174 protein-coding genes, 2 tRNA genes and 4 pseudogenes (1 of these 180 cut by a window edge) are annotated in these 230,686 nt (G+C 59.4%); 38 read left to right on the top strand and 142 right to left on the bottom strand.

Annotated features, from left to right (window positions below):
* The 7 genes from IPI01_00900 to IPI01_00870 form a co-directional block, all read right to left on the bottom strand.
* Positions 1-330, bottom strand: partial view of a right-handed parallel beta-helix repeat-containing protein gene (locus IPI01_00900; GenBank protein ID MBK7256390.1) — the beginning only. Its footprint begins 2,016 nt before the window's first position; 330 of the gene's 2,346 nt are visible here — the first part of the coding sequence; the start codon lies at positions 328-330; its stop codon lies beyond the left edge, outside the window.
* Positions 327-1,307 (bottom strand): hypothetical protein, encoded by a 981-nt coding sequence (locus IPI01_00895; GenBank protein ID MBK7256389.1) that lies wholly within the window; start codon positions 1,305-1,307, stop codon positions 327-329. The genes IPI01_00900 and IPI01_00895 overlap by 4 nt, the downstream gene beginning before the upstream one ends.
* Positions 1,304-1,987 carry an HAD family hydrolase gene (locus IPI01_00890; GenBank protein ID MBK7256388.1) on the bottom strand — a complete coding sequence of 228 codons (684 nt, stop codon included), beginning with the start codon at positions 1,985-1,987 and terminating at the stop codon, positions 1,304-1,306. The genes IPI01_00895 and IPI01_00890 overlap by 4 nt, the downstream gene beginning before the upstream one ends.
* 63 nt (positions 1,988-2,050) lie before the next feature.
* Entirely contained in the window at positions 2,051-3,301 is a 1,251-nt protein-coding gene (locus IPI01_00885; protein MBK7256387.1) for a methyltransferase, read from the bottom strand.
* Positions 3,302-3,303: 2 nt separating this feature from the next.
* Entirely contained in the window at positions 3,304-5,628 is a 2,325-nt protein-coding gene (locus tag IPI01_00880; protein MBK7256386.1) for a hypothetical protein, read from the bottom strand.
* A 94-nt stretch (positions 5,629-5,722) separates the two neighbouring features.
* Positions 5,723-6,925 carry a 6-phosphofructokinase gene (locus tag IPI01_00875; protein ID MBK7256385.1) on the bottom strand — a complete coding sequence of 401 codons (1,203 nt, stop codon included), beginning with the start codon at positions 6,923-6,925 and terminating at the stop codon, positions 5,723-5,725.
* Positions 6,926-6,979: 54 nt separating this feature from the next.
* On the bottom strand, positions 6,980-9,520 hold the full coding sequence (locus tag IPI01_00870) for a DUF3160 domain-containing protein (protein MBK7256384.1): 2,541 nt from the start codon (positions 9,518-9,520) through the stop codon (positions 6,980-6,982).
* Between the two features lie 207 nt (positions 9,521-9,727).
* On the opposite strand from IPI01_00870, the gene IPI01_00865 reads away from it, so the two are divergent.
* Complete coding sequence (locus tag IPI01_00865) at positions 9,728-12,643, top strand: histidine kinase (GenBank protein ID MBK7256383.1); 2,916 nt, start codon at positions 9,728-9,730, stop codon at positions 12,641-12,643.
* Between the two features lie 24 nt (positions 12,644-12,667).
* Here the strand turns inward: IPI01_00865 and IPI01_00860 are convergent, their stop codons facing one another.
* Both IPI01_00860 and IPI01_00855 read right to left on the bottom strand, forming a co-directional pair.
* On the bottom strand, positions 12,668-13,144 hold the full coding sequence (locus tag IPI01_00860) for a YbhB/YbcL family Raf kinase inhibitor-like protein (GenBank protein MBK7256382.1): 477 nt from the start codon (positions 13,142-13,144) through the stop codon (positions 12,668-12,670).
* A complete protein-coding gene (locus IPI01_00855; GenBank protein MBK7256381.1) occupies positions 13,141-13,590 on the bottom strand; it encodes a response regulator in 450 nt (149 codons plus the stop codon). The genes IPI01_00860 and IPI01_00855 overlap by 4 nt, the downstream gene beginning before the upstream one ends.
* 161 nt (positions 13,591-13,751) lie before the next feature.
* On the opposite strand from IPI01_00855, the gene IPI01_00850 reads away from it, so the two are divergent.
* The 4 genes and pseudogenes from IPI01_00850 to IPI01_00835 all read left to right on the top strand — a co-directional run bounded on the left by IPI01_00850 (position 13,752) and on the right by IPI01_00835 (position 19,916).
* On the top strand, positions 13,752-14,213 hold the full coding sequence (locus IPI01_00850; protein MBK7256380.1) for a hypothetical protein: 462 nt from the start codon (positions 13,752-13,754) through the stop codon (positions 14,211-14,213).
* Positions 14,210-15,490: a hypothetical protein gene (locus IPI01_00845; GenBank protein MBK7256379.1), complete on the top strand. Its 1,281-nt coding sequence runs from the start codon at positions 14,210-14,212 to the stop codon at positions 15,488-15,490. Before IPI01_00850 ends, IPI01_00845 begins: the two co-directional genes overlap by 4 nt.
* Before the next feature lie 95 nt (positions 15,491-15,585).
* On the top strand, positions 15,586-18,063 hold the full coding sequence (locus IPI01_00840) for a PIG-L family deacetylase (GenBank protein MBK7256378.1): 2,478 nt from the start codon (positions 15,586-15,588) through the stop codon (positions 18,061-18,063).
* A gap of 126 nt (positions 18,064-18,189) precedes the next feature.
* Positions 18,190-19,916, top strand: a pseudogene (locus IPI01_00835) (sodium:solute symporter).
* Between the two features lie 55 nt (positions 19,917-19,971).
* Here the strand turns inward: IPI01_00835 and IPI01_00830 are convergent.
* The 5 genes from IPI01_00830 to IPI01_00810 form a co-directional block, all read right to left on the bottom strand.
* Complete coding sequence (locus tag IPI01_00830; protein MBK7256377.1) at positions 19,972-20,796, bottom strand: DUF2911 domain-containing protein; 825 nt, start codon at positions 20,794-20,796, stop codon at positions 19,972-19,974.
* A 9-nt stretch (positions 20,797-20,805) separates the two neighbouring features.
* On the bottom strand, positions 20,806-22,230 hold the full coding sequence (locus IPI01_00825) for a peptidase M64 (GenBank protein ID MBK7256376.1): 1,425 nt from the start codon (positions 22,228-22,230) through the stop codon (positions 20,806-20,808).
* Positions 22,231-22,247: 17 nt separating this feature from the next.
* The gene (locus tag IPI01_00820; protein ID MBK7256375.1) at positions 22,248-23,213 is read right to left on the bottom strand and encodes a hypothetical protein; all 966 of its coding nucleotides are present in this window, start codon (positions 23,211-23,213) and stop codon (positions 22,248-22,250) included.
* Between the two features lie 245 nt (positions 23,214-23,458).
* Entirely contained in the window at positions 23,459-24,178 is a 720-nt protein-coding gene (locus IPI01_00815) for an NUDIX hydrolase (protein MBK7256374.1), read from the bottom strand.
* Positions 24,084-25,355 carry an L-rhamnose isomerase gene (locus IPI01_00810; GenBank protein ID MBK7256373.1) on the bottom strand — a complete coding sequence of 424 codons (1,272 nt, stop codon included), beginning with the start codon at positions 25,353-25,355 and terminating at the stop codon, positions 24,084-24,086. The genes IPI01_00815 and IPI01_00810 overlap by 95 nt, the downstream gene beginning before the upstream one ends.
* Before the next feature lie 144 nt (positions 25,356-25,499).
* Between IPI01_00810 and IPI01_00805 the strand changes: the two genes are divergently transcribed.
* Positions 25,500-26,114 carry a chalcone isomerase family protein gene (locus IPI01_00805; GenBank protein MBK7256372.1) on the top strand — a complete coding sequence of 205 codons (615 nt, stop codon included), beginning with the start codon at positions 25,500-25,502 and terminating at the stop codon, positions 26,112-26,114.
* A gap of 24 nt (positions 26,115-26,138) precedes the next feature.
* On the opposite strand, the gene IPI01_00800 is transcribed toward IPI01_00805, so the two are convergent.
* Genes IPI01_00800 through nikR form a run of 6 tightly spaced genes read right to left on the bottom strand, consistent with a single transcriptional unit; the run spans position 26,139 to position 30,894 of the window.
* Positions 26,139-26,825, bottom strand: a complete 687-nt coding sequence (locus IPI01_00800) for an ABC transporter ATP-binding protein (protein ID MBK7256371.1) — start codon at positions 26,823-26,825, stop codon at positions 26,139-26,141.
* A complete protein-coding gene (locus IPI01_00795; GenBank protein MBK7256370.1) occupies positions 26,822-27,490 on the bottom strand; it encodes a hypothetical protein in 669 nt (222 codons plus the stop codon). Before IPI01_00795 ends, IPI01_00800 begins: the two co-directional genes overlap by 4 nt.
* Positions 27,487-28,086 carry a class I SAM-dependent methyltransferase gene (locus IPI01_00790; GenBank protein MBK7256369.1) on the bottom strand — a complete coding sequence of 200 codons (600 nt, stop codon included), beginning with the start codon at positions 28,084-28,086 and terminating at the stop codon, positions 27,487-27,489. Before IPI01_00790 ends, IPI01_00795 begins: the two co-directional genes overlap by 4 nt.
* A gap of 1 nt (position 28,087) precedes the next feature.
* The gene (locus IPI01_00785; GenBank protein MBK7256368.1) at positions 28,088-28,630 is read right to left on the bottom strand and encodes a hypothetical protein; all 543 of its coding nucleotides are present in this window, start codon (positions 28,628-28,630) and stop codon (positions 28,088-28,090) included.
* Complete coding sequence (locus IPI01_00780; GenBank protein ID MBK7256367.1) at positions 28,630-30,471, bottom strand: TonB-dependent receptor; 1,842 nt, start codon at positions 30,469-30,471, stop codon at positions 28,630-28,632. Before IPI01_00780 ends, IPI01_00785 begins: the two co-directional genes overlap by 1 nt.
* Before the next feature lie 3 nt (positions 30,472-30,474).
* A complete protein-coding gene (gene nikR / locus IPI01_00775; protein ID MBK7256366.1) occupies positions 30,475-30,894 on the bottom strand; it encodes a nickel-responsive transcriptional regulator NikR in 420 nt (139 codons plus the stop codon).
* 305 nt (positions 30,895-31,199) lie between these two features.
* Here nikR and IPI01_00770 point away from each other — a divergent pair, with 305 nt between their 5' ends.
* The 5 genes from IPI01_00770 to polA all read left to right on the top strand — a co-directional run bounded on the left by IPI01_00770 (position 31,200) and on the right by polA (position 37,784).
* On the top strand, positions 31,200-32,441 hold the full coding sequence (locus IPI01_00770) for a DUF4397 domain-containing protein (GenBank protein MBK7256365.1): 1,242 nt from the start codon (positions 31,200-31,202) through the stop codon (positions 32,439-32,441).
* A 1-nt stretch (position 32,442) separates the two neighbouring features.
* Positions 32,443-33,126, top strand: a complete 684-nt coding sequence (locus tag IPI01_00765) for a DUF4397 domain-containing protein (protein ID MBK7256364.1) — start codon at positions 32,443-32,445, stop codon at positions 33,124-33,126.
* Positions 33,123-33,602 carry a T9SS type A sorting domain-containing protein gene (locus IPI01_00760; GenBank protein MBK7256363.1) on the top strand — a complete coding sequence of 160 codons (480 nt, stop codon included), beginning with the start codon at positions 33,123-33,125 and terminating at the stop codon, positions 33,600-33,602. The genes IPI01_00765 and IPI01_00760 overlap by 4 nt, the downstream gene beginning before the upstream one ends.
* A gap of 90 nt (positions 33,603-33,692) precedes the next feature.
* Entirely contained in the window at positions 33,693-34,928 is a 1,236-nt protein-coding gene (locus tag IPI01_00755) for an MFS transporter (protein ID MBK7256362.1), read from the top strand.
* Between the two features lie 18 nt (positions 34,929-34,946).
* The gene (gene polA, locus IPI01_00750) at positions 34,947-37,784 is read left to right on the top strand and encodes a DNA polymerase I (GenBank protein ID MBK7256361.1); all 2,838 of its coding nucleotides are present in this window, start codon (positions 34,947-34,949) and stop codon (positions 37,782-37,784) included.
* A 46-nt stretch (positions 37,785-37,830) separates the two neighbouring features.
* Here polA and IPI01_00745 read toward each other — a convergent pair whose 3' ends face one another.
* The 17 genes from IPI01_00745 to IPI01_00665 form a co-directional block, all read right to left on the bottom strand.
* Positions 37,831-38,334, bottom strand: coding sequence for a hypothetical protein (locus IPI01_00745; protein MBK7256360.1), 504 nt, complete (start codon positions 38,332-38,334; stop codon positions 37,831-37,833).
* 11 nt (positions 38,335-38,345) lie between these two features.
* Positions 38,346-39,104: a PspC domain-containing protein gene (locus tag IPI01_00740; protein MBK7256359.1), complete on the bottom strand. Its 759-nt coding sequence runs from the start codon at positions 39,102-39,104 to the stop codon at positions 38,346-38,348.
* Positions 39,105-39,244: 140 nt separating this feature from the next.
* Positions 39,245-39,802: a ribosome recycling factor gene (frr, locus tag IPI01_00735; protein ID MBK7256358.1), complete on the bottom strand. Its 558-nt coding sequence runs from the start codon at positions 39,800-39,802 to the stop codon at positions 39,245-39,247.
* A gap of 31 nt (positions 39,803-39,833) precedes the next feature.
* On the bottom strand, positions 39,834-40,556 hold the full coding sequence (locus tag IPI01_00730; protein ID MBK7256357.1) for a UMP kinase: 723 nt from the start codon (positions 40,554-40,556) through the stop codon (positions 39,834-39,836).
* Between the two features lie 4 nt (positions 40,557-40,560).
* The gene (locus tag IPI01_00725; protein MBK7256356.1) at positions 40,561-41,421 is read right to left on the bottom strand and encodes an elongation factor Ts; all 861 of its coding nucleotides are present in this window, start codon (positions 41,419-41,421) and stop codon (positions 40,561-40,563) included.
* Between the two features lie 24 nt (positions 41,422-41,445).
* Positions 41,446-42,213: a 30S ribosomal protein S2 gene (gene rpsB / locus IPI01_00720; protein ID MBK7256355.1), complete on the bottom strand. Its 768-nt coding sequence runs from the start codon at positions 42,211-42,213 to the stop codon at positions 41,446-41,448.
* A gap of 128 nt (positions 42,214-42,341) precedes the next feature.
* On the bottom strand, positions 42,342-42,734 hold the full coding sequence (gene rpsI / locus IPI01_00715) for a 30S ribosomal protein S9 (GenBank protein MBK7256354.1): 393 nt from the start codon (positions 42,732-42,734) through the stop codon (positions 42,342-42,344).
* A gap of 27 nt (positions 42,735-42,761) precedes the next feature.
* Positions 42,762-43,346, bottom strand: a complete 585-nt coding sequence (gene rplM / locus IPI01_00710; protein MBK7256353.1) for a 50S ribosomal protein L13 — start codon at positions 43,344-43,346, stop codon at positions 42,762-42,764.
* Positions 43,276-44,172, bottom strand: a complete 897-nt coding sequence (lipA, locus tag IPI01_00705; protein ID MBK7256352.1) for a lipoyl synthase — start codon at positions 44,170-44,172, stop codon at positions 43,276-43,278. Before lipA ends, rplM begins: the two co-directional genes overlap by 71 nt.
* A 93-nt stretch (positions 44,173-44,265) precedes the next feature.
* The gene (locus IPI01_00700; protein ID MBK7256351.1) at positions 44,266-45,552 is read right to left on the bottom strand and encodes a 2-oxo acid dehydrogenase subunit E2; all 1,287 of its coding nucleotides are present in this window, start codon (positions 45,550-45,552) and stop codon (positions 44,266-44,268) included.
* Positions 45,553-45,596: 44 nt separating this feature from the next.
* Complete coding sequence (locus IPI01_00695; protein ID MBK7256350.1) at positions 45,597-46,574, bottom strand: alpha-ketoacid dehydrogenase subunit beta; 978 nt, start codon at positions 46,572-46,574, stop codon at positions 45,597-45,599.
* Positions 46,574-47,545 carry a thiamine pyrophosphate-dependent dehydrogenase E1 component subunit alpha gene (locus tag IPI01_00690; protein ID MBK7256349.1) on the bottom strand — a complete coding sequence of 324 codons (972 nt, stop codon included), beginning with the start codon at positions 47,543-47,545 and terminating at the stop codon, positions 46,574-46,576. The genes IPI01_00695 and IPI01_00690 overlap by 1 nt, the downstream gene beginning before the upstream one ends.
* Before the next feature lie 47 nt (positions 47,546-47,592).
* The gene (locus IPI01_00685; GenBank protein MBK7256348.1) at positions 47,593-49,545 is read right to left on the bottom strand and encodes a dehydrogenase E1 component subunit alpha/beta; all 1,953 of its coding nucleotides are present in this window, start codon (positions 49,543-49,545) and stop codon (positions 47,593-47,595) included.
* A 58-nt stretch (positions 49,546-49,603) separates the two neighbouring features.
* Entirely contained in the window at positions 49,604-50,290 is a 687-nt protein-coding gene (gene lipB, locus IPI01_00680) for a lipoyl(octanoyl) transferase LipB (GenBank protein MBK7256347.1), read from the bottom strand.
* Positions 50,268-51,665, bottom strand: coding sequence for a dihydrolipoyl dehydrogenase (gene lpdA, locus IPI01_00675; protein MBK7256346.1), 1,398 nt, complete (start codon positions 51,663-51,665; stop codon positions 50,268-50,270). Before lpdA ends, lipB begins: the two co-directional genes overlap by 23 nt.
* Positions 51,666-51,775: 110 nt before the next feature.
* On the bottom strand, positions 51,776-53,122 hold the full coding sequence (locus IPI01_00670; protein ID MBK7256345.1) for a sigma-54-dependent Fis family transcriptional regulator: 1,347 nt from the start codon (positions 53,120-53,122) through the stop codon (positions 51,776-51,778).
* Positions 53,123-53,134: 12 nt separating this feature from the next.
* Positions 53,135-54,718: a HAMP domain-containing protein gene (locus IPI01_00665; protein ID MBK7256344.1), complete on the bottom strand. Its 1,584-nt coding sequence runs from the start codon at positions 54,716-54,718 to the stop codon at positions 53,135-53,137.
* Positions 54,719-55,036: 318 nt separating this feature from the next.
* Between IPI01_00665 and IPI01_00660 the strand changes: the two genes are divergently transcribed.
* The 7 genes and pseudogenes from IPI01_00660 to gdhA all read left to right on the top strand — a co-directional run bounded on the left by IPI01_00660 (position 55,037) and on the right by gdhA (position 63,630).
* Positions 55,037-55,933 (top strand): 4Fe-4S dicluster domain-containing protein, encoded by an 897-nt coding sequence (locus IPI01_00660; protein ID MBK7256343.1) that lies wholly within the window; start codon positions 55,037-55,039, stop codon positions 55,931-55,933.
* A 12-nt stretch (positions 55,934-55,945) separates the two neighbouring features.
* Positions 55,946-57,187 (top strand): Ni/Fe-hydrogenase cytochrome b subunit, encoded by a 1,242-nt coding sequence (gene hybB, locus IPI01_00655; GenBank protein MBK7256342.1) that lies wholly within the window; start codon positions 55,946-55,948, stop codon positions 57,185-57,187.
* Entirely contained in the window at positions 57,184-58,359 is a 1,176-nt protein-coding gene (locus IPI01_00650; GenBank protein ID MBK7256341.1) for a cytochrome c3 family protein, read from the top strand. The genes hybB and IPI01_00650 overlap by 4 nt, the downstream gene beginning before the upstream one ends.
* Positions 58,360-59,165: 806 nt before the next feature.
* Positions 59,166-60,235 (top strand): annotated as a pseudogene (locus IPI01_00645) (hypothetical protein).
* 4 nt (positions 60,236-60,239) lie between these two features.
* Positions 60,240-61,043, top strand: a complete 804-nt coding sequence (locus tag IPI01_00640) for a response regulator (GenBank protein ID MBK7256340.1) — start codon at positions 60,240-60,242, stop codon at positions 61,041-61,043.
* A gap of 20 nt (positions 61,044-61,063) precedes the next feature.
* Positions 61,064-62,227: a response regulator gene (locus IPI01_00635; GenBank protein ID MBK7256339.1), complete on the top strand. Its 1,164-nt coding sequence runs from the start codon at positions 61,064-61,066 to the stop codon at positions 62,225-62,227.
* A gap of 62 nt (positions 62,228-62,289) precedes the next feature.
* On the top strand, positions 62,290-63,630 hold the full coding sequence (gdhA, locus tag IPI01_00630) for an NADP-specific glutamate dehydrogenase (protein MBK7256338.1): 1,341 nt from the start codon (positions 62,290-62,292) through the stop codon (positions 63,628-63,630).
* 100 nt (positions 63,631-63,730) lie between these two features.
* Here gdhA and IPI01_00625 read toward each other — a convergent pair whose 3' ends face one another.
* Positions 63,731-64,276: a hypothetical protein gene (locus IPI01_00625; GenBank protein ID MBK7256337.1), complete on the bottom strand. Its 546-nt coding sequence runs from the start codon at positions 64,274-64,276 to the stop codon at positions 63,731-63,733.
* On the bottom strand, positions 64,267-65,013 hold the full coding sequence (locus IPI01_00620; protein ID MBK7256336.1) for a Gfo/Idh/MocA family oxidoreductase: 747 nt from the start codon (positions 65,011-65,013) through the stop codon (positions 64,267-64,269). The genes IPI01_00625 and IPI01_00620 overlap by 10 nt, the downstream gene beginning before the upstream one ends.
* A 187-nt stretch (positions 65,014-65,200) precedes the next feature.
* Here IPI01_00620 and IPI01_00615 point away from each other — a divergent pair, with 187 nt between their 5' ends.
* Positions 65,201-65,644, top strand: coding sequence for a DUF2721 domain-containing protein (locus IPI01_00615; GenBank protein MBK7256335.1), 444 nt, complete (start codon positions 65,201-65,203; stop codon positions 65,642-65,644).
* A gap of 3 nt (positions 65,645-65,647) precedes the next feature.
* Here the strand turns inward: IPI01_00615 and IPI01_00610 are convergent, their stop codons facing one another.
* Positions 65,648-66,262: an inorganic pyrophosphatase gene (locus tag IPI01_00610; protein MBK7256334.1), complete on the bottom strand. Its 615-nt coding sequence runs from the start codon at positions 66,260-66,262 to the stop codon at positions 65,648-65,650.
* Positions 66,263-66,363: 101 nt separating this feature from the next.
* Positions 66,364-68,448: a response regulator gene (locus IPI01_00605; protein MBK7256333.1), complete on the bottom strand. Its 2,085-nt coding sequence runs from the start codon at positions 68,446-68,448 to the stop codon at positions 66,364-66,366.
* A 511-nt stretch (positions 68,449-68,959) separates the two neighbouring features.
* Between IPI01_00605 and IPI01_00600 the strand changes: the two genes are divergently transcribed.
* On the top strand, positions 68,960-70,882 hold the full coding sequence (locus tag IPI01_00600) for a PAS domain S-box protein (protein ID MBK7256332.1): 1,923 nt from the start codon (positions 68,960-68,962) through the stop codon (positions 70,880-70,882).
* A gap of 782 nt (positions 70,883-71,664) precedes the next feature.
* On the top strand, positions 71,665-75,018 hold the full coding sequence (locus tag IPI01_00595; GenBank protein ID MBK7256331.1) for a PAS domain-containing protein: 3,354 nt from the start codon (positions 71,665-71,667) through the stop codon (positions 75,016-75,018).
* Here the strand turns inward: IPI01_00595 and IPI01_00590 are convergent.
* Complete coding sequence (locus tag IPI01_00590; protein ID MBK7256330.1) at positions 74,990-75,589, bottom strand: hypothetical protein; 600 nt, start codon at positions 75,587-75,589, stop codon at positions 74,990-74,992. The genes IPI01_00595 and IPI01_00590 overlap by 29 nt on opposite strands.
* 181 nt (positions 75,590-75,770) lie before the next feature.
* On the opposite strand from IPI01_00590, the gene IPI01_00585 reads away from it, so the two are divergent.
* Complete coding sequence (locus IPI01_00585; protein ID MBK7256329.1) at positions 75,771-76,736, top strand: hypothetical protein; 966 nt, start codon at positions 75,771-75,773, stop codon at positions 76,734-76,736.
* Positions 76,737-76,772: 36 nt separating this feature from the next.
* A complete protein-coding gene (locus tag IPI01_00580) occupies positions 76,773-79,019 on the top strand; it encodes a S9 family peptidase (GenBank protein ID MBK7256328.1) in 2,247 nt (748 codons plus the stop codon).
* 116 nt (positions 79,020-79,135) lie between these two features.
* On the opposite strand, the gene ilvC is transcribed toward IPI01_00580, so the two are convergent.
* From ilvC to ilvD, 8 genes are all read right to left on the bottom strand, one after another.
* Positions 79,136-80,311, bottom strand: a complete 1,176-nt coding sequence (gene ilvC / locus IPI01_00575; protein ID MBK7256327.1) for a ketol-acid reductoisomerase — start codon at positions 80,309-80,311, stop codon at positions 79,136-79,138.
* A 58-nt stretch (positions 80,312-80,369) separates the two neighbouring features.
* Complete coding sequence (gene leuB, locus IPI01_00570; GenBank protein MBK7256326.1) at positions 80,370-81,449, bottom strand: 3-isopropylmalate dehydrogenase; 1,080 nt, start codon at positions 81,447-81,449, stop codon at positions 80,370-80,372.
* A complete protein-coding gene (gene leuD / locus IPI01_00565; protein MBK7256325.1) occupies positions 81,446-82,069 on the bottom strand; it encodes a 3-isopropylmalate dehydratase small subunit in 624 nt (207 codons plus the stop codon). The genes leuB and leuD overlap by 4 nt, the downstream gene beginning before the upstream one ends.
* Positions 82,066-83,469: a 3-isopropylmalate dehydratase large subunit gene (gene leuC / locus IPI01_00560; protein MBK7256324.1), complete on the bottom strand. Its 1,404-nt coding sequence runs from the start codon at positions 83,467-83,469 to the stop codon at positions 82,066-82,068. The genes leuD and leuC overlap by 4 nt, the downstream gene beginning before the upstream one ends.
* A complete protein-coding gene (locus IPI01_00555) occupies positions 83,466-85,022 on the bottom strand; it encodes a 2-isopropylmalate synthase (protein ID MBK7256323.1) in 1,557 nt (518 codons plus the stop codon). Before IPI01_00555 ends, leuC begins: the two co-directional genes overlap by 4 nt.
* 52 nt (positions 85,023-85,074) lie before the next feature.
* On the bottom strand, positions 85,075-85,623 hold the full coding sequence (ilvN, locus tag IPI01_00550) for an acetolactate synthase small subunit (GenBank protein MBK7256322.1): 549 nt from the start codon (positions 85,621-85,623) through the stop codon (positions 85,075-85,077).
* A complete protein-coding gene (gene ilvB / locus IPI01_00545) occupies positions 85,601-87,355 on the bottom strand; it encodes a biosynthetic-type acetolactate synthase large subunit (GenBank protein ID MBK7256321.1) in 1,755 nt (584 codons plus the stop codon). Before ilvB ends, ilvN begins: the two co-directional genes overlap by 23 nt.
* Positions 87,356-87,487: 132 nt before the next feature.
* Positions 87,488-89,176, bottom strand: a complete 1,689-nt coding sequence (gene ilvD / locus IPI01_00540) for a dihydroxy-acid dehydratase (protein ID MBK7256320.1) — start codon at positions 89,174-89,176, stop codon at positions 87,488-87,490.
* 389 nt (positions 89,177-89,565) lie between these two features.
* Between ilvD and IPI01_00535 the strand changes: the two genes are divergently transcribed.
* Positions 89,566-90,039 (top strand): transcriptional regulator, encoded by a 474-nt coding sequence (locus IPI01_00535; protein ID MBK7256319.1) that lies wholly within the window; start codon positions 89,566-89,568, stop codon positions 90,037-90,039.
* A gap of 70 nt (positions 90,040-90,109) precedes the next feature.
* Positions 90,110-90,508, top strand: a complete 399-nt coding sequence (locus IPI01_00530) for a hypothetical protein (GenBank protein ID MBK7256318.1) — start codon at positions 90,110-90,112, stop codon at positions 90,506-90,508.
* On the opposite strand, the gene IPI01_00525 is transcribed toward IPI01_00530, so the two are convergent.
* The 23 genes from IPI01_00525 to IPI01_00415 form a co-directional block, all read right to left on the bottom strand.
* Positions 90,505-95,724: a SpoIIE family protein phosphatase gene (locus tag IPI01_00525; GenBank protein ID MBK7256317.1), complete on the bottom strand. Its 5,220-nt coding sequence runs from the start codon at positions 95,722-95,724 to the stop codon at positions 90,505-90,507. The two genes, IPI01_00530 and IPI01_00525, sit on opposite strands and share 4 nt — an antisense overlap.
* Before the next feature lie 7 nt (positions 95,725-95,731).
* Positions 95,732-96,397 (bottom strand): hypothetical protein, encoded by a 666-nt coding sequence (locus IPI01_00520; protein ID MBK7256316.1) that lies wholly within the window; start codon positions 96,395-96,397, stop codon positions 95,732-95,734.
* A 9-nt stretch (positions 96,398-96,406) separates the two neighbouring features.
* Positions 96,407-97,603, bottom strand: coding sequence for a DUF2236 domain-containing protein (locus IPI01_00515; GenBank protein ID MBK7256315.1), 1,197 nt, complete (start codon positions 97,601-97,603; stop codon positions 96,407-96,409).
* A 422-nt stretch (positions 97,604-98,025) separates the two neighbouring features.
* On the bottom strand, positions 98,026-99,090 hold the full coding sequence (locus IPI01_00510) for a tetratricopeptide repeat protein (GenBank protein MBK7256314.1): 1,065 nt from the start codon (positions 99,088-99,090) through the stop codon (positions 98,026-98,028).
* A 147-nt stretch (positions 99,091-99,237) separates the two neighbouring features.
* Positions 99,238-99,492: a hypothetical protein gene (locus tag IPI01_00505; GenBank protein MBK7256313.1), complete on the bottom strand. Its 255-nt coding sequence runs from the start codon at positions 99,490-99,492 to the stop codon at positions 99,238-99,240.
* Positions 99,493-99,688: 196 nt separating this feature from the next.
* Positions 99,689-100,675, bottom strand: a complete 987-nt coding sequence (locus IPI01_00500) for a DUF4861 family protein (protein ID MBK7256312.1) — start codon at positions 100,673-100,675, stop codon at positions 99,689-99,691.
* The gene (locus tag IPI01_00495; protein ID MBK7256311.1) at positions 100,584-100,829 is read right to left on the bottom strand and encodes a hypothetical protein; all 246 of its coding nucleotides are present in this window, start codon (positions 100,827-100,829) and stop codon (positions 100,584-100,586) included. The genes IPI01_00500 and IPI01_00495 overlap by 92 nt, the downstream gene beginning before the upstream one ends.
* 56 nt (positions 100,830-100,885) lie before the next feature.
* Complete coding sequence (locus IPI01_00490; protein ID MBK7256310.1) at positions 100,886-102,250, bottom strand: glycoside hydrolase family 28 protein; 1,365 nt, start codon at positions 102,248-102,250, stop codon at positions 100,886-100,888.
* A gap of 43 nt (positions 102,251-102,293) precedes the next feature.
* Positions 102,294-102,845: a hypothetical protein gene (locus IPI01_00485; GenBank protein MBK7256309.1), complete on the bottom strand. Its 552-nt coding sequence runs from the start codon at positions 102,843-102,845 to the stop codon at positions 102,294-102,296.
* A 362-nt stretch (positions 102,846-103,207) separates the two neighbouring features.
* Positions 103,208-104,290 carry a sugar kinase gene (locus IPI01_00480; protein MBK7256308.1) on the bottom strand — a complete coding sequence of 361 codons (1,083 nt, stop codon included), beginning with the start codon at positions 104,288-104,290 and terminating at the stop codon, positions 103,208-103,210.
* 21 nt (positions 104,291-104,311) lie between these two features.
* The gene (gene gndA, locus IPI01_00475) at positions 104,312-105,727 is read right to left on the bottom strand and encodes an NADP-dependent phosphogluconate dehydrogenase (GenBank protein ID MBK7256307.1); all 1,416 of its coding nucleotides are present in this window, start codon (positions 105,725-105,727) and stop codon (positions 104,312-104,314) included.
* A 19-nt stretch (positions 105,728-105,746) separates the two neighbouring features.
* Positions 105,747-106,994 (bottom strand): hypothetical protein, encoded by a 1,248-nt coding sequence (locus IPI01_00470; GenBank protein ID MBK7256306.1) that lies wholly within the window; start codon positions 106,992-106,994, stop codon positions 105,747-105,749.
* A 41-nt stretch (positions 106,995-107,035) separates the two neighbouring features.
* The gene (locus IPI01_00465) at positions 107,036-108,256 is read right to left on the bottom strand and encodes a pectin esterase (GenBank protein MBK7256305.1); all 1,221 of its coding nucleotides are present in this window, start codon (positions 108,254-108,256) and stop codon (positions 107,036-107,038) included.
* Positions 108,257-108,297: 41 nt separating this feature from the next.
* Entirely contained in the window at positions 108,298-109,368 is a 1,071-nt protein-coding gene (locus IPI01_00460) for a LacI family DNA-binding transcriptional regulator (protein ID MBK7256304.1), read from the bottom strand.
* Complete coding sequence (locus IPI01_00455) at positions 109,365-110,612, bottom strand: glycoside hydrolase family 88 protein (protein MBK7256303.1); 1,248 nt, start codon at positions 110,610-110,612, stop codon at positions 109,365-109,367. Before IPI01_00455 ends, IPI01_00460 begins: the two co-directional genes overlap by 4 nt.
* A gap of 120 nt (positions 110,613-110,732) precedes the next feature.
* Complete coding sequence (locus IPI01_00450; GenBank protein ID MBK7256302.1) at positions 110,733-112,016, bottom strand: MFS transporter; 1,284 nt, start codon at positions 112,014-112,016, stop codon at positions 110,733-110,735.
* Positions 112,017-112,040: 24 nt separating this feature from the next.
* Complete coding sequence (gene kduI / locus IPI01_00445; GenBank protein MBK7256301.1) at positions 112,041-112,874, bottom strand: 5-dehydro-4-deoxy-D-glucuronate isomerase; 834 nt, start codon at positions 112,872-112,874, stop codon at positions 112,041-112,043.
* 60 nt (positions 112,875-112,934) lie between these two features.
* Positions 112,935-113,690 carry a 2-dehydro-3-deoxy-D-gluconate 5-dehydrogenase KduD gene (gene kduD, locus IPI01_00440; protein ID MBK7256300.1) on the bottom strand — a complete coding sequence of 252 codons (756 nt, stop codon included), beginning with the start codon at positions 113,688-113,690 and terminating at the stop codon, positions 112,935-112,937.
* Complete coding sequence (uxaC, locus tag IPI01_00435) at positions 113,687-115,324, bottom strand: glucuronate isomerase (protein ID MBK7256299.1); 1,638 nt, start codon at positions 115,322-115,324, stop codon at positions 113,687-113,689. Before uxaC ends, kduD begins: the two co-directional genes overlap by 4 nt.
* Complete coding sequence (locus IPI01_00430; GenBank protein MBK7256298.1) at positions 115,212-116,435, bottom strand: DUF2088 domain-containing protein; 1,224 nt, start codon at positions 116,433-116,435, stop codon at positions 115,212-115,214. The genes uxaC and IPI01_00430 overlap by 113 nt, the downstream gene beginning before the upstream one ends.
* A gap of 54 nt (positions 116,436-116,489) precedes the next feature.
* Positions 116,490-117,344 (bottom strand): SDR family NAD(P)-dependent oxidoreductase, encoded by an 855-nt coding sequence (locus tag IPI01_00425; GenBank protein ID MBK7256297.1) that lies wholly within the window; start codon positions 117,342-117,344, stop codon positions 116,490-116,492.
* Positions 117,345-117,412: 68 nt separating this feature from the next.
* Positions 117,413-119,122 carry a T9SS type A sorting domain-containing protein gene (locus IPI01_00420; protein MBK7256296.1) on the bottom strand — a complete coding sequence of 570 codons (1,710 nt, stop codon included), beginning with the start codon at positions 119,120-119,122 and terminating at the stop codon, positions 117,413-117,415.
* Positions 119,123-119,189: 67 nt separating this feature from the next.
* Positions 119,190-122,183 carry a TonB-dependent receptor gene (locus IPI01_00415; GenBank protein ID MBK7256295.1) on the bottom strand — a complete coding sequence of 998 codons (2,994 nt, stop codon included), beginning with the start codon at positions 122,181-122,183 and terminating at the stop codon, positions 119,190-119,192.
* Between the two features lie 471 nt (positions 122,184-122,654).
* Between IPI01_00415 and IPI01_00410 the strand changes: the two genes are divergently transcribed.
* Together IPI01_00410 and IPI01_00405 are read left to right on the top strand one after the other, a co-directional pair.
* Positions 122,655-123,941: a hypothetical protein gene (locus tag IPI01_00410; GenBank protein MBK7256294.1), complete on the top strand. Its 1,287-nt coding sequence runs from the start codon at positions 122,655-122,657 to the stop codon at positions 123,939-123,941.
* Between the two features lie 194 nt (positions 123,942-124,135).
* Positions 124,136-124,213 (top strand) — tRNA-Asp (locus tag IPI01_00405).
* 96 nt (positions 124,214-124,309) lie between these two features.
* Here the strand turns inward: IPI01_00405 and IPI01_00400 are convergent.
* The 12 genes from IPI01_00400 to IPI01_00345 all read right to left on the bottom strand — a co-directional run bounded on the left by IPI01_00400 (position 124,310) and on the right by IPI01_00345 (position 141,111).
* Positions 124,310-125,935: a hypothetical protein gene (locus IPI01_00400; GenBank protein MBK7256293.1), complete on the bottom strand. Its 1,626-nt coding sequence runs from the start codon at positions 125,933-125,935 to the stop codon at positions 124,310-124,312.
* A 252-nt stretch (positions 125,936-126,187) separates the two neighbouring features.
* Entirely contained in the window at positions 126,188-127,501 is a 1,314-nt protein-coding gene (locus IPI01_00395) for a M28 family peptidase (GenBank protein MBK7256292.1), read from the bottom strand.
* A 197-nt stretch (positions 127,502-127,698) separates the two neighbouring features.
* A complete protein-coding gene (locus IPI01_00390; protein MBK7256291.1) occupies positions 127,699-128,640 on the bottom strand; it encodes a PQQ-like beta-propeller repeat protein in 942 nt (313 codons plus the stop codon).
* Positions 128,641-129,361: 721 nt separating this feature from the next.
* Positions 129,362-129,559, bottom strand: coding sequence for a T9SS type A sorting domain-containing protein (locus tag IPI01_00385; GenBank protein MBK7256290.1), 198 nt, complete (start codon positions 129,557-129,559; stop codon positions 129,362-129,364).
* 61 nt (positions 129,560-129,620) lie between these two features.
* Complete coding sequence (locus IPI01_00380) at positions 129,621-130,100, bottom strand: hypothetical protein (protein ID MBK7256289.1); 480 nt, start codon at positions 130,098-130,100, stop codon at positions 129,621-129,623.
* Between the two features lie 116 nt (positions 130,101-130,216).
* Entirely contained in the window at positions 130,217-130,852 is a 636-nt protein-coding gene (locus IPI01_00375) for a PorT family protein (protein ID MBK7256288.1), read from the bottom strand.
* A gap of 812 nt (positions 130,853-131,664) precedes the next feature.
* Positions 131,665-132,960, bottom strand: coding sequence for a group II intron reverse transcriptase/maturase (gene ltrA, locus IPI01_00370; GenBank protein MBK7256287.1), 1,296 nt, complete (start codon positions 132,958-132,960; stop codon positions 131,665-131,667).
* A gap of 550 nt (positions 132,961-133,510) precedes the next feature.
* Positions 133,511-135,595 (bottom strand): T9SS type A sorting domain-containing protein, encoded by a 2,085-nt coding sequence (locus tag IPI01_00365; GenBank protein MBK7256286.1) that lies wholly within the window; start codon positions 135,593-135,595, stop codon positions 133,511-133,513.
* 30 nt (positions 135,596-135,625) lie between these two features.
* Entirely contained in the window at positions 135,626-136,927 is a 1,302-nt protein-coding gene (locus tag IPI01_00360) for a T9SS type A sorting domain-containing protein (GenBank protein MBK7256285.1), read from the bottom strand.
* Between the two features lie 977 nt (positions 136,928-137,904).
* Entirely contained in the window at positions 137,905-138,651 is a 747-nt protein-coding gene (locus tag IPI01_00355) for a hypothetical protein (protein ID MBK7256284.1), read from the bottom strand.
* Between the two features lie 725 nt (positions 138,652-139,376).
* Positions 139,377-140,672 carry a M28 family peptidase gene (locus tag IPI01_00350; GenBank protein MBK7256283.1) on the bottom strand — a complete coding sequence of 432 codons (1,296 nt, stop codon included), beginning with the start codon at positions 140,670-140,672 and terminating at the stop codon, positions 139,377-139,379.
* A gap of 172 nt (positions 140,673-140,844) precedes the next feature.
* Positions 140,845-141,111, bottom strand: a complete 267-nt coding sequence (locus tag IPI01_00345) for a hypothetical protein (GenBank protein MBK7256282.1) — start codon at positions 141,109-141,111, stop codon at positions 140,845-140,847.
* A 1,062-nt stretch (positions 141,112-142,173) separates the two neighbouring features.
* Between IPI01_00345 and IPI01_00340 the strand changes: the two genes are divergently transcribed.
* Positions 142,174-142,746 carry a transposase family protein gene (locus tag IPI01_00340; protein ID MBK7256281.1) on the top strand — a complete coding sequence of 191 codons (573 nt, stop codon included), beginning with the start codon at positions 142,174-142,176 and terminating at the stop codon, positions 142,744-142,746.
* An 81-nt stretch (positions 142,747-142,827) separates the two neighbouring features.
* Here IPI01_00340 and IPI01_00335 read toward each other — a convergent pair whose 3' ends face one another.
* The 4 genes from IPI01_00335 to IPI01_00320 all read right to left on the bottom strand — a co-directional run bounded on the left by IPI01_00335 (position 142,828) and on the right by IPI01_00320 (position 149,021).
* Complete coding sequence (locus IPI01_00335) at positions 142,828-143,001, bottom strand: hypothetical protein (GenBank protein MBK7256280.1); 174 nt, start codon at positions 142,999-143,001, stop codon at positions 142,828-142,830.
* A gap of 290 nt (positions 143,002-143,291) precedes the next feature.
* The gene (locus tag IPI01_00330; protein ID MBK7256279.1) at positions 143,292-146,519 is read right to left on the bottom strand and encodes a M36 family metallopeptidase; all 3,228 of its coding nucleotides are present in this window, start codon (positions 146,517-146,519) and stop codon (positions 143,292-143,294) included.
* Positions 146,520-146,557: 38 nt separating this feature from the next.
* Complete coding sequence (locus tag IPI01_00325) at positions 146,558-147,559, bottom strand: PD40 domain-containing protein (GenBank protein ID MBK7256278.1); 1,002 nt, start codon at positions 147,557-147,559, stop codon at positions 146,558-146,560.
* A gap of 469 nt (positions 147,560-148,028) precedes the next feature.
* On the bottom strand, positions 148,029-149,021 hold the full coding sequence (locus IPI01_00320) for a type II secretion system F family protein (GenBank protein ID MBK7256277.1): 993 nt from the start codon (positions 149,019-149,021) through the stop codon (positions 148,029-148,031).
* Between the two features lie 485 nt (positions 149,022-149,506).
* Between IPI01_00320 and IPI01_00315 the strand changes: the two genes are divergently transcribed.
* Entirely contained in the window at positions 149,507-149,977 is a 471-nt protein-coding gene (locus tag IPI01_00315; GenBank protein MBK7256276.1) for a hypothetical protein, read from the top strand.
* A gap of 35 nt (positions 149,978-150,012) precedes the next feature.
* Here IPI01_00315 and IPI01_00310 read toward each other — a convergent pair whose 3' ends face one another.
* The 14 genes from IPI01_00310 to IPI01_00245 all read right to left on the bottom strand — a co-directional run bounded on the left by IPI01_00310 (position 150,013) and on the right by IPI01_00245 (position 169,185).
* Positions 150,013-151,359, bottom strand: coding sequence for a hypothetical protein (locus IPI01_00310; GenBank protein MBK7256275.1), 1,347 nt, complete (start codon positions 151,357-151,359; stop codon positions 150,013-150,015).
* On the bottom strand, positions 151,344-151,538 hold the full coding sequence (locus IPI01_00305) for a hypothetical protein (protein MBK7256274.1): 195 nt from the start codon (positions 151,536-151,538) through the stop codon (positions 151,344-151,346). Before IPI01_00305 ends, IPI01_00310 begins: the two co-directional genes overlap by 16 nt.
* 272 nt (positions 151,539-151,810) lie before the next feature.
* On the bottom strand, positions 151,811-152,329 hold the full coding sequence (locus tag IPI01_00300) for a hypothetical protein (GenBank protein ID MBK7256273.1): 519 nt from the start codon (positions 152,327-152,329) through the stop codon (positions 151,811-151,813).
* The gene (locus IPI01_00295; GenBank protein ID MBK7256272.1) at positions 152,326-153,384 is read right to left on the bottom strand and encodes a hypothetical protein; all 1,059 of its coding nucleotides are present in this window, start codon (positions 153,382-153,384) and stop codon (positions 152,326-152,328) included. The genes IPI01_00300 and IPI01_00295 overlap by 4 nt, the downstream gene beginning before the upstream one ends.
* A 193-nt stretch (positions 153,385-153,577) precedes the next feature.
* A complete protein-coding gene (locus IPI01_00290; GenBank protein ID MBK7256271.1) occupies positions 153,578-155,404 on the bottom strand; it encodes a secretin and TonB N-terminal domain-containing protein in 1,827 nt (608 codons plus the stop codon).
* Positions 155,405-156,256: 852 nt separating this feature from the next.
* Positions 156,257-159,649, bottom strand: coding sequence for a hypothetical protein (locus IPI01_00285; protein MBK7256270.1), 3,393 nt, complete (start codon positions 159,647-159,649; stop codon positions 156,257-156,259).
* Positions 159,585-162,584: a hypothetical protein gene (locus tag IPI01_00280; GenBank protein ID MBK7256269.1), complete on the bottom strand. Its 3,000-nt coding sequence runs from the start codon at positions 162,582-162,584 to the stop codon at positions 159,585-159,587. The genes IPI01_00285 and IPI01_00280 overlap by 65 nt, the downstream gene beginning before the upstream one ends.
* Before the next feature lie 233 nt (positions 162,585-162,817).
* Complete coding sequence (locus IPI01_00275) at positions 162,818-164,866, bottom strand: hypothetical protein (protein MBK7256268.1); 2,049 nt, start codon at positions 164,864-164,866, stop codon at positions 162,818-162,820.
* 61 nt (positions 164,867-164,927) lie between these two features.
* Positions 164,928-165,659, bottom strand: a complete 732-nt coding sequence (locus tag IPI01_00270) for a hypothetical protein (GenBank protein ID MBK7256267.1) — start codon at positions 165,657-165,659, stop codon at positions 164,928-164,930.
* 62 nt (positions 165,660-165,721) lie between these two features.
* Positions 165,722-166,582, bottom strand: a complete 861-nt coding sequence (locus IPI01_00265; protein ID MBK7256266.1) for a hypothetical protein — start codon at positions 166,580-166,582, stop codon at positions 165,722-165,724.
* Complete coding sequence (gene tadA, locus IPI01_00260) at positions 166,579-167,076, bottom strand: Flp pilus assembly complex ATPase component TadA (GenBank protein MBK7256265.1); 498 nt, start codon at positions 167,074-167,076, stop codon at positions 166,579-166,581. The genes IPI01_00265 and tadA overlap by 4 nt, the downstream gene beginning before the upstream one ends.
* Positions 167,031-168,032: a type II/IV secretion system protein gene (locus tag IPI01_00255; GenBank protein ID MBK7256264.1), complete on the bottom strand. Its 1,002-nt coding sequence runs from the start codon at positions 168,030-168,032 to the stop codon at positions 167,031-167,033. The genes tadA and IPI01_00255 overlap by 46 nt, the downstream gene beginning before the upstream one ends.
* Positions 168,011-168,823, bottom strand: coding sequence for a prepilin peptidase (locus tag IPI01_00250; protein MBK7256263.1), 813 nt, complete (start codon positions 168,821-168,823; stop codon positions 168,011-168,013). Before IPI01_00250 ends, IPI01_00255 begins: the two co-directional genes overlap by 22 nt.
* A 2-nt stretch (positions 168,824-168,825) precedes the next feature.
* Positions 168,826-169,185, bottom strand: coding sequence for a general secretion pathway protein GspG (locus IPI01_00245; GenBank protein ID MBK7256262.1), 360 nt, complete (start codon positions 169,183-169,185; stop codon positions 168,826-168,828).
* Between the two features lie 805 nt (positions 169,186-169,990).
* On the opposite strand from IPI01_00245, the gene IPI01_00240 reads away from it, so the two are divergent.
* A complete protein-coding gene (locus IPI01_00240) occupies positions 169,991-171,067 on the top strand; it encodes a hypothetical protein (protein ID MBK7256261.1) in 1,077 nt (358 codons plus the stop codon).
* Between the two features lie 138 nt (positions 171,068-171,205).
* On the opposite strand, the gene IPI01_00235 is transcribed toward IPI01_00240, so the two are convergent.
* Together IPI01_00235 and IPI01_00230 are read right to left on the bottom strand one after the other, a co-directional pair.
* Positions 171,206-172,231, bottom strand: coding sequence for a sigma-54-dependent Fis family transcriptional regulator (locus IPI01_00235; protein ID MBK7256260.1), 1,026 nt, complete (start codon positions 172,229-172,231; stop codon positions 171,206-171,208).
* Between the two features lie 1,233 nt (positions 172,232-173,464).
* Positions 173,465-175,135, bottom strand: a pseudogene (locus IPI01_00230) (ATP-binding protein).
* Between the two features lie 1,247 nt (positions 175,136-176,382).
* On the opposite strand from IPI01_00230, the gene IPI01_00225 reads away from it, so the two are divergent.
* Positions 176,383-176,498: transfer RNA gene (locus IPI01_00225), tRNA-Asp, on the top strand.
* Here the strand turns inward: IPI01_00225 and IPI01_00220 are convergent.
* The 18 genes from IPI01_00220 to IPI01_00135 form a co-directional block, all read right to left on the bottom strand.
* Entirely contained in the window at positions 176,460-176,801 is a 342-nt protein-coding gene (locus tag IPI01_00220; protein ID MBK7256259.1) for a hypothetical protein, read from the bottom strand. The two genes, IPI01_00225 and IPI01_00220, sit on opposite strands and share 39 nt — an antisense overlap.
* 298 nt (positions 176,802-177,099) lie before the next feature.
* A complete protein-coding gene (locus IPI01_00215; GenBank protein ID MBK7256258.1) occupies positions 177,100-178,149 on the bottom strand; it encodes a hypothetical protein in 1,050 nt (349 codons plus the stop codon).
* A 65-nt stretch (positions 178,150-178,214) separates the two neighbouring features.
* Positions 178,215-179,471, bottom strand: a complete 1,257-nt coding sequence (locus IPI01_00210; GenBank protein ID MBK7256257.1) for a hypothetical protein — start codon at positions 179,469-179,471, stop codon at positions 178,215-178,217.
* A gap of 7 nt (positions 179,472-179,478) precedes the next feature.
* Positions 179,479-181,572, bottom strand: coding sequence for a hypothetical protein (locus IPI01_00205; GenBank protein ID MBK7256256.1), 2,094 nt, complete (start codon positions 181,570-181,572; stop codon positions 179,479-179,481).
* Between the two features lie 131 nt (positions 181,573-181,703).
* Positions 181,704-182,348 carry a response regulator transcription factor gene (locus IPI01_00200; protein ID MBK7256255.1) on the bottom strand — a complete coding sequence of 215 codons (645 nt, stop codon included), beginning with the start codon at positions 182,346-182,348 and terminating at the stop codon, positions 181,704-181,706.
* Between the two features lie 8 nt (positions 182,349-182,356).
* Positions 182,357-185,269 carry a hypothetical protein gene (locus IPI01_00195; GenBank protein ID MBK7256254.1) on the bottom strand — a complete coding sequence of 971 codons (2,913 nt, stop codon included), beginning with the start codon at positions 185,267-185,269 and terminating at the stop codon, positions 182,357-182,359.
* 44 nt (positions 185,270-185,313) lie between these two features.
* On the bottom strand, positions 185,314-186,003 hold the full coding sequence (locus tag IPI01_00190; protein ID MBK7256253.1) for a type 1 glutamine amidotransferase: 690 nt from the start codon (positions 186,001-186,003) through the stop codon (positions 185,314-185,316).
* A gap of 13 nt (positions 186,004-186,016) precedes the next feature.
* Complete coding sequence (locus IPI01_00185; GenBank protein ID MBK7256252.1) at positions 186,017-186,271, bottom strand: 4Fe-4S binding protein; 255 nt, start codon at positions 186,269-186,271, stop codon at positions 186,017-186,019.
* 108 nt (positions 186,272-186,379) lie between these two features.
* On the bottom strand, positions 186,380-187,243 hold the full coding sequence (locus tag IPI01_00180; protein MBK7256251.1) for an ABC transporter permease: 864 nt from the start codon (positions 187,241-187,243) through the stop codon (positions 186,380-186,382).
* Entirely contained in the window at positions 187,215-187,649 is a 435-nt protein-coding gene (locus tag IPI01_00175; GenBank protein ID MBK7256250.1) for a nitrous oxide reductase accessory protein NosL, read from the bottom strand. The genes IPI01_00180 and IPI01_00175 overlap by 29 nt, the downstream gene beginning before the upstream one ends.
* On the bottom strand, positions 187,636-188,358 hold the full coding sequence (locus tag IPI01_00170; protein MBK7256249.1) for an ABC transporter ATP-binding protein: 723 nt from the start codon (positions 188,356-188,358) through the stop codon (positions 187,636-187,638). The genes IPI01_00175 and IPI01_00170 overlap by 14 nt, the downstream gene beginning before the upstream one ends.
* On the bottom strand, positions 188,355-189,665 hold the full coding sequence (gene nosD, locus IPI01_00165) for a nitrous oxide reductase family maturation protein NosD (GenBank protein ID MBK7256248.1): 1,311 nt from the start codon (positions 189,663-189,665) through the stop codon (positions 188,355-188,357). The genes IPI01_00170 and nosD overlap by 4 nt, the downstream gene beginning before the upstream one ends.
* On the bottom strand, positions 189,662-190,300 hold the full coding sequence (locus tag IPI01_00160; GenBank protein ID MBK7256247.1) for a hypothetical protein: 639 nt from the start codon (positions 190,298-190,300) through the stop codon (positions 189,662-189,664). The genes nosD and IPI01_00160 overlap by 4 nt, the downstream gene beginning before the upstream one ends.
* A gap of 65 nt (positions 190,301-190,365) precedes the next feature.
* Complete coding sequence (gene nosZ, locus IPI01_00155) at positions 190,366-192,282, bottom strand: Sec-dependent nitrous-oxide reductase (protein ID MBK7256246.1); 1,917 nt, start codon at positions 192,280-192,282, stop codon at positions 190,366-190,368.
* 66 nt (positions 192,283-192,348) lie between these two features.
* Complete coding sequence (locus tag IPI01_00150; protein MBK7256245.1) at positions 192,349-193,563, bottom strand: c-type cytochrome; 1,215 nt, start codon at positions 193,561-193,563, stop codon at positions 192,349-192,351.
* A 26-nt stretch (positions 193,564-193,589) separates the two neighbouring features.
* Complete coding sequence (locus IPI01_00145; GenBank protein MBK7256244.1) at positions 193,590-194,915, bottom strand: cytochrome b N-terminal domain-containing protein; 1,326 nt, start codon at positions 194,913-194,915, stop codon at positions 193,590-193,592.
* 38 nt (positions 194,916-194,953) lie between these two features.
* Positions 194,954-195,499, bottom strand: coding sequence for a Rieske 2Fe-2S domain-containing protein (locus tag IPI01_00140; protein MBK7256243.1), 546 nt, complete (start codon positions 195,497-195,499; stop codon positions 194,954-194,956).
* 11 nt (positions 195,500-195,510) lie between these two features.
* Positions 195,511-197,415 carry an FAD-dependent oxidoreductase gene (locus IPI01_00135; protein ID MBK7256242.1) on the bottom strand — a complete coding sequence of 635 codons (1,905 nt, stop codon included), beginning with the start codon at positions 197,413-197,415 and terminating at the stop codon, positions 195,511-195,513.
* A gap of 603 nt (positions 197,416-198,018) precedes the next feature.
* Here IPI01_00135 and IPI01_00130 point away from each other — a divergent pair.
* The 3 genes from IPI01_00130 (at position 198,019) to IPI01_00120 (ending at position 203,356) form a co-directional block, all read left to right on the top strand.
* On the top strand, positions 198,019-201,246 hold the full coding sequence (locus tag IPI01_00130) for a T9SS type A sorting domain-containing protein (GenBank protein MBK7256241.1): 3,228 nt from the start codon (positions 198,019-198,021) through the stop codon (positions 201,244-201,246).
* Between the two features lie 309 nt (positions 201,247-201,555).
* Positions 201,556-202,806, top strand: a complete 1,251-nt coding sequence (locus tag IPI01_00125) for a DUF438 domain-containing protein (protein MBK7256240.1) — start codon at positions 201,556-201,558, stop codon at positions 202,804-202,806.
* Entirely contained in the window at positions 202,784-203,356 is a 573-nt protein-coding gene (locus IPI01_00120) for a DUF1858 domain-containing protein (GenBank protein MBK7256239.1), read from the top strand. The genes IPI01_00125 and IPI01_00120 overlap by 23 nt, the downstream gene beginning before the upstream one ends.
* 6 nt (positions 203,357-203,362) lie before the next feature.
* On the opposite strand, the gene nrfA is transcribed toward IPI01_00120, so the two are convergent.
* From nrfA to IPI01_00085, 7 genes are all read right to left on the bottom strand, one after another.
* Positions 203,363-204,832, bottom strand: a complete 1,470-nt coding sequence (gene nrfA / locus IPI01_00115) for an ammonia-forming cytochrome c nitrite reductase (GenBank protein MBK7256238.1) — start codon at positions 204,830-204,832, stop codon at positions 203,363-203,365.
* A gap of 27 nt (positions 204,833-204,859) precedes the next feature.
* On the bottom strand, positions 204,860-205,462 hold the full coding sequence (gene nrfH / locus IPI01_00110) for a cytochrome c nitrite reductase small subunit (GenBank protein ID MBK7256237.1): 603 nt from the start codon (positions 205,460-205,462) through the stop codon (positions 204,860-204,862).
* Between the two features lie 318 nt (positions 205,463-205,780).
* A protein-coding gene (locus IPI01_00105; protein MBK7256236.1) for an IS3 family transposase occupies positions 205,781-206,883 on the bottom strand; the annotation gives its coding sequence in 2 pieces (ribosomal slippage) (positions 205,781-206,634 and positions 206,634-206,883; 1,104 coding nt in all).
* A gap of 830 nt (positions 206,884-207,713) precedes the next feature.
* Positions 207,714-207,893 carry a hypothetical protein gene (locus IPI01_00100; GenBank protein MBK7256235.1) on the bottom strand — a complete coding sequence of 60 codons (180 nt, stop codon included), beginning with the start codon at positions 207,891-207,893 and terminating at the stop codon, positions 207,714-207,716.
* A 111-nt stretch (positions 207,894-208,004) separates the two neighbouring features.
* The gene (locus tag IPI01_00095; protein ID MBK7256234.1) at positions 208,005-208,247 is read right to left on the bottom strand and encodes a DUF2442 domain-containing protein; all 243 of its coding nucleotides are present in this window, start codon (positions 208,245-208,247) and stop codon (positions 208,005-208,007) included.
* 4 nt (positions 208,248-208,251) lie between these two features.
* Positions 208,252-208,521, bottom strand: coding sequence for a DUF4160 domain-containing protein (locus tag IPI01_00090; protein ID MBK7256233.1), 270 nt, complete (start codon positions 208,519-208,521; stop codon positions 208,252-208,254).
* Positions 208,522-209,027: 506 nt separating this feature from the next.
* The gene (locus IPI01_00085; protein ID MBK7256232.1) at positions 209,028-210,113 is read right to left on the bottom strand and encodes a beta-lactamase family protein; all 1,086 of its coding nucleotides are present in this window, start codon (positions 210,111-210,113) and stop codon (positions 209,028-209,030) included.
* Between the two features lie 576 nt (positions 210,114-210,689).
* Here IPI01_00085 and IPI01_00080 point away from each other — a divergent pair.
* Entirely contained in the window at positions 210,690-211,013 is a 324-nt protein-coding gene (locus IPI01_00080; GenBank protein MBK7256231.1) for a nucleotidyltransferase family protein, read from the top strand.
* A 173-nt stretch (positions 211,014-211,186) separates the two neighbouring features.
* On the opposite strand, the gene IPI01_00075 is transcribed toward IPI01_00080, so the two are convergent.
* The 11 genes and pseudogenes from IPI01_00075 to IPI01_00025 all read right to left on the bottom strand — a co-directional run bounded on the left by IPI01_00075 (position 211,187) and on the right by IPI01_00025 (position 226,195).
* Entirely contained in the window at positions 211,187-212,701 is a 1,515-nt protein-coding gene (locus IPI01_00075; GenBank protein ID MBK7256230.1) for a T9SS type A sorting domain-containing protein, read from the bottom strand.
* Positions 212,702-213,195: 494 nt separating this feature from the next.
* Positions 213,196-213,375 (bottom strand): hypothetical protein, encoded by a 180-nt coding sequence (locus IPI01_00070; protein MBK7256229.1) that lies wholly within the window; start codon positions 213,373-213,375, stop codon positions 213,196-213,198.
* 112 nt (positions 213,376-213,487) lie between these two features.
* Entirely contained in the window at positions 213,488-213,730 is a 243-nt protein-coding gene (locus IPI01_00065; GenBank protein MBK7256228.1) for a DUF2442 domain-containing protein, read from the bottom strand.
* Between the two features lie 4 nt (positions 213,731-213,734).
* Complete coding sequence (locus tag IPI01_00060) at positions 213,735-214,004, bottom strand: DUF4160 domain-containing protein (GenBank protein ID MBK7256227.1); 270 nt, start codon at positions 214,002-214,004, stop codon at positions 213,735-213,737.
* A 232-nt stretch (positions 214,005-214,236) separates the two neighbouring features.
* Positions 214,237-215,424, bottom strand: a complete 1,188-nt coding sequence (locus IPI01_00055) for a hypothetical protein (protein MBK7256226.1) — start codon at positions 215,422-215,424, stop codon at positions 214,237-214,239.
* Between the two features lie 170 nt (positions 215,425-215,594).
* A pseudogene (locus tag IPI01_00050) lies at positions 215,595-216,001 on the bottom strand (four helix bundle protein).
* Between the two features lie 159 nt (positions 216,002-216,160).
* On the bottom strand, positions 216,161-217,270 hold the full coding sequence (locus IPI01_00045; GenBank protein ID MBK7256225.1) for a T9SS type A sorting domain-containing protein: 1,110 nt from the start codon (positions 217,268-217,270) through the stop codon (positions 216,161-216,163).
* 375 nt (positions 217,271-217,645) lie between these two features.
* Positions 217,646-218,935: a group II intron reverse transcriptase/maturase gene (gene ltrA, locus IPI01_00040; protein MBK7256224.1), complete on the bottom strand. Its 1,290-nt coding sequence runs from the start codon at positions 218,933-218,935 to the stop codon at positions 217,646-217,648.
* A gap of 550 nt (positions 218,936-219,485) precedes the next feature.
* On the bottom strand, positions 219,486-221,573 hold the full coding sequence (locus IPI01_00035) for a T9SS type A sorting domain-containing protein (protein MBK7256223.1): 2,088 nt from the start codon (positions 221,571-221,573) through the stop codon (positions 219,486-219,488).
* 685 nt (positions 221,574-222,258) lie between these two features.
* Positions 222,259-224,406, bottom strand: coding sequence for a T9SS type A sorting domain-containing protein (locus tag IPI01_00030; GenBank protein ID MBK7256222.1), 2,148 nt, complete (start codon positions 224,404-224,406; stop codon positions 222,259-222,261).
* Between the two features lie 451 nt (positions 224,407-224,857).
* Positions 224,858-226,195 (bottom strand): T9SS type A sorting domain-containing protein, encoded by a 1,338-nt coding sequence (locus IPI01_00025; GenBank protein MBK7256221.1) that lies wholly within the window; start codon positions 226,193-226,195, stop codon positions 224,858-224,860.
* A gap of 1,049 nt (positions 226,196-227,244) precedes the next feature.
* Between IPI01_00025 and IPI01_00020 the strand changes: the two genes are divergently transcribed.
* From IPI01_00020 to IPI01_00010, 3 genes are read left to right on the top strand one after another with little or no spacing between them, the layout of a single operon-like run.
* Positions 227,245-228,531 carry a hypothetical protein gene (locus IPI01_00020; GenBank protein MBK7256220.1) on the top strand — a complete coding sequence of 429 codons (1,287 nt, stop codon included), beginning with the start codon at positions 227,245-227,247 and terminating at the stop codon, positions 228,529-228,531.
* Positions 228,498-228,767 (top strand): hypothetical protein, encoded by a 270-nt coding sequence (locus tag IPI01_00015; GenBank protein MBK7256219.1) that lies wholly within the window; start codon positions 228,498-228,500, stop codon positions 228,765-228,767. Before IPI01_00020 ends, IPI01_00015 begins: the two co-directional genes overlap by 34 nt.
* Entirely contained in the window at positions 228,725-229,060 is a 336-nt protein-coding gene (locus tag IPI01_00010) for an RNA polymerase sigma factor (protein ID MBK7256218.1), read from the top strand. Before IPI01_00015 ends, IPI01_00010 begins: the two co-directional genes overlap by 43 nt.
* Positions 229,061-230,063: 1,003 nt before the next feature.
* Here IPI01_00010 and IPI01_00005 read toward each other — a convergent pair.
* Entirely contained in the window at positions 230,064-230,468 is a 405-nt protein-coding gene (locus tag IPI01_00005; GenBank protein ID MBK7256217.1) for a four helix bundle protein, read from the bottom strand.
* Positions 230,469-230,686 lie beyond the last annotated feature (218 nt).

Raw genomic sequence — 230,686 nt, 5'->3', positions numbered from 1 at the left:
CACGCCACCCCGGATCAAGACCGTATCACGTTCACCGCGGCCGAAGCCCTGAGTATGGATGGCGCGCAGCGCATCACGAGCACCCGTCAGCGTCCGGAGCGGCAGGGCGCGGGTTCCCGGGTTGGTGTCCTTCCCCGCCGTCGACACGACGAGTTCGCGGGCGCCGAGTGGTGAGATCGCGGCCAGGAGAAGGAAGAGGGCAAGGATGCCTCTCCACGCATTGTCCGCCGCCACGCGTCTGCAGGTTCGGGCGATCTTCGCGACGTGTAGAACACCTCCGCGATGATCCTCCCGGGCCTCACCACCATTGTCGCACCGTATCGCTGTCATCGTCTGTGTCCCTCCACGTACGCCTGCATGCGCAGCACGGTCGCCGGATCGGCGTCATACGGCAAGACACCGGTCCCGATGCAGACCTGTTCCCTGCCCGCCGCCAGTGCGAGCGCTGTATCCGCTTCGGCCTGTGCGCCGTCACTCCCTGCCGCCGCAAAGACGGCCGGCGACATATTGATGCGGACCATGATCCCCGGATGTGCACGCATGATCTCCATGAACCGTGCGCGGTCGGTCTCGGACGGACAGATCAACATGCCGGGGTGAAGATCGATCAGGTCAGGCAGGATCGGTACCGTGTTTCCGCCTATCACAAGCGCCAGAGCCTCACCCGTTGCCAGGGCATGGTCCGTGGCAATGACGCGCAGGGCGGGCAATTCCACATCCCGGAACGATGCAGGCGAGAGAAGCGGTGGCGTCGCCGCCGATTCGAAGACGATGCACGCCAATCCCATCCGGTGGATCTCCCGGATGATCGCCGCCTGATGGCGTGCGAGATGGACCAGCGCCTCGCGCACGAGAGCAGGGTCTTCCAGGACACCGAACAGAAGTTCCTCGAATCCGACAAGATTGCTGGCGATGGAGAACGGTCCGCTCAAGGGGACACACACCTGCGCCTCAGGGAACCTCTCCTTCAATCGTCGGGCCGCACCCAGGACCACGGGCCAACGCCCCTGCGAGGCGAGATCCGGAGCCTTCACATCGATGATCTCCCCGACCTCCGAACATGCGTGCCGTTCCACCGAAGGGATCGCGATGCCCCCGGCATCGCCGAGCACCGAGCCGTAGGCCTCTGCCTCGACGTTGTACACGTCGATCCCCGCCACGATCGGCGAATGATGATATGCCTGATACGCCGCGGCGTGACCTGCAACGAGGAGGTCCTCATCGCGTGACACTTCCCACGGGCGTTTGCCGATGAGCTGCGCAGCGTGCTCATAGACCACGGGAACGAAGAACGGTGAACGGGTCATGAACGTAGGGTCCTGTCGTCGAGCAGTGCGATGAGTTCCGATGGATGCGACACGAGCCGCCGGGCACCGTGTGCAGTGAGCTCGTCCGCGGTCCGGAATCCCCAGAGCGCCCCCACGGGGATCATCCCCGCGCGGACGGCGGTCTGCATATCGGTGGCCGTATCCCCGACGTACAAGCAGTCGGACGGGGCCACACCCATTCGCCGCGCAATGGCAAGCGCACCGGTAGGATCGGGCTTCTTCGGGAACTCCGCGGTTTGTCCCTGCACGATGTCGAAACGGATATCGTTCAGGAACCCTGTCACGCATTCCGTGGTGGCGTCGTGTGGTTTGTTCGAGAGCACCGCCAGGCGCAGGCCGCGTGCCGACAGAGCGGCAAGCATCCCGGAAATACCGGCATACGAAGCGGTCTTGATGTTCCAGCGTACCGCATAGATCTCCTTGTACCGGACAAGCAGTGCGGCTTCTTCTGTGGCCGTCCGGGCCCCTTCGGGGAGTATGCGGTGCATCAATGTCGGCGCCCCGTCGCCAACGAAGTACCGGTAAGCATCCACCGGATGCACCGCATGCCCACGCTCTGTAAGGGCCGCATTCGCCGAATCCGCGATATCCTCCAGCGTGTCCAGCAGCGTCCCATCCAGGTCAAAGATCACACCACCGATCTTCTCCGTACCTGCCATGCGTTCCTTCGTGCCCTCTCTTCTCTGCATCGTTTCTTTTCCATTCCCCCTTCTCCGCGCTGCCTATCCCTCCTTTAACGCCCGGAACATTGCCTCCACATTCTCTATCGGCACGAGGGCCTGGACATTGTGCACCGTATTGAACACGAACCCACCACCCTTGTTGAACAGCGCGATGCGTTCCCGCACTTCACGATACACCTCCTCCGGGGTTCCATACGGCAGGGTTTTCTGCGTATCCACACCACCGCCCCAGAATACGATGTCCTTCCCATAGGTCCGTTTCAGCCAGGCGGGATCCATCCCCGCTGCCGAGGTCTGCACCGGATTCAGGATATCGAACCCCGCCTCGATGAAGTCCGGGATCAGGTCCACAACGCACCCGCAGGAGTGGATGAACGTCTTCCACGATGTGTGCGAGTGGATGTAGCTGTTGATGATCTTGTGGAACGGCATGTACAATTCACGATACGCCTTGCGTGATATGAAGAGGCCCGCCTGCGTCCCGAAGTCCGTCCCCGTCACGAAGGCCGCCTGCGCATTGTCGCCCACCGCACGTGCGAGACGCTCGAGATTCTTCAGCCCGACGGCGCACTGCCCCTCGAACACCTTCTCCACGTACTCCCTGCGGGCGGCAGTGGAGACATACCACTCTTCCACGTCGCGGATGCCGCGGACGTTCTTCTTCCAGAGCGCCGGAACGAGGGCGATATCCCCGAACGCGACGCCGGGAGCGATCACGATGACACCTTTCTTCAGCCCCGCACCCCGTTCCGCCTGCCGTGCGAAGTGCTGCAGATCGGCGTCCGACAGCGGCGAGAACTCTTCGAGGTTATCCGCGGGATCAAGTTCCTCTTCAACGACCGGCCGTTGACGCGAGATCGCATCGAAGAAATACCCGCCCTGCGGCATCCGTGCACATGCTGCAACGGTACGGTCTCCTTCGGGGTAGATGAGCAGGTCGTTCTTCTCATCCACCGTTACTTCGAATCCGCCGGGAACAAGCACCCCGGTGCCATCGAAGAGCGTGAACGGTTTCCAATCCGTATTCGGGAACCCGAACATCCCTTTCGGCGCCCACGAGCCGACGACGTCTATCCCGAGCGCTTCGCGGAGCTCATCATCGATCTCACCGAGCATCTGATACGGCTCCACGACCTTCACGCGGTACGTCGGATCGCCGAGCAGACGCCGCCGGAGCTGAGAAACGATGCTCACGTGCATGCCGGTCACCGCCGTGCCCCCGAAATCCACGCACACCCGGTCGGGTTGCTCATGGCGCAGCGTCAACGCCAATCGCTCGCGGGATGTCATGCTCATCGCTGTACCTCTCCTTCCCAGAAGCGCATCTTCATCGTGCCGATGGTATCGGGCCCGCCATCGAAACGCAGCGTGGCCTGGACCGGAAGCTGTTCATAGAGGACCTTGCCACGGTGTTCCACGCGCACGGCGCCGACAACGGCATACCGGATGGCCTTCGGCGTCTCGACAGCACACAGCGTGAAGGCATCCGTTGTATAGTCACCGTAACCGCACTTGCCGGACTCGTACGAATACATCGGCCGGCGCCATGAATGCACCAGTTCGGACTCGAGGTCCAGCTTGGCACCCAGGACCCAGCTCGTGTCGCCTCTGGTGATGCTCAGGCATACCGCCTTGTCGGGATCATCGGTCGGGAGGATGCGCACCCGGGCAGCAAGAGCTTCGGGCTTTTCGGAAGCGCTGTGCGGCATCAAGACGGTGATGAAGCGCTGCATGTCGTTGCGGTACCCATGCCGGCCGGTCAGCTGATAGATCGACTGTTCGCGCTGCCAGTACCGCATTTGTTCCTCGACGCCTTCCTGGAGGTGCTCGCGCTCGGGGAAGTAGATCAACAACCTGTCATTCCCGCGCACGTCCAGCGTCTGAAGTGAATCGTACGCGGTATCATACCACCCTTCGCCCCGCGCCAGGATCTGCCGCGTGTGCCAGAGATTCGCCATGGTCAGATAGGTCTGACGCGTGAAGCGGACGGCATCAACGACAACGAAGCAATCGAGGGCCTTCACATAGAAGATGATGCGGTCGCCCTCGTATCCCAGGTTATCGTCGGTGAGACGCGTGCGGGAGTAGTCCACGTCCCGCAGCGAAAGGAAATCGATCTTCTTTGTACGCACATCACGGTATGCGCCCGAGTTGCGGAAGAAATCCAGCATGGTCTGTCCGGGCACCGCCGCCTGGCCGGGCGTTGCATAGCGGTGCTCACCCTGCTTCTGTCCGAGCGCGATCTTCCCGTCCCGCACGACCACACGGTTGTGGAAATAGTCTGCCCGGAAGGCGCCGTACGGCCCGCTGGGCATGTAGTCCCGATACCCACCATCATGCAGGAGAATGGTGTTGTTCCGCATGAGCAGCGCGATGCTGTTCTCATCGGAATGGCCGTGATGCATTTTCTCTTCTTCCACGGGGATGCTGGTCCGGAGGTTCTCACGGAAGAGCCATCCTCCGTCACCTTCATCACGGTAGTTGAGAAGAAGGTAGGTGCTGTTCTTCGTCCACCCATTCCGGAAGACGACCTTCTTCCCGACCATGTCCTCCAGGACCTCGCGGCTGCCGCTCACCGGCGGCTCGGCGGGGAGCGAGAAATCCGCCCACCGCATCGCATCCGAGAAGATCAGGGCCATGAACACGCTCTTCTTGGGCGCTTTGAAGTCCACCAATCCCCGGATCTGCCGCGCCACCGCCCAGCGCAGGCGCGGGTCCTTGTTGACCGCAGCTCCCTTTTCAAAGAACGGCAACATGCGGTCCCACCCGCTCCTCCATTGTGCATCGCCGACATCAGGGATGACGCCCGCCGGGCTGATCAACTGCAGGTAGTATTCGAAATAGTACTGCATCACCGGCATCCGGTATGCCCGCTCATCGCCACGGATGTCGCTCAGATACGCGAGCAGCGAGTACAACCATACCCCGTTATAGCCGGTCGCATCTTCGATCTCCCACTGTCCGTCGTTGTCCCCCGCGATCGCGTTCCCCATGGTCAGCCAGTGGGGTTGATGCGGGTGGTGCGGAACGACCTTGGCCGCATAGAGAAGGCCTTCGGCACGCAACATGGCACGGTTCATCGCGCCCCATTCCTGGAAGCGTACGAGATAGTCCGCACTCCCGGCGATGTTCTCATCGATCACCGCGCGCTCCGCTGCCGACAGCGTTCCATGCTTCTGGAGGACGGCGTACGCGTGACAGTACTTCCCGAAATAGAAGATGTTGGGCACCGCGGGAATGACCCCCCCGTACTCCTCGCGCGTTTGCGCATATCCGGCAGGATATGCCGCGCGGAAGGAGCCGAACTCCAGGAGCAGACGCTTCGCACGATCGAGATAGTCGCGCTTTCCGGTCGCCTCGAACAGGTTCGCATACAGTGCCGCGAGGTACGGCTCGTTCCCCGGGGGGTTGTATCCGAAGACATACTGCACATCGATGCTCTGCCGCCACTTCTCCCTGTCGGCATCGAGTGTCGACCAGGCATCGTTGGCCGCAGCTTCCGCATAGGCGAGATACTCCGCCCGCGTGATCGCACGGTCCTGTGCGCCGGCAATCGTCACGCACAGGGAAAGGAACAGGAAGAATGAGAAGAACGGGAACCATCGGGGGACGCGCATAGCAGGATCTCCGCCGGTTGAAAAACGGACTCCGGACCGTCCCGCTCAGCGGGAGGTCCGGAGCATGAAGGAAGTGCCGCAGATACGGCCCGTCTTATTCACCCGTCGTGAGGAACATCGGCTTCATCTCGAAGCTCTTGTAGTGCGGGCGCAAACGCTCGACATTGTAGTGTTCAGCAACGTTCACGAGCTTCTTCGTGCTCGTCACGACATCGAGCGGCATGTTGTCATATCTGCCGTTCTTGAGCACCACGAGGCGGCCATGAACACCCTTCAGGATCAGGTCGAGGGCCAGATTGCCGTAGGCCATCGGGACGATCGAGTCGATGGCATCCGGATCGCCACCGCGGACCAGATATCCCAACCGCTGTGCGATGGTGTTGACCGACTTGCCGCCGTTGTACTTGGCAGAAAGGTCTTTCAGATTCTCGGACACGAGATCACCGATACCACCCAGCTTCTTGTGGCCATACGCATCCGTGGTCTCCTTCTCGAACATCATCTCGCCACCTTCGAACATGGAGCCTTCCGATACCAGGACGACCGAATAGCGGCTCGGATTGTTCCGGCGGTCGTGCGTCAACAACTCCGCAAGCTGCTCGATGTTGAACTTATGCTCGGGGATCACGCAGCGGTGCGCCGCACCGGCCATCGTCGGCACCATCGCGGTGAAACCGGCATAGCGGCCGAACACCTCGAGGACCAGAAAGCGCTCGTGCGAGCCGGCCGAGGTGCGCAGGTTGTTGGTCATCTGGATCGTACGGGTGACGCAGGTGCTGAACCCGACACAGTAATCCGTGCCCGGCACGTCATTGTCCATGGTCTTCGGGATCGCCACGACCTTCATGCCATCTTTGTACAGCCGCACCCCGTAGCTCAACGTGTCGTCGCCGCCAATGGGGATCAAGGTCTCGATCCCGAGCCACGAAAGGTTCGTCATCACTTCCGGCGTGAGGTCGTTCGTATCGGCGCTGTACTTGTCCTGCAGGTGCTTGGGCACCGCCGACTTCTTCATGTGGCTCGGGCGGGTGCGCGAGGTGTGCAGAAAGGTGCCGCCCGTACGGCCGGCACGGTTCACGATGTCCTCGGTGAGGATGCGGAAATTGTCCGAGTTGTCATAATCCTTCTCGCGCACGAGCTCGGTGATACCGGCCCAGCCGCGGCGGAGGCCGATGACCTGATAGCCCTCGCGCAGGGCGCGGATCGTGACGGCGCGGATCGCCGGATTGAGTCCGGGCACGTCGCCACCACCCGTGAGAATACCGATGACGCCTTTGATCTTCTTGATGTTTGCCATTGCGAAAACTCCTTGAGAATGTACTATGTATCTATGTGATGTTGTGTTCTGATGTTAGCGAAGCAAAAGCATGGACCGCGTGGCGGTGAATCCTCCCGCACGCAGTTCGTAGAAGAACGGACCGGAAGCCATCCGCCCCCCGTTGTCGGAGAGACCATCCCACCGCACCGCATAGCTCCCTGCTGACAGCGGGGTCGCAAGAAGCTGCCGCACGCGGGCACCACGGACATCATAGATCGTGAGGGACACGGTCTCGTTCCCCGCACCGGGAGGGACGGCGAACGAGATCACCGTCGATGGATTGAACGGGTTCGGGTAATTCTGGCCAAGCACGTACGAGACAGGGGGGACCAGCGCCCGGTCCGGGAAGCCGACGCCTGTGAGCAACGTCGGCCCCTCACCGCGCGATCCTCCCGTGCTGTCAGCAAGATAGAGGTTCACCCACGACGGCCGCTGAAACGCACCGGCCAGGAGCTGCGTCTTCCACTCTTCGTCGGTGAGGCGCGTGAAATTCACCGTGGTGTGTTCATAGTAACTGGCCATCGCTCCCACGAATGCGGTCGGGGTGCCATCGGAACACGGCGCGATCACCACGCCGATGTTCACCGGGCCGGTCCCGACGTGCTTGACCCACCCGACAGGCACACCACCGGCATCCGTCGGCACGGTGTGAATATCTGCCACCACGAGGTCCTCGTCTTCCAGCGTTTCCTGACCGTTGTAGTAGAGAGCCGGATACCAGCCATTGGGCACCGGCACGCAGCCTGCCCCGTTGATGTTGATCATCCTGCGAAGGAAGGCGCGCTCCTGATCGGTACGGGCGGTTCCCGCCACCTGCTTTTCCGCAATGCCCTCCAGCGTGTCCATCACCGCGGACATGGTGGAGAAGTACGTCTTCGCGCGGGGAACTCCGGCCGCCAGCACTCCGGAAGAAAACATGCGCGTGCCCGACGCAGCCATCGCCTTCATCGCATTGAAGAACGCTGGAACCGGCTCGCAATAGCTTTCGGGATACGAACAGATGACGCCGCCACTGTACGATTGCTTTGCGTACAGGAGATTGTCGTGCCGGAGTTGGGCCCATGCTGCAAGCTGGGTATTCATCCCCTTCTGCCACCATGCCGCCGTTTGCATGAATGGGGGCAATGCCTGCCGCTCGCGCGGAGGCGACAGAGCCCGGATCGCATTCAACCAGCAGTTGTAGAGGGTGCTGTCCCAGTATGCGGGCTCATAGCCATCGATAAGGTAACGAAGGGCTGCAAGTTCCGGTGCGTAGTGGTAGGTCTCCAGCTCCGGCCCCAGCAACGTCGCTGCAGCGTCATTCCCGATGGCGAAGAGGACATCGAGGCTTGAAGGCAGCATGCGTCTGGCTTCGATCTGGTTGAAGACCACCTTTGAGGTGACGTAGGAATCGACGATGAACCTCTGGCCCAGCAAAAGGAACGACGCAGCGGGAAGCATCTTCCCCGGAGAGAGCGTGTGTGACCACAGGATCTGCGAATTGATCCTCTGTGCCGCGAACGACCGTTCCAACAACCCCTTCTGGAATGCCACCCACTTCACGGAATCCGTAAGATCTTCCGGGGATCTGATCCCCGATTCCGCCACATAGGACACCATGAGCGCCGGCGTGATATTATCCTGATCGCCAACGAAGGTCCGGAGGATCGTCTCCATCCTGTCCATGAGAGGCTGCACGGACGAATCGTTGGTGGCTTGCGCAATGAGTACCGACGCGATGATCTGCCGCCGGATGTCATTCGGCGTCTGGGCCACCATCGCCCCCTCCGGCGATTGCATGTAGAATTCTGTGCGGCCGAGCCAGATCATCGCCTTGAAATAATTCTGGAACTCGGGCTCGATGGTGTAATGTCCACGCACCGTGAACTGGCTGAAATCCACATCACGCGGGGTCTCTCCAAAGATCGCCATCGATGCAGGGAGCTCTGCTGCAACGGCCGCTTCGATCGCTGCAAGTCTTGGAACATTCGCCTGGAAGTACGGTGTCACGTTCTGCCCACGAAGCTTCCGCGGGACCGTAAGATAGAGGTCCATGTCCTGCAGCGGTTCGAGCATCCCGGGGACGTTCTGGTACTGAGTTGCGAGGACCGGAAGTTTGGCACACAGACGGCTCAGGAGGTCATCCAGCGCCGGCATGAGGACCGCCGACTCCACATCCTGCAGCATGGCATCATACGACATATGGAATGCATGCAGGACTGCATCGGCTGAGACATAGACCGGAAGATCGGCGTGATAGATCTCGAGATATGCGCCGCCAAAGGTCTTGCGCCGAAGGCGCTCGGAGACCATGAACCCATGGTCCGCCAGAAGAGCGAGCTCCGTGCCGGTCAGTTGATAGGTAGAATCCACGCTCTTGAAAAAGGAGGCCTCCGATGGACGGTGCGGCACGCGCTGAATGAATGTCCCGGGCGGGTACGTGGCGGCAAGCCCGGCTGCCGACAGGTTCGTCGTCTTCAGTAGAAACGCCTCATAGGCCGACAGATCGAAAGATCCGCCGCCCTGCGCCAGGACACACGTCGCCGATGTCGCCAGCGCCAGTGTCACCGCAACCACGATCCGGAAATGGTTCATGGAGTCCACCTAAGGGAGGTCAATCATTTCAAAATACCCACCGTTTTGCACAAAATCAATATGCTCTGGCTTGCGGGTCAGGGGCATTTGACGTATTTTGCCTTCACTTTCACACTTTCGCGCACCGACAGTGACCGCATGACGACCCGCTCCCGGCTCCGCATCGACGAGATCACGGACGCCCGCATTCAGGATTTTCAGAAGCTGATGCGGTACAAGATCCGCGATATCCTCCTTGTTTCCAGTCTGTACGACCAGTACCTGTTCGAGGAGGATGGGCGACTTTATGAGCTCATTCGTGAGGAATTCCAGGTCCTCAACCTGAGCCACCCCCCCGAGGTCACCCATGTCAGCTCCGGCAAAGAGGCCATGGAGCTGATCACTTCCGGGGAACATTTCGATCTGATCATCACCACCCTGCACATCGAGGACATTCACGTCATCCGGTTCGCCCGGATGATCCGTGAGGCAGGGATCGACACCCCGATCGTGCTCCTGGCCTATGACAATAAAGAGCGGAAGGAGCTTGTCACCAGTTACGACACCTCCATCTTCGAGAAGATCTTCCTCTGGCAGGGCGACTACCGCCTCCTGATCGGCATCATCAAGTACCTTGAGGACCGGCTGAACGTGGACAACGACACGCGTGCGGTCGGGGTCCAGGCGATCATCCTCGTGGAGGACAGCGTCCAGTTCTACTCGATGTACCTCCCCCTCATTTATACTGAGATCCTGAACCAGTCCCAGCGGCTGATCTCGGAGGGCGTGAACCTCACCCATCGTTTCCTGCGCATGCGCGCCCGCCCGAAGATCCTCCTCTGCACCACCTATGAGGAAGCATGGGCGAACTACGAGAAATACGAGCAGTTCATCCTGGGCATCATCACCGACGTGAACTTCAAACGGGGTGGCGTCAAAGACCCGGAGGCAGGGATCACGTTCGCCCGCAACGTCCGCACACATCACACGGACATCTCGATCCTGGTCCAGTCCAGCAATGCTGAGTACGAGTCAAAAGCCCGTGAGATCGGGGCCGGATTCCTGCTGAAAGGTTCGCCGCGGCTCCTGCACCATCTGCGCAATTTCATGCTGGACAATTTCGGGTTCGGCGATTTCATCTTCCGGACGGCGAATGGCGACGAGGTCTGCCGCGCAACGAACATGAAGACCCTGGAGGAAGGGCTCCGGTCCGCACCCGACGAATCGATCCTGTATCATGCGTCGCACAATCATTTCTCAAACTGGCTGAAAGCGCGAACCGAATTCGGACTTGCGCACAAGTTACGGCCGCACAAGGTCACCGATTTCTCTTCGGTGGACGAATTGCGGAACGAACTGCTGAACGCCCTCCGGGAATACCAGGAAAGCCGGCGTCACGGGGTGATCACGGAATTCAACCGCGAGACCTTCGATCCGATCAACGGATTCGCGCGCATCGGCGGCGGCTCGCTGGGCGGCAAGGCCCGGGGCCTGGGGTTCATCAATACCGTCATCAACCGGTATCACATCCGCGACTATTTCCCCGGGGTAGAGATCGGCGTCCCTGGAGCGGCCGTGATCGCGACGGATGTCTTCGACCGTTTCCTGGCGGACAACAATCTCGAAGCGTTCGCGCTCAATTGCCGCGATGATGCCGAGCTGCATGAGCGCTTCCTTACCGCTCCCCACTTCCCCCAGGACATCCTCCGCCGGCTGTCGGAATTCCTGGAACTGGTCCGGGAGCCGCTCGCCGTCCGCTCGTCGAGCGTTCTGGAGGACTCGCAGTACCAGCCGTTCGCCGGCGTGTACGCGACATACATGCTGCCGAACAACAATCCGGACCACAAGATCCGGCTGCTCGAACTCCTCCAGAGCATCAAGCTCGTGTACGCATCGACCTTCGCCCAGCGGGCAAAGGACTACATGAAGGCCACTGCCTACCGTCTCGAAGAAGAGAAGATGGCGGTGATCGTCCAACGCATGGTCGGCTCGGCGAGGAACGACCGCTTCTATCCGGACTTTGCCGGCGTGGCAAAGTCGTACAATTTCTACCCCGTCCCGCCGCAGAACGCCACCGATGGCATCGTCCAGGTGGCACTCGGGCTCGGGAAGACGGTGGTCGACGGCGGCAACTCCGTGCGTTTTTGCCCGAAGTATCCGCGCCACCTCCTGCAGTTCTTCTCCACCAAAGAGACGATCCGGAACGCCCAGCAGGAATTCCTCGCGCTCGATCTCACCGAAGGGCTGACGACACGCATTCCATCCGACCCGGACATCTTCATCAAGAAGTACGACCTGAAGAAGGCGGAAGAGGATGAGAGCCTGTTCCATGTGGGTTCGACATATTCGCCGGAGAACGAGACCGTGTACGACGGCGTCTCACGCTCCGGCAGACGCGTCGTGACCTTCGCCCCCATCCTGAAGCACAAGATCTTTCCGCTCCCCGAGATCCTCGAACTGTTGTTGGAGTTCGGGACCTGGGGCATGGGGACGCACGTCGAGGTGGAGTTCGCGGTGAATATGAGGACGCGTCCTGACCGGCCGCGCGAGTTCGCGCTGTTGCAGATCCGTCCGCTGGTCCTCAGCCTCGAGATGGAAGAACTGGATGTGGAGAACATCCCGCCGGAGCATCTGATCTGCCAGAGCCAGCAGGTCCTCGGCAACGGTGTGTTCGATGGCATCAGAGACGTCGTGGTGGTGAACATCCATACGTACGATCGCGCGAAAAGCCACGACGTCGCGCAGGAGATCAGTCGCGTCAACACGAAACTCCTCAACGAGAAGCGTCCGTATCTGGTCATCGGGGTCGGGCGCTGGGGAAGCCTTGACCCATGGCTCGGGATCCCTGTGACATGGGACCAGATCTCCGGGGCATCGGTCATTGTGGAGTCGGGCTTCAAGGACTTTCACGTCACCCCGTCGCAGGGCTCACACTTCTTCCAGAACATCACGTCGTTCCGGGTCGGGTATTTCACGGTGAACAGCGACGTCCCCTCTTCGTTCATCGATTGGGATTGGCTCCAGCACCAACCGGCGGCCGAAGAACTCGTCTACACACGCCACCTGCGGTTCGATCAACCGATCACGGTGAAGATCAACGGGCACAAGAATAAAGGTGTGATCCTCAAACCCACACAGGGCTGAGGCATCAGGAGAGACGTCGGAGAGTCACTGCTCGAAGTACCCGGTGAGACTTGCGCTGGCGATGAGCCGTGGGGTGATGGCCTTCATGGTTTCCTGAAGCGTCGCGAAGGGCCCGAGTTCGAGGTCGTCCACCGAAAGCGCGTACACGGTGCATTCATAGGGATGCGCGCCGCTGCCCCGGGGTGGCTCAGGTCCGCCCCATCCTTGCTTCCCGAACGAGTTCCGCAGCTCCAGACTTCCGCCGGGCATCTCTGTCCCGTTGTTCGATGCCCGCTCGTTGAGTTCGCGCGCGATCGGCGGAATGTTCACGACGAACCAGTGTACCCATTCATTCGCGGCGGGATGACGATCGATGACAGAAACGGCAAAGGACTTCACTCCGTCGGGGATCTCGGTCCAGATGAGCGGCGGCGAAATATTCTGCCCACCCCTCACGCCACGGTTGGCGCATTTGGTCGGAAAGAATTTCCCGCTCAGCAAGGCCGGACAGAAGATCTTCATGCGTGGTTACCGGGCGGCGGGTTCTTTGCCATGGCGGCAGCAGCTTCCTTGCCGAGCGCGGCAGTGCGGATCTCACGACGGATCTCATGCATCTCAACGCGGCCCTTACGCAGGTACCGCACGCCCTTCATCTGCAACTCGATGATATCCTTCTGCCCGAGTTCGCGGCCCGAAATGATGATGATCGGCACATCCTTCGTATCAGGGTCACCCTTCAGGTCATTGATATAATCAATGCCGCCCTTCCGGCGCAGGGCAAGGTCCATGAGGATGACCGCCGGGTGATGTTCCTTCACCGCGCTGATGATATCTTCCTGCTGCACGGGAAACTGGATGCCGTCGAACCCATCGTCCTCGACGATGAACTTCAGGAGGTTCGAAAAATCGATGCTGTCTTCAACGATGAGGACAGACTTCTTGGCGTCGGTCTTGTTGGTCTTTGACATAGGGCCCGATGGGTCGTTGGGGTACACCGGTGAGGCAGGGGTTCTCATCGAAGATACGCGAATCACCCCAATAATGCAACACAAGCTTGCATCGACCTCTGAATTGTAGTACCTTCAACCATCCCCCAATCCATTTTCCCGATGAGGAGAGCACCCTTCCCATGCGCACATGTGGTCAGTTGTCCGCCTTTGTCCTGCTCCTGGTGCTCCCGGCGTGTTCCACGGTCACCCTCGAGAACGCGAATTTCTCCTGGCCGGTGGAGGCCGTCCTCACCGTCAACAGCATGAACATGATCGAAGAAGGGCGCTACGCATTCGCCGTGAACGTCTCCCCTCTCGCACAGGCAGAGTTCCAGGACTCCGCCGCCCTGCGCGGGAAGGCTCTCCGCGTGATCCGCAATGCCCTGGGGTACTATTTCATCACCGGACCGCACTTCAAGAAGGTCTATGTCTTCCGCGCTGCCGAGGGAGCCTTCGAAGGAGTGACCTCGATCCTGGTCGCCGAATCAGGACTGAACCAGCCGGCTCTCAACCAGCGCCCGCCGTTCATTGAATTGCTCGACGGCTCCGCGCCACCCAAATACCTCACGCATTCCGACTTCTTGCAGGAGAAGCCACGATGACGCGTTCCCTCACCGCTCTGCTCCTTGCCCTTCTCTGCATGCTTCCCGGCATCACGTCCTCGCAGGAATCGGACTTTGCCACCAAGAAGGACTTCGAGTCGCGCTACGACCGGCTCACCCGTTTTCTGGACGGCGCAACGAACACCGGCGAACTCGATACCCTCAAGCGTGTCATCGACGGCCTGGAACTGGATTTCACGCCACGCACGGCCTTCCTCGACAAGGCACTGTATCCCGTCACCTTCGCGCAGAAGATGAAAGCCCTCCGGCTGCAATATGCACGCACCTATGACATGCTGCATGTGATGGAGACCCAGGGTGCCCAGATCGCCCAGATGGAAGGCACGATCTCCGCACTGACGTTCTCGCTCGATACGCTTCAGCGTGAACGCGACGTCCTGTTCCTCGAATTGCAGCAGAACCGCAGCAGCTTGTCAGCGATGCGGGAGACCATCCGGAAGCTCCAGGCGCATCTCAAGGTGAATGACCAGCTCCTGTTCGCGCTGGTCGACTCCATGTTCATGCCGTACGGCAAGGACCTCGCACAGGTCGGCGATGTACAACGCACCTCGCTCAACGCTCGCATCGAGAAAGCGAACATCCTCGCGCGTGTGCACGGTATGGCATCGGACAACCTCCGGTTCCTGAAGGCGACAGAGTTCCAGGCAGGCGACTTCGCAAGCCTCATCGACAACTACCAGCAGTTCAGTTCGCGGTGGCTCGGACTCAGCGACAAGATCCTCGCCGTGTCGCGGGTCGAAGCGGCTGCAGGTACCACGTCCGTCGCTCCCTCCGGCGCAGGTGTCAAAGGACTTCCGGCCGGCCATGTCGCACCAACGGGCCAGGTGGATTCGCTTGTCATCGAGTGGCATGCGTCGCTCCAGAAGACGTTCTGGAGTGCCCTCCTGAAAGAGTTCACGGGCCAGGACATTCCGATCGCACCGTTCTCGGACGCCCAGGGTTTCTCTGCATCGATGCGCACGTACATCCAGGAACTCCAGTCCAGCGAGGCAGACCCGCGGACGTTCACCGAGAATGTATGGAAGGCGCGCATCGACCGCGAGTGGAAAGCGGCCCTCATGCGCGAAAGCATGCTCGGTAAGGATGAATACGCATCCCTCGATGCGCTGGTGAACGGATTGACCCCCCCTGCCATGGATACGCGCTATCTGTTCTACATCGGGATCATCGCCGCCGTCGCCGCGGTGCTCTGGTGGCTGCTCGCAAGGAAACGTCGCCCGGCCGGTCCGCCGCCGACCCCTCCGCCAGCAGCCTGATACGATCATCACACTGCCGTCTTTCCTTTCCGCTCGTCCATCAGGCGGAGGAGCGACGGCAGTGCCGTTCCGGTACCATCACGGAAGACCGAAGCATGAGAAGACCGCTGCTGATCGCCCTGTCCTTACTGTGTGCTGTCCTCCTCCTCCCCTCCGCCGCACGTCCCCAGTATGCCAGGGCCCGCACGTCCTCGGAGATCCGCCTCGCGCTCGATCATCTCCAGACCCTCGGGTCTGTTTTCTACATCGCCGCACACCCTGACGATGAGAATACGGCGTTCCTCGCGGCAATGGCCAAAGGCCGCGGCATGCGTACCGCCTACCTTTCCATCACCCGCGGCGAGGGTGGCCAGAATCTGATCGGACCTGAACAGGGCGCCGCCCTCGGGGTCATCCGCACACAGGAACTCCTTGCAGCACGCTCCGTGGACGGCGCCGGTCAGTACTTCACGCGCGCGGTGGATTTTGGCTATTCGAAGAGCACCGAAGAGACAATGCAATTCTGGAACCACGACTCCACGCTCGCCGATGTCGTTCGGGTCATCCGCATGTTCCAGCCGGACGTGATCGTGACACGCTTCACGCCCACACTCGGCGGACATGGCAATCATACTGCATCGGCAGTGCTGGCCATGGAGGCGTTCGATGCCGCGGGAGACCCCACGCGGTTTCCCGAACAATTGCACAGCCTGAAGCCATGGAAGGCCCGCCGGCTCTTCTGGAATGTGTTCCGGCCCGACAGCATCCTCCCGTCAGGTACCGTCCGGATCGACCTTGGTACGTATGCGCCGCTCATCGGCCGTTCGTTCGCGGAGCTCGCAGGACTCGGACGCAGCATGCACAAGAGCCAGGGATTCGGTGCATCGCAGAACCGCGGTGAAGTGGTGAATCATTTTCAGGTGGTGAAAGGCGATACGGCTTCGAACGATATTTTCGATGGCATCGTCACGGGCTGGCAGCGCGTTGATGACGGGGGCGTGTGTGCAGAACTCGCAGAGCGTGCACGAACCTCATTCACCGTCGACAACCCCGCGGCCTGCATCCCGGACCTCCTCCGTCTCTCCCATGCGCTCGGGTCATTGCCCGACGGGCCGTCGGTGCGCTTCAAGCGCGCCCAGACTGCCGCGCTTATCCAATCGTGTGCGGGCTTCTGGGTGGAGTTCACGACACCGGCTGCACAATCGGCGCCCGGCTCCGCGGTCCCCGGTACCATCCTTGCGGTCAACCGCTCCACCGATCCCTTCCGGGTAAGAAGCATTCGCCTCCCGTTCAGGGATCACGACAGCATCGTGAACATTCCACTCACCGCGAACAGATCTGTGCGTATTCCCGCGGACATCTTCATACCGGCCACGCAGCCGCCATCGCAACAGTACTGGCTTCGCCAACCTCAATCGCCAGGGTTCTATCGTACCGGCCCCGGCGATCCTGTGGGACTCCCCACCGGCCCGGAGCCCTGCATCGCCTCTGTTGAACTCGAGCATCCCGCAGGCATTCTGAGGCTCGATGTGCCGCTCATGACGAGATCGGTCGACCCTGTGGAGGGTGAGATCTACGACCCGTTCGCGATCGTGCCCCCGGCAAGCATTCGCCCCGCGGAAGAGGTTCTCCTCTTCCCCTCACAGCAGGAACGCACCCTGCACGTTTCCGTGCGCCCTGGCAATGCGGCACTCCGGGGCACGCTCCGTCTGCTGCTCCCGCCCGCGTGGCGTGCAACCCCATCATCCATACCCGTCGCTCTCGGTGCCACGACGGGTGACACCACGTTCGCATTCACGATCGTTCCGGGACCGGACGCGAAAAGCGGACACGTGACGGTGGCGCTTGACCTCCCGGGGGCGACCGTCACGTCGGGCATGACGACAATCACCTACCGCCACATCCCACGCCAGGTCCTCCTGACGCCGGCACGCGTGACACTCCTCCGAACGCAGATCCTGAGTGCCGGGGGACGCGCGGCATACATCATGGGGGCGGGCGACGACATGCCTCCGGCGATCGAGCAGCTCGGCTATGTCGTGACCGCCCTTTCTGATGAGCAGATCGCCAGTGCCGACCTGAGCGGCTTTGATGTCATCATTGCGGGGATCCGCGCGTACAATACGCGTGCGGCTCTTCGCCGGCAGCATACGCGGTTCATTCGCTACGCCGAGCAAGGTGGGACGTACGTCGTGCAGTACATGACCCCCCAGCGTGGTGAAGCGGAGAACATCGGCCCTTATCCTCTGACGGTCTCACGCGATCGTGTGTCCGAAGAAGATGCGCACGTGAAGTTCCTTGCGCCGCGCCATCCCGTCCTGACCACGCCCAACCGGATCACCGGAGCGGACTTCGACGGATGGGTGCAGGAGCGTGGCCTTTCCTTCGCCAGTGCATGGGATGCACGGTATGACAGCATCCTTGCCGCCCATGACCGGGGCGAACCCGATCGCAACGGCGGCCTTCTCGTTGCGCCCATCGGTAAGGGATACTATGTCTACACCGGGATCGCATTCTTCAGACAACTCCCTGCCGGGGTCGAGGGAGCGTACAGGCTCTTCGCCAATATCCTCTCGCTCCGCCGTGGCCGGTAACAGGAACACAGACACGGAAGACACACCACCGCCGATCGGCGGCACGTGGCCCCGTCTCTATGCGGCCGTGATCGCCATCCTTCTGGCCGTGATCGTCGGATCATGGCTGTTTTCGCGGGCCTTCTCATGACCACGGCCGATTGGATCATCCTCACGGGCACACTGGTCACCCTTGCCGGATATGGCTTCTGGCGGGGACGCGGGAGCACATCCATCAAGGAGTTCCTGCTCGCGGACCGCTCGCTCGGGTGGATGACGGTTGCGCTCTCGATCATGGCGACCCAGGCAAGCGCGATCACCTTCACGTCCACTCCCGGACAAGCGTTCGTGGATGGCATGCGGTTCCTGCAGTTCTACTTCGGCCTTCCCCTGGCGATGGTCATCCTCTCCATCACCGCGGTGCCCAGGTTCCACCGGCTCGGCGTGTTCAGCGCATACGAGTACCTCGAGCATCGCTTTGACGCACGCATGCGCATCACGGGCACACTCCTGTTTCTCCTCTCCCGCGGACTCGCGGCCGGCATGACGATCTATGCCCCGTCGCTGGTCCTCTCGGTCATGCTCGGATTGGACATCCGCGTCACCTCGGGCATCATCGGAGGGATCATCATTCTCGTTGCCGCCACCGGCGGCGTGAAGGCCATCAACCATACCCATGTGGTGCAACTGCTCGTCATCATGGGCGGCATGCTGGCCGCGGCATGGATGGTCGTCCGGCTCCTCCCGCCGGAGATCGGTATCGTCGATGCACTGACCGTGGCAGGGGCGGGGGGCCGGCTGAATACGGTCGACCTCTCCTTCGACCTCACGAACAGGTACAATCTCTGGTCCGGCCTCATCGGGGGATGTTCGTGGCACTGGCATATTTCGGCACGGACCAGTCACAGGTGCAGCGCTACCTCACGGGCAGAAGCGTCACCCAGAGCCGGCTGGCCCTCCTCTTCAACGGGATCGCCAAGATCCCCATGCAGTTCTTCATGCTGCTGCTCGGCGTGATGGTCTATGTGTTCTTCGTCTTCGCCGAACCGCCGATGTTCTTCCACCCCGCGGCGGCCGCATCCGCCCGCTCGGGGGAGGCCGGAGCGGCGTACCGCGCGCTCGAGCAGCGCCACGCATCCACTGCCGCCTCGCGCCGCGAGGCAGCGCACGAGTTGGTCGAGGCATCGCATGGTGGCCCATCTGCGTCACGCACCAATGCCCGCGCGCACCTTATGGCGGCGCAGGATTCCATCAACGCCATCCGTACGAATGCAGCCACCCTGATCCGCGAGCACGTCCCCGGCTCCGACGGCTCGGATACGAACTACATCTTCCTGCATTTCGTACTCACGTATCTGCCCGCGGGGCTGGTCGGTCTCGTGTTCGCATGCATTTTCGCCGCGTCCCTCTCCTCATCATCCGGCGAACTGAGCGCACTGGCAACGATCTCGATCATCGATCTGTACCGCCGGTTCTTCAGGAAAAAGATGCCGGAGTCGCATTATCTGAAGGCGTCCCGCATCTTCATGGCGCTCTGGGGGATCTACGGCATCATCTTCGCGCAGTATGCAAGCTCCCTCGGGTCGCTCATCGAGGCGGTGAACATTCTCGGTTCGCTCTTCTATGGGACCATGCTCGGCATATTCCTCCTCGCCTTCTATGCGGGTCGCGTGGGTGGCTCGGGCACCTTCTGGGGGGCGGTGGCAGGAGAAGCCGTTGTGATCGCGTGTTTCGTGTGGACGGACATTGCGTGGCTCTGGTACAACGTGATCGGCTGTGCGGTGGTGGTCGGCGTTGCGTTCCTGGTGACCCTGGCCGCCAGCCGACGACATCGCCAAAGGACTAAGACGATACCTGGGACCCCCGTGATCTGAGGAGCCCCTCTGTCAATTCTGAATTCAGATATCAGCAATCAGCTATCTGAATTCTCTACTTCTTTTTCCATCCCGCAACCAACGCATCAAGCTGCGAGGTGTTCGCAGCAGCATCCTTCGCCTTGGCCATCTTGATGGCTTCTTCACCAAGAGCGATGGCGTCCGCGGTCTTCCCGGCCTTGGCAAGGAGTTCCGCCTTCACCTGCATGTTGCGCGGATTGCGGTCCAGCGCGATCGACCGGTCTGCCCAACCCATGGCTTCGTTCAGATAGAGGTTGTTGTCCACTGCATACCGTGCCGCACTGGCAAGCAATTGCCACGTGCCAAGCGAACCCTGGATCTTCGCCAGTGTATTGAACTCCACCGGGACCGACAGCCGGACCTTTTCCCAGGCCAGTGCCAGGGTCACCGTCGTGGCCGTGGGATCCTCGAAGCTGAACGTCATCCATTCGGTCATCGGCACGGTCTCAGGCTTCACGGACATCTTCAGGGTGTCGTATTTGGCCTCGTAGATGCTCCCCCAGTTCTTCACTTCACTGTTGAAGACAACGGTCCAGTCACCCTTCTCCGCCGGGAACACCACGATGCGGTACGTACCGGCACCGAGTTTCTTCCCGCCGATCGTTACTTCGTCGCTGAAGGTGACAAGCGTCGGCTCATTCGCACCGGCACGCCATGGCTCGCCGTACTTCACCACATTGCCCCAGATGGCACGCCCCTTGACGCCGGGGCGGTGGTATGTGACCGTCACGTCGCTCAGCCCGACGAGTTGCTTCACCATTGCACCCTGACTTGGCCGCGGCACGCGCGGCGTGGTCTGGGCATCCGCCAATCCCACCATGAACACCGCAAGAAGAACAACGGCAATGATCCGCTTCATACTTCCCTCCTATCGTGTATAGAGATCGATCATGCGTTCGATCGCCGCACTACAGACGGGGTCGAAATCGATGACCTTGAGTGAGAACATCCGGCAGTCGATCGCCGGGCGGTACAAACCTGTGGAGGCGTAGCCGGACCCCTCAAACGCGCCGACCTTCCCCACGAACTTCGAGGTCCGGAGGATCTCGGTGGACGCACGGTACAACGGCTCACGCTTTTCGTAGTAATCGGCAGCGAGGCGGTCGAGTTTGGCCCGCAGGGTCTCCACACTGTCGAAGGAGGCCTTCTCCCACAGGGTGGGGACCGGGGTCCCGGCCGTCACGAATGCCTTCCATTTGATATTCGCGGGGTCGCGCAATGCGGTGACATTCGGCTCCCAGGGTTCGACACCCGCGGGATAGAATTCGGTATAGGCAACGGAGGAGTTGTAATACTCGTCGCCCAGCCCGCCGAACGAATGCCCGAATTCATGCACGAACACATAGTCCATCTGCCACTGCTGCGACGCGGTCTTCTCATCCGTATAGCACGTTGCATAGAGATTGAAGATCCCGCCACCGCCATAGCGGGAGTCATTGACCAGGATGCAGATGAAATCGTACGGGGCAGCCGCGGCAATGTCCCGCAACACACGGTTGTCGGTGGTCAGGCAGTACCGCGCTGAACCGAAGGTATTGTACATCGTGCCGAGCGGGTTGCGCTTCCAGACATTCTGGTCGGGGATATCGACGCCCGACTCCTCGGCAACAACCTCCATGGTCCACACATTGAAATCCTTCCTCCTGCCCGCGAACGGCTTCGTCGAGAACAGCCCTTCCGAAAAGTGCGCGGCGTCCTTACGGAATTTCTCCAGGTCCCCCTTCGCATAGCCGTCGCCCAGGATCAGGATGTCCACCTTTTTCGCCGGGTCGCCGCTCTGCATCAGGGGGCGAACGGCGTACGGGGCGGACCTCTTTTCGTGATGGACCTGGGTCGGGTCCTGCGGGTCGATGATCGTCGTGAAGATCTCATGGAACATCATCCGCTTGTCGCGCCGGGAGACCGACACCTGCACCGCCTTGCGAGGATAGGGCAGGCGCACGCTCTCTTCAAAGGTCCTGTGTGCGCCCGAAACCGCCTCGTCCGTGGTCTGCCACTCGTTGAAGATGGTGGAGTAGCCACGGGAATAGATCAGCATATTCGTGGCCCTGTCGGACACCCGGACGAAATACTCCCCGAGGTTCAGCGTGTCCAGCAACTGGGTCTGCGATCCCGGCCATGCACCTTCCTCGTACACCTGATCGAGGGCCAACCGTTCCTCACCCTTCGTCCCCGTGTGGTGCATATCGATACGCATGGTCGACCCCGTGAAGAACCGGGCATAGAGATCGGCGGCATCGGCCGGCGTCATCCCCAGCACGGCCCACGCCATCAGAAGCAGGGAAAACCGCATACGGAACCTCCTGAGTGTTAGAGTGGCTTGAAGAGAAAACGCAGGATCTCGGGAACACGTTCCCGCCAGGCCGGCCATTCGTGGCCGTCGCTGGATTCCACGAACCGGTGGTGCACGCCGGTCTGTGCGAGGAGCGTCGCGAATTTCCTGTTCTGCTCCGGGAAATGATACTTCCCGGAGATGATATCGTATCGCCCCACCTGCTGGTAGATGCGTGTCTCCGGCGGCAGGGGTCCTTGCCGGACCCGCTGCTCGAGGGCATCGGGCAGGTCAGGGAAGATCGTGGACGACTGGCCTGCGCACAAGCCGAAGACGTCCCCGCGCAGAAGAGGCGCCAGCAGGGCGAAATGCCCGCCATCCGAGATGCCCATGCATGCCCTGCGGAACGGGTCATGCGAGGTGCCGTAGCGCCGCTCGAGGAACGGCACAAGTTCATCCGCCAGGGCATTCAGATAGCGTCGCACTTTGATGCCGGAATATTCTGCCACCCGCTCGACCGCAGGAACGAACACCGCAATGAAGGGCGGGACCTCGCCCGCCGCGATCATGTTGTCCGCGATCGTCGTCAGCGACAGAAAACGCAGCGCGGTCTCTCCGTCGTGAACAATGGCAAGCGGATACCCTCCCCCGGGTGCCGATCCCCGGGGACGGTACACGAACATCCGGCGTGGAGCGAGCCCCGTATCCGCCGGAGTGAACGTGAGTGTATCGATCGTGCCGCGCGGCACCCCGGCGTTCACGGTTGCCCAGGGCGTCGGCCTGAACCGGGGCATCACCGCCTGTGAATTGGCAAAATCGCCGTCGGGCGTGGTGCGCACATTGCCAGGGTCGAGTCCGTACCTGCCATCGACAACGAACTGGTACTCCAGGGCCGCATCGGGCGGAAGAATGTATCTTTTGAAGAAGAGTGACGAGTCGCCACCGCACGGGACCCGTTCCAGCTTCTCGGGCCGCCGCCATCCGCTCTGGAGTGATCCGTTCACCAACACGCTGTCCGCATGCCCGAACCACACAAAGATCAGGACGGAGTCACCTTCGATGATCGGGAGCCGTTTGGTGGCCAGGAATTCACGGACAGCAGCATTGCGGCCGGACGGGTGGAAGGGCCTTCACTTCGGACAGGAGAGCATCAAAGCCGGACCCGATCGGGAGCATCATGCCGGCAAGAAGTGCCAGAAGTGCGGTCATCAGGATGATACTCCTTTCACTCGGACGGCGGCACCACCGATCAATCGAACGCTGCAGGCCTCAGCGGATCGGCGAGATGAGCCTGGATCTCCACAAGGTGCCGGTGCTCGGTGCGGGTGCCGGACAGCGGAGGGATGGAGTCGAATGCGAAGTATCGCGCATCCAGCGTCTCGTCGCCGCCGTGCGGCTCTCCGCCGAGAAGCTCACAGAGGAACACGATCTTGTACGCGTGATAGAATGCCAGGGGTCGGCCGGTGTGGTTGGCGTCGAACACACCCACGATCTTCTCCGGGCGGACGATCAGGCCGCTCTCTTCCTGCACTTCGCGCACCACCATGTCCGAGGGGAAGTCACCCACATCTGCCCACCCTCCGGGCATGCACCAGTTGCCGTCCACTTTCTCCTGCACGAGCAGGATCTTGCCATCCTGCACGATAGCGCCGCGCACATCGATCTTCGGGGTGGCGTACCCCGGCTGCGCCAGGAAATCCTGATGCAATTCTTCCTGATCGGCCCCGAGGTGGTCTGCCGTGATCTCCGCGGCGAGTTCCATCAGCCGGCGATACCGCACGAGGTCATACTCCCCCGTCGCAAAGGTCAATCCCGTCTGCGCAATGGCCTGGATCTCCCTGGCCCAGGCGAGCCATCGGGGTTCGATGCGTTCCTTACCCACGGGCAGAGAGCACCGTCCGTTCGTAGTCCATGATCGATGTACGGAGGGCCTCTCCGGTCGGAACCCCCGCAGTCGCACAGTACGCATCCCACACGGCGCCGAACGGCATGGCTTTGAGGTCTTCGAGGAGCGACATGCGCGCAAAGAAGTTGCCATCTTCCTCGTATGCGGCGAGTTTCGCGCGCGGCTCGAGCAGGGCGCGGAGCAACGCCTTCTGCGTGGCGCGCGATCCGAGCACCCACGCACCGATGCGGTTCATGCTGGCATCGAAGAAATCCAGGGCGATGCGGATACGGCTCAATGCGTCGGCGCGCACGATCTCTTCCATGAGTGTCGTGGTGTCATCGTTCAGCGTCACCACGTGATCGCTGTCCCACCGCACGCCACGGCTCACATGCAGAAGCAGTTCATCGTTGAAGAGCAACATCGATGAGATCTTGTCGGCGAGGCTCTCGGTCGGGTGGAAGTGGCCCATATCCAGACAGATCAGCAGCTTCCTGGTGATGGCGTACCCCATATAGAACTCGTGCGAGCCGACTACGAACGACTCGCTGCCGATGCCGAACAGCTTGCTCTCCACGGCATCGCGGATATCGTCCGCATCATACTTCTTCGCAAAGATCGTATCGAGCGCATCGCGGAGGAGCGAGCGATGCAGAGAACGGCGCACGGTGGTGTCCTTCGCGCCGTCCGGGATCCAGAGGTTGTGCACGCACGGAGTCCCGAGGGTCTTGCCGATCACGGCGCTGATCTCGCGGCATCGCCGGACGTGTTCGATCCAGAACGCGCGGATCGCCGGATCCGTACTGCTCAGTGTGAACCCGCTGTCGGCATGCGGATGGCCGAAGCATGTCGAGTTGAAATCCAGCCCCATCTTCTGGTCACGGCACCAATCCATCCAGCTCTTGAAGTGCACCGGTTCGATGGCATCGCGGTCGACCGCCTTCGCGCCGAAATCACCGTACATCGCATGCAGGTTCAGGCGGTGCGCACCGGGAATGAGTGAGGCGGCCTTCGCGATATCCGCCCGGAGCTCCGCGATCGTGCGCGCGGCACCACGGTAGCCGCCGGTCACCTGGATCCCGCCGGAGGATGCCGCGTCGGCATGGCGCTCGAACCCATGCACGTCGTCTCCCTGCCAACAATGGAGCGAGAGCGACACCGAACGGAGGATGTTCAGGGCCTGGTCCACATCAACACCCAGCGCGGCATACTGTTCGCGGGCGATGGCAAAAGCGGCGGAGATCGAAGGCGTGGTGGTCATGATCGGTACCGGATTGGTGGTTCGGGAATGGATCGGTGTGTAAGGTAGCAAGGGGGCACGACAATTGCAAAGCCCCCCCGCAGTTGCTTCTCCAGCGGGAACTCCGTACCATGACCCTCGCCATCCATCATATCAGGAGACCCCATGAAGACCACCCTCGCTGCCCTTCTCGCCACACTGCTGGCCATGGCCGCACCATGCCGCACCGTTGCGCAGGACCGTGTGCAGGAATCCTCCACCGGCAAGTCCTTCCCCACCCAGGTCACCGTGGCTTACGAAGGGAAGAACTACAGCCTGAGCCTCACCGGGACCGCGGTCCGCAAGAAGATGGTCTTCAAGGTGTACGGCATCGCCCACTACGCGGAAGACCCCCAGGCGGGATCGGAAGAGAACGTGCTCGCCGCCATGCTCACCGACGGGAAGGCGAAGCAGATCACGATGGAGTTCGTGCGCGACGTGGACGTGGAAAAGATCCAGGGTGCATACCGCGACGGCTTCAAAGAGAACCTGTCCGAAGCTGATGCAAAAGCCCTTGCCCCGCTGGTGGAACAGTTCCTCGGATACTTCAAGAAGGAAGTGAAGGAGAACGACCGGTTCGTCCTGCAGTGGCTCCCGGGAGGCGTCGTGATCGCCCAGACCCAGGGCACGACCCATCCGCCGGTGAAGAGTGTTGCCTTCGCGAAAGCATTGTGGTCGATCTGGCTCGGCGAGGATTCTATCGTCGACCGTGAAGACCTTGTCGGGCGCATAGTGAAGTGAAGCCCGCGACATGTCCGGAGGGGATCAGAACCTGATCCCTTCCGGATCCGCAGTATCCCGCACCACCTTTCCCCCCTCCAGCAGCACGAAGCGCGTACAGCACGAGCGCGCGAACTCCAGATCATGTGTCGCCATGAGCATCGCGCCGGGTTGATCGCGCAACAGGGATGCAAGCGCCCTGCGTCCCGGCGGATCCAATGCGCTGGAAGGTTCATCCAGCAGCAGGAGTGGCGGTTCGTGCACGAGGGCACCGGCGAGTGCGACACGGAGCTTCTGGCCATGCGACAGTTCATAGGGTGATGCCTCCGACAGGCCGGCAACGCCCATCGCCTCCATCATCCTGTGCGAACGCCGGCGCACCTCTTCCCCGTCCAGGCCATCACGCACGAGAGCGTACTCGACGTCGTCCCTGATCCGGGGAAAGAGCAGTTGATCCTCCGGATTCGAGAAGAGGAACCCGATACGGGTACGCACCGCTCCCGTCGAGGTGGTGGTCAGAGCGACGCCGTCCACCGTCACCGCTCCTGCGAACGGCACGAGCCCGGCGATGGCAAGCAACAGGCTTGTCTTCCCTGACCCGTTCAGGCCAAGAAGAGCGACGCGTTCGCCCCGGCCGATCGCGAGCGAGCATGCATCAAGGACAGGCCGTGGGGAGCCGTTATAGCGCATCGAGAGGCTCTCGACGCTCAGGACGGCGGGAGGCGGGGTCATGCGGCCCCCAGATACGAATACAGCACGACAATGGTGGACAGCGCGATCGAGCATGCAAGCGCCGAGCGGGCGGTCGCGCTCCACACGATGGGGGCGGCCTGTGGCAGGCGATCACCGTATCCCCGCACCGCCATCGCCATTGCCACCCGTTCCGCGCGCACGGCAACCCGGGGTAACCAACTCTCGGGAAGTGCGCGGCTGAACACCGCGATGCTGCGGATGCCATGCACGCCGCCACGGACCGACACCGCCCGGTAGAGTGTCCGGGTTTCACGTACAAGAACGCCTGTCTGGTGGATCACCTGGAGGAGCAGGAACCTGATGGACATGGGGAGCGGGAGGCGCGTGATAATGGTCGACGTCTCCTGCGCGGACAATGCCGTTGCCGGTGCCATCACAGCAAGGGCGGCCGACAACCCTTTGATCGCAACACCCGCCGGAGCCCACAACAACGCGGGCAGGTACAAGACCGACCCGAGAAGGATGACGCGAAGCAGGTGCACGGGGTGGCGCCGGTGCAGGAGAAGCGCTGCACCTGCAGGGAGCGCGGCAGCGGCCATTCCACCTGCGTGTGCCGTGTCCGTAAGCAGGACCCCGAGAAGGAGCGCCATACCGCACAGCATGCGCAAGGTCGGATCGAATTCAAGAATTCTGGTGGACGTCATTGCACCCACCGCGCGCTCACACGGTAGGAGTCGGGCGTATCGACCTCTCCGGCGACGGCATAGCCAACCGCCCGCAGCAAGGAAACAAGATCGGCCGCCGGCGGCAGCAGGTCGTGCCCGATCGCACCACCGGCCCCCGTGTGGATCGCGTTGATCTTGTCCCTGCCATCGATATGCACGATATGAAGCTGGCCGTCCGTGCGGATCACCCTCCCCAGCTCTTTCGCCACTCGCCATGGGTCAGGGAAATGTGCCCAGGCGCTGAAGCAGATCACCCGGTCCACGCTCGCATCCGGCAGCGGCAACGACATCGCATCCGCCACAACCCATTGGACCCGCGGATCCGTCACACGCTCCCGTGCCGTGGCGATCATCGCCGGAGCGAGATCCACTGCCGTGATGCGCCCGCGCGCACCGAGCACAGAACACAGCACCTGCGTCAGGTTCCCGGTACCGCATCCCAGATCCAGGATATGTTCATCGCTGCGCAGGTCGAAGCCCTGAAGCATCGTTGCCAATGCGCCCTGGACCTTCGCGGCGTCGGTGAAAGAATCCCACCGCGACGAGAGGCCATCGAAATATTCTCTGCGATCCATATCAGGCACTCTTCCGTTCTTGCATGGAGTGGCGGACCCGCGCGACCGCCGGGAGGACAACGATCATGAGCAACACCCCGGGCCAACCTGACACGAAGGATATCCCCGCCACGAATGCCGCGGGAAGCGAGAGCATGGCTGAGGCGGCATAGAGCAGGGCCGTGTTGATGATCCGGCCCGCGAGGAGGACGGGGATCACGTGGCCGGGGACGGGAAAGGACGGCGACCGTTTCCGCAGGAGGGAAAGCGTCCCGGCCATGAGTCCGATCTCCACGGCCATCACCAATGCTACCGGCGGAAACAAAGGGGGCATTCCGGTCAGGACTGCAGACAGCAGTGGAATGATGAGGCCAACAACACCTGAGGTCCGCGGCCCGACGAAGAACGCCAATGCCATGAGGGGGATGTACATGGGCATCAGGAAATGCCCGAGGTGCAGCAGGTGAAAGAGCGAGGGCAATGCAAGTGCGGCGGCGCCGAAGAGCCCGCCATAGGCAAGGTCGCGTGCCCGGCCATTGGCCGGGGGGACGAAGGATCCGGCCATCAGCGCAGCTCCCATCGGACACCCGCCTGCACCGTCCGTCCGGGCATGGGATAGTCCCACATCGTCTGATAGGATACACCTGCCAGGTTCTCGCCCGCCACGTGGAGATCGATCCCGTCCATGATGGTACAGGTGACCCGGGCAGCAAGGAGTGTGTAGTCCGCCAGAGCTCTCGTTGCATTGTCGGCGCCATACAGGCCCGCAACAGACTGTGCCGAGAGATTGGCGACCCATGGACCGTTTCCATATCGGAGTTCCGCGAACACCTTGTGTCGCGGACTTGCCATGGTTTGCGCCCCCGGACTCAGGTACCCATACGTCGCATCCATGCTGAGGTTCCATGGAAGGGTCCACGATCCTGCGAACTCGATCCCCCTGTGCACGAAGCGCCCAGAATTCGTGAGGCGGAGATTCGGGAATCGCCCTTCGGTCCTGATCATATTAGTCCCCTCGGAGACGAAGGCAGTGAGCTCGATCGAACTGAGAGCGCCGAAGGACCGCAGCATGCTCACTTCATAGTTCCACATCGATTCCGGTTCCAGCGATGGGTTGGGCGCCGGGAAGAGGAACATCTCCCTGATGGTCGGACTCCTGAAGCCTCGCCCTGCCGACCCTTTCAGGGTGGTCGCCTCGTCTAGCCGGTATGCCATCCCGGCCTGGGGAATGAGCACGTTGCCGTACATGCTTCCATGGTTGACGCGCAGCCCGCCGTTCAGCGTGAGCCGGTCCCACAGGGTCTGCTGGACCAGCGCATAGACCCCATACTCGGTCACAAAATGTTCTCCGTACTCGATCTTTGTCTTCTGATTTCCGGCCTCACCGCCATAGCGTTTGTAGTCGAGCCCGCCGGTGACCTGCGTTCCCCCATCCCACGTAACGCCCTGATAGGCCACCACGCCAACGCCGTTGTCGGTGGAATGGAAGCCATCATAGATATCATGCCTCCCGAAATTGAGATAGGCCTTCACCGCTCCCGCGAGGCGGCCGGACCGGTTTTCCAATGCGAAGCCGGAGCTGCCCCGGGTGATATCCACCCAATTGTCGACCAGCGGCGTGGCCGCCGTTCCCGGGTCAAATGTTTTGAATCCGGATATGCTTGCATCACCGCTGAGCGTAAGCCCCTGCGAGACACGGTAGTGCCCCCTGAGCGAGCCTCCATTGATGTCGAAGGAAGAGTACGGACGATGCCCGTTGGTCTCGTACCGGCTCCCGCGGAGAGCGATGCCCAGGTCATCTCCGCCGAATCCAAATCCTCCTTCGATCTTTCTTGTTCCGTACGAACCGACCGAGGCAGCAACGTCGGCCCCCACGCCCCCCGAAGGCATACGCTGGGTGATGATATTGATGACGCCTCCCATCGCATTCGTGCCATGGATGATCGACGCTGGGCCGCGGATGACCTCAACGCGTTCGACACCGGCGGACATGTAGGTGTCCGGGAGGGGGTGACCCATCAGCCCCATCATCTGTGGCCGTCCGTCGGTGAGGACAAGCACTTCGGTGTTCGGGCTCCCACCCGTTCCACGCACCGATATCCCTCCGGCAGCCCCATTGGAGACACCGTACCCAAGGACGCCACGCTCGGTCAGGAAGAGTCCCGGGACCAGTTTATTGATGACTGCGAGGAGCGACGTCTCGCCGCTGCGGCGGATATCATCACGGGAGACGACCGATACCGCATTCGGGACACTGCTGCGGAGGGCCTCTAGATTCGTGGCGGTGACGGTCACCGGGTCAAGAGTGTAGGTGCGCACCGTATCCGCACCGGAATCAGCAAGGGCAGCAGACGTAAGGCAACCCAGAAGGAGCGCGAGCACACCACCGCCGTGATACGCCGTCATGGCCTACAACTCCTTCGTCGTGGTGAGATTGAGGCTGCTATGTTTAACGCCTTTGAAACTCGCGAGCGCAGCGCCGATGTCGCGGATCTCCCCCGCACTCCCTTTCAGCAGAATGACCTCAAGGCAATTGTGATGGTCGAGATGCACATGGGTCGACGCAATGATGAGTTCGTGATGATCGTGCTGGAGCCCGGTCAGGTGGTCCTCCAACTCGCGCTGGTGGTGATCGTAGACGAGTGACAGCACGCCGGTGGCAGCTATTTTCGGATCCTGGACGCCCTCCTCGACAAGCCGGGCCCGGATAAGGTCGCGTATGGCTTCCGACCGCGTTCCATAACCCGCGTGGTCGATATAGCTATCGAATTTGGTGATGAGGTCCTGTTCGATGGAAACTCCGAACCGGACGAGAGCATGGCGTGTCATGGTAGCACCTTTTTTAGAAATGTAACACGCTCTAGGGAATAATGCAAGGGTTCACAGAGGCTGTTCACCCCTTCCACATGCCACCCGAAATCCGATTCTCCGAGCTCCGCGCCGATAATTCCAGCTCAGACTCCAGAACGACAAAATGTGCATAGCAGATAAACTATTTCACTGTATACTTTTATACGTACATTGAATGTGTAATCGTCTATAACGGAACTATCGCCCATAACATACATGTTACCTATGCGTGGTGCAAATCAAAGTGTTTTCAAAACCATCAACACTGTTGGAAGGAGCGCACGATGCGATACAGATTCCTCTCTCTGCTGGCGTTCGTCATGCTGGCCATGACGACGACCTCCTCGGCACAAACCGCAAGGATCCAGGTGATCCACAATGCGGCTGACCCCGCTGCAGATTCTGTCGATATCTATGTGAATGGCACCAAGGCGCTTGACAATTTCGCGTTCCGTGCGGCAAGCCCGTTCCTCACGGTGCCAGCCGGTACCCCTGTCACCATCGGCATAGCGCCCTGGAACAGCACTGGTGCTTCCGACACGATCGCAAGTTTCACCTACACCCTGGCCCATGATCAGAAGTACCTGATCATTGCCTCGGGTGTGCTGGCACCACCGCAATTCGCAGAGAACCCTGACAACAAGCCCACCGGATTCACGCTGCTTGTCAAGAGCGGTGCGATCGAAGCGGGGCATGGAGGCTCCGTCAGCCTCGCGGTTGCCCACGGCGCCACCGACGCGCCCCGTGTTGACGTCGTCGCGCGTGGCGGTGGCACACTCGTGGATGACGCAGCATACGGCGACATCACGGGTTACCTTACAGTACCGCCATCGGCCTACACGCTGGACATCAAAGACGCTTCAGGCACTGTGACGGTCGCTTCATTCACTGCGGATCTTTCCGGGCTGGCCAATGGTGCCGCCGTCGTGTTCGCCTCCGGTTTCCTGTCGCCGCTGGCCAACAAGAACGGCGCGCTCTTCGGCCTCTTCGCCGCGCTGCCCAACGGCACCGTTATTGAACTGCCGGCAACCACCGCACGCCTGCAGGTGATCCACAATGCCGCAGATCCGGCCGCGGCCGAGGTCGACATCTACCTTAACGGCCAGAAGCTTCTGGACAACTTCGCCTTCCGCACGGCCACGCCGTTCATCGACGTGCCGGCACGGCTGAATATGAACATCGGCGTGGCGCCGGGGACCAGCACATCGTTCGCCGATACGCTCACCAGCTTCAATGTTGCGCTTGCCGAAGGTGAGAAATATGTTGCCCTTGCGAATGGCGTTCTGAACCCCGCAGGCTTTGCTTCCAATCCGAACGGCAAGAATCGTGCATTCACGCTCTTCACCAAGGCCGGGGCACGCGAAACATCTTCTTCCACCGGTAACGTGCAGTTCTTCGTCGTGCACGGTGCCACCGACGCACCGTTCGTTGATGTCGACGCCCGGGGAGTCGGCAATCGTCAACAATGCTGGATACGGAGACATCACCGGCTATCTGACGGTTCCGGCGGCAAGCTACACCCTTGATGTGAAGGACAGTTCAGGCGCCGTCACGGTCGCATCCTTCACTGCAAACCTTTCGGGTCTGGCGAACGGAACAGCCACGGTCTTTGCATCAGGCTTCCTGAATCCGCTTACGAACAAGACCGGCAAGCTCTTTGGTCTCTTCGCAGCCCTCGCCAACGGGACCGTGGTCGAACTACCGGCGACCACTGCCCGCTTGCAGGTGATCCACAACGCAGCCGACCCCGGTGCGGCTTCCGTGGACATCTATGTGAACGGACAGAAACTCCTTGACAACTTCGCCTTCCGCACGGCCACGCCGTTCATCGACGTGCCGGCACGGCTGAACCTGAACATCGGTGTTGCACCCGGGACCAGCACGTCGTTCGCCGATACGCTCACCAGCTTCAATGTTGCGCTTGCCGAAGGTGAGAAATATGTTGCCCTTGCGAATGGCGTTCTGAACCCCGCAGGCTTCGCGGCCAACCCCAACGGAAGAAGCCGTGCGTTCACGCTGCTCGTCAAGGCGGGAGCACGAGAGTCCAGCACCAGCACCGGTAACGTGCAGTTCTTCGTCGTGCACGGTGCCACCGACGCACCGTTTGTCGACGTCGACGCACGGGGAGTCGGCAATCTCGTCAACAATGCTGGATACGGAGATATCACCGGCTATCTGACGGTTCCGCGGCAAGCTACACCCTTGATGTGAAGGACAGTTCAGGCGCCGTCACGGTCGCTTCATTCACGGCGAATCTTTCGGGCCTGGCGAACGGCACCGCTACGGTCTTTGCTTCAGGGTTCCTGGCACCCGCTGCGAACAAGAACGGAGCTGCATTTGGCCTGTATGCTGCGCTTGCCAATGGCACGGTGGTCCCCTTCAGTTCGCTGACAGGCGTCAGCGAAGCGGGAAGCGCGATCCCGTCAACGTACGGACTCACACAGAACTATCCGAATCCGTTCAATCCGTCGACGCAGATCGTGTTCGCGTTGCCGGAAGCGCAAACCGTCCGCCTCCTGGTCTTCAACAGTCTCGGCCAGCAGGTGGCTTCGCTGGCCAACGGGCAGTTCGCAGCAGGAGAATACCGGGTGGATTTCAATGCTGCGGGATTGCCTTCGGGAATGTACTTCTACCGGCTTGAAGCGGGTGTGTTCTCCGCAGTGAAGAGAATGACCCTGCTGAAATAAGAATGCATGTTCACTGTCACGCCGGGGCGGCCGATCGCCGTCCCGGCGTGTCTTTGCGTCTCCCCGGCCATTTCGGTATATTTGTAAGATATGGAACCGTGGCGCAAGAACCTGTACACTCTGTGGGGAACGCAATTCCTGGCAATGGTGGGGATGAATCTCGTCGTCCCCTTCCTTCCCTTCTACATCCGCCATCTCGGCGTCACGGATCCTGACGACCTTGCCCGCTGGAGCGGATTGGTGTTTTCAGGCCCCTTCGTCCTCTCCCTTCTTACAACACCGCTCTGGGGTGCGCTCGGTGACCGGTACGGACGCAAGCCGATGGTCGTGCGCGCAATTTTCGGCCTTGCGCTTTCCCAATTGCTCATCGGGTTCTCCCAGGATGTCTATCAACTCCTGGCGTTCCGCATCGTGCAGGGAGCGATCAGCGGGTTCATCGCCTCCTCCCTCGCGCTCGTTTCGGCCAACACGCCACGCGAACGCATGGGCTATGCGATGGGATTCATGCAGTCATCGACCGCGGGCGGCATGGTGCTCGGCCCGTTCGTCGGAGGCCTTCTCGCCGACCTCATCGGCTACCGCGCCATCTTCTTCGTGACAGCAGGCATGTGCGCCCTCTCGGGCATCGTCGTCATCCTCCTCGTCACCGAATTGCATAAGGTCCACCCCGAGGCGCGCACGTACACGGTCAGGGACAACCTCCGCCTGATGTGGCATGACCGGCGATTGCGCGTGATCGCCTTGACGCTGGTCGTCGCGCAGATGTCGGTACTGATGGTGGAGCCCATCTTCGCACTGTTCGTGGAGAGCTTCCAGAGCGATTCCCAGTACATCTCAACGATCGCAGGGAGCGTCTTCTCCATTTCGGGGCTCTTCATGGTGATCTCGGCTCCGTGGTGGGGGCGGCGCACGGACCGTCAGGGGTACCGGAAGAATCTGACCATCGCGTTCGGGGTCATCGGGTCGGTGTACGTCGGGCATCTCCTCGTCTCGTCCCTCGTGCAGCTTGCAGCACTCCGCGCGTTCCTCGGATTCGCCCGCGGTGCGATCCTGCCATCGCTCTACGCGCTCACCAGCGTCTGGGCGCCACCGGAGCGACAGGGCGGGATGATGGCCATCGCATCGAGCATGACGATCTTCGGCAATCTGCTGGGGCCGTCGATCGGCGGCCTCATCGCCGGCACGTTCGGGATCCAGGCACCGTTCATCGCCAACAGCATCCTTCTGCTCCTCACAAGCTATGCGGTCTGGTACTTCCTGCAGGACCCGGAGCGGCACGCACCGCAACCTGAGGAGATCCCGGACGCAGTGTCACCCAACGAATAACCAGGGAACAACGGACCCATGAAGCAGACCGAACGCCTCTTCCTGCTCGACGGGATGGGGCTCGTCTACCGTGCCTACTATTCCTTCGCCGGCCGGCCGCTGCGCAACAGTAACGGTGAGAACACCAGCGCCGCATACGGTTTCGCCAGCACGCTCATGAAGATCCTCGACGATGAACGGCCGGACCATGTGGCCGTGGTCTTCGACACCAAGGAACCGACTTTCCGGCACGAACTCTTTCCCGAGTACAAGGCGACACGCGATGCGATGCCCGAAGACATGGTCCCCCAGCTCGGGTGGATCAAGGACATCGTGCGGGCGCTCCAGGCCCCCCTTCTCGAACTCCCGGGATTCGAGGCGGACGACATCATCGGCACTCTCGCCCGCGCAGCGGAACGGGAAGGGATAGAGACGTATATCGTCACCGCCGACAAGGATATGATGCAGCTGATCTCATCGAAGATCACCATGCTCCGCCCTTCGAAGGTCGCGACGGAACTTGAAGTGGTCCAGGCCGAAGGGGTACGGGCGAAATTCGGTGTGGCCCCCGGACAGGTCATCGATGTGCTCGCACTCACGGGTGACGCCTCGGACAACGTGCCGGGCGTGAAGGGCATCGGGGAGAAGACCGCGATCCCGCTGATCCAACAATGGCATTCGCTGGAGAACCTCTACGAGCACGTCCAGGAAGTACCCCAGAAAGGCGTGCGCGAGAAGTTGATCGCCCACAAAGCGACCGCGTTCCTTTCCAAGACGCTGGTGACCATCGACACGGCCGTACCGATCGCCCTCGGTGTGCATGACCTGCGCGCTCAGCAGCCCGACGCCGACCGCTTGCGCGCGATCTTCACGCAGCTTGAATTCAAGGCCCTGCTCGGCAGGATCGGGGGCAAGGGTGCGAAGCCGGAGGAGGATACTCCCGCGCGCATTGCTGCCGACGCGCCTTCCGCACCTGCGGCAAGTGAGGACCAGACGCCGGTCACCACGATCAGTGAAGACCAGCATACCTACCACTGTGTCACGACCCCGGCAGCACTCAAAAGCCTCTGCACCCGATTGAAAAAGGCCTCATCGTTCGCCTTCGATACCGAAACGACATCGACGGACGCGATGCAAGCGGCGCTCGTCGGATGCTCGTTCTGCGTTGAACCACGCGAGGCATGGTATGTTCCGGTCCTCCAGGCGGCCACGGCCGCCACACCCACGGACCTGTTCGGCGCATCGCAACATACCGATGCCCCGGCGTCCCCGGGCCCGGGACTTCCCCTGGGCGACGTGATCACCGCACTCAAGCCCATCCTCGAAGACCCCCGGAAGAAGATCATCGGGCAGAACGCCAAATACGATATGCTGGTGATGAGGAATCACGGGATCGTCATGCATCCCCCGGCATTCGATACCATGGTCGCCGGCTATCTGCTGCGTGCCGACGGGCAGCACTCCCTCGACAGTCTGGCCCTCGAAACGTTCCACTATCGGATGGTATCCTTCGATGATCTCACCGGCACGGGCAAGAATCGCGTCCCGATCACGGAAGTACCGGTTGCGCAGGTCGCGGAGTACGCGGCGGAGGATGCCGACTTCACGCTACGGCTGTGCGAGGCGCAGGAGCCCCGGTTGAAGCAGGAAGAACTCATCACGCTTGCCACGTCGATCGAGTTCCCCCTGATCGCGGTGCTTGCTTCGATGGAATTCGAAGGGGTCCGGTTGAACGTGGAGCACCTCGCCACGATGAGCACGGAGATCGAGAAACTGGTCACCGCGCTTGTTGCCACGATCCACGGCCATGCCGGTGCACCGTTCAACATCAACTCCACACAGCAACTCGGCGAGATACTGTTCCAGCAACTCAGACTGCCTGCCGTCAAGAAGACCAAGACCGGGTACTCGACCGATGTGAGTGTGCTCGAAGGCCTCCAGGGGCAGCACCCGATCATCGATGCGTTGCTCGAATACCGGCAGCTGACCAAACTCAAATCGACGTATGTGGATGCGCTCCCTGCCCTGCTGCACCCGCGCACCGGGCGCCTGCACACATCGTTCAACCAGGCGGTCGCGGCCACGGGGCGCCTTTCCTCCAGCGACCCCAATTTGCAGAACATTCCTGTGCGCACCGACCTGGGCAGGGAGATCCGTCGTGCATTCATCCCGCGCGACGAAGGATGGAACATCCTTGCTGCCGACTACTCACAGATCGAACTGCGTGTGATGGCGCACATCTCGGGGGACCCCGGCCTGCGTGAGGCCTTCATCAACGACGAGGACATCCATGCGACGACTGCGGCGCGCGTGTTCGGGGTCGCGCCGAAGGATGTCTCGCGCGACATGCGGCGCAAGGCGAAGGAAGTGAATTTCGGGATCATGTACGGCATCGGGCCGTTCGGGCTCGCGAACCGCCTCGGCATCACGCAGACCGAAGCGAAGGAGATCATTGCGCGGTACTTCGACCGCTTCCCCGGGGTGAAGCAGTACATTCAGGACACCCTGGAACAGGCGCGGTCGCGCGGATTCGTGCAGACACTGCACGGACGCAGGCGGTATCTCCCCGAGATCACGAGCAGGAATCAGAACATCAGGGGGAATGCGGAACGGCAGGCGATCAACATGCCGATCCAGGGGACCGCGGCGGACATGATCAAGATCGCCATGGTCAACCTGCATGCCGCACTTGTCGCAGGCAGGCATGCGACGAGGCTGCTCCTGCAGGTCCATGATGAACTGATCTGTGAGGTCCCCGAACAGGAAACCGCGGCGATGAAGAAGCTGGTCCCGGAGATCATGGCGAACGCGATGCCTCTCGCCGTGCCGGTGAAAGTGGATGCGGGGTTCGGGCCGAACTGGCTGGAAGCGAAGTAACGACACAACGCCGCGGCCCCGCGCGAGGCGCGGGGCCGGGATGGATTCAGGACCGCGAAAGCAGCAATGCGCCACCGTACGCGATGATGGCGACCGGCCAGTAGTCGCTGATCGCGTTGCGGACCACATCGTACTCGACCGTTCCCATCTCCGCAAGCAACATTGCTGTGCCGGCGCCGATGAGGCAGAGCGCGGGCACCGCCAGATGCCAGGCCTTCGGCCGTGCGGCCACCATCACCACGAATGCGAGTCCGGCAAGGATGAGCATCAGCGGGAAGCCGTACCACACCGGAACATCCACCCACCCCGTCGTGCGCGCGAATTTGTAGAGCGCAAAGCCGAACAGCATCACCCACCAGAACGTGCCGTCCTTCTTTTCTTTCACCCGCCGGATGATCGCCAGCAACGCTGCAACGGCGATCGCACCCCAGACGGTTCCCCACCATCCGAATGGCAGGACATCGAGGCGGTGCAAGAACAGGAGCGCGCCGATCAGGATCAGCACGCCCCCCCAGATCACCGGCGGACGCCGGAAGTCGAAACGAGTCATGGATGGTATCCTTATGAAGCGGTGACTGCCTGCACCGCGGGCGGTTCGGACGCAGCGGGCAGTGCCAGGGCAAGCAAGAGATAGATCAGGATCACGAAACCGAACGACGCGATGGCCGCCATGACGAACGCGAGACGGATGAACACCGGGTCGATGCGCAGCCAGAGCGCCAGTCCACCGCACACACCGGCGATCTGCTTTTCCGTGATCGACCTGGTCAGGCGGGGTTGCGCAGACGCGGCAGCCGGTGCGGGTGCGGCTTCGCCTGCTGGTGATCCTTCGGGCGTTCCATCGCCTGGGGGAACAGCCCCGGGAGCCGCAGCATTCACCGCAGGAGAGCTACTCACATACTCGCGCCCGCCGAAAAGGAATGCAACGCCGGCAAGGATGAGCAGCACCGGAACCACGGTGCCGAACGAAAGCCACCACCAGTCGTTCCAGAAGTGGAGACCGAGGTTCCCCAACAGCCAGAATGCGCCGACAACGACAAGGAGAATGCCCCAGAAGCGCGTGTTGCTACGAGCGCTGCTCCCGGGCACCGTAGGGTCCGGCGTTGCAGCCGCCTCCATCACCGGTGCTTTGGGCATCAGGATCATGGCAGCGATGTACAAGATGATGCCTGATCCGCCCAGGAGCGTCACGAGCACCCAGGCCACGCGGACAAGGGTTGGATCGACACCAAAGTAGGCGGCAACGCCGCCGCAGACGCCGTCGATCATCCGGTCGGTGCGGCTCTTGGTGAGCCGGCGGTAGTCCTGTCCAGTCGTCATCGCAACCTCCTTCACGAGAGTGGGTTTCCTCTCAGAATGTACGCACCGGAGCCGCAGAGGTTGCGCCGCGGGGGGATGAAAACAGAAAAGCCGGTCCCGCAGACGGGGCCGGCTCTCTCAACATCCGGGTCACACGGAGGTCAGACCTCCATGATCTCCTTCTCTTTCTGGGTAAGGAGCGTATCGATGTCCTTGATACCCTTATCCGTCATTTTCTGCACTTCCGTCTCGCCGCGCTTCCGTTCGTCCTCGGAGAAATGTTCATCCTTCTCCGATTTCTTCAGATGCTCGATGGTGTCGCGGCGGATATTGCGGATCGCGATTTTCCCCTCTTCGCCGAACTTCTTCGTCAGCTTCACCAGATCGCGGCGGCGTTCTTCGTTCAGCGCAGGGATCGGGACGCGGATGACATCGGCATCCTTGATGGGATTCAGCCCGAGGTTGGCCGCCTGGATCCCCTTCATGATCGGGTCCAGCGCGCCCTTGTCGAACGGCTGCACGGTCAGGGAGTGAATATCGGAGACGCCGACATTCGCAACATGCGACAGCGCCATGGAAGAGCCGTAATATTCCACCTTCACGCCGTCCAGCAGCGCGGTGGTCGCCTTGCCGGTCCGGATCTTGGCGAGCTCATGCCGCACCACTTCGCTCGCTTTGTGCATCCGCTCTTCCGTATCTTTCAGAATCGTCTTGATCATGGTGGTCCTCGTTCGTGAGCTGTGCGCCGGCCTAGATCGTCTCTGTGACGCGGGTGCCGACGTGTTCGCCGAGGATGAGGCGTTTGAAGTTCCCCGGCGTGTTCATGTTGAACACCAGAATGGGGAGATGGTTCTCACGGCAGAGGGTGATGGCGGTCATATCCATCACCTTCAGGTCCTTCGTCAGCACATCGAGGAAGGTGATCTGTTCAAAACGGAATGCCCCCGGGTTGCGCTCGGGGTCGGAGTCGTACACGCCGTCCACGCGCGTTCCCTTGATCACCACATCGGCCTCGATCTCAACACCGCGCAGGACCGCCGCCGTGTCCGTGGTGAAATACGGACTGCCGGTGCCGGCGCCGAAGATCACGACACGGCCCTTCTCCAGATGCCGCACGGCCCTGCGCCGGATGAAGGGCTCGGCCATCGAATCCATGCGGACGGCCGACATCAGGCGTGTCGTCAGTCCGATGTTCTCCAGCGTCGCCTGCAGGGCCATCGCATTGATCATGGTCGCCAGCATGCCCATATGATCGCCGGTGGCCTTGTGGATACCGCTCGTCGAATTCGACACGCCCCGGAAGATGTTCCCGCCGCCGATCACGATGCCGACCTGCACACCGAGTTCCTTGACGGAGCGGATCTCTTCCGCATACTGCCGGAGCATTGCCGGATCGATGCCGAACTGCTGCTGCCCCATCAGGGCTTCGCCGCTCAGCTTGAGCAGGACCCGTGTGTACGCCGGCGTGGCCATAGGCCTACTTCACCTCTTCGCCGAGATGGAACCGCACGAAGCGGCGGATGGTCACGGTCTTGCCGGAAGCCTTCGACAGGTCGGCGAGGACATCCTTGATCGTCTTTCCCGGATCCTTGATGAAGGTCTGATCCAGGAGACACACTTCCTGGTAGTACTTCTCGAGCCGGCCCGAGGCGATGCGCTCGACGATCGGATCCTTCTTCCCTTCGTTCTTCGCCTGCGTGCGGTAGATGTCCAGTTCGCGTTCGATCGCGTCCTTGCCCACTTCATCGCGGCTCACGCACGACGGGTTCATCGCGGCCACCTGCATGGCAACGTCGCGGCCGGTCTGGGCGCCGGTGGCATCCATCCCGCCGAACTCCACGAGCACACCGATCTTGCTGCCGAGATGTGTGTAGGAACTCACGCAGCCATCGGCCGAGGTGATGATCTGGAAACGGCGCACTTCGATCTTCTCGCCGACCTTGGCGAGGAGGTCATTCAGCAGCTCGGCGACGGTCTTGCCGGCCGGGGTCTTCAGGGTTGCAAGGGCTTCGACGTTCGCCGGGCGGTCGCGGAGGACCGTCTCGACCACGTTCGTCGCGAATCCCGTGAAATCATCGCTGCGGGCGACGAAGTCGGTTTCGCAGTTCACTTCCACGGCCACGCCCACCGTACCATCAGCGGAGACACGCGTAGCGATGGCACCTTCTTTGGCTGCACGCTCGGCGCGCTTGGCTCCGGTCGCAGCACCCTTCTTGCGCAGGAAATCGATCGCCGCTTCCATATCGCCGTTCGAGGCTTCGAGAGCACGCTTACAATCCATCATCCCTGCGCCGGTCTTGTCGCGCAGCTTCTTGATCACTTCACTGGTAATGTCCATGAGATACGCTCTTTCGTCTTATCGTTAGCGGGACGGTCTCTCGTCAGCCGCGTCCTTGTCCTTGCCCCTGTTGTCATGCTCGGCCATTGCTTCCGCGTGGTGCTGGGCCGCGCGCTGCTTCCCTTCGGCGATCGCGTCGCCGACGACCTTGCAGATCACCTGCACGGACTTGATCGCGTCGTCATTGGCAGGGATCACAAAGTCGATCCCGTCGGGATCGCAGTTGGTGTCGACGATGGCGAAGACCGGGATGCCGAGGCGGCGGGCTTCCTTCACCGCGATGGCTTCCTTCTTGACGTCGACAACGAAGAGGGCGCCGGGAAGGCGGGTCATCTCCACCACGCCGGAGAGGATCTCGTTCAGCTTCTCCTTCTCGCGCATGAGGAAGAGCGCTTCCTTCTTCGTGATCTTGTCGAACGTCCCGTCACTCTCCATCTTCTCGATGTTGGTGAGGCGCTTGACGCTCTTGCGGATGGTGGTGAAGTTCGTGAGGCAGCCGCCGAGCCAGCGTTCGCTGACGTAGAATTCGCCGGTGCGCACCGCTTCGCCCTTGATGATGTCCTTCGCCTGCTTCTTCGTGCCGACGAACAGGATGCGTTTGCCCTCAGCAACGATGTTCGAGAGCGCGTTGGACGCATCCTCGAGCAGCTGACGGGACTTCATGAGATCGATGATGTGGATACCGTTGCGCTCCATGAAGATGTAGGGGCGCATTTTGGGGTTCCAGCGGCGGGTAAGATGACCAAAATGGCAGCCGGCTGCCAAGAGCTCGGCAACTTCGACGCGAGACATGGGTGTACTCCTTGGTTATAGGGTCTTCTACTCTCTTCACTTCCCGCCGGAATCCCGCGCTCAGCGCGGGACACCTCCGGCAGGATCCAAGAGTATGCTTTTTTTGTACTACACCACTTCCCGGGCGATTAGCGCTTCGAGAACTGGAATCTCTTGCGGGCTTTTTTCTGTCCGTACTTCTTGCGCTCGACCATACGCGGGTCGCGCGTCAACAGCCCTGCCTGACGCAACGGCGACTTGTTGTCTTCGCTCAGCGAGACGAGCGCGCGGGCGATGCCGAGCATGATCGCTCCGGCCTGTCCCGTGCTTCCGCCGCCTTCAACGTTGACGCGGATGTCATACTTGCCGCCGGCCTGCGCCACCTCCAGCGGCTTCAAGATGTGCGCGCGGAGGGTCTCCAGCGGAAACGCTGTCTCCAACGTACGCCGGTTGACGGTGAACTTGCCGGTGCCCGGCGCCAGGATGACGCGTGCAACGGATGTTTTGCGGCGGCCGACTGCTGTGGTCGTGTGTGTGTGCATACTGCGATCAGACTCCTGTCAGATTGATCATGACACCGGATGGGGCTGCGGTTGCTGGGCGACGTGGGGATGTTCCGCGCCTCCATACACTTTCAGCTTCTTGAAGATCTGGCGGCCAAGCCGGTTGTGCGGCAACATGCCCTTGATCGCATGTTCGATCACACGCTCCGGATGCTTCGCCAAAACGTCCTGGAACTTCTCCCAGGTACCACCACCCGGATACCCGGTGTAGTGGAAGTACTGCTTCAACTCTGTGCGCCGGCCGGTAACCTTGACCTTGGATGCGTTCACGACGATGACAAAGTCACCCGTATCCGCATTCGGCGTGAATTCCGGCTTGTGCTTGCCCCGAAGCAAACGGGCGATCTCGGTCGCAACGCGACCCAGGACCTTCCCCTCGGCATCGATCAGATGCCACTTCCGCTCCGTGTCCTTCTCGGTAAAAAAGCGTGTTGCCTTGTCCACGAATGATGCTCCTGCAGTGTGAAAAGCGTAGAGATATTCAATGAGCCTCAAAAGGTACGTAAAACACCAATGAATGTCAATATTCAGGTGAGGAAATGTGCATCGCCGCGTGATAGGAGCTTCTGACCAGAGGCCCCGACTCGACATGCCGAAAACCCATGGAAATACCACGTTCTTTCAGCATTTTGAACTCGTCCGGGTGCACGTACCGGTGCACCGGCAAGTGCTCGCGCGACGGCTGCAGATACTGCCCCAGCGTGAGGATGTCACACGCAACTGCGCGCAGATCGCTCATCACCTCAACGATCTCTTCCGTTGTCTCCCCCAACCCCAACATCAGCCCGCTCTTGGTCACCATCCCCCATTGCTTCCCGCGCTCCAGAAGTTCAAGGCTGCGCGTGTACTTTGCCTGAGGGCGGACCGTCGGATAGAGCCGGGGCACGGTCTCGGTATTATGATTCAGGATGTCCGGCTTCGCATCCACCAGGACACGGAGCGCGTGCTCGTCCCCGCGGAAGTCCGGGATGAGGACCTCCACCGTGATGCCGGGCCGCGCGTCGCGCGCCAAACGGATCGTCTCGGCAAAGATCCCCGCACCTCCATCCTCAAGCTCGTCACGGTTCACCGACGTGATCACCGCATGCTTCACGGACATCGTCCGGATCGCTTCCGCCACACGGCGCGGCTCGTCGGTGTCCAGGAACTCCGGCCTTCCCGTCTTCACGTTGCAGAACCCGCACGAGCGCGTGCACACATCGCCCAGGATCATGAAGGTCGCCGTGCCGGCATTCCAGCACTCGCCCATGTTCGGACAACGCGCTTCCTCACACACGGTGTGAAGCTTGTGTCCCGTTACGAGCCCTTTCACCCGGGCATAGTTCTCGCCCGACGCGAGCTTCACCTTCAACCACTCCGGCCGCGGCAGCCGCGGCGTCGGCTCGCGACGCTCCACGTCGCCGGCCCCCTCACCCATCGTCACGATCACTTCAACGCCCATCGCCCTTCACCACCTCCCGCCTTTCGTCTCGCTGCGCCACATGGCACCTCATCCTCTTCCCGTCACTTCCTACTTTATTTCTTCTCCGACATCGAACCCTTCCAGGTTCTTTACGATGGCATCAAGGAACATACCCCCCAGCAATCCGTCCACCACCCGATGATCGAACGACATCGTGAAGTACGCCATGGACCGGATCGCGATGGCGTCATCGATGACCACCGGCCGCTTCACGATGGCCCCGGTCCCCAGGATCGCGATCTGCGGCTGATTGATGATCGGCGTACCGATGATGGTGCCGAACACACCATAATTGGAGATGGTGAACGTGCCGCCGCTGATGTCGTCCGCCGTCAGTTTCTTCGTGCGCGTGCGTACCGCAAGATCGTGCACGGCACGGGCGATCCCGAGCAGACTCTTCTCTTCCGCATGCTTGATCACCGGAACGATCAGGCCGTTCTCGGAAGCGACCGCAACACCGACGTTGATCGCATGTTTCCGGACGATCGTCGTGCCATCCACCGATGCATTGATCAGCGGATACTTCTTGATCGCACGGACAACGGCATCGATGATGTACGGCGTGTACGTGAGCTTGAACCCCTCGGCCCGTTCGAATGCCGCCGCGTGTGCAGCGCGGTGACGCACGACCGCCGTCATGTCCACCTCATGCACCGCCGCAACATGCGGGGAGGTCTGCACGCTTGCGACCATGTGCGCCGCCATCTTCTGCTGGACATTGCTCATCGCGATGCGTTCGTCGCCCGCGCCGGACTTGAATGCCGCCGGGGTGGGCACAACGGCGGCAGCAGGGGTGCCACCCGACACGGCAGCGGGTGCAGCGCCGGTCTTGCGTGCCTGCACATACGCAAGGATATCCCTCTTCGACACCCGTCCGCCTTCACCCGTTCCCGGCATACGCTCGAGTTCTTCCATCGACACGCCTTCCGTCCTTGCGATGGAAAGGACGAGCGGTGAATAGAACCGGCCCTTCGCCGGTTCGGCCACAGGGGCTGCAGCCTGTGCCGGATGGACCGCCGGCGCGGCCACCGGTGCCGGCACTGCGGGCTTCGGTCCCGCGGCCGGCACAGCCTTCGGATCGATCGTCACACTGGCGTCCGTTTCAAGGTATGCGATCACGGTGCCGACGACCACGGTCGTCTGCTCCGCGACCACGATCTCGGCAAGCACCCCCGCGGCGGGAGAGGGGATCTCGGAGTCGACCTTGTCGGTGCTGATCTCGAGCAACGTCTCATCCTTCTTCACCTGATCGCCGAGTTTCTTGTGCCACGTGACGATCGTCCCCTCCGCGATGCTCTCACCCATTTGCGGCATCACCACTTCGATACGTGCCATCAGATCACCCTGTATGAGTTAGTGCATGTCCAACGATCATTCGACTAGTAACGTGCAAGCTCCTTCATTGCCGCAAGGATACGTTCCGTATCCGGCAACACCGCCTCTTCCAGTGCTGGGGCAAAGGGTACAGGGACATCGGCTGCCCCCACACGCCGCACCGGCGCATCCAGGTCGCGGAAGGATTCGCTCGCGATCGTTGCAGCGATCTCCGCCCCCACCCCTCCTGTCACCGCATCCTCGTGCACCACAAGCACCTTTCCGCTCTGCCGTACAGCCTCCAGCACGCGGTCCTTGTCCCATGGCATCAGCGACCGCAGATCCACCACCGCGGCCTCCATCCCATCCTCGGCAGCCAGCCGCTCCGCGGCATCGAGCACGAAGCCGGTCGTGGTCCCGTACGTGACCACGGTAAGGTCGTTGCCCTGCCTGCGGAGTTCCGCCTTGCCGATCGGGACCACATAGTCTGTGTCCGGCACTTCACCCTTCAGGCGCCGGTACAGATACTTGAACTCCAGCACGATCACCGGATTGTTGTCCCTGATCGCCGCCTTCATCAGCCCCTTCGCATCGTAGGGTGTGGACGGCGCCACGATCTTCAACCCGGGGACGTGAAAGAACCACGCCTCCGGACTTGTCGAGTGATACGGCCCACCATGAATGTATCCGCCGGTCGGGAGCCGGAGGACCATGGGCACAGGCAGGCCCCAACGGTAGTGCGTCTTCGCTGCGTTCACCACCATCTGATTGAACCCGCAGGTCACGAAATCCGCGAATTGCATCTCCGCCACGGGCCGCAGGCCGAGGAGCGAGGCACCAACAGAGGCGCCGACGATCGCCGCTTCGGAGAGGGGCGTGTCGATCACCCGCTCCTCGCCAAAGTGCGCCTGGAACCCTTTCGTGGCCTTGAACGCGCCGCCGTACGCGCCGATGTCCTCCCCGATCAGGAACACGGTCGGATCCCGTTCCATTTCTTCCCACATGCCCCGCGCAAGCGCTTCGATATACGTCATGGTCGCCATCAGGACGCGTACACTCCTGCGAACGCATCGTTCGCTTCCGGGGATGGCGCTTCCAGTGCCACATGCACTGCATGGGCGATCGCATCGTGGATCCGCGACTCGATCCCGGCCCGGCCGGAGGACGTCAGGATGCCGGCCGCGTCAAGCGCCCGATCGAAACGCAGGATCGGGTCCTTTGCTTTCCACTCTTCCAACAGCCCGGGCGGCACATACGAGGCATCGTCCGAAGCGGAGTGCCCCTGCATACGCATGGTCACCGATTCGATCAGCGTGGGCCCCTCGCCGCGCCGCGCACGCTCGACCGCCGTCCGGGTGGCCTCATACACGCCGAGGACATCGGTCCCATCGATGGTCACGCCCGGGATCCCGTACCCCGCTGCACGGTCCGAGATCCGCTCCGCCGCGTGTTGCTTTGCCACCGGTGTCGAATACGCGAACTGGTTGTTCTCGACGATCAGGACGAATGGCAATTTCATGACGGCCGCCATGTTCAGGCCTTCATGGAAATCACCCACGTTGCAGCCGCCGTCCCCGATGTAATTCAATACCACGGCATGCTCGTTCTTCATGCGGGAAGCCAGGGCCACGCCGGCGGCGACGGGGATCATGGCGGCAAGGTGGCTCACATTCCCGTAGATGCGCCGCGCAGGATCGGCATAGTGTCCCGTCCCATCGCGGCCACGCGTCAGACTCTCTGCCCTGCCGAGCTGTTGCAGGAAGACCATCTCCAGCGTCTGGCCACGGACAAGATGCGCCCCCAGGTCGCGGTGCATGGGGAACAGATAGTCCTGGGACTGCAGGGCGAACGCACTGCCAACGGCCGTGGCCTCGTTGCCCGTGCCGGCATACGCGCCGCCGACCATCTTCCCCTGCCGGTACAGGCGGAGTATCGCCTCGTCGCACGAACGCGCAAGGCGGAGATAATAATAGAGATCGAGCAGTTGCTCGTGAGACAGTCCGTGTTCCGTCATTGTCCTCAGTGTGGGCGCAGCGGACGACGTCCGCCTTGCCGGGTGATCTAGAATTTCAACAACCGTTCCATTGCTTTCAGCAGGTCGGCTTCCTGCGGCAGCATCGCGTTCTCCAGCGGAGGAGCGTACGGTATCGGCGCATCCTTTGCGGCCACGCGCAGAACGGGCGCGTCGAGCCGGTCGAATGCTTCCGCGGCGATGATCGCAGCGATCTCCGCACCGAACCCTCCCGTCAGCGTATCTTCGTGCGCCACGATGACCTTCCCCGTCTTCCGCACGGACGCCAGGATCGTGCCACGATCGAGCGGGTTCAGTGTGCGCAGATCGATGACCTCGACCGACGCCCCGAGCCGCTCTTCGATCTTCCGTGCGGCTTCGAGCGATCGCTGGACGAGCATCCCCCAGGTGATCACCGTGAGGTCCTCGCCAGCGCGCTTGATGGACGCCACACCGAATGGGAGGAGATGATCCGCAGGTGGTTCCGGCGACGCAGCGAAACTCTGCCGGTACAGCCCCTTGTGTTCAAGGAACAGGACCGGGTCGTCGGAGCGGCACGCGGTCTTGAGTAACCCTTTCGCATCAGCGGCACAGGAGGGATACACCACACGCAGACCGGGGATGTGCGTGAAGAACCCATCGATGGACTGGCTATGATAGAGTCCGCCATGGATATACCCGCCCACCGCCGCACGGATCACCATCGGACAACTCCAATGGTTATTGGAGCGGTACCGGAGCATCGCCACTTCGTTCCGGATCTGCATGAACGCGGGCCAGATGTAGTCGCCGAATTGGATCTCCACCACCGGCTTGAAGGTCCCGCGAACGCTCAATCCGATGGCCGTGCCGATGATCGAAGCCTCGGCCAGTTGTGAATTGAAGACACGCGCATCCCCGAACTTCGCGGCGAGGCCACGCGTTGCCGTGAACACCCCTCCCTTGCCACCACCCACGTCCTCGCCATAGACGAGCATCGCGGGGTTGCGCTCGAGTTCCTCCGCGAGCGCATGATTGATCGCATCGACGAGCACAACGCGCGGGGCATCCGCCGGCACGGGTGCCGGCTCCGCAGGGAGTTCCACCGGTGCAGGCGCATAGACGTACCGTTCAACGTCTGCCGCATCGGGCAGCGGAAGCAATTCCGTCTCCACCGCCGCCCGGTCGATCCGCTCCTGCATCTCCTTGCGGATCGCAGCAGCATCGTCCGCGGTAAAGACCCCTTGCTCGATCAGATATCTCTCCATCAGCGGGATCGGGTCGCGCTGCGCGTCCTCGGCGAGGTCATCGGCCGGACGGTACTTCCGCTGGTCATCAGACGATGAGTGCGGTAGAAGTCGCACCGTATGCGCTTCGATCAGGACCGGGCCTTTCCCTGCACGTGCCAGGGCCACCGCTTCCGCAGTCACACGCAGGATCTCCGGGAAATCACTCCCGTCCACTTCAAACCGCTTCAACCCTTCGTAGCCCTGCGTCATCTTATAGACCGACCCGCCTGAGACCTGGTCTTCCACCGGGACGGAGATCGCATACCCGTTGTTCTGGATCAGGAATATCACCGGCAGGTGTTCGCGCGAGGCCCAGTTCAGTGCTTCATGGAACTCTCCTTCGCTCGTGGCGCCTTCCCCGGACGAAACGTACACCACTTCGTCGGTCCCTTCGCGCACCGCACCCATGGCCGTACCGACGGCCTGCAGGTACTGCGTGCCGGTGGGGCTCGACTGCGCGACCATGCGCAGCTCGCGGTCGCCGTAGTGGAACGGCATCGCGAATCCGCCGCTGCTGATGCCCGCGGCGCGGTGCATCGCATCCCGCATCACCTCTTCCACCGTGGTGCCGTATTGCAGCGCAAATCCCATATCGCGATAGTACGGATACGTCCAGTCCTTGCCGGGCTGCATCGCCAGCGCCATGCCGACCTGGACGCCTTCGTGTCCCGACCCGCCGATATGGAAGAAGATCTTCCCCTGCTTGAGCAGGATGAGGATCTTCGCATCCATCATGCGCGCGGCCACGGCATTGGTGTAGGCACGGCGCAACTGTTCCGGAGAATGCGTCACCCTATCGTCCTTCCATTGATTCGCGAACCTGCTGCGTGGCCGCACCGAAGACCGTACAGAACTCCGCAACGAAGAGGTCTTCGATCAACGCCATGGGCAGCACCTCGCCCGTGATCTCGCGCAGCGACGTCACCCCGCGCTCGAAGATGCCGCACGGAATGATCCCCCCGAAATACGAAAGGTCCGTCGCCACGTTCAGCGCCAGGCCGTGCATCGTGACCCACCGGCTTGCCTTGATGCCGATCGCACACACCTTTTCGCCGGCAACCCAGACCCCGGTGTAGCCGGGGAGACGGACGGCGACGATCTCCAACCGGGCCAGCACCCGTATCACAACCTCTTCGAGCGACCGCAGGTACTGTGCGACATCCTTGCCGTGCTGTTCGAGGTCAAGGATCGGATACGCAACGAGCTGACCCGGGCCATGGTACGTGATGTCGCCCCCGCGGTCCACCTCGACGACATCCACACCGCGGGCCTCAAGGTCGACCGCACCGGCCAGCAGATGGTCCACATGTGCATTCCGCCCCATCGTGTAGACGTGCTCGTGCTCGGTGAGGATCAGCGTGTCCGGCACCCGCCCTGCGATGCGCCGGTCGAAATACTCCTGTTGCAGTTGCCAGCATGCGCGGTACCGTGTGCGGCCGGCATGCACGACCTGCAGGTCAGATACTGATGGCTTCGCCATAGGCCGCTGCTGCCGCTTCCATGACCGCTTCACTCAACGTGGGATGCGCATGGATCGTATGGAACAGGTCAGGCGCGGTAAGTTCCATTCTTTTTGCGAGGACAAGCTCGGCGATGAGTTCTGTGGCATCAGCTCCGAGAATGTGTGCGCCGAGGATCTCACCGTATTTCGCATCGAAGATCAGCTTCACCATCCCCTCGGTCTCGCCGATCGCCATGGCCTTGCCGAGGGGACGGTACGGGAAGCGGCCGACCTTCACGTCGTATCCCTCCGCCTTTGCGGATTCTTCCGTGAGTCCGACGCTGGCCAGCTGCGGTGTGCAGTACGTGCATCCGGGGACACACGCATAATCCAACGGCTGCGGATCCTTCCCCGCGATCGCTTCGACGCAGCAGATCCCTTCGGCACTCGCAACGTGCGCGAGCCATGGCGGTCCGATCACATCGCCGATGGCATAGATGCCCGGCGTGCTGGTCCGGTAGCGCTTGTCCACGGCGATGTGCCCGCGCTCCACACGCACGCCGAGGCCCTCCAATCCGAGATGCTCCACATTCCCCTGGACCCCGATGGCGACCAGGGCGACGTCCGCGGTGAGCGTCCGCTGTTCGCCCCCCTGCTGCACCGTGACGCTCACGCCCGTGTTCCCGGCCTGTGCTCCTTCAACACGCGCGCCCGTAAGAAGTTCCACACCCCGGCGGGTGAGGCTGGTGGCGAGGAGTTTCGTTAGCTCCGCATCCTCGATCGGCAGGATCGAGGGCATCATTTCCACGACCGTCACCTTTGTGCCGAGCGCAGAATAGAATGTAGCGAACTCGATCCCGATCGCCCCGGCGCCGATGATGACCATCGAGTCCGGCCGCGCAGGCAACGTCATCGCTTCGGAACTGGTGATGATGCGTTTCCGGTCGATCGTCACATTCGGAATGGAACGCGAACGCGCGCCCGTGGCAAGAACGATGTGCGGTGCCGAAATGGTGGCTGTCGGTTTGCCTTCAGCTTTGATCTCAAGGGTGTCGGCGGCAGTGAGGCACGCCGTCCCGGTGTGTACCGTGATGGCGTTCTTCTTCATCAGGTATTCTACACCCTTGGAGATGCGTTCGGCGACGCCGCGGCTGCGCTTGATGATGCGGGGAAAATCGAACGAGACGTCCTTTGCGGAGATCCCCCACTCGTCGGCATGAAGAAGGGTCGAGTAGATCTCCGCATTGCGGAGCAGGGCTTTGGTGGGGATACAGCCCCAGTTCAGGCACACCCCACCGAGGCGGTCCCGCTCCACAAGGGCCGCTTTCATCCCGAGCTGGGATGCGCGGATCGCAGCAGTGTAGCCCCCGGGACCCCCGCCCACGATCACGATATCGTACTGGGTGTGTGGCATGGACTCCTCGCAAAGAACGGAAAGCGTGTGAAAGTTTTACAAAGTACGCAAAGAGGCTCAGAAAGTCAACGAAGCCCCGGGGCGAGGAGTGTGGCAGGCCGGAAGAGGGGTCAGGCCTCCCGCTTGAGATTGTATCTCTCGATCTTATGATAGAGCGTGACCCGGTCGATGTCGAGGATGGTTGCGCTGCGGCTGACATTCCAACCCGTTTCCCTCAGGATCTGGTCGATATGCCGTTTCTCAACGTCTTCAAGCCGCTTCCCTTCACTGGGCGAAGGAAGATCGGTATGCAGGATAAGATGGTCGCGGTTGATCATGTTCCCGGGAGAGATGACCATCGCCCGTTCGATCACGTTCTCCAGTTCACGCACGTTGCCGGGCCAATCGTAGGCCTTGAGGGCGAGCATGGCATCCGGCGAGAATCCGTGCATCTTCCGATTCATGGCACGGGCATACTTCACGAGGAAGAAGTGTGCGAGTTTCGCGATGTCTCCCCTGCGGGCGCGCAGCGGCGGCAGGGCGATCTCGAAGACGGTCAGGCGGTAGTACAGGTCCTGACGGAACCTTCCGTCCTTCACCGCTTGCTCGAGGTCCATGCCCGATGCACAAATGAGCCGATAGCCCGTGCGTACCGGATCGGCACCCCCCAACCGCGTGATCTGCTCCGCTTCCATCGCGGAAAGCAACTCCCCCTGCAGCTTCAGGTCGAGATTCCCGATCTCATCGAGGAAGAGTGTGCCCCCCTCCGCCATCTCCATTTTCCCCTTCCGCGTCTGCAGTGCGCCAGGGAAGGCGTCCTTCTCGTGACCGAACAATTCATCGGCCAGCATCGCATCGGCAACCGCCCCGCAATTGACGGTGACGAACGGCATGTAGCGGCGGCTGCCTGCCTGATGGATCGCGCGCGCGACCAGTTCCTTCCCGGTGCCGACCTCGCCTTTGACGAGGACGATCGTGCTCGTCTGGCCCACGGTCTGCACCAGTTCCATCACCTTATGCATCTCGGGTGATTCGCCGATCAGTTCAACGCCGGAGGTCAGTTCGCTCACGGAATCGCGCAGGCGCTGATTCTCCAGATTCAGCAATTGCTGCTCGAGAGCGTTCACGACGATATGATTCAGATAGTCCGGATCGATGGGCTTGGTGATGTAGTCGTACGCACCTTCCTTCAGCGCCCGGACCGCGGTCTCCACCGTCGCGAAGGCCGTCACGACGATCACCACGACCTGCCGGTCCATCTTCTTGATGCGCTGCAGCAACTCCATACCGTCCATACCCGGCATGCGGATGTCCACCAGGACCAGATTCCAGTGCTCGGCCTGCAGCATCTTGAGCGCGGTGGCGCCGTCCGGAGCCGCGCCGACGCGGAAGCCATCCTCCCGGAACCATTTTGTGAGGGACTCCCTGACGATCAATTCGTCATCAACAACGAGAATGCCGAGATCACTTTTCTTCATAGCGAATGCCCTTTAGGAGACAGCAGAGAGGTCAATTGCAACAGTTGCGGACTGACGCCGGGGCAGCAGCACGGTGAACGTGCTGCCGGCACCGGGTGCCGTATCCACCTCAATGGACCCGTGATGGCGGCCGATGATGCCGTACGCGATCGCGAGTCCGAGGCCGACGCCGCGTCCGTCGGCCTTCGTGGTAAAGAACGGTTCAAAGATCCTGCCCCGGACCTCATCGGACATGCCGATACCGGTATCCGCCACGCGGATCCGCATCATGTCGCCGTCAGGATCGGGCCGCGCATCCACATTGATGAGGGCGGCGGCAGGCCGCGGCGACGCAAGCGCGATCGCTTCGATGCCATTGATCATCAGCACCATGAGGACCTGCTGGATCTGTCCGGGATCGTACACCAGGGCATCGTCGGGAGAGGATGCGACCGAGATCTCGACGTTGTGCATCTCCGCATAGTGCTGGACGAGCATGCGGCAGCGCTCGAGGATGGTGCCGAGGGCCACGGGCTCCAGGGTTGCACGCTGGGGCCGGGCGAAGACGAGCATGTTCTTGACGATCGAACCACACCGCTGGGCCTCGTCTGCCACCAGCTGCAGATCGCCGATCAATCCCTCTGCCTGCTCCCTCGGCAGGGCGAGCCGTTGGAGGCGCTTGATGGAGAGCTTGGCGAACGTGAGGATGCCTTCGAGCGGATTGTTGATCTCATGCGCCACGCTCGCAGCCAGATTCCCGAGGGATGCCATCTTCTCCACGCTGAGCATGCTGCGGTGGATCCGCTCGAGGTCGGCCGTCTTCTCGCGGACCTTCGCCTCAAGGGTCCCTGACCACTCGGTGATCTCCTGCCGTGCACGCGCGAGCTCTTCGGTCATGGCATTGAATGCCCCTGCCAACTGTCCGAGTTCGTCGGCGCTGTGGACGGGGAGCCGCTTGTCGAGGTTTCCGGCGGTCACGGTCTCCATGCCGTCGATGAGGATGCGCACCGGCCGGCGTACGAACCACCACAGGAAAGCGCCGGACACGGAGGCGATCACAAGCACTGCGGCCACCGAGAGCGCGATGAACTGATTGCGGCTCTCCGCCAGGCTCGCATCCATGGTCTCCATCGACATCCGCACGTCCAGGATCCCGAGCACGCTGGTCGCTGCGTCATGCGCGTGACACGCGGCGGTCCAACACGACGCCTCATTCATGATCGGGGTGACGAGGGTCAGAATGCGTTCGCCGTCGGGCCGGGTCACGATCTCGTATTCTTCCCGCTGATCGTAGGGGCCGGGCCGCACCGCACCGCCGTCGTGACAGGTTCTGCAGGCCTTGTCCTCTATGGTCACATGCGAGCGCAACTCGGCGGTATCGGCGGCAAAGACCACACGCCCATCCTTGTTCATGATCCGCAAGCCATGGATGCCGGGCTCGTCCCCGATCGCCCGGAGGATCTCCTGCATCTCTCCCTTGTCATTCTTCAGCATGCTGTGTTTCGTCGAGCGCACCATCAGGTCGCTGATCCGCACCGCGCTCATCTGCACGTTGTCGCGCAGATGCGAGCTGTGGATCGAGATCGTGGCCAGGGCAAGAGCCACCATGACGACCATCTGGATCCCTCCTATAAGAATGAAGAGTCGGAAGGCCAGGGTCCGGGTAATATGACGGGCGCCGAGGATCATGGGCCGGATTGGGGTTATCAGCAGAATTTCACAAATCATGCCACGAGAATCCGCTAAATCAGCCCCGAACAGCCATCGGGATTCCCACAAGTGGGAATCGAAACTGTGGTTTTCCCTAATTTAGGAAAAAATCGAGGAATTGAGGCTTCTCTGGTGCCCTTTATGCGACAAAATTCAACACCAGAGAGTGGCGCAATTATTGAGACACAGGCAGAGATGAGATACAAATCCCCCCAAGGAAACCCCATGAAAGCACAAGATCGCCGATCGTTCCTGAAAACTGCAGCCGTTGTCGGCACAGCGGCCGTGGGTATGGGAACTTCAACGGCTGCCGCCGCGCCGAAGAACATACTCTCCCCTGACCGCATGGGCGTGTTGGTTGACACGACCGTCTGCGTGGGATGCAGGAATTGTGAACATGCCTGCAAGACCGCGCACGGGCTCCCGACGGAGCCGCTGAGCTCCTATGGCGACCGGTCGGTGCTCGGGCAGATGCGCCGCCCGGATGACACGGCTCTCTGTGTGGTGAATGAATATGACAACCCGAAGAACCCCGACCTGCCGTACGATGTGAAGGTGCAGTGCATGCACTGTGACCACCCCGCCTGCCTCTCCGCATGCATCGTAGGCGCATTCTCGAAGAACGAGAATGGTTCGGTGGTATGGGACACGGACAAGTGCATCGGCTGCAGGTATTGCATGGCCGCATGCCCGTTCCAGATCCCGGCATTCGAATATCACAAGGCCCTCGATCCGGAGATCCGCAAGTGCGACTTCTGCATCGAGCGGACCACGAAGGGCGAGCTGCCTGCATGCGTGAGCATCTGTCCTGTGGAAGCTCTGACCTACGGCCCCCGCGACGAGGTCATCCGCATCGCGAAACAGCGCATCAAGACGTACGGTGACCGCTATGTGGACCACATCTACGGCGAACACGAAGTTGGTGGGACATCCTGGATGTATCTGGCGGGCCGCGACTTCAAGGACCTGGGGTTCCCGAAACTCAGCCCCAGCACGGCCCCGGGTGTTTCGGAGGCGATCCAGCACGGGATCTTCGCATACTTCATGCCTCCGGTCGCGCTCTATGCTATCCTCGGCGCGATCATGTGGATGACAAAAACCCGGAAAGAAGAAGGCCTCTAGGAGATCGTTCCCATGCATGCTCATTTGAAACCTACGCCCATGAAGGGGAAGTTCTTCACTCCGGGCGTCATCATTCTCACGATCATCGCACTGAACGGCCTGGTGTTCCTGGCCGGCCGGTTCTTCTTCGGCATCGGGGCGGTGACCAACCTGAACAATCAGTACCCCTGGGGCCTGTGGATCGCCGTGGATGTCGCCGCGGGCGTTGCGCTCGCCGCCGGCGGCTTCACCACAGCGGCACTCGGCCACGTGATGCACCGCGAGGAATACCACGTGATCCTCCGCCCCGCCCTGCTGACCGCCATGCTCGGCTACACGTTCGTCGCCACCGCGGTCTTCATCGATATCGGCCGCTGGTACTTCATCTGGCACCCCCTGATCATGTGGAACGGCTCCTCCGCATTGTTCGAGGTCGGTATCTGCGTCATGATCTATATGTCCGTCCTGTACATCGAGTTCCTGCCGATGGTCACCGAGCGGTTCATCGGCCGTGTGGCGCTCCCCGGATTTCTGAGCATGCTCAATGCACCGCTGGACCGGCTGCTCCGGCTTCTGGACCGCACGCTCGAGCGTTCGATGTTCGTCTTCATCATCGCCGGCGTTGTGCTCTCCACACTCCACCAGTCCTCGCTCGGCACCCTGATGGTCATCGCCGGATCGAAGATGCATCCGCTCTGGCAGACCCCGGTGCTGCCGCTGCTGTTCCTCCTGTCGGCCATTTCCGTCGGGTTCCCGATGGTGATCTTCGAATCCATGATCGCTTCGCGGTCATTCAAACAGAAGGTCGAGATCGATGTGCTCTCGCGCCTCGGCGGACTCGTGGCACCGATCCTCGGCGTCTATCTGGCCTTCAAGCTGGGCGATATGTTCATCCGCGAGACGTTCGTGTATCTCCAGGCGTTCAGCGTCGAGAGCGTGATGTGGACGCTGGAGGTCGTGCTGGGCATCGTGATCCCCCTGCGCATGTTCCTTTCGCGTGCTGTCCTCAAGTCGCCCATCCTGCTGTTCATCGCTTCCGCCCTGGTGATCCTCGGCGTGGCGCTGAACCGCATCAACAATTTTGTCGTGGCCTACACGCCTCCCTACCAGTTCGGCTCGTACTTCCCGTCGATCGGTGAGATCTCCGTGACGGTGGGCTTCATCGCTCTGCTGGTCCTGATCTACCGCATCTACGTCATGATCTTCCCGGTGATCAGCGTCCCGGAAGGGCCTGTGACACCCCAGACCAAGTATGCGATCAGAGGCAAGAAATGAGAACACGTGTCCTGTCGTTGGTGACCATCATCGCGTTCCTGTGCACCGCGCCCGCGTCCGGGCAGGGCTCAAAATGGGACAAACACGCGCCGCCCAGGAAGGCGGACATCTCCTGCCAGACGTGTCACGGCGGCTCGGCCCCCACAAAAACGAATCCGGCCCTGCTCCCCTGCCCGCGTTCCCGCATCCTTCCGGGGTTCCATCCGGACCAGTCGGGACCCGAGGTGCTCGTGATGAGCAAGGTCTCCAAAGAATACGGTCCGGTCGTCTTCTCCCACAAGCTCCACGCCGAGATGTCCACGATGTCCGGCGGCTGCTATGGATGCCATCATTACAACAGCACCTCGATGACGATCCTCTCGTGCCGGGAGTGCCATCCGGCCAACCGGGCACGGACAGACATCAGCATGCCGGACCTGAAGGGAGCGTATCACCGTCAGTGCATGGACTGCCACCGTCAGTGGAGCAAGGCCACGGATTGTCAGAGCTGCCACCTGAAGCGCGACGCACGACAAAGCACGGAAGAGTCGCTGCAGGCCGCGCGGCTCAAAGGGAAATCGCATCCCGAGCTCCCGCTCCCCAAGCGTGTGGTGTATGAGACCCGCAGCCAGCGCGGGTCGTTCGTGACCTTCTTCCATAACGACCATGCCGAACGCTTCAGCCTGGAATGTTCGGACTGCCACAAGAGCGAGAGCTGCGTCCGCTGCCATGATCGAACGAAGGGCGGTGCGCAGGCTGACACCTCACGCAAAGTGAAGACGCAGCGCACCATGGAAGCGATGCATGCGCCGTGCTTCTCGTGCCACGGACAGGACAAGTGCGAAGAGTGCCACGTGGACCAGCCGAAAGAAGCGTTCGATCACGCAAAGAGCGCCGGCTGGGCCCTCAACCGGTTCCACCGCGCCCTCTCCTGCCAGAAGTGCCACGGCCAGTCCAAGCGCTTCACCAAGGTCGATACGAAATGCGCATCGTGCCACAAGGGCTGGTTGCCGGGCTCGTTCAAGCATGAGATCACCACTCTGAAACTCGACGGGACGCACCGGGAGCTCGACTGCGAATCCTGCCATCTCGAGGGGAACTTCGCAAACCCGCCGTCGTGCGCGGGATGCCACGACGACAAAGCGTACCCCGCACAGAAACCGGGCACCACGGTGAAAGCCGCGGTGAAGTGACATGGCATTCCTTCAGGACATAGGCCTGAAACTGATCCTGGTGGCGGGACTCACCGCCATCCTCATCATCGGCGTGTTCGCCTACTTCAACATCCAGTCCCTCGACGCGAGCCTGCAGGCGGAAGTGGAGCGGCATGCGAACCAGCTGAGCGAAACGGTCAAGTACAGCACGAGACAGGATATGCTCGTGAACCAGCGCGACCGGATCCATCAGGTCATCAATGAGGTCGGCCGCCAGCCATCGATCAGCAAGGTCCGTGTCCTGAACAAGACCGGCGAGATCATCTACTCGTCGCAGGAGGATGAGATCGGTACCACCGTGAACAAGAAGGCCGAGAGCTGTTACGCCTGCCATCAGGCGGACCAGCCGCTCGAACGCCTTCCCATCTCGGACCGGACGCGGGTCTTCCAGATGCACCCCGATTCCTCCCGTATGCTCGGGATCATCAACCCGATCTTCAACGAGAAAGCGTGCTGGTCAGCGGATTGCCATGTGCATCCCGAACAGCAGACCGTGCTCGGGGTCCTGGACGTCACGCTGCCGCTGGCCGAAGTGGACCGAACGATCCAGAAGAGCCGCATGGAGATGCTGATCTTCGCCGTGATCGCCTTCCTGGCGATCAGCGTGATCATCGGATACTTCGTGGAACGCTGGGTCGACACCCCCGTCAAGTCGCTCCTGAAAGCCACGCAACAGGTGGCCGACGGCAACCTCGGATACCGGATCGACATCCGGAGGAACGACGAGATCGGCAAGCTCGCGCTCTCCTTCAACAAGATGACCGACAAGCTCTCCGGAAGCGCGGATGCAGTTGTTCCAGTCGGACAAGCTGGCCTCTCTCGGCAGGCTCGCCGCAGGGGTCGCCCACGAGATCAACAACCCGCTCACGGGCGTCCTGACCTACAGCAGCTTCCTCCTGAAGCGCACGCAGAACCAGCCGGAGATCCAGGAAGACCTGAAGGTGATCGTGCGCGAGACACTCCGTTCGCGCGACATCGTGAAGAGCCTGCTGGATTTCGCCTGTCAGTCGATCCCGAAGAAGAACGAAGCGGACCTGAACGAGATCATCGACCGCGCGATCTCGGTGGTCCATAACCAGATCACGCTCGGGCACGTGACCCTGGTGAAGAACCTGGACCCCGTCATGCCGAGGCTGACGCTGGACGCGAACCAGATCCAGCAGGTCTTCATCAACCTGATCGTCAACGGCATCGATGCCATGAGCGGCACCGGCGGCACCATCACCATCGGCACCTCGGTGCAGAAACTCTCCCCCGTCGGCATGGCACAGCTCAAAAAGGCCACCTGCCCGAAGCGCCACAGCCTCATCGACGGTTCGGTGAAGATCGAAGGGCTCCCCGCCGCCAGGGTGAAGATCCGGGCAACGGGAGAAGAGGGATTCCTGTACATCGACCCGTTGTACGGGCGTCACCGCGACCAGACCAGCTGGCCCATCGCGGCCGGACAGCTCCGGCAGGTGCAATGCCCGGAGTGTGCGGCGAGTCTCATCGAGCCGGACGTGACCTGTCCGCTCTGCGGCGGACCGGCATATTGGATGGAGGTCCCTGCTCTCGGAAAATGGGAAGCCTGTACGCGTCAGGGGTGTGACTGGCAGCGGTGGGACGCCATGGACACGGGAGGGCTCCGCGATTACGCCGAGATCACCGTCGGTGATACCGGGTGCGGCATCCCGGCAGACGCGCTCCCACGGATCTTCGAGCCGTTCTTCTCGACGAAGGGACAAAAGGGACCGGACTCGGACTGTCGGTCATCTGGGGGATCATCGACAATCATAACGGCACGATCAAGGTCGAGAGTGAGCTGAACAAGGGGACCACGTTCCGCATCCGTCTCCCCTTCGAGCAGCCCCGCTGAGAGCATGGCGCACACGGCCGACATACTGGTGGTCGATGATGAACGCGTGATCCTGGATGCGGTCTCCAAGATCTGCTCGCTGGAAGGGTATCGCGTGGCGCAGGCCCCGGAGGCCTCCGTCGCGGCGCATATGCTGGAGTCGGGAACCTACGGACTGATGCTCTGCGACATCATGATGCCGCAGATGGACGGCTTCCAGTTGCTGGAGATCGCGCGCAAACGCGCGCCCGGGATGCCGGTGATCATGGCAACGGGATACTCCACGGTGGAGAATGCCGTACGCTCGTTGCGCGAAGGTGCGATCGACTTCGTGCCGAAACCGTTCACGAGCGATGAACTGCTCTCGGCGGTCGGCCGTGCGGTACGATATCGCACGATCGCGGAAGCACTCCATGCCGTCGGACAGGGACCCGCGGACCCGGCATTGCTGATCGTCCCCTGCCCGCCCAAGTACCAGCGCCTCGGCTATGCGAGCTGGGTGGTGCTCGAGGACGGCGGCACGGCGCTCATCGGGCTGACACATCTGTTCCTCCGCATCCTGGAGCGCATCGATGCACTCGACCTCCAACCGGTGAATGCGGAGATCGCACAGGGAACAACGTGCGCGCAGGTGCGAACACCGGACGGATTGTCGCATTCCGTGCTCGCGCCGGTCAGCGGTAGGATCGTCGAAGTGAATCCGGCAGCGACCCCGGATGCGATCGAGAAAGACCCGTATTTTGCCGGATGGCTGTACCGGTGTATTCCATCAGATGTTGATTACGAAATGCCCCAGCTGACGCCGTTCAGCGCCGGCACCCTGTTCTGATCATTCAAGGAGACCCCTCCATGTTCCCGTTCGTCATAGCAGTCATCCTGTTCGTCATCGCGGACGTCCTGATCCGGCTCTTCTCCCGCCGCCTGCAGGAAAAGAAGCTCCAGAAGGAGCGCGAATCGGCGCTTGCGGAAAGTCTGAACCTGGACTTCACCCGGGAAGCCGCCTCCCTCCGTCGCGCCGAGGTCGACCATGCCAAGGCCCGCATCCTCTGCGTCGATGATGAGCAGGTGATCCTGGACAGTTTCCGCAAGATCCTGGTGCTGGACGGGTACTCCGTGGACACGGTACAGACCGGCCAGGAGGCACTCGGCCTCCTGCAGACGCACCATTACGATTTTGTGTTCACCGATCTGAAGATGCCCACCATGAGCGGTGTCGACGTCACGAAATCCGTGAAACACCTCCGCCCCGATATCGATGTCGTGATCATCACCGGCTACGCAACGGTCGAGACCGCCGTGGAGTGCATGAAGGTCGGCGCTCTGGACTACGTGCAGAAGCCCTTCACGGAAGATGAACTCCTCGCCTTCGTGAAGAAGGCGCTCATCAAACGTCAGGACCGGATCCAGAAACAACTCAAGCCGAAGGTGCACATTACGCACATGTCGTCGGTCGGGCACACCGGTGCTGATGAATTCGCGATCCCGGGCGGCGTGTTCATCGCCAACGGGCATACCTGGGCAGCCATGTTCGAGGACGGCACGGTGCGGATCGGGCTCGACGATTTCGCGCGGAAACTCCTCGGCACGGTCGATGGCATCGAATTCCCGAACCTCGGCATGACCGTCGCGGTCGGCCAGCCCCTGTTCACCGTGACGCAGGGCACGCGCCGCGTGTCGTTCCTCTCGCCCGTGAGCGGCAAGGTCCTGGAGAACAATACCGGCCTGGGCAAACACCTCGAGGCGCTGGAAACGACCTCGTACGGTGAGAACTGGATCTGTGTGATCGATGCGGACAAACTGGACGCGGAGATCAAAGACCTGAAGATCGGCAACGGAGCGGTGGCCTTCTATCAGGAAGAGCTCGACCGCTTCAAGGAGATGACCAAGTCCATGTCGCGCCGGACACCTGACGGCTCGACCGCGCCAGCGGGCGAAGAGATGTACACGGGTGAGATGCAGGACCTTGACGACCGGGATCACGAGGCACTCGTCGGCGCATTCTTTCGCCGATGAGATCCGGGCCGGCGGCCCTCTGTAAAGTCCAACGAATCGTACAACTGCATCCGAGGTAGTCTATGTCAGAATACGTGAGCGCTTTGATCTCTCAGGTCAAGGCCAAGAACCCCAGCGAACCGGAATTCCATCAGGCCGTCGAAGAAGTGGCCCAATCCCTGGAACTCGTGCTCCAGCGTCATCCGGAGTACCGGAGTGCGAGGATCCTGGAGAGAATGGTGGAGCCGGAGCGCGTCGTCATGTTCCGCGTTCCGTGGATGGACGACCAGGGAGAGATCCATATCAATCGTGGTTTCCGCATCCAGATGAACAGCGCCATCGGACCATACAAAGGAGGCCTTCGCTTCCATCCGTCCGTGACCCTCGGCATTCTGAAATTCCTTGCATTCGAACAGGTGTTCAAGAACAGTCTTACCTCCCTTCCCATGGGCGGCGGCAAAGGCGGGTCCGATTTCGATCCCAAAGGCAAGAGCGACAATGAAGTGATGCGCTTCTGCCAGAGCTTCATGACCGAGCTCTTCCGCCACATCGGCCCGGACACGGATGTGCCGGCCGGCGATATCGGCGTCGGTACCCGCGAGATCGGGTTCCTCTTCGGTCAGTACAAACGCCTCACCCGGGAATTCTCCGGCGTGCTCACCGGCAAAGGCCTCAACTGGGGCGGCTCGCTGGTCCGTCCGGAAGCGACAGGCTATGGCGTGGTGTATTTCACGGAGGAGATGCTGAAAACGAAGGGCACGTCGTTCCAGGGCAAGACCGTTGCGGTCTCCGGATTCGGCAACGTGGCGTGGGGTGCGGTGGACAAGGTGACCCAGCTCGGCGGCAAAGTGGTGACGATCTCCGGCCCCGATGGCTTCGTGCACGACAAAGACGGTATCCAGGGCGAGAAGATCCAGTACATGCTCGAGATGCGCGCCAGCTCACGCGACCGCGTGCAGGACTACGCCGAGAAGTTCGGCGTGCCGTTCTATGCAGGCAAACGTCCGTGGAGCGTGAAGGTCGATGTGGCACTCCCCTGCGCCACGCAGAACGAGTTGCATAAGGACGACGCTGAAGAGCTGCTCAAGAACGGCTGCATGTGCGTCTGCGAAGGCGCCAACATGCCGACGACACTCGATGGCGTGAAGGTGTTCCTCGATGCCAAGGTCCTCTATTCCCCGGGCAAGGCCTCGAACGCCGGCGGTGTCGCCACCTCCGGACTCGAGATGAGCCAGAACAGCATGCGTCTCCCCTGGCCGAAGGAAGAAGTGGACCACCGGCTCCATCAGATCATGAAGAGCATCCACAAGACCTGCCTGGAAACTGCCGAGAAGTACGGCACGCCGGGCAACTACGTGAACGGTGCGAACATCGCCGGCTTCCTGAAGGTCGCCGACGCCATGTTGGATCAGGGGTTGGTATAAGCTCAAGTAAGAATTAAGAACTAAGAATTCTTAGTTCTTAATTGAATGAGCTATCAACGAGTTGAACGAAGAGCGGGTCTCGCAATCGGGACCCGTTCTCCTATTCACGCCTATCGCCGCCGGCGCCCCGGACCCGCGCACCGTCCCGACCCGACGGTACCCAACCCCCGGAACCTCTCACCCCGCCCGCCCCGCCGGCGGCCGGGGCCCCCCCCCCCCCAAAGAATGCATCTTCCTGCACGGCCACGACCATCGCCGAATCGATGTCGCGCACCCGACGGAACAGGCCCTTCGTATTCGGCGGGAACATCTCCCAGTCCTCGGCTTCGGTGATGTACGCAGGGTCGATCGTACGGATCACCGGACAGCTCTCATGCATCAGATTGACGGCAAGGGTCTGCGCGCGTGCGAGTTCGGGTGGACACAGGACCTGCGCGGCGCCGCGGATCGCTTCGACGAGATTCTTGAATCCGTCGTACCGCCACTTGTCGTGCAACCGGTTGTCGAACGTCTCCGCGGACCCATCGGCGTAGCGCACGATCGAGAACCCTTCATCGGTCTGCCAGTATGCCGTCCCCCGTTCGCCCGTGAAGACCATCCGTGGCCCGTGCGGGCTTCCGTTGGCATGGGTCAGGATCACATGCATGCGTACACCTTCATCGGTGACGAACCGCAACTGCACGGTATCGGTGCTTTCAAGAGGATTCGCCCGGTACAGATGCGCCGTGAGCGCCTTCGTCGATGCAGCCCCTCCATGTGCGACCCTGCGTACAGGATATTGAGGAGGTAGTGGGCATTCGCATTGTTCGCCGGACTGTCCAGGATCCAGTCCTGCCCGATACGCAGTTTTCCCGTCCATTCATTGCGCGTGAAGTACTGTTTGCTGCGTGGCCAGCCAGAGAACAGCGTCGCACGGGTGAGGCTCCCGAGCCTGCCACCCTGGATCCGTGCCTTGAGTTGCCGGAGCGAGTTGCTGTAGATATGCTGAAATCCTATCACACAGTGACGGCCGGTCCGGTCGCGGGCAGCGATCAACTGGTCCACTTCCTGTACCGTCCCCGCTACCGGTTTCTCGCAATACACGTGCAGCCCCGCCTCCATCGCCGCGATGCTCACCGGCACATGCTCGTGGATGCCGATCGGAACCGTGAGCACGTCCGCGGTCCGGATGCCGGAGGACATGAACTGTTCCACCGACTCATACAACACAACGCCCTCCTGCTGGAGGGAGGCGACCATGTCCGGCCGCGCCGCACGGTCGACCGGAAGAGCAACGACACCGGTCAGCCTGCCGAGTCCCTGCCGTGCGAGCCAGCGGACCGCTTCAATGTGCACAAGGCCGTAGCCACCGAGGCCGATAACGACGAAACGTACTGGTTCCATGGAAGTTCAGAAAGTGTGAGTGGTCAAGGGAATGCCGGCGGATCGCCGCCCCCGAATGGAGACCCGGGGAACGGGAAGCACAGCGGAAGAAGAGAGAAAAAATCCGTATCTTGCTGGAGTACTGACAGTCACTGCGCGTGGACCTATGAATGACATCCCGTTGAACCCGCTTGTCGCGATCCAGGGAATGCTTGCCCCCGCCCTGGGCATCTCCGCGGTCGGGCTGTTGCTGCTCGGCTTGAATAACCGCTACTCGATCCTGGTGAACCGCATCCGGCTGCTGAACGAAGAGCGCCGGAAATATCTGCGCCATCTGCAACAGCACGATCATCTCGAGTATGCGGACAACATCCGTTTCATGAGTATCAGCAACCAGAGCGGCGAGCTGTTGATCCGCAGCCGGCTCGTCCGCAACGCGATCCTCTCGATGCAGAGCGCGATCGCCCTGTTCGTGCTCACGTCGGTGATGATCGGGGTCAACCTGCTGGTGTCGGCGGACATGATGAAGGTCGTTCCACTCGCGATCTTCGTCTGCGGCATGCTGAGCGTGCTGGTCGGCATCCTGTTCGCCGGACGGGAGGTCCACCGCTCGTACCGCATCGTCCTGCTGGAGGTGAAGGCGGACGACTGAGCGTCATCCGCCGTACACCTCTTCGTAATCCTGAATGGCCGCCTGCACCACCTGGAATGCATGGTCGGCACCGTACACACTCTCGATCGCGACGTGCACCGTCGGATCGCCGGGGATCAGCTTGTACGTTGCGAAGTAGTGCCGCAACCGTTCGATCAGGATCTCGGGGAGGTCCTTGATGTCGCGCACTTCACTCCAGAACGAATCGTTGTCCAGGATCGCAATGATCTTGTCGTCGGCCTCTCCCCTGTCCACCATGAGGATCCCACCCACCACACGCGCGTTCATGATGACCTCGGAACGGCTGATCGGCCTCTCGCTGAGCACACAGATGTCCAGCGGATCACCATCGCCATGCCGGCCACTGCCCGAGATCGCACCGACACGGCTCGCACAATAGGTCCGCGGTATGAAGCCGTACAATGATGGGGGGAGCGACGAACTCCGCTGCGGGCGGTCCACGCGCAGGTAGCCGGTCGCCTTATCCACCTCGTACTTGATAAGGTCGAACGGGGTGATCTCGATGAATGCATGGACAAGGGACGGTGGCTTCGGGCCAACCTCCAGGCCGTGCCACGGATGCGGGCGCCAGCGGTAGAATGGGCGCGGAAATGTCATGCGACTGGGTCTCCGGTCATGAATGAGTCAAGGTAAGCATTGACGGCGACACAAACAAGAGTGCCGCCGTCAGAGGAGGGCTCAACGGAAGAATGAATGGATCAGCGCCGCCAGCGTGTCACGAGCAAGTTCACAATGTCCAGCGACAACGGTTTCTCGATGGTGTCGTCCATCCCTGCCGCAATGCACCGCCGCTGGTCCGATTCCTGCATATCGGCGCTCATGGCAATGATGCGCAGACCAACTGCGGCGCTCCCCATGGAACGGATCGCTGCCGCCGTCGCGAACCCATCCAGCCCGGGCATGCGTACGTCAAGAAAGGTCAGGTCATAGCGGACCGAACGGACCGCCTCAACCGCTTCGAAACCGTCGCTGGCGATATCCACGATGCACCCGAGATTTTCGAGCATTCTCCGGGCCACTGCCCTGTTGATCTCCTCATCATCGGCAACAAGAACCCGCATGCCCGTGCCGGGCAGCGCCGTCGGAGCCGCGACCACGCCCGATGCCTGCACTGCTGACGCTTCAGATGTGTGGCCCGGCACAGGTGGCTTGACGATCCGCAGGGCCTGTCCGGCCTGAGGCGTGACGCATGGGATCCGGCAACGGAAGATACTTCCCCTCCCGGGCTCACTCTCGACCGCGATGGAACCACCCATGCTCTCGATCACCTGCTTGCAGAACCTGAGCCCCACGCCACGCGGCGAATCGGTGCGCAGGAACACCGGATCATCGTTCCCCGCGTGCTGGAACAGTGTCGGGATCCTGGCCGGAGAAATGCCGTCACCTGTATCCGTCACGTCGCTCCGCAGAACGATCGCACCATGTGCACCACGCTCCACATGGACGGAAACGATGACCTCTCCCTGGTGGGTGAAGCGCAATGCGTTGCCGACAAGTTCGGTCAGGATCTCCGTCCAACGGTCCGCATCCAACCGCAACACCGGAGGAACATCCGTGTCCACACGCATGGAAAGGGCCAGCCCACGCTCCCGCGCTATGCGCGCAAAGCGGTCCACCAGCGACAAGACCCTTTCCCGTACATCTGTGTCGCGCGGTCGGACCAGGAACGGAAGGTCGTCGTTGTCCAGAGCGGCAGTCTCTCCGGGAACATCACTCGTTTCAAGGTCCTGAAGCGCGGCCCGGATATCATCAACATATCGTCGCTGGCGGTCCGAGAGCCCGGATTCAAGAAGCAGCGCCGTGATCCCCCGGAGCGTCGCCAGCGGCGCTCGTCCCGAAAGGTCAGCACCGCGGGATTCGAGGCCCCCGTCGGGTCCGTCAGCACGCTGGTCACGCAGCAGGACGATCTCACGGTGTTTCGCACGGACCACACGCATCGCCTCTTCGGCCTCCGCGCGCACATCGAAGTTCTCCTCCACCAGGCGAGCGTTCTCATCCTCCGCGGCACATTGAGCGGTAACGTCCTTCATGAACAACATCATCACGCGGTCACCGTTCTGGCGCGCATTGGCCACGGTCAGGTCGACGGTGAGCACCGCTCCGGACTTGGTCTGGAGGCGGATGCGTGCAGGGCTGCCCGGCAGAGCACCGGCAGGAGCTGCGAGGACGGAGAGGAGGACGTTGACAGCGTCCGGCGATGCGAACCGCGTGATGTCGTTCTGGAGCAATTCGTCGGGGTGATACCCGAGTGCGGTGATGGCCGTGGCGCTGGCGTTGAGGATCTTGCGTTCCCGGACAACGAACACAAGGTCGGAGGTGTGGGACATGAGCCGCCGGTAGCGGTCCTCCACTTCACTCACCTGGCGCTCCATCGAGCGCTTGAAAAGGGTCATCGCGATGGCAGAACGCATCTGGTCATCGTCGTATGGCTTGTTGATCAGGCCGAACGGCTCGGTGACCTGTGCGCGCTGCAGCGTGAGCGGATCCGCATGTGCGGTAGCATAGATGACCGGGATGTTGGTGCGTGCCCGGATCCGCCGTGCGGCTTCCACACCATCCATTTTCCCCTTGAGCTTGATATCCATGAGCATCAGATCGGGATGGGCCGTTTCCGCTGTATGCACAGCCTCTTCTCCTGATGCGACCACAGCCCCGACCCGGTATCCCCACGACTCAAGGCGGCGCCGGACGTCCTCCGCTGCGATGCGCTCGTCCTCGACTATGACGATCGTCTTACCAGACGGTTGGTGGGGCGAACCCTTTGGGCCTGTCGGTAGCATCATTTCATACCTGGCTGTGGAAGAAGGAACTCAACAGCATCCATCCGCAACACTTTACGAAGTGGTCTCCATGAAACCGGGGATTCTGAACGAGCTTCTGCTGTGAACATCAATTTTCTCTCTCCCGGCCGCTCGACTCCCCGAGTTGATTGGGCAAACCAACGAACATGGCCTGAGGTCATCAAAAAGGGATGCATTTCAGGTGAGCCCGGGGGAAAGGTCGAGAACGATCGAGCATTCTGGCAAAGAGCAGAGAGTACGTATCCGCAATATATTACGAAATCCCGTGGCGTATGTCAAGCGGAAAGATGCGCCATATACAGAGTTGCAGGGTTCTCTTCACTGGTCAGTTTTGATTCGCCGTTTCCCATGTGTATATTCCCTGAAACACTTGGCCTTGGTCACCACCAGTTACGCACTCATGCCAGAGAAACGTGTTTTCGGTCGCAAACGCACACCGGAACTGGAAGCAGGAAGCCCGGGCGTAACTCAACGACGTCGGCGGCCCGAGCCGTTGGTCACCCCTCCCTCCCTCCCGTCCACAGAAGAACTTCTGCGCGAGATCCGCGAAGCCCAGTCGCTCTATATCTCTGGCGCCGGACCCCGCGATGTGTTCACCCGTCTCATGGAGATCCTCATCGCGATGACGGCCAGTACCACGGGCTTCATCGACCAGGTGCTGCGCGACGAAAACGGCGCATCGTACAGCGAGACCATTGTCAACGCGGGCCTGGTCTGGAACGACAATTTGCGCTTGTTCCCCGGGTATCAGCATTCCACGTCCGTGCAGCAACACACAGCCGTACGTTTTTCCCCGGTCAGCTTCGGCCCGGACACCGGCAGCATCCAACCGCCGGGTCCTCCGGGAAGCGCCATCCTTATCCCTCTCGTTTTCGGTGGAGAACTCGGCGGTATTGCCGGACTCGCGGGAAGGCAAGGAGGATACTCCCCTGCCCTCACGAATGCGCTCGAACCGCTCACGGTCACATGCGCGACGATCATGCGTGCCGTCCGCCGCGATAAGCAGGAACAGATGCACGCGGAGGAAACCAGGCGTCAGGAAGAGACTCTCCGGGCCCTCATTGGCAATATCCCCGGCGCCGTGTATCGTTGCGAAGTGAATTGCCCGTGGCGACTGACCATCATGACCGGCCAGATCCAGAACATCTCCGGGTACCCTCCGTCGGTCTTCCTCCAGGATCGCGCGATGACGTATGCGGACCTCATCCATCCGGACGATCTGTCCCTGGTGGACCGCACGGTCGCCGAAGGAGTGAAAGCCAGGCGCCCGTACCAGATCGAGTATCGCATCATCCACGCTGACGGGTCGATCCGCTGGGTCTTCGAACGGGGAGGCGCCTTCTTCGATCTCGCCGGGAATCCGGAGTGGCTCGATGGAGTCATCATCGACATCACCGACCGTAAACTTGCCACCGATGCGTTGCGCGCCAGTGAAGAAAAGGTCCGTGGCATTCTGAGGGCCGCCCCCACCGGCATCGGGGTCGTCAACGGCCGGGTCTTCCGGGAGGTCAATACCCGCTTGTGTGACATGACCGGATACGCACGCGAGGAGCTGCTCGGACGCAGCTCACGGATGCTGTACGAGAATGATGCGGAATTTGAACGGGTCGGCACGGAGAAGTACGCTGAGATCGCTGCGAAGGGAACCGGGGCCATCGAGACCCGCTGGCAGCGGAAAGATGGCTGCATGATCGACGTCCTCCTCGGGTCCACACCGATCGACCCGGAGGACACGGGCAAGGGTATCGCGTTCACCGCTCTGGATATCACCGAGCGCAAGGCCGCGGATACCCTCATCCAGGTGTCCCTCCGCGAAAAAGAGGTCCTGCTCAAGGAGATCCATCACCGCGTCAAGAACAATCTGCAGATCATCTCCAGCCTGCTCAGCATCCAGATGTCCGGGATCAAAGACGAACCGACCCGGGAACTGTTCCGCGAGAGCCAGAACCGCGTGCGATCCATGGCGCTCGTGCATGAACGGCTCTACCGCTCGGTCACTCTTGCCGAGGTCGATTTCGGAGAGTATGCACGCACCGTGGCATCGCACCTTGTGAACTCCTATGTCCGTTCCGGCATCTCCTGCGCGGTGGAAGCGGACAATATCCGCCTGGGTGTCGACCTGGCAATACCGTGCGGCTTGATACTCAATGAGATCGTTTCGAATGCCCTCAAGCATGCCTTCGCCGGCCGGGACCGCGGCACCATCCGCATCGCCATCCGTAGCGATACGGCCGGTCTCGTAACCCTGCAGGTCGATGACGACGGGATCGGGCACCCGCATGGCGAAGCCTGGGCCTCTGCCTCGTCCATGGGAACCATGCTGATCACCAGCCTCACGGCACAGGTCGGCGGCACGGCGACCATGACCGTCAACAACGGAACACATTACAGCATTCTGATCCCACGGGGGGAATGAGTGACACATGATCACGCGATCATCCACCAGTCGTGGACACGATCCCCGGACCGATCTGTGTGATACCCCCCCCCCCGCCCCCCCCCCCCCCCCCCCCCCCCCGCCCCCCCCCCCCCCCCCCCCCCCCCCCCCCCCCCCCCGCCCCCCCCCCCCCCCCCCCCCCCCCCCCCCCCCCCCCCCCCCCCCCCCCCCCTCCCCCCCCCCCCCCCCCCCCCCCCCCCCCCCCCCCCCCCCCCCCCCCCCCCCCCCCCCCCCCCCCCCCCCCCCCCCCCCCCCCCCCCCCCCCCCCCCCCCCCCCCCCCCCCCCCCCCCCCCCCCCCTCCCCTCCCCCCCCCCCCCCCCCCCCCCCCCCCCCCCCCCCCCCCCCCCCCCCCCCCCCCCCCCCCCCCCCCCCTTCCCCTCCCCCCCCCCCCCCTCTTCCTCCCCCTTTTTCCCCCCCCCCCCTCCCCCCCCCCCCGACCCCCCCCCCCCCCCCCGCCTCCCCCCCCTTCTTTTTCTTCCCGGCCCGGGGCCCCACGACGCGGGGCCTGGAGTTGATGAAGGCACTTTCACTCCAACTCGACGGTTCCCTCCCACGCCTTCGCTTTCCGCTCGAGGGTTCGGCCTGACAGGCCCACCGACCCGCGCCCCCATCCTCTTGGCCAATAGTCGCCATCGTTACGTTTCGCCACCCCCCCGACATGCCGGTTCCAGCGCCTGGGAAGCACTCTGGCTGGCACGATTCATGCAAAAATGTGCACGTATCTCCATGTGCGTTCGCGCACCGAACCCCTGAGGCCCGAATGATGCCGTCGTTCAAGTCGCTGCTGGACACCGTTCCTCTGCCGGTCTTCGCAAAGGACACCAGCGGGCGCTACATCTACTGCAACACGACGTTTGCATCGGAAGTGATCGGACTTCCCGACTCGGCCATCATCGGTAAGACGGTCTTCGACCTCGTGCCGGAGGTACCACAGGAGCACGCTGAACGCTTCCACCGGGCCGACCTTGAACTCCTCAGCCGCCAGACCCCGCATGTCTACGAGTCGCGCCTGCACTACCATGATGGGTCCTCCCATGAGATCCGCTTCCACAAGACCGTGGTCACCGATGAGCACGGCCTTCCCGTCGGCATCATCGGCATCATGATCGACGTCACGGAGCAACTCGCCGTACAGCGATCACTGGTGGAGAGCAAGGCGAAGTACGGGTCGTATGTTGAGAATGCCCCCGACGGCGTCTTCATTGCCGACCGGGACGGAAAGTATCTGGAGGTCAACCAGGCCGCGTGCGAGCTCACAGGGTACCCGCGCGAAGAACTCACAGGCCTGGGCATCCGCAGGCTCCTTGCCGCCGAATCCATGGAGGAAGGCAAACGACATTTCGACCGGCTCATGCGGACGGGGCATTCATCAGGCGATCTGGTCATACAGCGTCGCAATGGATCGAAGATCCGCTTGCAGGTCGATGCCGTCCGGATCGGTCCGAATGAGTTCCTCGGATTCTGCAAGGACCTCTCTCAGCGGCATGCCATGGAGACCCAGCTCCGTGACTCCGTCTCGCTGCTTGCCGCGATCACGTCCGCTGCAGATCTGATCATCACGGCAACCACATGGCGGGACCCCATCGCCAGGGTGCTCTCGTGTGTTGCGACGGCCGCGCGGGCGAGCAGGGCCTGCCTCTTCACCTCGTCGTGCCGTGCGGACAACTCATGGGACCTCACGCTTCAACAGAAATGGATCTATGCCTCATCGGAGAGTTGCTGCCGCAGGGTCCCGACGCACACCCTGCATCTTCCCACACTCGGTCTGCAGCGCTGGATAGATGCATTCACTGCCCACCACACGGTCATCGTCCGCCCGGAGATGACTCCGGTGGACGAACGCACCGCGCTGAACGCGCTCGGTTCCGCATCGAGCGTGATGGTCCCCATCCGGGTCGCCGGCGCATGGTGGGGCATACTCACACTCGATCAGTGCGACAAGGACCGCGCGTGGACGGATCAGGAGGCACACGGGCTACGCATCGTCGCGAATATCCTCGGCACCACGATCGAACGCGAGGAGACGCAACAGGCGCTCGTCCAGCGCTCCGAAGAGCTCTTCGTGAGCCGCAATGACCTCGAACGGCAGACCGCGGAACTCGTCGCCATGAACGCGGACCTCATCCAGGCCAAGGAGCAGGCAGAAGCGGCCACCAGCGCCAAAGCCAATTTCCTCGCGACCATGAGCCACGAGATACGCACGCCCATGAACGGTGTGATCGGGATGACCGGGCTCCTGCTGGAAACACCCCTTGATCCCGAACAGCGTGAATACGCCGAGACGGTCCGCACGAGCGCGAAATCCCTCCTCGGCATCGTCAACGATATCCTGGATTTCTCGCGGATCGAGTCCGGCAAAGTCGAACTGGAAGAGGTCGACTTCGATCTGTCGGCGGCGATCGAAGACTCGGTGGAGTGCATCGCCCCCCGCGCACACGCCGGAGGCCTCGAGGTCGCAGCATTCGTCGATCCGGGCATCCCCCGCCGCGTGCACGGTGACCCCGGGAGGGTCCGCCAGATCCTTCTTCATCTGCTGGATAACGCCGTGAAATTCACCCCCGCCGGCAGCATCGAGATCGTTGCCGATCTTGCCTCCCAACCGGGGGGCGATCCCGTCATACGGTGCGTGGTCTCCGATACGGGGATCGGCATCGGTGCAGAGAAGATCGCGACCCTGTTTGAGGCCTTCAGCCAGGAAGATAACACCGCAACCCGGCGGTATGGCGGGATGGGGCTCGGATTGGCCATGGCTCGCGATCTTGTCCACCTTATGCACGGAGAGATCTCCGTGTCGAGCGAGATGGGATCCGGCTCCTCGTTCGCATTCACCGCGCGTTTTGCACCGGCTGAGAATAACCCGGGCGAGATGGCTTCCCCGCCGGCAAAAAGGACGGACCTCACAGCACTGGTCATCGAACCACTCGAGATGACCCGCCGCGTCCTTGGCGAACAACTCGAACGTCTCGGTATGGCGGTGGACTTCGCTACACACCTGAGTGCGGGTACTGCAGCGGATACCCCGGAGCGCTTGCCCCATTACGATGTCATCTTCATGGAACAGGATGCGGAGGACACCTCCGCGGCCAGTGAACTGCTGCGGATCGAACGCGGCATCATCGCCCATCCACCGATCATCGTCATGGTGGCCCCGGCCGCTTCCATCCAGGACGAACAAGCATCGCATGCCGGTTTCCGGACCCTTTCCCGGCCCGTGCGCAGTTCTGCCCTCCATGAGATCATCGAGGTCGTCGCACTCAATCATGCGGCGATGCTCCAGGACAGCGCTCAACCCGCCGGGCCGATGCCGGAACGTCCAAAATACCGGGTCCTCCTGGCCGAAGACAACATCGTCAATCAGATGGTCGCCTCGAAGCTTCTCGAGAAGCTCGGACACCATGCCGACGCCGTGTCAGACGGACGTGAAGCACTCAGCGCGCTGGCGCAGATCCCGTATGATCTGGTCCTGATGGATTGCGAAATGCCTGAACTCGATGGCTACGAGGCCACACGCCGCATCCGGGACGAAGGGTCCCCCGTGCGATGGCATGGGATCCCGATCATCGCGATGACGGCCCATACGGATCAGGAAGACCGCCAGAAATGTTTGGCTGCGGGGATGGACGAATTCATCAGCAAACCGGTGGATGTACAGACATTGAACGCAACGATCACCCGGGTGATGCTGAACGTGAAGAAACCAGAACGCCGGCAGGCATCCCCTCCCGGCCCTCCGGCCGAGATCTTCGATCTGAACGACCTGATGCGCCGGACCGACTTTGACCATGAACTGGCAGCGGAGATGGTTCAGGCGTTCGTCCCTGATGCGGCACGGAGGTTAATGGAACTCGAGAACGCGTTGACGAAAGGAGACACCGCCTCCGTGGTCCTGACCCTGCACACACTGAAAGGTTCCGCGGGGAATACCGGGGCGGTTGCGATGTCCGGGATCGCACGCGCGCTCGAGGAGGAACTCCGATCGGGGGACGAAGAGAACGCGCGGTACCGCGTAGCCAGCCTACGCGCGGCGTTGGAAGAATTCACCCGTGCGGTCCTTGCTACGGGGATGCATCTCCCGCACGATACCGCTAGTGTTGAGGAGCTGCCGCCCGCTTGAGTGCGGCAACCCTCCGCAGCAACGGCGAGCGGGCGATGTCTGCAGGAGATGTGAAACTATCGCTGACACCCCGGCTCAGATCGCGGCCGACAGCAGTGTACACGGAAGCAACGTACAGCGAGCAGAACAATTTCCGCTCCCGGCGGAGGGTATCCCTGCGGTCGATGTCCGCACCGAGAAGGCGCCGGATGCCGAGCAGAACCGCTTTCCATGTGGCATACTCCTTCCCAAGTTCCTTTTGCGCGACATCCACGAGTTGCTTTCTCTCTCCCGGCGTGATCGCTTCAGTGCTCGCGAACCACTCCACATCACCGTGGTAGCCACGCACGTTCGCAGAGAGCGGCGTGACCACGACCCCCTTCCCCACCGCCTCCAGGACCATGAGCCGTCCATTCCACCAGACCGCAAGTCCGGCATGCGAGTAGGGTGATCCGGTCGCCCAACGGATGACCCGCGAGGCGAGCGACAATCCCCGGTACAGGAGCACATCGCCGTCCTGGATCTGCAATCGGGCCTGGTCGTACGCGATCCGCTCTGGCGCGGTGTGTTTGAATCGGGTTCGGGAACGCATGGGATGCTCCTGGATCGTGAGATGACGGAGTAAGGTGCAAAAACGCCGCAAATTAAGCAACGGGAGCCGGTTGCATCTCTCACAGAAGTTCAGTATCTACGATGGTGTTTCTTTGCGGGCCCAGCAATGGCCCCGTTGTGTTCTCCCACCTGCGCACGATCTCGACACTATGGAGACTCGTATGACCGGCCCCGGCTTCAGAGACCTGCCTGCGGCAGTAAAGGCGGTCCTGATCCTGTTCCTCCTCAAAGCAACTCTGGCTTTCCTCGAACATGTCGTCCCGTTCGTTGCGCCACCCATGCCCTTGCCATTTCAACGGGGGATCTTCGCGTTCGCGGTGCCTACGATCTGCTTGCCGCTGATCCTGTACTGGGTATTCCGCCGCTCACCGGCGACAGGGTATTGGGAAACGGTCGCGTATGTCCCGCTCAGCATCCTGGCAAACGCCATCCTGGTGTTCACGCCCTATTTTCTCGCCCGGCCCATTGGTATACCGGACCCTGATCCGTTTGCCCTTGCCCGCACGTTGGAATTGGGCGGACGTGCACTCACGACCGCGGTCTCGTTGCTGTTGCTCCTGATGGTCCTCCGCCGGCCTGTCCGACGCTGGGTGACACAGAGGGAAGAACTGATCCTCAGCCAACGCTACCCTTCCCGCCGTAGCCCGTCGCTTGCTGAACGTGGCGCGTGGGTCTTGCCGATCGTGTTCGGCATGATCACACCCACCCTGGTCTGGCTCGCGGTCAATGTCGTGGTCGGAGGCACACCGCCGGCGGATGCGCTCATGGACACCATGCTCGAACATCTGAAGGGCCGGGGGCTCCTTCTGGATGTCTTCAGCCTTGTTCCCTTCGTCGCTCTCGCCATCATCAGTCACTACAACGCAGGCCGTGTTCCGGGCATCACCCTCTGGAGTGTCACTCTTGGCGGGATCGTCGGCATCCTCGCTCTCCTTATCCCCGCCTATTGGGTGGCGTGGGACACGATCTATAACGATATCGCCGGCGATGAGAAGACCACCGGCGCTCTTGTCTTCTTCTTTACACCTCTGTATTGCCTCGCCACCATGCTCGGTGGCATGCTGCTCGGATGGGTCGCTGCCCGCATCATGCGCCGCGGTGTGGACGACATCGTCGACGACATCTGACCTTTTCACCGATCATCAGTCAATCCGGACCACCGCATGAATTCGACCGATACCCTCCGGCGCGCAGGAGTCATCCTGTGCGCCCTTCTCACTCTTCCCTCAGCGATGATCAGCGGAACCCCGGGGGAACGCCCGTCGTTCGCACAGATATTCAAGAATGCTGAACCTCGCCTCACCCGCCCATTGCCCACGGTCTCAGGCTGGGCGGATGACGCACACTATCTTGAGGCCCGGCGACCACCTGCAGTCCCGCGACCGGCCACCGTCCTCGTTGATGCAGCCTCGGGATCCGAACAGCCGGGTCCGGACCTTCAGGAATTCGCCAGCGTCCTCGGCACCGATATCGAACCCGGTTCCCATGTGACCTCCGTCCCGTCCCTGGGGGTCTATATCTACAATTCCTCGAACGACCTTTTCTGTCTCGACACACGCGCACGACAACGCACGAGGCTCACCTCGGGGCACGAAAAGGAGCAGACACCCATCATCTCCCCCGACGGCAAACATGTCGCCTTCACCCGGGAGCATGACCTCTTCAGCGTGGAGATCGCGACCGGCAGGGAGACCCGCTACACGTCCGACGGCGCCGAACTCATCTACAATGGCTGGGCGGCGTGGCTGTACTATGAAGAGATCCTCGGCCGCGCGAGCCAGTACCGCGCATTCTGGTGGGCCCCCGATGGCCGCTCCATCGCCTTCTACCGATTCGACGAATCATTGGTGCCGGAATTCCCGATCTTCGTCGCGGACGGAGTGCATGGAAGCATCGAGCACACACGGTACCCCAAAGCAGGAGATCCGAACCCGCGCGTGCGCATCGGCATCGCCGCAGTCGGTTCGGCGACCGTCGTCTGGGCCGACCTTGATGAGACCAGAGATCAGTACTTCGGACCGGTCTGCTGGACACCGGACAGCAAAGCGGTGTTCATTCAATGGATGAACCGGCAACAGGATTCCCTGGTGATCTTCGGTGTCGATCCCCGGAAAGGAACTGCAACGCGGGTGTTGATCGAACATCAGAACTCCTGGGTGGACTGGTTCGAATCCATCCATTTCCTCGACGACAACACCGGTTTCATCGTGCAGAGTGATCGCAATGGCTGGCCCCACCTCTATCTTCACAGCATGTCCGGTGCCCTCCGTACCCAACTGACGGACGGCCCCTGGGCCGTGACGGGTGTGGAAGCCATCGATCAGGTGAACAGGACAGTATTCTTCACCGCCCGGAAAGAAGCATCAACAAGGACGGACCTCTACAGCGTCCGGCTGGACGGCAAGAAATTGCGCCGCCTGACCTTCGGCGAATACACGCACACGGTGAAGGTCTCCCCTCGCGGGAGTTTCTTCACGACACAGTACTCGTCGGTCAGCGAACCTCCCCGACTGGCATTGCTCCGGGGCGACGGCACACTGCTCCGCGAACTCGGCACGAGCAAGACCGACGCCTTCGACACATACGAACTTGCCCTCCCCTCGATGACGACCATTACCACGCCGGACGGGTATGCACTCCCGGCGGTGATCACGCGTCCGTTCGATTTCGATCCATCACGACGGTATCCGGTTCTGATCAGCGTCTATGGCGGCCCGAACGCCGGATCGGTGTTCGATGGATGGAAGTCGATGGGCGGACAGTGGCTCGCGCGTGAAGGAGTGATCCAATTGTCGGTCGACCACCGCGGATCCGGCCATTTCGGAAAGGCCGGTGCGGCGCTCATGCATCGGAAGCTGGGCACGTGGGAAATGTATGACTACATTGCGACTGTCGCATGGCTCCGCGCCCAGCCATGGGTGGACAGCACGCGCATCTGCATCACCGGAGGGAGTTACGGTGGATATGTGACCGCACTCGCCCTCACCGCCGGTGCCGGCTACTTCACGCACGGGATCGCCGAGTACTCCGTGACCGACTGGCAACTGTACGACTCCCACTACACGGAGCGGTATATGGATACTCCGGCCGAGAATCCGGAAGGATACCGCGAGGCATCCGTGATGACCCACGCACACAAGTATCACGGCGTCATGCGCCTCGTTCATGGAACTTCGGACGACAACGTGCACATGCAGAACACGATCCAGCTTGTGGACACACTGGAAGACATGAACAAGGAATTCGAACTGATGCTCTACCCCGGCGGGCGGCACGGATGGGGAGGGGCCAAGGCGATCCACCTCCGCACCGACACCTATCGCTTCTACTATGAACACCTGATACGGAAACCGTTCCCGGAGGAACTCTTCAAGACTCTGGACGTGGCGTCGATGCGCAGAAGGCCGTAGGGAACGAGGCAGCGGACAGCCCGGCAGGAGGATGAAGGCAGGAGGATGGAACAGAAGCGGGGATGAGAGAAGCTCTCATCCCCGCCGTGCTTTTGTGGAACCGTACGACAAAACCCTCAGCGCTTCCCCTTCTTCTTTGCGGCCTTCTTTACCTGCTTTGGCGCCGCCTTCTTTTTCGCTACGCCCTTCTTTGCGCTCTTCTTCGGCGCCTTCCGTGCCGGGGCCTTGGCCACCTTCTTTCCTGCCCAGTTCTCCGGCCGCAGCGAGCGGACCGTAGCGCCGGCTTTCCACATCTCCATCGTGCGCCACTCGTCCAGCTCACTCTCGAGCTTCTCGCGATAGTCGGCCGCACCACAGGTATCCAGCGTGCGTTTTGCCTCCGCACCGGTCCTCACGCTCCTGTACAGCTCTTCCATCACAGGCCGCGTCGCAGCTTCGAACTTCTTCGCCCAGTCGAGGGCACCGCGCTGCGCCGTCGTGCTGCAGGCGCCGATCATCCAGTCCACGCCATTCTTCCCCATCAGGGGGTAGAGGCTCTGGGTGGATTCCTCCACGGTCTCATTGAACGCTTCGCTCGGTGAATGTCCCATGGCACGCAGCACATCGTACTGCGCCTTCATCATCCCGGCGATCGCACCCAGCAAAACACCCCGCTCGCCGGTCAGGTCGCTGTAGACCTCGTTCTCAAACGTCGTCGGGAACAGGTAACCGGAGCCGATCGCGATGCCGAGCGCAATGACGCGTTCACGCGCACGGCCCGTGGCATCCTGATGAACGGCGAAGCTGGAATTGATGCCGCTGCCGGCGAGGAAGTTCGCGCGCACCGTCCGCCCGGCACCTTTCGGTGCCACAAGGACCACATCCACCGACGGAGGCGGCACCACGCCGGTCTGCTCGCGGAACACCACGGAGAAGCCGTGGGAAAAGCTGAGCGCCTGGCCTTCGCGCAGGCACGAGGCAAGCTTCGGCCACTGCTCCTTCTGTCCGGCATCCGACAGGAGGTATTCGATCACCGTGGCCCGCGAAGCGACCTCCTCGATCGTCTCGAACAGATTCTTCCCCGGCACCCAGCCATCCGCGATCGCATCCTTCCAGCCACGGCCGCCCTTCCTCTGCCCGATGATGACCTTGATCCCGTTGTCGCGCAGGTTCATGCCCTGTCCCTGCCCCTGAGGGCCATAGCCCAGGATGCCCACCACCTCATTCTTCAGAACCTGTCGTGCGCGTGCCAGAGGCATTTCTTCACGGGTGACGACCTCTTCCTGCACGCCGCCGAAGTCCATGATTGCCATTGCTGTAACTCCTTTTGATGGTGTAAGGGTAAACGATCTCCGGCCCGTGTGGCCGTCTTCAAACCTGTGCTACGCTCTTCTGGATCACTTCGAGGATACTCTCCGCAACGTCACGCGTCGAGGCCTTCCCGCCCAGATCGGGCGTGAGGATGCCCCTGTCCAGCGTGACGTTGACCGCATCTTCGATGCACCCGGCCTCCGCTTCGAGCCCCAACGAATGCCGCAACAACAGCGCAGCGCTGAGGATCGTGCCAACGGGATTGGCGATGCCCTTCCCTGCGATGTCGGGGGCCGACCCGTGGATCGGTTCGTACAGTCCGGGGCCTCCGGCACCGATCGATGCTGACGGCAGCAACCCGAGGGAGCCGGCAATGACCGCCGCTTCATCCGTCAGGATGTCGCCGAACATGTTCTCCGTGACCACGACATCGAACGACGCCGGCGCAGTGACAAGGCGCATCGCTGTTGAATCCACAAGCATGTTCTCGAACGCCACATCCGGAAAGTCCTTCGCGACCTGGCCGGCAACCTTCCGCCAGAGGCGAGAGCTCTCCAGCACGTTGGCTTTGTCCACCGATGTCACCTTTCGCTTCCGGTTCCTCGCGAGCGTGAAGGCAAGCCGCACGACGCGCTCGACCTCGGGCGCGGAATATTCCAGGGTGTCCACCGCATGCTCGACGCCTTTGACCATGCGGGTCTCCTTCGGCTTGCCAAAGTACAGGCCGCCGGTCAGCTCCCGCACCACAAGCATATTCACCCCCGCAAGGAGCTCCGACTTCAGCGGCGAAGCCTCGGTCAGCGATGGATGAGGCGCCACAGGGCGCAGATTCGCGAACACCCCCAGATGCTTCCTGAGCGCGAGGAGCCCGGTCTCCGCACGGATCTCGGGCTTCACATTGTCCCACTTCGGCCCGCCCACGGCACCCAGGAGCACCGCCGACGAGGAGGCACATGCCTTCAACATCTCCTCGGTCGCAGGCACCCCGTACGCGTCTATCGACGCTCCGCCGAACGCGTACTCGGTGAAGGTGAACACATGTCCATACAATGAGGCGATGGTGTTCAGCACCTTCACCGCTTCACGGATGATCTCGGGTCCGATGCCGTCGCCCGGCAGAACAACGATATGCGCGTTCATGCCTTGCCTCCTGCTGCCACGCGCGCCTGTTCGAACGCGGTGATGGCCGGTTCGTGCTTGAGAATGTACCCGAGTTCATCGACACCCTGCAGCAGACAGGTGCGTGCGAACGGGTCGATCCGGAACGATGCTGCGCCTCCCGGCCAGGTGATCGTCTGCGCTTCCAGGTCTGCGGTAACCTTCGCATCGCTTGACCCGAGGGCATGCAATGAGGCGCAATCCGCCGCGCTCAGGGCTATCGGAAGGATCCCGTTCTTCAGTGCGTTGCCGCGGAAGATATCAGCGAATGAGGTGCTGACGACCACGCGGATCCCGGCGCCCTTGAGCGCCCACGGAGCGTGCTCACGCGACGAGCCGCATCCGAAGTTGTCGCCGGCGATCAGGATCGCGGCGCCGGTACGGTCCGGACGGTTCAATGCGAAGTCGGCCCGCGGCGATCCATCCGGGTTCCTCCGGAAATCCTCGAACGCATGCTCGCCGAGCCCCGCACTGTCGGTGATCTTCAGGAAGCGGGCAGGAATGATCTGGTCGGTGTCGATATTGTCCGCAGGCACAGAGGCCACGATCGATGTGATCGGCCGGAAGCTTCCGGCCCCTGCGGTGTGTGCAGTGGTACTCATGCCATACTCCTTACATCGGTCAATGTTCCTGTGACGGCGGACGCGGCCGCGGTGAGCGGCGACGCAAGGAATGTCCGGCTTCCCCTGCCCTGCCTGCCTTCGAAGTTGCGGTTGCTCGTGCTCACGGCATACTGACCGGCCGCCACTTCATCGCCGTTCATCGCGATGCACATCGAACATCCGGGTTCACGCCATTCAGCACCGGCTTCACGGAAGATGCGGTCCAGGCCCTCGGCTTCCGCCTGCCGCTTCACAGCACGGGAACCCGGAACAACAAGCATCCTGACACCCTTCGCGACGGAACGGCCCTTCAGGACCGACGCGGCAGCCCGCAGGTCGGAGATGCGCCCATTGGTGCAGCTCCCGATGAACACCACCTGGATCGGCTGCCCCAGCACCGCCTGACCGGCCGTAAGCCCCATATAGTGCAACGCATTCTTCAGAGTACTCTTTCCTGATGCATCCGCCACCTGTTCGGGATCCGGGATCCGCCCGGTCACCTGCACGCCCATACCGGGGTTCGTACCAAAAGTGACCATCGGGGCCAGTTCACTCACATCCAGCGAGATCGTATGATCGTACTGCGCACCCGGATCGGTGAGCAATGCACGCCAGAGTGGTACGCTGGCCTCCAGTTCGGCCTTGTCGATGCCACGTTCCGCAAGATACGCGAACGTGACTTCATCCGGAGCGACCATGCCTGCCCGGGCACCGCCTTCGATCGACATATTGCACAGGGTCATCCGCTCTTCCATGGTGAAGTTGCGGACCGTTGAACCGGTGTATTCAAAGACGTATCCCGTTCCGCCGCCGACGCCGATCTTCGCAAGAAGCGCGAGGATCACATCCTTTGCCGTGACACCCTTCTGCAGTTTCCCCTCGATCCGCACTTCTGCCGTCCTGGGGCGCTGCTGCAGCAGGCACTGCGTGGCAAGCACATGCTCCACCTCGCTCGTCCCGATCCCGAATGCCAGCGCACCGAACGCACCATGGGTCGATGTGTGGCTGTCGCCACACACGATGGTCATCCCCGGCCTCGTGAACCCCTGCTCGGGTCCGAGGACGTGCACGACACCCCCATCGTGGCTCTTCGATCCGAAGAGCCGGATGCCCGATTCCGTAGCGTTCTTCTCAAGCGTCGCGATCTGTGCAGCGGCGAGCGCGTCGGGCACCGCATTGGCGAGCGTCGGGATGCTGTGATCGACGGTTGCCACGGTACGCTCGGGACGGCGTACGGTGAGGCCCCGTCTCCGGAGGCCCGTGAAGGCCTGCGGCGAGGTCACCTCATGGACCAACTGGAGATCGATATAGATCAACGTCGGGGCGCCGGGTTCCGAGGCTACCACGTGGGTGTCCCAGATCTTCTCAAACAGTGTTCGTGGTGCTGTTGCCGTACTCACGCAGTGGCCTCCATCTCAACTTTTGCCTGTTCTTTTTTCCGTGTCAGGGACGCCTGCGACCGGTTCAGAGCCTCGATGTACGCCTTCACGCTCCCCGTGATGACGTCCGTGCTCACCGCGCGACCGTTGAACAGTACGCCGTCGAATTCCACGCGGACGAACGCCTCGCCGACGGTGTCATGTCCATAGCTCACGGACTTCACCGAGTATTCCGTCAGTGTGCCGGCAATGCCGGTCACCCGCTCGATCGCCCGGTACGCGGCGTCCACCGGCCCGTCGCCCGTCGCCGAGTCGACCATGCGCGCTTCGCCGCGGCGGAGTTCCACGGTGGCTGTCGGCCGCACGCCGGTTCCGCTGCTCACATGCAGATTCTCCAGATGATAGTACGAATCGAGTTCCACCGGCCGGTCATCCAGGATCGCGACAAGCTCCTCATCGAAGACCTCTTTCTTCTGATCGGCGATCGCGGTGAACTCTTTGTACGCACGCTCCAGCTCATCCGGGGCCAGCGTGTATCCCAGATCGGCATACCGCTGCTTCAGCGCATGCCGGCCCGAATGTTTGCCGAGGACCAGCGTACTGTGTTTGATGCCCACCGATTGCGGGGTCATGATCTCGTACGTGATCGCGCTCTTCAGCATGCCGTCCTGATGGATGCCGGCCTCATGCGCGAAGGCATTCGCGCCGACAATGGCCTTGTTCCGCTGCACCATCATGCCGGTCAGGCTGCTGAGCAGGCGGCTGGACCGCAGCAGTTCTTCACTCACCACGCCCGACTCCACGCCGAGGTATTCACCACGGGTCTTCAGCGCCATCACGATCTCTTCGAGCGCGGCATTGCCTGCCCGTTCACCGATCCCGTTCACCGTGCACTCGATCTGCCGGGCCCCGTTCTGAAGCGCGGCCAGGGAGTTCGCCACGGCAAGTCCCAGATCGTTATGGCAGTGCGTGCTCAGGATCACCTTCTCTATCCCTGCCACACGGGCACGGATATCACGGAACATGTTCCCATACTCCTCGGGGACCGCATACCCCACCGTATCGGGAAGATTGATGACGGTTGCGCCCGCAGCGATGGCCGCCGCGACGACCTCGGCCAGGAACCCGATATCGCTCCGGGACGCATCCTCGCACGAGAACTCGATCTCAGGACAGAGCGAGCGCGCATGGCGTACCGCCACATCCACATCCTTCAGCACCTGTGCATGCGACCTGCGGAGCTTATGGGCAAGGTGGATCTCCGACGTGGCAATGAACGTATGAATGCGTGGCCTGCGGGCATGCGACAACGCTTCCCACGCCCGGTCGATATCGCCCGCGACCGCGCGGCATAACCCCGCCACCGCGGCGGTCTGAACGACACCCGCGATCTCGCGCACGGCCTCAAAGTCCCCCACCGACGCGATGGGGAATCCTGCCTCGATCACGTCCACGTGCAATTGCTCGAGCTGTGCCGCCATCCGGAGCTTCTCCCCCAGATTCATGCTGCATCCCGGGCTCTGCTCACCGTCGCGGAGCGTCGTATCGAATATGAATACCTTGTCCTCGCTCATGGTCCTACCTTTCAATGACATCGCTCGTGCATGGTCCATCGACGTTCGTGCGTCACACATCTCCCTGGAACTCGCGCTTCATCGCGACACGGCCGGTGCGCGCGATCTCTTTGATCGCGAACGGCTTCAGCATCTTGATGAACGCATCGACCTTCAGCCGGCTTCCCGTGGCTTCCAGGGTGAGTGTCTTCACACTGATGTCCACCACCTTGGCGCGGAAGATCTCGGCGATCTGCATGATCTCCGAACGCGTGTCCGCGGTCGTTGCCACCTTGATCAGCACGAGCTCACGGTCCACGAAACTGTCGTAGGTGAGGTCCACCACCTTGATCGTGTCGATGAGCTTGTGGAGCTGCTTCGTGATCTGCTCGATGATCGGATCGTCCCCCTCGGTCACGACCGTCATGCGGGAGACGCTCTCATCCTCGGTGGGCCCGACGGTGAGACTGTCGATGTTGTACCCCTTGGCGGCGAACAATCCGGAGATGCGGTTGAACGCACCGAACTTGTTCTCCACCAGGATGGAGATCGTATGCTGCCTGCGCGGGACCGATGGTGTGGTGGTCTGCCGGCGGGAATTAGCGGACGGGGGCTGGGACATGGGATTCCTTTCCGGCGAATGCTCGCGCGCCTTTATATTGGACCGTGGTGGCACCGTTGCCAGGAACGGCAGGGATATCCAGCATCTCATTGACCGTCTGCCCCGCGGGGATCATCGGGTACACGTTGTCTTCCTGGGCGACCACGAATTCGACGAAGATCGGCCCTTCATTGTAGGCCAGGGCGCGTTCCAGCGCCGCATCCGCCTCCTCGGGGGTGGTGGCTCGCAAGGCCGGACATCCATGGGCGTCGGCAAGCTTGACAAAATTCGGGCTGGCCATTTCCACATGCGAGTACCGGCGGCGCCAGAACAATTCCTGCCACTGGCGCACCATCCCGAGGAATCCGTTGTTGATGACGAACACTTTCACGGGAAGCTTGTGCTGCACGATCGTTGTCAGTTCCTGCGAATTCATCTGGAACCCGCCGTCGCCGCTGATGGAGATCACCGGCAGATCGTTCCGCCCGAAGGCAGCACCCATCGCCGCAGGCAACGAGAACCCCATGGTCCCGAGGCCGCCGGAAGTGATGTGCGTGCGGGTGTGCATCCAGGTGAAGAACTGCGCCCCCCACATCTGATGCTGGCCAACGTCGGTGACGATCACCGCGTTACCGCCCGTGAGCTCACCGAGCCTCCGGAAGACGTGCTGGGCGCGAAGCTCGGAACCCGCCTGATACCGGAGAGGATGCTCCTCCTGCCAGGCGCTGATCGTTTCGCACCACGCCGCGGTCTGCAGGGGATGGACGTGATCCATCAACCCCCTCAGCACGTTCTTCACATCGCCCACGATAGGCACATCGACGCGCACGTTCTTGGAGATCGCTGCAGGATCGATGTCGATGTGAATGATGGTCGCTTGCGGAGCGAACTCCTCCACCTTTCCCGTCACGCGGTCGTCAAATCGCGCGCCGACCGCGATCAGGCAGTCGGACTCATGCACCGCCATGTTCGAAAACCACGTACCGTGCATCCCCAGCATCCCCATGGCGAGCGGATCCGATTCCGGAAAGGCACCCAGTCCATGGAGCGTGGTGGTCACCGGGCAGTTCAGCTTCCGGGCAAAGGCCGTGAGCTCGTCCGAAGCGCCCGACTGGATCACGCCGCCGCCGACGTACAGGACCGGGCGCACGGAGTTGTTGATGACCCCCGCGGCCTTGCGGATCTGCTTATCATGCCCCTCCACGATCGGATTGTAGCTCCGGAGCGAGACGGACGTCGGATAGTGGAACGGGGCTTTCTGCGCCATGACATCCTTCGGGAGGTCGACCAGCACGGGGCCCGGACGCCCGCTGGTGGCGATGTAGAAAGCCTCCTTGATCGTGCGTGCAAGCTCACTCACGTCGCGCACGATATAATTGTGCTTCGTGATCGGACGCGTGATGCCCGCGATGTCAGCTTCCTGGAACGCATCGTTGCCGATCAGGTGCAAGGCCACCTGTCCGGTGAACACCACCAACGGGATCGAATCCATATAGGCATCGGCGATGCCCGTCACCGTGTTCGTCGCACCGGGACCGGAGGTCACCAGGACAACACCGGGCTTCCCCGTCGCTTTGGCATAGCCTTCCCCGGCATGGGTCGCACCCTGCTCATGGCGCGTCAACACGTGCTTGATGTCGGAGATGTCGTGAAGCGCGTCGTACACACCGATCGTGGCGCCGCCGGGATAGCCGAACACGACCTCCACCTTCTCCTCGATCAGGGACCGGACGAAGATCTCCGCACCGTTCATGATCGTACCCGGCGCAGGCTTCGCTTCGTTGCGTGTCTGTGGCGTCATCCTTCCTCTCCTCTCGTGAGTAGTGAACTGTCTCATCCGACCTCTGGTCCCGGCCCTCATCGCGGCCGGGGCACTGCCCTGACGCTACAGGTCCGTGACCGCACCCTTGCTGCTGGTGGTCACAAGCCGGGCGTACTTTGCAAGCACACCGCGCTGGTACCGCGGTGCGGGTGCCTGCCATGCCGCACGACGCTTCGCAAGTTCTCCCTCGGACACATGAACGGTCAGCTCGAGCGTCGTTGCATCGATGGTGATACTGTCATTCTCGTTCACCAGAGCGATGGTCCCGCCGACCGCTGCTTCCGGGGCAACATGCCCCACGACAAGGCCGTAGGTCCCACCCGAGAACCGTCCATCCGTGATCAGGCCCACGGCATCGCCGAGCCCGGCACCGATGATCGCCGATGTCGGTGCGAGCATCTCCCGCATGCCCGGACCGCCACGCGGGCCTTCATAGCGCACGACCACCACATCCCCTTTCGTCACTCTTCCATCGAGGATCGCCGCAAGGCAAGCCTCTTCAGAGTCGAACACACGGGCGGGCCCCGTGATCTTCGGGGATTTCACGCCGGTGATCTTGGCCACCGCCCCTTCCGTGGCAAGGTTCCCACGAAGGATGGCAAGGTGCCCCTGGGTGTACATCGGATCGGACCACTGATGGATCACCTCCTGCCCCGCCGGCGGCGCCGACGGCACCTTCGCGAGGATCTCTGCAACGGTCTGACCGGTGATGGTAAGGCAGTCGCCGTGGAGGAGCCCGCGGTCAAGGAGCATCCGCTCCACCATCGGCACACCCCCCGCCTTGTGGAACTCCGTGACCACAAAGCGACCGGAAGGCTTCAGATCGCACAGGACCGGCACGCGTTTCCTGATCACCTCGAAATCATCAATCGTGAGGGGAACATCCGCGGCATGGGCAATGGCAAGGAGGTGGAGGACGGCGTTCGTCGATCCGCCGAGCGCCATGACCACGGCAATGGCATTTTCAAACGATGTGCGGGTCAGGAGCTGACGCGGAAGGATCTGCTTCTCGATCGCACGGGCAAGCGCGGTCGCGGACGCGGCGGTGCTTTCGGCCTTCTCGGCATCCTCCGCGGCCATCGTGGAGCTATACGGCAACGAGAACCCCATCACCTCGATCACGGACGACATCGTATTTGCGGTGTACATGCCACCGCACGCGCCCGCACCCGGACAGGCGTGGCGTTCGACATCCATGAGCTCTTTCTCATCGATCTTGTGCGCACTGTACTGCCCTACCGCCTCAAACGCACTCACGATGGTCAGGTCGCGGCCATGGAGGTGACCGGGCTTGATGGTGCCGCCATACACAAAGATAGCGGGGATGTTCAAACGCGCGAATGCGATCATGGCACCCGGCATGTTCTTGTCGCATCCGCCCAGTGCCAGCACACCATCCATGCACTGCGCGCGACAGACCGTTTCGATCGCATCGGCGATCACCTCACGCGACACGAGAGAGAGCTTCATCCCCTCCGTGCCCATGTAGATCCCATCGCTCACCGTGATCGTGCCGAAGACCTGCGGCATGGTCCCCGCCTGGCGAAGGGCATCCTGTGCCCGGTTCGCCAGCTCATTGAGCCCGACGTTGCACGGCGTCAGGGTACTGTACCCGTTGGCAACGCCGACGATCGGCTTGGAGAAATCATCATCGTGGAAGCCGACGGCACGGAGCATCGCACGATTGGGGGAACGTTCCACCCCCCTGGTGATCGTCTCGCTCTTGCGGGGTGTCTGTCCGGGTGTTGTCATTGCTCATCATCCTCTTGGTTAGGCAAAACACATGCATCTACCGTCTGCCAGAGGCGGACCGTGCAAGACCGTTGGTATCAGTGGAGCGTGGGCGGTGTGTGCTGGTCGACCTCTGGCGTCCGGGCTACAGAATAAGACCCAGAGCTAGCAGGTTACCCAGTAGAAGCAGAAAAGTGCTCACGAAAATGGACGGACGACCGCCGCTGCTCCAGGAGTGGCGAGCATGGGAAGTGTCGATATGGCGGGTAGTGTCCATGGCGTGTATGTGTTAATAAATATAGGAAAATCGTACCCCATGTCAAGTGAAATCAGAGTCAACACGCCATTGACTTTCATATTCTGTATGTTTAATATTTTCTGAACGTTCCAATTCTTCAGAGACTCTCCCTATGGATACCCGCCAGCAGAGCTTCGTGACCGCCTTCGGCAATCTCGCCGTCTCCTCCGGATTCAAACGTCTGCACGGACTCATCATCGGACTGCTCTTGTCAAGTCCGAGCCCGCTCTCTCTCGACGAGATCGCCGCGCAATTGAATCGCAGTAAGGGCCTCATGTCCGAAACGACACGCCGCCTGCAATCCCTTGGCTACATCAAAAAGGCCGACGGCCCGGTGAGCCGGAAGGATTATTACATCGCCGACCCGGACCTGTTCATCAGTGTCTTCCGCGACAGCGTTGTGGCCGTCAGGAGAAACGCCGAGATGGCACAGAAATTCCTGGATGAACTCGAAGGGGTCCGATCGAAGGATGTCGCCCGCTGGAAAGAGAACCTGCGCGTGATGGATGTGTTCTACAACCGGCTCATCATCCATCAGGCGAAGTTCGAACAGGATTGGAACGAGTTGAGCAGGAGCACGCGATAACCGTCACCGCGCACAAGCGCAAACCGCACTCCTGGTCATCCATGTGTACAACGAAGGTGCTGGAGGTCCCATGTCCACCCCATTCTCGGGTGCTGCCGCAGGCGCGGCAGCCGCAGCCAAACGCCGCCGTGAACAACAGGAGGAAGAAGATATGACCGGCTACACGACCGATGACGTTCATGGGTGGGAGTTCAAGATCGTCCGTTCCATGTTCGGCAGCTTCAGGGATCCGGAGAAAGTGCGCCGGCTGCTCGAAGAAGAGGCGCGCGCAGGCTGGGAATTGATCGAGAAATTCGACGACAGTCGCATCCGCCTGAAGCGCCGCACCGAGAGGCGCTCGAACGATGCCATGCTCGGCTACGATGCCTACCGGACGACCTATGGGATACCCGAATACGTGATCCCCATCGCCATCCTCGGTGCGATAGGGCTTGGCATTCTGATCGCCCTCCTGTTCGCCAACCGCTAGGGGGACCGCCGCTCGTGTTCCGGCTGCCGTTGCACGATCACGATCGTGATATCATCTGACCGCGCTGCACCGCGCGTATGCGCGGCGATGGCAGCCAGAATCCTCTCCAGCATGACCTCCGGCGCTGCTCCACGCATGCTGCTCAGTAACGCGTGCAGCCGGTCGTGTCCGAACATGACACCCTCCGGGTCCATCGCCTCCGGTATCCCATCCGTGTATATGACGATGGCATCCCCGGGCGCAAGCTGATAGGACTCACTGGTGTAGTCGAACCACTCCAGCATCGCGAGCGGCGGCCCACCCGAGGAAAGGACCGCATCGTTGCCATCGGCCCGCACCACGAACGGATGCTCCTGGCCGGCATTCGCATACTCGAACGTGTGCCCCTGCGGATCGAGGACGCCCAGGATGAGTGTCGCAAATTTCTTGGGGCTCGTGCTCCGGTGCAGCAGGGTGTTGGCGCGTCCCAGGCATGCACCCGGTGACACCGAGGCCAGGACCTGTCCCCGCAATGTGGCCTGCAGGTTCGCCATCAGGAGCGACGCCGGGAGTCCTTTGCCGGACACATCCCCGACACACACCGCATACGATCCCCCTCCCGTTTCCAGAAAATCGAAGTAGTCTCCTCCCACTTCCTGAGCCGGAATATTCCGCCCCGCCAGAAGATACCCCTCCACCTGTGGTGCGTGGTGCGGCAGAAGATCGCTCTGGATCCGCGCAGCAAGCCGGACCTGCTCCTGGATCCTGGCAAGGTCCTTCTCTGTCTCAACCAGACGCGCATTCTCCAGAGAGATGGCGATCTGCCCGGTCAACAAATGCAACAACTCACGGCGGTCGGCACTGAACGAACCCCGGACCTGATCATTCTCGAGGTACAGAAGCCCCTGCACGGCACCATGGTGCACAACAGGCATGCAGAGCAACGATAACGGATGATGCTCTCTCAGATACCCATCCCCCGCGAAACGCATATCAGCGACGTCCTTCTGTAACGTCACGGCCTCCCCGGTGCGCGCCACGAAGCGCGCTACCGACCCTGCATACAGGACCTCGTGTTCCAACCCGCCCGCGCGCACGCGCATGGCACCTCCGGCAAATCCTTCTGCCTCGGGCACGAGCACAGTGCCATCCACGCGCACGTAGAGGCCACGGCTCGCTCCGGCGTTCTCCATGACGACCTTGAGCAGCCGTTCCAATGCGCGTTGGAGGACGATCTCCCCTGAGATCGCCTGAGAGGCTTTCAGCACCGTTGTAAGGTCAAGCGACTCCTGGCCCGTCTCGATCGTTGTGGTCCCCACCGTGGTTCCGCTGCGGGTCGACCTCGGCACGCTGTTCTCATGTCCCGTAAGCGTGAGTGCTTTGGATCGCGCTCCCCACCGCGCATACGCGGCGCGCGCACGTTCCCGGTAAGCGTCAGCGAGGACGCCGTGCCCCTCTTCCCGGTGAAGATAGGCAGCGTTCTCGGCGGCGAGAGCGACAAGCTGCGGAAACCCGTGTTCCTCCGCGGTCACCGCTGCCTTTTCGTAGCACCGCGCGGCCCGGGCAGGATCGCCGCTCAACCGGAACGACTCGGCCTGAACGAGAAGTGACCGGGAAAGGAAGTTCTCCGGCGCCCCGGCTGCCCACATCGCAAGACGTTTGCGGGCTTTCCGGAAGAGCCGAACCCGCTGACCGTTGCGCTGGCTTGCCGGCAACCCGGCGATCGCCAGGGCGGTATACAGCCAGTAGTCCGGCTCGATCACCTGCCCGGTCATCGCGTAGAGAATGGCCTGCATCCGTTCTGCGATCTCCGTCGCCTCCTGATAGGAACGGCAGAGGACGGCGACATGGAGTTTCAATATCCAGTACCACGTCCGGGCCGGTGCGAAACTCGACTGCTCGAGCCAGTGGACGTACTCTTCTTCATTCCATTCCGGGGAGCCAAACGCAAGAGGATGGGAGGTCTCGCCGCGCAGGGCACGGCAATAGTGTTGCGCGCAGACGAAGTAGGGGGTGATATCCTCATACTGGATGGCGCTGGTGAACCGTCCGTACTCCTCCGCACCGGTAGCCACCGTCTCCAGCGATGCCCCACCGATGACCGCCAGCATGGTCCGCTGGGTGAGCGCATAGGATGCATAGTGAAGATCGCCCGACCCCATCGCGCTTGTATAGCATTCATCAAGGTACCGGTGATTGGTCCGGAAAGGCTGTCGCCAGTGATTCAGCAGGCACGCCATGAGGAAATAGCAGCGGCCGCGGAGGAAGGGGCTGTGTGCCCGGTCGATCAACCGCAGACTCAGCTCGCCGAATTCCCGCGCCCTTCGGTAGTCCCCGAATCCCGCGCCGACGAACAGTCCGTAGATCGCATAGGCGTACGCCGACTCGTCGCTGTTCCCGTACCGGAGCGTCAGGTTCATCATGGTACCCACGACGTAGCCCGAGAACTCCGGGCTCTCGGAATAGGCGATGTTCATCAGGGAGATCAGGATCCCGAGTGCGATCCGGGGTTCTTCCTTCTTCATCAGTGGTGCATCGAACAACTCGTCGGGAGTGCGCCCGATGAGCCGGAGCCGGGCATTCATGATCTTCGCCGCCACCGCGGCCGGACCCGGATCCCGTGGCAACGAAACGCCCACAAGGCGCAATCCCTCCATCGCCGCTCTGATCGCGTCCTCCCGCCGGGATGCATGGATGTAGAAATCCACCCGGGCCCGGTGAATACGAGCCCGTTTCAGCGGAGACCGGACCATCTCAAGGATCGCTGCAAAGTATGCCTCCGCTTCGGCGAACTTCCCGGTTGCATAGGCACATACCGCAGCTGCCGTATAGACTTCCTGCACCACATCGGTATCCGTTTCCCATTCGGCATCGACAATGGACCGCACGGCATTCGCATAGAACGTGTGCGCGGAAGCGAAGGCGGACGATCCCCGGGCACGCTTACCCGCAAGGATGTTCAAGCGCCTGCGCGTCAGTGCCGCCTGGACGCCGCGGTCCGCTTGCTCGCCATGGTTCAGGTGGGCCGCGATCTCAAAGAGCCTGTCGCTTTCCCCCACGTCGGATGTTCTCTGAAGAAGGAGCATGCCGATCGTGAGATGGATCCGCGCCCGCTCCATGTCCGTCACCAAACCGAGCGCGGCCTCTCTGACCCGGTCATGAGAGAACCGATACCGCACATCAGCGAAGTGCTCGGGCACGTTCCGGACCAGTGGTGCGTCCTCGTGAGCCGACCGCACGTAGCGGTATTCCCCTCCGACGGGAACGATAAGTCCGTCCCGCAGCACGGGCCAGAGCAGATCATTCGCTTCTTCAAGCGATCGGCCGGACACCCCGGCGATGATATCGAGACTGAAGACGCTCCCCTCACACGCCGCCGCCGCCAGCAATGCCTGCGAGTCAACGGATAACACACGGAGACCCTGCGTGAGATGGCGCGCAACGTTCTCCGTGACGGTCGTCTCCTGCAATCGCTGCACATCCCACCCCCACCGCCGTGTCACACGATCACGCCGGAGATTCCCATTCTCGTACAGCGAGGTCAGGAAGAGATTCACGAAGTGCGGGTTGCCACCGGTGCGCACATGAACCAACCGGGCAAGCTGAGTACTCTCCGATGCGTCGCAACCGAGGGTTTCCGACAACATCAGCGTCAGATCCCGTTCATCGAGTGCTCCCAGGCTGCAGGTGATCGGGATGATGCCGGCATGATCTGCGGACTCCTGCATCCGTTCCAGAAGACCTGCCGTTTCAGGATCGCCGGTGCGCACAGCAGCAACGAGCATGAGCGCGCGGGGCCGGGCATCCACCAGGAGGTGCCCCAGCAGGTCGAGGGTGGACTGATCGGCCCACTGGAGGTCATCCAGGAACAGGACGAACGGCCGGCCCGGCCGGCCAACGACGTGAAGAAAATCCAGGATGACCCCACGAAAGCGATTCTGCGCCTCCACAGGCGGAAGGTCCTGCACGGGCGACTGAGAACCCAGCAGCATTTCCATTTCCGGAACCAGGTCGGTCAGGATGCGGGCATTGTCCCCCGCCGCATGCAGGATCGACAGGCGCCAGTCCAGGATCTCGGTTTCGGAAGAAGCCAGCACGTAGCGCACGAGCTCGCCAAAGGCCTCGACCAGTGCCGCAAAGGGAACGTCGCGTTTCAGCGGATCAACACGGCCCGCCACGAAGAGACCTTGATGCTCAACAACGGCTGGGTAGAGTTCCTGGACGAGCCTCGACTTCCCAACGCCTTCTTCCCCTTTGAGCAGGCACAAGACGCTCGCACCTCCCGCGCATCGCGTGAAACCGTCCAACAGGACCGCGCGCTCCGCGTCTCTTCCGTACAGGCGTGCAGGGACCAGCAGCCGGTCGGACGCATCCGCGGACCCGAGGTCGAACGCATCGATGCGCCCCTCCTGCTTCCACTGCTGGAGGCACCTCTGCAGGTCCGCCACAAGTCCATCGGCTGTCTGGTATCGATCCTCCGCAGCCTTTTCGACGAGTTTCATCACGATCCCGGACAACGGCGACGGGATGTCTGCATTCAGTTCATGCGGCACCGGCACGGCCCGTGCGAGATGCTGGTGGACCAACGCGAGGGCATCATCCGACTGGAACGGGCGCCACCCGATCAGCAGCTCATACAGTGTGATCCCCAGCGAATAGAAATCCGTCCGGTAATCCACGGACCGGTTCATGCGCCCGGTCTGTTCCGGTGAGATGTACGCCAGCGTTCCTTCAAGCAGGTTCGGGTTGCCACGCTGTGCTTCTTCGGCCTTCAACGTGGAAGCGATCCCGAAATCGATCACCTTCACCTTCCCTGTCGCCACGTGCATCACGATGTTGGCGGGGTTGATGTCGCGATGCACGATCCCTGCCGCATGGATGTCTCCCAACGCGCGGGCCACCTGAAGTGCAACCTGAAGGATACGGGTGATATCCATACGGGAATGCTGGTGGATCTCTGCCAGCGACAAAGCCCCGAAGTCTTCCAGCACCAGGGCCGGCTCCTCCGCACCCTCGGCCATTCCCAGGACGCCGATGACGCACGGCGACGAGAGACGGCGGAGCATGCGGTCTTCGTGCTGGAGCCGGAGGACATCCCCGTACATGGAGGGCATCGTCTTCAGCCGCTTCAGGATGACGGGTGTTCCATCTGCAGTGCGGACCGCACGGAGAACACGCGTACGCGTACCTTCATAGATCTCCTCCAGGATCGAATAGCCGGGAGTAAAAACAGGCATGTGTGTCTTATCCTTCAATGGAATGTCGTGCCCTCGCACGATAGAACAACACGATGTACACGTTATCGATGATCAGACACAAGATCGCAAGGGTGTGCAGCAAATGAATGTCGTAGTGGATCAGCATGAAGACCGTGTTCGTCCCGGTCCCGATCATCTTCAGCCACGCGACCGGCGCCGAGAACCACACATAACGGGGATGGCGGAGAAGCAGGAGCACGTAGAGCACGGAAATGAAGATCTGCGCGATGTACGCCGAGGTCGCGCCGATCGGCGTGTCGAATCCTTCGGCCTTGAAGAAGTAGAAGATCACTCCCCAACTCAAGGCCGTGAGCACGATGAGCGGGCGGAAGTATTGTTTGAGCACCGGGGTCATGACCTGGTCCGCGCCATACCGGATCACGCCGTAGAAGATGTAGAGGTCAAAGATGAACCAGATGCGGTATGCCCACACAAGGAGCAAACCCATGTCCGTGGTCGGCGGGACCCATCCCCAGACGAATTCCCATGCGATGTTCCCTGCCGCAGCGAATGCCGGCATCCCGATGCACTTCTTCTGATGGATGTTCTTGATGTAGATCGCGTAGACGACCACCCAGACATAGCATCCCCCCGCAAAGAGCACCTGCTCCAGTACGGTGTAGTCGTTCAAGTTCAGGAGGTGTGCGAACATGGACGGTCCTTATGAGCGTTGGATGGACGATGGGTGGGCGGCCTGCGCCGGGCGGGACGGATCAACCATGTGCCGCAGATCATCGAGTGATGCGGGCACCGTGAATGTCACCGCCCCGCCATACGCACCGGTGATCATGTCGCCGAAGATGATCTTCGCGAGCCGGTGCTGGGTGGGCTTCTTCTTCGGTGCCAGGATCCGGTGCACCGCCGAGAGCAACCACTTCAGGAACACGTGGCCACGCACCGGGGCGATGCCGATCCGGCCGCACGCTTCGGCACCCATGAGGTCCTGCATCACGATCCGCGGCACGATGCCGAATCCCAGCCACCGCAGCGGGCGCGGGATCATCTCGGTCAGCATCGCCAGATTCGCGGCCCCGAGCAGCACACCGTCGCGGTTCTCTGACGGCCCGACATAATGCCTGCGGCGGTACTGGCGATAGAACTCCTCGGCATCGGCGACATCATCCGGCAGGTAGGCCGGGTTCTCCGGCTCTCCGGGCGGATGGATACCCATCATGATCCCGAACACCTTCCACGTGTACAGGAAATCCTCTTCCTCTTCTGTGGTCAAGCCCGCATCAAGCGTTCGTAGACCATTGATCACCAGCAGCGAGAAGCCGAGGATGGTCCCCAGCATGTCCTCCTGGTTCACCGGGACGCCATAGCGCGCCTCGAAATCGGTGATCGTTCTCCGTGCGATGAAGCGCGTGCCCGAGTGCAGGAGACGCAATTTCTGTGCGCTGATGATCGCACGCCCGTTCGGCGTGAAGCCGGTGCACGAGGAGACATTCAGTACCAGCTGCAGAGTGGCAAGCAGACGCTTGTACGTCCGCGTCCTCAGGTCGCCCGACATATTGAGCACGCGCGCCAGATTGGGGGCAGCGTACCCCTCGGGGAGTGACTTCGCAAGCAACACGAGGGCGATACCATACGCATGCTTCCAGAATGTTGCCTCGCCGTCCTGGATCCGCTTGAGGTCCACCCACGCCGGAAGCCGGCCCGTGGTTGCAATGAACTCTGATGCCTGCGGAAAGAGATCGGCGGGGGGGACCGCATTGTTCGTATCCAGGCCCGCAAACAACTGCCCGATGCGCGACTGCTCACCGTCCGCCACGATGCGCGCGAATGCGGCATCAGCAAGAGGATCGCTCTGCTGCTTCAGGGAATCGAGGAATGTACCACTCCAACGATGGGTACTCATGGTGTGTGGCCTGCCTGGGATGTGGAAGGAGGGACGGAATGCTGCGAGTATCCCCCGGGGAGGGGGTATAGGAATGACAACGTTCGTGGTCTGTCGGCCCGGATCTCCGGGAGAGCGGCGTGGCAGTACATTCGGGGGCGCCCGTATGCGACAACGCGAACAAACACCATCTGTGGAAGAACAGGGTCAGTTTCCCGCAAAGAACATCGGTTGCGGGTGTGGCATAGTAGGGAATTCGGGGTGAAGAGTCAACCCGAAATCCAGAGATCCGGAGAGTACGCGCGACGGAGAACAATGGATGTGGTGTGCCCGGAAGGGAGAGATCTCAGGGATGAAACGACCGGACGAACACGCAAAGGTTGGACCGGCCGGGCGGCAGAGAGACCACCGGTCTCCCACCCCCCGGCCGGCCAGGGGGAGAACTACTTTTCAGCGATGGCCTTCTGCGCCGCCGACCGGATGAACGCATAGTTCAGCAAGGGCAGCCCGTTGAATCTGCCCGCAGCACCGAACCAGCGTCCCGCATCTTCCGCCCGTCCCAGCGCACGCGAAGCAATCCCGAGCCGGTACAGATTGTAAGGGTTCTGATCGGACGCCTGCTGGAGCTCCGCGATCGCTACGGCATACTCTTTCTGCATGAGCGCGATCCTCCCCTTCGCCTCATGGGCGAGCCGCACCAGGTTGGCATTGCTCAGCCCTTCGGCCTCACGCTGGAGATCCGCGGCCTCCTTGCGCGCCTGACCGAACTCTCCACGCGCAGCAGCGATCATCGCCCTGTTGTACCGGTTCCCCACCCGGGTCAGCGATTTCACCTCCTCCTTCAACGCCGACCCCTCCACGGCCTTCAACGCTTCCGCATACAAGCGCTCTGCCTCGTCGATCTGCCCTGCTTCATAGCGGATCGCTGCCATCGTTCCAAGATCGGCCCCCATCGATGCCGCGTCACCCATCTTCTCGGCGATGGCATACTCCTTCTTCATCTCTGCGATCGCCTCCTCCGTCTTTCCCTCCTCGATATAGGTCAGGGTGGACACGAAATACGCGAACCGGCGGTCACCATTATCATGTGCATGCGACAACATCGCTGCCACTTCTCCCCGCGCGTCCCCGGGACGGTCCTGATACATGCGCGCCGCCGCAATGCCGACATACGAGGCGATGAACCCGGGATCCACGGCCAGCGCTTTCCGGTACGTGGCAACCGCGTCATCGAACCGCCCGAGCTTCAACAACAGCTCCGCGTATGAATCGTGCGGATTCGGGTCGTCGGGGATGAGTTCCGTGTATCGCTGGAATGCATGCTCGGCCGCTGCCATGTCGCCGAGGAATCGCTGCGCATACCCGAGCTGATTATAGGCCTGTGGGAAAGCGGGATTGACACTGACCGCCTTCTTGAAATACTCCGCGGCCTGGCGGTACTCCTGCTGTCCGAAGTAGTGGATCCCGAGAAGCGTGAGCGCCCGCTCATCCTCCGGGAACAATGCCACTGCACGCTCCCAGTGCGTGCGCTGGTCCGCGATGCGCCCGGCTGCACCTGCCTGCCATCCAAGGATCAGCGACCGCTCCCCTTCCGTTACATGCCGGGCAAGTTCCCCGGCATGCGCAAGATTGTCGAAGAAGCCCCGCGCCGTCCCTTACGATTGCGCATAGTACGCTGCAGCCAGCGCAAACGAGGGATCGATCGCAAGGGCTTTCTTGAAGTGCGGCGCGGCGTCCTGCCGCTTGAGATTCTCGAAGAGCTCACGGCCCCGGAGGAACTCCTTGCGGGCATCTTCCGAACCGGTGGTGATGGCGATCTTCACTCCACCGATGGCCTGAGCCAGGATGAAGGCGGAGCATATCCCACAGAAGATCAGTCTGCGGGAAACGAGCCGATGTGTCAATGGCATGTTCATACCTCCGTGCTAGTTGGGACGATACTGGGCTGGTCCTGTATCGTACGCACGGCGAACGGTTTCGACGAAGGAAACTGGTCAGGACGCGGTGGGAAGCGACGGGATGGTGCGAGGATGCGCCGGCTGAGGGAGGGCGTGACGGGGAGAGGTGCGCCCCGGCATGTCTACCGGGGCGCATACGAGACCTTTCTTACTTACCTTTCGTGACCGTAACTTCCAGGGGGACAGCGATGCGCTGCACGAACGTGTGGAGATACGCTACCCAGTCCCCACTCCCCTTGAACCCGCCATTGCCGGTCCACGCAGCTCCCGCATGATAGACGAATGGGACGCCGGCACCTGCTCTTCCGAGCATGAGATACTGGTCCTTGTCCTCCGTGATTCCGGCGCACGTCCCGGCCGGGAATACTACGGCGGTGCCAAGCTCGCCGGCGGCCGGATCGGCAGTGGTGGGACCCCAGAGCGACAGTGTGCACTCCTTCAGGTCGCTCGTGGGTACCGTCCCGGCACGCTTGACAAGCCCGGCTGCGACGGTGGCAGCAGCCATCCCGCGAGCGCCGATATAGCGCACTTCGATCCGGTTGAGGTTCTCACCAGCATCCAGAGAGATCGTCCGCTCTTCACGCAACGTATCAGCACCCAGGCGCCAGGTGTAGGTCAACACGAAGGAGATCCGGATGGGACCGGTGGCCAGGGTCTTCCACGACGTGAAGACTCCCGGTTGGACCAGCTTCCCGTCGATCCAGAGACCGGACCCACCTGCGCCCAACGACCGGCCCACGGAAAAGTAGTCCGCACCTTCGCCGCGATCCTGATGGTATGTGTCCTTTCCCGGTGCACTCCCCTCCGCCTCTTTGTACCATTTCGCAACGATCGGATAGCGGACACGCTTCGTCCAGACATCGACGCCGTTGTTCACATCCGCTGCCATCGCGGGACCGTACATCCGGAACGCGATCCTGTCATTCTCCCACGCATAATCTTCGCGTGGGACGGCGAACAGTCCGCTGACAAGGGATGGATGAGGGACTTCACGCACGGGCGCCACGCTGATCACGTACTTCGCAGCCGCACGGGCCGGCAGATCACACTGGAACAGCAGATCCGTTGCACTGACCTGGACCGGAAGGGACGTCTTCCCGACCTTCTTTCCGCACCCGCAGGAGTGCGGCATCATGTGCGCCCGGCAGCGACGTGAGCTTGTCGAGCGGCACGGTGACCGGTTCATGCTGGCGGTTGAACCGTGCCGGGTTCTTGACCGTGACGACGACTGTTTGCGCCTGCACCAGGGCGGCACAAATGGCGAGGAACGCAATGAGCAGGGTACGCATGGGTGTCCTTGATGAACGTTTGCACCTGGTGAAACGAACGGGAGGGTCCGGAGAGATCATTCTGCCGGCGGATGGAACTCCTTCCCATTGACGACCGTCCGGACAACGTCAAATCCGACGATGTCCTTCAATGCCGGATCTTTCTTCACACCCTCGAAACTGCAATCGGTCAATCGGATCGACCGTATGGGTGCGTCCTGATACCCCACAATATTGAACGCGCGTTCGCACGATGCCACCCGCATCCGGTCCACGGAAACAGAGCGCACCGTGGGAATGAAATCACCCTTGCGCCCCTCTTCATAGAAGAGATCGATCTCGATCGCCGCCCGACCGACCAGCCTGACGGCCACATCCTTCACATACACATGCTCGATCGTCCCTCCGCGCGCAGCGTTGGTCTTGAGCCGCAAGACGCTCCAGAGCACGGGGCTTGCCACGCTGCACCGGCGCGCGTACACGCCATGCACATTCCCCGAGATCTCACTACCGATGGTCACCGCACCGTGCCCATCCTTGAACATGCAATCCTGGATCACCAGGTTCTCACTCGGCATCTTCAGCCGGCGCCCATCGTTGTTGCGCCCCGACTTGATCGCGATACAATCGTCGCCGGTATCGAATGTGCACCCGCGGATGACAACGTCACGGCTGGATTCCGGATCGCACCCGTCGTTATTGGGACCATGCGAGCGCACCTGCACGCCCCGCACCGTGACCCCGGTACATTCGAGAGGATGGATCACCCACATCGGCGAATTGATGATCGTGACCCCGCTGATCAGGACGTTCCTGCAGCGGAACATCTGGATGAAGTTCGGCCGCAAGAAATGCCCTGCCCCCATGACCCGGTCTGCGACAGGCACACCTGCTTGTCCCCAGGCCATCAGGGTATCCCTGTCGGGCTTCTGCTTCGGAAGGCCTTCCTTCCAGCCAAACTCGGACTTGCCCGCCCATGGCCACCAGGTGGAATCACTCCCGCCACCATCAAGCGTCCCCTTCCCCGTCACGGCAACGTTCACCGCACCGACGGCAGAGATGAGGGGACTGTAGTTCATGACCTCCACACCTTCCCAGCGCGTGTGGACGACGGGGAGATATTTCGCGGGGTCAGGATCGAACCTGACCGTTGCACCCCGGAGGAGATGAAGTTCGATGCCGCTCCGGAGCTGGATCGGACCGGTACGGAAGATGCCGCGCGGTACCAGCACCCTGCCACCGCCCCGCTTCGCGCACGCAGCGATCGCATCCGCGAACGCGCGGGTACAATCCGAGGAGCCGTCGCCTTTCGCGCCATACCGCGTGATGTCCACGGTGCGCTTGCTGAACACCGGAACCTTCACACGCGCAACGATCGCATCGGCGGTGTCCCAGGGGGCACCATGGAATTGGGCGTGCAGGGAGGAGGTGGCCAGGAGCACCAGGAGGCAGACCGCAGTGCGCAGGGAGGCGGGAGGCGGGCCATCAGCGTTTCCATTGTTTCTGCAGGAGCCACCGGAACAGATTCTCCGCGGCTTTCGCGTTGTCGTAGTCGGCGGGAAGTCTCCTTGTATCCATGTATTCGTCATAGAACCATGGATCACCCACGGCGAACACCAACCCGTCGCCCCACCGTGCAGTGGCGATCACGACGTGCCCGCTATCGGAGAACAGCGGCTGCGCGGGCGGAACGAGCGCGAGCGTGCTGAGTTCCTTGAGGTACACCTTTTTCACGCCGCTGAACATCGGGTGGGAAGGCAGCGAATCGAAGGCGCCCATCTGGAATGCTTTCCCGATGACCCTGTTCCTGCTGTCCTCGTTGAAGGTGATCCCGAAGCGGGACCCGAGTGCCGAGAGGGTCTGCAGATCGGCATTCCCGCGGTCATTCCCCAGAAGCACGAGGACACCACCCTGGCAGACCCATTTTGCCACAGCATCGACGGCTGTTGAGTCCATTGCCGAAGGATGTTCGGTCTCTTGCGGTGTGTCCGGGTCGACGATGATATACACATCGGCCCTCTTCAGGTTGCTCCGCATCCGGTCTGCGGCACAACGTATCGGTGGATGCTCCCAGACCGCGGATGATCCCCCCGAGGATCGAGAAGCCGGAATTCGTGGTATCGTGCCACACATAGTGATAACGGACGCGCATACCTGAACTGTCCGTCCGCCATTCACTATTATAGTAGTTGTCGAGCAGCACCAGGGTGTCTCCCCGCGCAGGCATGCGTTGCCGACAGATGGCCACACCGGCACGGTGCTGCTCGCCCCTGCGCCTCCGCCGGAGGCGGAAGCGCGGGGAAGAGCATCAGGGCTGCGAGGACAAAGAGAACGCACGTGCCGTAGGACGAACGGCACGTGTTCGATGAACGGATGATGCGTGTGGGTCTCATGGCACGTCAGCGCTGGATCCGGGCAGATCCGCCCTTGGCGAACGCCCGCACCTGTTCCACCGTGGCCATGGTCGTATCGCCCGGGAACGTGGTGACCAGTGCGCCGTGCGCCCATCCCAGCCGGATCGACTCTTCCGGCGATGCGCCGGTGAGGAGTCCGTAGATGAACCCGCTGGCGAAACCATCGCCACCGCCGACACGGTCCAGCACGGTCAGCTCGCAGGTCGGCGCGGTGTAGGTCTGTCCGTTCATCCACGCCACCGCACTCCAACTGTGATGGTTCGTCGAATGCACATCGCGCAGCGTGGTCGCCACCGCCTTCACGCCCGGATGCTTCTTCAGCACGTTCCCCATCATACTGAAGAACGCCGACGGATCGAGCTTCGAGGTCGCATGGACATCCGGCCCCGGTATCCCGAGCCCTTTCTGCAGGTCCTCTTCATTGCCGACCAGCACGTCCACATTCTCCACGATGCGCCCGATCACTTCCACTGCCTTCTTCTCGCCGCCCCAGATGGCCCAGAGCTTCTCGCGGAAGTTCAGATCGAAGCTTGTGACCGCCCCCGCCGCTTTCGCTGCCTTCATCCCTTCAATGATCAAGGCACCGGTGGTCTCCGAGAGCGATGCGAAGATGCCGCCGCTGTGGAACCAGCGCACGCCATTCGCGAAGATCGCATTCCAATCCACATCTCCCGGCTTCAACTGCGCCGCCGCTTCGTTCGAACGGTTGTAAAACACGACCGGCGGACGCACGCCCTGGCCCCGGTCGCTGAGCACGGTGGCCATATTGGGGCCGTTCACGCCGTTATGCGCGAAGCGCTTGTAGAAGGGCTTCACGCCCATGGCACGCACGCGTTCGGCGATCAGATCGCCGATCGGATAGTCGACCATGGCCGATACGATGCCGGTGTTCATCCGGAAACAGTCGGCAAGGTTCGCCGCGACGTTGAATTCACCGCCGCTCACGTGGATCGCGCATTCGGTCGCCTTCCGGAACGGGATGATCCCCGGATCGAGACGGTGCACAAGGGCACCGAGGGAGAGGAGATCGAGTGCGCCTTCCTTGCGAATATTCAAACCTGTGTCCATTGCAGTCATCCTTGTGCTTGTTCAGTGAGATTCGATCCACTGGGTATGGAATTTCCCGGGCTTGTCCACGCGTTGATACGTGTGGGCACCGAAGTAGTCGCGCTGCGCCTGAAGCAGGTTCGCCGAGAGCCGGTCCGACCTGTAGGAATCGAAGTATGACAGCGCGCTCATGAAGGCCGGCACCGGAATGCCATTCTCCACCGCGGCAACGACCACGGTCCGCCACGCCCCCTGGTACGAGCCGATCACGCCGGCAAAATAGGGATCGAGCAGGAGATTCGGCAATGCAGGATCGGTGGCATAGGCCGCCTTGATCTTCCCCAGGAACTGCGCACGGATGATGCAGCCCGCACGCCAGATGGACGCGATCGTGCCAAACGGCAGGTCCCACTTGTATTCCTCGTTCGCCGCGCGGAGTAGCTGGAAGCCCTGTGCATAGGAACAGATCTTCGAACACATGAGGGCGCGGCGGATGTTCTCGATCATCGCGGCACGGTCGCCGGTGAACTTCACCACGGGCCCATGAAGTGCCACGGACGCAACGACACGTTCCTTCTTCAGCGCGCTCAGCATGCGGGCGAAGACCGCATCGGCGATCGTCTGCGCCGGAACTCCCAGGTCGAACGCCACCTGGCTGGTCCACTTGCCGGTCCCCTTCTGCTCCGCTGTGTCGAGGATGACATGCACCATCGGTTTGCCGGTCTCGGGATCGGTCTTGGCGAGGATGTCCGCGGTGATGTCGATCAGGTAGCTGCTCAGCTCACCCTTCTTCCATTCATGGAACACGGTGCTGATCTCGGCGGGCGTCATGCCCATCAGATTCTCCATCAGCCAGTACGCCTCACAGATCATCTGCATATCGCCGTACTCGATGCCATTGTGGACCATCTTCACGAAATGCCCGGCACCGCCCTTGCCCATCCACTCACAGCACGGGGCCCCATCCTCTGCCTTCGCCGCAATGGCCTGGAAGATCGGCTTGAAGCGGGGCCATGCGGCCGCATCGCCGCCCGGCATCACCGCCGGGCCGCGGAGCGCACCTTCTTCGCCACCGCTGACGCCGGTGCCCACGTAGAGGATGCCTGTGCCGTCCAGCGATCTCAGCCGCCGCTCGGTATCAGCAAAGTACGTGTTCCCGCCGTCGATGATCATGTCGCCCGACTGCAGGTGCGGCCGGAGTTCATCGATCACGGCGTCCACCGCCTTACCGGCCGGGACCATGATCAGGATGACCCGCGGAACGCCGAGCGATGCGATGAACGACGGCAACGACGACGCAGCCACGGCATTGGCACCGGCAGTGCGGTCCGCAAAGCTCTTCACCTTCGCCGCGTCCAGGTCGAATCCCGCAACACTGTACCCGTTCCGGGAGATGTTCAGCGCCAGGTTCTCACCCATCACGCCGAGTCCGATGATGCCAATTTGTTGATTGCCCATGGTGATCCTCACTCTCCTCTTATCCTATGAACAACGGCTTGATATGGCGGTCATACAGGTTGTGGGTGACATTCTGTTCGATGGTGCTCCTGCACGCACGGAGCATCTCGCGGTAGCGTTCCCCTGCCTCTGCGGCAATGCGGAACGACACATGAATGAACTGCCGCAGATCGGTGCTGTACCGCCGCGCACCCTGGTCGTGCCGCAACGCTTCCACGAACTGCGCCGGGGTCCATCCGCGCAACTCCGCGGGCGTGGGCAGGTTCGCACGGTCGATCCGGACCACCGTCGCATACGGTTTCAGCAGCTCATCGTACCTGCCGAGCGCATTCTCATACATGTCCTGCACGAACCGGTAGGCATCCCCACCTGCGGCAGCGATCCCGATCACTTCCTCCAGCCACGTGGTGCCTGCGGTCTTCAGATGCAGTCCGGCGCCTGATTCGAGCAGAGCCTTCCGCATGAGCGGATACAGGGAGAATTTGTCGCTCCCCGTGTGCACGCTGAGTTTCAAATTGGAGGGCAGCCCGAAGAGACCGATGGCGTGCTTCACCACCGCAAGGTCGTCGCGGAAATCACGTTCGAACAATGGCACTTCGCCCACGTAGTCGATCCCCTTCAGGAAATCGCCGGTGAATTTCGGAGCGATCGTCTGCAGGGGTACACCCTCACGCGCCACGGCGGCAAGAATGAAGAACAGCTCGGCGGGTGTCTGCGGCGCATCGGCTTCATCCAGGGACATCTCGGGGACGAACGCGGCCGCATCCAGATGGGACGTGATGCTCCGGTAGATCTGACCGGCTTCCTGCACGGCATGGAGGTACTTCCCTGCAATGGTGCGGAGCAGGGGCTCATCGACGGTGATGGGCGCGCTCATCCCCGGAATGCGCAGGGTCCCCTTGAAACGCTCCATGGCCTTGACATAGGCGTCAACATCCGCCGCGGGGGCAGGCTTCCCGATCATTTCGGCGACGTCGATCGTGAAGAAATTGCATGACCCGGTGAAATGTTCGAGCGTCTTGAGCCCGATGTGGTCAGCATCGAGGTAGTACGGCTTCGTCCACCCGGCCGCCGCGACGGCAGCCTGTGCCGCCAGCAGCGTATCCTGCGGGCCGGTCCCGATGATGGAGTGCTCACGGTATGATTTATTCCAGACCGGGACCACGGTCACGCCCTGTTCCGCAGCGGCCTGAAGCGCACGCAACTGTGCAACGCCTTCCATGCCGAACCGGTCACCTATTCCCATGGAGTACTTTTCGATCGTCATGCTCTTTCCTTCTCGATGTGTCTCAGTCGAACCCCCACCGCTCACTCGGTGGTGAAGGTCCAGGTCGTACCGCGGACGGTATCCGCGATCCCCAGCGCATCCACGCGCCAGGTGTACGTTGTGTGAGGGGCGAGCGTGCCGGCTATCCAACGGCGCGCCTCCCCCGGTATCTCGACGCCCTCTGCTCCCCCGGGGCTGAGCACGATACGCTGTGCTCGCGCCCTGCGTGCAGGCACCCACTGCAATGTTACTGCACCAGCCGGTACTCCCCGCACAGCGTTCGCCGGCGATGGGGCTATCGCGTGAGGCAGCAACGAGGGCAGCGTTCCCTCAGGGTCCCACCGCCCGTCAAATGCCCAGCGTGACCCGATCTGCTCTCCGCGCACCGGCGGATCGGCCTGCGCGAGATTGTCCGCGAACCACGCATAGTCGCCCCCGGTCCGCTCGCACCCCCAGTAATACTGCCGGGCACCCCACTGCCACTCTGTCGGGCTCGTCGATGGATGATAGATCGGACGGTCCGCCATGTTCGCCGAGAACCGGCAACGCACAAAGAAGAACTGCCCGTCGCGGTGATTCCTCCCCAACGGGAAATCCGCAACGCCATCAATGAAGGAGTCCGTGATCACGAACTTCATGCTCTTGTTCTTGCTGCCGTCGTGCCAGAAGCTTGCGCTCGGCACATTGTGGCCGAAGAACCGGGAGTCCCGTACGAAGCACCAGCCGCGCGGACAGATATAGTCGACCCATCCCTCGAACGAACATGCGGCATGATAGTACATGCCGTTCTCATGGTCCCACAGGCTGATCGTGTCGCCGCCATCCGCGATCACATCGCATCCGAGCAGGATGATGCGTGTGCTCGATCCCCTGATCGCGAATTGATGATCATGGTCGCCGTAGAGCGATCCGTAGTTGTTGTAGATCGTCAGATTCGCGAGCGTGATATCGTGCGCCAGGGTGTCGATGTTCACCGTGGCAGCGCCCCAATCGCTCCCACCGTGCGCGGCGATCCAGTTCTTCCGGAGTTCCGGATAGACGATGCGTGTGGCGATCCGGTCTTCCCCCACCAACGTGACATACGGCCTGGTCAGGAAGAGCTTCTCCTGGTAGAGGCCTTTCTTGATGAAGATCGTCGCCGGCCTGCCGTCCGCCGGCAGACTCTCGATCGCCGCCTGGATCGTGCGGTGGTCGCCCGATCCATCCTGCGCGACCACGATCTCCTTAGGCCCCCTGCTCCACGCGTCGACAGGGCATGCCACGAGAAGCTCCGGTGATCCCTATGGCGCGGGCTGTCATGCGATCATCTCCCGGCACCGCCGAGTACGGAGGACAGCGGACGATTCCCCTTCGCGACGCACGTTTCCCGGACGATCACTTCCGTGGGGATGATCCGGTTCCCCGGTGCCACGGAATCAGGATGCTCGATCATTTCCATCATGAGTTTCACGGATCCTTCACCGAGGCGTTGTGTGGGCTGATTCACGCAGCTCAGCGCCGGGGTGAGCAATCCGCCGACATCGCTGTCACCGAAACAAATGACATCCACATCCTCCGGGATCCGGATCTTGCGTGCCTTCGCCGCCGCGTACACGCCGAGGGCGATCGGATACGTCACCGTGAAGATACAGCGCGGAAGGGGGCCCGATTCCAGCAACTGCATGAACCCGTGATAGCCTACATCGGTCCCGTACCCCCCCGCAACGATCCATTCCTTCCTGATCTCGAGCCCGTGACGGGTGAGCGCATCGGTGTACCCCTGCACACGGTTGCGGCCGATGTTCACATTCGTGTCGCCGCCGATACAGGCGATGGTCGTATAGCCGGCAGCCATGGCTTGTTCGATCGCCTTCATGCTCCCGCCGTAATCATCCACCAGAACGGCCGTCGATCCTTTGGGTTGCGGGTCGGGGATGCGGTCCATGAAGAGCAACGGGATCCCCATCTGGCGGACCCACTCATAGATCTTGATGTCCTTCAATCGCGCTGAAACGGAGATGATGATGCCATCCACCCGCATGGACACGAGCGTCTGGAGATGCTGGATCTCCTGCTCCTCATTCTCGTGCGACACCATGAGGATGGTCTCGTACTTCTGCTCGAGGGCCTTCGCGTACACCGATTCGATCACCGAACCAAAGAAGAAGTGTGCGATCTTGGGTACCACGAGCCCGAGCAGGTGCGAGCGCCGCGCGGAAAGATTCCGTGCCATGCGGTTCGGACTGTAGCCGAGTTCGCTCGCCAGGCGACGGATCTTCTTGGACATCCCCTCCGAGATATCCGGGTGTCCGCGCAGTGCCTTCGAGACGGTGACGCGCGATACGCCGAGACGCCCCGCGATGTCCGCAAGCGTGATATGGGACTGCTTCTTCATTTCGTCCAACCTTCCTCCAGGGCGATGGCCGCAAGCAGGAAGGGACCCACACCCTTGAAGTCGTTGAGACGCCGGGGCTCACTGATGTAGTACGCATAACTCCCGTCGCGGTACGGCTTGCCGCCAAGACCCGCACTCCGGCACGTCTCATGGAGGTCGACGAACCCTTCTGGCGACACCGTGACCAGCCTGGTGGTGAGTCCTTCGAATGCCGCCTTCGCCTTCACACCATAGGCCGGGTCGAGCCAGCCTCGCTGAACGCCCCGCGCGAAGGCGTAGGCGAACATCGCCGACCCCGACGCTTCCAGGTAATTCCCTTCCCTGCCCGGCTGATCGGTGACCTGCCACCACAATCCGGTCGCCGGATCCTGATGGTTGGCGATCCCCGGCGCGGCATCCCGGAGCAGCGCGATGAGCTCAGCCCTGCCCGGATGCGCCGGCGGCAGGATATCGAGGACATCCACCAGCGCCATCATGTACCAGCCCATGGCGCGGGACCAGAAATTGGGCGACTGCCCGGTCTTCGGATCGGCCCACCGCTGCGACCGGCTCTCGTCCCATGCATGATAGAGAAGCCCGGTGCGCTGGTCCTTCGTATGCGCGTGCACGTAGCGGAATTGCCGCACGATATCCGTGAAGGCAGCCGTATCGTTGTGCATCACCGCGTACGTCGCATAGAACGGCTCGGCCATGTACAGCCCATCGAGCCACATCTGCCACGGATAAATCTCTTTGTGCCAGAACCCGCCCTCTTTCGTGCGCGGATGATCGCGCAGTTGCTGGCGGAGGGTATCTGCCGCGATCATGAAGCGTTGCTCGCCCGATGCTTTCAAGAGCGGAAACAACGCCCGCCCCGCGGCGATCTGATCCAGATTGAATTCCGTCCGCTTGTACGTACGGATCGAGCCATCCGGCGCGATGAACCGGTCCATGTTCTGCTTGATGAACTCGAAGTACTGCCCGTCACCGGTATGCTGCCACGCTTTGTGCAACGCGACGAGCATGAGTCCATGCTCGTAGTTCCAGGCCTGCGACGTCGTGAGAGAATCCCAGGACACGCCGCCGGGATGCCGGAGTACGAAACTCTGCGCGATGCGGGCCGACCAGGGGAGCGAGGGATCCACGATCCGCCTCGCCGTCGGATGGTCCGCTGTCCGGGAAGGTGCACATGACAACACCAGCACCGGCAGGGTGATCGCAAGGAACAGGAGATACGCGTTCCTCGAATTCCTCGTGCTCCTCATTCGTTTCACCGCGTTCACTGCCACGGCTGCCTCCGTTACTTTAACGTTTACTTTCGTAACGTACGAACCACCCTTTTCGCCCTCACCCCGGTTCATTCCCGCACAATGGGGATCGTGCGCTTAGATCCCCTCAAGCGGCTTGATCTTCGGCACCAGCACCTGGATCACCACCAGAGCGAGAACATACGCGGACCCGGCAATGTAGAACAGAGTCATGTAACTGCCCGTCCACTCCAGCAGATACCCCGCGGTCATCGAGAAGAGCATACCACCCACGGAACCGGCCATACCACCCAACCCGACCACCGAACCCACAGCCTTCTTCGGGAACATGTCCGATACGAGCGTGAAGATGTTCGCGGACCAGCCCTGATGTGCGGCGGCGGCGAGGCCGATGAAGAGGACGGCGATCCACAGGTTGGAGCTGCCGGACATGAAGATGATGGGGACGACAAGCAGAGCACAGATCAGCATGACCAGCTTGCGGCTGCTGTTCACGGCCCAGCCCGAGGCGATGAGGCGCGACGATGCCCATCCGCCACCGATGCTGCCAACGGTGGTCATGGTATAGATGGCAATGAGCGGCAGCCCCAGATTGGTCAGCGTCAGGCCATACTGCGTGTGCAGGAACTTCGGCAGCCAGTACAGATAGAACCACCAGATCGGATCGGTGAGGAATTTGCCAAGGACGAAGGCCCATGTCTCCTTGTGCCTGAACAGCACGGCCATCGGCACCTTCTCCTTCGTTGCCTCTTCCCTGTCACTCAGAATGAACGCCAGTTCTTCCTTGCTCACCCGCTTGCTGATCTCAGGGCGCTCATACAGCAGCAACCACGCGATGATCCAGAAGAACCCGATCGCGCCGGTCGCGATGAACGCACCGCCCCACCCCCAGTGCTCCGCAAGCCACGGTACCGTTGCCGGCGCCACCACCGCACCGATGTTCGCTCCTGAATTGAAGATGCCCGTCGCCAGCGCCCGCTCCTTCTTGGGGAACCACTCTGCGGTCGTCTTGATCGATGCCGGGAAGTTGCCTGCCTCACTCACGCCGAGCAGCGCCCGCGCGATGCCGAAGGACAGTGCCGAAGATGCCAGGGCATGCGCCATGGCGGCCACGCTCCACCCGACGATCGAGATCGTGTAGCCGAGCTTCGTGCCGTACCGGTCGATGAAGCGGCCGAACAGCGGAAGGCCCAGCGCATACGCCGCCTGGAACGCGACCACGATGTAGCCGTACTCGATCTCACTCCACCCGATCGCCTTCTGCAGATCGGGAGCCAGGATGCCGAGCACCTGCCTGTCGATGTAGTTGATCGTGGTTGCAACGAAGAGCAGACTGCAGATCGTCCAGCGGTACCGTCCGCCCGGAGGAGCCTGTTCAGCCGAAAGCGCGGAAGCTGCCATCAAAGAATCTTTCCTGTGAGGTTGTTACTTCAGATCGGACATGGCCACCGCATCCATATCCCCGAATTCCTGGTTCTCACCGCCCATGGCCCAGACGAAGAGATAGTTCTTCGTCCCGGACGCACAATGGATGGACCACGGCGGCGAGATGACCGCCTCCAGATCACGCACAAGCACATTGCGCGTGGCATCCGGCCGCCCCATCAGATGCACGACGAGGTCATCCTTCCCAAGCCCTGTGTACAGGTAGATCTCCATGCGTCGCTGGTGCGTATGCGGGGGCATGGTGTTCCAGACACTCCCCGGCGCGAGTTCCGTCAGTCCCATCACCAGCTGACAGCTCCGCACGCCCCCCGTATGGATGTACCGGTTGATGGTCCGCTTGTTCGCCGATTCCATCGAACCCAGATGCGACTGGTCCACGTTTTCCCGCGGAGCAAGCGTGGTCGGATACGATGCGTGCGCCGGATACGACGCGAAGTAGAAGAGAGCCGGGGCATCCGCGCTCGCACTCGTGAAGGAGATTTCCTTCGTCCCGCGGCCGATGTACAGCATGTCGCGGAAACGCATCACATGATCCACGCCATCGGTGCGGACCACGCCGTCGCCACCGAGATTCACCACGCCCACTTCGCGCCGCTCGGTGAAGTAGTTCGCGGCCATCTCCTTCTTCGTCGCCTCGAGCACGAGCGCGCCACTCCTCGGCACCGCTCCACCCGCGATCGCACGGTCAGCATCACAGTACACCATTCTCACTTCGTCGGGGACGAACAGTCCGTCCAGCAGGAACGCCCGCCGGAGCTCTTCCGTCGTCCAACGCTCGTACGAGCGATCATCAGGCAAATACCGGATATCCATCGTTTCCTCGAAAGTTCATTGACCTACTGTAGTTTCATCACCGGAACGTGGTGATGCGTGTTACCGTGCCATCCAGCCGCCGTCCACGACGAGGACATGGCCGGTGACATAGTCCGATGCATGCGATGCAAGGAACACCGCTGCCCCACCGAGATCCTCGGGCGAACCCCAGCGGCCCGCCGGAATACGGTCCAGGATGGACTTGCTCCGTGCCGGGTCCTCGCGCAACGCCTTGGTGTTATTCGTCGCCATATACCCCGGGGCAACAGCGTTGACCGTGATGCCCAGCGCCGCCCATTCATTCGCCAGGGCTTTCGTCACCTGCGCCACGGCGCCCTTGCTCGCGGCATACGACGGCACGATGATGCCACCCTGGAACGCAAGCAATGATGCAACATTGATGATCTTGCCGTACTTCCGCTTGATCATATCCTTTGCGGCGGCCTGGCTCAGGAAGAAGACGGTCTTGCTGTTGATCGTCATCACGTCGTCCCAGTCCTTCTCGCTGAAGTCGATGGCCGGCGTGCGGCGGATGATGCCTGCATTGTTCACCAGGATGTCCACCTTGCCGAACGCCGCAATGGCCGTCTCCACGACGAGCGGGATTGAGGACATCTGCATGAGATCCACGCTCAACACCTGCGCTTTCCGTCCCAGCTTCTGGATCTCGGCGGCAGTGTCGCTGCTCGACACATGATCGACAAGCAGGATATCCGCTCCTGCCGTCGCGAGCGCAAGGGCCATGCCCTTGCCGAGCCCCGTGCTGGCACCGGTGACGATGGCGGAAGAACCTGTGAGGTCAAAAGATGGGGTCATGAGTGTTTCCTTGAGCGGTGGAGGGGTGACTTGGATGACGATTCCGCGTAGACCGGGAACGGGAAGTACCGGCGTGCATTCTCGTAACAGACATCGCGGACCAGCGCGCCGACAAGTGCAAGGTCGTCCGGGATCATCCCGCGCGCCATGTCGTCGCCGAGCATCGCGCACAGGATCCGCCGGAAGTACTCGTGGCGCGGGTACGACAGGAAGCTCCGGGAATCCGTGAGCATCCCGATGAACTGGCCGAGCATCCCCATTGCCGACAGGGCCTCGAGCTGACGGATCATCCCCTCGCGCTGGTCCAGGAACCACCATGCGGACCCGAACTGCATCTTCCCTGCCACGGAGCCGTCCTGAAAGTTCCCGATCATCGTGGCCATCAGTTCGTTGTCCGCCGGATTCAAATTATACAGGATCGTCTTCGTGAGCTTTTCTTTATCATCGAGGCGGTCCAGGAACCGGGCGAGAGGCGCGCCCTGCGGCCAGTCCGCGATCGAATCGAACCCCGTATCCGGACCCAGGGTGCGCATCATGCGGGTGTTATTGTTCCGCAATGCGCCCAGATGAAGCTGCTGCACCCATCCCCGTTCCGCGTCCATGACCGCAAGCTCATGCAGGATAGCGGACTTCACCTTGCGCGCGGCCATCGGATCGAGGGTCCTGCCGGTCAGAACCTGCCCGAACAGATCACGGACGCCCTGCACGCTGTAGTCCTCGGCATAGACCTCATCCAGTCCATGGTCGGAGAGCCGGCAGCCGTTCTCATGGAAATAGGTATGCCGCTTCTTCAGGGCCTCGAGCAGCGCATCATAGGACCGGATCTCCATATCCGCCGCGGCCGATAGTTTCAGCAGATAGCCCACGTACGTCACGGGGTTGTCCACCGCCATCGCCTTGTCGGGGCGCCATGCGGGGTACACCGCCGCCGGCATCGTCGGGTCGGCTGCCATCGCACGATGGTGTTCCAGCGAATCGATCGGGTCATCCGTCGTGCAGACCACCTCGACGTTCATCCGTTTCATGATCCCGCGTGTGGTGAAGCCCGGTTTCGCCAGGAGCGCATTGCATTTCTCCCAGACGCCCTTTGCGGTATCCGGGCCGAGGAGCGTGTTCGTGATCCCGAACGGCCGGCGGAGTTCCAGATGTGTCCAGTGGTAGAGCGGATTGCGGAGTGTCCGAGGGACCGTCTCTGCCCACTTCTCGAACTTCTCCCAGGGGGTCGCATTGCCGGTGATGAAGCGTTCATCCACCCCACACGTGCGCATCGCACGCCACTTATAGTGGTCGCCCTCGAGCCACGGCTCGGTGATCGTCGCAAAGCGGCGGTCCACCGCGATGCTCTTCGGGTCCAGATGGCAGTGATAATCAATGATCGGCAGGTCTTCCGCGAACTCATGATAGAGCCGGCGGGCCTGTTTGGTTTCCAGCAGGAATTCTTCACCGATGAAGGGCCGCCGGCGGGGTGCCGGACGCTTCGACTTCGATCTCCGCTTCGCTTGTGCCACCGTCACCTCCCTGTCACTGCATCCTGTCGCGATGCGCCCACAGCCCGAGCGCAGGATTTGAAATGTAGAAGATCTGCTCGCCGTCCGGCATCGTCTGGAATCCGTCACGGAGTGTTGCCGGATCATACTTCTGCATCATCGGCGCCAGGGGCTCGTAGCGGAAATTCGCGCGTTCGATCTCCTCGCGCGACACGCCACCCGGGCAATACGTGATGGAGAACCGGCCATCGGACGAGCCATGCATCAGGTGCGCCGCGGCGCTCAGGCTGGCGCTCAGATCCGCGTTCTTCTTCACCAGCTCCAGCACCTCACGGGTGCCGACGTAGCCGTACTTTCTGATAAGTCCGTCGATGCGCGCATCCTCACCGAACTTGACCACGCCCGGCGCCAGGACGATCAGTTCCCCGCCGTCAGCGATGGCCATGCGCGTACGGTAGATGCTCTTGTTGCCGAGCCATGTGCTCTTGAACTCGGAGGGATCGAGGTACACCACGACCTTGCGGAGCGGTTCCGGCACGAGGATGAAGTTCACCTCGAGCGACAACGCGGCCGCCTTCTGGAATGTCGCATCATCGTCGCCGATGTACAACCCGCGCACAACGAGCTTCCCTGTGGACGGGTCGGTGCCCACGACGGTGAGCACATAGACGATGGGCAGGTGCTTCGCGAAATGATCCGCACCATAGGACAGCACCCGGCGGACGGGCGTATCGGCGCGGCCCATGATCCGTTCCATGCCGTAGGCGGCGCCCAGGAAATGCGTCCGGTGGATGCTGTCCACGCCGCCGGTACCGACGAAGATGTTCTTCGTCTGGTTCGCCATGCCGATGACCTCGTGCGGAACGACCTGTCCGATGGAGAGGATGAGGTCGAAGCCTCCTTCGTTCATGAGTTGTGCCACCTGTATCGGGACGGGGTACTCGACGGCACCACCCGACACCGAGCGGACGAATTCCGCCGGCACCTCGCCGAGGGTCGCCACCCCCGTGCGAAAATCATGCGTGCGGAACAGGGAGCGCGGGAGGTCGCCGAACATCGCTTCGATCTCATGCTCCGACATCGCTTCGTGGGTTCCGATCGCGGGAAGGATGCCGCCCACCGCCTCACCATAGTGCTCCACGGCCATCCGCGTCAGCGGACCGGCCTGCGAATGCGCACGGGTAATATCGGGAGGCACGAGAAGCACCTTCCTCCTGGACCCCAGTGCACGCAGGGTTGCGTGCAGGGCAGTGCGCATCTCGTCAGGAGAGATGCGGTCGGTGGCCGATCCGCGTTCGAAATACGTCACGTCTTAGACTCCGGAATATGCGTTGAAGCCACCATCCACGGGGATGGTCACGCCTGTCACAAATGTCGCAAGATCCGACATCAGGAACAATGCCGCGCCCTGAAGATCTTCCGGTTTTCCGAATGTGCCCATCGGCGTCCCGGCCAGGATCTTCTTGCCCCGGGGGCCGAGTTCACCTGTCTTTTCGTCGAAGAGGAGGAACCGGTTCTGGTTCGTGACGAAGAACCCGGGGGCGATACCGTTCACCCGGACGTTCACCTTGGCAAGGTGCACCGCGAGCCATTCGGTGAAATTATTGACCGAGGCCTTGGCAGCGGAATAGGCAGGGATCTTGGTCAGGGGGTGGAAGGCATTCATGGAGGAGATATTCAGGACCACGCCCTGCTGCCGTGCGACCATACCCTCGGTGAACACCATGGTCGGGATGATGGTCCCGAGGAAATTCAGATCGAACACTTTGCGGAATCCATCCACATCCAGCCCGTAGAACGAGTCGGCCAGCCGGCCCATATTCTCCGGTGTGATGAATTCCTCCTTCGTCGTCGCCTTCGGCGAATTCCCGCCGGCGCAATTGATCAGCATGGACACATCGCCCAGCTTCGCGGTGATCGTCGCCAGCGCCTGGTCCATGGAACCGCGGTCCAGCACATTCCCTTCGACGCCCAGAGCGTCCGTGCCGTAGGTCTCCTTCAGCGAGGCGGCCAGCTTCTCGGCGTTCTCCTTGATCAGGTCCACGATGACCATACGGACGCCGACCGCCGAGAATCCTGACGCGAGGGCCTGACCGATGATCCCGCCGCCGCCGGTGATGACGCACACGCGTCCGGCCATGTGCTGGAATGAGAGTGCATTTGCCATTGACACGATCTCCTTGCATAAGACCCCCGGGAGGCACCATGCCTCCCGGGGTAGACAGCAGCCCACAATTAACGGACAAGCATCATCTTCATCGTTGCAACCTTCTGGTCGGCGGACAGCCGGTAGAAGTACACGCCCGAGGCGAGGCCTGCGGCGGTGAACTGCATTTCATGACGTCCGGCCGAACGGAGATCGCCGTTGATCAACGTGGCGACCTGACGGCCGAGGATGTCGTACACTTCCAGTGTGACCTTCGAAGCCCTGGCGAGCGTGAACGTGATCTGCGTGCTCGGGTTGAACGGGTTGGGGAAGTTCTGTGCCAGGGAGAACGCTTCCGGCACCGCTTCGCCCTGCTCCTGCACATCCACCGTCGGGTCGTTCTTCCATGCGGTGTAGCGTGCCGGGAACCAGTTCAGGTCGCCCACCGGGTAGTTGCCGTCTGCGGCAGTGTACACCGCATCGGTCGTGGGGAATGCCAGATTGAGGGTGTCGCTGTAGTATCCAACACTTCTGCGATCGTAGTCATACATCGGCAGCCAGTTGGTCGTTTCCTTCGTCTTGCCGGAACCCAGCGACGCCTTCGGCGTACGGTACCATTTCATCATGGCCACCATCAGCTTCGGCATGTTCGGGAATGTCGTCGTGGTTTTCGTGAACGCCGTGGTGGAATCCGCGCCGATCCGGCTGTTGATCTTGTAGGTCAGTGGTGAGCCTTCCGTCAGGGCCGGGTTTGCCACGATAGGCCATACCGAGGCGGAGTCCAGGAACCCCTTCCCTGCGGTACTGACCACATAGTAGTTCTTCTTCACGGTCCATGCGGTCGAGTCGTTCGGAACCGAGACGACCCAGGTCATCCGGGCGCCACCGAACGCATCCTTCTCGCCGCTGTCCGTGAACTCGGCCTGACGCACGGCGTCGGAGTCCGCGCCCATGGCGAACGCATCATACAGCAGGTTGTCCTTGATGATGACCTTCTTGCCGGTCCTGCCAAGCGACAGCATGCCGTGATAGCTCATGCCATTGACGCAGGTATTGTGTTCGAACCGGAGGTACTGGATATTCGCCGTGCTCGAGAAGTGGCGGATGATGCGGTCCTGCCAGTTGATGAAGCTGTTGTTCACCACGATGAAGCTATCGATGGAACCCGCACGGATATCGATCCCCTTTCCTGCACCGAGGTTCGACCGGCCGAGGAAGCCCATGTCCGTGAACCGGCAGTTCGTGATGCGCAGGGTCCTGAGCGGCTGATCCGTACGGACGTGATTGCCATTGGTCTGCGACAGGATACAGCTGTCAAGCGTCAGCGTCAGGCCCGCCACGCCCGTGTTGAACAGGGAACCCTGCAGGTGGTTCAGGAACGAGGTGTCCTGCAGCACATAGTTGCCTGGTTCAAAGTAACCCGAAATAATCAAATTCTTCAGGGATACATTGGCACGCATGGTGATGAAGGTTCCCGGGGGATTGCCGGTCGTTGCGCTCGGATAGAGATAGATGATCGGCTTGCTGACGTTGCCGGTCGTATCATGCGTCTGCATCCGGATGGGGTAGCCATTGGTGATGGCGGCCTGTGAGAGGTAGACGCCTCCACGCTGCAGCACATAGACGACGTTGGAATCCCGCCGTGCCCCGTTCGGGAGCGTATCGCCAACGATGATGGTGTTCAGATACCGTGAGTTCACGCTATAGGGCGGGATCCGGTACAGATTCTGTGCATCCGTGGCAACCGGCAGCAGTGATAGAACGAGCATCACTGCAAGTAGTAATTGCAGCTTGCGCATGACAGCCTCCTGTGTGGTGATGGTGTGGTACATGTTGCTACGATGGTAGTTGTGCACGACAAAACGATCAGAATTCAATTCTTACACCCAGATCCGCGGTCAGACCGTAGCGCTGATTCGACGTCAGGGTCTCCCAGTTGGCGCTCGGGTCGCGATTGACCGTGTACACCTGTTCTTCAATGCTTGAGAGATTATTGATATTGAAAAGGACCGAGATATTCTCCGTCAGGCGCTGCTTGAGGGAAAGGTCCCAGCGTGAGAAGTTCTGGACCACCGGGTCGCTCCTCCGCGATGCAGAATACGAACGGTTGTACTCGCCCTGGAAGAAGACGGACAGGCGCCCCGTGAACCCGCCGATGTCGTACCCGACCGCCACGTTGCCAAAGAGTTCCGGCTGCCCTTCCAGCTTCTGTTTCTGCTCCGAGAGCACGAAGGAATACCGTTCGATCGTGCCGATACCCGGAATGAACGTACGCGAGGTATCGGTCCGGTACGACAGCACAAAGGTCTCCGAGCGGATGATGGAGAGGTTGTAGCTCAGGACGATATTCGACAGGAGGCCGGGAAGGAACGAAAGGTTCGCCTGGTGCTCCACTTCGAAGCCCCAGACCTTCGTTGGCTTGTCGGAGTTGGTCGCGTAGGTGAGACTCATCGGTGAGTTCCTCGGGAACGGCATCGCCCAGGTGATGCCGAGTGTGTCAAGTATGGACCCCACGCCCCGCTTGTAGTCCATGGGAATGTTGCTCACCGTGTGAAACATGTCCGCGATGTCCCGGTAGAAGGCGGACACCGTAAAGAGGCCGATGTCGTTGCCGAAGAAGGAGGTATTGACCTCGAAGTTCCAGGCTTTCGCGTTCTTCAGATCCGGATTGCCCGCGGTCACGATATTCCGGGGGTTGGTGATCCGCGCAACAAGTTTGTTGAGCCGCATGTTGAAATCCGGCCGCGCCAGCGCACGGTACGCCGCGAACCGCACGTTCATGAACTCGGTCGGACGCAGGGTCAGGTGGAAATTGGGCAGGACACTCGTTTCCGAATGTTGCGCCGTGGTGTCGATGAAGGACCCCGTCACCGGGAACCCGGACAGTGCCGATGTCGAGTAGACCGAATTGTAGTCATCGGTCTCATGTTCGACACGCACGCCCGCGATCACTGTGGCGAAGGAGCCCACGTTGAAGGTGTTCATGAGGTACACGGCGGCGATCCGCTCCGTGATATCGTAGTAGTCGCCGGCGGCCTCGGGGTCATAGTTGTACTCGCGCTGGTTGCCGGAGGCACTGACACCATTCTTATTGAGTTCGTACCACTCCCGGAGGGCATCCTTGCTGATCAACGGATTAAGGCTGAACCGGTCAAAGATCGCCCTCTTCTCCGGGGACGCTCCCACGAAATTGGTCAGGAGCACGAGCCGTCCTACGAGTTGCAGATCGGCGAACCGGCTGCCCGCGAAATTCTTGGGCTGAATGCTGCCGTCGCCGGCGATGGTGTGGGTCCCGAAATACGACGACAGGTAGTACGGCGCCATCAGGCTCGTCGACTCCTTGAAGCGTGTGCGGTACCGGTACTTGCCGCCGACCTTGACATCCCACGTGAGTTGATCTCCAAGGACGACCTTCCGGGAGATGTCGAAGAAGGCCGTCCGTTCACGGTCATGGTTCTTTTCGGTCGAGTACACCGCTGTGTCGAGCGATGACGCGCTGAAATTGTTGTAGGCATAATCAATGAACTGTTCCACCGGCCCCTTCCAGATGGACTCCGGAATGCCGCGCATACCCGAGATTCCCGTGCTCGGGGCTTCACTGAACTGCATGCGGTAGTCATACGGCAACTGCGACTGCGATTGGGCGAACGACAACCCCCAGGTGACGTTCATGTCATACACCATATTGTCGCCACGAATGGAACTGTTGAAGACGTTGATGGCCTGCTCGCGGTCCCAGATCGAGTAGTAGACGCGCTCGCCTCCATTCGGATAGTTCCTGCCATACGTCGTGTAGTCCCTGTTCGTCTGGCTGAACATGTTGTTGATCCTGATGGTCCCGCCCTCCGGCGTATTGATATCAAGGAGGAGACCTGCACCACCCCGGCGGCGTGTTTCATCGACGAAATTGAGCGTCAGGTCATCGATATAGTAGTCCGTGTAGTTTCTCCATGTTCCATCCAGGCTGAGATTGTACTGCTCGCGACTCCGGTCCCGCTGTTCCAGATTCCCGCTGACCTGGACGCCGAGCACGTTATCGAAGAACCGCTCACTGTACTTTGCGGAAATGTCGTATTGACCGAGATTGTCCGTCATCTTGCTGTAGAGCCCCTTGGCATCGATCCTCACCTGGCGCTCTTCGGGGGCCTTGCGGGTCACGAGGTTGATGCTGCCGGCGATCGCGTCGGCATCCTTATCGGGCGTGAGTGCCTTGAACAATTCGATACCTGCGAGCGTCCCCTGTGAGAACGTGCTCAGATCGACGCCGTGCGAATCGGCATCGGTCGGAGGGATGCGCACACCGTCGATGGTGAAGCTTGTGAATTTGTCGCTCATGCCACGGAGGATGACCTTGTTCGCTTCTCCGCCGGAACGGATGATCGAGACGCCGGGCAGTCGGCCGATCGCTTCGGCCGCGTTCGCGTCCGGCATTTCCTTGATCTTTTCTTCCGAGATCACATTCACGATCGTGGACGACGTGATCTGCTGGTTGATGGCGGCGACCTGTCCGCGAGCCTGTGCGGTGATGACGACCTCGTTGCCTTCGAGCACATCGGGCACGAGTGCGGGGTTCAGCGTGACCGTGGCCTTCCCTTCGAACGTGGTCGGATACTCGCGCTGTTTGTAGCCGACGTACGACACGCGGACGCGGTACGTACCGGCGGGGATATTGGTCACATTGAACTGCCCTTCTCTGTCGGTAACGCCCCCGATGGCTGTGCCGATCAGGTGGATGTTCGCGCCGACGAGAGTTTCATGCGTGACGGAATCCCTCACCGTCCCGCGCAACGTGCTCTGGGCGAAGCCGGCTGCCGGGATCAGCAGGAGGAGCAGGGTTGCATGGAGTATGGAACGAAGCATAGGAGATCTCCTTCTCTTCACCGTCGCGTCCTGTGCGCGGGCGCGACGGGTGTACAGATTCGATTTCGAGAACAGACGGGAAGCGTGATTGGTGGTCCGTATGCGTGAGGGGTGGCCCCAGTTCTCACGGTGCCGTGAGGGGATTAGCTGCTGACGTTTCAATGAAACGGATCTGCTGAAAACCCCCGCAACCGGCATCATTACGGTTACTTTACCGGTAACTGTATCGTGAACGAAGATACTAAGGGAATTCTAGAGTGTCAAGAAAAAAGTAACCGGTGACCAAGAAAACGCAGTACGAAGACGGGTGACTCTGTTGCCATTGACCTTGACCCGTTCCTTGGTTACTATTATTGAGTGCTACGCCGATTCCCCTGCTCTTTCTCCCTCCAACTCTCGCTGCTTTCCAAACGCATTTCTGATGGGGGGAAGACATCAGCATATCTTACACCGTCCAGGTACGGAGCCTTCATGAAGCGAAGCGTCATTTGTGCGAGCCTTTGTGCGGCAATACTATTGTGCATCCACACCCCGGCCCTCGCGCAAGGTGAGAGTGCCGTCCCGTTCCTCCTGATCGCACCTTCTCCCGGCGCGAACGGATGGGGTGGCGTGTCCACGGCCGTCGCATCGGACGATCCGATAGCTACCTTCGTGAACCCCGGTCAGCTCGGATTGTTCAGCCTGGACAACTACTTTGCCGCATCCACCTACGCGCCGAAGACCCGGTGGCTCCCGGCGTTCGGGAACCCTGACCTCACGTACAATGTCACTGCGGCAAACGCAGGAGTGAACCTGGCGCGGGTGTTCGACCTGAAACTGCCGATCAGCATCGGGTTGGGATACTCACGGGTTTTCCTGAACCTCGGGACGTTCATCACGACAAGTCCGTCCTCACCTGGAGCGAGCACCAGGCATGAATCATGGGAACGATCGGAATGCTTCAGTCTGGGCGTGGGGGTAGACTACTTTGTAAGGCTCGGCGTGGGTGTGAACTTCGAGAAGATCGTCTCGAACCTTTCCCCGATCGGCACCGAGCAGGAAATGGGGACCGGACGGGCCGAACCGTCGGCGACCGATGTTGGTGTGTTGCTGGAGGCTCCCATTATCGACATCGTTGCGAAGGTGAAAGGAGAACCGGTAACACTGGGGTCTGGTCTCTCTCCTCTTGTGAATCTCTCGATAGGATACGCTCACCAGAATCAAGGGCGGAGTGTCTCGTATGTGACCGCGGCAATGAGCGATCCCCTTCCCCGCAATGCTGTTCTGGGGATAAGCGCAGAGCTGGGTCTGGTGATGGATGTGGACAACCGGCCCTGGAAAGTGATCGCGTTCACGCTTGCGCGCGAAGCCGAGGATCGGCTCATCGTGCGAAACGGGAACGGGACGTTTGAGTACCAGTCGGGCCTCGGAGATATCTCTTTCTTCAAACATGTCATCCGGGGAAAGCTCGATGACAACGAGCGGCCCGAACTGCACAAGGGGTGGCAGTTGGAGATCGGCGAAGCGATCGCCATACGGGGTGGGAGTTTCAGGGAGTCGCCCAATTTCGGAGCCCGAAACTACTCGACCGGAGGATACGGGATCCGTCTCGCCGGCTTTTTGCGGCTGTTGTCGGCCATCGATGCAGGTATCCAGTCGGATGGGATGGTATCGTTCCTCGCGACCCACATTGACCTGGCGTATGATCACGCGGAATATGTCACGACGGGTCCCCTCGGCTCGACCACGTTCAATGGGGTGCGCATCGTGATCCGCTAGCCTCGATGCAGCCAATGGATTTCGGGGTGGGCGACACGAAAAAGCGCTTGCGGATTTCGGAGAAATGCCTTATCTTAATGTTGCTGTAGACGTTCTTACCTCTTCAAGGTCTTCCGGCACTTCACCCATCCAAGCAAAGCGTATTCCGGGCGGGAGAAGTCTCAAAAAGAGCCAAAAAGAGGGAGAAAACAAAGGGGGCGGTAGCTCAGCTTGGTTAGAGCGCCTGCCTGTCACGCAGGAGGTCGCGGGTTCGAGTCCCGTCCGCCCCGCCACAAAAGCCCGCCTTCGGCGGGCTTTTGAATTATCAGTTATCCATTATCCATGGATCATGGATAATTTAGAGCCCGGAAGATTTCCGGGCTCTTCTGCTATCTGTACCTCTCCCCCCCCTCCCCCCCGGGCCCCCCTCTCCGCACACCTACTTTGATAAGCATCATGCCTTTTTTGCCATGAACCCCCGGGTCTGTATCCGGTAAAAGCACTCTGGATGCGAGATGACTTCCTCGAAAGCCAGAGAATGCACCCCGGCATCGGTGTTCCATCGAAGATCGCTGCCTCCTCCTGGCCAAGCGGATTGTATACGTGACTCGAACGACGGAACGTTCTGGGAGCGAGAATCGAATCGTCGTGGAAGGATTGAAAGGATTAGGGTAATTCTGCTCAAGGGTGAATTCAAATGGATATCCGTCCGATACATGCTCAATCCCGTCGACAGTCGACCGACGCGAATAGTAAATCCCTCGATCGCGCGACGACCATCCTTTCCCCCAGAGGGCATGGACCCCTCCCAGCGCATCCGCGCGGATCACGGATTCACCAGGGTCAACCACCACAGGGCTCGACAAACTCACCGGCCTGGTCCATGCGCCGCTGCCGCTTGCCCGTGTGCTGTAGAGCCCGCTGCTGCGCGAGTTTGCGCGCTCACGGAGATACCAGAGCACGTGAGGGGAATTGTTCACGTCGAAAGCGAGTGAGGGCCTGATCGATTCTGTGGTGTCGTAGACAACCTCCGGCGCTGACCACGTATCTCCTCGCTTCGTCACCAGACGGATCCCGTTGGCAAAGTCTCCATACGCATTGAGTTGCTGATCCCAAACAATGTTCGGATGCCCATTCCGATCGAGCGCAATATCTGGACGGACCGACTCAAGCGTGTCATCAGTCGTGATACGCTCGATTAGCGACCACGATCCATGATGCCCCTTCCTGTAGAAGACCTCGTATGACCACTTCGGAGGGATTTCACCACAGAAAGCCACATGAACGGTGTCTCCCGGGCCGACCACCAAATGCGGAAACGCGCCGGTGAAATTCGTATCGGAGAGAATGACCGAGGGAGACCACCCGTTGGCCACGTTAAACGAGCGATACAACACCTGGAACGTCCCTTCGCGATAGTTGTCGTGCCAGACGAAGTGGACTGTGTTGTCGCTCCCGATGGCGATACGGGGGAAATAGGATTCTCCTTGTCGCGTCTCCGAGACATTCTGCGCCTCAGACCAACCCACACCATCGAAATGCTTGTACAAGATGTCCGATGACCCATACTCACACCAGACAACATGCGGGCCTCCTGACCCATCGATGGCAATGTCGGGAGTACGATCCATAACACCCGTATCCGTTATTGCCACTGGTGGGGACCACACTTGTCCATCGCTTGTTGCGAGAAAGATCTGAGCCCTCAGATCCCAGGGCAGTTGATTCTTGGATTGCCAGGCGGCAAATACTTTCCCTCTCGGGGTGACTGCCATCGATAGGAACTCACTTCTCGAAGAATCGCTCCCCTTGAGATTGACGGGCTGTGACCAGCCAGGGGTCTGGGCTGAGGTTTCGAGACAGCACAAGAGAAGGAAAGGAAGTGTTGCGATCATCGCCAACTCACGCGTCATGGCGACTACCATTGTCAGTCTCATACGCGAATTCCAGGCCCATTCAAAAACAAAAATGCCTCCCATCCACAGAATCCGGATAAGAGGCATATTCAAGTCCATCGTTCCCCCCGATAGTACTGATCGAATATACACCGGGGCTCTGGGAATGTCAAGTAGCCGAAATTCGCCCCAAAACGGCGAATTCAAGCATCATGGGTGTTCTATGTGACCCCCGTCTACCTCCCGTTACAAAAGCCCGTCGGCGGCTTTTGAATTATCACTTATCCATTTTCCATGGATCATGGATAATTAAGGAGCCCGGAAGGATTTCCGGGCTCTACTGTTTTCTGTGGCTCTCCCCCCCCCCGACCGTCAACGTATTAGGATCAGCTTCTTCGTTTCCGTGTAACTACCAGCTTCCAGACGATAGAAGTACACCCCACTCGGAAGGTTCATTGCGTCGAACTTCACATCGTGGTACCCGGCGTCCTGGACTCCCCGGACAAGCACCGCAACCTCCTGCCCCAAGGTGTTGAATATCGCCAAAGAGACTTGCGACGTCGTAGGAATTGCGTACCGGATCCATGACGATGGATTGAAAGGGTTTGGGTAATTCTGGGACAATGAGGCAGAAGTGGGCATGGCATGCAAAGGGACCGCTGCCATGACCTGCCCCCCGCCAGCAAGATAGGCGGTCGCCGCAGCCGAGAAGCGCGCACGGCCAAGGAACGATTGAAAATTCATATGTGCAACCCTGTCATTCACAGTACCTACGTAAGGACTGCGATTGCCTTCCATATACTTGCCTGTAATGGATACGGCGTTGTACCCTTGTTGCCAGAACGAGACGTGATCGCTCCCCACCAGCACTGGATTGAAAACGCTCATCGTGATGCCTGTATTCACGTCCCGAGAGAGGGCGAGCAGCGAATCGCCGAGTCCTTGAGACTGCGCGAATGCCCGAACCCAGATCTCGCCCCTCGATGTCTGCACACTGTCCCAACCAGTCATGATAACATTGAGGACCGCACGAATGCTGTCTCCTCGCGCCCGAGCCTTCGTTGCGTAGCTGGTGCTCCCGAGTCTGCCTCTCTCACAAGCATCCCAAAGCGCATAGACGATGGTGTGGCGGGTCGAGTAATGACTCATGACCCGCGCCACTTCTAATACCGTAGCAACGCCCGATGCATTTCCGTCGGCCCCCGGAGCAATCGTCTGCCCCCCAACGAGGGCATCATAGTGAGCCCCAATGATCACCTTAACGTCCGGCTCGAGCGTTCCAGGCTGTTCCGCGAGAACATTCACATCCGCGATCGAATAGTTGGTTGCGACCCCAAATGTATCCAGCCGGGTTACGAGGCCGTAGGCGTCGAGCTTCGTCTTCAGATACAGCCGCGCCACTTTCCGTCCCGTCGAATCGTAACGCCCCGCGATCCGGTAGCTTTCGTCCCCGAGGCTGAAAGTGGTATCATCGGCCAGGCAGCGGACGTGGACCCGCAAAGAGTCGAGGTTGACGCTGTCCGCGATGCTCTGGATCTCACATGTCTGGCAATTGAGGTGCGATGGACAACCGCACACAAGCAGCCAGACCAAGATCGCAAATATGCCGCACGTCTTCATATTCCATCCTCCAGAATCCTCGTCAGGTTTCCGCGTTCCCGGCGTCATTTCCATCGACAATAACATTGAGCTCGCCGATGTCCAAAGGGTCAGCGAAGGGGCACACGCAAAGCCGGGCCGACAGCCCACGTGCTGCAACACTACGGAGACCGGATCGGTTGAGAACTGGTAGTGTGGTCATATGAGAATCGGAAATGCCAGCACCTGAGTCAATATGTGGGTCTGATTCATTTGAACCCCCCAATGTTCTTCAATTCCCAACGCTATCGAATTTTGAATAATCGGCGCCCTTGAGGATAGTCACAGCCAACGAAAATTGCCCCGTCGGAGCTGATTGCCGGCCGAGATGTTATATCGACAATTCCTCCCGAAGCACTCCGTAGGACCATTGAAAACTTGAGCGAGCCATCCGGTTTGAACGCGTAGAAATTAGAGGAATCCGGACCCGCTCGAGAAGTGCCCAGATAGATGGTTCCTTCATTGTCGATCGCCGGGATGCAATCGGTGATTAGAATATACCTGCTCCACTTCACATGGCCCGAATAGTCGATTGAATAAATCGATGTCCCGGCGATATAGATGGATCCGTCCACGCCAATCACCGGTCCACCATCATGCCGGACTAAACTGAGGTCATCTATCTGCCAGCGCACGGTACCCGCAGGGTCGACCGAGTAGAGTGTCTGGTCACAAGCAAAATAGATATTCCCTTCGTTATCGACGGCTGGTTCAGTTATCGTCGAATTCCCGACCGCAGGAGCATCCAGGCGCCACCGTTCGCTTCCCGCTGTGTCCACTGCGTAGAGACTTGCACCTGCATAACCTCCGCCCGGGCAGTAGATCGTGCGTCCATCGGGTGAAAGTGCAATTGAATTGGACGTAAGGCGCCGAACCGATGGTGCATACTTCCACTTCAGTGAGCCGGACTTTGTCAGAGCATACAAGTGTGTCGTGCCCGTTGAATCACTCGATGAAAAATACACTACATCCCCGTCCCGCGAAGGAACGGGTGTGCTGAATTGAGCATTGCCACCTGTAGAGAAGGACCATTTGATGGCTCCGCTTTCATCAAATGCCCGGAAAATTCCCCCTAATGTGGGGGTGGCATAAACGGTTCCGTCGGACCCAATTGTGGTCAAGGAATTTGAAGCACCTCCCAAATCGAACTTCCATTTCAACCCACCAGCACTGGTAATGGCGTACATGTACTGATCATGACACTGAAAATAGACTGAACCATCCGGCCCGATCACGGGGGAAGAGTAGATGTAATTGTTCGTTTCGAAGGTCCACTCGACAATTCCAAATTGAGGACCCCGATATTGACTTCTCCCTGTGTGCTGGGGATCATGAAGAAATGTCGGCCACGGGGAGTCTGCTAGACCCGGCCAGGCGATCTGAACTTGAGTCTTGGTCGATGGAAGGGAGCTCAATCCTTCGACCGGCGCTGTGCAACGAACACACGAGAGAAGGAGACAGAAGAGAAGGAATACGACTATGATGGGTTTCATGGAGTACCCCACGGGAAACGCGCGCAATCATAGACCATCGCCTGCACTATTCACGGGTCGGAGTCTCCTGAGAAAGCGGCTGAAGTGTGAGAGGGAATGCTACAATCTAGGGGGGGGCAATCGATCTCATAAGGCGCTTGCAGCCGATCTCCGATCGCAGATATCGGCAAGCAGTGTGAGAGAATGAACAGGTAAGGGAATACTAATTCAAACATAGGAGAATGTCAAGGAGCCCGACTGGTCAACAGAAATTCCTCATTTCTGCCTTGGATGAGCAATCTCCAGGACCCTCAGTGTTCTGCCAGTCCCCCGTCCACCCCGCCACAAAAGCCCGCCTCCGGCGGGCTTTTGAATTATCAGTTATCCCTTATCCATGGATCATGGATAATTTGGAGCCCGGAAGCATTTCCGGGCTCTACTGTTTTGTGGCCTCCCCCCACCGTCGGATGAGCAAAAGCTTCTTCGTTTCCACGCAACTCCCAGCCTGCATCCGGTAGGAGTACACCCCGCTCGGGAAGCTCGCGCCGTCGAACCGGACCTCGTGGTAACCTGCTCCCTGTTCGCCGTGCTGGAGAACTGATAGCTTCTGCCCAAGGGTGTTGAATACCGTCAGGGTAACGTACGATCGATTCGGAAGCCCCTAGCGGATCGCAGTCGTTGGATACTACTCTCCGTCATTGCATGCCCACATGCCACAGAAAGATTTGCCAGCCGGTCCCAGGCTCCTTGTAGAGAACAAGCGAGTGATAATGTGGTTCCGTTTTCTGAGCGTTGACCGTCTTCAACACCACATAGATGGCATCTTCATTCTTGTTACTCCGAGCAATAACTTGTACCCCCTGCCGAGAGGAATTCTCATGGAGCACCGCTTCCCGGTCCTTCCCTATCAGGATATCCTGTAGACGCATCACGTTCTGGCCGCTGACCAGGTTTGCCTCCGGGGACACGTATTGCTTGACCCGCACAAACTCAACCCCTTGCATCATCATTCCGATGTGGTCAATTATCTTGGAGATGTCCTCGTTCTTCGTGGTGTCCCCAAGCCTTGAGCGTGACACAGGTTTGCCACCAGGATGATCAGTACGAGGAATGCCGCTGTGCGTTGTTTCATGACGTTCTCCGCAGTTATTAGAATAATGATGATCTGGGTCCATCGTGATCCGTTACATTGTGAGGTCCTAGTCGTTACCTCATTGTTCTATGCTCATGATTGACTTCACACCCCACGTTCGTCGAAGACTGAGACATTCCTACTGTCTGTTGAGCCGCTTCAAATGAAAGAATACCCAATTCCAACCATCACCCGAATATCTCTCGTTCGTTCATTGCCCCCCATTTTGTAGATCTTCACAAGCCCGAGCGAGTAGGCCGCACTACCCACGATGGAGAAGGTTTCACTGATCGGAGTCTCACACTCGAGACCCGCATCGATGGAGCAATCGTAGGATCTGTAGTCTTCCGTTACGTCAAACGAGACATTTCCTTCGGATGTAATCGTCCCCTTCGCGCGCGAGGAGACCAGGTGGCCGAGAGACGGTCCCATCAGCAGCGACAGTCGAACACGGCTGTCGATCAGCGCGTACTTCACATACACGGGCAATTCGATGTAGCTGTGATACATGTTGATCGCAAACGTTCCGTAGGGTGAAAGAAACCAATCGGACCTCGTTCCCTTCTGCACGAACCGGAAGCCAGGGCTCACCGAGAATCCCGCCCCGATCGGAAAATTCGCCGACACAAGCCCCACGAATCCTAGTTGTGTACTCCACACCGCCGTTGGGGCTAGATTTCCGGGATCTGAGAGATTGGCGAAGTTCAATCCACCCTGGCAAGCTATGGATATCTGGGCATCGGCATGAAACATCGGGATGCACGCCAGCACGAGAACGCAAGTGAGTAATCGCATTTTGGTTCCTCGATACGCATGTTTTGCGATATCATCAGGGCTTCCCCGATGATACCAATGATATCTATGGACTGCCAGATCGAGCACCGACCGGCGGTATCAAGTCTTCCCATGGTCAATTCCTTCCATCAAGATGATGGATGAGCATCGACTGCAAGCTGAGAAACAATACCAATAATTGCCCAAGGACGACGAATACTATCAGAGTCCTATTGAGCAATCATTAGAATCTTGGCGATATCGGATTTTCCTGCGAAGGTGTGAACGACAGCGAGCAGATCGAAAGAGGCGAGCTATGTGCTGCGGCGAAACTCATACATCCCCCATACGGTTCATAATCAAGCTACAGTGGAACATTCAAAAAGTCAAGGGAAAAAACTGGGCTCTTGGAGTCGCCTTTCAACGAATCCATAAACGTGTCGTGGGATTGGTCAAGCTCGTTCATCTCCTTGAGGATGGTCATTCCTTGATTCGAGGTTGCCGGGCCTGATGGCGGGTTATCACTATTGAACTCGTCCATGACCGTTCGCACTCCGCTCCCCCGGTCGGACCCGGCATCCCCCCGATGTCGGGCTTTTCTATTTTGAAAGGGCCCGGAGAACATGCCGAGCCCCTCGCGCTCTTCAGCATGCCCACATCGTCGTAGAGTAGGACAGAAGTGTAGTGGTGTGCAGGTCCTGTGAGCCCAGACCGGATCTCTCCTTTCGGGCGAGTGTCCCGCTCAAGCAGACCATCACTCTATTGCCTTTTGAACCCTCGTCGAACCGTACGTGAGGTTTTCCCTCATACGGCTCTCCTGAAGTCGCAACATACTATGGTGAAAGCGGAGCGACATGGTAGTCATAGAACAGGCCGAGCTGACCATAGAGATGTTCCGAGGTCAGTGTACCGAACCCGTACCCACGTCTGCCTCGACGTCGCCAGATGGTATGCCGGACGCGAAGACTGACAAAATGCGCCAGCTTGCGGAACACTGCCGAGCCATGCCCGAGCCGGAAGTAACCCATCCATCCGCGCAGGAACCGGTTCAGGTTTTGCACCTGATCCTTCACCCGCAGCGGTATGGAGTGATGGACATATTTCCGTACGGTGGCGCGGAACTTGGTTTGGCTCCGCGCACTCGGATAGACCAGCATCAGCCGTGAGCCGTTCTTTCTGCTCCTGACATTGTGGAACCGGAAGCCGAGGAAGTCCACGCTATTGCCAATGTCCAACCGCAGGCGGCGTGTCTTCTCGTTGTTCAGACGCAACCCCAACCGTGCCAGATAATGGTGCAGCAGGGTTATGCCCTTCTCCAGATTCTTCTGTGCCAGGATCACCATGTCATCAGCATACCGGACAAGATGGATGGACCCTTTACTGATATTGCCAAGCCTCTCCCTCTTGAACGCTTGATCGACCGGATTCAGATAGATGTTCGCTAGTAGCGGACTGATGACCCCGCCCTGTGGTGTGCCTTGTGTCGTCTGCCGGTGCTGGTCGTCTTCGACGTAGCCACAACTCAACCATTGCTTGATCACATGAAGTATCTGCGCGTCGCTGATGCGCCATGCAACGAGCTTCATGAGCTTGCCGTGGTCGACCGTGTCAAAGTACTGCTCCAGATCGACATCGTACACTTCGGTGCATCCCCAGTTCAGGTACTTGTATATCTCCCGCACCGCATCATGTGCACTCTTCTCCGGCCGGAACCCGTAGCTTGAGTCGGCAAAATCCGCCTCGAAGATCGGTTCCAGTATCATCAGAAAAGCCGTCTGCACAATCCGGTCCCGGATGGTCGGTATGCCGAGCGGACGCTCCTTGCCATTCGGTTTCGGGATATAGACACGTCGTACTGGTTTCGGCTCATAGCGCCGTTCCTTCATCTCAAGCTGAAGTTCGGCCAGATAGACAGCGACACCCTTCTTCTCTACATCATCAAAGGTCTCTCCATCCACCCCGCCTGCTCCACCGTTGGCTTTGGCTTTGCGATAGGCCTCTTCCAACACATCCGTACGATAGGTCTTATCGTACAGACTGTAGAACCGGAACTTCGGCTCGGCTTTCGCCTTTGCATGCAACTTCTTCTGAAACTCCCGAAGCCATTCCGTGCTTGATAGCTCGCGCAATACACGCTCCTTCGTTTCTTCAGAAGTTATACTTCAGCAGGAGTCCTTCCCTCCACCTCGCTTTCCGAGGCTTCGCAGGTACTACGACTCCATCCGCCACCCTGCCAGCTTCCCTCCCTTCTGTGCGTTTATAGGAGGGCTCTGCTCCTGCACTCCCCAAGTGGAGTATTGGGTCGCGCAGGGCCAGCGAGGGTTTCCCAAGTCCCGTTCCTCATCTGTCCAACCATGTCGTCGCTCGCACCCCGGAGATGCTGCCGTCGCCGTATTCTCTCTGTGCCCGGCGTGCAGTCCTGACTTCACCCATTCGATAGGGGTTCGTCCATCTCAGTATTCTTTACGAGGCTACCTGTGCGTTCACCCAAAGATTACGACCTGGTTGTTTGCGTTGCGTCCTTTCAGACTACGTCGTCGAGTCGCTTAGCATGAGACCGTTTCCCGTCTCACACCGACTCCTCGCTACGTGATGAACAGAGTCTCATCACGGTTGGGACTTGGAGTTGAGTGCCCTCACTCCTCACCCAACAAGATTAGGAACAGTTTACCTTGGCACTCATCGGACGAGCAATAACTTGCGCGTCTCGGTGAATGACCCCACCCGCATGCGATAGAAATACACCCCGCTCGGGAGATCGGCCCCATCGAATTTGACTTCGTGGTAGCCTGCGTCCTGCTCGGCTTGGACAAGATTCGACACTTGTTGCCCGAGTGTGTTGCACACCGACAATGTTACATGAGATCGACTCGGGAGACCATAGAGAATCGTCGTCGACGGGTTGAACGGGTTGGGATAGTTCTGGTCCAGCACATACCCACGCAAGGAGGACCCGCCATCATGTTTCACGCTGGTGAGGCCAAATGCGGTTCTGGGAATACGGTAGACTCCCCGTGCGGTTCCACTGTACACGTAGTCCTCTGCAACGCACATGGAGTACACCTGACGGGATGCCAGCCCGGCGTTCACCGAATCCCAGGACGATCCGCCATCACGTGACACAAAGACCCCGCTCCATGTCCCGGCGATGATGCGATGTCCATCGTTGAGCAAGACGGCCACAGTGCTCTGCTCTGTGAGTGGGCCGTTGGTACCCTCCCACGACATTCCTCCGTCGGACGAGCGGTACACTCCCCGTCCATTCGTACCGGCATACAGTGTCGGACCATCATTGACCAGCGAAAGGACCTCCCAAGGTGGTAATCCGGTGCTCCTCAAGCCCCACGTGCTATCCGCTTCACTCCAAGCATATACCCCGCTGTCGGTTCCGACGAACAGACCGGAGCCGCTCTTGAAGAGGGTGTGCACGAACCGACCCGCAAGTCCGGTCCCGAGCGACTGCCAGTGGTCTCCATGGTCCGTTGATGCTGATACGGCACCCAGACATCCCGCCATGAGCCTCCCATTATCGAGGAGGATCGTGTTCACGGTCTGGTTCTGGAGCCCATTCGACACATTGGCCCAGGTCTGTCCACCCGAGAGGGAGCGTCGCATGCCAGCACCCCAGAGCCCGGCATACTGTTCTGTGGCGGTTCCAGCAATCGCCCGCGCATCCATAGTAGTGCGACTTGTGTCAAAACGAACAACCTGCGCGCTGTGTTGCTGAAGGACGACCACACCGGGATACGATGTTCCAGCGAATACACATGTATCGATCACGGCCATCGAACGAACGGACACTGTCGCAAGACCGGCATTCCTGTACGCCCACGTGGTCCCCTGATCTTCAGACACGTAGCATCCATCGCTCGCTGCGAAGACACTGCCTCCATATGCAAAAAACCCGTTGACAATGGTTATCGAAACCGGCGAGTTCCCTGAACTCCACGTGACCCCGGCGTCACTCGATCTGGAAAACCCTGCATCGGTCCCGACCACAAGCACGCTGCCTGCGTGACCCAAAGCCTTGACCGAAAGGCCCTGCAATCCCTCATTGCGTGCCTGCCAGGAGTTGCCGGAGTCGACGGAGATGAAGACCCCGCCATACCATGTCCCCGCGTACAGTGCCCCTGAATCAGCGACGAGGGATGAGACGGATGGATCAGTCGGCCCCGGGCTCAGATGCGACCATGACGAACTGCCTGCCGCACGACGGAAGATCCCTCCCCCATATGTTCCCGCCAACAGATATCTTCCCAGCTGCGCCAGGCACGAGACATTGCGGTCTGTCAGGCCGAGACTTGTGTTGCTCCAGGATTCCCCCTCATCGGTGCTCTCAAAGACACCGTCGGAGGTTCCCGCGTAAATGTTCGATCCCACGACGGCGAACGAGCGAACGAGAGGCAGCGTATACGCTGGGGCCGTCAGGAGTCCATTGCTGCGCCATTCCCACGTTGCTCCTGTATCACGGGACATGTACACACCACCCCTGGTCCGGTCTCCACCGAAGAGCATCTGCCCCAACCGCCCCAAGCTGAGAAAGCGGAGATCCGTGGCAACCAGGTCATTCTCCTTCCACGTATGCCCGGCGTCATCGCTGCGGTACACACCATTGTCAGACGCAGTGACCAGAACGGGACCTATGGACTCATATGCGTGAAGCAGAGTACATGACGGCAGGTTGACCGGCATCCATTGTGCCTTACCAGGGGCGGCACACCACATGAGGAGGATCGCCACACAGATCGTGACATTGTTGTTCATTGCCTTCTCCGTAATAAGATATACATTCTCCTACCTCACCAGCGTGCACTTCCTTGTCTCTGTGAACACTCCTGCGTTCAAACGGAAGAAATATATACCGCTTGGCAGGCCGGCTGCATCGAAGCGAACCGTATGCGACCCCGCATCGCACTCTCCATTCTGCAACACATCAACCTGCTGGCCCAGGACGTTGAAGACCGCCAGCCTCAGGTGGGTGCGGACGGGCAGATGATATGCGATCGTCGTCGAGGGGTTGAAGGGGTTGGGGTAGTTCTGATCAAGAAGGTTCGTTGTCGGCCGAGCGCCAGGGGGCTCACTGGTTCCAAGAATTGAAGAAGAGCTCCGGAACAGACCGCCCCAGGTCCCTGCGATCAGCTCCCCACGAGGTCCGTGGGTCAGTGCCCAGACATTCAGGTTCGAGAGACCGTTCGAGTATGGAATCCATGTGGTCTCACTACGAGCCAAAGAGAACACCCCAGCCCCGGTCGTACCCGCAAGGAGCAGCGTATCGTGCTGGAGGAGCGAAACTACAGATGTGGATTGTAGGCCGATCTTCCACCATGTCTTGCTCTCGCACGATATTCCGTACACCCCACCGTCGACATGAAAATCGTCCCAGGCTCCCGCATAAACAGTATCACCATTCCCCGGAGCAAGGGATTCTATGCTTTTGCCGATATTCACGATATCACTCCAGGTCGACCCGCTATCGCGGCTTTGCATGAGATGCCCACGGCTATCTCCCGTCCAGATGTTGCCGTGCTGGTCAAGACCAAGGCAATGCACATAGGCTTCGGAATGATCATCCCGGATCAGCAACCAACTCATGCCGAGGTCGGTGGAACGAAAGACCTTTCCCCCGTAGGTTCCCGCATAGAGGCGATTCTTCCCGTCGACAAGCAGATCATTCATGACAATTCTCTCGATCCCCGTGTCCGCCGACTGCCACGTGGTACCTTCGTCGGAGGACCGGATGATTCTCCCTACGTAGTACGCATTCTCATCCGTGACGATCTCCAGGGTGGAGGTCGCAGCGTATATGTTCCCCGAGGAATCCACCGCAAAAGCGTGGACGAAGGTATTCATCGTGCTGTCCCATACTTTGGTCCAGCTTTCCCCGCCGTCCAGCGATCGAAATATCCTTCCGAAGTTGAACCCGCCAAAGATGTTGCCCGGTCTCGTCACCACGACATTCGCAACATTCTGGTTGCTCGTTCCATTCAGCAATTCCCAGGACTGGGTTTGCGCGGTGGCCATCGAAGCGATCAGGATGCCGAAGATCATCGACAGCAACGCCAACATTGAATGATTGGCATTTCGTGAAACAGTCATGAACGTCGCCGCCTTCGTCTTGACCAGGGAGCCAGTTGCGTCGTGTAGCAATAGCACCTGGAAGGAACACGAATGCCTCCCATCCATGACATCCGGACAAGAGGCATATGCAGTTCCATCGTTCCCCCGATAGTGCATATGAAAGATACGGCTACGAATTGGGATTGTCAACGCGCTAGCGTGGGATTCCAGGGATTCCAGGGACATGGGATTCCAAGGACATGGGATTCCAGGGACTGTTCCAGGAGTGATGTTCGAATAGCGATGAAGTCAAACGAGGAAGTTCTGAAGGCGCTCCCAAGGGGCAGCGGGAGGAAGAACAACAAGGATGGTCAGGTGGGCAGGCCACACCTGCGACTGAGGATTGATGAATGTGATTGCCAGCTGCATTTTGGTGATTCACGGGGGCAAGGATCAAATAACATCTCCGCTCGCGGTGGGACCTTGAGCCGATGACCAACCGCCAAGATAGATTCCCCTTGACAACACCTGACCGCCGCTCATATATTTCACCAGTCGACAAAGTCTGCGCTCAGTTCATGCAGCGCTATGTTCTACTTGGTCGGTGGTTGCCCAGGTGGTTGCTCAAGTGGTTGCTCAGGCCCTCGAAATCGTGACTGAGCGTGGTAGTCGTGTGGCGAAAACAGTACAGATTTGAGGATGTTGAGACGGGAAAAGCCCTATCCTCCTGCCTCGTACGCAGGAGGATGGGCCTGCGAACACCCCTGGCCGCATCAAGCAACACCGACCCACATTCTCAAGGAGTCTGTCGTTTCCTTGGTTCCTCGATGTCGATATCCTACCGAGCTTACGATTCAGTTCAAGGGCGGAATTGGAGGTGGGCGAACAGTAATTGCTCAGTCATGCAGTATTGAAGGCCCCCGAAAGGCATGGTATGAGAGCTTCATGCCTTTTGAGCCAACCGACAGATCGACCGATTTCACTGGGAGTCCGAGTCGCATCAGCTGATCCTTTCGTCAAGGATCGCCAGTTTCTTCCCCTTTCGAACGGGCGGCCTGTTCATTGATTTCCTCCCTCGTTCGGTAGTCGCCGGGATAAGCCAGATGAGTTGGAAGCACAGGTAGTTTCAGCGTCATCACTCGGAACTCGTCATACCTGCAATCAGCGAAATGGGTGATCTCGACAAGTCTGTTATCCGGGGGGGCCGAATTGAAAGTCAGGAGATAGCCGAAGGGTGGGTACGTTATCTCACTCATCACGATGGCATTTGAACCAGGCATAGCATTCGAGTCAAGTTGAATTCGTGCAGATACCCCGGAATACCGGAAACGCCCCGTAAGATTGTAGTAGACGAAGAATCGGTAGATCGGGGGTAAATGATTTCTCTCCTTGTCCAGGACAAACCGTACGAGCTCCGGATGTTTTGCCGCGAAGTGTTCATCGTTAACGGAGAAGAACATTGCTACAATTTGCTTGAGGATCGGCAACGGAAAGAGGTAGTTCAAGTAGACAAGTGTCGGGTTTCCATTGGATCTGATTAGGATTTCCATCGCCTGATAACACCAATCGACGAACCTGCCTCCATACCACGCCCCGGTGTCGCTGTTGCACTTGATGCAAAGAGTATAGTCACCGATCCCACCCTGTTTTATTGGCCCTTTGACGATTTCATCAGGTCCAAGCCCAATCGTATCTTCCAAAGCGACTTTGATGTACCTCCTGTCGTTGAACGCTGCCTTTGGTGGGACATGTTCAAACGACAATTGCCGCTCATTGCCACAAAGACGGCACATCCCAAACACTTGATTGCGGCGTGACACAAGTCACCTGCTTCCGAAGGCTATTGAATACCCTCTTGAATTCAGATCGTACCTTACCTCGCTTCTTGGCTTGACGCACTCATCACCTTGCTTCGGACACATCTGTAAATACACGCTACTGTCAGCACCGATTCGTAACCAGTATCTTTCGAAGCGAACCTGGCGCTGCGTCAGGTGCAGCCGCTAGCTAGGCAGCCCCGACCTCCGGATCTAACCGCACGTCCAGTGCGCAGAGACTTGTTGCGACTGGCAACAGTGCATTTGCTGGGGTCGAGAAACCCAATGACTCGCGTTCAAGCGCAGCAAGACGTTCCGCAACCTCTGTTGCGCTGCTCCCCGCGGCGAGCCAACTGTACACGGACCCGATGTACCCGTCATACTCGTCCTGCGCACCGGGGAGATGGACGACGCAAAGCGGATCCCACTCATGCAGGAGAATTGTGTGAATAGCATCCTGAATCTCCCGCGCGCGTTTCGTTTTCTGGTCCATTCCGGGGCTGCCTAACGATTTCGCGGCTCACCTGCGCCGGCGAGTTGTAGGTTCGTTAAACTGTCAAGTACCGCAATAGTTGTGGCTGGCCTGAACTGCTTCCCTATCCACCGCCATTTTCTGCGAAGCTACCGCGAAGCGGCGAGCGCAAGTTGAGTGACTTGTTAGGCGGCAACTTCTAATTGGCGATAGCTGCAATGAATTCTTTTGATAACGCAAGGATGTGCGCGAACGCCTTCCAGTCCAGGGTCGCCGGCACATCTTGAAAGCTGTGATACGGTTGTGTGCCTTGATTGGCATACAAGAAGAAAGTCTTGACTCCCTTCTGTGAAATGAAGTGATGATCGCCGTTGGGGGCGTTCCAACGTTTGTAGAGCGGACCGAGCGCCAATGATTCGTTGGCTGCCTTGAGGATCGCATAGAACTCTGGAAAATCATCCCCGCCGACAGCCATTACCCCATCGTTTCCAGACGCGACCATGTCAAGGTTGAGTAGGAACTTGGTAGTTGCCAGGGGCTTGAGCGGGTTCTCAGAATAGTACTTGGAGCCGATGAGACCGACGTCTTCGCCTGAAAAGGCTATGAACACCAACGAGTGCTTAGTTGGATGCGTAGCGAAGTAGTCCGCGAGCGTAAGGAGCATCCCGACGCCACTTGCGTTGTCGTTCGCGCCCGGAAAGTAGAGGGAATCCGCGAATCCACCCAGATGATCATAGTGTGCGCATATGATGATAGAAGTATCGGTTTCCCCAGTACCCTTGACCATGCCAATGATATTCTCGGCGTCGTATTCCTCCATCGAGGCCTCCACCTCGAATCGAACCGATTCAACGGGAGTCGGTAATGAACTCAAAAGAACGTCAAAGACAGCGACGTTCGCCTTCTCATATGGCGTCGAAGCCATGAGCTCCTTGACGAGGAAGATGGCGGCGGACGCTCTTAGTTCTCCGGCATTGGCTATCCTTGCTGCACGGGAATAAGAACGTGGATCGATGGACTTATCTGCCTGGACTTGCGCCGACACTTCGTCGTCGAAGATGAGGATTGCGCGCTCGCTTGCCACGGCCGCATAATCATTGATCCCCTTGTTGGGAGCGAAGACTCCACCGCGAACATAGTAGATTGGCGTACGCCTTGAGTTTGAACCAGACCCGGTAGTAGCAAATGGAAGAAAGTCTCTCCCAAGAACTAGCTTGCGGTCATTGACTTCTAGCGTAGCCAATCCGTCAACGACATTCTGTTCTATTTCGAATTTCTGGCCAATGTCGGCGGCGATGGGCACAAGGCCAATCTCGCGAAAGCGGGCTTTGAGATAATTTCCCGCCTTGGCATTGCCTTCGGCGAAGTAGCCGCGCCCGACAAACTCGGGTGAGCATAGACGGATGATATCTTCCTTCGCGGTTTCGATCGACAGTTGTGCCGGCGACGCGGAGAGAGCGGTAAAGACAAGTAGAGTTACGATGGTAGATCGCATAGGTATCCTGATGTGAGAAGAGTTGCCGCCTAACGGATCGCGGCTCACCTGCGCCGCGAAACGACTGTGGAATTGCAAGCAACCAAAACCTATAACAGAATCGGTGACGACCCCGATGCCCCAGACGCGGCGTCAGGTGCAAGCGTTGGTTAGGCCCTACCGTTGTGGGCGCTCAAAGCCCAAACGCATTCTTGACATTTGAGAAAAGTGTAATCCATTCAGAGGCGCCTGATGAATCGAGAGAAAATGGCACAATATCTGGCCCCATAGCCGCAGCAACCCTACCCGCATTTCTTTTGATAGTCTTCAGGTCGTTCTTTGTTAGAGCATTGCCAGCAGGATCAGTTGGACGTCCATATTGAGGAACTGCACAAAGAACACCGGTGATCGCCGCAATTTTTGAGGGGTCCAAGTAGTTCTCAATTGCAGTGCGATTCATGATTTCCACAGTCCGGCAGGTCGGAGATCGAGAGGCGAGAATTGAGAGTGCATCGGGAGATGGAGGAGCCCCAGCCGCTACGCGATCGCTGTCGACGATGACACACCAAGTGAGATTAACAGCGTCCATCCTTGACGCAGTAACAGAATAGAGGAGATTAGGAGAAGGAACAATGGTAGAAGCACGCATAGAAGCCCTGCCCCAGACACCAGGAACAGAAGGAGGCCGTAGGCCGACTGGAGTTACTGGTGGGACAACCACGACACCAGACGTTGAAGTCATTGCTCAGACCCCCCGGAGGCGATTGACGGTCGCGTACAAGATCCGAGTGATCGAGACCGTTGCCGAACTGAAATCCAAGGGGAGCGATTCCGTCGGATCATATTTGGCAAAAGAAGGATTGTACTAGTCCTCCGTCCGGAAGTGGATGGAACAAGAGGAACGTGGACAACTCACCGCCACAAAGAGCGGGAGCAAGACAAAAAGTACAACTGAGTTGCACGCGGAAATCCACCGCCTGCGTCGCCAACTGGAACGAACGGAAGAGAAGCTCAAGAAGACAGAGCTGATCGTCGAGATCTAAAAGAAACTTTCGTTGATCCTGGGACTCGACCTTCCCGAGATCGACGAGAAGAATCTCGGGAAATAGTCGCAGTCCATGGAGAAGAATTCAGCACAACGGCCTTGTGCCAGGCCTTGGGAATGTCCCGATCCACCGTGTATCGTTCGCAGCAGCCGAAAGGTCCGTTGAAAGTTCATCGTCCTCATCCTCGCCGCCTGAGCACCCAGGAAGAAACGATCGTTCTGGAGACGCTCAACGGTGAGCGATTTCGAGATATGGCTCCTCCGGAAATCCATGCGACGATGCTTGATGAAGGCCAGTATTTATGCTCTCAGAGAACGATGAATCGGGTTCTTGAACGCAATCACCAGACAGGTCAACGACGGCAGTCGGCACCCCGTGCGTATGCCCGCCCTGAGCTGTTGGCCTCACGCCCGAATGAAGTATGGTCCTGGGACATTACAAAGCTCAAGGGGCCGCGCAAGTGGACGTAGTATTATCTGTATACCATTCTTGAAGTCTATAGCCGGTATGTTGTCGGCTGCATGGTCTCCTACAGGGAATCCGCGGCACTTGCCGAAGAGTTGATCGCCGAAACATGCTGGCGGCAGAATATTGATCGCGGATCGCTGACGATACATGCAGACAATGGCAGCTCGATGAGATCATCCGTGGTTGCTCAGCTTCTTGCAGATCTTGGGGTGGCGAAAACTCATTCGAGGCCGCATGTGTCGAATGACAATCCATTCTCGGAGTCGGCGTTCAAGACGCTGAAATACCGTCCGGAATTCCCGGAGCGCTTCTCAACGATCGAAGAAGCACGGCTGTTCTGCAAAACATTCTATCGATGGTACAATGTTGAACATCGTCATTCAGGCATCGCAATGTTGACACCGGCTAATGTCCACTTTAAGCAGCACGAACCCATTCTCCAATCAAGGGCTGCTGTGCTTATCAAAGCATTTGAAACACACCCGGAGAGATTTGTAAAAGGAACGCCACAAGTCAAATCGGTCCCGGACCATGTGTGGATAAATCCACCACTGAAGATCGCTGTCGGATTTGGTGGCTAACTCACAAAAAGATTTGTCTCACAAGTATTGACAAGTTCCGTTTGACCAAACCCTTTCCTCGAATCCCTCTCTGAGCGCATGTTATCCACCTCGAAACGCCCCCACGAGCGCGAACATCCGTAGGTACATGGCGATAAGAGTCCCGTCAACAACAAAGCCAAGAAGGAGACAGACGACCGGCTCGATGAGGTGGGAAAGCGCTTCGAAGCGGCCATCCAACTCTCGTTCGTGGAACGAGGCGACTTTGAATAGCATCCTGTCAAGCTCGCTCGTCTACTCGTCCTTGCCAATGATCTGGCTCACCGTTGGAGTGAAGAACGGCGAAGACCCAAGAGGGGGCGCGGCAATCGACCGGCCGTGCCTTACCGAGCGGAGGATGCGACCAACTTCATCCCTCATCGCCTCGATCCAGGTCCCCACCAGCCCCACAAGTGACATCGGAATTGGATCCACGATGGGATGCAGACCCAGATACCATCCCACACATGATGTGAACCCGGTCAGCGGACTAGACCGGGTTCTCATTCAGTCGAATGCCGATGTCCCTATTTCGCAAGAATCAATTTGGAAGTCTTAACATAGACATAATTCCCGAGGTCATCCGTGACTGACAATCGAGCGTAGTAAACCCCGCTCGCCAAGGCGGAAGCGTTCCAATGAAGCGCATGATTTCCAGCTGAATAGTATCCATGAGCTAGCCGCTCCACTTCGCTCCCCAGACAATCATAGACGACCATCGATACAAACCCATTCTTCGGAAGCGCGAAATCGATCTGCGTGGACGGATTGAACGGATTGGGATATGGTTCTCCGAGCGAGAAGGAAACCGGGACGGATTCCTTCCCAATCGGTTTCATCACCTGCTTTCCCTTTGGCAACTCGCCGAGAGTTGCCAATCCCGAGTGCGCTAGCGGATCGTCAGGGTGCCGATCAGCAAGCAGACGGAAACACTTCTCCCCTTCGAACTTCTGACCGAGTCTATACCAAAGAATCGAGCCAACATCGTAGAGTGCCTCACGCTCAAACCTGCCTCTTGCATCTGCGATTGGCTTAACAAGAGCAAGCGCTTCTTCAGCTGCTCCGTCCTGGAGCAGTCGATGGGCGAGGCGAAGCCTGGCCAGGTCGCCGAGCGTGGCATCCCTGTGAATTGCCACAAGAGATCTCAGCATGTCCTTTGGTGATTCCCCTTGCTTTTCGCAGGATACTTCAAGCCGTGATAGTGCAATCTCACCACTATGCTTATCAGGGTAGCGCGTGATCAGACTCCGATAAGTATTCTGGATGTCTCGATTTCCATATGGTCCTCCCAGGAACAATGCGGCGGAAAGCTCACTCATACCTAGAGTATCCGTGGAACCAGATTCATCCGAAGGGAGAAGCTCAGATGGAGGCTTCACTGATAGAGATGCTGATACTTTCATCGATGGCTCGGACGAGAGCTCGTTCGAAATGTCTATATCCCCATAGATCATTGGATTCGCGGGATAGCTACCCCAATAGTTGACTTGAGCGCTCAATGTCGCTTGGTTGGTAGACCACACATCCCAATCGTTACCCCAAATGCTGCAATAGACTGGGAATTGTGTTGTCCCGAGCCAAGGGGTCGAGTAAAGGTCAATGGCGATCCCTGTTGAATTGAACTTGATCCAGTTGTTAATTTCGAAATCCACTGTCGAATAGTTCGCACAGTTGACGCCTGTAGCATTGCCGGTGACGCAATTGTTTGAAATCACATGTTGAGAGCCCGAAGAGTAGATGCCAGTCGAGTTGTTCTGAATCGTGCAGTAACGGATGCTCGTCGAGCCTGATGAGATCACCGAGACTCCGGTTTGTGCGTTCTCGATAGTGCAACCGAAGATTTCGCTCCCCGATGGCGCACCATAGAATTCAATGCCAATCCACTGGCCTCCTGAGCGTGTGAACGTGCAGCTACCGCCGGCATATAGTCTACCCTCTACACGCAATTTGTAGTAGCCCGAGAATGAAAGGGTAGTAGAAGATAATTGAAGAGTGCGGCCGCTGGCAACAGTGAGATTGCCATTGACGGTGTAAGTTGCGGGAGATACAGCTACCGTCTGACCGCTTCCAGCAGTCGACAGAGCTGACTCAATTGTCGAGAAAACAGAAGGAACGTACAGCGTCGGCCGGAATCCTCGATTGAAAAGTGTCTCATTTATTTGGAAGAGATGTGAGCCTTGGTAGAGATCCCTGTCTGCTTGTAGGAGTGCTTGAGCAGCATCGGGCATGGTCGCGCTTGAAGATAGGTAGTAATGGTGCTTGATCACGAGTTTGTCAGTGACATCTCTGCCAAGAGTCTGCCGAAGATCCCATAAGGTACCTGACCAAATTGCGCAGTTCACATAAATAGCCTGACTACCGTCGTAATCAAAGTACGTTAGCGGACTATCAAGTCTCCGACCCGACCAGAATACTCCACTGTAGTTACTTTGGATTCCAGCATCCCACATGTAGAGCCGGTCTTGTTCAAAAGCAGAGAGACTGGCCGAATAGCTCCCTGCCCAATAGTCCCCAAAGCCCTCACCCATGGCATCCGTCTCATCGGTTACGCCCCAATCCGGCACCTGTGCGGATTGAATGGCATGGCCATACTCATGCAGGATCACATCAGCATCCTCTGCATCATCCACACCGCCAATCCCGTAGCGAATTCTATTCTGGCTGGGCTGGTATGATGATCGATCTAGTCCATTGTGGCCGTGTGGATCGGCCACAATGGAGCCGTTCTGGATATTCGTGTACCCCAGACTCTGCAAGTACCTCTGGTTTTGATCAATGTAGAAATAGACCATCACGTCTTCGAATCCATCTTGACTCCGGTCGTAGAAGAAACTCCCGTTTGTACTGGTGACCGGCACGATTGCCGGAGCATCCCAATCTGAGATGGTGACGTAGGGGCCTTCCAACTTGTAGACTCCTCCCGAGTATCCAATGCTCGGAAGGGTCACGGAGATTCTCTGTATCGCGAGTTCATTGGAATTATTGTCGTTATTGTCAACATATCCTTGCGCCCCATAGTACGCCTGCGCCGTCGTAAGCGGGTCGGGTCTGTGGACAAAACCGTGTCCGTCGTATTTGAACTCAAGGTTTCGTACAGCGAGAATCGTCCCCGTCTCGGCGTCCGTGATTACCTCCCACTCACCGTCGGGTTCTGACAAGGGCAGAATTATCTGATACGCGAGATGATATTGAACGGTGTCGGATACAACAATGAGCTTGATTTTCTGCGGACCTGTTGGGCTTCCCGTTGCCCCTATCGCCGTCTTTGCACCTTGCACCGCTGCCGCTTCAGAGATCCTTGGTTTTACCGACGCCAAGTCAATGCTTGAGAAATAGTTGCCCATGAACATCGTCACCGTGTTAGAACTGATGCTCACAACAATGTCGGAAAGGTAAACCGGTATACCATTGAAATTTTGGTGAAACCGAACATGATAACCGCCCGGAACCTCTTGAGTGAGATCATGTTGAAGATCCGAGAGGTCCCCTTTCATTCTGAACATTTGGTGGTAGTCGCCCAAGAACTGACGCGCAATAGTCTCCGGTGATGCAGCGATTGGACCATAGTTGATGCCATATAGTGCTACCGGGATATTCGTGCGGACGTTTACCCGATTTCCATCCCTTATTTCGGTTTTGGGTATCTCTAATGTGGACCAATCGTGAATAGATTCTTGCGGGAGTTTTTGGGCATAATTCATCTGAGTCACGATAGTCGCCATCCACAAAAAGGAGAAGAGTCGAGTGGTCCGCATTATCTTAGCCTCCTTGATTGAAGAGCCAAAATTAGCTATTACGGTTTCAGAAAGAGATCCGGATCTTGGGCATTCTCAATGATAAGCGTTTGAGCAGAGCCATCGGCTTTCATTACCCATACCGAGGGCAGTGGACGTAGACCCGAGACCAATCCGAATGCATGTTGAGTGTACACCACCAACTTGCCATCGTTTGACCATGAGGCGGCGGCATTGTTGATCCATGAACCGCCTGAGGCAACTCGATTCGTCAATTGAATGATACTTCGGTCTGATTCACCTATTAGAAATATTTCGAGGTCTGGCTCAACGTGATCCTTGCCCGAAAAGACGATCATGTCAGAGCGACGCGACGAGGATGGACCGCTCGCCAGCTGAGTTCGGCCGGTTGGATAAGTCAACTGCTCACTGTCCGTGCCGTCAATTCTGATCATGAACAGCTGTCTTGTGAATGTTGCGCCTGAAATATCGGATGTGTAGACTATCGCGTCGCCGTCTCCTGAATAGGCCGGTTGAGAATCTTGACCGTCTCGAAAAGTTACGCGTCTTTCGTTCGATCCATCTACGCCAATAATGTAAATCTGGTGATTTGCGCCAAATCCCGCAGGAGATTTCTGGTAGACGAGTTCAGATCCGTTCGGACTCCAATTTGGCTTCAAAGGGGCGCCGTCTGCAACAACTACTCGCTTGTCTGTGCCGTCAACATTCATGATAGTGATTTGCGAGTAATCTGTCTCGCTGATTCCCTCCACGTAGATAATCTTCGTCCCGTCTGGGCTCCAGCGAGCATTTGCGGCGTCGCTCCGAGGGTTTGCTGATGCGATATGGTAGTACTCGATTCTCTCTCCGTTCTTAGCCAATACTGTTCGCTTTCCGCTCTTGAGGTCAAGGACTTGCACACCCTCAGCGTTTGAATAGAGCAATCTGGCCTCTCGGTAATCGCTCCAACCAATCGCAGGTTCCAAGCCAAAATCATCGCAGCATTGCGCGATGACCATGAGTACCAAGAGCAAGGAGAGTCGCAGAATCCACTGTGTCATCCTGAAGGCTCCGCCAAAGTGAGAACCCGCCCTCCCTGGGGCAGGGAACAAAGAAGGTCATCTCTTCGATTCCAATTTCTGCCTGGACGAAACAGATGGTGGGTTTCCTCATATTTCAATACTGGGTAATACTGTAGGGATGACCTTAGGTCCGATCAGCTCGAAGAATCGAGTGGAATCAGGCACCCCTCCTCCCAGCCACGGCTTCTCGGAGTTCGGTTGCGATGGGACAATGATGGGAATCCTGATGTGTCCCCCGCTCCCCATGGTAGCTCGCATCGTGCAGACCGCAGCTACGTCACATCATCAGAACTTGACGAAAGCTACGGAATTCAATCTGGGCTGTCAAGGAGAATCGTAACGTATTTCCGATAGTTGTTGTGCTGTTAGTGTTTCCGATGGCGCTCGGCGGGGACGCCAACCAAGTGTCACATGGGAAAATGTATTCCCGTATACGTTGCCCCCTCTCTCACCCACCTCCAAACGACCCCACCAGCTCGAACATAGGAAGGTACATCGCGATTAGGATGCCCGCCACCACAAAGCCCAGGAGCAGGACCACCACGGGTTCGATCAGCGAAGAGAGCGCTTCGATCTTCGAGTCCAACTCCCTCTCGTGAAAGGTAGCCACTTTGAATAGCATCCTGTCCAGTTCGCTTGTCTCCTCTCCCACCGCGATCATCTGACTGACCATCGGCGGAAAGTACGGGGATGACTCAAGTGGCGCAGAAATCGACCGGCCATGCTTCACCGAACGCTGGATTCGTCCCACTTCCTCCCGCATCCCTTCGATCCACAGCCCCCGCTCCGACACTTCCAGCGCCTTCACGAGCGACACCTGCGCCCCGAGCAGCGTTGCCAGAGTCCGGCAGAAGCGCGCCACTTGGGTTTTCACCAGGATGTCGCCTGCCACAGGGAGCCGGAGGGCCAGTACGGCTCCTCGCTTTGCCAGTGCCTGTCCATCCACAAGGAACATGAGGCCAAGGGCGACGGCCGCAGCAATGCCCGCAGCGTACCAGCCATAGGAAGTCACGAGCTTGCTCACATCCACGACAAATTCTGTCACGGGCGGCAGCTCCTTCTGAAAACTCGAAAACATCTCGCCAAAGGAAGGAACGATGAACACCAGGAGGAAGAGGATCGAGCCGAGTGCCACTGTAGCAACAAGGAGCGGGTAGGTCATGGCCTGCGTGAGTTTTCGGCGGAGAGCCGCCATTTTCTCAAGATACTCCGCAAGGTGCGCAAGAACGTCGGCCAGACGCCCCGTCTCCTGGCCCACCTCGACGGTCACGATGAAGAGCGGGTCGAACACGCGGGGATGACGTGCAAGCGCCTGGTGAAGCGGGTTGCCGTGGCGGACAGAGCGGCCGATATCGGCAATGACCTCCCGGAGGCGGGGATTGCGGGTCTGTACGAGCAGCACTTCCAGAGAGCGCTGGAGCGAGACGCGTGACTCCAGCATCACGGAGAGCTGAGTGGCAAACGTGGCGATGTCCGCACCGGAGATGCGCGACCGGATATGCTCCATTGACATAGACATCTATCCCCACATTCCGGTGAATGAGTTTTGCCGTGGAACTGGACTGAAGCACAGCCCTTCCTCCGGCCTGGATCTCGTTGCCGCGAGCTCGGGCGCACACGCCGAGGTCTACCATGTTTCCTACCCGCGAGGCATGGACGCTCACCTGCACGACATCCGGCGCGTTCATAGGTGCATCATTGCGTACCACGGTGCCCCGGGAGATCCGGTAGAGTGCTGTGACACGTGTGTCTCCCTGCATCACCAGTACGGTATCCCCGTCGATCGTTACGTCACTCGACCGTTGTAGATCCAGCATCATCCGGTGGAAAATGGCCTGCGCTGCGCCCTCAAGTTCCGTCCTCGCCCGCCAGTGCGATACGATGCGGCTTGCGAAGGTGTAGAGTTCAAAGGCGTATCCTATAAGGATGGATCCGACCACCATCGCCACGATGAGCTCGTTGATCGTGAACCCCGAGGGGTCAGCGAGCGCGGCTTGTGTTTTGCGCCACGACCGTCTTTGCCAGATGGACAACGGGCCGACCTCCTTTCCGGGTATCTATGACGAGCACATCAATCTCTGCCAGAGCGCCATGCACCGTCACGCGGCGTTCGACCCTAAGCCCGCGCGCCGTACGGACGGCATCCCCTTCCCGGGCTTCCTGCACTTCCGGCAGAGCGAGCTCCATTTGCGCCAAATTCAACGCCTCATGGATTTTGTCCGCACGGTCGTCCATGATCAGACTCCCGATCGAGGTCAAGAGCGGGATGAGCACTCCGGAGAAGAGCGTGAGCGCGACGAGTGTTTCTGCGAGCGTATTGCCGGACTCATCACCGATGAACCGGCTTGCTGCCTTCTTTCCTCTACTGGCAAGAGATCTCCACCACGAGACACGTGATATTGAAGGGCTTCGCCTGAGCCGGTGAGCGAGGGCTACATCCAAAGCAGGACCTCGCCCCGTTCTGTCCCAAGTGCCTGCGGAACGGCGAATCCTTCGGGAAGGTCGCTCCGGTTGATGCGGGCCGAGCGGATCCACCCGTAGTACGCCGTAGGAGGATGATGGAAGAAGAGATCCTCGATGAACACCGTGCCGGCAACCGTTCCGTCCAGTGTAACCGTGCCTTCAGCGTGAAGCGCGCCAAAGATGGACGCATCCTTGTCAACAATGACGAGATCCCGGGGTGAGATTCCGCCCGTCTGGGAAGTATACCTGCCACGGAGCATGATCACCATTCCTTCGCAGCGCACCCCGCGTGAGAGTGTGATCGAGCGGGATCCCGCACTGCTCGCCTCACGCGAACAGACTATCGAGGGATACCTAACCAGGGCGTCGGGTCCGATGGTGATGCGGGGTGCGATGAGCTGTCCGCGCATCGTCACAGCGCTATCCACAATGACCTGCCCGAGCGAGATGAGAACCGTATTGTCAAGATGTGCACCCCGTTCGATCCTGACCCGCCCGGTGACGTAGAAGGCCACAGGGCCTTCAATCGAGGCCGGAGACGTGAGCGTGAGATCACCGCGCACATATATGGTCAATGGTATCTCCCTGCGCGAGATCGTCCGGGAGAACTGCACATTGCCTTGCATGACCATGCACTCGGTCGAGTCCGAATATCCGCCTGCACCAAATGAACCCGCACCAGTCTCCGAGGCACTCGGGATGGTCCCTCCGGCGAGAAACCTGTCGCTGGACTCAAACGCTGCGGCCAGCATTGTATCGTCAAATTGAGGGAGTGATACTCCCCCTCCGCGCAGGATCGTGCCTGAAACAGGAAGCCGCGGGGGCTGGCGTTCACCGGGGAGGGTCCCCACGGTGGCACCCATTGGTCCGAGTGCGAGGTCTCCGACGATCTCTGACGAGCCGGTCAGGATGAGTTGCCGGGACGCGCTTCCAAAGGTGAGCGCGTAGCGGTAGGCAGGAGGCGGAGCCGCTCCGAGAAGCGCTGTGCGTGTTGCCGTGGCGCGTGAGGCACGTCCCCGGACGATGGCGAGCTTGAAGAGTCCCCATGGAAGGGTCCGCACCGTAGCAGAGCTGCTGTCGGCAAACACAAGGAGAGAGGCATGATCGCGCACATCCCGGTCCGTTGCAGCCCGTGCCACACCACTCTGGGCGGCGAGTTCAGCCCGCACCCGTGCGACATCTGCTACGGCCTGCAGCGTGCGCAGGTGGCCCATCAAGAGCACCGAAAGCGCTACCATCGTGAGGAGGAGCACCAGCATCAGCACTGACGGGAGGGCGAAGCCGGACTCTTCGTCGAGAGTCACTCCAGCACCCACTGCGCCTTCTTTCCGTTGTAGGCGTAGGCCACCGACTGACGGTCAATACGGAGAATGCGCGCGCCAAGGAGCGTATCGCCGCGGATCAGGAAGTGCGTTGATCCGTCGGGGCCAAGGAGGACGGCCGTGGCTTTCCGGGCTTGAGTCAGGATGCCGGTGAGTTGTAGCGCTGGAGGCATCCATGGAGGTGCTGCTTTGGGCCGAACTCGCCCCCGTGAGCCGGAAGAATCAGGGGCGAGTTTCATTCCGGTAAAGGGATCAGGTACATCAGCTTTGTACTCGTACGGCACTCGGGCAGTGGACACAAGAGGACGTGCCTGAGCCCCTTGTGGCGCGTCCATGCGCGTCACAGCGTCGATGACCTGATAGATGACTCCTCCCCAAATGCCCAGGAGCAGAAGCATCAGTACACGCACGAGTGGTTTCTGTGGAACTGGGGCTATCAATACCCTCACTCCTCTTCGAAATGTCCTTCGATCGTGGAGTCAAGCAGGCGGTCACGGACACCGCCCCGTTTCATCCCCACCCGGCCGAGCTGGATGTCCAACGGACTGTTCTCCAGCCGGTTCACGAACTGTGCAATCCGGTGATACTCCCCCTTGCACAGGATCCTGAAATGTCGTTCGCGGGAGGGGGTCTCGTCGCTGCTCACAATGGGCGCCACGCCAGTCAGCGTGACTTTTGTCTCCTGTGCTGCTATGCTCGCAAGTGAGAGGAACCCCGCGAACGTGCGCCCGTACTCCCCCGCCGCCCGGTCGAGTTCCCGTTTTAGAGTGTCTTCCCGCGCCTTGAGGGCCACACGGCGGACAACCAGCGACTCCGGTGAAGCGACGAGTGCCTCGCGCTCACCCATTTCTTCGTACTGACTGATCGTTTCGCTGTAGCGTCCGGCCACTTCTGTGGCAAGCAGAAGGAGAAAACACCCGAGCGTGGCCGCAAGGAGGATCTGGTAGTGTCTCTTGTGCATCACCTGACCCCTCCCTGGACCATAAAACCTACGGCGCCCGGGGCTGCCGGTTCCTCTTCGGGCCATGCCCCCTTCTCTCTTCCAGACTGGAGGAGTTGCACGCCGCTACAGAACCTTGCCGTATCGAGCGAGGCAAGATACACAGCGAGCCGCGCGTGAGTCACGACCTCACCGCTCACAGCAAAGTTCTCTTTGCCGCGCTCAGGCGCCTGGACTTCGAGAGCCTGGAATCTGACGCCTGGAGTGACCGAAGCGGCGAGGTCGTGCAGCGTATGGGCCACCTGACTCCTGTGGGTTCCGACCCGCATAGTGGCCACGCGTTCTTCGAGCGTTTGCACGGCTGAGGCCCTCATGGCAACTTCACGCGCTGTGGCCTCCATCGCCTGACTTGCCTCATCGATGGCTGTCTTGCGCGTCTCGACATAGAAAGCGGCCACAGACTGTAGGAGAAGGAGCGTGAGGAGCAGTCCCCCACAGGCGAGTGCTGTGCGCTGGAGAAGCGACCGCCAGAGTTGGGTCTCACCAGTCTCACGAATATCAGCCGGAAGAAACTGGAACTCCCCGAGATCGGGCTCCCCCTCTATACGCCCGGCACCGATCGAGACGGCCTGAAGTCCGGCCGAACGGCACACGCTAAGGGATCTCTCGATCTCCGCACGGCGGACGAATGCGATCTCGATCCTGTGAGCGCCATCGGCGTCCGCTACCGGACGATAATCGAAGACGATGTCTCGTGCGGAGACCGGAAGCTGGAGAAGAGTCTCGGCGTGGTCCTCGATCCACTCACGCACGCGAACGTCGCCTTCAGGGAGGTCTGCCTGCACGATCCGAGCTGCCTGAGGCCGGAGCGCAAGGCGTGCCCGTGTGGCGCGGCAGTTGCGCGCGCCAAAGAGCTCAGTGAGACGCGCGCCGGTCTCATCGGGGTGGTTCTCAGGAGTGCATTTGAAGCGCTCGTTCCACCTTTCAACCCAGTGCTGCTTTCCGGGGGAGTAAACCAGTCCAGGGGTCTCAAGCTCGGCAATACATAGGTCATGGTCGGTGAAGTCGAGACCGATCATGCGCGAGAGGCCTGCGAGCTGGTGGAGGTTTAGATGGATGGGTGATCGTTCAAACACCGCTTCCCCCCGTATAGTCAACACATTTTCTGGGTTGTGCCTCCCGCAAATCGGCAAGCATGAGGGTCAAATAGGTCTGCTCCTCCGAGCTTGCCTGCCTCTGGCAGGGCCCTCGCGAGACATTCCAAAGAAGATACTACTCATCACCTCCCGGCAAAGCGTAAGCGCTATGGAAGGCCTCCCCGTACGAGATGCGTGGGGTTACGTATATCATGAGCTGCGACTTCCGTTTGTCCTTGGTCGTGGACGAGAAAAGTGAGCCAAGGAGCGGAATCGATCCGAGGATCGGCACGCTCGTCCTGAGTTCCGACTCCGTCTCCTGCACCAGGCCGCCGAGTACGATCGTCTCTCCTTCCCGCACAATGATCGTCGAACTCATCGCCCGCTTGTTTATCGTGGGTGGTACCTCCGACGAGAATTGTCCCACGGGAGTCCGGAAATCGGGCTTGATCTCCAGCGTAATCAGCCCATCCGAGCCGACGTACGGCGTGATGTCCAGTTTCACATCCGCCTCGATCGTCTGGAATGACTGCGTTTCCTGAAAGACCGTCTGCGTCTGGTCCCGGTACGGCGTTGTCGTCTTGAGAAGAAAGTACTGTGTTGTGCCGATGCTCAGGCTTGCCTTGTATCCGTTGAGCGTAGCGAGGACCGGATGGGAGCGCACGTTGGCTAGCCCGTTTCTTTCCATCGCCTTCACATTCAAGAAGAAGTCGCCGGGGAGTTGTCCGAGCCGGCCGATATTGATCTCTTTCCCGAACAGATTGATCGTCCCGATCTGTTTCAATTTCCGGTTGATGTAGTCCCCCTTCATGCTCATATCTATCCCGGGCACGAGCGTCCCCTGGCGGGAGTAGGAGACCGTATCGTTCGAGCCCAGGAGTCCGGCCTGGATGCCGAGTTCAGAGCCGCGCGAGACATCGTAGTCGATCACGATCGCCTCGATCAGCACTTGGGCAACGGGTTGGTCGAGCTGCGCGAGGCACTCCCTCACCTGCTCCACCGCATCTGCAGAGCCAACTACTACGAGGCCGTTCTGCTCCTTGATCGCCTTCACAGTGGCGAGCGAGGTGATCGACTGCGGGAGGAGTTCCGCAGCGCGGTCTGCGGTCAGGTACTTGAGCCGGAGAAGCCGTGTCGTGGTAAGGTTCTTGTTCGTCTTCTCACCCACGAACACGATCCCTTCGGCCTCTTTGTAGGCGTAGTTCGTATTGCGGAGGATGATATCCAGGGCTCGGGAGAGAGGGACGCTGGTTGCGCGCGCCGAGACCGTGCCGCTGATAGCGCTGTAGAAGACAATGTCAGCACTCAGTTGGCGCGTCATATCGTGAAGGAGACGTTCCAGGGGTGCGTTCGTCACGTCAATGCTAACGAGCGAATCTTTCACGCTCACCCAATAGGGACCGGACTTCTGAGGTGTGCTCGTCCCCTGGGCGCCCACGAAGTACTCCTGCCGGCTCACGATATAGATATTGTTCTTTTTCTGAACAGCGAATCCGTTGTTGTTCATGATCTGTGTGAAGCCGAGGTCGAACTCGATGTCGATCAGTTTACCGCTTACCGTTCCTGAGGTGCCACTGATCACGAGTATGTTCTTGCCACATTTCTCCTGAATAATAAGGACGACTTTCTCCAGATCGTCGTTTTTGAGATCGACAGAGAAGAGGCCGTTCTCGAAGAGAATTCCGGGAATGCGCGGCGGGGGCTCCGGTGGAGGGGCCGGTGTGGGCGGCTGAGTGATGCGGAAGATGCTGCCTTCAAGCAGAACATCCAACTTGTTCTGCGCAGCGAGGAACGTGATAGCATCAAAGACCCTGACGCGATTCAGGGAAACCGTGACCTTCTTGTTGATGGCGTTGTCCAGGAAGACATTCACACCGTGCTGGAGCGAGATCGCTCGGAAGATGTCGCGGAGGTCAGTGTCTTTGAAGCTGAAGCTGGTCGTATCCATCGAACCTAACGGCATGGCCTCAGACGCGACATATCTCTTGCCCAGAACTGCGGAAAGTGAATCACCATGGATCTCCGAAGGAGTAAGGGATTGCCTCGCGTTGATCGGTTCGACCAAGCTGAAGAGGGATACGATGAGAGTAGTAACACGGATCATGTCGTTGTTCAATTTGCCTGATCTTGCTATTGCCGAGTACAAGCTTTGAGTTGCCCCCTCAATCGTCCAGGCTGGTTTTCGACGTGTCCCTTGCTCTGCCAGCAACAAGAGCATCTGAACGCGTTGGAATCACTCCGAATCAGGAACCACTCCTGGTGGCGACATATACATTGCTGCGGGGAGACGTTCCGGAAAGAGCATGATCGGCGGGAGTACGGGGACTCTTGAGATCACTCCCGCCGAATCAAGGTAAGCAATAGCAAAGACAGAGCACGTATCGGTCTTTTCTGTGGATTGATATCCTGGACGTCTTCGTTCTCGAAGGTACTTGTCTACGCCGGAATACACGAAGATTGGATGGTTCTCCAGACAAAAACTCACCAACGGTCTATTCTTCTCGGCGTAATCCTCGTACCAGGGGGTTCTACCCAACACCAGTATGGATGAATTGCTGGTGCGCGGCAAGAAATACAATTCCACGATACACCTGCCGGTCCGGTCTCCAACAAACATCTCCCGGATCACATCACGTAATTGGCTGTCTATCTCAAGGCGTTGGTGTTCGATTGCCAAGCTATCCGTACAGGGAGCAGACGACGTCGGAGCCTGACGGGCGCAGCCGATTAAGGATAGGCCCAACGTTAGTATCAACACACCTCGTTTGGTTCTCATTTCGTCGGCCAGTTGTGTGTATTTGCATATTTCGATGGACTATATTCTCCACTTTGAACCATGCTTTGTGTAATTCCTTGTAGGGGCGGTGAGTTCTGGTATAGCCGGACAATAGACCAAGCCGCCCTCGGAGTTGATCGCCCCGCTAAACATGTAAACATTCCGCAATCCGCTCAGACCAAAAACGTAATTAATCGTCGATGGGATGTTAGTTGCAACATAGGCGACGTCTGCATCGTTAACATGACCACTCTCTCCCAAGTAGCTCGGGGGGTTGTTGCCAGGATGGGTATGCCCTGTCCCAGCAGCGGGCCACATCCTCCCTTCGCCATCTACTAGCGCCCCATCACTCCATCCATACCCCGCATACAGGCCATCTGGATCGGAGCGTCCAGCTGTGTTCTTATAGTCTGGCGTCATCAGGACCGGTGTTACCTTGTTGGAATTCTTCCGTATTTCTTTGGCCACCCTCAGAAGCACCATGAATTCCTCTTTTCCAAGGATAGAGAAAGCCCGCTTGTATGCATCTCGTTCATTTTCGTAATATATACTCCCGTCCTTGCGATAGAAGATCTTCCCTAACCCCTTGTCCGGATGTGTTGGTCCTACATAAGTCTGACCTTTCTTCAACTTCGAGCGGTCCGTCGAAGTAACCAGCGGAGAGAATTGCATATTTCCAGATTCATCTTTGTACCAATCAGCCCCATCCGGGTCAGACTGCGAGATGGGATTGCCCCCCACATAGTTGAAGGATCCAAAACTTGGATACTTATCGGCCAGAGGGTCAACGCAGAGCCACCTTCCAATCCTCGCGTCATAGTACCTCGTCCCAAAGTAGTCGTATCCACTTTCGGAATCCCGTTCCTTCGATGTGTATTTGTACCGCGCATCCGCAGTTGACTGGAAGCATCGCCCCTCCATTTGCTGGCCAAATGGGTAGTAATCATCGAAACCGACTGTGGTGCACGATGCATCAACGGTCAACTTGACCGTCCCAAGATGGTCTTTCAGGAAGTAGTACCGCGCGAACGTTGTCCCAGACCGCTTCACCTGCCCAAGATTGTCTCGCCCGAGAATACTGTGGGTGGCTCCACTTGCATCGCTCTTCACCACGGCTTCCGTCTGGCCTCCCGGGCCATTCACATAGTAGTCTGTCGATCCTATGTCTTTCCGAATCCTCTTGCCTCCGGCATCGTAGTAGTACTTCATCTCTTGAGCTGTCGAAGCCTTCCAAACAGATACGGGCAGATTTCGGATGTCATTCACAACAAACGCGACGTCGCGCTGGAGGTCTTTCTGCAGACTGCCGTTCGCGTCGTAGGCATAGTTATCGGTCACCTGACTGTCTATGTCGCTCGCGAACGTCCCCGCTGTCACCGTTTCCAAAATATGGCGAAGTCGATTCGTTCCGGTAGCGTAGGCGTAGGTCAGGTTGTCCATTAGGGCACCTGTGTTTCCATAGCGCTGCACCCCCGTGATGTTTCCATTCCCGTCGTATTGATAACCGTTCTCATCGTAGAAGGTGGTGCCATACCACCCCCAGACACCGTTCCCAGTGTTCTGCGAAAAGAACCCAAAGTTCGAACCGAGGATCCGGCCTGCTTTGTCGTAGCTGTACGTGTTGCCAACCCGCGATGTCCGCCTGTATGGGCTGCCTGGTTCGATCGAATCTTCGGCCATATTGTATACCTGCCAACTTACGTTTCCGTTCCAGTGCTGAGTCGCATTCTGAGCAGACCCAATTCGATCCTGGTTCTGATACCCAAGGAGCATGCCGAACTTGTCCTTGTTGCTCACACCGCTTCCCCCCGGCCCATCGCGGCCGGGGTCCTGCGCCGTGTCAAGGTCCAGCTCATTGATCTGGGTGAGCCAGTCCCTTGTATTGTAACGATAGTCAACGCCTTGAACTGATGCAAGCTGGGCGCGCTTGACCGTACCCCCAGCGTAGTATGTGTATGCTGCCTCCTGTGTTTTCGATGTCCCGTCCGCATTCGGCCCAGTTGAGACCTTAACGAGCCTCCCCATCTGATCATATTCATAGAAAGTGTACAGATTGTAGCTTGCCGAAACGCCGTCAAGGAAGGATTTCTTTGTAACCCTTCCCTGCACATCGTAGTCAAATTTCTGAGTCCAGACCCTGCCGGCAGAATTAGTCTGCACGGTCCATTCAACAAGCCCAAATGGATTGTAGGAATATGAGGTTGTGAGTTCCAGCACGCCCAGCCGGTAGGACCGCGCCATGGATAGGCGTCCTTTGAAGTTCCTCTGTGCCGCGGCGTTAGAATCGACACTCTCGACGTCATATCGCATCAACGAGGAAACCAGGCAGTTTGATGATGGAAAAGCTCCGTTGTTGGCATTGGCCTGGGTGAAATTCGCCGAGGCTGAGCTAGATTCGTATTCGCCCGATTCCGTAAGGCGCCCGAAGGCGTCATATTTGTAGTACACAAACTCATATCCGGTCTGACATGCGATCGTGTAGCCGAAGGACCCGTACGCCGGCCCCGAGGCCTGCACTTCATACGTGTAGGTCCCCTTGGGGAGAATGATGTTCCCTGACGCCCCGCTCCAGTGGTTTGTCTCGACGGTCTTGATAGTCGCTCCGTTCGCCTTTATCCTCAGGGTGAGCTTCTCAACATCATCAATATCGATCACCCTTGCATCAAGCGTGACCTTGCCGGGCATCGTCAAGGTGAATTGATTCGACATGAGAGTGGGTACGGAAACGCTGTTGGAATTGAGATAGACGCTGTTCGCTCCCGTCCCAGTATGCGCCGCGTCTTTGACCAAGCGGAGATTGCCGTTTGGATCATAGAGGTACTGCGTCGTACCGGCATCCGGAGAGGTTTTGGACCGGAGACGCTTCAGCGGATCGTAGGCGTACGTTGTTACGTCTCCACGCGGGGTCACTGAAGCGATCCTGTTGCCGAGCACGTCAAACTGCATCGTGGTACGGAGATTTAGCCCGGACGGATCAACTATGGACCCGACCGCGTTGCCGAACTTGTCGGTGAAGCTCCAGGTAACTGTTGCGTCCTCATCAACCCCGGATGTCCTGTAAAGCGTATTCTGAGCGTACCCAGTCAGATCGGTACTAGCATTCGAGCCAAACGTCGTTTGCCTCTCATGCCCGCCGTCCATCCTCCAGTCGGAGCCTGGGGAGGAACGCTTCCACACTCGGGACGTGGGATCAGGATTGTACTTGCTTTCGGAGTACGGGTACCCGCTGGTATGTGAATCCCCGTTGTCCATGGCATTGTAGTACGCATCTGAGTTACTTGCATAACTTCCATCGAACCGATGACGGGAGGTCCCGGAGTAGTCTTTTTCGAATGGTTTGTACACCCTATAGGGTCGTCCAGCATCATCATACAGTGTCCCTGACTCCACAACAGAATTGAGCTTGAGCTGACGCTGGGCCTGGAAGCTCACGCCCCAACCCGTCGAAGAAGGCAACCGATCTATCAGCCAATCCAGCGTAGAAATTGGCAAGGTAATAGTAGTCCGTATTCGTGTATGAGATCGCGAAGGTCAGCCAAGGGGCTGGATAGCCGGAGGTTCGGTAGACGTAACCGGTCTTGTTTATCCTTCCTGATCCCTTGGGATAGACAAATGCATACGCGTCCCCTCCCTCCGTCTTCTCCAGCTCGATCGTGTACCAATGATCAGGTGGTGCCGGGAGATCAAACGTCATCGGGGAGTTCCAGCTTGAACCAAAGTAGGTCTGCATCTGGAATCGGTCCGTTGAAGGATTGTACTGCACGCAGAACCTGTAACCATCACTTTCATAGGCAAGAACATGGGGCAGCCCACCCGTTGCGCTGGTCGGGTAGAAATCGACACGCGCAATAGTGTGGGCGGACGTCAGCCAGCGCAAGATGTAGTTCCAACCGCCATTCGTCCCAAGCTGAGCCGTCGTCTCGCCAGCATACGGGATGTTGAAGACGATATCGATAGAGCTATCATGAATGGACTGATAGCTTCCCCGCGACCAGCCGTATCTGTTGGCAAAATCCGAGACAGATACAGAATCCGGAGGGGCGAGATTCTCAACAGCATTTGGCCTCCCGCTCTCATAGGCATCGCCGATCGAACGGCTATACGTGTAGCGTACTTCATTAGTGAGCAGATTCCTCCCTTCAGCCCGCAGATATAGTTTGGATCTCCGGTTGGCTGGATCGTAGACCATACTCTGCAAGACACCACTCTCATCCGAAGCACCCGTTTGGAGGCGTGATGAACGGTCATACACCTGAAGGCTCGCCAGCGAACCGATAGGAGAGAACCGGATATTGTCAAAACTAGCCACAGTACCAAAGGTGCCCAGTCCGAGATACCCGGCTGGACGGTCCACCTGTGCGGCGTTGAGCTCTACCACTTTCCTCCCATCGATGTAGAACCGCGCAACCGTTCCCTCGATCTCTCCGCGCAGGTGATACCACCGGTTCTCATCAAAGGTGAACGACTGGTTCTGATACACATTGCTGCCCGGAGCCATTGCGTGGATCCGAACCACGTTTTCGGTCTTGCGGCACTCAAAGCGGAGGTACGATGTCTGATCCACGACTTTGGCAATCATGGCATATCGATAGCTCCCAGAATTATCGAAACGAATATCAGCCTCCACGACCCCGTCGTCAATTTGGACAGCCGTGTTTCTGGTGGGAGTTGCCCACGATCCCGTCTGAGTGCTATCGGTCTGCCGATACGTCCCGTTTTGAATCACCCAATTTCCATAAGAAGAACTCCAGCCGGTTGTTACGCTGTCGTCAAACACAGCGGCGAACGAAGAACTCGCGGCGGCGTTCCGGAATCTGCCGATCGGGAGAGTACTGTCATAACCATAGACCGTGGCGGTATGGATTCCATTTGCATCAGTGATCTGTCTCGGATTGCCATGCGCATCATAGCTCGCGATCGTTGAGACTCTCAACGCCTCCGCACTTTCTTCAGGATCATCAGGTGCTGATTGATCGTTCGCCGACCCATCACCACGCCAGGCCCACTCTTCGCGAGGCCTCCAAACGCCATCTCCGTCCCCCCAGAGGGTCCACTTCTTTGCCTCTACATCACTTGCCCCGGCCCAAACGGTGGTTGAATACACCTGAGAGTACATGTGTTTGCCGGTGCCCATGAAGGAATATGAGGCGCGCTCATACGCATATCGGGTCTCGACGACACGCTGGATTCCGGCACTATTGGTGTCCACCACCATCGAGACGAGGCCGTTGGTTTCATTGTATGTGGTCGATGAGGCGCTCGGCACTTCGTCACGAATAGTCCGTGACCACACCGAGCGGGAATAACTCCCCGCAGTGTCTAGTGCTACTTGAATTACGAGGTCGCACTTGATTCTCGCAACTTGCAGTGTTCCAGTGAGGAGTTCAATCCCGACATATAAGTGAGAGGGGTCTGATATGGTCGCAGCTGGGTGCGTAACGTAGTAGGGGCCAAAGCCGCTGTTTGCCGGCGCATTTGCCGTTACGTCAGTCACATACTGGAGACCGGCACCAGTATCTTCAAAGAGAAGAATTGCAAACGCGGAAGCTTCATTTGGCTGCGCCGGGCGGGCATCGACACGAATCTGAATGTCGGTGCCTGGTACGAGGGCCCCATCTGGTGCCGCCAATTGAACAATTGCCATGTCCACCGGATTCAACGATTCAATATAGTCCGCTTCATTCAGAGTGGCCCCTTCATCGATCGCTGCCCAGAGTTCTGCGAAATACGGATTGTACCAACCTCCCTTATCAAAGTCCGCAATTGGGTTCACGCTCGCGTTTGCTGTCGTCGATCCCGGAAACCACACTTTGTAGTCCGTAGCCGTTTCGTTTACGGTATTGCCATTGTTGTCAATCGCCCGCGTCAGATACGTCTGCCCGTCAAGATATCTATAGTGTGGATTGGGACGGAATTCATCCACTAACCCAGGCCCCTGATCATTGTATGTGAAGCTTTCAGTCCGTCCGTTACCTCCTGGCAGATGTTCCGTCCGCTTGTTGAACCGTACGGAGTTGATGTCCTCATCGTATGACCCATTGGCGAATTCAAAAGTGCTAGTAATTCCGTTCGAGAATCCATCCGAATACATCTTGGTACTCACGCGATATGAGTAACCGCCCAAAACGTTTTCAGAATAGACTTCCCTGAAGAAGTCGCCGTAGGATCTCTTCCAGACCAGGAGTTGGGCATCCCCGTTCTGCCTCAGATTGGGATCAACGATGCACACCGTGAAGTTCGCACCGGGTTGCAGGAATGGTTTGATGCCGGTGGGTGGACTGTTCGTATTCAGTTGAAGTCTGGTCAATTGTTGATCATCCCAGACCTCATTCCGAAAGACAAGCGTGTGGAGTTCGAGGGCGTTCAAACGCTCATGAATCTCGATGAATACTGTCGATCCACTTACCACTGGGATGCACGTGTCATCCGGATAGCTTGTGCGGGGTCTAGCTGAATATTGCGCAACGAGACTCCCTTGCTGCCACTGCCCATCGCGGTTACGTATGACACCAACCTTCCAATACGTATCTTCGCGCCACGTTATCACAAAGAAATCCGGTCCAAGCACGAACTTCGCATGCCTGTCGACCACGGCGCCATTCAAGAGACTCGTAAGCGATACGGTCTCCCAGCCATTGGAAATCGGATTGGATACGTGGACGCGCGGGGTTCACCATTGACTCCATTGCCCACAATGAGAAAATAGTTTGCACCGGGCACAAATGAAGAGCCAAACGTATTGTTCGTCGCGTCATAGAACTGCTCATAACCCCAGGCCGAACCTCCCCATTTCCAGATCTTCGTATTGTTCGCGTCCGCCTTCTCTAGGTAGTATTCGGGTCCTCCAGCGAACATAGTCCCGGATATTTGGCTGGCTATCCAGTTGCCGGTACTTGGACTATACCTGTAGATGTTAGGATTCGTGTCCCCGAACACGAAACTTCTTCCTGAGGTACGAAGCCGGTTGGAACCCGCACCATTGAAACCAATTGACCTCCGCCCGAGGAACCTTATGTTCCAATTCTGGTCATTTGAAAACGTCGCAACCTTGACGTCTCCATCGGCTGGATTCCCCGAGCAATTCGTCGCATACACAAAGAAGTCGGAGGCGAGAGACACAATCTGCGCACTGGCTACTAGCGACCCCTGTTCAAGCAGTTGCAGTCGCCAGCCTTCTCCATCCCTCTTTGCCACCGACAGTTTGTTGTCAGAGTGTTTACACACAACATAGTCATTGCATACCCAATAAGAAGAGATCCCGCCTGTTGTCACGCCTGCAAATGGGAACGCCGCATCGACCTCATACACGTTGTTCGGTGACCACCGGTAGGCGGTCATGGCGCCTGATTTCCATACCACAAAGAAGTCCGACCCACTCATTGACCAAAAATCCGGATCGGCCGCAAGTGCTCCGGTTGGCGACGAAGTCCAATAATCGCCTGGGTCACCCACCTGAGGCGATCTCTCGGTGATGATGAAGTCATTCTGATACCTGTACGTAATCTCACCTCCCTCGGGCAAGAGAATCCGTATCATTGCGCCGGGATTTGTCTCCGTTTGAGCACTGAGTTCTTCCCTCACACCCGCATAATCAAAGAGCGTACTCTTCAACGCCGTCAGCGTGTTGTCGAGTTCGCTGACCCGCCGGAGGAACAGTTTCTTATTTTGCTGGGAGGACCGAGAAAGAACGTTGATCGAATCGAACTGGAAGTCGTACCCCGAAACAACCTGGCTGCGAGCGTCTCTCACCACGATGCGCTGCAGAGACCGGCTGTCGGATTTGAATTGGCCAATCCCAACAACCGGGGGTTCAATCCACAGCAATGGTGTGGGGTAGAGCTCGAACTGAATCGTGCTCTTTTGCCGGTCTGCGATCTCTTTCGGGTAGGACTCCAAAGTGAATTGAAGATTACTACCGCTCAACGTGGATTTGAATTGTTGGTATTTGATCGTGGTGTGATCACCGTTAACGTCTTGAATGTCGGAGAGATCCCACTGGTATGGAATCAGACTCGTGGTCCCGTTTGCAGGAAGAGTGGTTTGGACCAGGCCCCCGCACCCCACAAAGCATCTTGTTGCGCTTGTCGGCAGGTCGTCAAGGCTGAATGTTCCATTGTCGATATTGTAGTTCCCGTAGCGACAAATAGTCCCATCTTCAAGAATGACCGTCCAACCGACCACAGTCCCGTCCACTACCTCCCTTGTAATCTTCCAATGTCGGTACTCCCGCAAGGTGAAGGCATTCAGGCTGTCGACGATCAATTCCGACGAGACGTCGCTGCCAACGAAGAAGTACTTGTCATCAGACGAATCCGCGGTGTTGCTGATATCTGCCTGGATGCTGCCCAAATCAAGCTTCCACCCCAACCCCAGCCATCCTGAGGGACTGAACTTGTTCTCAGCCGGGAGCAACTTATGGAGGTTGCTGTTGTAGCGGAGCGTTACATCCACGCCGCCCTTGCTCGCCAGCGGGATCGAGAACGCCACATCGCCCGTGAACTGGCTCTCGCCGCTAAAGTCCTTCGTGCCGAGATCAGCCTTTTCTCGCTTCTTCGCAGTTGAGCTTTTTGCATCTGCCCATGCGTCAGCCGTTGTGAATGTTAGCAACAGGGCTGAGACGAAGACAAGAAGCATGTGCCTGGAACCCATGGGAACTCTCCTTCAATGGGATACTGGGAGTGTGGACGGAATATTGTGGTTCGTCTATTTGTCAGCTGCGCGGTGTGCGAAACCTCGCCTCTACGGGATCCCATTTGATCTTAGGCGAATGCGTATCCCACCAGCGCTGCCAGTATGGCCGTTGACCAGTTACCACTTCTCGGCGAAGGTCTCTCACCGCGGCTGTTATTGGGATGAGCCCACCTTTCACGGTCCATTCTCGAAAGCCCATGTGTGCAAGTTCGCCCACCGGCTTTCCGTAGTCTGAAGCAACTATCGTGTCGGCTGACATGCTGAGGAAGAGAAAGAGTAGCTGTTTCTCGGGCTGGATGCCCCCTACGCTTGCCTTCTCTTGAAATCCTGTCGCAATGCTGCCAAAGCAGTTCGCCCGCACAGCGGCATCCTGATGGTTCTGCGCCGCGTCGTACACAACGGCGAAAGCTTCAGCCGAACCGATGCGCTCAAGAGACCTGAGGATGATTCTCTCTGCGCCCATCGGAGTAAAGTCCCTTCGAGGGGAGGTTGGCGCGATGCTACTTCTCGACTTGTTTTGAGCCCCTTGGTCGCCAAGCAGGCTTCGGAGAAGGGCTACCGAGGAAGCATCATGTTTTGAAAGTGCATCAATCAGCTTCTGCCCATCGACGGCTCCGGCCGATGCCGAATCCAGAAGGGCGAGCGCGCTCGATCGAGCCAGCTCACCGGTTACCCCTTGTGCATTGAGAGGGTACCGGCATGCGATCACGAGCAGGGACCCTATTGCCATGAAAAGTATTGACGTACGCATTTTCTGTCTCCTGATTTCCAAGTCACGTGGTTGGATGCGCCATTGTTCAGCGACTCCGGAAGTCACTTCGGGATGGCGAATCTTCCATCTCCTTCTGCCCATGTGAGGCCAGTAGCGATGCGCTTCCACGCGTAATCGCGATATTCCTTGAGCGACATCACTTGTTTCTGCTTACCGACGGTCACCGTCCTGACGTGTTCATCCAGGGGGCCAAGTTCGATGCCCGTCCATGTGGCGAGTGCGTGCCTGGCCAGATCTCCCACCTTCATCTGGCTGCTCGCTGCTTGAGCCGTGTCGTCAAGGCATGTCATCAGGACATGGATAACTTCCGGATCCGCCTTCACCTTCCCTGCGCACACTTGATCATGCATCGAGTTTCCGAGTGTCACAATGGCGCCTCCCCTCACGTTTGGATTGGCGTGGGTAGAGGCCGCACCGAGGAGAACCTGAAAGCTCTTCTCTGTCCCGATTGCATCTAGGTATCCAACCACATACCCGATTCCCCGGTCTGTCTGCACAGCGATCCTACTTGACGTTGTGTCAGTCGCTGGCCCCGCAAGCGGTCCCGAGGCGACCAGGGAATTTGTCATGAGCAGTTCCCTAAGAAGGGGAACAACCGCATCACCCCGGCTGGCGACAGCCTGTCGCACGGCCATGGGATCGTAGTACCCAGCTCGCGTGAGGGAGAGAATATTCAAGAGTTGGGCCGTGGTGACGCTCTTAGGCAACTCAAAGACTCCGGCCTTCGTCTCGCTTTGACGTGGCGGGGCGAGTTTGAGATTGGGAGGCGTCTCCTGGCCGGTGGCAAGGTCCACGGCGAGCACGATCAGCCCGATTATCATGGCGCGCATCATTGTCGCATCTCCGGAATGTTCAAAAAGGAAATTGAATCTTATCGCTACGTTCTGGATGCCGATGTTCATGTCTCTCTCATCACTTCTTCAAGCGAACTCTCACCGGAGCCGGTCTGGAGCAGCGCCACCTCTCTCAGAGTTCTGAATCCCTGCTCTCGTGCCTTCGAAACAATCGCACTTGAGGTGGCGCCGGCGGCCACCAGATCGGCGATGGCGCCTTCCATCGGCAGGATCTCATACACAGCCTTCCTCCCGCGATACCCCGTGCCTCCGCACTCAGGACAGCCGCGGCCTCGCCACTGGCGGGAAGGCATGGATGGCTCCAACTTGGGTTCAAGATCAGGTCGCGCGCAATCGACCTCCCGGCAGGCTGCGCACAGGCGCCTCAGGAGTCGCTGCGCCAGCACCATCTTGAGGGAAGCGGCAAGAAGAAATGGCTCGATGCCCATGTCCTTGAGACGCGTGATTGCCGATGGAGCGTCATTAGTATGAAGCGTTGAGAGGACAAGATGACCTGTTAAGGCTGCCCGGGTGGCAATCTCGGCCGTCTCGCCGTCCCGAATCTCCCCACCATCACTACGTTGGGGTCCTGACGGAGGATCGAGCGGAGAGCTGCGGCAAACGTGAGTCCAATGTCGGACCGGACGTGCGTCTGGTTAATGCCGGGCAGATTGTACTCGATCGGGTCTTCGATCGTGGTGATGTTCACCCCGGGGTGATTGAGGTAGCTCAGCGCGGCGTAGAGCGTGGTTGTCTTCCCGCTTCCTGTGGGGCCGGTCACGAGGATCATGCCATGCGGGAGCTTGAGCGCCTTCTTGAACGAGGCGAGATCAGCATCTTCAAAACCGAGCCGGGCCAAATCAAGCTGGAGGCGGGACTTGTCGAGGATGCGAAGCACCACCTTCTCGCCGAAATCCGTGGGGAGCGTCGAGACGCGGATATCGATCGTCCTCCCCTCCTCGCGGACCCGTAAGCGCCCATCCTGAGGGCGTCTCTTCTCGGCGATGTCCAGGTCGGCCATGATCTTTAGACGAGAGATAAGCGTGCGGCCTTGAGCAACCCCTGGCTGGGAGACTTCTCTCAGGACTCCATCAAGCCGGTAACGGATGCGGACGAAGGTCTCGTACGGTTCAACGTGTATGTCACTTGCTCCCATCCTTACGGCATCTGCGATAAGCGCGCTTGCAAGAGATACGGCCGAACCTTCGGAGTGGACTGAGGCAGCAGAAGACGCTGATTGTTTATTGCCCGAGTGCTGATTGGATATCTGGGCCCCACCAGGGTATGCGCTGGCGATCGCGCTGTCCAGCTCTGCCCTCGGCATGGGCGAGCACCTGACCTTGCGCCCGGTGACGAACTCAAGATCCCGGAGGGCACTCTCCTCCATTCCTTCCGGCACGGCGCACACAAGGGTACCGTCCTCCACGGAAAGAGGAAGGGCAGGGATCTTCAATGCCAGTGCTTTCGGGACTAGCGAGAACACGGCCTGAGGGGGCTCTATGATATCAATGTCAGCCATTGGTCGAAAGGAATTGGCTGAACCTCCTTCCAGATCATGAGAACGAGCGATGCGCCGGAGAGGAATGATCCAAAGGGAATCGCATCCTGTCCGGCAATGTGAAGAATGCCTGAGCCGACAACGGGGACTGGGGCCATATGCTGAAACCGCCTTGCCACGACAAAGAGCAGGGCGCCAACGGCGGCAGTCCAGAGAGCTGCCAGGAACAGAGCTGGGCCCGTGTGAAATGCGATGAACCCCGCGAGCTTTACATCTCCGAGTCCCAGCGCTTGTCGGCTTACGAAGATGCTTGCAGCTTTCCCCACCAGGTACAGACCAACAAGCACGCCTCCTGATGCTAGAAGCCGACTTCCAAGCTCAGCAGGCACAAGCATTCCTACCGCAACGACCGAAGCGAAGCTGCCTGCGATGAGGATCGTGTTGGGGATCAGAAAGAACTCAAGGTCGGTCCAAATGAGGGGTATGAGAGTACACGCAAAGACGGCGGTGAGCAACGCACCCGCATCCCAACTCGTCGTGAGCGACAGGATCACAAAGTACCCGGCAGTTATGATCTCGATGATCGAGTATCGCAGCGGGACATTCGCCCCGCATGAGCGGCAGCGCCAGCGTGATAGCGCCGGCCCGAGAATCGGGATGAGATCATACCACTTGAGGATGGACGCACACGAAGGACAGAATGAACGCCCGCCTGTGAGGGATATCCCCCTCGGGATCCTGTAGGCACACGAGCCGAGAAAGCTCCCCAGGGCGAGGCCCAGTATTCCGGCTATGGTGGCAACGAGGAGCATCGCTAGTCAGGTACCTTCTCGCTGATCATCCCCGTTTGGTCAACGACCCAGGCGTTGAACGTGCCGTCATTGTCGAAATCGACAACCGACGTAGCCCGCGCCTGGAAGCCTCGCTCATCGGCGCTCAGGATTTCGATCTGATAGCGCGCCTGGCCTCCTTGGGAGACGAGCTTCTCCTGCTCAAAACCAATCTCCGCGAGCTGGAGAGCGTAACGATCTCGCTCATACTTGTAGGCCTGCTCCAGCGTGTGTACCTGCTTGAGCATGAGCTTCGCTTCGGTGGTCTTCGCCTTCGTCACGATCGGGAGGAGTTTTGGAAGAGCCAGGAGGACGAGCACGCCGATGATGACGAGAACGATCATCAGTTCGGTGAGGGAGAATCCCCCCTCCTTTGCGGCACGCCTGTCTGTTAAAAGGCGTGGGAGAATGGGCTTATCCGTGAGACGAGATAATGCGAACAATGTCTTCGATCCTTTCTTTGTTCACCGAATATGCTATCCTCTCACCCATAAGAGGGTGTGCAACGACAAGCCCTCGCGACACCAAGTCATTCAGAATCACTTCAAGTCTTGCCAGACCTGCCCGTATTCTCTCTCGCGAGAACCACCACGCCAGGATTCCCTCCGCCTCATCTCGCGCGTCGGGATGCTCAAGCATGTACTGCAAAATCTCGACGGCAAGATCATCTTGTAGGGGTGAATCCATAAATCCGTTCTCGTGTGGGACATTCGGACGTGTTTGGGCTGGCACGTGTGCTTGTACGAATTGGTGAGAGCAACTTGTATGCCACGGTCATGATACCAGGAATACTAGGGAAAATGGCGAGTAGTGGTCTGGAGTGGTATTGCGTGCCACTCACTCCGAAAACACCAACAAATTCGGCGACCCGAAAATGACAAAGTGGTACGGCGTACCACAAATCGCATTTCCCGCGGCCAGAAGATCGGCGAAGTCTCTGCGTTGAATATCAAAGTTGCTTTAACAGCGGGATTTGCGGGACGCTTTCTAGGGAAATGGGCAGGTTGGCATGGTAGTTGGTTATGTCTCCCTTGAGACACGACCATCTTGTTGAGTTCGCTCAGTCTCGAACTCAACCTCGAAACGCAAACGCAGGAACTAATGAACACCCGAGGAAGGCAATACGAAATACACCATGTGGCAGTCGTTTTGATCGCAACACTCTACGGCGGATATCTGAGATTGGCTCATCTGGGGGTTCTCCCCTTGTGGTGCGATGAGGCAATCTTCGCCACACGCATATACGACGGCACGGTTTTCCAGGAATTCCTGCCCATGGTGGTTTCGCATATCCTTGGCGTCGGTAGCGAATTCACAGCCCGGCTCCCCTTTGCCATCGCCGGAATCTTGACGATCCCGGCAGTGTACTGGAGCAAGCCGTCGAAGTGGGGGGCCTACGCGAGTGTGATTGTGGCGGTGTGCCCGCTGTTCGTGTTCTATTCCAGAATGTGCCGGCCCTATGCCATGGCTGCGCTGTTCATCGTTATCGCGTGGAGGTGCCGGTGGTGGTATTGGGCCGTTCTGCTGACAACGCCGATCGCGTTGGCTGGGATAGATATCACAAAGATGCGACGCGACTGGTTGATGTACGCCGGATTGGGGGTTTGTGCTGTGACAATCCTACTTGTGCGGCCCGATCTGGGGAGAAAAGACTTCTTCACTCTGGATATGTTCCTGGGGAATCCGCGGTTGTGGTATGTGCCCCTGATAGCCCTGCTCATGTACGTCGTACATTACGCGGGCCCGGCACTCGACAGAAGATCATGGGTGTATGGATTGCTGTTCCAGGGTATTTGCTTCCTTACAGCGTTCCCCATGTCAGCGGAGGCGAAGCAAATCAAGGATTTCGGTGTTGGCCCGCCGCTAAAGACGTGGTACAGTCATGTCATCTACTATAACAACTGGCGCGGCAAGCCCGAAGTCGACCTCGCGACCAACTTCATTGAGATTACGCGATATTACACAGGGCATGGGGCCGTTCTTCTCCGTCCGGCCTATGCGGCTCAGATTGACAGTGTATTGCTGACCAAGGACACGGTGCGTGTTGGTGTGGACTCGTACGCATTGCACATGAGCAAATGGTTCTTTCCCCAGGCATTTGTGGAACAAAACGCGGCGTACTTGTTCAATGGAGGGGTTATGGTCCTGGAGCTCAGCAGACCGGGAAATGGCCTTGAGGAGTGGCGAATAATCTCTCCGGATTTCCGGTCAAGCAGGGCGAGATGAGAACGAACGCGGTGAATTGAGCAGAACCTCCATTCCAACCATGATCGCCGCGATTCATGGTGAGAAGTGTAGAGAACTCAATGATGGACCGGTCTTCAAAGGGTACGGCGCAGGAAGGACTCAGAACTTGCTGGAATTCTACATCGCGATGCTGCGCCGGTAGGTATTGATTTCGATCCCATGTTCACGGATTAGCCGGTAGATACTGCTACGATCGAGGCACGCAGTTTCTGCTACACGTGCCATATTCCCATTGTACATCGCGAGCAACTCCCGGATGTACCTGCCCACGAATTGTCGGGTGCTGTCTGCGACAGCCTGATCAAGCGGGAGAAGCAACAGTTCATCTCGCTGGCCAGGGAATTCCAGATCTTCGGCGCAGATCTCATCCCCCTCGACCATGGTCGCAGCCGATTGTATCGTCGACGCGAGTTCCCGAACATTTCCAGGCCATTGGTACGCGAGCAAGGCCTTCCGTGCGCCTTCTGATAGCAGCTTGCGAGTCCCTCCTCCTTCAAGTATGGACTTTTCCAGGAAATGATCCGCAAGCAAGAGGATGTCACCACGGCGCTCGCGCAAAGGGGGCACTTCTATTCGAGCCCATGCCATCCTGTAGTACAGATCGTGCCTGAACGTCCCTGCCTCCACAAGGCTCAGGAGATCGACATTACAGGCACAGACAATCCGAACATCAGCCCTCCGCCTGGCCCCTCCTCCCAGTGGACGGTATTCTTGTGTGTCAAGTATTCGAAGGAGCTCGACTTGAAGTGCAGGTGAGAGCGATTGGACCTCATCAAGGAAGAGAGTTCCCCCGGCAGCACGATCAATAATACCCGGGCGAAATCCTCCCGCTCCCGTAAAGGCACCTGCGTAGTGACCGAACAACTCGTTCCCGACGAGAGCCTCTGGGCACGCGGAGGGTTGAAAATCTTCGAACGGCTTTCTGGAGCGCTTGCTCAGGTAGTGTATGGCCCGTGCAAACAGTTCTTTGCCTGTTCCCGATTCGCCTTGGATGAGAACCGGCTTATCCTTGTCAGCGAATTTCTCAGCACGATGCAGAGCCATGTAGACTGCCGGATCGTCACCGACAATTCCCATCCTCATGAGCAGGCCAGAAATGTGTTCACGCCCGTCCGAGGCGGGACCGCATTCACGATTCGACATAATCATGCTCCCCTGAGCAAAGATCAGCGAGCGGCGATGAGACTCATATCCGCCGATTCGATAAGAAGCTTTACAGTTGAGAACGAATGCAGGCGGGAACGTCAAGCTTCTGTGTATTGCTTGTCACCCCCTTCCCCCCCATCACCAATCCTGGGAGGGGCGGTGATGGTCCACGCACTGCGCTCCGAGAAGAGTTCACAGTTGCGTGACTTGAAAGTACAAGGCACCAACACAAGAGTCAAGAACTTTCTCGTGGTGGTGTCTCATCAGCGATGCTCTACGCATCATGAGGATAGGAACAATGTTCAATGGCACTGGCTCGCGAAGATGGTGCGCGGAATTGCCCAGCGGGCTGCGCGGGGGATCACAAGCGAAATGGTGAATCTCATCAAGGAAGCAGTGGTCAGGGTTCACGTGGCAAAAGTGGATGGTCCAGTCAACATTGAGTCTATTCAGGACATTTTGGCATCCCCCTTTGACAAATACAGATCGGCACGGGAGACATCCCGCTGCTACTCGCTCTTCATGAGAAAGAGTCAGCGTTCACGGCAATCGTAGGGGAAAGAAAAGTGGGATTCGGAGTGAGTGGTATGGCGTGCCACTCGCATACATTACCGGAGGCAAAGAGGGACTACGACTCAAGGCAAGATCACATGGTAATCTTTCGATGATGAGGCCATCACCGGTTCCACCTCACCAGAGATTTCCGGTGAGCGAACAAGTATCCCAGTCTTGCGGTGAACCTGCATATCTGTATTCTGATCGAAAGGCTCTGCCTCTCATTGGAGCTCGTTAATTCCACTCTTCGTGGGATTTCGAGAGATTGTCAGTCTTATCACCGCGATCCTCTGCCCTGAAATAAGCGCTTCTCGCCCTTCACCTCAGCGTGTTGCATCACCAATTGGCGGTGCCGATGTTTGTGCCAAACCTCCGATCTACTGCTCTTTGGCAATACCCGTCCGTCATGTTTCTGTCTTTTTTGGGGGGCGAGGGGGGAGTCGGTTGGTCAAGCCCGTGCTTGAATGAGGCACGAGTCGCCTCAAGCCATTTACCGTGCAAAGCGCCCCAGCTGTCTGAAGTTTGCGATTGATTTCCCTAAAGCCAGCAATGAGTCAGATTTCAAGGAAGAAAGAAGATCACGAATTACATTCATTTCGCTGTTTTGGGGGTCAATGGGCCGCCCCCGCCATCAGCCACCCTCTCTTCGGATCGATCGTATCCTGGTGAAAGACTTCAGGCTGGGATACCCTTTCGGTTCGAATTGGTGAGCCATTGTTTCACCTGCCCTATGAATTGCCAAACATCATCATCCGTCGGCTTCAGGTAACTTCCGCTCTCAGGGTCTTCACCCATTTTCTCGAACATACTAATCAACCAGGCTGGACCGTGACCGCTTGCTCCTAATTGCTTTAACCACGATTCAAGCTCCCCAAGCCGTACAACAAAAAGTCCGTACTCCCCCAATCTTTCCATTAGGTTCTTGGCCGCTTCCATATCCTCGGCCGAGAGCAGGTGAAGTCCGCCTTCGCGTTTCATGTCCTTCTTGGTTCGTTCAAAGCGTTGTTTAACCGCGGACCGAGCAGTGGACAGGGAATTGCGTTCAATCTCTGGCAGATACGCACTCTCTAAAAAGGAGGCCCAGACTGAGCCGCCTTCCTTGAGTACATCAATGTCAACAATGCCCGCGGCAGGGATGCCAAGATCTCGAAGGGGACGGATAATCGTCTGGATTGTCTGCTTGTTCTGGGCGTTTATGAAGAGGCAATTGGGGATTCCGAGCTCGGGCTTGAAACGCTGAAGTCGCTCATTTACCTCTTGGTAAAAGGCCCTGTCCGCATCTGCTTCGGTGACAACCACGAACTCGTAAAACAATCCGCTGAGGACGCCTGTTGACCTCAGCAAGGGGTTCCTCATCAGGCGAAGAATCTCGTGATTGGGGAGTACTCTGGCCGTCGCGATACCGTTACGATACGTGAGGCGCACAATATTCACGGGTGCACCGGATTGTATGCACCCCATTACGAAGCTTGGGCTGTGGGTAGACACGAAAAGGCGTTTCTCCGATCCAAGGCTGGCTCTTGCAATCTCGTCACCCAATTTGAATGCCAAGGACGGGTGCAAGAACGCCTCCGGTTCATCAATAAGCAGGATCGCAGGATCCCCTGCGATAGTCTCAGTTATCATGCCAGTGAACGCTTTCACGCCATCACTTGCATTCTCAATTGGCGAGGAAGCAGAATGAAACTGAACAGCTTCATCGTGAATCCCACGTTCTTCCATGTGGGAAGCGGGAGCACGGGAAGACAGACGAAGGCGCAGCTGACCAAGATTGGTGGGATCGATCGCGAGATATGTATTGAATGCTTCGTGAATGATTCGCCGCACCTCCAGCCGCCGCGCGTCGTCAGCAAATAGGACCTGGAAGCTCGTGTGCGGAGGTTGCTGGAGATCTCCCGCCGCCTGTTGCTTGATGAGACCAATGCGATTCTGGCCATTGAGGATGAGCGTGGTGAACTGCAAATAGCACTGGCAGAAGAGAGCGGTCTGAGCGTTTGTGTTCTTGAACGACTCGACTAAATCCCCTCCGGATAACCTGTCGCCTTTCACCGCGCTTTCCGAGAATCAATGACCTAGCGGAACGGATTCCGTCGCATGAGGCTTCAACGTCATACGGTCGATCTTTTCGATCGCTATAGCCTCTGTCAAGGACTCGAATTCAATCTCATCAACTATTACATCGGTGGAGTTCTTTTGGCCGGTAGTGCAAAAATGATGAATCTCAGAGAGAACTTTGCTCTTCCCCGAATTGTTTGGTCCGACAAAAACAGTGACGGGCGTCGTTGAGATTTGCACAGGTGCGGAACCGGGACCACTCCCGAATTTAAAGCGCAAGCTCTTGATCATCTAGGGCGCTTCGCGACCTCCCATGTTAGATGAAACCTATTCGTCGCGGCTCACCTGCGCCGCGAACGACTGCTGAATTGAAAATGTCAACCAACACTTTGATTGACTAAGGTCAATACCCCGACCCCCAGGCACGGCGTCAGTGCAGCCGCTGGTTAGGCGCGCCGATCGCGAGTGCGGAGCCTCGATTAATCTCCCTTTGCAGATTACCCGTCCCTCAGCAAACCGAGGTCGGTGATACAGCAAAGCCCGTCGCCAATCCCGGCCACCCGGCCTACTCTGCCGCCTGATACAGCTTTGACGTTGACAGCGACGTGTCGGATCAACTCTTTCCATCGACGACGCCGAGGCGACGATCCCGCTTGCCCGGATTCACCGAGTCGCCACGGAACAACTACTGAGATCCTGCAACAGCACGTTGCCATCCAGCTTGAACGCGAGGGCAGCAATAGCGCGTCTCCACACCAACCGAACCCTAGGAGAACCTCTCTCGCCCATCAACCCAGAACCGATGCGCTCGACCTTGCCCGATGGAGACTTTCCGAATGATGCGCGTGCAATGCATGCACGCGCGCCTAACTAACATTTGCTGCAACATACCCTCTAATGATGACACTATATTCGCACATAGCAATCGCCATTCAGCATCAAGGACAGCACTCGCGAAGCACTTCGCCCGTCTTCATTCTGCTACGCGGCGCACTCAGCCTTCGCCACCCACTGCGTCGAAGCTGCCCCCCCCAAAACGACGAAAGCCTCCCATGATCGAGAGGCTTCTTCTGGCAATCCCCCGAGGCCTATTCGAATGTAAGGCTCAAATTCGGGATTGTCAACGCAACACTTCCAACGGTAAACACAACGGTAAACACAACGGTAAACACAACGGTAAAGTTAAAAAGGGATGAAGTCGAGCGAGGAGGTTCTGAAGACGCTCCTGAGGGTCCACGGGAGGAAGAACGACAAGGTGGCCTGATGAGCCTGCCGAACTTGTATTTGGGATTGATGAATGCGATTGCATTGTGGTGATTCACGGGGCAAGGATCAAACAACACTTCGCGCTCGCAGTGGGACCTTGAGCAGATGACCCACCACCAAGATAGATTCCCCTTGACAACATCCGACCGCCGCTCATATATTGCATCAGTCGACAAGGTCTGCGCTCGCGTTTATACAGCGCTATGTTCTACTTGGTTGGTGGGTGTCCAGGTGGTTGCTCAAGTGGTTGCTCAGGGCTTCGAAATTGTGACTGAGCGTGGTAGTCAGGTGGCGAAAACAGTACAGATTTGAGGATGTTGAGACGGGAAGAGCCGTATCCGCCTGCCTGTCACGCAGGAGGTCGCGGGTTCGAGTCCCGTCCGCTCGCATGATCGCTTCGCGGGGATTGAATTTTCAGTGATCCATGGATCATGGATAATTTAGCGCCCGGAAACTTCCGGGCGCTATTATTTTCTGTATCTCTCCCCTCGCCGCTACTCATAAGCAGCAACTTGGCTGTGTCCACATACATCGTGCTTCCAGCAGCGTCAGTCACATCAAGGTGAAGAAAATACTTGCCACTCGATTCCCCGGCGACATTCCAGTTGACGCTATAATCGCCCGCAATGAAATGAGCATCTGCGAGCTTAGCGACCTCTCGCCCCATGACATCAGTCACGGTCAGCTTCACATGGGCGTCTGCAGGCAGAGCAAGGTGATCGTGCCCGCACCGCCGACATGGTGAACGACGAACTGGGCGAAGCTGGCATCGCATGCCATGAAGGGTCCCGTGACGTGAGAGGGAGTGGTGGATGATGGCCGGAGAAACTCCGGGCACCATCGAAGGCACGCACCAATATCAACGGAGAGGGAGACGAAAGCAATTGTGCACCATCATTGCGTACAACGCACACCAAATGACTGCTCGATGAAATTCGGCGGCAGATTGGTGTTCGTGGTGTGCATCCAGGTCTGCAGCTTCACCGTGTTCACGGTCCCGGGCATACCCCCCAGACAATCCGCCACCTTGAAGGTGAGCGTGATGACGTCATCCCCGGGATTTGCAAGCACTGTCGTGATCCCGTTCGCATTGATCGGCGTCCCATTCTGCACTGCGACAAAGGCGTTCCCCGGTACAAGTTTGAGATACACTTTTCGGTTCGTATTCCCGACCGATAAACCGGTCGTGATCGAGCGTCCACCGATGGTGACCGTGCCAACACCGTCCGATGGGGCCGGGAAAGAAGATTCAGGCGGACCGTTGCGATGCTGTTCTTATCGAAGGTGCTTCCATTAGGAAAAGTGATAGACCTAACATAGTTCCTCACGTTGGCGCTCTTCATCCGGATGCGCTGCTTCAGGCCGTTTAGGAGAGGGACGTTTACGTTCCCTGCTGTCCTGAAACTCAGATCGACCGTTACGTCCTGGACAAACCCCGAAAGGAAGACCTTGAACTGCAAGGTATGTTCAGACGAACTGAGCACCCTCACGCTGGAGACAAGGACATCGCCGCCCACCGTGATACAATTGACCAGATTGTCCTTCACGATCTTCCCGTCCGCCGGATCGATGGCGTTCTGCAGACCTGTCCCCGTCAGCGTTACAATGATCTCCTTGAAGGGATCGGCCGGTGCCGGCACCGCAACATTCGTGACCGTCGGTGACTCAGGAACGGTGATCGTGAACGAAGCTTCACCAAAGATCCCGCCACTCAAGCGTATCGTCTTGACACCCGGCGTCGCCCCATTGGTCGTGATCTTCAGGGTGACCTCGCCGCGTCCGGCGAACGGCTGTGAGGTGTGTTGCGCTCCGTTGAACTTGTCAACGATAGTAACGAACACGCCGGGAGACGTGGACGTTGCACTCCCGATGGTCTCGATCCAATCTCCATAGACGGAGACCGTGGAGACCAGACTGGTACTGAAGTTCTGCGGATACACCGTCTGCCGTGACGTTCCCAGGATCTTGCCGGCGATGGTTGGCGTTGTTATCACTGCAAGAAGCAGAGCTGCGCCAATGATCGTGCGTGTGGTGCTCATGGTAGGACCTCCGTATGGATGTGATGGAATGCTGCGCGTTGCACTTCGTGGCTGTGTCGTGTCGTTCATGGCGTCGTTCCTGACGGCTCCCGGTACAGAGTTCTCCATTCGGTCTTTGCGGTCACGTTCCCGCTGCCATCCAACGATTCAAGGCTCCACGCGATGCTGCGCGCATCGGTCTTCGTCCAGAGCCAGGGGGGCAGGATGTACGAGACCGCTCCCGCGCGGAGCAGTCCCGTGAGCAGTACGGTATTCATCGGATCGATCACAACGACCCGGGAGATGTGGTCCTGCAACCCGCCTTGCCACGTAAGCACAACGGAATCGCCGGGCTTCACCCGGGCCATATCCTGCGGCGCAAGGAGTGTGAGGGGCTGCTGACCGGCCCCCCGCTCGCCGCCACCCACGAAATAGCGGAGCGGCGGGATGGGGAAGCCCGCAACGCCGCCAGTGGTGACCGGCGCAGGCCCGGCTCCCACCTCAGCCAGATCGGACACCGTGGCGGCATCGGGGCTGGCCTCGATACGCAGCAGGATCATGTACAGTCCGCTCGCCGTGGTGGGGAGCAACGACGGATCAGGTCCGCGCAACGTGTATGTTCCCGTGGGCGGAAGAAATTCGTTGAAGCGCTGGATCACCGTGTACCGGCGCTGGTCCGAGCGTTGTTCGATGGGAAGACTCGCCTCGGTCAGCAGATCCCATTCCGTCGGCGGGTCCTCTCCGGGCCGCACGATCTCCCATCGCCCGCGCAGGACCGCCGTCCCCGTGTATCGGATCTCGGCCATGAACGGTGGCACGGGTGCTCCCTCCCCCGTGCCGGTAAGACTCTCTCCATCCTCAAAGAAGAGACGCACATTCGTGAGGGCAAATGGCGTGAGCATGCCCGCGCCCGCCAACTCACAGGCCACGGGCACATACACATCCGGTCCATGCGACTGGCTCACAAAACGGCACACGAAGTAGAATGTTGATGGTCCGCCGCCCGCAGCCACCTGATACGCCCGCCTGGTGACGGAGGGGGGTATGGACATGATCGCCGTGAAGCCATTCGTGCCGCTCGCCGTCGATACATTGTAGCGCGCAGGAAGTGAGCCGTAGATCGTGCCGGGCACGGCCCGCTTCCCAATGTCGGGCGCGGCATCCATGATCGCGCCGGCCCAGAGTGCCTCGACGAGAACGTAGCCAGCCACACCACCGCATGTCAGGAACGCCGACGTTGCACCCGTCGCATCCACGGAGACGCGCGACGGATCGACCCTGATCTGAGCAGATGCGATCTCCACCGTCACGAACGTGACAAGTGCAAGCATTTGAAGTTGCATGCAGCCCTCAGAAGATGCTGAATGAGAGACCGGCGTTGATCGCCCAGGACCGGGTCTCAGCACGCAGATCGAACACATCGTCGCGCATGGTGAACTCGTTCCAGGAATACCGGATGAAACTGCGCCCTTGCCACGTGAAGACAAATGCGGACGAAAGATCGAATGCATACGATGCCTCGATCGAGACCTGCGCCTGCTGCTGTGCTGCCAAACCATCATCGGGACCTGACGTGGACATCGATCCGGTGAACGTGACCATTGCGCCGGCGGTGAGGGGAAGGAGTATATTCGCCCCGATGCGCCTGTTCTGCAGGACCGTTCCTGTTCCGGTGCTCTCATTCGACTCCAGCGCGCCTTCCAATCCCGCAGTGAACCCTTCAAGAACATTCACTGCGATGGCGAGACCGTTGGAGCGGTTCACCGTGCCGGCAGTCAGGAGACCACCCTGACTATTGTCCTGATCGGTATAGGTGCACCGGTACCCGATCCGCAGCCAGTCGCCCTGCCATTCCACCCCTCCGGCATGCGTCGTTGTCACCTGATCCGTGCCTCCCCCGGGAGTGGAACCGGAGAGATCCGGTGCTGTGACGCTCTCCTGGCCCGTCCTGTTGAGACTATAGGTCAGCGATGGCAGCCATCCGGGCAAAAGACCGCCGGAAACCGGCGGGACAAGCATCATATTCAGCGCGGTCTGCCGGGTTTCGCTTTTCGGTATGGAGGTGACAGCCGCAAGGTTGTCCTCTGCACGCTGATGGACGAAGTCCATCTGCAACGGGCCGAGTCCGCCGTGGGCCTCAACGGTATGGGAGAGCAGATCCGGACGAACGCTCGCACCGACCGTCCGGAAGAGCGGATCAACCCGTTCATGACGGTACACGACACTCAGCCGGCCGGACACCGAGGGAAGAAGCGCGGCTTCACGTACCACATCCCACGTGACATCGGCGTAACGCGCCTGACGTGTCTCCGGTTGAACAGGAACGGTTTCCAGACCCTGCTCGAGGAGAGGATCCCTCGGATTGACGAAGCGTGCGAGCGTCACACCGGCATCGAGCGTGATGGTCCTGCCCGGATCGGCACCGACGAGCCGCACGCTCGCTCCACCGCTTTCCTCAGCGTCATTGATCACGGCCTGCCCGAAGTTTGCCAGGGGAAGCTGCGACCCATGGACGTACGAGCCTTCGATCCGGAGCGTGGCGGTGGTCAACGGGAGGACGTTCACGCCGAGAGTGCCACTGTAGATCCTGTGCTGTGCATTCGCCAATCCCGCCAGATTGCTCCATCCCACGACCCCGGTGGCGTTCATCACCGAACCGGACAGGTCCGCCCACCCACCGAGTTGTGTTGTCACGGTGATGCCGCGGCTTGCGAAGTTGTTCAGGAGATGCCGCGAACGGCCATGGCTGATGTGGCCCGCCGCGATCTTCGACACACCCACCCATGCTTCGACGAGGCCGCTCGCCAGATCGATCTTGGACGCATCCTCCCCCAGTTCACTGAAACGCAGGGCTTCCGCACGATCGGAGACCCCGACGATGTTCGCAGCGAATCCGACGCCGACGCCTTTCCGTTCCACTTCGCCCTTCACTGACAACTGCCCGTTCAGCTCATGGGAAGGGGAGGGCGTTTCAGCAGATCCCTCTTCATCCCCGGGCATCTGCCCACTATACGAGAGGGTGAACGATGGTTGAAGGATGCTCCGCTCGAAACCACCGGAGACAAGGATGTGTATCGAGTCACCGGCAACCTGCGTCCAGACGTCTCCAGCATAGACGATGAACACCGACACGGCCACGGCCCCCGGGGGAGCCGCCAGGGCTTCAGGCTGGTACGAGAGCGTGTCTCCATGGAGGCGGCACAGGTCCGTTACATCCGTGGTCCCGATGACCAGAGCAACACGTTCGCCGCCCGACAGCGGTCTGCTGAGCAGGATCTCGATCGGACTGAAACGATTGCGCCACCCCTCACTCCCCAGCAGACGCGCGTTCACGTCCTGTGCGACAGCACCAGGTGTCCCCTGGAGCATGAGCACGACGAGGACGCATGACGCCCACCCACATGGTGCGGGATACAAGGCCGGATATGTCTTTGCGTTTGCCATCTGCGTGCCTGCATTATACTGCACGGTGACGGCCGGACACCATAGAGGCAAACACGCAACATTGCCTACGAGGGATCACGTAGAGGGTTGGGACGGAACCGCGGAGGGAACGGTGGATCCGGGAACAAGGATCACATCGCGTGTCTGTTCTCGATCGCGAATTTCAGCAGGGCGTGGCTGCCGCGGATGTTGAGCTTTGCGGCAATGTTGGTGCGGTGGGTTTCAACGGTACGGTAACTGATACAGAGATCGTCGGCGATCTCCTTGCTGGTCCTGTTCTCTCCAATGAGTCGCAGGATGCGGCGCTCCGACGGCGTCAGGATCGAGAGGCCCGGCCGGGCAGCAACGAGGGCACGCATACGCTCACGCCTGCCGACGAGATGGCCGGACATCAGCGGGCTGAGGTAGTGCTCACCTTGCGCGACCGTTCGTATCGCTTCCAGGACATGCAGGACCGCAGTCTCCTTCGTCACATACCCCTTCACCCCGGCGTCCAGTGCTTCGTCGAGCAGGTCTCCGCCAGTGTAGATGGTGAGGATGATCACGGCGGTGGCAAGATGCTCCGCCTGCATGGTCTTCGCCACCTGCAATCCCTTCATGAGCGGCATGTCAATATCGAGAACGGCGACATCCGGCGAAAGGTCCCTGATCAGGCGAAGCGCGGTCGCCCCTTCATCGGCCTCACCGACGACGCGGATGGAGGCGTCCTCTTCCACTGCACGCCGGACGCCTTGACGGAACAGCGGGTGATCGTCGGCGATGACCAGCGAGATCATCTCACCTCCTAAGCAGTTGCGGGAATGGGAATGGTGACGCACACCGTCGTACCGGCGCCGGCCGCTGTCTCCACGGTTGCGGCACCCCCGAGCAGCCGGGCCCGCCGGGCGATGCCGCTCAGGCCGAATCCTGCCGCATCCAATCCTGCCCGGCGGTCCAGCATGAACCCGCGGCCGTTATCCTGTATGGTGATGACCACATCCTGCGCTGAGCAGCGCACGGCGATGGAAGCTTTACCGGCCCCGGAATGCGTGAGGACGTTGTTCACCGCCTCCTGGATGATCCGGTAGACCATCGTACCCATCTCCGGAGTGAACAGCCGGTCCACATTGTCGATCTCGGTGGTGATCCTGACCGGGGCGGATGCGTTCACCGTTCCGGCCAGAGACAGGATGGCACGTGTCACACCGAGCCTGTCGAGCTGATACGGCCGGAGATTGTGGGCGATGCTTCTGACCTCTTCTATCGCAGCAGACAGTGAGGTGGAGATCTCCGTGAACTCATGTTCAGCGCGATGGGGGTCGTGCACATTCCTGATCCCCAGCAGGGATCTGTTCTTCGCAATAGCCAGGGTCTGTGCCAGACCGTCGTGGAGCTCGCCCGCGATCCGCGTGCGCTCTGCTTCCTGGAACTCCAGGAGCGTGCGGGAGAAACGGCGCTCCACTGCACCTTCCTGTTCCAGCGTATGCACCCTGCGGCTGTAGATCAGGAGGAGAATCCCCGCACATCCCGTCACCACAAGGGCGAGGAACCACCACGTTGCCCAGAACGGCCGGCCGATCACGATGGGGAGATGCACGGGATCCGACCACGGGGTGCGCGGGTCGCGCGCACGCACACGGAATTCGAAGCGCCCCCAGGGTAGATGCGTGTAGCGTGCATGCCGGTCCGTCTGCGACGGCTGCCATCCGTCATCCATGCCCGCGAGCATCCACTGGAATTCCGTTCGTCGCTCATCCCTGAAGCTCAGCGTATTGAACTGCACGGTCACCGTGTTCTCCGCAAAGGAAAACGACGTGCGATCCCGCGATAGCACACCTCCCTCGGGCGAAACCCCTTCGATGTACACTGCCGGTGGACGCTGCTCGCGGAGAAAGGTCTTCATATCCAGCCGCGAGACCCCGCCGATCGTGCCGATCCACAGGTCGCCCTCGTGACCCGCGCACCCGCTCCGTGTCGGATCAGCGATAAGGCCGTCACGCGAGTCAAGATGCGTCAGCACTGAGCCATTCCACGCATACACCCCCCGCTGTGTGCCGAACCACACCATGTCAAGACTGTCGCACACGACAAACGTCACGATGCCGCTGCGCACATCTTCGTCGTCCACTGCGATGGGCACACAACGCGTACCGTTCCACCCGACGATGCCGCGTTGCGTTCCGAACCAGAGCATGTCACGTCTGTCACGTTCGATGGACATGACCCAGGGGTCGGGGAGCCCTTCCGGTGCTCCGATCATCACCACGGTCCCGTCGCGGTAGAACCCACATCCCTTTCCATCTGTGCCGAACCAGAGCGTGCCATCCCCGTCCATGTGCAGGGCGCAGATCCCGGCATCGGGGATCCCGTCCTTTCCGCCGAGAGACAACAGGACCTTTCCGGCAGGGGTGACCCGCACGATGCGCCCACGACCCCCGCACCATATCATCCCGTCGTGGTCACGGAGCATACGGATCACCGCATCGTGGCGGAGCTCCGGCACGGGCGATGGGACGAGGGCGCCGTGGTCAACAGCGACAAGCCCCTCCCATGTGCCGATCCACATGGTCCCGCGTCCGGCCTCAATGAATGAATGCACGGTAAGGTGCGGCAGCCCCTCCGCCAGACCGAACGATGCAATCCGCCCATCGGGCCCGATCCTCGTAGCGCCGGAATAGGTACCGAGCCAGGTATTCCTCTGCTCATCCTCGTACACAGCTATGACGTGGTCACCCTTGAGACCTGTGGCATGTCCGTAGTTGCGGAAGAGGAGGCTCGGAAGCTTGAGCACACCCGCTTCTGTCCCGAACCAGAGCACGTCTTCCCGGTCTCTCAGGATCGCGCCGATGTAACGGTTGGGAAGATCCTGCATACCGGTGATCCGGCGCGCGTGACCGTCGACGAGCACCGCGAGTCCGAGTGTTGTACCGATCCAGATGTTCCCCTGGGCGTCCTCACCCAGACTCCGCACCTGGACATCAGGGCCAAGGAGGTCGCTCGAGAACAGGGTGAGCCACGCTCCATCGTGCAATCGTACAACGGTCCTCTCGTCCACGAGGGCAGCGAGCACATCGCCCCCACGGAGCAGAGTCATGGAGCCGACGACACCGTGTTCCAGCAGTGTGTGCGTCTCGACAAGTCGGGAGTCGCTCACCCGGCACCGCAGGATCCCGCCACCCGAGCCAATGAGGACGGCTCCCTGCGGCTCCTGCCACAGGCCCGTGATGTGATCATCCTGAAGACCCGTTGTGGCATCGAACAGCAGGCGCTCCCCGGACGGCGTGAACACGACCAACCCCTTGTTCGTGCCCACCCACAGAGCGCCGCTGACGTCTTTCAGCATCGTGATGACATAGGGCGACGGCAGACCGTCATCCGAGGGGCCGTGCCAGTGAAGCGTGCCTCCCTGGTACACGACCCGCGCGATCCCTGCCGTAGTGCCGACCCAGAGTGTGTCGCCGGGACCTTCCGCGATGCATGTGACCCGGGCAGCGCTGTTGCGATAGCTCCGGAGTTGCTTCGCATCATACATGCTGATCCCACCCCAGGTTCCGAACCAGAGACGTCCACGGGAATCCTGAAAGATGCAGGACACCGCGGATTGGGCAAGTCCATCCGCAGTGGTAAGTGTCGTGAACGGGTACATCTGACCCCGGACAGCGCAGGGCATCATGAGCGAACCGATTACAACGAGGAGTATCCGACGGCGTGCGGTCATTGAATGCCGCTCCTTGATCCCGGCCGGTCCGGTCCGCTTCGCACTCAATCGCGGATGAGATACTGCAGCAGATCGAACATCACTGCATGCAACGTTCGAAAAACATCGTCACCGGTTCCGAGGATGGCCTCCCGCGATTGCACGAACCGCGATGGGGTGAGATCCCCGGCACAGTGGTCAACCAGATCCATGACCGCTTCGGGTGTGGCCTCGAGGTGGAACTGCAGACCGATGACGCGCCGGCCGACCTGAAATGCCTGTTGGGAGCACGCCGCGCTCCGCGCGAGAGGCACTGCCCCCGCAGGTAGATCGAACGTCTCGCCGTGCCAGTGAAATGCGGGGAATGACGGTGGGAATCGGTAGACAGCATTGCCGGCAGACGGGACCCCGGCAACCGGGAACCACCCGATCTCCTTCTCGCTGTTCGGGTGCACCCGCGCACCCAGAGCACTCGCGATCAATTGTGCCCCCAGACAGATCCCGAGAACCCTCGTGCCAGCGTCAATGGCACGGCGAATGAATGCGCGCTCCTGCGCAAGCCATGGATGCGCCAGCCCGTCGTTCACGCTCATCGGACCACCCAGGATCACCAGAAGATCCAGCCCGCGGAGATCCGGCAACTCCCACGCTTCATGGAATCTGGTCCAGGTGACGGTCAAGCCGGTCCGCCGGCTCCAGGTGTCGACCGCCCCCGGCCCTTCGAATGAAACATGTTGCAGGTAATGGACACGCATCGGCACTCCCCTTTCAGACCGCTGCATCCTTCCATCTACCGCGCGCGCAATCGCCCTCCCATGGCACCCACGCCATCCGGATCGCATCCTCCTGACACGGAGCAATGCAGTGTTCCTCGCTGCCGCAATCGTGCGGCCGGACAAGCAGCGCCTTACCGGCGACAAGTTCCAGACACCGGGGTCCGCAGGCCTCAACACATGCGCCGCACCCGGTGCACAGATCGTCATCCACGATGGGTACCCACTTGTGGGTACCCGCCGGTGTCATCGGACTGACCCGCCGCGTTGTCTCCATGCTGCCCGCCTTTCCGTAACGACCTCTCCTCTCCCCTTCCCTGAACTCTTCAGACCCCGGCCTGCGTACAGCCCGGGCATCTCAGATGTCCTGTGACCGCAGCACGACGCGGGCCCAGAGCAGAGGCAGGCCGACCCACAGCATGGCAGCCACCACGAGCACGAGCATGCTCACTTCCGGACCACCGAGGAAGCGCAACAGCGCAGCCCCCGTTGCGCCGAAGATCGTTTCGTTGTCCAGTACGATCAAGGAAGCGACACGGACAAGGTCGACCGGATTCCCGAAAAGGGAAAGGAAGAGCGCCGTCACCGCACTCTGCCCGCGCAATTGCGACGCCAGACCGAGCACCACGAGGTCATAGAACAGCACGAAGTGGAACCAGAGCAGGATGGCGAATCCGAACGAGCGCGGACGCCGGCCTGCCAGCATCGTGGCAAGCGCTCCCACACACAGGAAGATCAATCCGAGGAGCAACGTCATGACCGCGAAGGCGATGAAGCCACCGATGCCCTCCGTGCCGGTCTGGAATAGGATCACGCCCCCGGACACGATGAAGCCGGCCACCATCGCACCTCCCATCGCTACGAAGAGGCCGGCGATCTTTCCCAGCATCACTTCCGTCCGTGAGACAGGCTGCGAGAACAGCAATTCCGTCGTCCCGCGATCACCGGCAAAACTGAGCGTTGCCAGGACGAGTGCCATCAGCGGGACCACATACAGCACGAGGTTCACCATGCTCGCGGAGGTGCGGGTGAAATCGGCCATACCATCATACCCCTCGGCAGCGACGCCGGCCCAGGCGATCACCAGCATCAGCACACCGAACACCGCAGCCATGATCACCGTCCACCGGTTCCTGACGGTGATGGTCAGCTCCCGTTGTGCGATGAGGACGATGGGCGACGTGGTCATCGCATCACTCCGTGCACGCTTCGCAGTTCTCACCGGTCTTCTCCTCGGGTGGATGTGCCTTCACGAATGCCGCGGCACGGTCCGCCGAAGCGAACGCGATCCGGCCCGAGCCCATGGGCGTATGAATACCGGCTGTAACGATCGTGCTGCGTCCGTACGGGACCCATGCGAGGGTCTCGTAGTCCTTCACGAAGATGGCCGCGATCTCATGCGCCGGCATCTTCTGCCTTGCATGCAGCAGACAGCCGATGTCGTCGTACTTGTGGACGGTTCCATCGGTCGCAATGATCTCCGATGCGAACCGTGCATCCGAGATCGCCATGCGGCACCCCGCACACAGGTCTTCGGGAAAGATGTCCACCGGCCGCGGCTCATTGCCACCACACCCTGCAGCAATGAATGTCAGCACCAGGAAGAGTGCCAGGCTATGCTTCATCATGCTCGTCTCCCACATAGTGAAGATACAGGTCCTCGATCGAGTGTGCGGTGCGGGACAAGGCTTGCAGGCTTTCCACAGATTCTTCGGCGACGAGCCGCCCCCCGACAAAGATCCCGACACGGTCCGCAAGCTGCTCCGCTTCGGCAAGCAGATGCGTGGAGAACACGATCGTCTTGCCCGCCTCTTTCTGCTGCACGATGAACTCCCGGAACCGCCGCACTCCATGCGGATCAAGATTGGCCGTCGGCTCGTCAAGCAGGAGGACCGAGGCATCCGGTAGTGCCACCACCGCAAGCCCGAGGCGCTGCGTCATGCCGCCGGAGAACCCCCCGACCGGCCGGTCCGCCCCCGTCACGAAGCGCGCCTTTTCGAGAACGGCGTCCACCACAGCGGGCGCCACACCGCGGAGCCGCGCATGGAACATCAGGATCTCCCGTGCTGTGAGCGAGTCCGGGAACACCACACGCTGGGGAAGATAGCTGATCACCTGCCGGGCAGCACGGGGCTCACGCCGGATATCGATGCCGCTGATCCGGATGCTTCCCCTGTCCGGAAGCGACAATCCCACAATGCACTTGAGCGTGGTGCTCTTCCCGCTCCCGTTCGGACCAAGAAAGGCAAAGACCTCTCCTTCGCGGACTGTGAACGACACATCCCGCACGGCTTTCGTCCGTTCGAAATTCTTGGAGAGATGGCTCACTTCGATCACGGATTCCTCCCCATCGCATGTCCCGTGAACAGGCGTTCCCGATCCATGAGCGGATGCGGATCGGACGCTTCCGTCAGCTGCATGATCGGAAAGGCCGCGGAAGCTGCAGCAAGGGCCTGCGAGGCCGGACTGTACAGGAAGAGCCGGACCGCGCTGTTCCTCCCTTCGAGATAATGAAAGACGTTCTGTATCCGCATCGGTACGTCGCCCACGCCATCCCCATCGAGATCATACCCCTCGTACCCGCTCCAGTAGTTCCCCCGTCCGCCGTCGCTCCACCGCGAACCGGTGCGCTTGCCGACCACGACCAGCGGACTCAGGTTGTCGATGAAGGCATTCTCCGTGAAGGTATTCCCATCCGCGTTCTGGAACATCTGCAGTGCCAGGTCGTTCCGTGCAATGATGTTGTGCCGGAATCGTCCATGCCGTGAGTTCTCCAGGAAGATCCCGATCGCATTGTCATCGACGATATTCGAGTCCGCCACCAGACCGTGACAATCCTGCAGCAGAACGCCGAACGCAGAGAAGGCCCTGTTCCGCGCGAACACATTGTGCCGCATGACAATGCCGCGGCTATACATGACCGCAGCTCCCGCGGCGTTGTCCTCGAACCGGTTCCCGAGGAAGGTGTTCGAGTCGGCGTACATGTAATGCAGGCCGTACCGCACGTGGTGGACATTGTTCCGCTCGATGTGTGTATGGTTCGCATTCTGGATGTAGATCCCATCACGGACATCGGTGACCGTGTTCCCCGCGATCACGTTCCACGGTGAGTCGTACACATGGATCCCGCTGCCCCGCTGGCCGACATCGAGGTGCCGTCGGCCGGTGATCTCATTCCCGTCGATCGTGTTGCCCCTGCCCCGGAAGAGGTACACCCCGAAGAGAATGTCCCGGAGCCGGTTCCGGAGGATCCGGTTGCCTTTCGAACGGACGAGGATGCCGGCATCCTCATGCACGAGCATGCGCCCGCACCGCTCGATCACGAACCCCGCCACGGTACACGAGTCCGCCGTGATCGTGATGGTACTCCCATTGCCGCTCCCCCGGATGACGGGCGACCCAACACCGATCAGCGCGATCCTCCGGTCCAAGACCAGATCGCCCTCCCACACGCCACCGCGGACAAGGACCGTGTCTCCCGGACGGGCAGCAGCGATCCGCGAGATCAAGGATTGCCCGATCGCCGGCAGGGGCTGTACCACGCCCCCGACCAGGAGTGCGGCAACGAAACACCTGCAGCATACTCTGCGGATGCCCGCGGACCGGCCCGGATGTGTTCCTGCCGTGGGAGGAAGAGCCGTCATTCCATCTCTTTCTTCCGGGCCGCCCGGAGCGCAAGCACCAGAGCCAGCCCGAGCATGAGCATGGAGAAGACCATGACGACCGAGCCCGGCTCGGGATAGCTGTAGACCTCGAAATTGGCGAGGGTCTGATGACCGAAGAGCGGCGGCATGAACGGCGGAACCTTCACCGCCGCGGTCGGGTCCAGCTCATGCCCATACAAATAGAGTTTCCGGTAGAAACTCCAGAGAGAGAAGCCGCCGAAGTACACGAAGAGGACCAGCAGGTCCACCAGCTGGTCCATGCGTCCCATGACCGCCACGCGCAAGCCAAGGAGGATCAAACCACCGATCACAAAGGGGATCCAACGGAACTCGGTGAAATCCTCTTCCCGGAGGGCCCGCATGCCGATGTAGTGGTTCAGTGCGTTGATCTCCTTCAAGTCGTCCCGGGAGGGCGACTTGTCCCCCTCGAGCTTGTGTCCGTGGATCTTCAGCACCAGCCCTTCGGGGAACTGATTGGAGTAGAGTGTCAGACTCCAGAGGGGCAAGAAGTATGTGAGGAGCAATGCCAGCGCCGCAATGATGACGACAACCCTGCTGCGGACATCAAGTACCACTCCAAAGAATGTTGCTGCACGCCGGACGATCGCCTGCATGATGCCTCCTGGATCAGAAGAGTCCCCCGCCCCGGCCGTACGGGGCAGGGGACGTCAGTACGTGTTCACTGAGCGGCCAGTCCGGGGCCACCGGTGCGGGCGCGGGCCGCCGTTCCGTTGCCGCGCACCAGCAGATATCCCTGCATCTCCTGGTGCAGTGCGGAGCAGAAGTTCGTGCAGTAGTACGGAAACACCCCCGGTTTGTCCGCGATGAACTCGATCACCTTGGTCTCGCCGGGATCGGCCACGATATTCAGGTTGTACTCATTCAGCCCGAAGCCGTGCAGTTCGTCCGTCGTCTGCTCGATGTTCGTGATGTAGATCGTGACCTTGTCGCCCTGGTTGACCTCGATCACCGTCGGCTCGAAGCTGGTCCGCACCGCCACCATCAGCACCTCCACGTTCCTGCCATTGCGCGTGACGCGGGCATCCTTGATGTCCCAGATCGCCTTCGGGTGCCGGTTCTCTTCCTTTGGATACACTTCGATCGGCTTCAGCTTGTCCGCCTTGATCATCTGTGCATTGTGCGGTTCGGGCTCGGTGAAGGCATCGTACAGCAGCGCCATCTTCTCCCCGCTGATGTCGATCAGCTGCGAGGATTCGGGTTGCGAGGGACCGACATTCAAATGACGGCCGTGCGAGAGCTTGTTCATCGCCACGAGGTACTTGCCGTCCGGACTGCGCGAATCCCCCTCCGCGGCACAGAGATGACCGATATTGTACGACACCGGAACCTTGTCCAGGACCTCCCACGTGCCCAGTTTCCATTTCGCCACGGCACTTTCCACAAACAACGAGGTATATGCGTTGCCCTGATCGTCGAACTGCGTATGCAACGGTCCGAGCCCCACATTCACCTCGGCTTCTTTGACAGCGTCATAGTTCAGGACCGGGATCCCATCCTCATCGCCGGTGAAATCCCTCTTCTCGATGGCGGCCAGGATCCGCTCGATGGTGAACACCGTCGTGATGCTCTGCAGTTTGCCGCTGCCGATGATATAGCGTCCGTCCGGACTGATATCCACCCCGTGCGGGGACTTCGCCACCGGCAGCAGGAACACGGCACCGGGTGCATCCCTCGGGTCAAGCAGTTGCACGCCATCCATCGTTTTCGCTTTCCCCGCCGAGACCGCCTGTTCCACGAGCTTCCAGTTCACCGCCGCGATGTAGTCCCTGTCGCGCTGACTCGCCGTGACCTCGAGCTTCCCCGTCGCCCGCTCGCTGTTGTAGCAGGTCCAGAATGCCCAGCCATGGCTCGGGCCCTTGCCGGCATCGCCCAGATCATAGTTGAATGGCGGCATCTTCACTTCCCATCCCACCCGCATCTCCCCCGTTTTCGGATCGACGCTGATGCCGCATACCACGCCGTTGTATTTCGTCGCGTAGTCCTGCACGCTTTCAACCCGTCCCTTGGGCAAGGGGATCGAGAACCGGGAGGCCGACAGGATATACTCCGTGTTCTCCGTGACGAATGTGGATCCATGGTTCCCGGACACGTTCGGGATCGGTCCAAGAATCTGCCTGGTCTTGAAGTCGCGCAGATCGATCCGCGCCATGCGGTTGTTGCTGTTGTCGTTCACGAAGAGCCAGCGCGCATCGTACTCGCCGCCCGTTTCGCTCAGCGCAGGGTGGTGCACATCGCCCCAGGTGAAGCCGCCCATCATCTGCTTCGTCTCCTTGTCGAAGCCGTACCCCGTCGCTGGGTAGGGCGCGAACACCGGAATCGTGGCGATATGGCGCATCGAGGGGATCCCGTAGACATAGACCTGTCCGGAGTGGCCACCGGATTTGAAGATGTAGTATTCATCCAGATCGCCGGGCGCCACATAGGTCTTCAGTGCGGCCTCCTGAACATCTGACCGCGCTTCGGACCGTCCTCCGCTCCGCCCCTTCTTGTCGGGCCCGCACCCTGCAAGCAGCAACAGAGCGAAGAGCGTAGCGATCGTAAGCACTGCGACCGGGATCGGTGACTGTCGTTTCATGAGACCCTCCTCAGTAGTGGACCATTGCACAGGGCGGCGCGGAGATCGTTCACCTGAACGGAGCGATCAGTGCGAAGCACCGGCTGCCGTGACCATTTTCTTCTTCAGCAGTTCATTTGCCATCTTCAGCTTCTCGATCACTTCACGCCGCTCTTCGGGCGTCAGCGTGATCATGGTTGCAAGGACCACTTCCATCGTACCGGTGGGCTTCGCAAGGAAGTCTTCGAGCGACCGGCCGAACCGCGCCTGCACATCATCCACGGCCTGTGCCAGATCGGGCCCGATCTGCGCGGCCGCCTCAACGTCGAGTGTCGATACGGAGTGACAGACAAAGCAGCTCTTCGTCACGAAGAATGCTCCCGGCCCGTTGAGCATCCGGTCTTCGCGGGCTTTCTCCTCCGCATTCGGGATGTCGCGGAAATTGTGACCGGGGATGTACTCCACCGGGATATCGGCCTTGCCCCAGCTCATCACCAGGAGCGCCAGCGCCTGCGCGTCCGCGCTGGACAGGCCGAAGTTGGGCATGACCGATTCAGGGACGAGTTCCTTGGGGTTCTTCAGATGGGCCACATGCCAGCTGAATGCCGAAGCAAACCCTTTGATGCGCTCGTAGTTGTACTGTTCCGGCGACTTGTCACCCACCGTCGTCAGATCGGGTCCGACCGTGCCACCTCTGCCGTTGATCACGTGGCAGGCCCGGCATCCCTTTGCTGCAACGAGACGCTTGGCCGCATTGATCACTTCCGCACCCCGCGTCTCCCGATCGTACCGGTGACAGGCATTGCAGTTGAGCTGCATCATGGCCTTCTTGTTGCTCAAGACATAGAAGTCCCCGAGTTCCTGTCCCATCACCGGCTCCTCCCAGTGCTCGATGAGTCCGTGTGCCTCCTCCATCGTGACGGCATACCCCTGCCCGCCATGACAGACCGTGCAGCCGAACTTTTCGATCGGATGAGAGGCGAGGACCTCCTGGGGATGCGTCCGGAACGGCTGCGGAAGCTTCTCCAGCCCGCGCCACCCGGCGCCGAGATGGCACGTCACGCAGCGGTCGGTACGGTTCAGGGCAGGGACATGGATCTGCTGCAACCCCTCCGGTACCGCTGCTGCACGGTCGGGCCCGAGGGTTGTGGCAACAGTCTCCCGGAACTCCTCCTGGTATCCGCGCCATTCCGCCGTGGCGTCGACGAAGAAGAAGTATCCTGCAATGAGCAACACGCCGATCCCGCCAAGACTGATCAGGAGCTTGTCGCGATGGACGAAGCCGTGTTTCGTATCAGGCAAACGATGATCCATTGAGCTGTGCCTCCTTAGAATCGCACCGGCATATCAGGCCACGTCTCCCAGGGCCAGTAGAGGTGCCAATAGGGACCCCGCATGAAGGTCCCGACGATGGTCAGGATGATGATGAGGAGACAGATGAGCAGGAAGACCCTGTTCGCGGTCTTCCGTTCCGGCGCGAACCATACCCCGACCGCCCCGGACCCCGAACGGTCGCGGTACGGCCACCAGACACCGAGGGCGAACAACAGGCCGGGCAGGATCACTCCTCCGACCAGCGCACCATTGATGGTGAATGATCCGATCGAAACGGTGGTAATGGTGACGATCTCCTGCAGCCACAGGAAATACCAGGGGGCCTTGGCCGGGTTCGGCGTTACGGATGGATCCGCCGGAGTTTCCAGCGGTGCAGGAAAGATGACCGTCAGGACCGCGACCGCGATGAGGGTGAGCAGAGCCACGAAGACGAGACGCCGGACCAGGTGTGGAGATGAGGAAACGGTGTCACGCTCTTCATCCATCACGGTATTCCGCACATGCACCGACTCTCCACCCACCACCCCGAGGAGCGAATAGGTTTTCGTGCGCACGGGTGGCGCCGATTCGGCCTTTGCGGACAGTGCCTCACGGTCGACCGCTGCCAGGCCTCCATCTTTCCGTATGCGCCACATGTGCCAGGCGAACAGCACCAGCACGGCGACCGGCAGGAAGAACACGTGGAGGACATAGAAGCGGATGAGCGCAGGCTGATCGATCGTGGTGCCGCCCAGCAGCAGGAACCGCGTTGCCTCCCCCGCCACCGGTGCAGCGCTCGCAATGTTCGTTCCCACGGTGATCGCCCAGTACGCAAGCTGGTCCCACGGCAGGAGATAGCCCGTGAACGACAGCAGCAGCGTACAGATGAGGAGAACAAGCCCGATGATCCAGTTCAGCGGACGGTTGGCGCCGGCGGCGCTTCCGTTCTTGTACGCTCCGGTGAGAAAGACCCTGATCATATGGAGAAAGACCGTGGCCACCATCAGATGCGCAGCCATCCGGTGCATTCCGCGGAGCATCCACCCGAAGGAGACGACGAACTCGATATCCTTCACCGAGGAGTACGCACGCTCCACCGAGGGAACATAGAGGAACATCAGGACCAGCCCAGTGCCCACGAGGATCAGGAACAGGAAGAACGAGATCGTCCCGAGGTAGAAACTATAATTCCAGGCGAGGCTGGCTTTCGCGATCCTGGCCGGGAACCAGTGCAACAGCATGTTCTTGACGATTGCATCGCCGGCTACTTTCTCGCTTTCCGGTTTCCACGGCCACAGGAGGCGCTGCAAACCGGACCGCGTGTGGATTGTGTGTCCCATCGACGTTTCTCCGTCATCCCTGGTGCGTTCGTGATGGCTCATACGGTCAACCGGAAGTTCCGCTCCACTTCCATGCTCAGGTCCACCATCAACTGCCCGTCGTCCGGCGAGAGCTCCAGACGGTGCCATCGCAGCGGGGCCGGGGCCGGACCCGCATAGTTCGTTCCGTCGTCGTAGAACTTGGAGCCGTGACAGGGACAGTGGAATTCGAACGGGACCGACCGCAATTCTCCATTGACCTCAACCTGCTTCGGCTGCTGGAGTTTCATATACTTCACCGTGCATCCCAGGTGGGTGCAGGCGGCTGAAACCGCAGAGTAGGTACTCCCGCTGCGGAACACATAGAGCCGGCGTTCCTCGAGGAATGTAACGCCCTCGGCGAGCCCTGTCGGCGGACCGATCTTGAATTTGCTCGGTGGTTCGTACAGCACGTTTGGGACCAATGAGCGGAAGGACTGAAAGCCGAGGGCGGCCAGTCCGGCGGCCAATCCGCCAAGACCGATCTTCTGCAGGAAAGACCGTCTCGAACTGTGAGAGGACAGGGCTTCCGGTGATGCCGCATTCCTGACGGCAGAGTGATTCATTGCTGCGCCTCCTAATAGTGCGGGGAGCCGGGCTCCCGTTGTTCATAGGTGAAGATCTCCATGCTCATGGCATCGGTAGGGCAGCGGATCGCACAGAGCCCGCACCGGATGCACGACTCATCATCCTTGATCATTGCCGATGCGGGACCGCCGGCTTCCAGCCGGAAGTGTTCCGTTAACGTCTCGCGGGTCGCCTCGTCGAGTGCCAGATCCTCGAAGGGCACAAGCTTCAGACAGTATTCAGGACAGACATCCACACACCGGTTGCACATCACGCAGCGGTCTGCGTCGTAGACCGTCTGCACGTGGCATGCGAGGCACCGTGCTGCCTGGCGCACTGCTTCACCGGGTTCGTACGCGGACTCCACCTCCGTGATACCGGTGCGCCTCTCGGTCGCGATCGTGGGAGGAGCACACCGGGGGATGCGCTCATAGTTTTCGGGCCGGTGATAGGTGCGGGTTGAGATCTTTTCAACATTCAGCGTGTAAGCGGATTCTCGCTTCCTCCCGGTGAGGTGGGCCTCGATGGATCGCGCAGCCAGTTTACCATTCGCCACCGCATCGATGACATTGCGCGGTCCGTAGGCAACGTCGCCGCCGGCGAACACCCCGGGAGCAGATGTTGCCAGTGTTGCCGGGTCCACCTGGATCAGGTTTCCACCCCGCAGCTGAATGCCATCGGCCGGGCGGAGAAATGAGAGATCGGTCTGCTGGCCGATCGCCAGCACGACAGAGTCGACTTCGAGACGTTCCGTGACCGAGCCATTGTACACCGGGTTAAACCGTCCGTCGCCATCGTACGTGCGGTCCACCCCGATGAGATCCACATGCGTCACGCGTCCCTGGACGCCGGTGAAGCGATGCGGGCCACGTTGCGGGTGGAACTGAACACCTTCGCGGATGGCCTCTTCGAATTCTTCTTCGCCCTGGGCCGTACGCAGCACCGGCATCTCCGCGAACGATTCGAGGCTTGCGATATGCACTTCATCGGCCCCTCCGCGGAGAGCGGAACGCGCGGCATCCACCGCCGCATGGAGATCGCCGTCCGGTTCCTGCGGGCCGCCGCGGAGTGCAGTGCGGGCTGCATCGAATGCAACGAAGCCGCCGCCGATCACCAGCACCCGGCGGCCGAGGTCCATGCGAAACCCGCGGTTGATGTTGAGCAGGTAGTCAATGGCCCGGACCACACCGTCCAGATCATTCCCGGGGACCGTCAAGTCCCGTCCGCGTTGTGTGCCGACAGAGATGAACACGGCCTGATACCCCTGCTGCTTGAGATGCTCGACCCCGAAGGCGGCGGTCAGTGGTGTATGAAAGCGGATCACGGCGCCCAGCTCCGTGATGGTCCTGACCTCCTTTTCTATGAGGCTGCGCGGAAGACGGTATTCCGGTATACCATAGCGCAGCATTCCCCCCGCTTCCCCGGATGCCTCAAAGACCGTCACCCTGTAGCCCATCAGTGCAAGATCATGGGCACAAGCGAGGCCTGCGGGGCCGGACCCGATGACAGCGACCATGGGGCCGGTACCGGCTGCATGGCGCTCGCGTAACTGGGAAGGATGGTCCGGTGACCAGGCATTGCCGGGATCAGGGGTTCCGTCGAAGAGGTCGTCGAGCGTATCCGGGGACTGCGATTCCACGCCATAGCGTTCGGTCACGACCCGCTTCAGAGAGCGGATGCTGACGGGCGCATCTATAAGCCCGCGCCGGCAGGAGTCCTCGCATGGCGCGGCGCAGATGCGTCCGCAAATACTTGCAAGGGGGTTGGGGGAGCGTGCTGTCAGATAGGCTTCGCGGATCCTGCCCTCGGCGATGAGCTGGACATACCGTCCTGCATCGGTGTGGACAGGGCAGGCCGCCTGGCAGGGCACCATGTCTTTCCAGAATTGCATATCGGGGATGCGTACGTTCAGCATGGCTTATCCTGCCAGAGATGTGGAGGCACGCTATAGAGCTCGGAACGACAGACTACGAGTTCTCCTGGCACGGCACCAGGAGGCGCTTCAGACTTTGTATTTACGACTATATTGTCTGATTATTGCCCGTACAACACGAAGGAAAGAATCACGCAAATCAGTAGATTTAAGATATTACTATCCGATTATACGATATTCTTTACGACAGAGTCAAGAAGAAAATCCGCTCAGGATCACCCGAAAGATTCACGTGGCCAGATCGCGGAATGTGTGTGCTGAGGCAAACGTATCAGCGCGGTCCGCAGAGATGGACCCCCGGCGGCGCATCCCTACGTGTGTCTACGCAGATCGATTTCCGTGTGTACCTCGATTGTATGGATCGCCCCCCCGCCGTACACTCCGACACGAGGCCTGCGTTCGGATGCTCACCGTGCCGGTAGCCGATGCGATGAAGCCGGATACCGGATGTCTGATCTCCCATCAATGGGCCAGCGACCCCACCGCAGCACGTCGCTCTGCCTGACAACCGGATGCAGCAATGGCGCGCGACGACGGTGTACGAGGCAGATCCTCGGATGAGATTTCTCACAAGGGAATAGGACGATGGCCGCGACTATCGTGATCAAAAGCTCCGGGGACGATCCCCGGACGTGCCGTACCGGTGCACCCGTGCGCTTGCGATGGATGGCGGTTGCTGCGATCATCGTCAGCGTGCTCATCCCCCTCTTACTCGCGGCCCAGCCGGTACGGTACGACATACGAACGATCAGCGGCATCGCGCCCGTGAGAATCAATGACAGACGGCAGGTCGCAGGAAACATTGGTCCGCTGGTTGCGCGCTGGGAGAATGGAAGTGCGTTCACGTATCCAGGCCTCTCACCCGCAGGGTCACGTGCGCTCGCCATCAACGGCGTTGGTGAGATCGCAGGCTGGTCTGTTGATGGCAACAATGACCGGCATGCCGTCGTGTTCAGGAATGACACCAGCTTTCTGATCCTTGCCGGTCCCGGCCGGGGGATAGGCGGAGCGAACGGTATCAACGACTTCGGAGATGTGGCAGGATACTTCGACTTCTGCGATACGTGCCGCCCGAGCAACCGTCGGAATCATGCGGTCCTCTGGCGTGGCGGCACGATCGCCGATCTCGGCACCATCGAGGATGCGGAAAGCGAGGCGATCGCAGTGAACAACTATGGGATGGTCGTGGGAGTGGCGTCTGAAGGCACGAGCTTTGACAGTCGCGCATTCATGACGGCCGGAGGCGGATTGACCCCGCTCGGAAACCTTGGCGCCGGGCAGAGCCGTCCGTACGATGTGAATGATAACGGCATGGTCGTTGGGATATCCGAGGAAACCAATGACGTCTCACGCGCGGTGATCTGGAATCCCGGCATCCAGAACATACAGACGCTGCCCGGGTCATGGAGCCGGGCCTGGGCTGTCAATGATGACGGCCAGGTCGTGGGTGACATCGCTACGCCGGCCGGGTCGCGTGGTTTCATCTGGCAGCAAGGGACGATGACGCTCCTGGACAGCCTCGTCCCTCCGGATTCAGGATGGGTCATCGAACACGCCGTGGACATCAACGGCCCGGGAGACATTCTCGCGTTGGCGCGGAAGAACTCAGTGAGTACCTATGTCATTCTCATTCCCGGACTGACGATAACACGGCCGGGACCCAACGAACGCTGGATGGCCGGCGAAACCGATACCATCCGGTGGCAGGGCGGACTGCAGGGCCATGCTCTCGAACTCCGGTTCAGCGCGGACTCTGGCAGGACATTCGATCTCATCGGCCACGTCCCTTATGCCGACTCCGGCCGGTTCGTCTGGCAGGTCCCAGGACATGTCATATCGAAGCATTGCTTCATCCGTGCCGAGGATCTGAACGATCCCTCCCTCCGTGATACCAGCGGCCGGTTCCGGATCAAGCCGTACATCCTCACCCGCGACAGCGGTGGACAGTATGAGCCGTACAGACCGGAAGAAGATGTCTGGTCATTTCCTAATCAGGCGCAGTACATGTACCCCCCCGCATGGTACCAGCAGTTCGACTACCGGGGGACCGACCCGTTCACCGGTCAGAGCTACGTGGTGTTCGCACCCTATCAGCTCGCCCTCTCGTCCTCTTCCAGCTTCCCCGACTGGATCTCATGGGTGAGGGCGTTCGGAGCGGATGCCTGCTATCATCGCATCGCCTTCCCGCCCGTCTACTCGTATGCAGCGGTCTATCGCTGGTACGCCATGGCGAGATCCTGGCAGGGTTCCTGTTTCGGACTTGCTGCCTCCAATGCCCTCGTGTTCAGTTACAGAGAACAGTTCCGGTCCAGGTACGCCGGATTCCCGGCCTTTGCCGATCCGGTCAGCGTGCCGCCCGATACGTCGGTCAGGCGTGTGGTAAGCGGACTGTTCACCCATCAGTTCGGGGACCCATCGCGTGAGCATACTCTCTCCCTGCTGGGTTATGTGACCCCCAACGAGACCCTGCGCGATCTGAAGGCGATGCTCAGGGAGGATGAGGGCTCGCCACGCACATTGTCCTTCATGAACAACAACGGCATGGGCGGACACAATGTGCTCCCCTACAGGGTCAGGCAGGACAACACGGCGCAGAACATCTATTACATTTTTGTCTACGACAACAACTTTCCCCTGACCACGACGATCATACGGATCGATACCGCCGACAACGCTCAGCATGGTGTGTGGATGCCGTTGTATGGGAACGCGGGCTGGGGCGGCCCGCGGAAATTCCTGCTCATGACAGAGTCGCGCGACTATCTGCAACACGCCGTGTTCGCGAAACCCACGGCGGAGCGCCGTTCACCCTTCATTCTATCGCCCGACCGGCTCGAGGTCATCACTTCTCCCGGCGTTGATCTCCGGATCGAAGATGCACATGGGAACGTCACCGGCCACCGCAGTGGTGCGGCATGGGAAGACATCACGGGATCGGTCCCGTTGGTGTCGTTCGACGGCAGCGAGACCCCGCCGTACGGCTACGCGCTCCCTGCAGGCAGCTATCGCGTGACCATGGACAGCTGTGCCTCGGACACCGTCATGGCGTTCTTCTTCACGGGGAGCAGGACATACCTCTACAGCAGAGGTGATTCCCGACCGGATCACACCGACAGGCTGCGCTTCCATGACGGCGTCTCGGTGAGCAATCCTGACACGCAGCAAAGAACGATCGGGTTGCTCGCCCTGGTCAATGAGACCACCAGGGAGAAGATGGTATCATTCAGCGGGATGGACCTGCCACAGGGGGACTCGGTTGCGGTCGCCACAGTGGGCGAGAACGACCTCAGGCTCATCTCGCATGGGGCTTCGAGGGAGTACGATCTGGAGCTGACACGTGTCGACGGGGAGGGAACTGCCCGGTTCATGCATGCACGGGTTCCACTCCAGGCAAACACAACACATCTGTTGGAGCCCGGTTGGGAGGATCTCGCAGGTACGGCTCTCAGGATCCTGGTGGATCACGGGAATACGGGGACGGTGGATGATACATTGTATCTGGCAAACCAGGCCGGCGGCACGGTTGACACGCAGGAGGAGATCCACCCCGGATCGTACCGGCTGGATCAGAACTTCCCCAACCCGTTCAATCCAGGCACCACCATCTCCTTTGAGGTACCGCATGATGCCGTTGTCACGCTCAGAGTGTTCAACATGTTGGGTCAGGAGGTGTTGACGTTGATCGATGGCATGGTTGCGGCAGGTCAGCACCGCGTACACCTCGACGCACGCTCGTTGTCAAGCGGGGTCTACTACTACAGATTGGAGGGAGCGGGCTACACCGGCGTGAAGCGGATGCTGCTCCTCCGGTGAGGCAGGCCGAACGGTATCGTTACCGAGCGGATTGATTCTCAAGATCGAAGAGTGCGTCAAACGGAACGATCGACATCGCCGGCCATTTGTCCGGACTGCAATGACCGACCCGGTCTTCGCTACAGTCGAACAACCATGTCAGAGGGTCTCAGTCGGGACATGCGTCACTTTCTGCTTGGACGAGAGTTCGTCTGATTTCTGCCCCCCACCCCGAGGCACACACCAGGCGGTCCGGACTTGACACGAACCCCCAAAAAGCGTATCTTAATATCAGATAAAAGAGTCTGAAATAGTGCAGGAGGAGTTCCAATGAGCGAAGTCATCAACAACCGTCAGCAACGCATCGACCTCATGAAGTCCCTCATCCGCCGGCTTCACGAAGGCGGAGGTGAAGAAGATGTCCGGCAAGCCCTCGATCAACAACTTGCCGAAGCCGCCTATGGCGATGTCTTCGTGATGGAGATGCAACTGATCCAGGAAGGCATCCCGGCAGAGAACATTCAGCGCCTGTGCGATACCCACACCCGGGTCCTCAAGAAGCAGCTCGATCAGCAGGAGACCCCGGCGCAACTCCCCGGTCACCCCGTCCATACTTTCATCATGGAGAACCGCCAGCTCGCCGCAACCACCATGGCGGTCCGGGGCCTCATTGGCCGCCTCCGTGAGATCGCCGATGCGTCCGATGCCACCCCCGTCATGCGCGAGATCCAGCAGCATCTGAACGATCTCATGGACGTGGACAAGCACTACAAGCGGAAAGAAAACCTGCTCTTCCCGTACTTCGAGAAGAACAACCTCCCGGGTCCGCCCACAGTGATGTGGGGAAAGGACGATGAGGTCCGCACGCTCCTGCGCGAAACGATCCATGGCCTCCAGCAGACCGATGCCCTCGATGCCTCCGAAGCGCGCGCCTACGCCGACCTTGCGGTCACGCCCGCGATCACCGCGGTGGATGAGATGATCTACAAAGAAGAGAAGATACTCTTCCCCACGGCGCTGGACCTCCTGACGGAGCAGGACTGGTATGAGGTCTACCTCCAGAGCGATGAGTATGGCTACTGCCTCGTGGCCCCCACGGCAACCTGGCAACCTGCGGGCGGTGTCCACACCGCGGACCGGAAGCCCGCCGCCGAAGGTGGACGCATTCACATGCCCACCGGCAGCTTCAGTCTCGACGAACTGATCGCGACGTTCCAGCACCTCCCCTTCGACCTCACGTTCGTGGACAAGGACGACACCGTCCGCTACTTCAGCCCGGGCAAGGACCGCATCTTCGACCGCTCCCGTGCGATCATCGGAAGGAAAGTGCAGTACTGCCATCCGCCGAAGAGCGTGCACATCGTGAACAAGATCGTGGACGACTTCCGGACGGGCCGCCAGAACCAGGCACGGTTCTGGATCACCATGCGGGGCCGCTTCATCCTGATCTGCTACTACGCCCTGCGCGGCCAGGCCGGCGACTATATGGGTACACTCGAGGTGACCCAGGACCTCACCGAGCTCCGCACGCTCGAAGGCGAACGGAGACTCCTCACCTATGATCAGGAACCACAGCCGTGAAGGGACGGGAAGAATGATGGAGATCACGAGGAAGAGCAAGATCCTGGAGGTCCTGAAGGAATACCCCTCGCTGGAGGAAACGGTGATCGGGCTGGCGCCGCCATTCAAGAACCTGCGCAACCCCATCCTCCGGCGGACGGTCGCGCAGATGGCGACGCTCGAAATGGTGGCGAAGATCGGAGGACTGGACGTCGTTGACCTGGTGAACACGCTGCGACGCGCCGCCGGTCAGGGTGAGATCGCCGGGGGAGAGACCTTGCGGACCGAAAGCTTGAGCGGGACGACCGTGGCCGACCCGGAATGGACGCGCGGCGAGCCGGCGCACTACGTGGACGGCATCGAGATGCTCCGCAGTGGCGATGTGCCGCTGAATCACATCAACGGTCTTCTCCGGGAGCTCACGGACGGTGCGTTCATCCTGCTCGTCACGGACTTCGAGCCTGCGCCCCTCCTGGAGGCGATGCGCAAACAGCATTGCACGGTGCACCACAAGGTGCATCCCGAACATGCCGGCCACCATCTCACGTACATCACGCGGCGCACCGGCTGACGCGCTTCAGTACCCCGCTTCCCTCGTGCGCGCCTTTGCGTCCCACGCCGGCGCGACGTCCTTGAGGAACACCGCCTTCTCCTGATGCGCTTTCACGACGTCGAACCCGATGGTGCGCTGCGCCTCTGCTTTCGTCGACACGTCCGGTAACGCGAATGGTTCCAGGATGCCCTTGCGTGCAAGGATCCTGACCAGCTCCGCATGCGCTTCCTGCGCCTTGGCGATGGACGTTGCCAGGGCGCGCAGCGCCTCCGCCGGTGAATGGAATCCCATGCCGTTTGCCGCCGCCACCCAGTCCCACCTCCACTGCGCATGACGGATCAGCGTGAGCACCGGCTTCATCTCGCTGTCAACCGCCCCGTTGTCCCACGCATGCTTCGCCTCCAGATGCGCGCGCACCAGCGCGTCCTCCGCAAGCGTGAGGAGCTCCCGCACCCGGTCCTGCCGGTCCTCCACGTTGCGCGTGAGTTCCTGTTCGGATTCGCGGTGACACACCTGGCAGGAGCCCGCGATGTTCGCCAGCGGGCTGCGCATCCAGTGGTTGGAGAACTTCACACCACCCTCGCTCTTGTACGGCATATGGCAATCGGCACACGAGATCCCGCGCTGCGCGTGGATGCCGGTGCGGTACAGTTCGTAGTCGGGATGCTGCGCCTTGAGCACCGGCACCCTGCTCAGGGCATGCACGAAATCCACATGTCCCACCGAATCGTAGTACGCCTCCATGGCGTCCGGCGAGAACCCTTTGTCCCATGGGAACGTCAGGTACTTGTCCTCTTTCCCTTTGAAGTAGTATTCTACATGGCATTGTGCACAGACGAGGGAGCGCATCTCCTGGTGCGACGCCTCCTCGATCTTCTTCCCCTGCCGGGCGAACGCCTCCACCAGCGCCGGGCGGGTGATCCGGAGGTTCATGGTCTTCGGATCGTGGCAGTCCTGGCACCCGATGTGGTTCACGATGTCCGGCCCGAGTTCGCTCCAGGACGATTTGTAGAACGCCGCGGCTCCCATCTTGCTCATCACCCGCGGGACATCGGTGCTCTTGCACGTCCAGCATGTTGCCGGCTGCGGCACGCCCGTCCGGAGCGTGTTGCGGATGTCCTCGATCGCATAGTAATGTCCGCGCGCCTGATTGTAGTCGCGCGAGAACGCATACCCTGCCCAGAGAATCACCGGCCGTGGATCCTCGGCAAGGATGTCGCGCATCCGCGACCCGCCGTATTTGCTCTGGAAGGTCGTATCGCGTGTCGCTATATACGATTGATACTCCCGCGGATAGTTCTCACCCCAGACGTTGTTCCGGGGCTCCCATTCCGCGATCTCACGCACCGGCTGGAGCCGGATCCCTTTCTCGGCACGGCGCTCGATGATGGAAGCACCGAAGAGCCCGGCAAGAAAGACGATGACGACCGTACCACCGAACAGGGCCCAGCCCGTCCATGGTTTCGTCCTGATGAGTTCCCGAATCGTGATCATAGATACCTCCAGCGGTCGTCGCTTCGTTCATTCGAGATGGTTCAAGGTGTCACCGCCCAGCCACGGCGGCACGATCGGCGAAAGTTGCGGCACGCGCGCGTCCGGTGTGGACGCGAGACTGTTCACCGTGCCGTGCGGCGTTTCCCGGTGGCATCCCCAGCAGAGGTGCCCCTGCCCGTGCCGCGCGCCGTCGAACGTCACCGCGCCCACTGTCACGTCGTTCACCAGCGGCTCGTGACACCGGATGCAGTTCTCCTGTACCACAGTCTTCCCCGCCTCCCGGATCCGGATCACCTGCGGTTCCAGACGGAACATGAACACATAGGCGTGCCGCATGCCGTCCTGCGCCTTGAAGGCATACGTGCGGAAAACATTATCGTGGGGGACGTGACAGTCCGTGCAGGTGGCAAAGCGTCCATGACTGCTGTGCTGCCAGGTCGCGAACTGGGGCGACATGACATGGCAGTTCACACACGTAAGAGGATCGCTGGAAAGGTAGGATGTGGCATTAGAGATGTGCAGCACGAGGAGCGCGAGCCCGCAGAGGAGTCCGAGAGTGATGATGACCGGAACCTTCCATTGCGGCGGCGGGATGAACGCCCGGAACATGCGGCGCAATAGATGGAGCATGAGTACAGCCAGTCTCGGATTGTGATCCCCCATTTTGATATTATCGCACGATTACGTGAAAGAAGCAAGTGGCGGGTGCAGAGGATCGTGAATACAGAACCACGTGGAGTGACCCCGCTGCGGTGAAACAAGTTATTGTGTCTTCAGAGTATCCGTTGATGATCGGCTGCCTCAAAGGCTCCGGGGATTGAAATCCCAGGATCGAGTGAACGCGGTGACCTAGCCCCCTGATACCGGTCCAATTCGTATATTGGGATTGGGCCAACGGGACTTGCCCCTATTGCGGGTCCAAAACCGGTGTTAGTTTTGGGGTGGCTTTCATGCTGCAGTAGCGTTTTTCTTGACTGAATCTCTCCTACATTCCAGAGGTGTGCGGTAACCTAGCGAGCTGTGTGGCCGCTCGCTGTTGTACTCGTTCTGCCAAGCCGAGATCTTTGCCCGTGCATCCTCCATCGAGAGGAACCAATGCTGATTAAGACACTCCTGGCGGAACCGGGAGTTGAACGATTCGACGAGTGCGTTGTCTGATGGTCTGCCTGGCCGGCTGAAGTCAAGTTCAATGTGGTTCCAATACGCCCAGCGGTCCAGGTCCTTGGAGATGAACTCGGGTCCATTGTCCACCTTGATGCGTTTGGGGAAGCCCTGTGCCTGCGTGATGCGCTCAAGCACCTTCACAACGTCCAGTCCGTGGATGCGGCTGCTGGCATCAAGAGCGAGACACTCACGCGTGAAGTTCTCGACGATAACCAACACACGGATCCGGTGTTCATCGAAAAGCTGATCTGAGACGAAGTCCATGCTCCAGCACTCGTTCCTTGACAATGCGGTCGGACGAATCTCACGCTTGACTGCAGCGACACGACGACGCGGTGTTTTGCGCCGTAATATCAGGCCTTCTGCGCGGTAGAGCCGGTAGACCCTTTTATGGTTTATGGGCCATCCTTCGCGCCTCAGCGCGATGTGGAGCCGGCGATAGCCGAAGGAGATCTTCGATGTTGCCAGTTCTCGTAGGCGCAGACGAAGCGGCAACTGAGGATCGGTCGTTCCTACATGCCGATGTGTTGACCGCGGCCACTTGAACACGCGCAGGGCCCGCCGCTCGCTCGTCTGATACACTGCCTGCATCTCGTGGACGAGTTCCCGGCGAAGGGCGGGCCTCACAGCTTTTTTGAGAGCACCTCCTGGAGCATCTGCTTGTCGAGCGTCAGGTCGGCTACGAGACGCTTGAGACGTTGGTTCTCATCCTCGAGTTGCTTCAAGCGACGGATCTCACTGACGTCCATGTTCGCGTAGAGCTTCTTCCAGCGGTAGAACGTCACGTCGGTCACGCCCATCTTCCGCGTGATGTCACAGACCGGCGTACCTGATGCCGCCTGGCGCAAGGCAAAGGCGATCTGGGCTTCCGTGTAGCGCTTCTTCATGGCGCGGTCCTCCTCGCTTCCCGATGTGCGAATATACTAACAAAACTAACATCCGCAATGGACCATGCGATGGGGAACAGACCCCAACTTCCCAACCGCTACGACGAGAGATTCAGAGACAACCTCCACATCGTATACGACGGAACCATTCCCGTCTCCGAGAAAGAACGTCTCCCAGGTCACGGAGTGTCCGGAAGGTGTGAGGGTCCTTGCCTGAACGCTGTTGGATTCGAATATGGAGGGATTGGCCGCCGATACAACCGAGTATTCGTACGAAGTACTTGCAACCAGCCCGGTATCGGTCAGGTCTTGACCAAATTGTGTATCCAAGAACTCACGCAGGGTATGCCCGTTTCTACGCAGGAGATAGACGGTATTCGGTTTTGTCTCGAGACGCGCAACGTGGAGGTAGACCTCATGAACTGAAACGTCAATGAGCGTCAACTTCACTGTCGGAACCCGTTCGTCCACATGATCAACGGGTTCAGAGCAGGCCAATGGCAGAGCTATGAGGACCAACCAACACAGCGCGCCCCACCCCGTCTCAATCATCCTCTCCCATGTCATACTAAACGTGCCTCGTTGGTCCGCGGTCCCGGGATCACGACATCTTCTCGGATGTTGCTGTTGACTGTAACGACAAAGCCTCCTCTACCATGTCTCGGCAGAAGAGGCTCCGAATCGCGTCTCCCCCGAGGACGGTATGCAGCATGTTACGGAAACCCAAGGGAATTGTCAACGAATGCCAATGACACAACCGACGTTAACAAATCGGAATTTGATTTCAATAGTGAGGCAGTCGCTTATGCCTTCCGGGGAGGAATAGGCACCTACTTGTACTGACGAGGTGACCTCGAAGGAATCTGGCTTGGCGTTAGCATCACCACTTTGCCATCCTTCCACACCGCCACCGATTCGCCCAGTTTCTTATGACGCTCGAGAGCTCTTGCGACAGATTCCTTCACCCCCTCGATGATGAGCTCCCGTTTCTTGCGTTGGTGCTTTGTCATTCTGCCTCCCGGAGCACTATCCAAAATGTGCCCTGAGACCACTCTGCCAGGTATCACAGGACGGCCGATCTTCAGTCATCCACGTAGAAACCGGTGAACTCAGAAGGATCGCTACGAAGCGACATACGTTCTGGAGTCATGATAGAGCGTCTCAGGAGCGATGTCCTGTTGGTGCGGCCACTGGACGGTTCCAAAAGCGATCCTGACCTGTCTGAAATAGGCGAGGTTCTTGAGTTCGACAAAGATCCCTTTGTCAAGATACGGGCGTACGTCGAACAGACGCTGCGATCCATCATCGAATACAAGAACGAGCGTGTGATCGTCCTGTGGCGTTACCGAGGTGAGCTTGTTCATATGATCACTTCAACGGATCGATGTTAAACACCTGTTGACCTTCTGTGGCCAGCCGCCAATTCGCAAGGAGCTCTTCTTTGTGTATCTCGATCCATGCAAGAACAAGTCTCAGCTTCGCCGGCGGCAGCGTTCCGGCGATGACATTTCCCTCAGGGATGGAAACGACGGCTTCTTCTTCCCCATACTGAGCATGAATATGGGGTGTCTTGTGTTTCTTGTCGTCGAAGTAGTACATCAACACGACGATTCCATAGAACATCGAGATTACGGGCATATGTTTCGTCACCCAAGTGAGAAGCGGCCACTACGGTCATCCAGATACAATATATCCTGTATGGGAGCGCTTGTCAAGGTCTCAACTTCGTCGTTTCAGCGATTCCGTGCCGAATTCGCAGAAGATGAGGGTTCTGTGAGACCCCCGTCCGCCCCGCCCGATCCCGCTTCGCGGGATCGAATTATCAGTTATCCATTATCCATGGATCATGGATAATTTAGAGCCCGGAAGAATTTCCGGGCTCTCTCATTTTGCAGCGCTGGCCTGCCGTATCCTGCCTGCATTCTCCGCTACTGTCCTCCGGCTCACTGCGATGATCTTGCTCAGAGCGAGCCATTCATCCAGGGCGGGTGTTACGGTCTCACTCTGAATGTATGCCCTCTTCTGTATCATCTCCAGCCACACCCGTGACTCGTTGAGTTCCTTCAACACAAGGTGGCGGGCTGCGATGTCGACACCATTGCTCGTTTTGTACCACGTATCAGGAAGAGCTTGGGGATCACGATCTACCGCATTGTCCTTTCCAGAAGAGCTACGAGTTCAGGCTCCACCCCGATCTCCTTGAGAATGGGAGCGACGATGCTCTTTCCCTTCTCGCCGTTCGTCAGGATCACCGCACCTGTTCCGTTCGTCGGACTCAGATACGCGAACGTATGGACACCCGGGTCATGGCCTGTATGCATGAAAAATGTCGTTTGCTTGAACCGAATCACCATCCACCCCAGGCCCATGCCCAGCTCATCGGGACGAAGCTCAACCGGAATTGACTGACCGATTTCTTCCAGCAGGTTCACCTGAACTCGCTGGCGCTCGCGTGCAAGAGAATCCGTGATACCCTCATTGTTCATCACCTGTATCAGAAATCTGGCATAGTCCCCGGCGGTCGTATAGAGGAGATCGGAGGCGAGCGGGCTGGCTGTGAACATAGGCTCGATCCACCCGCCGTCCTTACCGGCCGGAAGGGCCACTCTGCCTTCGAACCAGGGTTGGCATACGTAAGATGTCGCCGCCATCTCTGCCGGAGTAAAGAGCAGCTCTTTTGCCTGCGCCTGGAGGTCGCGGTTCGTTTTCTTCTGGATGAATCGCGCCAGGTATTCGTACCCTTCTCCCGAATAATGGAATGTTGTACCCGGGGTGCTCGTGAACCTGAGCGTACCGCCATCCTCTGAGCGCCAATTGGCGGCAAAGCCGGTCCGGTGGGTCAAGGAGAACAGCGGCGTCAAGAGCATCCGCCGATCGTCCCGGGCTATGTCAGGATCGGTCCAGTAGTTGACCATCGGCTCGTCGAGTGAAATCGTCCCCCTTGAGACGAGGCGAAGCGCTACTTCGGCGGAAATTGGCTTCGCCAATGAGGCAACATTGTAGAGAGTCGTCGTCTTCGCAGCATCCACGGAATCCTGCCGTCCGTATGCGCCAAGAGCTACGATCTTACCTCCACTGATCTGGGCAATTGAGACACCAGGGACGTTTTGTTCCGAAAGGAGTCGAATGAATCCCCCCTCGATAGCAGGTGAGAACGACGTCTGGGCCAGGCTACTGTTGAGCAACCCAAGGATGACAATGGCGATGCAGCTGAACCGGTGTTTGAGCATTTCTGGTGTCCGTGCTTGAGTGGAATTGCCTTCGATTGAACGTCGGGGATTTTCTCGGCGATGCAGCGCTTCAATGCGGGAACAAAAAGAACCGTTACTATGGGTAGAAGCGCCGGTCCGTTTCGCGTGAAGTGTTTGACGTAAGTCAACCATGCAAGATCCCCGAGTCCGCGCGGCAAACATGCTCTTCGCCGCAAGAAAGTACCGGGATTCTCAGGGTTTGTCAATAGAGATGGACATGGCAACGATGGTTGGCGCCGGATCTGGTCCCAATCTGGTGAATTCAAGTATCATCAGTGTTCTGTGAGACCCCCCGTCCGCCCCGCTCGATCCCGGTTCGCGGGATCGAATGATCAGTTTTCCATGGATCATGGATAATTTAGAGCCCGGAGCCCGCTTCGCGGGACGGGCTCTACATGTTTTGGGTACTTCCCGCCGCATTTCCGATCCATCATTTTCTGCCCTGCCAGGCAAGCCTAAGGTGCTACCCGGACCGACCACACTCCATTGATTCCAACGATGGATGTCGTATATTGCGAGATGCAGACATTGTAGTCCCTCTATGTCGTCCGTCCCATGTCCACGTCACCAACCCATACTGAGCCTCTCCCGCCCCTGGCAACACCAACCCTAAGAGACGTTTGCCAGAAATATCATGTCCGGCGCCTCATGGTGTTTGGTTCAACGGCTGACGGATCTCGTTCATCCGAGAGTGATATCGATCTTCTCGTGGAATTCGAGACGGGTCGAACGCCTGGATTTGCCTACGCCAGGATCGCAGAGGATCTTTCAGAGATATTCGAGAGACCGGTCGATCTCCACACTCCCGCAAGCCTGAGCAAGTATTTTCGACAACAAGTGGTAGCGGAAGCCCGGGTGGTGTATGCCGAAGAAGAGTGATATCATCAGACTTCGCCACATGTTTGACGCCACGTATCATCTCCAGCCACACCCGTGACTCGTTGAGTTCCTTCATCACAATACCCAATTTGCGAATGAAATCACTCAGACTTTCCGCGGCCCGCCCAGAAAACAAGGACGAGCCTTTCGCACTGCCTTGCGTGACCCCACCGTCACCGAATAAGCAATAACTTCTTCGTCTCCGCATAGCTCCGTGATTGAAGGCGGTAGAAGTACACGCCGCTCGGGAGTGTCGAGCCGTCGAAGCGCACTTCATGGTAACCGGGGTCTTGTTCTCCGTTCATGAGTGTAGCTACACCCTGACCAAGCGTGTTGTACACGGTGAGAGAGACGTGAGACCGAATCGGGAGACCGTAGCGGATGGTCGTCGATGGGTTGAAGGGGTTGGGGTAGTTTTGCCGAAGCGTGAATCCTGACGGGGACTCTGGCGAGTCGTCCGCTACGTCCGTAGCGATGCGGTGGATAAGCGTCGCCACCGGAGACCACCTGTTCACCGTCGTGCCGTCGCCAACCTGGCCGAAGCGATTGAGACCCCACGCATAGAGACGACGATCAGAAGAGACGGCATACGAGAATTCCGCCCCAGCAAAAATGCGGGAAATTGTCGTCCCGGCCAGCTCACCGGCCCTGACCACGGTGACAGGGACGTAGGTTGCATACAAGCTTCTGTTGCAGAGGCCCCCATTGTCATTTCGGCCCCATCCATGCACTGCCCCCTCCGAATCCAGAACAAGAGCGTGGACCCTGCCCGCGGCGATCGCCGTGATTGTCCTTCCCTCAAGAGCTTCCCGAACCACGATGGGCACAGCACTGTTTCCAGCCCACCTCCTCCCGAGCCATTGACCGTTGCCCCACGCATACACAACGCCCCCAGACGAAAGTGCAAGCGAATACCATCCGCCACCACTTACCGCTGTGATGAACGCACCCGACATCTCCCCCTCCGAATAAACACGAACGGGCAGGGAACTGCTGGTGGAACCCCCATCGCCGAGAGCTCCATCATTATTAAGCCCCCAGGCATACACCGTGCCCTCCGAGGTTAACGCGAGGGAATGGTACCCACCTGCACTGATCGCCGTAACGAACTTGCCGGACAGGGCACCATCGGCCCGCACAGCAACAGGGACATTCGAGCCCAATGTCGTTCCATCGCCGAGCTGGCCGCTCCCGTTACGGCCCCAGGCGTACACAGCCCCATCGGCCGAGAGAGCGAGAGAATGGTCCCATCCGGCAGCAATTGCGATGATCCTCTCTCCCTCCAGCGCGCCCTGCGTGTAGACGGCGACGGGGACGTTGCTGTCCACTGTGGTCCCGTCCCCCAGCTGGCCAGAACGGTTGTATCCCCACGCATAGACCCTCCCGTCTGAATCCAGCGCAAGCATATGATACGTGCCGCCTGCCAGCGCTACAATGGTCTTGCCCGACAACAGGCCATTCATCACAACTGCCGCCGGGGTTCGCTGGGTGTCAGCATTTGCACCATTGCCGAGACTGCCGAGTCCGTTGTACCCCCAACCGTGGAGAACACCCGCCGTGTCCACCACGATGACGACCGGGGCCTCGCCGCCTACGGACAAACGCGGCGTCCCCTCCGTGGCCGGCGTACCGTTCCCCGCTGCCCCTGAGCGGAAGGCAAGGCCGGACAGAGCTACGACAAGGAGCACGAATCCCCTCCACGCGGTCTTCACCGTTGAGTCGCCCCCTGATGTTGTGTCATGAGATGCACTGGATCAAATCCCGCAGAACGAGCCACCCACTGGGCGGCCGCAATTGTGGTCCAGGCCACGGGAAGGAAAGTGATCCTTGAGATCTTCACAGTCCATCCGTTCGAGTTGGTCGAAGATCGCATCGTCGAGTCATAATGATCAAGCAGATCGTCTAGAAATACCAATCGCATGACTCTTGTCGATATCCATATTGCAGGTGCCGACTAATTTGGAGGGGGAACACGTCCGTCTGCGATCTGGTGGACTGAGGCCCAACCAGACTCATTGGTGCGGCCATAAGGCACATCCACGACAAAACACGAATGCCTCCCATCCAGAACACCCGGACAAGAGGCATATGCAGTTCCATCGTTCCCCCCGATAGCACTATTCTATATTGCGCAGTACAAAGAAAGCGCCAGCCTCGCTTTCAATCTCAGAAAGCGATGCACCTACTTGTACTGACGACGTGACCTCGAAGGAATCTGGCTTGGCTTTAGCATCACCACTTTGCCATCCTTCCACACCGCCACCGATTCGCCCAGTTTCTTATGACGCTCGAGAGCTCTTGCGACGGATTCCTTCACACCCTCGATGATGAGCTCCCGTGTCTTGCGTTGCTGCTTTGTCATTCTGCCTCCCGGAGCACCATCCAAAATGTGCCCTGAGACCACTCTGCCAGGTTATCACAGAACGGTTGATCTTCAGTCATCCACGCCGAAACCGGTGAACTCAGAAGGATCGCTACGAAGCGACATACGCTCTGGAGTCATGATAGAGAGTCTCAGGAGCGATGTCCTGTTGGTGCGGCCACTGGACGGTTCCAAAAGCGATCCTGACCTGTCTGAAATAGGCGAGGTTCTTGAGTTCGACAAAGATCCCTTTGTCAAGATATGGGCGTACATCGAACAGGCGCTGCGATCCATCATCGAATACAAGAACAAGCGTGTGATCGTCCTGTGGCGTTACCGAGATGAGCTTATTCATATGATCACTTCAACGGATCGATGTTAAAAACCTGTTGACCTTCTGTGGCCAGCCGCCAATTTGCAAGGAGCTCTTCTTTGTGAATCTCGATCCATGCAAGAACAAGTCTCAGCTTCGCCGGCGGCAGCGTTCCGGCGATGACATTTCCCTCAGGGATGGAAACGACGGCCTCTTCTTCCCCATACTGAGCATGGATATGGGGTGTCTTGTGTTTCTTGTCGTCGAAGTAGTACATCAACACGACGATTCCATAGAACATCGAAATTACGGGCATATGTTTCGTCACCCAAGTGAGAACCGGCCACCACGGTCATCCAGATACAATATATCCTGTACGTGAACGCTTGTCAAGGTCTCAACGTCGTCGTTTCAGCGTTTCCGTGCGGAATTCGCAGAGGATGAGGGTTCTGTGAGACCCCCGTCCGCCCCGCCACAAAAGCCCGCCTTCGGCGGGCTTTTGAATTATCAGTTATCCGCTAGCTTTGGTATAAAACCGTACACCCTGTTCATTCATTGATTTTGAAGGGGTGTTGCATGATCGGTGTACATGTTCCTTGATATTCAGAGACAATAGAGAGCTTTTCTTCTTCCAGATCCCAGGTGGCAAAGACAAACTGGTGAAGATATGCCTCCGGCAGATAGACTCGCTCATTCATAACTACTATGTGTGGTCTTGGCTCATCCAAGGCCGGCTCGACGAAGCGGATGAAACTGATCTTCTTGTTGCGCCGTGTTCTCAAAGAGTCGGTCTTGATCACCCGTGAAGGCTCCAGGCGCCGAGCTTGGTAGCGGTCAACAAGTGAGCGATAGCGAAAGTCAAAGAGCTCCCGGCCTTCGGCATTGAAGCGATCATTTTCCTTGTCGACTTCTTCCAAAGAACGGAAACGGTTCTTGAGCCAGACCTTCTCGGTGAAGACTCGGTTGTAGCCTTCGACCGCACCGTTGGTCCAAGGACGCGACGGGGATCCGAACAGTGGCGTGATCCCCAGGTTCAAGAGAAACACGACAAACGTCCCGAGGAAGCGAGCAGCCCGACTGGTCCCTCGGAAGGGGCCACCGTTGTCGATCCGTACGACATGCGGGACGGGAAGGTCTGCCCACTGCCGGGACAGGATCTCGATCGCAAAAGCGGCCTTTTCTGCTTCGGTTCGCTGAATCTGATACATCTTAAACGGCCGGTAGTAACAACTCGAGAAGATCGTGACCGGCCGTGTGACACCGTCTATATACTTTTTGCCGATGAAGTCGGCGGACTGCTGAATGAGCCCGAGGCGGTGCATCGAGACCACGGGGTACAGGAGATACGCTGATCCACCGCGCCGCTTCGCTTTGGGCTTCCGCGTCTGGAGCCCGGCCTTGCGGACAATGCTGTCGATGAACCAGACAGAAGGCGGTTCCTCGTTCGGGAACGCTTTTGCATAGTCCATCTGGACATACTCACTGCCGACCAGATAGTTTTCCTGGACGCGACGTTTCTTCAGCCGTAGAATCTTTTTGGTAACGCCAGGATCCGTATGCTTGCGAGCCCGACCGGCCTTCCAACCACGATTGTCCTGGTACTCGCTCCGACTCAGCCAATCGACGACAGTGGCGCGTCGAAGCGTTAGCGCCTCGGCAATTTGGCTGTTGTTCTTGCCCAGGCCGTGAAGCCGATGGACTTCGGCAAAGAGCTGTTGTGCTTTCTGTTGTCTCACTGAGCCGTCTCATCTGATGGAAGGTCTTGGACTCATACATCACCAAGAAAAGCTACCTCAGAAAAGACCAGCTCACAACAAGTATCAGGTGTACGGTTTTATATCAAAGCCAGCCGTTATCCATTATCCATGGATCATGGATAATTAAGAGCCCGGAGGTTTTCCGGGCTCTACTTTTTTGTAGAACTCCCCTGCCGTATCCTGCCTGCGTTTTCTGCTGCTGTCCTGCGGCTCACCGCGATGATCTTGCTGAGAGCGATACACTCATCCAGGGCGGGTGTTACGATCTCACTCTGAATGTAGCCCTCTTCTGTATCATCTCCAGCCACACCCGTGACTCGTTGAGCTCCTTCAACACGATGCCCAGCTTGTGAATGAAATCACTCAGACTCTCCGCGGCACGTGCCTCTCCATAGTTGGGCGCACCGGATGTACCAGACCGCAAGAGTTGTCCTGCGATGTGCGTGCCCTGCGGAGTCTTCGGCAACTTGTCACACAGATCCAGCACTGCTACGGCAAACGCCACCAATCTGGCGGCGATATCGTCTCCTTTGGCCATAAGATCTTTCACCCCCATCATCCATTGTCCATTATCCGTTGATAATCGATAATCCGCTCTCCAATTCTACTCCCCTCTTCCCCGAATTCCGACACCACGAAACACCCCACAGAAACACAAAAGGCCCGCCCCGAAAACCGGAACGAGCCTCTCGCACAACTCTGCGTGACTCCACCGTCACCGGACAAGCAACAACTTCTTCGTCTCCGTGTAGCTCGATGCGTTCATCCGATAGAAATACACCCCGCTCGGGAGGTTCGCGCCGTCGAAACGGACTTCATGGTAGCCGGGATCTTGTTCCCCTTGGACAAGCGTCGAGACCTGTTGCCCGAGGGTGTTGAAAACCGTCAGGGTCACATGCCCTCGACTCGGGAGCCCGTAGCGTATTGTCGTCGACGGGTTGAAGGGGTTGGGATAGTTTTGAAGGAGCGCATGCCGGACGGGGACGGGAAGATCCGGCGATTCCACGGAAGTAAGTTCAGAGAGGGGTCGCCGCCAGAGCCCATAACCATAGACTGCCGCGTACAGAAAATCCCCCTTCACTCTCAGTATCCAAACATCATTCACGATCGTGTCGAGGCCCGTGCTCATGTTTGTCCAAGTATAACCTGAATCCCGGGACACGAACACTCCGGAGCCGGTGCCCATGATCAAAGAGCCATGGGATTCGATCAGGCAGATAGAAATGATCCCTTCCAGACCCGTCGTCTTTCGGGGAGTCCAGGTTGTTCCGGTATCGGATGATTCATAGATGCCCTGCATCGTCAGGGCAAGGTACATGTTGCCCACCTTCTCTACCCCAAAGACACTATTATAAGGAAGCCCCTTGTCGGAACGTTGCCAGGTGATGCCCCGGTCCGTGGAGCGAATCATCTTTGTTGAATTGATTGATGCGAAGAGGTTGGAATCCAATGCCGTCAGGAATTCAACGACGTCAAGATCAAGCCCGTCGGGAAGTCGTTGCCACAATACCCCCGCGTCGGTCGACACCGCTATTCCTTGCCCGCCCGTGCCGATAAAGATCGCACTATCGAGCAGAGCGATCCCATAGACACTGAGCTCCGGCCTACTCAAGCCGACCTCAACTCGATCCCAAACGCGCCCCCGATTGGTGGACCGATACAGTCCCGTTGTGGTCCCTGCGAAAAGAAGCTCTCCCCGACTGGCAAAACTGTAGCCGCGACGATACGAAAACGTGCTCTCCGGATACGACCAGCTTGCCCCGTCGTCGGTCGAGCGCATGATGCCAGCCGTTGATCCACCATACAGATCCGCTTCACTGACCATCAGCGCATGGATAACCTTACTCTGCGGCCAATTGGTTCTGGTCCATTGCGCTCTGGCAGTCCCGTTTGGAGAAGAGGCGAGCAGTAGCAGACAGAAGACCGGCAAGACTGTTCGCCCCAGTCCGATTCGATATGCCTTCTCGAGTTGAGAATCCACCTCGTTCCTCACAGTTTACCCCTTAAACACTACTTCATTTTTTGTAGAGTAGGACAAAAGTGTAGTGGTGTGCAGGTCCTGTGAGCCCAGACCGGATCTCTCCTTTCGGGCGAGTGTCCCGCTCAAGCAGACCATCACTCTATTGCCTTTTGAACCCTCGTCGCACTGGACGTGAGGATTTCCCTCATCCAGCGCTCCTGAAGGTCTGACAGACATTGGTCAAAGCCGTGCGACGTGGTAGTCGTAGAACAGGCCGAGCTGACCATAGATGTAGTCCGAGGTCAGCTTACCGAACCCATACCCACGCCTGCCTCTGCGTCGCCAGATGGTGTGCCGGACGCGAAGATTGACAAAATGCGCCAGCTTGCGGAACACTGCCGATCCATGTCCGAGCCGGAAGTATCCCATCCACCCGCGCAGGAACCGGTTCAGGTTTTGCACCTGATCCTTCACCCGTAGCGGTATGGAGTGATGGACATATTTCCGTACGGTGGCGCGGAACTTGGTTTGACTCCGCGCACTCGGATAGACCAACATCAGCCGTGAGCCGTTCTGCCTGCTCCTGACATTGTGGAAGCGGAAGCCGAGGAAGTCCACGCTATTGCCAATGTCCAACCGCAGGCGGCGTGTCTTCTCGTTGTTCAGACGCAACCCCAGCCGTTCCAGATAGTGATGCAGCAGGGTTATGCCCTTCTCCAGATTCTTTTGTGCCAGGATCACCATATCGTCAGCATACCGGACAAGGTGGATGGACCCCTTACTGATGTTGCCAAGCCTCTCCCTCTTGAACGCCTGATCGACTGGGTTCAGATAGATATTCGCCAGCAGCGGACTGATCACCCCGCCCTGTGGTGTGCCTTGTGTCGTCTGCCGGTGCTGGTCGTCTTCGACGTACCCGCAGCTCAACCACTGCTTGATCACATGAAGTATCTGCGCGTCGCTGATGCGCCGTGCAACGAGCTTCATGAGCTTGCCGTGGTCGACCGTGTCAAAGTACTGCTCCAGATCGACATCGTACACTTCGGTGCATTCCCAGTTCAGGTACTTGTATATCTCCCGCACCGCATCGTGTGCGCTCTTTTCCGGACGGAACCCGTAACTTGAGTCGGCAAAATCCGCCTCGAAGATCGGTTCCAGTATCATCAGAAAAGCCGTCTGCACGATCCGGTCCCGGATGGTCGGTATGCCGAGCGGACGCTCCTTGCCATTCGGTTTCGGGATATACACACGTCGTACTGGTTTCGGCTCATAGCGCCGTTCCTTCATCTCAAGCTGAAGTTCGGCAAGATAGACAGCGACACCCTTCCTCTCTACATCGTCAAAGGTCTCTCCATCCACCCCGCCTGCTCCACCGTTGGCTTTGGCTTTGCGATAGGCCTCTTCCAACACATCCGTACGATACGTCTTATCGTACAGACTGTAGAACCGGAACTTCGGCTCGGCTTTCGCCTTTGCATGCAGCTTCTTCTGAGACTCCCGAAGCCATTCCGTGCTTGATAGCTCGCGCAATACACGCTCCTTCGTTTCTTGCAGAAGCATTCCTTCAGCAGGAGCCCTTCCCTCTGTTCTGTTTCCAGAACTTCATCGGTACTACGGCCCCATCCGCCACCCTGCCGGCTTCCCTCTCTTTCGTTTCCTTATGAGAGGGCTCTTCTCCTGTCATCCCCAAGTGGCGTGTTGGGTCGTCGAGGGTCAGCGAGGGTTTCCCAAGTCCCGTTCCTCATCTGTCCAACCATGTCGTCGCTCATACCCCGGAGATGCTGCCGTCACCGTGGTCTCTCTGTGTCCGGCGTGCAGTCTTGACTTCGCCCATACGATAGGGGCTCGTCCATCTCAGTACTCTTTACGAGGCTACCTGTGCGTTCACCCGAAGATTACGACCTGGCCGTTTGCGTTGCGTCCTTTCAGACTACGTCGTCGAGGCCGTTAGCATGAAGCCGTTTCCCGCCTCATACCGACTCCCCGCTCCATGATGCACAGAGTCTCATCATGGTTGGGACTCGGAGTAGAGCGCCCTCACTCCTCACCCAACAAGATCAGGAACAGTTTACCTTGGCGCTCATCGCACAAGCAAAAGCTTCTTCGTCTCCGTGAACATTCCCGCCTGCAGCCTGTAGAAGTACACACCGCTCGTCAAAGACGCAGCATCGAATGTGACCTCGTGATACCCTGCGTCCTGCTCCCCGTTCTGCAGCACGGTAACCTGCTGACCAAGAGTATTAAAGACGGTCAGCGTCACGTGTGAGCGTGCCGGCAACCCGTAGCGGATTGTCGTCGACGGGTTGAAGGGGTTGGGATAGCTCTGCGCCAGCGTCGCCTGGCCGGGCATCCGATCGGCATCAACGGCACCCACGCCTGTTGTTGGATCGAAGTCGACGGTGAGAATCGTTCCGTCAGCTCCGACAGCGGTCCCATGGTTCGCGTCGCTGAAACAGAGGTCATAGAGTGAACTGGTGGTGATCCCAGTGAGGGGGACCCATGTCGCCCCCGCATTTGTGGTCTTGTAGATCGATCCCCACGTGCCGACAGCATATCCTGTATCCCGTGTCGTGAATTGCACCTTCCAGAATGCCAGCTGCCTCCCGCCGATAACCCGAGTCCACGTGATGCCACTGTCGAACGTCCTGATGATCGCCTCGTACCCTCCGGCGGCATATCCCGTGTCCGGCGTGGTGAACGCCACCGCGCACAGGTTGTCGTAGATCCCGCTTTCCCTTGCGACCCAGGTGGTACCGCCGTTCGTTGTCTGAAGCATGGTTCCGACGAATCCTACCGCGGTCCCCTTGTCCTTGTTCTGGAACGACACATCACACAGTTCCCAGTTTGTGCCGCTTACTTGCGCCTGCCACGATATCCCCCCATCGGTTGTTCGGAGGATGGTCCCATCCGCACCGACGGCGGTGGCGATCGCATGATCGACGATATCCACCCGCCGCAGATCTTTCTCTGTCCCGCTCGGTTGCACCGTCCAATGGGCCCCGCCGTCTGTCGTTCGCACGATCGTACCATTGGTCCCGACGGCGATTCCGAAATCCCTGTCAGCAAGGTCGACGTCGCCGAAGGACCCTGTGGTGTTGCTCCGCTGCTGCTCCCACGTTCGGCCACCATTCGATGTATGAAGAATGAACCCATCATAGCCAACAGCCACACCGTGCGAATCCGCGAAGGCCACGCCACGGAATGTTGATTCCCTGTACATGGTGCTCCACCAACCGGTTGAACGGTCCCACAAGACGATGGTCTTGTCATCGCCGACGACCGTGGCATCCCAGAAATCCACGCCATGAACGCCCCACAGCGACTCCGAGGTGATCCCCGAGTCATTGTGCCAGGTTGCGCCGCTATCCGTTGTCGAGAGGATCGTGCCGCCTTCCCCGACGGCAAAACCCGTTCGCGTGAGGCAGAACGATACCCCGCGGAGCGGTTGCGTGGTGCCGGAGACCGGTGTGGTCCACGTGACCCCACAGTCCACTGTGCGCAGGACGGTTCCACTATCCCCAACAGCGATGGCGATCGATCCGGAGAGAATCGTCACACCCGACAACGTCCTGCTCGTTCCACTGGTCTGCGCACTCCAGGCGGCTCCGCCATTTGTTGTCCGCGCAATGATCCCGCCTGCCCCGACAATGAATCCCGTGTCGCTCCCAGCGATGGCCACACCCGTGAATGCCCCGGTGAAGGCTGCGGTCACCGTCGACCATGCGGTCCCCCCATTGGTGGTCCGGAGGATGGTTCCACCTTCGCCTACGAGGACACCAATGGAAGCGTTCCTGAATGATATCGCTTTCAATCGCTTCGTGGTCCCGCTTGGGCGCGCGGTCCACACTCTCCCCCCATCGGTACTGCGCAGGATCACCCCGCTGTCGCCCACTGCCACACACACCGCGGAATCAGCGAACGTGACGCCGAACAGATCGGCCGTTGTGCCACCTGACTGGTTTGTCCATGTATACCCGTTGTTGGAGGTGCGGTAGATGAGACCATGCTTGCCCACCGCCAGCCGGTTCTTGAAATCCGTACCGCTCACCGCTCTGATCGAATCGGGGAATGAAAACGTCACGGTTTTCGTCGTCCATCCCGACTGGGCAAACGCATTCACTGCGAAAAGGGCGACCCCGAGAACTACTCCTATCGCACGCGATGTCATATCTCTATCTCCAGTTGATCCAGGTATTACAGAACTCATTGTGACTTGAGGATCGTCGCAAAGCGAATTACCATGAATACCATGCCAGCTCAAAGCAAGCCCGCCTCAGGGATCCAGTAAGAATTATCGCACACTGCCTGAACACTTCTATTTCCACGCCGACCAAAGGCTCCACGGTAAAGAGCAGTTGAAGCTGATCACCGCTTTCCCCAGACACCAAATGGTATGTCTTCGAGCTATCCGGGGCGATCGTTGCGTATACGTAGAGACCGCTCACCTGAGGAAGTGGATTCTGCCATTCCCAAACTATCTGGGCCGTTGATCGCTGACCGACTCCACACAGGAGAAACATCATGGCTGCCGGCCGTAAGTACTTCAGGAGTCTCATAGCGCCATCCATGCAAATCGAATCTTGACGGTTCATTGCAGAGCCAACATCGTGCAACAACACACTTTTCCCCAAGAAACACAAATGCCTCTCATCCTGTGACATCCGGATAAGAGGCATATGCAGTTCCATCGTTCCCCCGATAGTGCATATGAAAGATACGGCTCGGCGAGGGGATTGTCAACGACATTGACGTGCGCTTGGAGTCGACGCCTGTGATCGTCGATCCTCCCCAACGCTGGTTTTGTTTCTTTCGGTGATAGGGCCCGAAGAACATACCGAGCCCATCGTCGATCACTAACGGACAAGCAAGAGCTTCTTCGTCTCCGTGTAGGTCCCCGCCTGCATGCGGTAGAAATACACACCGCTGGGGAGGTTCGCGCCGTCGAAACGGACTTCGTGATATCCGGCCTGTTGTTCTCCATTCTGGAGAACTGCGACCTGTTGGCCGAGCATGTTGAAGATCGTCAGAGACGCGTGCGATTTGTGCGGCAGGCTATAGCCAATCGTTGTCGTCGGATTGAACGGGTTCGGGTAGTTCTGGCTCAGCGAGAACGCTGCTGGGTGGTAAGTGTGCACCGGCTCTGCGGAGGTCAGTTCGGCTTCACTCCACGGCCGTCGTCTGGCATAAAGGTAAAGGTAGTGATCATCGCCTACGACCGGACCTGAGCCAAACGCTGACGAAAAGTCTACCCGGAGGTCGCCGGTGAAGGCTCGCCAATGCTGTCCGCCTTCGGTCGATGTTAGTACATTGGCACGCGAATAAGTCCCTGGGGTGGTTGTCGCCAGGAAGATCCGTGATGGGTCCTGGGAACTGGCAACAGCAGCGAGCCCGCTAGTAACCCATGGATGCAGGTCCCCGGTCACATTGAGCCACGAGAGACCAAAGTCATCGGATCGATAGACCCCCGCACTGTCCCCCGAATACGTAATATTGCCATCATTGTCATAGAGAACACGGTAATACCCCTGCGCGCACATGAAGAGACTCCCGTTCACCTGCACCATCTTCTTCCACCCGCCATGGATGGACGAGGCCGTGTCCTCCCACCAGCTAACTCCGTCATCGGTCGACCGCCAGAGGTGATACTGGTTGTCGACAAAGAGTATCCTTTTTCCTGCCCCGTCGCGGAACAGATGCACATAGAGCCAGCTTGCCGCGGCATCCGTGTCAGAAAGATTCGGCGTGATAAGCCTTTCCCACGACGCACCGCCATTGGTGGTGCGATAGACTGCGGCAATGGTATCGGCAACCCTCACCCACTTGTCCGTTCGCAAGAGCGATGTGAACACCATACCATTCATTTCGGCGACACTGGTGCACATGAGATTGTCACTGGCAGGGCGTGGTTTTCCTAGTGATTGCCAGCTCCTGCCGCCGTCACTGGAGAACTCGACACTCCCCGAATCGGTCCCGATGGTCAACTGGTCATAGCCGAGTGCCGAGGTGTCGGCGGAAACAGAAATGACATTACCATTCGATCCGTTGGTAAAAATCGGGTGAATAGCCAGCCAGCTTGAGCCGTAGTTGGTGGACGTGAACTCGCGGCCGTAGAGGCGCGCATGCACGTTGCGGCTGGAAATATGTCCGAGAGCCTCCGCTGCAATCCCTTTCCCTACTTGATACCAGGTGCCGCCCAGGTCGCTCGAGCACGCCATCTGGTTATAGTCCACAGTGTAAAGCACCGTATCAACAACAGTCATCGTGAAAGGCTGAAGTTCGGAATTGATGTATTGACTGGGTGCCGCCTTCACCAGTACCCAGTCTGAGGCCTCTGGTGCGTATCTATTGTACCCCGCCGAAGTGACGACAAAGAGAGCCACGCCAAGGCCTTTGCCAGGCGTTGGGACGAGAACCAGGTTCAGAACCTGTGCTGGCGCGCTCTTCGGCACAAGCGACCATGTCTCGCCTTTGTCGCTGGACTGGTACACATTAGTACCATTGGCGGCAAATACCCATCCTGCCGACGTGGCAAGAGCGGTGATGCTGGTGTCGGTCAGACCTGCGCCCCATGACGACCAGGACATGCCCTGGTCTACCGATCGGAAAACCCCACGATTGCTTGTGCCCACCAGGAACGACGAATCGATGGCAACGATTGTAACCGCATTGAGCGTTGTCAGGCCGCTGTCGGAGGCGGACCAGTGGACTCCCTGATCAGTCGAGCGGAAGATGCCGGAGGATGGTGACGCCGCAACGATGACACCGTCAGAGGAAGATCCCTTTCCCTCCATCACGGCCAACTGCCGTATCGGCGCTCCGTTTAGGCCGCTGTCACTGCGGACCCAGGTCTGTGCCGTGTCTCGCAAGCGGAAAACCGAGTATCCAGCTCCCACCGCGAGCATGAAGGTGTCAGTGGAAGCAGTCACCAATACAGGGTTGAACACAGTTGGTCCGACTCCGGGGAGATACGACCAGGATTCTCCCCCGTCGGTCGAACTCACGATCCGTTCTCCCGCGTAGCGTCCGCTGGCAACGATCCATTTTCCAGCGGAACCCACGGTGCCAAGACTACCCCCATAGATTCCTCCGGCCCATTCCCACTGAGCGAACAGAAGGGTTACATTTGCCGTCAGAAGCAAAGAACAGACTGCAAATCGAAGTATAGGTCTCACTAGAGCTGTCCCCGAAATGGTTGAAGAAGTTCTTGGTCTTGTACCGTGCAAGTGATGTAGCCTTGATCCTGCTCTTCTTTCTCTCCACAAATGTCTTAACATGGTCATGAAGTGAGTTGGACTTGGTACGAGAGGTGGGTAATCCATACTTCCCCAACAAGAGGTCTGACTGAATCTTGGCCCGGACGAGCTCGGCATCCCCCCGATGTCGGGTTTTTTGTTGAAAAGGCCCGGAGATGAGTACCGATCCCTAATCACTTCTCACGATCTGCGTCTGTCCTTATCTCAACAAGAGAAGTCGTTTGGTCTCTACGAATGAGCCCGCTTGCATTCTGTAGAAGTACACGCCGCTGGGGAGGTTCGAGCCGTCAAAGCGGATTTCGTGGTAGCCGGGGTCTTGTTCGCTGTTCTGCAGGACGGATACCTGCTGTCCCAGCGTGTTGAACACTGTCAGCGTAACGTGCGCTCGACCCGGAAGACCATACCTGATCGTGGTCGACGGATTGAAGGGGTTGGGGTAGTTCTGCATGAGCATGGCAGAGAGCGGAACATGCTCCGATGTCGCTGATACGGTTGTTGGCTGATCGGCGGGCCATCGCCACACACCTCCCACGGTGCCCGCATAGAGATCACCACCGGTGAACGACAACGAGGTGATGAGGCGATCGCTCACCCCATCGTTCACCGGTGTCCAGGTTTCGCCGAGGTCCGGCGAAGAAAACACCCCATTGTCCGTGCCCGCAAAGAGACGTCCGCGGCCATAAGCCATGGCAAATACGAAAAGCCCGAAGACCGGCCCGGGCACCGGCGTCCATGTGGTTCCTCCGAGCTTCAATCGCCGCACACCCAGATCCTGCGCCGCAAACAGCGTTGAGTCCACGACCAAGAGTGCCCGCACACTTTCCTGAGGAAGCCCGCTGCCGACCGGAGACCAGTGTGAACCGGTATCTGCGGAGACAAATACACCTTCATCCGTGCCCGCGTACAGCTTGCCGGCCGAGGTAGTGAGTGACCGGATGAACCCGTAGAGCGCCGCCACCTTTACGCGGGTCCAGCTCGCACCGTCATTCGATGAATGCATGACACCGCTATTCGTTCCGACGAACAGTCGAGACCCTAACGTCTCAAGCGCGTTCACATATTCAACAAGCGGCCCCATGCTGATCTGCGTCCATGCGCCTCCGGAGCTCGTTGACCGGTACAATCCGGTCGACGTTCCTGCATAGAGGTTTGCACCCTTCCACATGATCCGTCTGACCGCCTGGGTGCCGATCAGCCCTGGTGCCGGACGAGACCAGGTTTTTCCGGAGTCTGCAGAGGATCGTATCGTGCGGCCTGCCGCGACAAGCAGGATCCCGCCGGAATCCGCAAGTGCATAGCAGCGCAGATTCCGAATGCCGGTCGAGGCCAGACTCCACGAGGTGCCATCATCGGTCGAGCGGAAGATCTCGGATGAGGTTCCACACACCAACACCCCCTTTGCGTCCGCCAGGCAGTTGGCGCTCGTGTCCGTCAATCCCTGGCTCTTCCTGCTCCACAAACGTCCGGTGTCCGCCGATGCGTACACGCCGTTGAGTGTGGCGGCAAACACCTTAGTCCCGCGGCCGTACACGGCCATGACTGTTCCAGAAAGCCCCGAATCGCTCAGGGTCCAGTGAACACCCCTGTCAGAGGAAACGTAGAGATGGCCGCTACTGGTGACGAAGAGGCGACCCATTGCGACATACGGGGCGCCGGGTATGGGTGGGAATGGCAATCCTACTGTGGTGTCGGACCATGATACGCCCTGATCGTCCGAATAAAAAATCCCTTCCGTAGTGGTCATGATCAGGCGGCCCTGCATCGCAACCATGCCCTGGCTGTTCCCGGATACCATACCCGTACCTTGCCAGGTTACGCCATGGTCTGATGACGATACAACGCCACTCCCGACAGTGGCCACGAAGACCTTCGCTCCGATATTCCCGAATCCCCTCACCTGCCAGTCAAACGTCGGGTTCGGCTCGAGCCATGTGTTCCCCTGGTCGGAACTGACGAAGACGCCTTCATCGCAGCTCATCAAGAGAAGGGAATCGCACCGGACGATCGGCCTGACTCTGCCCGCATTCCGGAAAGGCGCATGCACGGTATCCCACGTCACACCGGCATCAGTCGAGACGTACATCCCCCGGTCTGTCCCCGCGAAGAACCGATCGCCGACTGTTAGGAGACATGAAACACTTCCACCAAATGGCCCGGCCGTTGACTGCCATTGTGCCGACGCATTTTCACCAATGAAGAGTCCGATCCCCATAAGGAGAACCACAGCCCGCTCGATACGCATTGAGCCCTCCCCGATCATTCCCAATTTTCGATCTTCACCCAATGGCACTTCGCTGAAACGACAATGCCCCTCATCCTATGATATCCGGACAAGAGGCATATTCGATCCATCGTTCCCCCCCGATAGTGCTATATCAAGATAAGGCCGGACGAGGTGATTGTCAACAATCTTGCGCGTGCGTGGGCCAATGCGGTTGGTCGCCCATATCTCAAATGCTAATTCTGCCCGAACACAGGGCATACCCGCACAACCGCGGATCATCTCTAGCTTTTGTACATTGAACAAATTCCGGTCTGGCGGAATATTAACATGGAACCGTCTAGGACTACAATACCGGAGCATCCATGACACGCGCGCATGGTTTCACTGTTCTGTTCGTACTCCTTTCACTTACCTCTGCAGGATGTCACCAGGACCGAACCTTCGTCCAACGCCCTGAGCGAATCCGCAGCCTTCGTGAAGTACTGTACGACCAGGCAACCTACGTTCGGCTCGCATCACTGTGGAAGTCGTACTATGAAGCGTATCCATCAGAAGATGCCTATGCAAACTGGATGTACGCATCTCGCTACGCTGAAGCCAAAGACTACTCCATGCTCTTGGCAGAGGGAGCAAAACTGTATCCGTCGAATCCCGTGCTGATACATCTTCGGGCTCGCGAGATCTCCGATACCACGGGTGGACTGGAGGCGTTGGCGCTTGAGGAGCGTGCCGCAGAGCTTGATCCTTCATTTATGGATCCCTGGTTCTCTTTGGTGATGAGGTACATGGAACGGGGCGACAAGGAGAAACTCGACGTCGCACTCCGCAAACTCCTGAAATCCGGGATCATCGCAAATGAAGTCATGGACTACGCTTACAACATGCTGATCGGTCTGGACAAGGACGCGGTGCTCGTCACGAACGGGGATAACGACACGTACCCGGTTTGGATCCTTACTCGGATTGCACATATCAGAGCCGATGTCCATATTGTCAACATCTCCTTACTGAACACAGACTGGTATCCCGGATATGTCCAACGGGAAGGGCTCCCCACGTTCGTCCCCGGCGCAGACACATTGGAGAATTTGGTCAGATCAAAGCTCGATTCTTTGCGGACTCTGCCCCTTGACGACCCTGCGACTAACGATCCTCCACAGAGTACCATCCTGTTTTCGCGTCTTGCCGATGCTTGTCGGACTGCAGGGCGCCCTGTCTTTTTCGCCCTCTCGCTCCAACGCACTCCTTTCGTGACCCGACTGTGGGATGCCGGACGGATGGAGGGCACGGTAGTGCGGATTACCCCTCCGGTGGAGACCCCCTCTGTTGCTGCCCGGCGGATTGCGTCCCTCTGGTTGAACGAGTTCCGAACTGGTGGACTTGATGGCTGGGAGCTTCGCTATGCGGACGAGTCCAGGGCGGGGCGGCAACTTCTGCGCAACTACGCGAGCGGAATGCGTGCACTTATCAGGGTGCTCGCAGATCAAGCCCCGGAGTTCAGGCTACCGCTCTTCCGCTGGTATTGCAGATTTCTACAAGCCGTCCTCCCTGCAAAGGCAAGAGATGAGGCCGACAAAATGTGGTGCGGGTTCAACGACATCCAGGAGATCAACGAGTGGTGCAGGGTCAGAAACCTGGTGCAGAAATAGCCGACGACTGGGTACTCCTCCGAAATGCCCGGGAGGGAGATGAGAAGGCGTGGAAAGCTCTATTTGAGTCGCACTCGCCGCGCCTTCTCCGTCTTGCACTAATGATGACAGGATCTGCTGATGCCGCACGCGACTGTGTTCAGGAGTCCTTCGTCCGCCTGCTCCACGCAGAGATTAGCCATCATGAGGATCTGTGCGGACATATCTCTCCACGATCGTTTATCGGTCTGCGGTGAAGGAAAACCTGCGGCGGAACAAACTTGAAGAGGGTCCGCCAGAGTGTGCCGGATCTCCAGACCCAACACCCTTCGATCTGACCGTCAGACGCGAACAGGAGAGGGAGATCATTCGCGCGATCCAATTGCTGACTCCGTCGCAAAGAGACATTCTCGTGCTCAGGTTTTATGGCGAGTTCGGGTACGAGGAAATCGCGGCTATGACCGGCGTAGCCCTGGGGACAGTGAAGTCACGTATCTTCTACGCAGTGAAGACAGTACGCACAATATTGCAGAGCAGAGGTGTAGTATGAACACGCATTGCAACGAAGACGAGTTGCTCCAGTTTGCGCTCGGTGTGCTGAATGGGCAACCCGAGTCCCGGATACTCGAGCATGTCGGATCGTGTGCCTTATGTAGCACCCGGCTGAATGCTATCAAGAAGACCTTGAACGCACTGGAGAAATGCGATCCCCAGATATCAGTGGACATCCCCGTCCTTAGCGTTGCCCGACGTCCCTTGGGTGCACCCGACGCAGGCAAGGGTCATCCAGGGGGAAAGTACGCTAATGGGTTTGGTTCACGTGAATTGAACCGGCTGGGGTTATGGATCAGGTTCGCCGCGGTTCTTTGTGTGGGGATTGGCATCGGGTATGCCGCGTTTGGACTGTTACACCCATCCGAACCTACCGTATTGCGTCAACTCGTAGTGCCACGCGCTTTCGACCTCAATCCGGACGGATTCGTTGTCTGTGGCGTGGATGGGCTGCAAGCACGGTGACCTACTCCTGCTGCAGGACATCGTTGAGGGCATCCGGTATCCGACTCCTCGACCGGGACCCGCTCGCCTCCCGAAGAAGCGCCGCATCCAAGAATTCGAGGTTCCCAAACGGATCGAAGAGTTGGTTCCGCATGCCCCGAAGAAAACAAAAACCAAATTCACTTTTCGCCTGGTTCAACTCTTCGATGCCCTGGACCCATCACTCACACCAGACGAGAGATTCGAAAGGGTCTCAAAAATCCTCGCCCCACACATTCTGCGAACAATAAAGGAGAGGCGGAAACAGAGCGGGACATCTGATGAAGGCGGTTCCGGTACCAAAACGCCGTCGCCGAAAGGCCCTCGGAAGCCAAAGCAGTGAGCTTCACGTCTGGAGAAGTGGCGATTTCCGCGTGAATTCAAGCATCATCAGTGTTCTGCCAGTCCCCCGTCCGCCCCGCCACAAAAGCCCGCCTTCGGCGGGCTTTTGAATTGTCAGTTATCCATTTTCCATGGATCATGGATAATTTGGAGCCCGGAAGCATTTCCGGGCTCTACTATTTTGATGGACTCCCCTGCCGTACCCTGCCTGCATTCTCCGCTGCCGTCCTCCGGCTCACCGCGATGATCTTGCTGAGAGCGATACATTCATCCAGGACGGGTGTTACGATCTCACTCTGAATGTATGCCCTCTTCTGTATCATCTCCAGCCACACCCGTGACTCGTTGAGTTCCTTCAACACAATACCCAGTTTGTGAATGAAGTCACTCAGACTCTCCGCGGCCCGTGCCTCTCCATAGTTGGGCGCCCCGGAAGTGCCAGACCGCAAAAGTTGTCCCGCGATGTGCGTGCCCTGCGGAGTTTTCGGCAACTTGTCGCACAGTTCCAGCACTGCTACGGCAAACGCCACCAATCTGGCGGCAATATCGTCTCCTTTGGCCATAAGATCTTTCACCCCCATCATCCATTGTCCACTATCCATTGCTCATTAATACTCCCTCCTACTTTCTACTACCCTCTCCCCCGAATTCCGACATCACCGAACAATGCACAGAACACAAAAGGCCCGCCCCGAAAACCAGGACGAGCCTCTCGCACACTTCAGAACATCTCCACCGTCACCGGATGAGCGACAATTTCTTCGTCTCGGTGTAGTTCCCCGCTTGGATACGATAGAAG

It is taken from the genome of Ignavibacteriota bacterium (assembly GCA_016707525.1).
Taxonomy (GTDB): Bacteria; Bacteroidota; Ignavibacteria; order UBA10030; family UBA6906; genus JAGDMK01.
The sequence above is the reverse complement of the archived record's forward strand: the minus strand, read 5'-3'. Positions and strand labels throughout refer to the sequence as shown.

Excerpts from the sequence above, each read along its gene's own strand:
- IPI01_00865 (MBK7256383.1), top strand. The coding sequence starts at position 9,728 with ATGCGGTACAAGATCCGCGATATCCTCCTTGTTTCCAGTCTGTACGAC.
- IPI01_00770 (MBK7256365.1), top strand. The coding sequence starts at position 31,200 with ATGCGATACAGATTCCTCTCTCTGCTGGCGTTCGTCATGCTGGCCATG.
- IPI01_00795 (MBK7256370.1), bottom strand. The coding sequence starts at position 27,490 with ATGACGTCCACCAGAATTCTTGAATTCGATCCGACCTTGCGCATGCTG.
- nrfA (MBK7256238.1), bottom strand. The coding sequence starts at position 204,832 with ATGATCACGATTCGGGAACTCATCAGGACGAAACCATGGACGGGCTGG.
- IPI01_00415 (MBK7256295.1), bottom strand. The coding sequence starts at position 122,183 with ATGCTTCGTTCCATACTCCATGCAACCCTGCTCCTCCTGCTGATCCCG.
- IPI01_00065 (MBK7256228.1), bottom strand. The coding sequence starts at position 213,730 with ATGAATAAGCTCATCTCGGTAACGCCACAGGACGATCACACGCTTGTT.
- IPI01_00815 (MBK7256374.1), bottom strand. The coding sequence starts at position 24,178 with ATGCGTACTGTGCGACTGCGGGGGTTCCGACCGGAGAGGCCCTCCGTA.
- IPI01_00140 (MBK7256243.1), bottom strand. The coding sequence starts at position 195,499 with ATGAATCACTCTGCCGTCAGGAATGCGGCATCACCGGAAGCCCTGTCC.
- IPI01_00070 (MBK7256229.1), bottom strand. The coding sequence starts at position 213,375 with ATGACAAAGCAGCAACGCAAGACACGGGAGCTCATCATCGAGGGTGTG.
- IPI01_00455 (MBK7256303.1), bottom strand. The coding sequence starts at position 110,612 with ATGAGGAGCACGAGGAATTCGAGGAACGCGTATCTCCTGTTCCTTGCG.
- ilvB (MBK7256321.1), bottom strand. The coding sequence starts at position 87,355 with ATGAACGGTGCGGAGATCTTCGTCCGGTCCCTGATCGAGGAGAAGGTG.
- IPI01_00830 (MBK7256377.1), bottom strand. The coding sequence starts at position 20,796 with ATGAAGCGGATCATTGCCGTTGTTCTTCTTGCGGTGTTCATGGTGGGA.
- IPI01_00855 (MBK7256381.1), bottom strand. The coding sequence starts at position 13,590 with ATGTCAAAGACCAACAAGACCGACGCCAAGAAGTCTGTCCTCATCGTT.
- nrfH (MBK7256237.1), bottom strand. The coding sequence starts at position 205,462 with ATGCTCCATCTATTGCGCCGCATGTTCCGGGCGTTCATCCCGCCGCCG.
- IPI01_00200 (MBK7256255.1), bottom strand. The coding sequence starts at position 182,348 with ATGATCTCGCTGGTCATCGCCGACGATCACCCGCTGTTCCGTCAAGGC.
- IPI01_00145 (MBK7256244.1), bottom strand. The coding sequence starts at position 194,915 with ATGGGACACACAATCCACACGCGGTCCGGTTTGCAGCGCCTCCTGTGG.
- IPI01_00670 (MBK7256345.1), bottom strand. The coding sequence starts at position 53,122 with ATGAAGAAAAGTGATCTCGGCATTCTCGTTGTTGATGACGAATTGATC.
- IPI01_00390 (MBK7256291.1), bottom strand. The coding sequence starts at position 128,640 with ATGTACGCCATTACCAGTGCTGGTGGGTTGAAATGGAAGTTCGATTTG.
- IPI01_00025 (MBK7256221.1), bottom strand. The coding sequence starts at position 226,195 with ATGGCCGTGTACGGCCGCGGGACTAAGGTGTTTGCCGCCACACTCAAC.
- IPI01_00190 (MBK7256253.1), bottom strand. The coding sequence starts at position 186,003 with ATGCGTGTCCATTACCTGCAACATGTTTCATTCGAAGGGCCGGGGGCG.
- IPI01_00245 (MBK7256262.1), bottom strand. The coding sequence starts at position 169,185 with ATGATCGTTCTCGTCATCATCGGCGTGCTCGTCCTCCTGGCTCTTCCA.
- IPI01_00730 (MBK7256357.1), bottom strand. The coding sequence starts at position 40,556 with ATGGCCACGCCGGCGTACACACGGGTCCTGCTCAAGCTGAGCGGCGAA.
- IPI01_00005 (MBK7256217.1), bottom strand. The coding sequence starts at position 230,468 with ATGGGGGTGAAAGATCTTATGGCCAAAGGAGACGATATTGCCGCCAGA.
- IPI01_00195 (MBK7256254.1), bottom strand. The coding sequence starts at position 185,269 with ATGACCGCACGCCGTCGGATACTCCTCGTTGTAATCGGTTCGCTCATG.
- IPI01_00360 (MBK7256285.1), bottom strand. The coding sequence starts at position 136,927 with ATGACTGTTTCACGAAATGCCAATCATTCAATGTTGGCGTTGCTGTCG.
- IPI01_00800 (MBK7256371.1), bottom strand. The coding sequence starts at position 26,825 with ATGACCCCGCCTCCCGCCGTCCTGAGCGTCGAGAGCCTCTCGATGCGC.
- lpdA (MBK7256346.1), bottom strand. The coding sequence starts at position 51,665 with ATGCCACACACCCAGTACGATATCGTGATCGTGGGCGGGGGTCCCGGG.
- IPI01_00330 (MBK7256279.1), bottom strand. The coding sequence starts at position 146,519 with ATGCGGACCACTCGACTCTTCTCCTTTTTGTGGATGGCGACTATCGTG.
- IPI01_00840 (MBK7256378.1), top strand. The coding sequence starts at position 15,586 with ATGAGAAGACCGCTGCTGATCGCCCTGTCCTTACTGTGTGCTGTCCTC.
- IPI01_00535 (MBK7256319.1), top strand. The coding sequence starts at position 89,566 with ATGGATACCCGCCAGCAGAGCTTCGTGACCGCCTTCGGCAATCTCGCC.
- IPI01_00755 (MBK7256362.1), top strand. The coding sequence starts at position 33,693 with ATGGAACCGTGGCGCAAGAACCTGTACACTCTGTGGGGAACGCAATTC.
- IPI01_00175 (MBK7256250.1), bottom strand. The coding sequence starts at position 187,649 with ATGATGAAGCATAGCCTGGCACTCTTCCTGGTGCTGACATTCATTGCT.
- uxaC (MBK7256299.1), bottom strand. The coding sequence starts at position 115,324 with ATGATCCGGCAACACTCCGTGACGGATTCCAGACGATGCCGGACGGCG.
- nosD (MBK7256248.1), bottom strand. The coding sequence starts at position 189,665 with ATGACGGCTCTTCCTCCCACGGCAGGAACACATCCGGGCCGGTCCGCG.
- IPI01_00295 (MBK7256272.1), bottom strand. The coding sequence starts at position 153,384 with ATGATCGGTCTCGACTTCACCGACCATGACCTATGTATTGCCGAGCTT.
- IPI01_00100 (MBK7256235.1), bottom strand. The coding sequence starts at position 207,893 with ATGACAAAGCACCAACGCAAGAAACGGGAGCTCATCATCGAGGGGGTG.
- IPI01_00130 (MBK7256241.1), top strand. The coding sequence starts at position 198,019 with ATGGCCGCGACTATCGTGATCAAAAGCTCCGGGGACGATCCCCGGACG.
- IPI01_00425 (MBK7256297.1), bottom strand. The coding sequence starts at position 117,344 with ATGGCAAATGCACTCTCATTCCAGCACATGGCCGGACGCGTGTGCGTC.
- leuD (MBK7256325.1), bottom strand. The coding sequence starts at position 82,069 with ATGAGTACCACTGCACACACCGCAGGGGCCGGAAGCTTCCGGCCGATC.
- IPI01_00595 (MBK7256331.1), top strand. The coding sequence starts at position 71,665 with ATGATGCCGTCGTTCAAGTCGCTGCTGGACACCGTTCCTCTGCCGGTC.
- IPI01_00205 (MBK7256256.1), bottom strand. The coding sequence starts at position 181,572 with ATGGCAAACGCAAAGACATATCCGGCCTTGTATCCCGCACCATGTGGG.
- IPI01_00345 (MBK7256282.1), bottom strand. The coding sequence starts at position 141,111 with ATGAATCGCACTGCAATTGAGAACTACTTGGACCCCTCAAAAATTGCG.
- IPI01_00380 (MBK7256289.1), bottom strand. The coding sequence starts at position 130,100 with ATGGACCCAGATCATCATTATTCTAATAACTGCGGAGAACGTCATGAA.
- rpsB (MBK7256355.1), bottom strand. The coding sequence starts at position 42,213 with ATGTCTCGCGTCGAAGTTGCCGAGCTCTTGGCAGCCGGCTGCCATTTT.
- nikR (MBK7256366.1), bottom strand. The coding sequence starts at position 30,894 with ATGACACGCCATGCTCTCGTCCGGTTCGGAGTTTCCATCGAACAGGAC.
- IPI01_00695 (MBK7256350.1), bottom strand. The coding sequence starts at position 46,574 with ATGGCGACCATGACGTATATCGAAGCGCTTGCGCGGGGCATGTGGGAA.
- gdhA (MBK7256338.1), top strand. The coding sequence starts at position 62,290 with ATGTCAGAATACGTGAGCGCTTTGATCTCTCAGGTCAAGGCCAAGAAC.
- IPI01_00305 (MBK7256274.1), bottom strand. The coding sequence starts at position 151,538 with ATGCCTCCAGCGCTACAACTCACCGGCATCCTGACTCAAGCCCGGAAA.
- IPI01_00620 (MBK7256336.1), bottom strand. The coding sequence starts at position 65,013 with ATGGAACCAGTACGTTTCGTCGTTATCGGCCTCGGTGGCTACGGCCTT.
- lipA (MBK7256352.1), bottom strand. The coding sequence starts at position 44,172 with ATGGGTGAGGGGGCCGGCGACGTGGAGCGTCGCGAGCCGACGCCGCGG.
- IPI01_00515 (MBK7256315.1), bottom strand. The coding sequence starts at position 97,603 with ATGAGTACCCATCGTTGGAGTGGTACATTCCTCGATTCCCTGAAGCAG.
- IPI01_00520 (MBK7256316.1), bottom strand. The coding sequence starts at position 96,397 with ATGTTCGCACACCTCCTGAACTTGAACGACTACACCGTACTGGAGCAG.
- IPI01_00660 (MBK7256343.1), top strand. The coding sequence starts at position 55,037 with ATGAAAGCACAAGATCGCCGATCGTTCCTGAAAACTGCAGCCGTTGTC.
- IPI01_00290 (MBK7256271.1), bottom strand. The coding sequence starts at position 155,404 with ATGCCGTTAGGTTCGATGGATACGACCAGCTTCAGCTTCAAAGACACT.
- IPI01_00095 (MBK7256234.1), bottom strand. The coding sequence starts at position 208,247 with ATGAACAAGCTCACCTCGGTAACGCCACAGGACGATCACACGCTCGTT.
- IPI01_00045 (MBK7256225.1), bottom strand. The coding sequence starts at position 217,270 with ATGGTCAGTGAAGCGGATCTGTATGGTGGATCAACGGCTGGCATCATG.
- IPI01_00035 (MBK7256223.1), bottom strand. The coding sequence starts at position 221,573 with ATGACATCGCGTGCGATAGGAGTAGTTCTCGGGGTCGCCCTTTTCGCA.
- IPI01_00530 (MBK7256318.1), top strand. The coding sequence starts at position 90,110 with ATGTCCACCCCATTCTCGGGTGCTGCCGCAGGCGCGGCAGCCGCAGCC.
- ilvD (MBK7256320.1), bottom strand. The coding sequence starts at position 89,176 with ATGACAACACCCGGACAGACACCCCGCAAGAGCGAGACGATCACCAGG.
- IPI01_00365 (MBK7256286.1), bottom strand. The coding sequence starts at position 135,595 with ATGAACAACAATGTCACGATCTGTGTGGCGATCCTCCTCATGTGGTGT.
- IPI01_00430 (MBK7256298.1), bottom strand. The coding sequence starts at position 116,435 with ATGCGCACTGCCCTGCACGCAACCCTGCGTGCACTGGGGTCCAGGAGG.
- IPI01_00635 (MBK7256339.1), top strand. The coding sequence starts at position 61,064 with ATGTTCCCGTTCGTCATAGCAGTCATCCTGTTCGTCATCGCGGACGTC.
- IPI01_00320 (MBK7256277.1), bottom strand. The coding sequence starts at position 149,021 with ATGCTGGAGTCACGCGTCTCGCTCCAGCGCTCTCTGGAAGTGCTGCTC.
- IPI01_00640 (MBK7256340.1), top strand. The coding sequence starts at position 60,240 with ATGGCGCACACGGCCGACATACTGGTGGTCGATGATGAACGCGTGATC.
- IPI01_00395 (MBK7256292.1), bottom strand. The coding sequence starts at position 127,501 with ATGTTATTGTCGATGGAAATGACGCCGGGAACGCGGAAACCTGACGAG.
- IPI01_00250 (MBK7256263.1), bottom strand. The coding sequence starts at position 168,823 with ATGCTCCTCGTTGCCACCATAGCCGGAATACTGGGCCTCGCCCTGGGG.
- kduD (MBK7256300.1), bottom strand. The coding sequence starts at position 113,690 with ATGACCCCATCTTTTGACCTCACAGGTTCTTCCGCCATCGTCACCGGT.
- IPI01_00790 (MBK7256369.1), bottom strand. The coding sequence starts at position 28,086 with ATGGATCGCAGAGAATATTTCGATGGCCTCTCGTCGCGGTGGGATTCT.
- lipB (MBK7256347.1), bottom strand. The coding sequence starts at position 50,290 with ATGGCGAAGCCATCAGTATCTGACCTGCAGGTCGTGCATGCCGGCCGC.
- IPI01_00745 (MBK7256360.1), bottom strand. The coding sequence starts at position 38,334 with ATGACTCGTTTCGACTTCCGGCGTCCGCCGGTGATCTGGGGGGGCGTG.
- IPI01_00420 (MBK7256296.1), bottom strand. The coding sequence starts at position 119,122 with ATGCGCAAGCTGCAATTACTACTTGCAGTGATGCTCGTTCTATCACTG.
- leuB (MBK7256326.1), bottom strand. The coding sequence starts at position 81,449 with ATGAACGCGCATATCGTTGTTCTGCCGGGCGACGGCATCGGACCCGAG.
- ilvC (MBK7256327.1), bottom strand. The coding sequence starts at position 80,311 with ATGGCAATCATGGACTTCGGCGGCGTGCAGGAAGAGGTCGTCACCCGT.
- IPI01_00410 (MBK7256294.1), top strand. The coding sequence starts at position 122,655 with ATGAAGCGAAGCGTCATTTGTGCGAGCCTTTGTGCGGCAATACTATTG.
- IPI01_00480 (MBK7256308.1), bottom strand. The coding sequence starts at position 104,290 with ATGGACACAGGTTTGAATATTCGCAAGGAAGGCGCACTCGATCTCCTC.
- ilvN (MBK7256322.1), bottom strand. The coding sequence starts at position 85,623 with ATGTCCCAGCCCCCGTCCGCTAATTCCCGCCGGCAGACCACCACACCA.
- IPI01_00350 (MBK7256283.1), bottom strand. The coding sequence starts at position 140,672 with ATGCGATCTACCATCGTAACTCTACTTGTCTTTACCGCTCTCTCCGCG.
- IPI01_00375 (MBK7256288.1), bottom strand. The coding sequence starts at position 130,852 with ATGCGATTACTCACTTGCGTTCTCGTGCTGGCGTGCATCCCGATGTTT.
- IPI01_00265 (MBK7256266.1), bottom strand. The coding sequence starts at position 166,582 with ATGAACATCGGCATCCAGAACGTAGCGATAAGATTCAATTTCCTTTTT.
- nosZ (MBK7256246.1), bottom strand. The coding sequence starts at position 192,282 with ATGAAACGACAGTCACCGATCCCGGTCGCAGTGCTTACGATCGCTACG.
- IPI01_00495 (MBK7256311.1), bottom strand. The coding sequence starts at position 100,829 with ATGCGTACCCTGCTCATTGCGTTCCTCGCCATTTGTGCCGCCCTGGTG.
- IPI01_00610 (MBK7256334.1), bottom strand. The coding sequence starts at position 66,262 with ATGACATTTCCGCGCCCATTCTACCGCTGGCGCCCGCATCCGTGGCAC.
- IPI01_00085 (MBK7256232.1), bottom strand. The coding sequence starts at position 210,113 with ATGCTCAAACACCGGTTCAGCTGCATCGCCATTGTCATCCTTGGGTTG.
- IPI01_00785 (MBK7256368.1), bottom strand. The coding sequence starts at position 28,630 with ATGGCCGGATCCTTCGTCCCCCCGGCCAATGGCCGGGCACGCGACCTT.
- hybB (MBK7256342.1), top strand. The coding sequence starts at position 55,946 with ATGCATGCTCATTTGAAACCTACGCCCATGAAGGGGAAGTTCTTCACT.
- IPI01_00135 (MBK7256242.1), bottom strand. The coding sequence starts at position 197,415 with ATGCTGAACGTACGCATCCCCGATATGCAATTCTGGAAAGACATGGTG.
- IPI01_00335 (MBK7256280.1), bottom strand. The coding sequence starts at position 143,001 with ATGCTATTCAAAGTCGCCTCGTTCCACGAACGAGAGTTGGATGGCCGC.
- IPI01_00315 (MBK7256276.1), top strand. The coding sequence starts at position 149,507 with ATGGATCCGACCACCATCGCCACGATGAGCTCGTTGATCGTGAACCCC.
- IPI01_00060 (MBK7256227.1), bottom strand. The coding sequence starts at position 214,004 with ATGCCCGTAATTTCGATGTTCTATGGAATCGTCGTGTTGATGTACTAC.
- IPI01_00805 (MBK7256372.1), top strand. The coding sequence starts at position 25,500 with ATGAAGACCACCCTCGCTGCCCTTCTCGCCACACTGCTGGCCATGGCC.
- IPI01_00325 (MBK7256278.1), bottom strand. The coding sequence starts at position 147,559 with ATGACACAGTGGATTCTGCGACTCTCCTTGCTCTTGGTACTCATGGTC.
- IPI01_00895 (MBK7256389.1), bottom strand. The coding sequence starts at position 1,307 with ATGACCCGTTCACCGTTCTTCGTTCCCGTGGTCTATGAGCACGCTGCG.
- gndA (MBK7256307.1), bottom strand. The coding sequence starts at position 105,727 with ATGGGCAATCAACAAATTGGCATCATCGGACTCGGCGTGATGGGTGAG.
- polA (MBK7256361.1), top strand. The coding sequence starts at position 34,947 with ATGAAGCAGACCGAACGCCTCTTCCTGCTCGACGGGATGGGGCTCGTC.
- IPI01_00590 (MBK7256330.1), bottom strand. The coding sequence starts at position 75,589 with ATGCGTTCCCGAACCCGATTCAAACACACCGCGCCAGAGCGGATCGCG.
- IPI01_00725 (MBK7256356.1), bottom strand. The coding sequence starts at position 41,421 with ATGGACATTACCAGTGAAGTGATCAAGAAGCTGCGCGACAAGACCGGC.
- IPI01_00160 (MBK7256247.1), bottom strand. The coding sequence starts at position 190,300 with ATGCAGGCGATCGTCCGGCGTGCAGCAACATTCTTTGGAGTGGTACTT.
- IPI01_00580 (MBK7256328.1), top strand. The coding sequence starts at position 76,773 with ATGAATTCGACCGATACCCTCCGGCGCGCAGGAGTCATCCTGTGCGCC.
- IPI01_00255 (MBK7256264.1), bottom strand. The coding sequence starts at position 168,032 with ATGGCTGACATTGATATCATAGAGCCCCCTCAGGCCGTGTTCTCGCTA.
- IPI01_00740 (MBK7256359.1), bottom strand. The coding sequence starts at position 39,104 with ATGACGACTGGACAGGACTACCGCCGGCTCACCAAGAGCCGCACCGAC.
- IPI01_00885 (MBK7256387.1), bottom strand. The coding sequence starts at position 3,301 with ATGACATCCCGCGAGCGATTGGCGTTGACGCTGCGCCATGAGCAACCC.
- IPI01_00485 (MBK7256309.1), bottom strand. The coding sequence starts at position 102,845 with ATGCGGAGCAACCTGAAGAGGGCCGATGTGTATATCATCGTCGACCCG.
- IPI01_00665 (MBK7256344.1), bottom strand. The coding sequence starts at position 54,718 with ATGGTCGTCATGGTGGCTCTTGCCCTGGCCACGATCTCGATCCACAGC.
- IPI01_00235 (MBK7256260.1), bottom strand. The coding sequence starts at position 172,231 with ATGTCGAATCGTGAATGCGGTCCCGCCTCGGACGGGCGTGAACACATT.
- IPI01_00525 (MBK7256317.1), bottom strand. The coding sequence starts at position 95,724 with ATGCCTGTTTTTACTCCCGGCTATTCGATCCTGGAGGAGATCTATGAA.
- IPI01_00690 (MBK7256349.1), bottom strand. The coding sequence starts at position 47,545 with ATGACGGAACACGGACTGTCTCACGAGCAACTGCTCGATCTCTATTAT.
- IPI01_00890 (MBK7256388.1), bottom strand. The coding sequence starts at position 1,987 with ATGGCAGGTACGGAGAAGATCGGTGGTGTGATCTTTGACCTGGATGGG.
- IPI01_00210 (MBK7256257.1), bottom strand. The coding sequence starts at position 179,471 with ATGCAACTTCAAATGCTTGCACTTGTCACGTTCGTGACGGTGGAGATC.
- IPI01_00685 (MBK7256348.1), bottom strand. The coding sequence starts at position 49,545 with ATGATGGATGCGAAGATCCTCATCCTGCTCAAGCAGGGGAAGATCTTC.
- IPI01_00700 (MBK7256351.1), bottom strand. The coding sequence starts at position 45,552 with ATGGCACGTATCGAAGTGGTGATGCCGCAAATGGGTGAGAGCATCGCG.
- IPI01_00780 (MBK7256367.1), bottom strand. The coding sequence starts at position 30,471 with ATGACGGCGTATCACGGCGGTGGTGTGCTCGCGCTCCTTCTGGGTTGC.
- IPI01_00400 (MBK7256293.1), bottom strand. The coding sequence starts at position 125,935 with ATGGACTTGAATATGCCTCTTATCCGGATTCTGTGGATGGGAGGCATT.
- IPI01_00585 (MBK7256329.1), top strand. The coding sequence starts at position 75,771 with ATGACCGGCCCCGGCTTCAGAGACCTGCCTGCGGCAGTAAAGGCGGTC.
- IPI01_00845 (MBK7256379.1), top strand. The coding sequence starts at position 14,210 with ATGACGCGTTCCCTCACCGCTCTGCTCCTTGCCCTTCTCTGCATGCTT.
- rplM (MBK7256353.1), bottom strand. The coding sequence starts at position 43,346 with ATGTCGAGTCGGGGCCTCTGGTCAGAAGCTCCTATCACGCGGCGATGC.
- IPI01_00020 (MBK7256220.1), top strand. The coding sequence starts at position 227,245 with ATGACACGCGCGCATGGTTTCACTGTTCTGTTCGTACTCCTTTCACTT.
- IPI01_00120 (MBK7256239.1), top strand. The coding sequence starts at position 202,784 with ATGATCAGGAACCACAGCCGTGAAGGGACGGGAAGAATGATGGAGATC.
- frr (MBK7256358.1), bottom strand. The coding sequence starts at position 39,802 with ATGATCAAGACGATTCTGAAAGATACGGAAGAGCGGATGCACAAAGCG.
- IPI01_00810 (MBK7256373.1), bottom strand. The coding sequence starts at position 25,355 with ATGACCACCACGCCTTCGATCTCCGCCGCTTTTGCCATCGCCCGCGAA.
- IPI01_00080 (MBK7256231.1), top strand. The coding sequence starts at position 210,690 with ATGTCCACGTCACCAACCCATACTGAGCCTCTCCCGCCCCTGGCAACA.
- IPI01_00460 (MBK7256304.1), bottom strand. The coding sequence starts at position 109,368 with ATGAAGAAGCAGTCCCATATCACGCTTGCGGACATCGCGGGGCGTCTC.
- IPI01_00125 (MBK7256240.1), top strand. The coding sequence starts at position 201,556 with ATGAGCGAAGTCATCAACAACCGTCAGCAACGCATCGACCTCATGAAG.
- IPI01_00875 (MBK7256385.1), bottom strand. The coding sequence starts at position 6,925 with ATGGCAAACATCAAGAAGATCAAAGGCGTCATCGGTATTCTCACGGGT.
- IPI01_00450 (MBK7256302.1), bottom strand. The coding sequence starts at position 112,016 with ATGGCAGCTTCCGCGCTTTCGGCTGAACAGGCTCCTCCGGGCGGACGG.
- IPI01_00650 (MBK7256341.1), top strand. The coding sequence starts at position 57,184 with ATGAGAACACGTGTCCTGTCGTTGGTGACCATCATCGCGTTCCTGTGC.
- IPI01_00185 (MBK7256252.1), bottom strand. The coding sequence starts at position 186,271 with ATGACACCGGCGGGTACCCACAAGTGGGTACCCATCGTGGATGACGAT.
- IPI01_00825 (MBK7256376.1), bottom strand. The coding sequence starts at position 22,230 with ATGCGGTTTTCCCTGCTTCTGATGGCGTGGGCCGTGCTGGGGATGACG.
- IPI01_00615 (MBK7256335.1), top strand. The coding sequence starts at position 65,201 with ATGCTTGCCCCCGCCCTGGGCATCTCCGCGGTCGGGCTGTTGCTGCTC.
- IPI01_00470 (MBK7256306.1), bottom strand. The coding sequence starts at position 106,994 with ATGACGATCGAAAAGTACTCCATGGGAATAGGTGACCGGTTCGGCATG.
- IPI01_00505 (MBK7256313.1), bottom strand. The coding sequence starts at position 99,492 with ATGCCATTGACACATCGGCTCGTTTCCCGCAGACTGATCTTCTGTGGG.
- IPI01_00605 (MBK7256333.1), bottom strand. The coding sequence starts at position 68,448 with ATGATGCTACCGACAGGCCCAAAGGGTTCGCCCCACCAACCGTCTGGT.
- IPI01_00215 (MBK7256258.1), bottom strand. The coding sequence starts at position 178,149 with ATGAGCACCACACGCACGATCATTGGCGCAGCTCTGCTTCTTGCAGTG.
- IPI01_00880 (MBK7256386.1), bottom strand. The coding sequence starts at position 5,628 with ATGCGCGTCCCCCGATGGTTCCCGTTCTTCTCATTCTTCCTGTTCCTT.
- kduI (MBK7256301.1), bottom strand. The coding sequence starts at position 112,874 with ATGGATATCCGGTATTTGCCTGATGATCGCTCGTACGAGCGTTGGACG.
- rpsI (MBK7256354.1), bottom strand. The coding sequence starts at position 42,734 with ATGCACACACACACGACCACAGCAGTCGGCCGCCGCAAAACATCCGTT.
- IPI01_00275 (MBK7256268.1), bottom strand. The coding sequence starts at position 164,866 with ATGGGTTCCAGGCACATGCTTCTTGTCTTCGTCTCAGCCCTGTTGCTA.
- IPI01_00850 (MBK7256380.1), top strand. The coding sequence starts at position 13,752 with ATGCGCACATGTGGTCAGTTGTCCGCCTTTGTCCTGCTCCTGGTGCTC.
- IPI01_00860 (MBK7256382.1), bottom strand. The coding sequence starts at position 13,144 with ATGAAGATCTTCTGTCCGGCCTTGCTGAGCGGGAAATTCTTTCCGACC.
- IPI01_00625 (MBK7256337.1), bottom strand. The coding sequence starts at position 64,276 with ATGCATGTGATCCTGACCCATGCCAACGGAAGCCCGCACGGGCCACGG.
- IPI01_00555 (MBK7256323.1), bottom strand. The coding sequence starts at position 85,022 with ATGAGCGAGGACAAGGTATTCATATTCGATACGACGCTCCGCGACGGT.
- IPI01_00870 (MBK7256384.1), bottom strand. The coding sequence starts at position 9,520 with ATGAACCATTTCCGGATCGTGGTTGCGGTGACACTGGCGCTGGCGACA.
- IPI01_00270 (MBK7256267.1), bottom strand. The coding sequence starts at position 165,659 with ATGCGTACGTCAATACTTTTCATGGCAATAGGGTCCCTGCTCGTGATC.
- IPI01_00090 (MBK7256233.1), bottom strand. The coding sequence starts at position 208,521 with ATGCCCGTAATCTCGATGTTCTATGGAATCGTCGTGTTGATGTACTAC.
- IPI01_00500 (MBK7256312.1), bottom strand. The coding sequence starts at position 100,675 with ATGATGCCGCACTCCTGCGGGTGCGGAAAGAAGGTCGGGAAGACGTCC.